187 protein-coding genes, 2 tRNA genes and 7 pseudogenes (1 of these 196 running past the window's edge) are annotated in these 230,686 nt (G+C 70.6%); 74 read left to right on the forward strand and 122 right to left on the reverse strand.

Features of this window, described 5'->3' with window-relative positions:
- Positions 1 to 188: 188 nt before the first annotated feature.
- From IPL89_03825 to IPL89_03845, 5 genes are read left to right on the forward strand one after another with little or no spacing between them, the layout of a single operon-like run.
- Positions 189 to 815 carry an HDIG domain-containing protein gene (locus tag IPL89_03825; GenBank protein MBK9062312.1) on the forward strand — a complete coding sequence of 209 codons (627 nt, stop codon included), beginning with the start codon at positions 189 to 191 and terminating at the stop codon, positions 813 to 815.
- Positions 812 to 1,699: a DNA-3-methyladenine glycosylase 2 family protein gene (locus IPL89_03830; protein ID MBK9062313.1), complete on the forward strand. Its 888-nt coding sequence runs from the start codon at positions 812 to 814 to the stop codon at positions 1,697 to 1,699. The genes IPL89_03825 and IPL89_03830 overlap by 4 nt, the downstream gene beginning before the upstream one ends.
- A 59-nt stretch (positions 1,700 to 1,758) precedes the next feature.
- Positions 1,759 to 2,208 (forward strand): methylated-DNA--[protein]-cysteine S-methyltransferase, encoded by a 450-nt coding sequence (locus IPL89_03835; protein MBK9062314.1) that lies wholly within the window; start codon positions 1,759 to 1,761, stop codon positions 2,206 to 2,208.
- A 31-nt stretch (positions 2,209 to 2,239) separates the two neighbouring features.
- A complete protein-coding gene (locus IPL89_03840; protein MBK9062315.1) occupies positions 2,240 to 3,589 on the forward strand; it encodes an amidohydrolase family protein in 1,350 nt (449 codons plus the stop codon).
- 12 nt (positions 3,590 to 3,601) lie between these two features.
- Positions 3,602 to 4,069, forward strand: coding sequence for a universal stress protein (locus IPL89_03845; GenBank protein MBK9062316.1), 468 nt, complete (start codon positions 3,602 to 3,604; stop codon positions 4,067 to 4,069).
- Between the two features lie 15 nt (positions 4,070 to 4,084).
- On the opposite strand, the gene IPL89_03850 is transcribed toward IPL89_03845, so the two are convergent.
- From IPL89_03850 to IPL89_03860, 3 genes are read right to left on the reverse strand one after another with little or no spacing between them, the layout of a single operon-like run.
- Complete coding sequence (locus tag IPL89_03850) at positions 4,085 to 5,662, reverse strand: GMC family oxidoreductase (protein MBK9062317.1); 1,578 nt, start codon at positions 5,660 to 5,662, stop codon at positions 4,085 to 4,087.
- Complete coding sequence (locus tag IPL89_03855; GenBank protein ID MBK9062318.1) at positions 5,659 to 6,195, reverse strand: gluconate 2-dehydrogenase subunit 3 family protein; 537 nt, start codon at positions 6,193 to 6,195, stop codon at positions 5,659 to 5,661. The genes IPL89_03850 and IPL89_03855 overlap by 4 nt, the downstream gene beginning before the upstream one ends.
- 1 nt (position 6,196) lies before the next feature.
- Positions 6,197 to 6,775: a dTDP-4-dehydrorhamnose 3,5-epimerase family protein gene (locus IPL89_03860; GenBank protein ID MBK9062319.1), complete on the reverse strand. Its 579-nt coding sequence runs from the start codon at positions 6,773 to 6,775 to the stop codon at positions 6,197 to 6,199.
- Between the two features lie 81 nt (positions 6,776 to 6,856).
- Here IPL89_03860 and IPL89_03865 point away from each other — a divergent pair, with 81 nt between their 5' ends.
- Both IPL89_03865 and IPL89_03870 read left to right on the forward strand, forming a co-directional pair.
- The gene (locus IPL89_03865; GenBank protein MBK9062320.1) at positions 6,857 to 8,383 is read left to right on the forward strand and encodes an amino acid permease; all 1,527 of its coding nucleotides are present in this window, start codon (positions 6,857 to 6,859) and stop codon (positions 8,381 to 8,383) included.
- Position 8,384: 1 nt separating this feature from the next.
- The gene (locus IPL89_03870; protein ID MBK9062321.1) at positions 8,385 to 8,678 is read left to right on the forward strand and encodes a hypothetical protein; all 294 of its coding nucleotides are present in this window, start codon (positions 8,385 to 8,387) and stop codon (positions 8,676 to 8,678) included.
- 46 nt (positions 8,679 to 8,724) lie between these two features.
- On the opposite strand, the gene IPL89_03875 is transcribed toward IPL89_03870, so the two are convergent.
- Entirely contained in the window at positions 8,725 to 11,043 is a 2,319-nt protein-coding gene (locus tag IPL89_03875) for a hypothetical protein (protein ID MBK9062322.1), read from the reverse strand.
- Between the two features lie 76 nt (positions 11,044 to 11,119).
- On the opposite strand from IPL89_03875, the gene pcnB reads away from it, so the two are divergent.
- Positions 11,120 to 12,484, forward strand: a complete 1,365-nt coding sequence (gene pcnB / locus IPL89_03880; GenBank protein ID MBK9062323.1) for a polynucleotide adenylyltransferase PcnB — start codon at positions 11,120 to 11,122, stop codon at positions 12,482 to 12,484.
- 4 nt (positions 12,485 to 12,488) lie between these two features.
- On the opposite strand, the gene IPL89_03885 is transcribed toward pcnB, so the two are convergent.
- Positions 12,489 to 13,253, reverse strand: a complete 765-nt coding sequence (locus IPL89_03885; protein ID MBK9062324.1) for a hypothetical protein — start codon at positions 13,251 to 13,253, stop codon at positions 12,489 to 12,491.
- A 17-nt stretch (positions 13,254 to 13,270) separates the two neighbouring features.
- Here IPL89_03885 and IPL89_03890 point away from each other — a divergent pair, with 17 nt between their 5' ends.
- On the forward strand, positions 13,271 to 14,401 hold the full coding sequence (locus IPL89_03890; GenBank protein ID MBK9062325.1) for a beta-lactamase family protein: 1,131 nt from the start codon (positions 13,271 to 13,273) through the stop codon (positions 14,399 to 14,401).
- 7 nt (positions 14,402 to 14,408) lie between these two features.
- On the opposite strand, the gene IPL89_03895 is transcribed toward IPL89_03890, so the two are convergent.
- The 3 genes from IPL89_03895 to IPL89_03905 form a co-directional block, all read right to left on the reverse strand.
- A complete protein-coding gene (locus IPL89_03895) occupies positions 14,409 to 15,338 on the reverse strand; it encodes a hypothetical protein (GenBank protein ID MBK9062326.1) in 930 nt (309 codons plus the stop codon).
- A complete protein-coding gene (gene typA / locus IPL89_03900; GenBank protein ID MBK9062327.1) occupies positions 15,335 to 17,176 on the reverse strand; it encodes a translational GTPase TypA in 1,842 nt (613 codons plus the stop codon). The genes IPL89_03895 and typA overlap by 4 nt, the downstream gene beginning before the upstream one ends.
- A 61-nt stretch (positions 17,177 to 17,237) precedes the next feature.
- Entirely contained in the window at positions 17,238 to 17,561 is a 324-nt protein-coding gene (locus IPL89_03905; protein ID MBK9062328.1) for a hypothetical protein, read from the reverse strand.
- A gap of 94 nt (positions 17,562 to 17,655) precedes the next feature.
- On the opposite strand from IPL89_03905, the gene IPL89_03910 reads away from it, so the two are divergent.
- Positions 17,656 to 18,771 carry an alpha/beta fold hydrolase gene (locus IPL89_03910; GenBank protein ID MBK9062329.1) on the forward strand — a complete coding sequence of 372 codons (1,116 nt, stop codon included), beginning with the start codon at positions 17,656 to 17,658 and terminating at the stop codon, positions 18,769 to 18,771.
- Here the strand turns inward: IPL89_03910 and IPL89_03915 are convergent.
- The gene (locus IPL89_03915) at positions 18,749 to 19,372 is read right to left on the reverse strand and encodes a hypothetical protein (GenBank protein MBK9062330.1); all 624 of its coding nucleotides are present in this window, start codon (positions 19,370 to 19,372) and stop codon (positions 18,749 to 18,751) included. The two genes, IPL89_03910 and IPL89_03915, sit on opposite strands and share 23 nt — an antisense overlap.
- A gap of 95 nt (positions 19,373 to 19,467) precedes the next feature.
- Here IPL89_03915 and IPL89_03920 point away from each other — a divergent pair, with 95 nt between their 5' ends.
- The 3 genes from IPL89_03920 to IPL89_03930 are packed head-to-tail and all read left to right on the forward strand — an operon-like array spanning position 19,468 to position 21,483.
- Entirely contained in the window at positions 19,468 to 20,106 is a 639-nt protein-coding gene (locus tag IPL89_03920) for a sigma-70 family RNA polymerase sigma factor (protein MBK9062331.1), read from the forward strand.
- Positions 20,103 to 20,888, forward strand: a complete 786-nt coding sequence (locus tag IPL89_03925) for a hypothetical protein (GenBank protein MBK9062332.1) — start codon at positions 20,103 to 20,105, stop codon at positions 20,886 to 20,888. Before IPL89_03920 ends, IPL89_03925 begins: the two co-directional genes overlap by 4 nt.
- A gap of 16 nt (positions 20,889 to 20,904) precedes the next feature.
- Complete coding sequence (locus tag IPL89_03930; protein MBK9062333.1) at positions 20,905 to 21,483, forward strand: hypothetical protein; 579 nt, start codon at positions 20,905 to 20,907, stop codon at positions 21,481 to 21,483.
- Here IPL89_03930 and IPL89_03935 read toward each other — a convergent pair.
- From IPL89_03935 to IPL89_03995, 13 genes are read right to left on the reverse strand one after another with little or no spacing between them, the layout of a single operon-like run.
- Entirely contained in the window at positions 21,480 to 22,004 is a 525-nt protein-coding gene (locus IPL89_03935; GenBank protein ID MBK9062334.1) for a hypothetical protein, read from the reverse strand. The genes IPL89_03930 and IPL89_03935 overlap by 4 nt on opposite strands.
- Before the next feature lie 9 nt (positions 22,005 to 22,013).
- A complete protein-coding gene (locus IPL89_03940; GenBank protein ID MBK9062335.1) occupies positions 22,014 to 22,937 on the reverse strand; it encodes a rhomboid family intramembrane serine protease in 924 nt (307 codons plus the stop codon).
- Positions 22,934 to 24,751: a DNA mismatch repair endonuclease MutL gene (mutL, locus tag IPL89_03945; protein MBK9062336.1), complete on the reverse strand. Its 1,818-nt coding sequence runs from the start codon at positions 24,749 to 24,751 to the stop codon at positions 22,934 to 22,936. Before mutL ends, IPL89_03940 begins: the two co-directional genes overlap by 4 nt.
- Before the next feature lie 11 nt (positions 24,752 to 24,762).
- The gene (locus tag IPL89_03950; GenBank protein MBK9062337.1) at positions 24,763 to 26,172 is read right to left on the reverse strand and encodes an aminopeptidase P family protein; all 1,410 of its coding nucleotides are present in this window, start codon (positions 26,170 to 26,172) and stop codon (positions 24,763 to 24,765) included.
- Positions 26,173 to 26,212: 40 nt separating this feature from the next.
- Positions 26,213 to 27,004, reverse strand: coding sequence for a 4Fe-4S binding protein (locus IPL89_03955; GenBank protein ID MBK9062338.1), 792 nt, complete (start codon positions 27,002 to 27,004; stop codon positions 26,213 to 26,215).
- 10 nt (positions 27,005 to 27,014) lie between these two features.
- Entirely contained in the window at positions 27,015 to 28,556 is a 1,542-nt protein-coding gene (locus tag IPL89_03960; protein MBK9062339.1) for an NADH-quinone oxidoreductase subunit C, read from the reverse strand.
- Complete coding sequence (locus IPL89_03965) at positions 28,553 to 29,986, reverse strand: hydrogenase (GenBank protein MBK9062340.1); 1,434 nt, start codon at positions 29,984 to 29,986, stop codon at positions 28,553 to 28,555. Before IPL89_03965 ends, IPL89_03960 begins: the two co-directional genes overlap by 4 nt.
- 4 nt (positions 29,987 to 29,990) lie before the next feature.
- A complete protein-coding gene (locus IPL89_03970) occupies positions 29,991 to 30,632 on the reverse strand; it encodes a hydrogenase (protein MBK9062341.1) in 642 nt (213 codons plus the stop codon).
- A 3-nt stretch (positions 30,633 to 30,635) separates the two neighbouring features.
- Entirely contained in the window at positions 30,636 to 31,544 is a 909-nt protein-coding gene (locus IPL89_03975; protein ID MBK9062342.1) for an NADH-quinone oxidoreductase subunit H, read from the reverse strand.
- Entirely contained in the window at positions 31,538 to 33,514 is a 1,977-nt protein-coding gene (locus IPL89_03980; protein ID MBK9062343.1) for a hydrogenase, read from the reverse strand. Before IPL89_03980 ends, IPL89_03975 begins: the two co-directional genes overlap by 7 nt.
- Positions 33,511 to 35,481 (reverse strand): hypothetical protein, encoded by a 1,971-nt coding sequence (locus IPL89_03985; GenBank protein MBK9062344.1) that lies wholly within the window; start codon positions 35,479 to 35,481, stop codon positions 33,511 to 33,513. Before IPL89_03985 ends, IPL89_03980 begins: the two co-directional genes overlap by 4 nt.
- Before the next feature lie 30 nt (positions 35,482 to 35,511).
- Positions 35,512 to 36,183 (reverse strand): PTS sugar transporter subunit IIA, encoded by a 672-nt coding sequence (locus tag IPL89_03990; protein ID MBK9062345.1) that lies wholly within the window; start codon positions 36,181 to 36,183, stop codon positions 35,512 to 35,514.
- Between the two features lies 1 nt (position 36,184).
- Positions 36,185 to 36,940 carry a helix-turn-helix domain-containing protein gene (locus tag IPL89_03995; protein MBK9062346.1) on the reverse strand — a complete coding sequence of 252 codons (756 nt, stop codon included), beginning with the start codon at positions 36,938 to 36,940 and terminating at the stop codon, positions 36,185 to 36,187.
- 108 nt (positions 36,941 to 37,048) lie between these two features.
- Between IPL89_03995 and IPL89_04000 the strand changes: the two genes are divergently transcribed.
- From IPL89_04000 to IPL89_04020, 5 genes are read left to right on the forward strand one after another with little or no spacing between them, the layout of a single operon-like run.
- Positions 37,049 to 38,266, forward strand: coding sequence for an efflux RND transporter periplasmic adaptor subunit (locus IPL89_04000; protein ID MBK9062347.1), 1,218 nt, complete (start codon positions 37,049 to 37,051; stop codon positions 38,264 to 38,266).
- Between the two features lie 13 nt (positions 38,267 to 38,279).
- On the forward strand, positions 38,280 to 38,969 hold the full coding sequence (locus IPL89_04005) for an ABC transporter ATP-binding protein (protein MBK9062348.1): 690 nt from the start codon (positions 38,280 to 38,282) through the stop codon (positions 38,967 to 38,969).
- Positions 38,969 to 40,216, forward strand: a complete 1,248-nt coding sequence (locus IPL89_04010) for an ABC transporter permease (protein ID MBK9062349.1) — start codon at positions 38,969 to 38,971, stop codon at positions 40,214 to 40,216. The genes IPL89_04005 and IPL89_04010 overlap by 1 nt, the downstream gene beginning before the upstream one ends.
- Positions 40,209 to 41,501: an ABC transporter permease gene (locus IPL89_04015; protein MBK9062350.1), complete on the forward strand. Its 1,293-nt coding sequence runs from the start codon at positions 40,209 to 40,211 to the stop codon at positions 41,499 to 41,501. The genes IPL89_04010 and IPL89_04015 overlap by 8 nt, the downstream gene beginning before the upstream one ends.
- 29 nt (positions 41,502 to 41,530) lie before the next feature.
- Positions 41,531 to 42,502, forward strand: coding sequence for a threonylcarbamoyl-AMP synthase (locus IPL89_04020; protein ID MBK9062351.1), 972 nt, complete (start codon positions 41,531 to 41,533; stop codon positions 42,500 to 42,502).
- Here IPL89_04020 and IPL89_04025 read toward each other — a convergent pair.
- The 7 genes from IPL89_04025 to xdh are packed head-to-tail and all read right to left on the reverse strand — an operon-like array spanning position 42,499 to position 53,684.
- Positions 42,499 to 44,058: a peptidase dimerization domain-containing protein gene (locus IPL89_04025; GenBank protein ID MBK9062352.1), complete on the reverse strand. Its 1,560-nt coding sequence runs from the start codon at positions 44,056 to 44,058 to the stop codon at positions 42,499 to 42,501. The two genes, IPL89_04020 and IPL89_04025, sit on opposite strands and share 4 nt — an antisense overlap.
- Entirely contained in the window at positions 44,055 to 45,182 is a 1,128-nt protein-coding gene (locus IPL89_04030; GenBank protein MBK9062353.1) for a knotted carbamoyltransferase YgeW, read from the reverse strand. The genes IPL89_04025 and IPL89_04030 overlap by 4 nt, the downstream gene beginning before the upstream one ends.
- Positions 45,179 to 47,182, reverse strand: a complete 2,004-nt coding sequence (locus tag IPL89_04035; GenBank protein MBK9062354.1) for a 4Fe-4S dicluster domain-containing protein — start codon at positions 47,180 to 47,182, stop codon at positions 45,179 to 45,181. Before IPL89_04035 ends, IPL89_04030 begins: the two co-directional genes overlap by 4 nt.
- Entirely contained in the window at positions 47,179 to 48,372 is a 1,194-nt protein-coding gene (locus IPL89_04040; GenBank protein MBK9062355.1) for an amidohydrolase family protein, read from the reverse strand. Before IPL89_04040 ends, IPL89_04035 begins: the two co-directional genes overlap by 4 nt.
- Positions 48,369 to 49,724, reverse strand: a complete 1,356-nt coding sequence (locus IPL89_04045; GenBank protein ID MBK9062356.1) for a pyridoxal-phosphate dependent enzyme — start codon at positions 49,722 to 49,724, stop codon at positions 48,369 to 48,371. Before IPL89_04045 ends, IPL89_04040 begins: the two co-directional genes overlap by 4 nt.
- A complete protein-coding gene (locus IPL89_04050; protein MBK9062357.1) occupies positions 49,721 to 50,980 on the reverse strand; it encodes a threonine synthase in 1,260 nt (419 codons plus the stop codon). Before IPL89_04050 ends, IPL89_04045 begins: the two co-directional genes overlap by 4 nt.
- 4 nt (positions 50,981 to 50,984) lie before the next feature.
- Positions 50,985 to 53,684 (reverse strand): selenium-dependent xanthine dehydrogenase, encoded by a 2,700-nt coding sequence (xdh, locus tag IPL89_04055; protein MBK9062358.1) that lies wholly within the window; start codon positions 53,682 to 53,684, stop codon positions 50,985 to 50,987.
- Here xdh and IPL89_04060 point away from each other — a divergent pair.
- Both IPL89_04060 and IPL89_04065 read left to right on the forward strand, forming a co-directional pair.
- Complete coding sequence (locus IPL89_04060) at positions 53,683 to 54,870, forward strand: MFS transporter (GenBank protein ID MBK9062359.1); 1,188 nt, start codon at positions 53,683 to 53,685, stop codon at positions 54,868 to 54,870. The two genes, xdh and IPL89_04060, sit on opposite strands and share 2 nt — an antisense overlap.
- Positions 54,867 to 55,763 carry an alpha/beta hydrolase gene (locus IPL89_04065; GenBank protein ID MBK9062360.1) on the forward strand — a complete coding sequence of 299 codons (897 nt, stop codon included), beginning with the start codon at positions 54,867 to 54,869 and terminating at the stop codon, positions 55,761 to 55,763. The genes IPL89_04060 and IPL89_04065 overlap by 4 nt, the downstream gene beginning before the upstream one ends.
- Here IPL89_04065 and IPL89_04070 read toward each other — a convergent pair.
- A complete protein-coding gene (locus IPL89_04070; GenBank protein ID MBK9062361.1) occupies positions 55,741 to 57,210 on the reverse strand; it encodes an RNB domain-containing ribonuclease in 1,470 nt (489 codons plus the stop codon). The two genes, IPL89_04065 and IPL89_04070, sit on opposite strands and share 23 nt — an antisense overlap.
- A 56-nt stretch (positions 57,211 to 57,266) precedes the next feature.
- On the opposite strand from IPL89_04070, the gene IPL89_04075 reads away from it, so the two are divergent.
- Positions 57,267 to 57,908: a tetratricopeptide repeat protein gene (locus tag IPL89_04075; protein MBK9062362.1), complete on the forward strand. Its 642-nt coding sequence runs from the start codon at positions 57,267 to 57,269 to the stop codon at positions 57,906 to 57,908.
- Here IPL89_04075 and IPL89_04080 read toward each other — a convergent pair whose 3' ends face one another.
- Positions 57,909 to 60,659: a pyruvate, phosphate dikinase gene (locus IPL89_04080; GenBank protein ID MBK9062363.1), complete on the reverse strand. Its 2,751-nt coding sequence runs from the start codon at positions 60,657 to 60,659 to the stop codon at positions 57,909 to 57,911.
- Positions 60,660 to 60,784: 125 nt separating this feature from the next.
- Here IPL89_04080 and IPL89_04085 point away from each other — a divergent pair, with 125 nt between their 5' ends.
- The 5 genes from IPL89_04085 to gltA all read left to right on the forward strand — a co-directional run bounded on the left by IPL89_04085 (position 60,785) and on the right by gltA (position 66,313).
- Positions 60,785 to 61,096, forward strand: coding sequence for a hypothetical protein (locus IPL89_04085; protein ID MBK9062364.1), 312 nt, complete (start codon positions 60,785 to 60,787; stop codon positions 61,094 to 61,096).
- Complete coding sequence (locus tag IPL89_04090) at positions 61,093 to 62,349, forward strand: tetratricopeptide repeat protein (GenBank protein ID MBK9062365.1); 1,257 nt, start codon at positions 61,093 to 61,095, stop codon at positions 62,347 to 62,349. Before IPL89_04085 ends, IPL89_04090 begins: the two co-directional genes overlap by 4 nt.
- A 261-nt stretch (positions 62,350 to 62,610) precedes the next feature.
- On the forward strand, positions 62,611 to 63,021 hold the full coding sequence (locus IPL89_04095) for a hypothetical protein (protein MBK9062366.1): 411 nt from the start codon (positions 62,611 to 62,613) through the stop codon (positions 63,019 to 63,021).
- 10 nt (positions 63,022 to 63,031) lie between these two features.
- A complete protein-coding gene (locus IPL89_04100; GenBank protein MBK9062367.1) occupies positions 63,032 to 63,232 on the forward strand; it encodes a hypothetical protein in 201 nt (66 codons plus the stop codon).
- A 102-nt stretch (positions 63,233 to 63,334) separates the two neighbouring features.
- Positions 63,335 to 66,313, forward strand: coding sequence for an NADPH-dependent glutamate synthase (gene gltA, locus IPL89_04105; protein MBK9062368.1), 2,979 nt, complete (start codon positions 63,335 to 63,337; stop codon positions 66,311 to 66,313).
- On the opposite strand, the gene IPL89_04110 is transcribed toward gltA, so the two are convergent.
- Both IPL89_04110 and IPL89_04115 read right to left on the reverse strand, forming a co-directional pair.
- Entirely contained in the window at positions 66,314 to 68,095 is a 1,782-nt protein-coding gene (locus IPL89_04110) for a CRTAC1 family protein (protein ID MBK9062369.1), read from the reverse strand.
- 18 nt (positions 68,096 to 68,113) lie between these two features.
- Positions 68,114 to 69,934 carry a hypothetical protein gene (locus tag IPL89_04115; protein MBK9062370.1) on the reverse strand — a complete coding sequence of 607 codons (1,821 nt, stop codon included), beginning with the start codon at positions 69,932 to 69,934 and terminating at the stop codon, positions 68,114 to 68,116.
- A gap of 56 nt (positions 69,935 to 69,990) precedes the next feature.
- Between IPL89_04115 and IPL89_04120 the strand changes: the two genes are divergently transcribed.
- From IPL89_04120 to IPL89_04135, 4 genes and pseudogenes are all read left to right on the forward strand, one after another.
- A complete protein-coding gene (locus IPL89_04120; protein ID MBK9062371.1) occupies positions 69,991 to 70,668 on the forward strand; it encodes a dienelactone hydrolase family protein in 678 nt (225 codons plus the stop codon).
- A gap of 42 nt (positions 70,669 to 70,710) precedes the next feature.
- Positions 70,711 to 72,655, forward strand: a pseudogene (locus IPL89_04125) (molybdopterin-dependent oxidoreductase).
- Between the two features lie 17 nt (positions 72,656 to 72,672).
- Positions 72,673 to 73,947: an amidohydrolase family protein gene (locus tag IPL89_04130; protein ID MBK9062372.1), complete on the forward strand. Its 1,275-nt coding sequence runs from the start codon at positions 72,673 to 72,675 to the stop codon at positions 73,945 to 73,947.
- Between the two features lie 49 nt (positions 73,948 to 73,996).
- Positions 73,997 to 74,677: a hypothetical protein gene (locus tag IPL89_04135; GenBank protein MBK9062373.1), complete on the forward strand. Its 681-nt coding sequence runs from the start codon at positions 73,997 to 73,999 to the stop codon at positions 74,675 to 74,677.
- A 19-nt stretch (positions 74,678 to 74,696) separates the two neighbouring features.
- Here the strand turns inward: IPL89_04135 and IPL89_04140 are convergent, their stop codons facing one another.
- The 12 genes from IPL89_04140 to IPL89_04195 form a co-directional block, all read right to left on the reverse strand.
- On the reverse strand, positions 74,697 to 75,887 hold the full coding sequence (locus IPL89_04140; protein ID MBK9062374.1) for an acyl-CoA dehydrogenase: 1,191 nt from the start codon (positions 75,885 to 75,887) through the stop codon (positions 74,697 to 74,699).
- Between the two features lie 61 nt (positions 75,888 to 75,948).
- Complete coding sequence (locus IPL89_04145) at positions 75,949 to 77,196, reverse strand: cysteine desulfurase-like protein (GenBank protein MBK9062375.1); 1,248 nt, start codon at positions 77,194 to 77,196, stop codon at positions 75,949 to 75,951.
- An 8-nt stretch (positions 77,197 to 77,204) separates the two neighbouring features.
- The gene (gene amrA / locus IPL89_04150) at positions 77,205 to 77,771 is read right to left on the reverse strand and encodes an AmmeMemoRadiSam system protein A (protein MBK9062376.1); all 567 of its coding nucleotides are present in this window, start codon (positions 77,769 to 77,771) and stop codon (positions 77,205 to 77,207) included.
- Between the two features lie 53 nt (positions 77,772 to 77,824).
- Positions 77,825 to 79,750: a SpoIID/LytB domain-containing protein gene (locus tag IPL89_04155; GenBank protein MBK9062377.1), complete on the reverse strand. Its 1,926-nt coding sequence runs from the start codon at positions 79,748 to 79,750 to the stop codon at positions 77,825 to 77,827.
- On the reverse strand, positions 79,747 to 80,736 hold the full coding sequence (locus IPL89_04160; GenBank protein ID MBK9062378.1) for a hypothetical protein: 990 nt from the start codon (positions 80,734 to 80,736) through the stop codon (positions 79,747 to 79,749). The genes IPL89_04155 and IPL89_04160 overlap by 4 nt, the downstream gene beginning before the upstream one ends.
- Positions 80,737 to 80,742: 6 nt before the next feature.
- Positions 80,743 to 81,465 (reverse strand): ATP-binding protein, encoded by a 723-nt coding sequence (locus tag IPL89_04165; GenBank protein MBK9062379.1) that lies wholly within the window; start codon positions 81,463 to 81,465, stop codon positions 80,743 to 80,745.
- Entirely contained in the window at positions 81,465 to 82,352 is an 888-nt protein-coding gene (locus IPL89_04170; GenBank protein ID MBK9062380.1) for an RNA polymerase sigma factor RpoD/SigA, read from the reverse strand. The genes IPL89_04165 and IPL89_04170 overlap by 1 nt, the downstream gene beginning before the upstream one ends.
- A gap of 42 nt (positions 82,353 to 82,394) precedes the next feature.
- On the reverse strand, positions 82,395 to 82,781 hold the full coding sequence (locus IPL89_04175; GenBank protein ID MBK9062381.1) for a MerR family transcriptional regulator: 387 nt from the start codon (positions 82,779 to 82,781) through the stop codon (positions 82,395 to 82,397).
- Positions 82,782 to 82,787: 6 nt separating this feature from the next.
- Positions 82,788 to 84,695 carry a molecular chaperone DnaK gene (dnaK, locus tag IPL89_04180; protein MBK9062382.1) on the reverse strand — a complete coding sequence of 636 codons (1,908 nt, stop codon included), beginning with the start codon at positions 84,693 to 84,695 and terminating at the stop codon, positions 82,788 to 82,790.
- A 115-nt stretch (positions 84,696 to 84,810) separates the two neighbouring features.
- The gene (locus tag IPL89_04185; GenBank protein MBK9062383.1) at positions 84,811 to 86,118 is read right to left on the reverse strand and encodes a DUF4388 domain-containing protein; all 1,308 of its coding nucleotides are present in this window, start codon (positions 86,116 to 86,118) and stop codon (positions 84,811 to 84,813) included.
- Between the two features lie 2 nt (positions 86,119 to 86,120).
- A complete protein-coding gene (locus IPL89_04190; protein ID MBK9062384.1) occupies positions 86,121 to 87,992 on the reverse strand; it encodes a tetratricopeptide repeat protein in 1,872 nt (623 codons plus the stop codon).
- 38 nt (positions 87,993 to 88,030) lie between these two features.
- Entirely contained in the window at positions 88,031 to 88,501 is a 471-nt protein-coding gene (locus IPL89_04195) for a DUF1844 domain-containing protein (GenBank protein ID MBK9062385.1), read from the reverse strand.
- Between the two features lie 53 nt (positions 88,502 to 88,554).
- Between IPL89_04195 and mazG the strand changes: the two genes are divergently transcribed.
- On the forward strand, positions 88,555 to 89,391 hold the full coding sequence (gene mazG, locus IPL89_04200; GenBank protein MBK9062386.1) for a nucleoside triphosphate pyrophosphohydrolase: 837 nt from the start codon (positions 88,555 to 88,557) through the stop codon (positions 89,389 to 89,391).
- Here the strand turns inward: mazG and IPL89_04205 are convergent.
- Together IPL89_04205 and IPL89_04210 are read right to left on the reverse strand one after the other, a co-directional pair.
- Positions 89,366 to 90,292 carry a divergent polysaccharide deacetylase family protein gene (locus tag IPL89_04205; GenBank protein MBK9062387.1) on the reverse strand — a complete coding sequence of 309 codons (927 nt, stop codon included), beginning with the start codon at positions 90,290 to 90,292 and terminating at the stop codon, positions 89,366 to 89,368. The genes mazG and IPL89_04205 overlap by 26 nt on opposite strands.
- Entirely contained in the window at positions 90,289 to 91,596 is a 1,308-nt protein-coding gene (locus IPL89_04210) for a PDZ domain-containing protein (protein ID MBK9062388.1), read from the reverse strand. The genes IPL89_04205 and IPL89_04210 overlap by 4 nt, the downstream gene beginning before the upstream one ends.
- Before the next feature lie 29 nt (positions 91,597 to 91,625).
- Here IPL89_04210 and IPL89_04215 point away from each other — a divergent pair, with 29 nt between their 5' ends.
- Positions 91,626 to 94,343: an EAL domain-containing protein gene (locus tag IPL89_04215; GenBank protein ID MBK9062389.1), complete on the forward strand. Its 2,718-nt coding sequence runs from the start codon at positions 91,626 to 91,628 to the stop codon at positions 94,341 to 94,343.
- Positions 94,344 to 94,356: 13 nt separating this feature from the next.
- Here the strand turns inward: IPL89_04215 and IPL89_04220 are convergent, their stop codons facing one another.
- A complete protein-coding gene (locus IPL89_04220) occupies positions 94,357 to 95,166 on the reverse strand; it encodes a peptidoglycan DD-metalloendopeptidase family protein (GenBank protein ID MBK9062390.1) in 810 nt (269 codons plus the stop codon).
- Positions 95,167 to 95,564: 398 nt separating this feature from the next.
- Positions 95,565 to 97,754 (reverse strand): alkaline phosphatase family protein, encoded by a 2,190-nt coding sequence (locus tag IPL89_04225; protein MBK9062391.1) that lies wholly within the window; start codon positions 97,752 to 97,754, stop codon positions 95,565 to 95,567.
- 76 nt (positions 97,755 to 97,830) lie between these two features.
- On the opposite strand from IPL89_04225, the gene IPL89_04230 reads away from it, so the two are divergent.
- Complete coding sequence (locus IPL89_04230; GenBank protein MBK9062392.1) at positions 97,831 to 99,324, forward strand: ABC transporter substrate-binding protein; 1,494 nt, start codon at positions 97,831 to 97,833, stop codon at positions 99,322 to 99,324.
- On the opposite strand, the gene IPL89_04235 is transcribed toward IPL89_04230, so the two are convergent.
- Genes IPL89_04235 through IPL89_04250 form a run of 4 tightly spaced genes read right to left on the reverse strand, consistent with a single transcriptional unit; the run spans position 99,321 to position 103,142 of the window.
- Positions 99,321 to 100,529: a DUF1697 domain-containing protein gene (locus IPL89_04235; protein MBK9062393.1), complete on the reverse strand. Its 1,209-nt coding sequence runs from the start codon at positions 100,527 to 100,529 to the stop codon at positions 99,321 to 99,323. The two genes, IPL89_04230 and IPL89_04235, sit on opposite strands and share 4 nt — an antisense overlap.
- 1 nt (position 100,530) lies before the next feature.
- Positions 100,531 to 101,403 carry an EamA family transporter gene (locus IPL89_04240; GenBank protein ID MBK9062394.1) on the reverse strand — a complete coding sequence of 291 codons (873 nt, stop codon included), beginning with the start codon at positions 101,401 to 101,403 and terminating at the stop codon, positions 100,531 to 100,533.
- Positions 101,400 to 102,503 carry a serine/threonine-protein phosphatase gene (locus IPL89_04245; GenBank protein MBK9062395.1) on the reverse strand — a complete coding sequence of 368 codons (1,104 nt, stop codon included), beginning with the start codon at positions 102,501 to 102,503 and terminating at the stop codon, positions 101,400 to 101,402. Before IPL89_04245 ends, IPL89_04240 begins: the two co-directional genes overlap by 4 nt.
- Positions 102,504 to 102,515: 12 nt before the next feature.
- Entirely contained in the window at positions 102,516 to 103,142 is a 627-nt protein-coding gene (locus IPL89_04250) for an HAD family hydrolase (protein MBK9062396.1), read from the reverse strand.
- A 39-nt stretch (positions 103,143 to 103,181) separates the two neighbouring features.
- Here IPL89_04250 and sthA point away from each other — a divergent pair, with 39 nt between their 5' ends.
- Positions 103,182 to 104,570, forward strand: coding sequence for a Si-specific NAD(P)(+) transhydrogenase (gene sthA / locus IPL89_04255; GenBank protein ID MBK9062397.1), 1,389 nt, complete (start codon positions 103,182 to 103,184; stop codon positions 104,568 to 104,570).
- Position 104,571: 1 nt separating this feature from the next.
- Here sthA and IPL89_04260 read toward each other — a convergent pair whose 3' ends face one another.
- The 3 genes from IPL89_04260 to IPL89_04270 form a co-directional block, all read right to left on the reverse strand.
- Positions 104,572 to 114,102 carry a DUF11 domain-containing protein gene (locus IPL89_04260; GenBank protein ID MBK9062398.1) on the reverse strand — a complete coding sequence of 3,177 codons (9,531 nt, stop codon included), beginning with the start codon at positions 114,100 to 114,102 and terminating at the stop codon, positions 104,572 to 104,574.
- A 124-nt stretch (positions 114,103 to 114,226) separates the two neighbouring features.
- Positions 114,227 to 115,198 (reverse strand): nitronate monooxygenase, encoded by a 972-nt coding sequence (locus IPL89_04265; GenBank protein ID MBK9062399.1) that lies wholly within the window; start codon positions 115,196 to 115,198, stop codon positions 114,227 to 114,229.
- Entirely contained in the window at positions 115,195 to 115,656 is a 462-nt protein-coding gene (locus tag IPL89_04270; protein MBK9062400.1) for a DUF4442 domain-containing protein, read from the reverse strand. Before IPL89_04270 ends, IPL89_04265 begins: the two co-directional genes overlap by 4 nt.
- Positions 115,657 to 115,753: 97 nt before the next feature.
- On the opposite strand from IPL89_04270, the gene IPL89_04275 reads away from it, so the two are divergent.
- From IPL89_04275 to IPL89_04285, 3 genes are read left to right on the forward strand one after another with little or no spacing between them, the layout of a single operon-like run.
- The gene (locus IPL89_04275) at positions 115,754 to 116,689 is read left to right on the forward strand and encodes a hypothetical protein (GenBank protein MBK9062401.1); all 936 of its coding nucleotides are present in this window, start codon (positions 115,754 to 115,756) and stop codon (positions 116,687 to 116,689) included.
- Positions 116,686 to 117,222 carry an MOSC domain-containing protein gene (locus IPL89_04280; protein ID MBK9062402.1) on the forward strand — a complete coding sequence of 179 codons (537 nt, stop codon included), beginning with the start codon at positions 116,686 to 116,688 and terminating at the stop codon, positions 117,220 to 117,222. Before IPL89_04275 ends, IPL89_04280 begins: the two co-directional genes overlap by 4 nt.
- Before the next feature lie 41 nt (positions 117,223 to 117,263).
- Entirely contained in the window at positions 117,264 to 118,424 is a 1,161-nt protein-coding gene (locus tag IPL89_04285; protein MBK9062403.1) for a succinylglutamate desuccinylase/aspartoacylase family protein, read from the forward strand.
- A 4-nt stretch (positions 118,425 to 118,428) separates the two neighbouring features.
- Here the strand turns inward: IPL89_04285 and IPL89_04290 are convergent, their stop codons facing one another.
- The 5 genes from IPL89_04290 to IPL89_04310 are packed head-to-tail and all read right to left on the reverse strand — an operon-like array spanning position 118,429 to position 124,002.
- A complete protein-coding gene (locus tag IPL89_04290) occupies positions 118,429 to 120,522 on the reverse strand; it encodes a hypothetical protein (protein ID MBK9062404.1) in 2,094 nt (697 codons plus the stop codon).
- 2 nt (positions 120,523 to 120,524) lie between these two features.
- Complete coding sequence (locus tag IPL89_04295) at positions 120,525 to 122,279, reverse strand: hypothetical protein (GenBank protein MBK9062405.1); 1,755 nt, start codon at positions 122,277 to 122,279, stop codon at positions 120,525 to 120,527.
- Positions 122,280 to 122,288: 9 nt separating this feature from the next.
- Positions 122,289 to 123,200 (reverse strand): polyprenyl synthetase family protein, encoded by a 912-nt coding sequence (locus tag IPL89_04300; protein MBK9062406.1) that lies wholly within the window; start codon positions 123,198 to 123,200, stop codon positions 122,289 to 122,291.
- Positions 123,201 to 123,205: 5 nt separating this feature from the next.
- A complete protein-coding gene (locus IPL89_04305; protein ID MBK9062407.1) occupies positions 123,206 to 123,550 on the reverse strand; it encodes an STAS domain-containing protein in 345 nt (114 codons plus the stop codon).
- Entirely contained in the window at positions 123,547 to 124,002 is a 456-nt protein-coding gene (locus tag IPL89_04310) for an ATP-binding protein (GenBank protein MBK9062408.1), read from the reverse strand. The genes IPL89_04305 and IPL89_04310 overlap by 4 nt, the downstream gene beginning before the upstream one ends.
- A 72-nt stretch (positions 124,003 to 124,074) precedes the next feature.
- Here IPL89_04310 and IPL89_04315 point away from each other — a divergent pair, with 72 nt between their 5' ends.
- On the forward strand, positions 124,075 to 125,406 hold the full coding sequence (locus tag IPL89_04315) for a hypothetical protein (protein MBK9062409.1): 1,332 nt from the start codon (positions 124,075 to 124,077) through the stop codon (positions 125,404 to 125,406).
- Here the strand turns inward: IPL89_04315 and IPL89_04320 are convergent.
- From IPL89_04320 to IPL89_04355, 8 genes are all read right to left on the reverse strand, one after another.
- Positions 125,363 to 126,145: a CPBP family intramembrane metalloprotease gene (locus tag IPL89_04320; GenBank protein MBK9062410.1), complete on the reverse strand. Its 783-nt coding sequence runs from the start codon at positions 126,143 to 126,145 to the stop codon at positions 125,363 to 125,365. The two genes, IPL89_04315 and IPL89_04320, sit on opposite strands and share 44 nt — an antisense overlap.
- A 58-nt stretch (positions 126,146 to 126,203) precedes the next feature.
- Positions 126,204 to 127,550, reverse strand: coding sequence for an EAL domain-containing protein (locus tag IPL89_04325; protein MBK9062411.1), 1,347 nt, complete (start codon positions 127,548 to 127,550; stop codon positions 126,204 to 126,206).
- On the reverse strand, positions 127,547 to 127,936 hold the full coding sequence (locus IPL89_04330) for a response regulator transcription factor (GenBank protein ID MBK9062412.1): 390 nt from the start codon (positions 127,934 to 127,936) through the stop codon (positions 127,547 to 127,549). The genes IPL89_04325 and IPL89_04330 overlap by 4 nt, the downstream gene beginning before the upstream one ends.
- Positions 127,933 to 129,093, reverse strand: a complete 1,161-nt coding sequence (locus IPL89_04335; GenBank protein MBK9062413.1) for a hypothetical protein — start codon at positions 129,091 to 129,093, stop codon at positions 127,933 to 127,935. The genes IPL89_04330 and IPL89_04335 overlap by 4 nt, the downstream gene beginning before the upstream one ends.
- 138 nt (positions 129,094 to 129,231) lie before the next feature.
- Positions 129,232 to 130,341, reverse strand: coding sequence for a GGDEF domain-containing protein (locus IPL89_04340; protein MBK9062414.1), 1,110 nt, complete (start codon positions 130,339 to 130,341; stop codon positions 129,232 to 129,234).
- Positions 130,338 to 130,823, reverse strand: a complete 486-nt coding sequence (locus tag IPL89_04345; GenBank protein MBK9062415.1) for a MerR family transcriptional regulator — start codon at positions 130,821 to 130,823, stop codon at positions 130,338 to 130,340. Before IPL89_04345 ends, IPL89_04340 begins: the two co-directional genes overlap by 4 nt.
- Positions 130,824 to 130,941: 118 nt before the next feature.
- Positions 130,942 to 132,111, reverse strand: coding sequence for an aspartate--ammonia ligase (locus tag IPL89_04350; GenBank protein MBK9062416.1), 1,170 nt, complete (start codon positions 132,109 to 132,111; stop codon positions 130,942 to 130,944).
- Between the two features lie 116 nt (positions 132,112 to 132,227).
- The gene (locus tag IPL89_04355) at positions 132,228 to 132,893 is read right to left on the reverse strand and encodes a hypothetical protein (protein MBK9062417.1); all 666 of its coding nucleotides are present in this window, start codon (positions 132,891 to 132,893) and stop codon (positions 132,228 to 132,230) included.
- 84 nt (positions 132,894 to 132,977) lie between these two features.
- Between IPL89_04355 and IPL89_04360 the strand changes: the two genes are divergently transcribed.
- Both IPL89_04360 and IPL89_04365 read left to right on the forward strand, forming a co-directional pair.
- Positions 132,978 to 136,925 (forward strand): carboxypeptidase regulatory-like domain-containing protein, encoded by a 3,948-nt coding sequence (locus IPL89_04360; GenBank protein ID MBK9062418.1) that lies wholly within the window; start codon positions 132,978 to 132,980, stop codon positions 136,923 to 136,925.
- A 129-nt stretch (positions 136,926 to 137,054) separates the two neighbouring features.
- On the forward strand, positions 137,055 to 137,984 hold the full coding sequence (locus IPL89_04365; GenBank protein MBK9062419.1) for a TlpA family protein disulfide reductase: 930 nt from the start codon (positions 137,055 to 137,057) through the stop codon (positions 137,982 to 137,984).
- Positions 137,985 to 137,993: 9 nt separating this feature from the next.
- On the opposite strand, the gene IPL89_04370 is transcribed toward IPL89_04365, so the two are convergent.
- Complete coding sequence (locus tag IPL89_04370) at positions 137,994 to 139,823, reverse strand: ABC-F family ATP-binding cassette domain-containing protein (protein MBK9062420.1); 1,830 nt, start codon at positions 139,821 to 139,823, stop codon at positions 137,994 to 137,996.
- 10 nt (positions 139,824 to 139,833) lie between these two features.
- A tRNA-Asp gene (locus tag IPL89_04375) sits at positions 139,834 to 139,910 on the reverse strand.
- 55 nt (positions 139,911 to 139,965) lie between these two features.
- Between IPL89_04375 and IPL89_04380 the strand changes: the two genes are divergently transcribed.
- From IPL89_04380 to IPL89_04395, 4 genes are all read left to right on the forward strand, one after another.
- Positions 139,966 to 143,136 carry a VWA domain-containing protein gene (locus IPL89_04380; protein MBK9062421.1) on the forward strand — a complete coding sequence of 1,057 codons (3,171 nt, stop codon included), beginning with the start codon at positions 139,966 to 139,968 and terminating at the stop codon, positions 143,134 to 143,136.
- A gap of 34 nt (positions 143,137 to 143,170) precedes the next feature.
- The gene (locus tag IPL89_04385) at positions 143,171 to 144,442 is read left to right on the forward strand and encodes a hypothetical protein (protein MBK9062422.1); all 1,272 of its coding nucleotides are present in this window, start codon (positions 143,171 to 143,173) and stop codon (positions 144,440 to 144,442) included.
- A gap of 7 nt (positions 144,443 to 144,449) precedes the next feature.
- Positions 144,450 to 144,983, forward strand: a complete 534-nt coding sequence (locus tag IPL89_04390) for a hypothetical protein (protein MBK9062423.1) — start codon at positions 144,450 to 144,452, stop codon at positions 144,981 to 144,983.
- A gap of 80 nt (positions 144,984 to 145,063) precedes the next feature.
- The gene (locus IPL89_04395) at positions 145,064 to 145,720 is read left to right on the forward strand and encodes a hypothetical protein (GenBank protein MBK9062424.1); all 657 of its coding nucleotides are present in this window, start codon (positions 145,064 to 145,066) and stop codon (positions 145,718 to 145,720) included.
- Here IPL89_04395 and IPL89_04400 read toward each other — a convergent pair whose 3' ends face one another.
- The 3 genes from IPL89_04400 to IPL89_04410 all read right to left on the reverse strand — a co-directional run bounded on the left by IPL89_04400 (position 145,721) and on the right by IPL89_04410 (position 147,483).
- Positions 145,721 to 146,248, reverse strand: a complete 528-nt coding sequence (locus IPL89_04400; GenBank protein ID MBK9062425.1) for a hypothetical protein — start codon at positions 146,246 to 146,248, stop codon at positions 145,721 to 145,723.
- A 482-nt stretch (positions 146,249 to 146,730) separates the two neighbouring features.
- Positions 146,731 to 147,114 (reverse strand): hypothetical protein, encoded by a 384-nt coding sequence (locus IPL89_04405; protein MBK9062426.1) that lies wholly within the window; start codon positions 147,112 to 147,114, stop codon positions 146,731 to 146,733.
- 294 nt (positions 147,115 to 147,408) lie between these two features.
- Positions 147,409 to 147,483 (reverse strand) — tRNA-Val (locus tag IPL89_04410).
- 64 nt (positions 147,484 to 147,547) lie between these two features.
- On the opposite strand from IPL89_04410, the gene IPL89_04415 reads away from it, so the two are divergent.
- The 3 genes and pseudogenes from IPL89_04415 (at position 147,548) to IPL89_04425 (ending at position 149,735) form a co-directional block, all read left to right on the forward strand.
- Positions 147,548 to 148,327 carry an FAD-dependent oxidoreductase gene (locus tag IPL89_04415; GenBank protein ID MBK9062427.1) on the forward strand — a complete coding sequence of 260 codons (780 nt, stop codon included), beginning with the start codon at positions 147,548 to 147,550 and terminating at the stop codon, positions 148,325 to 148,327.
- 281 nt (positions 148,328 to 148,608) lie between these two features.
- The gene (locus tag IPL89_04420; protein ID MBK9062428.1) at positions 148,609 to 148,953 is read left to right on the forward strand and encodes a hypothetical protein; all 345 of its coding nucleotides are present in this window, start codon (positions 148,609 to 148,611) and stop codon (positions 148,951 to 148,953) included.
- A gap of 344 nt (positions 148,954 to 149,297) precedes the next feature.
- Positions 149,298 to 149,735, forward strand: a pseudogene (locus tag IPL89_04425) (TVP38/TMEM64 family protein).
- On the opposite strand, the gene IPL89_04430 reads toward IPL89_04425, so the two are convergent.
- Positions 149,631 to 150,182: a hypothetical protein gene (locus IPL89_04430; protein ID MBK9062429.1), complete on the reverse strand. Its 552-nt coding sequence runs from the start codon at positions 150,180 to 150,182 to the stop codon at positions 149,631 to 149,633. The pseudogene IPL89_04425 and the gene IPL89_04430 overlap by 105 nt on opposite strands.
- A complete protein-coding gene (locus IPL89_04435; GenBank protein MBK9062430.1) occupies positions 150,179 to 150,847 on the reverse strand; it encodes a histidine phosphatase family protein in 669 nt (222 codons plus the stop codon). Before IPL89_04435 ends, IPL89_04430 begins: the two co-directional genes overlap by 4 nt.
- 52 nt (positions 150,848 to 150,899) lie before the next feature.
- Here IPL89_04435 and IPL89_04440 point away from each other — a divergent pair, with 52 nt between their 5' ends.
- The gene (locus IPL89_04440; protein ID MBK9062431.1) at positions 150,900 to 151,181 is read left to right on the forward strand and encodes a hypothetical protein; all 282 of its coding nucleotides are present in this window, start codon (positions 150,900 to 150,902) and stop codon (positions 151,179 to 151,181) included.
- Positions 151,139 to 152,113, forward strand: a pseudogene (locus IPL89_04445) (methyltransferase domain-containing protein). The gene IPL89_04440 and the pseudogene IPL89_04445 overlap by 43 nt, the downstream one beginning before the upstream one ends.
- A gap of 151 nt (positions 152,114 to 152,264) precedes the next feature.
- Here IPL89_04445 and IPL89_04450 read toward each other — a convergent pair.
- Entirely contained in the window at positions 152,265 to 152,801 is a 537-nt protein-coding gene (locus IPL89_04450) for a hypothetical protein (protein ID MBK9062432.1), read from the reverse strand.
- Between the two features lie 766 nt (positions 152,802 to 153,567).
- On the opposite strand from IPL89_04450, the pseudogene sucC reads away from it, so the two are divergent.
- The 4 genes and pseudogenes from sucC (at position 153,568) to ndk (ending at position 157,038) form a co-directional block, all read left to right on the forward strand.
- Positions 153,568 to 154,718 (forward strand): annotated as a pseudogene (gene sucC, locus IPL89_04455) (ADP-forming succinate--CoA ligase subunit beta).
- Positions 154,715 to 155,708 (forward strand): annotated as a pseudogene (sucD, locus tag IPL89_04460) (succinate--CoA ligase subunit alpha). Before sucC ends, sucD begins: the two co-directional pseudogenes overlap by 4 nt.
- Positions 155,709 to 155,713: 5 nt before the next feature.
- Entirely contained in the window at positions 155,714 to 156,586 is an 873-nt protein-coding gene (locus IPL89_04465; GenBank protein ID MBK9062433.1) for a PIG-L family deacetylase, read from the forward strand.
- Positions 156,587 to 156,625: 39 nt separating this feature from the next.
- Positions 156,626 to 157,038 (forward strand): annotated as a pseudogene (ndk, locus tag IPL89_04470) (nucleoside-diphosphate kinase).
- Between the two features lie 1,142 nt (positions 157,039 to 158,180).
- Here the strand turns inward: ndk and IPL89_04475 are convergent.
- The 3 genes from IPL89_04475 to IPL89_04485 all read right to left on the reverse strand — a co-directional run bounded on the left by IPL89_04475 (position 158,181) and on the right by IPL89_04485 (position 159,622).
- Positions 158,181 to 158,648, reverse strand: coding sequence for a hypothetical protein (locus tag IPL89_04475; GenBank protein ID MBK9062434.1), 468 nt, complete (start codon positions 158,646 to 158,648; stop codon positions 158,181 to 158,183).
- Positions 158,649 to 158,870: 222 nt separating this feature from the next.
- Positions 158,871 to 159,167, reverse strand: coding sequence for a hypothetical protein (locus tag IPL89_04480; GenBank protein MBK9062435.1), 297 nt, complete (start codon positions 159,165 to 159,167; stop codon positions 158,871 to 158,873).
- Entirely contained in the window at positions 159,164 to 159,622 is a 459-nt protein-coding gene (locus IPL89_04485) for a hypothetical protein (protein MBK9062436.1), read from the reverse strand. The genes IPL89_04480 and IPL89_04485 overlap by 4 nt, the downstream gene beginning before the upstream one ends.
- Before the next feature lie 217 nt (positions 159,623 to 159,839).
- Here IPL89_04485 and IPL89_04490 point away from each other — a divergent pair, with 217 nt between their 5' ends.
- From IPL89_04490 to IPL89_04510, 5 genes are read left to right on the forward strand one after another with little or no spacing between them, the layout of a single operon-like run.
- The gene (locus IPL89_04490) at positions 159,840 to 160,340 is read left to right on the forward strand and encodes an aminopeptidase P N-terminal domain-containing protein (GenBank protein ID MBK9062437.1); all 501 of its coding nucleotides are present in this window, start codon (positions 159,840 to 159,842) and stop codon (positions 160,338 to 160,340) included.
- On the forward strand, positions 160,328 to 160,960 hold the full coding sequence (locus tag IPL89_04495; GenBank protein ID MBK9062438.1) for a M24 family metallopeptidase: 633 nt from the start codon (positions 160,328 to 160,330) through the stop codon (positions 160,958 to 160,960). Before IPL89_04490 ends, IPL89_04495 begins: the two co-directional genes overlap by 13 nt.
- Entirely contained in the window at positions 160,951 to 161,106 is a 156-nt protein-coding gene (locus IPL89_04500) for a M24 family metallopeptidase (GenBank protein ID MBK9062439.1), read from the forward strand. Before IPL89_04495 ends, IPL89_04500 begins: the two co-directional genes overlap by 10 nt.
- A 2-nt stretch (positions 161,107 to 161,108) precedes the next feature.
- A complete protein-coding gene (locus IPL89_04505; protein ID MBK9062440.1) occupies positions 161,109 to 161,549 on the forward strand; it encodes a hypothetical protein in 441 nt (146 codons plus the stop codon).
- 30 nt (positions 161,550 to 161,579) lie between these two features.
- The gene (locus tag IPL89_04510) at positions 161,580 to 162,302 is read left to right on the forward strand and encodes a hypothetical protein (GenBank protein MBK9062441.1); all 723 of its coding nucleotides are present in this window, start codon (positions 161,580 to 161,582) and stop codon (positions 162,300 to 162,302) included.
- Here the strand turns inward: IPL89_04510 and IPL89_04515 are convergent.
- The 11 genes from IPL89_04515 to IPL89_04565 all read right to left on the reverse strand — a co-directional run bounded on the left by IPL89_04515 (position 162,299) and on the right by IPL89_04565 (position 175,331).
- Positions 162,299 to 162,685 (reverse strand): isoprenylcysteine carboxylmethyltransferase family protein, encoded by a 387-nt coding sequence (locus IPL89_04515; GenBank protein ID MBK9062442.1) that lies wholly within the window; start codon positions 162,683 to 162,685, stop codon positions 162,299 to 162,301. The genes IPL89_04510 and IPL89_04515 overlap by 4 nt on opposite strands.
- A gap of 5 nt (positions 162,686 to 162,690) precedes the next feature.
- Positions 162,691 to 163,167 (reverse strand): prolyl oligopeptidase family serine peptidase, encoded by a 477-nt coding sequence (locus tag IPL89_04520; protein ID MBK9062443.1) that lies wholly within the window; start codon positions 163,165 to 163,167, stop codon positions 162,691 to 162,693.
- Between the two features lie 1,727 nt (positions 163,168 to 164,894).
- On the reverse strand, positions 164,895 to 165,164 hold the full coding sequence (locus IPL89_04525; protein ID MBK9062444.1) for a hypothetical protein: 270 nt from the start codon (positions 165,162 to 165,164) through the stop codon (positions 164,895 to 164,897).
- 78 nt (positions 165,165 to 165,242) lie between these two features.
- Positions 165,243 to 166,442 (reverse strand): beta-lactamase family protein, encoded by a 1,200-nt coding sequence (locus IPL89_04530; GenBank protein ID MBK9062445.1) that lies wholly within the window; start codon positions 166,440 to 166,442, stop codon positions 165,243 to 165,245.
- 312 nt (positions 166,443 to 166,754) lie between these two features.
- The gene (locus IPL89_04535; protein MBK9062446.1) at positions 166,755 to 167,675 is read right to left on the reverse strand and encodes a pyridoxal-phosphate dependent enzyme; all 921 of its coding nucleotides are present in this window, start codon (positions 167,673 to 167,675) and stop codon (positions 166,755 to 166,757) included.
- 81 nt (positions 167,676 to 167,756) lie between these two features.
- Positions 167,757 to 169,976: an acetate--CoA ligase family protein gene (locus IPL89_04540; protein ID MBK9062447.1), complete on the reverse strand. Its 2,220-nt coding sequence runs from the start codon at positions 169,974 to 169,976 to the stop codon at positions 167,757 to 167,759.
- Positions 169,973 to 170,248 carry a hypothetical protein gene (locus IPL89_04545; protein ID MBK9062448.1) on the reverse strand — a complete coding sequence of 92 codons (276 nt, stop codon included), beginning with the start codon at positions 170,246 to 170,248 and terminating at the stop codon, positions 169,973 to 169,975. Before IPL89_04545 ends, IPL89_04540 begins: the two co-directional genes overlap by 4 nt.
- Before the next feature lie 11 nt (positions 170,249 to 170,259).
- Positions 170,260 to 171,681 (reverse strand): 2-oxoacid:acceptor oxidoreductase family protein, encoded by a 1,422-nt coding sequence (locus IPL89_04550; protein MBK9062449.1) that lies wholly within the window; start codon positions 171,679 to 171,681, stop codon positions 170,260 to 170,262.
- Positions 171,678 to 173,093: a 3-methyl-2-oxobutanoate dehydrogenase subunit VorB gene (vorB, locus tag IPL89_04555; protein ID MBK9062450.1), complete on the reverse strand. Its 1,416-nt coding sequence runs from the start codon at positions 173,091 to 173,093 to the stop codon at positions 171,678 to 171,680. Before vorB ends, IPL89_04550 begins: the two co-directional genes overlap by 4 nt.
- Before the next feature lie 79 nt (positions 173,094 to 173,172).
- Positions 173,173 to 174,357, reverse strand: coding sequence for a hypothetical protein (locus tag IPL89_04560; protein MBK9062451.1), 1,185 nt, complete (start codon positions 174,355 to 174,357; stop codon positions 173,173 to 173,175).
- Positions 174,354 to 175,331, reverse strand: a complete 978-nt coding sequence (locus IPL89_04565; protein MBK9062452.1) for a DUF2157 domain-containing protein — start codon at positions 175,329 to 175,331, stop codon at positions 174,354 to 174,356. The genes IPL89_04560 and IPL89_04565 overlap by 4 nt, the downstream gene beginning before the upstream one ends.
- 53 nt (positions 175,332 to 175,384) lie before the next feature.
- On the opposite strand from IPL89_04565, the gene rfbD reads away from it, so the two are divergent.
- Positions 175,385 to 176,269, forward strand: a complete 885-nt coding sequence (gene rfbD / locus IPL89_04570; GenBank protein ID MBK9062453.1) for a dTDP-4-dehydrorhamnose reductase — start codon at positions 175,385 to 175,387, stop codon at positions 176,267 to 176,269.
- Positions 176,270 to 176,273: 4 nt separating this feature from the next.
- Here rfbD and IPL89_04575 read toward each other — a convergent pair whose 3' ends face one another.
- Both IPL89_04575 and IPL89_04580 read right to left on the reverse strand, forming a co-directional pair.
- Complete coding sequence (locus IPL89_04575; GenBank protein MBK9062454.1) at positions 176,274 to 176,651, reverse strand: DUF2752 domain-containing protein; 378 nt, start codon at positions 176,649 to 176,651, stop codon at positions 176,274 to 176,276.
- A 1-nt stretch (position 176,652) separates the two neighbouring features.
- Positions 176,653 to 177,372 carry a YIP1 family protein gene (locus IPL89_04580; protein ID MBK9062455.1) on the reverse strand — a complete coding sequence of 240 codons (720 nt, stop codon included), beginning with the start codon at positions 177,370 to 177,372 and terminating at the stop codon, positions 176,653 to 176,655.
- 77 nt (positions 177,373 to 177,449) lie between these two features.
- On the opposite strand from IPL89_04580, the gene IPL89_04585 reads away from it, so the two are divergent.
- From IPL89_04585 to IPL89_04595, 3 genes are read left to right on the forward strand one after another with little or no spacing between them, the layout of a single operon-like run.
- Positions 177,450 to 179,498, forward strand: a complete 2,049-nt coding sequence (locus IPL89_04585; protein ID MBK9062456.1) for a S9 family peptidase — start codon at positions 177,450 to 177,452, stop codon at positions 179,496 to 179,498.
- A 4-nt stretch (positions 179,499 to 179,502) separates the two neighbouring features.
- A complete protein-coding gene (locus IPL89_04590; GenBank protein MBK9062457.1) occupies positions 179,503 to 180,486 on the forward strand; it encodes an aldo/keto reductase in 984 nt (327 codons plus the stop codon).
- A 59-nt stretch (positions 180,487 to 180,545) separates the two neighbouring features.
- Positions 180,546 to 181,400 (forward strand): GGDEF domain-containing protein, encoded by an 855-nt coding sequence (locus IPL89_04595; protein ID MBK9062458.1) that lies wholly within the window; start codon positions 180,546 to 180,548, stop codon positions 181,398 to 181,400.
- Between the two features lie 5 nt (positions 181,401 to 181,405).
- Here the strand turns inward: IPL89_04595 and IPL89_04600 are convergent, their stop codons facing one another.
- The 10 genes from IPL89_04600 to IPL89_04645 all read right to left on the reverse strand — a co-directional run bounded on the left by IPL89_04600 (position 181,406) and on the right by IPL89_04645 (position 193,498).
- Complete coding sequence (locus IPL89_04600; GenBank protein ID MBK9062459.1) at positions 181,406 to 182,380, reverse strand: quinone oxidoreductase; 975 nt, start codon at positions 182,378 to 182,380, stop codon at positions 181,406 to 181,408.
- Positions 182,381 to 182,415: 35 nt separating this feature from the next.
- Positions 182,416 to 184,041: a metallophosphoesterase gene (locus IPL89_04605; GenBank protein MBK9062460.1), complete on the reverse strand. Its 1,626-nt coding sequence runs from the start codon at positions 184,039 to 184,041 to the stop codon at positions 182,416 to 182,418.
- 17 nt (positions 184,042 to 184,058) lie between these two features.
- Entirely contained in the window at positions 184,059 to 185,726 is a 1,668-nt protein-coding gene (locus IPL89_04610; GenBank protein MBK9062461.1) for an ATP-binding protein, read from the reverse strand.
- Between the two features lies 1 nt (position 185,727).
- Positions 185,728 to 186,642, reverse strand: a complete 915-nt coding sequence (locus IPL89_04615; GenBank protein MBK9062462.1) for a hypothetical protein — start codon at positions 186,640 to 186,642, stop codon at positions 185,728 to 185,730.
- A gap of 21 nt (positions 186,643 to 186,663) precedes the next feature.
- The gene (locus IPL89_04620) at positions 186,664 to 187,452 is read right to left on the reverse strand and encodes an ABC transporter ATP-binding protein (GenBank protein ID MBK9062463.1); all 789 of its coding nucleotides are present in this window, start codon (positions 187,450 to 187,452) and stop codon (positions 186,664 to 186,666) included.
- 104 nt (positions 187,453 to 187,556) lie between these two features.
- Entirely contained in the window at positions 187,557 to 188,369 is an 813-nt protein-coding gene (locus tag IPL89_04625) for an ABC transporter permease (protein MBK9062464.1), read from the reverse strand.
- Positions 188,369 to 190,015, reverse strand: coding sequence for an OmpA family protein (locus IPL89_04630; GenBank protein ID MBK9062465.1), 1,647 nt, complete (start codon positions 190,013 to 190,015; stop codon positions 188,369 to 188,371). Before IPL89_04630 ends, IPL89_04625 begins: the two co-directional genes overlap by 1 nt.
- 11 nt (positions 190,016 to 190,026) lie before the next feature.
- On the reverse strand, positions 190,027 to 190,740 hold the full coding sequence (locus IPL89_04635) for a PspA/IM30 family protein (GenBank protein MBK9062466.1): 714 nt from the start codon (positions 190,738 to 190,740) through the stop codon (positions 190,027 to 190,029).
- A gap of 15 nt (positions 190,741 to 190,755) precedes the next feature.
- Positions 190,756 to 191,379, reverse strand: coding sequence for a hypothetical protein (locus IPL89_04640; GenBank protein MBK9062467.1), 624 nt, complete (start codon positions 191,377 to 191,379; stop codon positions 190,756 to 190,758).
- A gap of 43 nt (positions 191,380 to 191,422) precedes the next feature.
- Entirely contained in the window at positions 191,423 to 193,498 is a 2,076-nt protein-coding gene (locus IPL89_04645) for a fibronectin type III domain-containing protein (GenBank protein ID MBK9062468.1), read from the reverse strand.
- A gap of 72 nt (positions 193,499 to 193,570) precedes the next feature.
- On the opposite strand from IPL89_04645, the gene fumC reads away from it, so the two are divergent.
- From fumC to IPL89_04670, 5 genes are all read left to right on the forward strand, one after another.
- A complete protein-coding gene (gene fumC, locus IPL89_04650) occupies positions 193,571 to 194,959 on the forward strand; it encodes a class II fumarate hydratase (GenBank protein ID MBK9062469.1) in 1,389 nt (462 codons plus the stop codon).
- Between the two features lie 76 nt (positions 194,960 to 195,035).
- Positions 195,036 to 197,741, forward strand: a complete 2,706-nt coding sequence (locus tag IPL89_04655; protein MBK9062470.1) for a serine/threonine-protein kinase — start codon at positions 195,036 to 195,038, stop codon at positions 197,739 to 197,741.
- A 16-nt stretch (positions 197,742 to 197,757) separates the two neighbouring features.
- Entirely contained in the window at positions 197,758 to 199,275 is a 1,518-nt protein-coding gene (locus IPL89_04660; GenBank protein ID MBK9062471.1) for an MFS transporter, read from the forward strand.
- An 11-nt stretch (positions 199,276 to 199,286) separates the two neighbouring features.
- Positions 199,287 to 199,865 (forward strand): peptidyl-prolyl cis-trans isomerase, encoded by a 579-nt coding sequence (locus tag IPL89_04665; GenBank protein ID MBK9062472.1) that lies wholly within the window; start codon positions 199,287 to 199,289, stop codon positions 199,863 to 199,865.
- Positions 199,866 to 200,001: 136 nt separating this feature from the next.
- Entirely contained in the window at positions 200,002 to 201,060 is a 1,059-nt protein-coding gene (locus IPL89_04670; GenBank protein ID MBK9062473.1) for a trypsin-like peptidase domain-containing protein, read from the forward strand.
- Here the strand turns inward: IPL89_04670 and IPL89_04675 are convergent, their stop codons facing one another.
- Genes IPL89_04675 through IPL89_04695 form a run of 5 tightly spaced genes read right to left on the reverse strand, consistent with a single transcriptional unit; the run spans position 201,061 to position 203,603 of the window.
- Complete coding sequence (locus IPL89_04675; protein MBK9062474.1) at positions 201,061 to 201,432, reverse strand: hypothetical protein; 372 nt, start codon at positions 201,430 to 201,432, stop codon at positions 201,061 to 201,063. It lies immediately after the preceding gene.
- Complete coding sequence (locus IPL89_04680; GenBank protein MBK9062475.1) at positions 201,429 to 201,920, reverse strand: type II secretion system protein; 492 nt, start codon at positions 201,918 to 201,920, stop codon at positions 201,429 to 201,431. The genes IPL89_04675 and IPL89_04680 overlap by 4 nt, the downstream gene beginning before the upstream one ends.
- Positions 201,917 to 202,327 (reverse strand): hypothetical protein, encoded by a 411-nt coding sequence (locus IPL89_04685; GenBank protein MBK9062476.1) that lies wholly within the window; start codon positions 202,325 to 202,327, stop codon positions 201,917 to 201,919. Before IPL89_04685 ends, IPL89_04680 begins: the two co-directional genes overlap by 4 nt.
- An 8-nt stretch (positions 202,328 to 202,335) precedes the next feature.
- On the reverse strand, positions 202,336 to 202,950 hold the full coding sequence (locus IPL89_04690) for a hypothetical protein (protein MBK9062477.1): 615 nt from the start codon (positions 202,948 to 202,950) through the stop codon (positions 202,336 to 202,338).
- Positions 202,947 to 203,603 carry a hypothetical protein gene (locus IPL89_04695; GenBank protein ID MBK9062478.1) on the reverse strand — a complete coding sequence of 219 codons (657 nt, stop codon included), beginning with the start codon at positions 203,601 to 203,603 and terminating at the stop codon, positions 202,947 to 202,949. Before IPL89_04695 ends, IPL89_04690 begins: the two co-directional genes overlap by 4 nt.
- On the opposite strand from IPL89_04695, the gene ypdA reads away from it, so the two are divergent.
- Entirely contained in the window at positions 203,580 to 205,013 is a 1,434-nt protein-coding gene (gene ypdA, locus IPL89_04700; GenBank protein ID MBK9062479.1) for a YpdA family putative bacillithiol disulfide reductase, read from the forward strand. The genes IPL89_04695 and ypdA overlap by 24 nt on opposite strands.
- 487 nt (positions 205,014 to 205,500) lie before the next feature.
- Here the strand turns inward: ypdA and IPL89_04705 are convergent, their stop codons facing one another.
- Genes IPL89_04705 through IPL89_04720 form a run of 4 tightly spaced genes read right to left on the reverse strand, consistent with a single transcriptional unit; the run spans position 205,501 to position 210,406 of the window.
- Entirely contained in the window at positions 205,501 to 206,607 is a 1,107-nt protein-coding gene (locus tag IPL89_04705) for a cytochrome C (GenBank protein MBK9062480.1), read from the reverse strand.
- 59 nt (positions 206,608 to 206,666) lie between these two features.
- The gene (locus tag IPL89_04710) at positions 206,667 to 208,037 is read right to left on the reverse strand and encodes a hypothetical protein (GenBank protein ID MBK9062481.1); all 1,371 of its coding nucleotides are present in this window, start codon (positions 208,035 to 208,037) and stop codon (positions 206,667 to 206,669) included.
- Entirely contained in the window at positions 208,018 to 208,785 is a 768-nt protein-coding gene (locus tag IPL89_04715) for an SOS response-associated peptidase (GenBank protein ID MBK9062482.1), read from the reverse strand. Before IPL89_04715 ends, IPL89_04710 begins: the two co-directional genes overlap by 20 nt.
- 4 nt (positions 208,786 to 208,789) lie before the next feature.
- Positions 208,790 to 210,406, reverse strand: coding sequence for a serine/threonine protein kinase (locus tag IPL89_04720; protein MBK9062483.1), 1,617 nt, complete (start codon positions 210,404 to 210,406; stop codon positions 208,790 to 208,792).
- Between the two features lie 18 nt (positions 210,407 to 210,424).
- On the opposite strand from IPL89_04720, the gene IPL89_04725 reads away from it, so the two are divergent.
- From IPL89_04725 to IPL89_04740, 4 genes are read left to right on the forward strand one after another with little or no spacing between them, the layout of a single operon-like run.
- Positions 210,425 to 211,381 carry a formamidopyrimidine-DNA glycosylase gene (locus IPL89_04725; protein ID MBK9062484.1) on the forward strand — a complete coding sequence of 319 codons (957 nt, stop codon included), beginning with the start codon at positions 210,425 to 210,427 and terminating at the stop codon, positions 211,379 to 211,381.
- 49 nt (positions 211,382 to 211,430) lie between these two features.
- On the forward strand, positions 211,431 to 212,180 hold the full coding sequence (locus IPL89_04730; protein MBK9062485.1) for a hypothetical protein: 750 nt from the start codon (positions 211,431 to 211,433) through the stop codon (positions 212,178 to 212,180).
- Positions 212,177 to 213,121 (forward strand): hypothetical protein, encoded by a 945-nt coding sequence (locus IPL89_04735; GenBank protein MBK9062486.1) that lies wholly within the window; start codon positions 212,177 to 212,179, stop codon positions 213,119 to 213,121. Before IPL89_04730 ends, IPL89_04735 begins: the two co-directional genes overlap by 4 nt.
- A 16-nt stretch (positions 213,122 to 213,137) precedes the next feature.
- The gene (locus IPL89_04740; protein MBK9062487.1) at positions 213,138 to 213,638 is read left to right on the forward strand and encodes a hypothetical protein; all 501 of its coding nucleotides are present in this window, start codon (positions 213,138 to 213,140) and stop codon (positions 213,636 to 213,638) included.
- 17 nt (positions 213,639 to 213,655) lie between these two features.
- Here IPL89_04740 and IPL89_04745 read toward each other — a convergent pair.
- From IPL89_04745 to IPL89_04755, 3 genes and pseudogenes are all read right to left on the reverse strand, one after another.
- Positions 213,656 to 216,875 (reverse strand): annotated as a pseudogene (locus IPL89_04745) (glycosyl hydrolase).
- An 87-nt stretch (positions 216,876 to 216,962) separates the two neighbouring features.
- On the reverse strand, positions 216,963 to 218,261 hold the full coding sequence (locus IPL89_04750; protein MBK9062488.1) for an MFS transporter: 1,299 nt from the start codon (positions 218,259 to 218,261) through the stop codon (positions 216,963 to 216,965).
- Between the two features lie 23 nt (positions 218,262 to 218,284).
- Positions 218,285 to 219,112 carry a phenylalanine 4-monooxygenase gene (locus tag IPL89_04755; GenBank protein MBK9062489.1) on the reverse strand — a complete coding sequence of 276 codons (828 nt, stop codon included), beginning with the start codon at positions 219,110 to 219,112 and terminating at the stop codon, positions 218,285 to 218,287.
- A gap of 66 nt (positions 219,113 to 219,178) precedes the next feature.
- On the opposite strand from IPL89_04755, the gene IPL89_04760 reads away from it, so the two are divergent.
- Entirely contained in the window at positions 219,179 to 220,975 is a 1,797-nt protein-coding gene (locus tag IPL89_04760; GenBank protein ID MBK9062490.1) for a Na+:solute symporter, read from the forward strand.
- Positions 220,959 to 222,641, forward strand: coding sequence for a hypothetical protein (locus IPL89_04765; protein ID MBK9062491.1), 1,683 nt, complete (start codon positions 220,959 to 220,961; stop codon positions 222,639 to 222,641). The genes IPL89_04760 and IPL89_04765 overlap by 17 nt, the downstream gene beginning before the upstream one ends.
- Here IPL89_04765 and IPL89_04770 read toward each other — a convergent pair.
- From IPL89_04770 to IPL89_04800, 7 genes are all read right to left on the reverse strand, one after another.
- Positions 222,580 to 225,339: a serine/threonine protein kinase gene (locus IPL89_04770; protein ID MBK9062492.1), complete on the reverse strand. Its 2,760-nt coding sequence runs from the start codon at positions 225,337 to 225,339 to the stop codon at positions 222,580 to 222,582. The genes IPL89_04765 and IPL89_04770 overlap by 62 nt on opposite strands.
- Positions 225,336 to 225,947, reverse strand: a complete 612-nt coding sequence (locus IPL89_04775; GenBank protein MBK9062493.1) for a sigma-70 family RNA polymerase sigma factor — start codon at positions 225,945 to 225,947, stop codon at positions 225,336 to 225,338. The genes IPL89_04770 and IPL89_04775 overlap by 4 nt, the downstream gene beginning before the upstream one ends.
- Positions 225,948 to 226,006: 59 nt before the next feature.
- Positions 226,007 to 227,065, reverse strand: coding sequence for a hypothetical protein (locus IPL89_04780; GenBank protein MBK9062494.1), 1,059 nt, complete (start codon positions 227,063 to 227,065; stop codon positions 226,007 to 226,009).
- A gap of 49 nt (positions 227,066 to 227,114) precedes the next feature.
- Positions 227,115 to 227,981 (reverse strand): metallophosphoesterase, encoded by an 867-nt coding sequence (locus tag IPL89_04785; GenBank protein ID MBK9062495.1) that lies wholly within the window; start codon positions 227,979 to 227,981, stop codon positions 227,115 to 227,117.
- Complete coding sequence (locus IPL89_04790; protein ID MBK9062496.1) at positions 227,978 to 228,955, reverse strand: glycerophosphodiester phosphodiesterase; 978 nt, start codon at positions 228,953 to 228,955, stop codon at positions 227,978 to 227,980. Before IPL89_04790 ends, IPL89_04785 begins: the two co-directional genes overlap by 4 nt.
- The gene (locus IPL89_04795) at positions 228,952 to 230,208 is read right to left on the reverse strand and encodes an aminopeptidase P family protein (GenBank protein MBK9062497.1); all 1,257 of its coding nucleotides are present in this window, start codon (positions 230,206 to 230,208) and stop codon (positions 228,952 to 228,954) included. The genes IPL89_04790 and IPL89_04795 overlap by 4 nt, the downstream gene beginning before the upstream one ends.
- A gap of 150 nt (positions 230,209 to 230,358) precedes the next feature.
- A protein-coding gene (locus IPL89_04800; protein ID MBK9062498.1) for a GMC family oxidoreductase crosses the window boundary here: on the reverse strand, positions 230,359 to 230,686 show its 3' end. Its footprint extends 1,280 nt past the window's final position; the window shows 328 of its 1,608 coding nt (coding positions 1,281–1,608); its start codon lies off the right edge, out of view; its stop codon occupies positions 230,359 to 230,361.

The raw sequence follows: 230,686 nt of genomic DNA on the forward strand, positions 1-230,686 counted from the left end.
TTGCACTCGTCTATGTGCATGAGACCGCTTATCCGATAAATCAGTCCGAATTTTCTTAGAAAGTGAAAGAGTCCCCGGCGCGCGGGCGGGCCGCCGACCGAAACATAGGTCCCGGCGCGCCGGGACGCCATTCACCTTCAGAGGAATCTCCCGGTCCCCCGTCTCCCTGTATCTCTAAACTCCCGCCCATGAAGACCCGCTCCGACGCTTGGACCCTCCTGACGGAATTCACCGCCTCGCAGCCCCTTCGCCGCCATGCGCTCGCGGTCGAGGCGACCATGCGCGCCCTCGCGCGCTCGAAAGGCGTCGCGGACCCCGCCGAGATCGAAACGTGGGGCCTCGTCGGAATGCTCCACGACTTCGATTACGAGAAGTTCCCGACGGAAGAGGACCACGTCTGGCGCGGCATGGAGATCCTCCGCGAGCGCGGCTGGCCCGAGCCGCTCATCAAGGCGATCGGCGGCCACGCTTTCTACACGAACATCCCGCGCGAGACGCCGATGGAGAAGGCGATCCTCGCCGCCGACGAGCTCACGGGCTTCTGCGGCGCCTGCGCGCTTATCCGCCCCAGCAAGAAGATCGCGGACGTCCCGGTCGAGTCGGTCCTCAAACGCCTGAAGGAGAAGTCCTTCGCGCGCTCCGTCGACCGCACGTACGTCACGCGCGGCGCCGAGGAGTGGGGGGCGCCGCTCCCGGACCTCGTCGCCCTCGTCCTCGCGGCGCAGGTCCCGATCGCCGACCGCCTCGGCCTCGGCGGCGCGCCCGCGGCGGACCTCCCGGACTCCCCCGCCCCGCCCGAGCCGTCCGCTCCGTGACCACTGCCATTCGCGTGTCTTCTCCGTTCGACGGAGAGGGGCTCATGGCCTTCTTCGCGGCGCGCTCGCTCGCGGGGGTGGAGAGAGTCGAAGAGAATTCCTATGAAAGGGCATTCACGCAGGCGGGGCGCGCCGGGACGCTGCAAGTCGCGCTCCGGCGCCGAGGACGGTCGCATTCACTTTCATTGGAATTCCCTCTTTGGGCGAAACCCGATGATCTGCAGTCGCGTGTTTCGCGCCTCTTCGACCTCTCCGCGAACCCCCGCGCGATCGCGCGAGTCCTCTCGCGCGACCCGCTCCTCGCGCCGCTCGTCGAGCGGCGGCCGGGGCTGCGCGTGCCGGGGGCGTGGGACCCGTTCGAGGTCGCCGTTCGCGCAGTCCTCGGCCAGCAGATCTCCGTCGCGGGCGCGCGCACTCTCGCGGGACGGCTCGTGGCGCTCTGCGGGCGCCCGTTGCCGAAGCGCCTCGCGCGCCCCGGGCTCACGCACGTCTTCCCGTCCCCCGCCGCCGTCGCCGAAGCGGACGTCGCGAGCGTCGGCCTTCCCCGCGCCCGCGCCGCGGCCTTGAAGGCCTTCGCCCGCGCCGTCGCAGACGGCTCGTTCACCCTCGCGGCGCCGAAAGGCCTCGAGGATTTCGAGGAGCGCCTCACGGCGCTGCCCGGGTTCGGGCCCTGGACGGCGCACGTCGTCGCGCTGCGGGCGTTCGGCGAGGGCGACGCGTTCCCCGAGGGCGACCTCGGCCTCGTCAAGGCGATGGAACGCGCCGGCGTGAAGAAGAGCCGGATCGCGGCCCGCGCCGAGCGCTGGCGCCCCTACCGCGCGTACGCGACCCTGCACCTGTGGGCGTCGCTCGCGGACAACACGGGGACGAAAGGGGGCGCGTGATTTCGGATTTTCTTCGAATGACAAAGATCCCGACGCCCGTTGGCGCGGTCGTCCTCGCAATGCGCGACGAGTCCCTCGTCGCACTCGTCTTCGAGGACCATTGGAAACCCACGAGGGGCGCCCTGGCCCGGAGGTTCGGGAGAATTACCTTCGAAGAATCTCCCCGCGGCGGCGCCTCGGCTGCCGCCTTGAGGCGTTACTTCGCCGGCGACCTCCGCGCTCTCGATTCCATAGAGGTCGACACCGGAGGCACGCCCTTCCAGCAGCTCGTGTGGACGGCCCTGCGCCGCATCCCCGCCGGGTCGACGTGGTCGTACGCCCGCCTCGCGCGAGAGATCGGCCGTCCGTCCGCGACGCGCGCGGTGGCGGCCGCGAACGGCGCGAATCCCGTCTCGATCGTCATCCCCTGCCACCGCGTCATCGGCTCGGACGGAAGCCTCACGGGGTACGGCGGCGGCCTCCCCCGCAAGCGGTGGCTGCTCGTCCACGAAGGGGCTCTGCTCGTTTGAAGGGTCCCCCGTTGGATAATGGCGGGCTGCCATGACGCCCCTCCTCGTCGAGAACGCCCTCGTGATCGGGATGACGCGCCCCGCGGACGTCGTCCGGGACGGCGCGCTCTTCATCGAGGACGGGGCCATCGCGGCGCGCGACGCCGAGGCCCAGACGCGCGCCCGCTCTTACGAGGCCGCGGGGCGGCCGGTCGAGAGGTTGAACGCGAAGGGAATGTGGGTCCTGCCCGGCTTCGTCCAGACGCACGTCCACCTCTGCCAGACGCTGCTGCGCAACGGTCCTGACGGCCTCCCGCTCCTCCCGTGGCTCTCGACGCACGTCTGGCCGGGCGAGGCCGCGCACGACGACGCGACGCTGGAGGTCTCGGCGCGCCTCGGCCTCGCCGAGCTCCTGTCGGGCGGGACGACGTCCGTCCTCGACATGGCGACGGCCTACCACACGGACGCGGTCTTCCGCGCCGCGGCGGCCTCGGGCGTGCGCGTCACGACCGGCAACGTCCTCATGGACGACCCCGGAACGAATCCTGCCGGCCTCTTCCGCGACACACGCGCGGCCCTCGCGGAGACCGAGCGACTCGCGAAGGCCTGGCACGGGGGGAACGGCGGCCGGCTGCGGGTCGCGTTCTGCCCGCGGTTCGCCGTCTCGTGCACGGACCGGCTCCTGCGCGAGGTCGGCGAGCGCGCGAAGGCGGAGGGCTTCCTCGTCCACACGCACGCCTCGGAGAACCTCGACGAGATCGCCCTCGTCGCGCAGCGCACGGGCCGGCGCAACGTCCGCTACCTCGACGACGCCGGCATTTCCGGCGCGCACGTCGTCCTCGCGCACGTCATCCACACCGACGCCGAGGAACGCACGCTCCTCGCGGCGCGCGGAACGACGGTCGCGCACTGCCCGTCTTCGAACCTCAAGCTCGGCTCCGGCATCTGCCCCGTGCCCGAGTACCGCGCGCAGGGCATCCGCGTCACGCTCGGCGCCGACGGCGCGCCCTGCAACGACCGGCTCGACGCCTTCACGGAGATGCGTCTGGCGGCCCTCCTGCCGAAGGTGCGGCTCGGGCCCGCGGCGCTCCCGGCGTGGGACGTCGTGCGGATGGCGACGGCCGAGGGCGCCGAGGCGCTCGGCCTGAACGCCGGAACGCTCGAGACGGGCCGCCGGGCCGACTTCGTGCTCCTCGACCCGCTCTCGGGCTTCGCCGGCCCCGTCTCGTGGCGCGAGGATCCCTACGGGCCTATCGTGTACAGCATGGACCGGTCCCACGTCGCCGCCACGTACGTCGACGGCGAGGCCCGGTACGTCCGCGGGGAGGCCTTCCCTCTGAAGCCCTCCTCCGCGGAGATCGACACCGCCGTCGCCGCGCTCAAGGCGCGCTGGCGGCCCTGAGGGAGGCACGCCATGGCCGGAAAGAAGTCCCCGCCCCTTCTCAAGACGATCGTCGTCGGCACGGACTTCTCCGTGTGCGCGGCGCGCGCCCTCTCGTTCGCGGTGTCGCTGGCGTCCTCGCAGGGCGCGAAGGTCCACGTCGTGCACGTCCTCGTCGAGCCCGTGCAGGCGTTCGACGTCGCCGGCGCCCTCCCTTACCTCGACGTCTCGACGCAGAAAGACTGGGAAGCCGCCACTGAGAAGCGTCTCGCCGCCGCCGTCGCCTCGGCCGAGAAGCGCGGCGTCGACGCCTCCAGCGAGTTTCTCTGGGGCCGGCCGTCCGACGCGATCATCGACTCCGCGAGGAGGGCGAAGGCCTCGCTCGTCGTCCTCGGAACGCACGGGCGCAACGCGTTCGAGAAGCTCCTGATCGGGTCGACGGCCGAGCGCGTCGTCCGCCTCTGCCCGGTTCCCGTCCTCACGGTGCGCGAAAAGCGCTAGGCGGCTCGGGCCGCTTCAGCCGGTCGCGATCATTCGCTCGGCCGACGCCGCGACGATGCCGAGGATCGAGAGCTGCGGGTTGACGCCGAGCGACGTCGGGAAGACGGAGCCGTCGAAGACCCAGAGGTTCGCGAGATGGTGGTGGCGGAGGTTTCCGTCCACGACGGAGGCCTTCGGGTCCGCCCCTGCGGCGCAACCGCCCATCTGGTGCGCCGTGAAGACGCCGAGGAGATTCGGTCCGAAGGGCCGCTCGTCGATGAATCGGAGGTCGCGCTCCCCGCGGACCACCACGGGGTCCTTGTGCAGCGTCCGGACCTCGCGCGCGCCGGCGGCGAGCTGGATGCGTGCCGAGACCTTCATCGCCTCGCGCATCGCCTCCGCGTGGGTCTCCCCGAGCGGGTAGCGAATCGACAAACGCTTTCCGCCTTCCCGGAGGGACACCGTCCCTCCCTCGTCGTCCGGCAGGAAGCCGTCGCGCAGGAGCGCGATGACGGCGTTCGTCCTGGAGAGGAGCTTCATGCCCTCGCGGTGCGCCGCGCCGAATCCCGAGAGCGCGAGCGAGGCGAGCATCGGGTGGAGGGGCGGCACCTCGAGGAAAAAGCCGGTCCGGCCCGGTCTCTCGATGAAGGCGTGCGAGGCGACGGACTGCGGCGCGCCGTAGTAGGGGTCGATGCGCCGGTCGAAGAGAGCGATCGTCGCGACGACCGGGTGGAGAAACGTCCGCTTGCCGACGCGTCCATGGGGATCCGGCAGCCCCGAGCGCAGGAGAAGAGCGGGCGAGTTGATCGCGCCGCCCGCGACGACGAACCGCGCGGCCGAGACCGTCACGCGCCGGCCCGTGGGCCGATCCGTCGCGGGGTCGAGGACCTCGGCCTCCACGGCCGTGACGCGCTCCTTGCGCGCGTCGAGGACGAGGCGCACGGCGCGGCAGTCCGCATACACGCGCGCGCCCCGCTCGGCCGCGTCGGGCAGGTACGTCAGGGCCATCCCGCGCTTGGCATTCGTCGGGCAGCCCATCCCGCAGGCGCCCGTCTGCAGGCACGACACGACGTTTCGCCTCAGGAGCTCGGTCCCGATCCCGAGCTTCTTCGCGCCCTCCATGAGCACGGCGTTGTTGTCGTTGACCTCCGCGGCGTCGACCACGTGGACGTTGAGGCGCTTCTCGACCTCGTCCCAGTGCGGGCCGAAGCGCTCCGCGGTGAAGTCGGAGAGCCCGTGGCGCTCGCGCCAGAGAGCGAGGGTCGCCTCCGGGGTGCGGAAGCACGTCGTCCAGTTCACGAGGGTGCCGCCCCCGACGCCGCGCCCCTGCAGGATCGTGATCGAGAGGTCGTCCGTCGCGCGGTTGCCGTGGTCCTGATAGAGCTTCGGGTAGGCCTCGGCCTCCTGCATGTGGAAGTCGGCCTTCCGCGTGAACGAGCCGCCCTCCTCGAGGAGGATCACGCGCGCGCCCGCCGCCGCGAGGCGCGCGGCGGCGATCGCGCCGCCCGGGCCGGAGCCCACCACGCAGACGTCGGCCGAGAGCACGAGATTCGAGCCGATCTCGCGCCCGCGCATGAGGTTCGCGATCGGGCGGTCCGCCGCGAGGAGCTTCACTCGATCTCTCCAAAGGGCAGTTCGGGCGGCCCGGGGTACCCGGTCGCGGGCCAGCTCTCGGGCGCCGCGTAGTAGCACGCGCACGCGAGGCGCTTCATCGCCTGGTAGCCGGACCGGAAGACCGCGACGCGCGATCCGGCCCACGCCGCGAGGCGCTCGTCCTGTCGGCGTTCGCGCGAGGCCGTGAACGTCTCGTAGCCCGTCCGCGTCACGGCGCCCGTCAGCGCGTTCTCGAAGAGACGCAGGAGCCGCCGGAACTCGACCTGCACGGAGTCCGGCCATTGCGCCATCGCGTCGTCCGCGCGGCCCGCGACGTCCACGGCGTCGGTCGCCGGCGAATCCCCGTCCACCGCGACGATGCGCGCGGCGACGGCCGCGAAGATCGCGTACTCGTCGGGGGAGAGAACAGAAAGAGCGGCGCGCGGCTTCGCCGCGCGGAGAGTTCTTCGAAATGCAAGGAAGGCACCGCCGCCGAGCGCGAGCAGCGCCGTCCCCAGCAGACCCTTCCTAAGAAATCCCCTGCGGGATTCCATTTCAGCCGTTCGGGACGTCCCAGAGGTCCTTCACCGCGGGGTGGTCCCACGCGATGCGCCATTCGTCGGGGTCCTTGACGTCGAACGTGCGCGTCACGATGTAGAAGAGCGCGCACGGATTCGTGAGGGGGCGGTAGCCGTGGGCGACGCCCTCGGGGATGCGCACGAGCAGGTCCTGCCCGTCGCCCGCGACGAGGACCTGCGTCGCGCCGTACGTCGGCGAGTCCTTCCGGACGTCGAAGAGGACGAACTTCGCCTTGTACGGGTGCGGGCAGTACCACACGTCCTCCTGCTTGAGGTGGTAGTGCAGCCCCTTGACGTGGTTCTCCGCGTTCACGATCGTGAAGTTGATCTGCGCGACGGGAACGTCCTTGAAAAAGTCGGCGAGCGCCTCGCTCCCGGGGTGGTCGGCCTTCGCGCGGTAGATCTCCTGGAAGAAGCCCCGGTCGTCCACGAAGCGCGGCACGCGGTGGACCTTGACGCCGTGGATCTGGGTCTTCGCCCCGTAGGACTTGACCTCCGTGCGGTACTCCTCGGCGATCGCGGACGGCGGCAGCACGGGTGTCGGCGGAACGGTCATGCGGATCCTCTGAGACGGATTCTATGGTGTTATCGTCCGGACGTTCCGTACCACTCAAGATCGGGAAGAGGAGGTCGACACGTGGCCCAGAATTCCCTGTTCGCGACGAAGTCCGTCGCGCAGCTGCTCGCGGAAGGCTCCGAAGAGGGCGAGCACAGTCTCAAGCGCGCGCTCGGGCGCTGGTCGCTCGTGGCGATCGGCATCGGCGCGATCATCGGCGCCGGCATCTTCGTCATGACGGGGATCGGCGCCCACGGTTCCCTCAACCCGGACGGCACCGTGAAGATCCTCGGCGCCGGCCCCGCGCTCGCCCTGTCGTTCGTCCTCGCCGGCATCGCGTGCGTCTTCGCGGGACTCTGCTACGCGGAGTTCGCGTCGATGATCCCGCTCGCGGGCTCGGCGTACACCTACGCATACGCGACGCTCGGCGAGCTCTTCGCGTGGATCATCGGGTGGGACCTCGTCCTCGAATACATGATGGGCGCCGCAACCGTGTCGGTCGGGTGGTCCGGCTACTGCGTGAAATTCCTGAAACTGTTCGGGATCCACTTGCCGGAGTGGATGACGAACGACTGGATCACCTACAGCCGCGGCGCCGCGGCTGCGCTCGCGGAGGGGCACCCCTGGCCGGCCCCGCCGTCGATCGCGGGCATCCCGATCGTCTTCAATCTGCTCGCGCTCGGCGCCGTCCTCCTCGTGACGGCCGTCCTCGCGCGGGGCATCCAGGAGTCGGCGAAGTTCAACGCCGGCATCGTCGCCACGAAAACGGCCGTCGTCGTGATGGTCATCATCGTGGGCGCGTTCTTCGTGAAGGCCGCGAACTGGGGCACGGGCTGGTCCGACTTCGCGCCGAACGGCTTCGCGGGCATCGCCTCGGGAGCCGCGTACATCTTCTTCGCGTACATCGGCTTCGACGCGATCTCGACGACGGCGCAGGAGGCCAAGAACCCCCAGAAGGACATGCCCTTCGGGATCATCGGTTCGCTCGCCGTCTGCACCGTCCTCTACATCGCGGTCGCGCTCGTTCTGACGGGCATGGTCCACTGGTCGAAGATCGACCTCAAGGCGCCCATCGCGCAGGCCTTCGAGAGCTACGGGCTCGGCTGGGCGGTCTTCCTCATCACGGGTGGCGCGCTCGCGGGCCTGACGTCCGTCATGCTCGTCATGCTCCTCGGCCAGACGCGCGTCTTCTTCGCGATGTCGCGCGACGGCCTCCTCCCGACGAAGGTCTTCGGCGAGATCCACACGAAGTTCCGGACGCCCTTCAAGATGACGTGGATCGTCGGCTGCGTCTGCGCGCTCCTCGGGGCCTTCACGCCGATCGACGACCTCGGCCAGATGGTGAACATCGGGACGCTCCTCGCGTTCGTGATCGTCTGCCTGGCGGTCATCATCCTCCGGCGCACGAACCCGGACGCCCACCGTCCGTTCCGGACGCCGTTCGTGCCCGCCGTCCCGATCCTCGGGGCCGTTTTCTGCCTCTACCTCATGACGAACCTCGGCTGGCACACCTGGGCCCGCCTCGTGATCTGGCTCGCGATCGGCCTCGTGATCTTCTTCGCCTACAGCCGCAAGAACTCGCACCTGACGGCCGGACGCACGAACTGACGTGAAGCGCGCGGCGCTCCTGATCCTCCTGGTGGGAGCGCCGCTCGTCCTCGTCTTCTTCCCCGAAATCCGCCGCCGCATCGCACACAAGATGCGGTTCCTGCTGCTCCTGTGGTCGGGGGCTGTGCTGTTTTTTGGCTTGATAGGGGGACCGGGGAGAGAGAATTTCTTTGAAAGGTTAGGAGGGGGAGACGCGCAGGCCGTGTGGGCGCTGCTCGGCGTGGCGCTCTTCGCAGCCGCGTTCGCCTCCGTTTTCCGGGATTTCCGAACCTCTTCACCTTCTAAGAAATCCTGATCTTCTTCTTCCAGCGCGAAGCGCTGCAGAATCCTCCTCCGAATCTCTACTCGAACGCGATGCGGTCGACCGCGACGCCGAGGGTGCGGGCGTCGTCGCCCTTTCCGAGCGCCTTCGGGACCTCCGTGGCCGCGTGGATCTCGATCCGCGCGCACTCGAGGCCCGAGAGGAAGCCGGCCGCAACCGGCGCGAGCGGCGCCGAGACCTCGGCGAGGCCCGTCCCCACGCGCACCGCGGCCGCGAAGACCCCGTTCACGTAGATCGCGACGTCCTTCGGCGCCGCGACGGCGCGCGCACGCAGCACGACGCGCGCCGGCGTGAAGCCGGGCTGCGGGGCCCAGGCGAGAGAGGCGGAGCCTTTCGTCCAGCGGAGGTCGAGGCCCGTGTCCGCGATCTTCTCGCGCGGCCAGAAGCCGTCCGGGTCGTACCGCCCGTCGTCCGGCGCCCCGAGGTCCGCGACGAGGCGCCCGCCCTGCCGCATCCACGCGTGCTCGGGAGGACGCGAGAACGTGGACTCGAGGAACGTGAAGCAGCCCTTCGCGGGCCGCGCCGCGCCGGGAGCGGGCGGAAGGTCCACGGGCCGGTCGCAGGTGATCACGTACTCCGCCGGCCCGGGCATCGGCCCGAAGACGGGACGGTCGAGGATCGTCATGTCGAACGGCCCGGGCTCGACGACACGCGAGACGAGGACCCTCCCCGAGCCCGCTTCCGAAACGGTGAGCGTCGCCGGGCCTCCCCCGCCCGGCCGCTCGCCCGACAGCGTCGCGGAGAGCGGGCCCTGATCCTGCGCGACGATGAGGCGCGCGGACGGCCCGGCCCACCGGAACGAGGGCTTCCCGGGCGCGCTTTCCTTCGGCCCGAAGCCGGGACCGAAGAGCGGTGGCGCGGGGTCGCGGACGGCGACGACGAGGAGGCGCCGGTTGCCGAGCATCTCGGCCACACGGCCGCCGCGCAGCCACGTCTTCCAGAGCGGGTCGCGGCGGTCCGGCGGCTCGGGCTCGGCCGTGAAGTCCGCGAGACGCACGAGGCGCTTGTTCGTCTGGCGCGGCGCCGAGGCGATCTCCGCGTCGGTGTAGCCCCACGCGACGAGCCGGCCCTCCCACCGCTCGGTCCGGAGGAAGGAATGGAAATCCTCGTCCGCGACGATCGTCTCGCGGCCCGGGTGGACCCAGCGCTCGAGCGTCCGGATCGCCGCGATCGGCGGGGTCTCCTCGTGCGCGCTCGCCACGACGTCGGGCCACGCTTCGCGGGCGTAGAGGCCCGCTCCGAGCAGCGCCGCACCGAACGCGAGCGGCCCCTTCCGGAGGACGCCCTCCAGCCCCGCGCCCACCGCGAGCGCGAGCACGACGGCGAACGGGACCGAGTAGCGGGACATGGCGCGGCTGTGCAGGAACCAGAGCGACAGAAACGTCGGCACGAGGATCACGACGAGGTCCACGACGCCCCGGCGCCGCCTGAGGAAGAGCGCGACGAGCCCGATCGCCGCGACGAGAAACACGGCTGCCGCGCGCCGCGGCGAGAGGAAGTCGCGCACGAGGAACGAGTCCGCGAACGTTCCGAACGTGCCGGTCGCGAAGGCGTGCGCGCGAAAACCCGCGCGCTCGGTAACGGACGCCACGAGCCCGGCCCAGCCGCCCGCCTGGGCGAAGAGCCAGGCGGTCCAGGCGGCCGTCCCGGCGGCTCCGGCCCCGAGGAACGAGAGCACGGCGTCGCGGCGGTCCCACCGGGTGGCGAGGCGGCCCATCCAGAGAAGGAGCGCCGGTCCGAACGCGAGGACGAGGTGCGGCCGCACGCCCGCCCCGGCCGCGGCGAGGAGTCCCGCCGCGATGCACAGCAGGCGCGCGCGGCGCGCGGCGATCATCTCGCGCCAGCGCGTCTGGTTCGGCGATCGGCGCTCGTCGGCGAGCGCGAGGCACGCGAGCGCGCCGAGAAAGAACGCCGTGGCCGGGGTGTCCGAGAACGCGCGGCCGCCGTTCACCCAGACGACGGGAAGCGCGGCCGCGAACACGACGCCCGACAGCGCCGCCCACCCGCCCACGGTGCGGCAGCCCCAGGTCCACAGCGCGAAGAACCCGGCGGCGGCGAGAATCGTCGACGCCGTCGCGAGGGCGTTGAAAGGCGTCACGCAGAGCGGCAGGAACGCGCGTCCGAGGAGGATCCACACCGGAAAGCCGGGCGCCTGCGGCGAGAGGTCGAAAAGGTCGAAGTGCGTCACGGCGCCCGCGAAGACGGCCTCGTCGATCTCCCCCGGCGAGGCGGCGATCGCGAAGAAGCGCGAAGCGGCGACGCCGCCGAGGATGAGCCACACGAGAGCCTGCGGCGGCCGCCGTCGCCGCTCGCCGGCCCGCCCGATCCGACCTCTCACGCCGGGAAGTGTTCCATTTTTCGGTCCGCTTCGAAACCGTTACAATGCAGGGGATGTCGTTCCGGCAGCCCGCGGGATGACCGTTCCCCGCATCCTCCCTCGCGCCGAGCACCCCATTTCGCGCGGATACATCGATCCCGACGCTCTTCGGGTGCTCTACCGGCTGCATCGCGCCGGCTTCAAGGCGTATCTCGTGGGCGGCTCGGTGCGCGACCTCATGACGGGCCGCACCCCCAAGGACTTCGACGTCGGCACGGACGCGAAGCCGCAGGAGGTCCGGCGCCTGTTCCGGAACTCGCGCGTGATCGGGCGGCGCTTCCGCCTCGTCCACATCCTCTTCGAGGGGGGCAAGTTCGTCGAGGTGTCCACGTTCCGCAAGACGCCCGACGCCGTGCAGGGCGAACAGGGGCAGGAGGGGGACGAGGATCTCCTGATCCGCTCGGACAACATCTTCGGGGCGCCCGAGGAGGACGCGGTTCGCCGCGACTTCACGATCAACGGGCTCTTCTACGACATCGCGACCTACGCCGTCCTCGATTACGTCGGCGGCGTCGACGACCTCGGCGCCCGCGTCGTGCGCACGATCGGCGACCCGCTCATCCGGTTCCGCGAGGACCCCGTGCGCATGCTCCGGGCGTGCGAATTCGCGGCGCGCCTTTCCTTCGAGATGGCGCCCGACCTGCGCGCCGCGATCGACGAGCTTCGGCGCGAGGTGACGAAGAGCGCGGCCCCGCGCGTCACCGAGGAGCTTCTCGATCCGCTCCGCCGCGGCTGGGGGCACGACACCTACCGCCTCTGGTCGGGAACCGGCCTCTTCGGCGCGCTTCTGCCCGAGGTGGACGGCGAGGCGGGCGTGCACGCGCCCGAAAGCCCGGCGAAGGACGCATTCTGGGCGATGCTGCACGAGGCGGACGCCCGCACCGCGGGCGGCGAGCGGCTCGACGACGCGGCGCTGCTCGGCGTGCTCTTCCTCCCCGTCGTCCTCGCGGCCGTCCGGCGGCGCGGGCGCCCGGGCGCGAACGCGGGGCCCGAGCAGATCCTCCTCGTCCTCGAGGACGCCGTGAACCCGCTCGCGATCCGGATGTCGCTCCCGAACCACACGACGCACACGCTCAAGCAGGCGCTCTACACGATGGGGCGCCTCGCGTCGACGCGCCCGGCCGACCCCGCCGCGCGCCGCATCGTGGGCCGCCCGTACTTCCCCGCCGCGGTCACGCTGCTCTCCCTCTACGCCAAGGCGACGAACCGCTACCGCGAGGCCGCCGCCGCGTGGGAGGAGGTCGTCTCGCGCGGGGCCGGGACGCGCGTCCTGCACGGGACCCCGTTCCCCGACGCCCTCGTGCCGCCGCCCGAGCCCGGGCCGCTCGCCGCGGACGCCGGCCCCGCGCGCCGCAAGCGCCGCCGCCGCGGGCGCGGTCCGCGCCCCGCCGCCACGGCCTGATTCCTCAGCGCGCGCGGCGCTCGAGCCAGTCGGCGAGATCCGACTCCACGCGCGGGTAGTCGCCGCGCACGGTCTCGCGCATCGCCTCCTCGGCGGGCGTTCCCTCTCCGATGTGGTCGAGCAGGTGGCCGATCGCGCCCGGCCCGCGCGTGTCGCGCAGCATCTCGACCGCGGCGAGCGCCACGACGTAGCTCGTCCGCACCTGCCCGGTCGAGAAGCGCCGGAAGGACCCCTCGAGCGACGGGAGGCCGAACGTCTTCTCACGCCTCCACGCGTCGAGGAGCGCGGCCGCGTAGGGACCGGACGTCTTGCCCTCCTCGACCTGGGCGAGGCCCTCGTGGAGCCAGACGGGGGCGCGCCCGTTCGTCCGGGCGGCGACGAACGCGTGCGTCATCTCGTGCTTGAGAACGGCCATGAGCTGCGGCGTGACGCCCGTGAGCCCCTGCGCCGGGACGCGGACCTTCCCGTCGAAGAGTCCGCCCGACCAGTCGGGCGCCTGCGTCGCGAGCCGCCAGTCGCGCTCGGCGTAGACGACGACCTCGACCTTGCGGGGCGGAGCCGACCCGAGGCTCTGCACGAGGTCCGCGTACGCGCGCTCGAGCGCCGTGAGGAGCGAGCGCTCGACGCCGGGCTCGAGCCGCTGGCCGTCGTAGACGAGGAGAATGCTCGAGCTCGCGCGCTCGGAGAATCGCTCCTCGACGCGCTGCGCGGCCGCGGACGCGGCCGCGAGAAACACGAATGCGAATGCCGTTGTCGTGCGCCCCGCCATGCGCTCATCATAGAAGGATGAGGAAGAGGAAGATTCTTCGAGTGGTCCCGAGCGCGGGCGCGCGGATCGCCGCGCTTCTCGCGCTGCTTCTCGGGGTCGCGCCACGGGCGGCCGGCGCCGAAGAAGCGCAGCGGCCGCCCGCTGCAAAGGCTTCCCCCTCTTCACCTTCAAAGAAGTCTCCCTCTTCCTCTTCGGTTCTTTCTTCGGACCTCGCCCGCATCGCCGAAGCTGCCGTCAAGGACGGAAGGACCGCAGGCATCTCGTTCGTCGTGACGAAGGACGGCGCCGTCGTCGCCTCCGGGGCGTACGGATTCGCCGACCTCGAGAACCGCGTGCCCGCTGCCGTCGGCTCGGTGTACGCGATCGGATCGGTCACGAAGACGTTCACGGCCGCAGCCGTCCTGACCCTCGCCGACGAGGGGAAGCTCTCGCTCGACGACCCGCTCGGAAAGTTCGTCCCGTCCTTCCCCGAGCCGGGCCGGAGCGCCACCGTGCGCCAGCTCCTGAACCACACGTCGGGCATCCGGAACATGACGAGCCTCGGTCCGCGCTACTGGGCTCAGGCGGGCCGGGAGATCGAGCCGGCGGACCTCGTCGCGATCTTCGCGAACGAGCCCGCCGATTTCGCGCCGGGATCGGCGTACCGGTACAGCAACTCGGGGTACGTCCTCCTCGGTCTCGTCGTCGAGAAGGCGTCCGGAATGCCGTGGGGCGCGTTCGTGACGAAGAGGCTCCTCGTCCCGCTCGGCCTCGCCGGAACCCGCGACGGGCAGGGCGCGGCGCTCGTCCCGGCGCGCACGCGCGGGTATTCGCGATTGAAATCGGGCGGCTTCGAAAACGCCTGGCACGTGAGCCTCACGCAGGGCTACGCGGCGGGAGCGCTCCTCTCAACCGCTCCCGACGTCGCGGCGTGGATTCGGCGGTTCTCGTACGAATTCGGCGTCGGCGTCGACACGTTCGCGGGGCGGCGCCGCCTCTTCCACGGCGGCGGGCTTCCGGGGTTCGACGCGTGGGCCGCATACGTCCCCGGCGACGACCTCGCGGTCGCGGTCCTCTGCAACACCGACGGCGACACCGCGATGGAGGTCGCGGACGCGATGGCGGGCTTCGTCCTCGGCGAGCCCGGCGCGAAGACGCAGCGGCCCTGAACCGGACTCAGCGGCCGAGGACTCGCAGCTCGACCGAGACGACGTCGTCGAGGCCGCGCCCCGGCGCAGCGACGAGGCGCGGCGCGGCGCCGGAGACGTCGAGAGAAGGAGAAAGAGATGAAGAAGAGATTTCTGCGAATGAGAATACGGAGATCGCAGCGGATCGCGACGTGACGACGACGACCGAGGCAGCCGCCGCATCCGCCGCCGGCACCAGCCTTCGGAGCGAAAGCGCCCCCGATCCGGCCATGGCGCGGAGCTCCGCGAGGTCGTATTTCTTCGAAGGTGAAGAGGGGCTGGAGATCGTGAGAACGGCCGAGGCCGCTGCCGGGGCTTCCTTACTACTCGAAGAACATCCCTCCCGCTCTCTTCCGAAGATCGAGATCTCTCCGGCGGCGCTCTTCCCTTCCTCCCGCCACTCGAGCGTCTGCGGCGAGAGCGACATCGTGACCGCGAGGGGCGCGTTCGCCGCCGCCGAGAAGCACGTCGCCGCGGCCGTGCCGCCGGCCCAGTGGCCGGCCGGCGCCTTCACGAGCGTCATGCGGCAGTCGGGCCGCTCGCGCACGTCGCGCTCCGTGAAGACCGACAGCGCCTCCGGCTCGCGCCACTTGCCGCGCACGCCCGCGAGGTCGCGCGGCTCGTACACGCGGACCGCGACGCGCGCGCCATCGGCCTCCACCTTCAGGAAGCGCTGCAGGAACGGGGCGTCGGGGCGAGCGGACTTCGCCGCTTCGAGGTAGAAGACCGGCGCGTCGGCCGCGATCCTGTTCTTCGGGACGGCGGCGACCGAGAAGCGGACGCTCGCCGCGGGATCGCGCGAGACGTAAGAGCCCGGAAGAAGGCCCGCGACCTCGGCGGCCGCGGACGAGGGCTCGACCGCCGGTGCGCCGGCGGCCGGGAGGACCAGCGCGGCGGCGAGCGCCGCGCGGAGGATCACTCCTCGTCCTCCTCTTCCACCTTGCCCGCCCTCTTCTCGGAGACGCGCCGCATCGAGTGGTCGAGGATGCGCTTGCGGAGGCGGATCGACTTCGGCGTCACCTCGACGAGCTCGTCGTCCTCGATCCACTCGATCGCGAGCTCGAGCGGCATCAGGCGCGGCGGCGTGAGGCGGATCGCGAAGTCCGAGCCCGACGAGCGCATGTTCGTGAGGTGCTTCTTGACGCACGGGTTCACGACGAGGTCGTTCGGCCGGGCGCTTTCGCCGCAAATCATCCCGCCGTAGACCTCGATGCCGGGCGGCAGAAACAGCGTCGAACGCTCCTCGAGCCTCTCGAGCGAATGCGCCGTCGTCTCCCCGGCTTCCTTGCAGACCATGGCGCCCCGGCCCCGGCCCGTGACCTCGCCCTTGAAGGGCTCGTAGCCGTGGAAGTTGTGGTACAGGAGGCCCTCGCCCTTCGTGTCCGTCATGAACTCGTTGCGGTAGCCGAAGAGGCCGCGCGTCGGGATGTGAAAGTCGATGCGCACCCGGCCGGAGCCGTGGTTCGTCATGTTCGTCATCTCGGCCTTGCGCTGGCCGAGCTTCTCGATGACGGTGCCCATGGACGTCTCGGGGACGTCGATGACGAGATGCTCGATCGGCTCGCAGCTCCGCCCGTCGACTTCCTTGAGAATCACTTGAGGCCGGGACAGCGCGAACTCGAAGCCCTCGCGGCGCATCGTCTCGACGGTGATCGCGAGGTGCAGCTCGCCGCGGCCGGAGACCCGGAATGCGTCGGGGCTGTCGGTCTCCTCGACGCGCATCGCCACGTTCGTGCGAAGCTCCTTCTGGAGGCGCTCGCCGATGTTGCGGCTCGTCACGTACTTGCCCTCGCGGCCCGCGAAGGGCGAGTCGTTGACCCGGAACATCATGGAGACCGTCGGCTCGTCGACGTTGATGGGCGCGAGCGCGACGGGGTTCTCGAGGTCGGCCAGCGTCTCGCCGATCGTGACCTCGTCGATGCCCGAGATGACGACGAGGTCGCCGGCCTGCGCCTCCTCGACCTCGGCGCGCCTCAGGCCCTCGAACGCCATGAGCTTCGCGACCTTGCCCTTCGTGATGGAGCCGTCGAGCTTGCAGACCGAGACCTGCTGCCCGGGCTTGATCGTCCCGTTCACGATGCGGCCGATGAGGAGACGGCCCAGGTAGTTGTCGTAGTCGAGCGAGGCCACGAGAAGCTGGAGCGGAGCAGCGGGGTTGCCGCCGGGCTCCGGCACCTCCACGAGGATCGCGTCGAGCAGCGGCCGGACGTCCGTCTCGGTGTGGTCCACCTCGCGGCGCGCGAACCCGTGCTTGGCGGACGTGTACACGATCGGGAAATCCAGCTGCTCGTCGGTGGCGCCGAGGTCGACCATCAGGTCGAAGACCTCGTCGATGACCTGATGGGGGCGCGCGTCGGGCCGGTCGATCTTGTTCACGACGACGATCGGCTTGAGGCCGAGCTCGAAGGCTTTGCGAAGGACAAACCGGGTCTGCGGCATCGTGCCCTCGGCCGCGTCCACGACGAGGAGGACCGCGTCGACCATCTTGAGGACGCGCTCGACCTCGCCGCCGAAGTCGCTGTGCCCCGGCGTGTCGACGATGTTCACCTTCACGCCGTGGTACCGGATCGAGGTGTTCTTCGCGAGGATCGTGATTCCGCGCTCTTTCTCGAGGTCGTTGCTGTCCATGATCCGCTCGGTGCCCGAGACGGCCTCGTTCGCGCGGAAGGTGCCGGATTGTTTCAGGAGGCAGTCCACGAGCGTGGTCTTGCCATGGTCGACGTGCGCGATGATCGCGATGTTGCGGATTCCGGACATGGGGACCTGCTTTCGGAGCGCGGGGCCGGAAAACGGCCGCTTCGCGAGATTTCGCAGGATATCAGAGGAAGAGAAGAATTTCTTTGAAGGTGAAAGAGGCGGAGGGCGATAGGCTAACGCCTGTCAAATGAAAAATGCGGTCCGCCTCCTCACCAATTTCCTGGGAATTCTCTTCGTCGTCTTCCTCACGATCCTGGTCGGACGGGGCTTTCAGGCTCGAGGCCTGCCCGACCTCAAGCCGTGGCACCGTGCGGATCTCGGCGACGTGAAAGCGGGCGAATTGCCCGAAACGGCGACGCTCGCCGACTACCTGAGGCGCGAGGACGCGGTCTTCGCCGCATTGAAGACGAAAGTGCTTCGCGGGCGTCCCGGCCGGCGACCGCACGAACGCGAACCGGTATTTCGAGGGCGGACCGCTCGACCCGACGCGCCTCGGCGCCTCGGACGGAAACCGGACGTTCGAGCTCCGGCCGGAGACGATCCAGGGAGGCGCGCTCCTGCTCCACGGCCTCACGGACGGACCCTACAGCGTCAAGCCGATCGCCGAGACGCTCCGGAGGCTCGGCTACTACACCCTCGCGCCGCGTATGCCCGGCCACGGCACGGCGCCCGCGGGCCTCGTGTCCGCCGAGTGGCAGGACTGGATGAGCGTGGTCCGCCTCGCGGCCCGGCACGTGCGCGCGACAGCGGGCGCCGGCAAGCCGTTCGTCCTCGTCGGCTACTCGAACGGCGGCGCCCTCGCGGTCAAGTACGCGCAGGACGTCCTAGAGGGCTCGAGCCTTCCGCGGCCGGACCGGATCGTCCTGATGTCGCCGATGATCGGCGTGACGCCGTTCGCGGGCTTCGCCCGCGTCGCGATGCTCCTCCACCGCATCCCGTTCTTCGAAAAGAACGCGTGGCTCGACGTCGTCCCCGAGTACAACCCCTACAAGTACAACTCGTTTCCCGCGAACGCCGGGCTGCAGACGTACAGGCTCACGCAGGTGCTGAACGCGCAGACCGAGCGCCTCGCGGCCAGCGGCCGGCTGAAGGACCTCGCGCCCGTCCTCGCGTTTCAGTCGCTCGTCGACGCGACCGTCTCGACGGAGGCGATCGTCCACCGGCTCTACGACCGGCTGCCCGCGAACGGCAGTGAGCTCGTCCTCTTCGACGTCAACCGCGAGAGCACGCTCGCACCCTTCCTCACGCCGCCCGAGGAGAAGCTCCTCACCGACCTCAGGGCACGGACCGACCTCAAGTACCGCCTCACGGCGGTCACGAACGCGCGGCGGGACCTACGCGACGTCGTGGCCCGCTCCTGGGGACCCGGTCCGCCGCGATTCGAGGAAACGGCGCTCGGCCTCGCGTGGCCACCGGACGTCTTCTCCCTCTCGCACGTCGCGATCCCGTTCCCGGAGGGCGACGACCTCTATGGCCGGCTCGGGGAGCCTCCTCCGACGTTCGGCCTCAGGCTCGGGCGCATCGGGCCGCGCGGCGAGCGCGCGGTTCTCACCGTCCCGTTCGACCAGTGGATGCGCCTGACGTGGAACCCGTTCTTCCCGTACCTCGACGAGCGCGTCGCGGCGTGGGCCGCTATTTCTTCTTCAGGGCGCTGACGAGCCAGGGCACGAAGTCCTTGCCGGGAAGCGCGAGGTCGACGTTCATCGAGACGTCGCCCTCGGGGCGCCGCTGGAAGAGCAGCCGCGCGCGCGTGCCCGACTCGTAGTTCACGATCTCGCGCGAGAGCAGCCGGACTCCGTCGGGCAGAAGCTCGACGTCGAAGGCTCCCACCACGCCGTTCGAGAAGAGCCAGGTCGCGACGTACTTCCGCTTCTCGCGGTCGTACGCGAACCAGCCTTCCTCCTCCAGAGTCTCCTCGCGCCCGCCCTCGTCGGCGGCGATGAAAGTGCTCCCGCGGACGACGAAGAACGCGCCCGAGAGCTCGGGGCCGAATCGGGCGACTCGGCCGCCGAAGCGCGCGCCGAGGCTCGCGGTTCCGGTCCAGGATCCGGTCAGGAAGGCGAGCTCCTGGAACGGCTTCCAGGCGGGAGCGGCTGCGGCGGTTGTGGCAGGTGCCTGGGGCGCCGGCGTGGCGACCGGGGGCGGCGCCGGGCCGGCTGCCGGCGTTGCGGCCGGGGGCACGGCCGTCTGCCCCACGGCCGTCGCCGCGAAGAACATCAAGCCCATCAGCCACTTCGAGCCCACGCTCGCCTGCATCGAACCCCCGCTCCTGGTGGAATGCCCGGCGAATTATAGACTCGCCGAGGCCGGAACCTCCCGCGAGCCGTTTTCGTTTCAACCGAAGAGGACCGATGGCGACAGCCCCCCACCCTGATGCCGAGCTCGTCGCGCGCTGCAAGCGCGGAGACGACGGCGCCTGGGCGGACCTCGTGGCCGCCTACGGCAAGAAGATCTACGGCATCGCCTGGCACATGACGTACGACCGCGCGGAAGCCGAGGAGCTGACCCAGGAGTGCTTCCTGAAGGTCTGGCAGAACCTCGACCGCTACGAGCCCACCGAGGCGTCGCTCCTCGCGTGGATCGCGGCCCTCTCGCGCAATCTCTGCATCGACCACTACCGGCGGCGGCGGCGCGAGAAGGGGTTCTCGTTCGTCTCGGACGACGCGGTCTCGACGCTCCTCCCCTCCACGGACGACCCGCAGGCCGACGCGGTGCGCCGCGAGCGCGTCCGCCTCCTCCTCGACGCCATCGCCGAGCTTCCGGACGAGCTCGCGGAAGTCGTGATCCTCCGCGACCTCGACGGCCTCGACTACCGCGAGATCGGCGACCTCCTGAAGCTCGCCGACGGCACCGTGAAGTCGCGCCTGAATCGCGCGCGGATCGAGCTCGCGCGCGTCGTCCGCGCGCGCGTCGGCGCCGGAAACGACGGCCGGTCGCTCTACACGCCGTTCGCCCCGCGCGCAGGCGCGGCCACGGGGGGCGCGCGATGACCGCCGCCTGCCGGGCGTTCGAGCAGCGCCTCCTCGCGGCCCTCGACGGCGAGCCGGACACCGCCTCCCTCACCGCACGGGCCTGCGCCAAGGCAGACGCGCACGCCGTCGCCTGCGACGACTGCGCCGCGCTTGCGGCGCTCGTCGCGGGCCAGGCGGACGCCTTCAAGTTCCTCGCGCGGCCCGCCCCGTCCGAGGCGTTCCTCGCGCGCCTCGCGGACGAGCCCGACGACGCCGAGGGCCGTCAGACGACGTCGGAGGTTCTCGCGTTCCTGACACCCGGCGCCCTCGCGAAGCCCGAGCCCTCGCCGGCGCTCCTCGCGCGCCTCGAGGCTCTCCCGCGCGCGTCGGCTCCGGCCCCCGCCCCGTCCAACGTCCGGCGCGGCGCATTCGGTCGCCTGCGCCCGATCCTGACGGACTGGCGTTTCGCCGTGACCGCCGCCTACGCGGCGTCGATCCTGGTCTTCGCGCTCCTCAACGTGGACCCGATGGCCGCCGCGCGCGGCGCCGCGACCGACCTGACGGCCGCGGGCGAGCGCGCGCTCACGGACGCGCGCGTCGCCGCGGTGAAGCGCGTCGAGGACAGCGCGCTCGGGCGCTACGCCGCGCCGCTCACGAAGCGCCTCGACTACCGCGTCTACCGCGCGTTCGCCGCGGGCCGCGCGCGCGCGACCGCGTACTCCCAGCTCGTATTCGAGAAGGTCTTCGGCGGCTCCGTCGAGACCATGCAGTCCGCGGCCGCGCCCGCGCCGGAACCTTCTCCACGCATCCGACGTTCCTGAAGGCAAGGTGAGAACGATGACCGACACCAACTCGACCCCCCAGGCTCCTCCCGCGGCCACCTCCGCCTCGGCGCCGCCTCCCCCGCCGCCCGTCGCGTTCGGGCCGGCTTCCGCGCAGCCCGCGTATCCCGGGTGGGCGAAGAGCCCAGGCGCGGCAGGCGCGTTCGGCATCATGCCGGGCCTCGGCCACCTCTACCTCGGCCTCTACCAGCGCGCCGCGATCTTCTTCGGCGTCTTCGTCCTCCTGGTCACGCTGGCCGAGCGCTCGCACGGCCCCTTCCCCGGGCTGTTCTTCCCCTTCCTCATCGCGTTCTCGATCATCGACGCGGTTCGCCAGGCGAAGGCGATCAACGCGACGGGCGCGCCGGAGCCGGGCCTCCTCGGCGGGGAAAAACCGGTCAAGGTGAGCGGCAGCCTCACGGCCGGCATCCTCCTGATCCTGGTCGGCGGCTTCCTGCTCCTGAACCGCTTCGTCACGATCGACCTGTCGTTCCTGAACGACTGGTGGCCCGCGCTCCTCGTCGTCTTCGGCGCGTGGCAGGTCTTCACCTACTGGAAGGGAAAGCAGGACGCGACGAAGACCGAAGCCGGCTAGTCGCCGAGGGACGTCACGAGGACGATCGTCCTCGCGAGGATCTCCCCGGTGCGCGGGTCGAGGATGCGGTCCTCGATCGCGATCTCGAGGGCCCCGTCGGCGCGGTTCCACCGCGCCGACCGGCTTTGCTGGCCCGCCGCCTTCGCGACGACGGACGGGTCGCCCTTGATCGCGCCGGAGCGCATCCCGTCCTTCAGGTCGGCCTCGAGGTTCCTCACGGCGAAGATGAACCGGGCGCCCTTCACTTCCCGCTCGTAGAAGGCGACCGCCTCGTCGAGCGTCTTCGGCGTCGTGAGGACGACGATCTTCAGCTTCTCGAGGCTCTTCTTGATCTGCTTCTTCTCCGAGCTCGAGCGCGTCGAGTCGGCGTCGAGCTGGGCGAGGGCGGCCTTCGTTTCGGCGGCCGCGCGGCTCGCGTAGATCTCCGTGAAGACCTGGTCGACGGCTCCGTCCGGAGGGAGCGGCACGCCGGCGACCGGCGACGCGGCGAGGAAGAGGAGGAACGGCAGGAGCGGCGTCATGCCCGTATTCTAGGATCCCGCCCGTTCCTTCACGACGATTCGCTCGGGCTGGCCGCTGGCGTAGCGCAGCGAGCATTCCGCGAAGCCCTCGCACCTGACGCAGATGCCGTCCTGGTCGCCCTTGTAGTCGACCGGCTTGCAGACGTTCACGCCGGGGACGACGAGCTTCCGGAGCTCCTCCTCGAATTCGAGCACGCGCGGCGGCGGGTCGCCTCCCTGCCGCGCACGGCGCAGCTCCTCGACGCGCGGGAAGAGGTCGCGGTTGCGCTTCTCGAGCGCCACGTCCGCGCGCACCGCTCCCGCGGTCTTGACCGCGACGACCGCCGACTGCGCCGCCTTCCTGGCCTTGAAGCGGCCGTGGTGGCGGAGCCAGAAGAAGAGGAACCCGGCCCCCGAGCCCGCGACATGGACGAGCCCGAGGCCGGCGGAGCCCCCAAGGGCCAGTTTCCCGAAATCCCACAGGAGGAACGCGAGGGCGAGCCACGCGAGCCACTTCACCTTCACGGGGATCACGAAGAACATCAGGAATTCCATGTCCGGGAAGAGCCACGCATACGCGAAGAGCATCGAGATGCCCGTCAGCGCCCCGCCCGACGCGAGAGCGTTCCCGGTCACGAGGGCCGCGAGCGAGCCGCCGAGCGTCGCGACGAGCCAGAATGCCGTGAACTCGCCCGTGCCCCACTCCGCCTCGAGCGCCGACCCGAGGATGTAGAGAATCAGCGTCCCGAAGAACAGGTCCATGGGACCGGAATTCAGGAACTGGTACGTGACGAACGTCCAGGGCTGCGCGAGGGCGACTCCCGGCCGGAACGCGAAGAGGGCCAGCGTCCGCTCCGCATCCGCCGCCCTCAGGAAAAAGAAGATGAAGTGGAGCCCGCAGAGCGGGAGCGTGAGCCCGAGCTTCGGGGCAAAGAGGTCCCGTCCGTTCGTCATGCGCGCCTCCCGAAGCGTTTCTCGATCTCCACGTGGGCGAAGGACAGGAGGATGGGCCGGCCGTGCGGGCAGGTCCAGGGGTCGCGGCAGGCCGCGAGATCCGCGAGAAGGCTCGCGGCCTCGGCCGGCGCGAGCCGGTGGTGGATCGTGATCGCGCCCCGGCACGCGAGGGACGCCGCGAGCACCTCCCGCCGCAGGGCCGGCGCCGCAGCGGACCCGTCGGGCAGCGCGGCGAGGCGGTCGAGGAAGTCCCGCAGCGCCGGGACAACGGCCGAGGCCCGCATGTCCGCGGGAGCGGCGGTCACGAGAAACGTGCGGCCCGACAACTCCGACACCGCGAAGCCGGCCGAGGCGAGGAGATCGTCGGAGCGCGCGAGGAGCGCGGCTTCCTCGGGCTTCGCCTCGAACGTCAGCGGCGTCAGCAGCGCCTGAGAGGCGGGCGACGCGGCCTCCAGCTTCGCGAGAAAGCGCTCGTAGCGCACGCGCTCGTGGGCGACGTGCTGGTCGATGAGCACGAGCCCCTCGTCGCTCTCGGCGACGAGAAAGGAATCGCGGTACTGGCCGAGGAGACGGAGAGAACCGAGAGGAGAGGAAGAGAGAACCGAAGAGGGAGAAGAAGAATTTTCTTCTGAATAGGAAGAGGGGGAAAGGCCAGGAGCGATCGCGTCGAGGAGGGTTCGCGTGTCGGCACCGTACCGGGCCGCCCCCTCGCCGAGCCACACCGCGCTCCCCTCCCCTCTTCCACCTTCAAAGAAATCTTCTCGTCGTCTTTGTCCTTCTCTTCCTCTTCCGAAAGCATCCCCCTCGATGGCGACGGCGCCCTTCCCGCCCGTCAGCGCCGCCACGAGGCCGCGGTGGACGAGCGCGTGGACGGTGTTCGGCTCGCGGAAGCGCACCTCGAGCTTCTGCGGGTGGACGTTCACGTCGCAGGCGGCCGGGTCGCACGTCAGGAAGAGGGCGAAGCCCGTGTGACGATCCGAGCGCAGAACCTCGCGCGCGGCGAGCGCGGCCGCGTGGGCGGCGGTCGCGTCCTTGATCGCGCGGCCGTTCACGAAGAGCCACTGGTTCGCGCGCGACGCGAACGTCACGTCCGGCGGCGTCACCGCACCCGCGAGCGTCATGCCGCCGTGGGCGAACGCGACCGGGAGCGGCGCGACGGGCAGGCTGTCGCCGAGAACCTCACGGAAACGTGCTGCCGCGTCCGGCGCGGCGGGCAGGTCGAGGAGCAGGCGGTCCCCCGCGCGGAGCGTGAACGCGACGGACGGGTTCGCGAGCGCGAGCGTCGTGAGCGCGCGGACGACGGCGCGCAGCTCGCCCTCCGCGCTCTTGAGAAACTTTCGGCGCGCGGGGACGGCGCCGAAGAGATCCTCCACGACGACGCGCGTGCCCTTCGGATGGCGCGCGGGGCGGACGGACGCCGGCGCGCCGCGGTCCGCGACGACCTCGGTCCCGAGGCCGGAATCGTCGGGCGACGTCGTGAGGACGAGGCGCGAGACCGACGCGATCGAAGGCAGCGCCTCGCCGCGGAAACCCATCGTCGCGACGCGCGTGAGGTCCTCGAAGGAGCGGATCTTCGACGTCGCGTGGCGCTCGAGCGCGAGCGCCGCGTCCTCGGGGCCCATCCCGGACCCGTCGTCGAGGATGGAGATCCGGGTGACGCCCCCGCCCTCCACCTCGACGGCGATGCGCCGCGCCCCGGCGTCGAGCGCGTTCTCGACCAGCTCCTTGACCGCGGACGCGGGCCGCTCGACGACCTCGCCCGCGGCGATCTGGTCGACGAGGGCGGACGGAAGGACGCGGACGAGCCCGGGCACGGGCCGGGATGTTATCGGGTCCTCAGGACCATGACGGCCTTCTCGACGTCGAGGAGCTCCCGCGGCAGATCGCACGAGAGGCATTCGGGGCCCTTCTCGGTCACGAGCACGTCGTCCTCGATCCTCACGCCGGTGTTCCACCACTTCGCGTCGACGCCCTCCATCTTTGCCGGGATGTAGATCCCGGGCTCCACCGTGAGCACCATGCCGGGCTTCAGCCTCGTCGCGAAGGACATGCTGGCCGCGAAGCGGTCCTTCGGGTCGGGCCACGCGCCGGGCTCGTAGCTTCCCGCGTCGTGGACGTCGAGGCCGAGCCAGTGGCCGGTGCCGTGCGGGAGAAACTTCGCGAACGAGCGGTCCTTCACGAGGTCCTCGCGCGTCCCCTTGAGGAGGCCGAGCTTCACGAGGCCGTCGACCGTGACGGCGACGGCAGCGTCCTGGATCTCGTGATACGCGGCGCCCGAGACCGCCTTCGCGATCCCGGCCTTCTGCGCCGCGAGGACGATCTCGTAGAGCGCCTTCTGCTCCGCCGAGAACTTCCCGTTCACGGGGTAGGTCCGCGTCACGTCGGCCGCGTACATCCCGTACTCGCAGGCCGTGTCGTTCACGACGACCTCGCCCGCCTGCATGGTCCGGCTCGCGTCCGGGTAGTGAAAGATGACGGAGTTCGGCCCGGAGCCGACGATCGGCGGGTACGCCATGCGCACGCCGCCGCCCGCGAGACACGCGGAGACCTGCGCAGCCTTCAGGACGCCCTCGTTCACGCCGGGCGCGGCGAGGGCCATCGCGGCGCGGTGGCCGCGCACGGACAGGTCGACGGCTTCCCTGATGAGCGCGAGCTCCGTCGCGTCCTTCACGAGGCGCATCTGGCCCGCGAGGACGGAGACGTCCGTCGCGGGGAGGCCCGCCGTGCCGGCGTGCGCCATCCGGTTCCAGCCCGTCAGGAGCTTCTCGCGGAACTTCTCGTCGCCCGCGTCGAGGTAGAAGAGTGCCTTCGCGCCGCGGAACGCCGCGCGCGATTCCTTCTCGAAGTCCGCGACCGGATACGACTCGTCGGCGCGGTGGACGGACTTCGCTCCCTCGAGGCCCGCGCGGCGGCCGGTCCATTGCTCCGCCCGCCACTCGTTCGGGCGCACGAAGAGGATGTAGCGCTTCCCTTCCGGGGCCGACGGGCGCAGGACCGCGATCGCGTCCGGCTCTCCGAACCCGGTCAGGTACCAGAAATTCGAGTCGGCGCGATACGCGTCCCCGACTTCCACGGGCGGCTCGGCCGGCCCGCGCAGGACGACGACCGCGTCCTTGGGGAGGTTGGCGACGAGAGCGGCGCGGTGGGCCGCGAACCATTCGGGGCCCGGCGCGGCGGGGCCGGCGAGGGCGGACGACGAGACCAACAGGGCGGCGGCGAGCGTCGCGAGGCGCATGGGTTCCTCCGGTGCGCGGAAGTCTAGTCGAGAGACCGTCTCAGGCGGTGCGCGACGAGACCGCCCGGCTCCCGTCCTCGATCCGCCCGAGCAGACGGAGCAGTCCGTCGAGAATCGTGAGCGGGTGGGGCGGGCAACCCGGGATGAAGAGGTCGACCGGAACGACGGACGCTGCCCCGCCGTGCTGCTCCGGATGGCCCGCGTAGGGCCCTCCGCTGATCGCGCAGGCTCCGACGGCGATCACGATCTTCGGCGGCGCCACCGCGTCATACGTCTTCTGCAGCGCGAGCCGCATGTTCTCCGTCACGGGCCCCGTGATGAGGAGGCCGTCCGCATGGCGAGGAGAGGCGACGTAGTTGATCCCGAAGCGCCCGAGGTCCCAGCCGATCGTCCCCAGCACGTTGACGTCCGCACTGCAGGCGTTGCAGTCCCCCGCGCTCACGACGCGCAATTTCAGGGAGCGGCCGAAGAGCCGCCGGAGATTCCGCTCGAGCGCGTCCGCGAGCGCCAACTCCTGCCCGCGTGCGACGAGCTCTTCCCGCCGGCGGGTTGCGAGACGGTAATCGTTCGTGAACGCGATGGCCCCTTCCGGGCACGCCGTGACGCACTCCGTGCAGAAAAGGCACCGGCCGAGGTCGAGCGAGAGAGAACCGTCCCCGCCGATTGCGTCCGTCGGGCACACGTCCGCGCAGGACCGGCATCCTTCCGGACATCTCGAGGGGTCGAGCGTGGGCGCGCCCCGGAACCGCTCGGGCAGCGCAGGCGGCTCGCCATCCGGATACGCCGTCGTGCGGTGCCCCTGGTGTGCGCGTGCGAGCAGGGCCTTCAGCATCGGACTTCCCTCACAGGTCGTGGCCGCAATAGGAGAGGTTGAAGCTCTTGTTACACAGCGGGAAATCCGAAATCTGGCCGCCGCGGAGCGCGAGGGCCAGCCCGATCCAGTTGTGGAAGGACGGATCGGTGATCTTGTAGCGGGAGAAGCGGCCGGCCGCGTCGGTCGTCGCGACGTGGCAGATCTCCCCGCGCCATCCCTCCGTGAGCGATACGACGAGCGAGTCCGGCCTCATGACTCCGGCCGCGGCGCCCGGCCCGCCCGGCGGAAGTCCGTCGAGCTGGTCGAGGATGAAGGAGATCGACTGCCGGATCTCGAGCCAGCGAACGTAGGCGCGCGAGTTGACGTCGCCGTGATGGGCCGTCATCACCGGCAGGTGGACGAAACGAAAAATGCCCGAGGGAAAGTCGTGCCGCACGTCCCGCTGGATGCCGCACGCGCGCGCCGCCGGCCCGACGAGGCCCAAGGCCTCCGCGTCTTCCGGCGTCACGGTTCCTGTGCGGTCGAAGCGCTCCCGCACGCTCGGCGTCTCCCAGAGGAGCTCCACCGCCTCCGTGACCTCCCGCCGCGCAACGGCGACGCGGGACCTCAGGATCTCGACCTGCGCGGGCAGGAGATCGAATCCGATGCCGCCGGGGCGAACGAGACCGCGCCCGAATCGTGAGCCGCAGATCTCCGCCGTCATGTTCAGGAAGTCTCCGCGCAGGCGTCCGCAGTACGCCGCGGTGGGGAGATACGCGACGTCGCCCGCGAGGGCTCCGAGGTCGCCGACGTGGTTCGCGAGCCGTTCGAGCTCGAGCGCGATGCCGCGAATCGCGTGGGCGCGCGCGGAGACCGGCATACCGGCGAGAGCCTCGACCGCCTGGGCGTACGCGAGCGCGTGGCCGATCGTCGTGTCGCCCGCGACCGTCTCCATGTACGGCAGCGTCCGCTTCGTCGGCCCGCCGACGACGGACCGCTCGACGCCGCGATGCTGGTAACCGAGGGCGATCTCGAGGTGGAAGACCTCCTCGCCGTGGCACTGGAACCGGAAATGCCCGGGCTCGATCACCCCGGCATGGACCGGGCCGACCGCGACCTCGTGCACCTCGTCTCCCTCGACCCGGAAGAAGTCCGTCACGCCCGGCAGGATCGTGGCGTCCGCCGGGCGGCCCCAGGCGTCGTGGGCCGGGCGATACGAGTGGTGGTAACGCACCGGCTTCAGCCAGGGATGTCCCTCGAACCTCACGCCGTACTGCTCGGCGATCTCGCGCTCGAAGAGATGCGGCTGCGCCGTCTCGGGGACGAGGGACGCGAACGCCGTTCCGTCGCAATTCGTGCGCGCGACGGAGAGGCGCCCGTTCGCGTCGTCCGCGAGCACGGCGACGAGGGAGATGCCTTCGGCTGCCGGCCCGCTCGAGGAATCGGCCGCCGAGCCAAAGTAGGACACGAGACGTTTCCCCTTGTCGCGCAGGGCGTTGACGAGCCATCCGCGGAAGTGGGAGGGCTCGAGAGAAGGCACGTCCTTCAGAGCGAGGGCACGCCCGTTCCGGGTCGCGGCGCCCGCCGTCACGAGGCGCCCTCCAGCATCTTCGCGGCGGCGAGGACCATGCCGTAGACCCCGTCCGGAATCCAGATCCCCATGACGAGGACCATCGTCAGGGCCGCCAGCATCGGGGCGACTCTCCAGAACGTGTCGCGAAAGTCCGTCGTGTCGCCGGCCGGGGAGACCGGCCCCTGAACCACCGCGAGAACCGTGGCGCCCATGCCGATGAAGATCACGACGAGGAAGATCAGGAAGAGAGCCGCCACGACGAAGTGGCGTCCCGACATCGCGCCCGAGAGGATCGTGAATTCGCTGATGAACGGTCCGAACGGCGGCGAGCCCGTGATCGCGAGGAAGCCCGCGAGAAAGAGGGCGCCGGACACGGGGACGCGGCGGAGCGCACCGCTGACCTTGTCGATCGACTTGCTCCCGTAAGCGCGGTGGATGTTGCCTGCGGAGAGGAAGAGCACGACCTTCGTCAGGGCGTTGTTGATGACGTGCAGGAGCGCGCCGACGATCGCGATGCCGCCGACGCCGATGCCGATGACGAGGATTCCCATGTGCTCGACGCTGGAGTACGCGAGCATCCGCTTGAAGTCGCGCTGCCCCGCCATGAACGCCGCCGCGACCGCCATCGAGAGCAGCCCGAAGCCGAGGAAGAGCTCACGCGCGAAGGCTCCTTCTCCGGCCGCCTGCATCACACGGTAAACCCGGAGGAGCGCGAGGAACGCGCAGTTCGTCATCCCGCCGGCGAGAAGGGCCCCGATGATCCCGGGGGCCTCCCCGTATGCGTCCGGCTTCCAGGTATGCATCGGCGCGAGCCCCATCTTCGTCCCGTAGCCGACGACGAGGAGGACGAAGCCGGCCCTCAGCCAGGGCCGGGACAACGCGGTGCCGTGCTCCAGAAGCGCCGAGAAGAGGAGGCTCTCGTCCCCCGACGCGCCGTGGAGCGCCGCGTACGCCACGAAGAGCGAACCGAGGAGCGCGAGCGCGATCCCGACCGACCCGATCATGAGGTACTTCCACGCCGCCTCGAGCGAGCGGGCATTGTGGTTGAAGTAGATGAGGACGGCCGTCGAGAGGGTCGCTCCCTCGACCGCGACCCACACGACCGCGAGGTGCTGCGCCAGGGTGATCGCCGTCGTCATCGACAGGAAGGTCAGGAGGCAGACGCAGAACACGAGATTCGACCGCTCTTTCCGCACCCGCAGGTATCCGACGCCGTAGAGCGCGCAGAGCGTGAAGAGCACGGAGACGACGAGGAGGATCAGGCGCCCGAGCGCGTCGGCGAGGAACCAGCCTCCGAACATCGAATCGCCCGAGCGGACGGTGAGCGCACCCGCGAGGTGCAGGAGGGCGGTCCCGGCGACGATCAGCGGCCGCACCCGCGCCGAGGGCGTCACGGCGGCCACGAGGGCCGCGACGAGGGGCATCAGGATGAGACCGAGCAGCACCATCGGGTCAGTCCCTGAGCTCCGAGAGACGGTCCGTGTCGAGCGAGCCGAATTCCCTCTGGATGTGGTTCATGACGATTCCCATCACGAAGATCCCGACGAGGAGGTCGAGGAGGACGCCCACCTCGACGAGAGTCGGCATCGCCTCGTGGAGGAGCTGCGCGAAGACGAAGATCCCGTTCTCGAGAATGAGGTATCCCGTGACCTGAGAGATGGCCTTGCGCCTCGTCGTCAGGAGGAGGAAGCCCGCGAAGAGCGTCGCGAGCGCCACCGGAACGACGAGGAGGTCGCGGTGCGACGACATGAGCGGAAGGCGGCCCGCGAAGAGGGCCGCGGCGCCCGTCCCGACGGCGAGGAGCAGGACCGAGGGGACGAGCCCCAGGTAGGGCTCCATCTCGTGCTGGATGTGCACCTCGCGGAGGGCCCGGATGAGCATCCCCGGAATCACGAAGGCCTTGACGACACCCGCGACGATCACGAGGCCGACGAGCCGCGCCGTCGGTTCCGGCGAGAAGAACAGCGGAAACACGCTGACGAAAAAGCCCTGCAGGGCCGCCGCCCGGATGCAGGCCTTCAGGTTCGAAGAGCCGAGCGCGAGGAAGTTCATCGTGACGGCGAGGATGAGGATGGATGAGGCGATTTCTCTCATCGTCTATCTCAGGACCAGGACGACGGCGAACCCCGCGAGGAGAGTCGCCGTGACGAGGAGTTGTGGGACGCGGACGAGCCGGAGCCGCGCCATGCTCGACTCGACGAGCCCGACGACGACGCCGACCCCGACGAGGCCGCCCGCGGAGGCCGCGAAGGCGAGCGCGCCCGAACCCGGGCGGGAGGGGATCAGGAGCATGACGAGCAGCTCCGCGAAGACGGTGAGCTTGAGCGCCCCGCCGTACACGATGAAGCCGAGCGCGGGCCCCGCGTGGTCGAGCACCATCACTTCGTGGATCATCGTCAGCTCGAGATGCGTCGTGGGATCGTCGAACGGAACGCGCGCGTTCTCGGCGAGAAGGACGATGAACCAGCTCGCGAGAATGAGAATGATGGACGCGCTCGACTTCTGCCAGGCCGCCGAAGCGCCGAGGTCGAACATACCCGTCAGCGAGAGCGAGCCCGACATCCGCGTGAGCGCGAGCATGCCGAAGAGGAGGGCCGGCTCCGCGAGAGCCGAAAACGTCACCTCGCGCGCCGCGCCCATTCCTTCGAACGGCGAGCCCGTGTCCATGGCCGCGGCGGCGACGAAGAACCGCGCAAGCGCAAAAACACCGACGAAGAGAATCATGTCTCCCGTGAACGAGAGAAGGGCGGGCCGGCCTCCGAGAGGCAACAGGAGCGATGCGACGACCGGCGCCACGACGGAAACGACCGGGCCGGCCAGAAACACCCACGTCGTCGTGGTGCTCACGACGAATCCCTTTCGGAGGAGCTTCGCGAGATCGAAATAGACCTGGAGAAGCGGCGGCCCGGTTCGCCCGGCCACGAGGGCCTTCGTCTTGTTGATCACGCCGGGGAGAAGCGGCGCGAGAACGAGCACGGCAAGGAGGTTGGCGATCGAGGTCACCATGACGCACTCCACGCGAGAAGAACCACGAGCGTGACGACGATGTAGAGCAGATAGGCCTGGATGCGGCCGGCCTGGATGACGCGCGCGAGGCCGAGGAACGAACGCCCGCGCGTCAGACCCGGGAGCAGGAGGCGGTCGAGCACCGGATCAGGCGCATGGCTCTCGAAGCGCTCGCCTGCCGCCGGGAACGGTCCCGCCACGCTCGGGCGATGCTCGTCGGGCAGCACGGCCCAGCGGAACATTCCCACCAGCATCTGCGCGAACGACGAAGCCGTGTATTGGATTCGCGGGCCGCCCGAAGCGTACCCGCAGTCCCACGTCGTCGTCCGCGCCGCCCGCCGGGCCCGGGCCGCGGCGGCAAGGCCCATGGCCGCGAGGAAGACGACGAGAAGGAGCGGGATCCCGCCGAGCGCGCCAAGGTCCGCATCCGCCCGCGATCCCGCATGGCCGAGGAGGAGCGCGCCCGCCGCGTCGCGGCCGAGCCCCGCGGCGCCCGCGGGCCAGAGCCCGATGACGACGCAGGCGAGGGCGAGCCCTCCCATCGAAAAGAGCATCGATCGGTTCGGGTCGCCAGCCTCGATCGCCGCGGCCGGCCCCCGTGGAGATCCCAGGAATACGGCCGCGAATGCCTTCACGAAGCACGCCACGGCGAGGGCGCCGATGAGCGCGAGCGCGGGGGCGCCCGCCGCCGCGCCGAGCATTCCGGCCCCTGCGCTGTCGCCGGTGAGCGCCCGGAAGCTCCCGAGCGTGATCAGCCACTCGCTGACGAACCCGTTCAAGGGCGGAAGGCCGCAGATCGCCGCGGCGCCGACGAGGAACGCGGCTCCCGTAAAACGCATACGCCGAAGGAGGCCGCCCATCGAATCGATCTCCCGCGTGCCGGTCGCGCGGATCACCGCTCCGGCCGAATAGAAGAGAAGCGATTTGAACGCCGCGTGGTTCCAGACGTGAAGGAGGCCGCCCGCGAACCCCAGCACGGCCCAGTCGAGCCGGCCCTGCGCCATCCCGAGCGCGCCGACACCGAGCCCGATCAGGATGATGCCGATGTTCTCGATCGAGTGGTACGCGAGGAGGCGCTTGAGATCGTGCTGCGCGAGCGCAAGGACGACGCCGAGAACGCCGGACGAGATGCCGAGGGCCACGAGCGCGAGCCCGAGCCACGTCGGGTACGCGGGCAGCATCGAAAGGACCCGGACGAGGCCGTAGATCCCCATCTTCAGGACGACGCCCGAGAGCAGCGCCGACACGTGACTCGGCGCCGCCGCGTGCGCGTCCGGCAGCCAGATGTGAAGCGGGATCACGCCCGCCTTGAGGCCGAAGCCGGCGAGCGCGAGCAGCAGGATGGGGCGGAGCAGCGCCGAGGAGCCGAGCGCCTCGGAGGGGACGAGGAGCCATCCGCCCGTCGCGTCGCGCAGCAGCGTGAACATCGCGAAGAGAATCAGGGTGCCCACGTGGGCCGACACGAGATAGATCCACCCCGCGCGGAGCGCCCTGGCGTCGTTCTGGTCGGTCGTGACGAGAAAGAAGGCCGCGACGGAGACGACCTCCCAGCCGGCGAGGAAGGCCCACGCGTCGCCGGCCGCCATCACGAGCGCGAGACTGGCCGTAACGACCCCGTAAAAGAAGCGGAGCTTGCGGCCGTTCTCCGGATGGCGCGACTCGGCCCAGTAGCCCTCGCCGTAGATCGAGCCGAGGCCGGCAACGACGAAAACCGGCACGAGGAAGAACGCCGAGAGGCGGTCGAGCGAGAACGCCACGGACCCACCGGGCAACGGCCAGGCCAATCGAATCGTCACGGCGCCGCCGGCGAGCGCCCACGCCGCGGCGCCCGCGCCGGCGACGCACCCGAGGACGTGCAGCACGGTCGCGATCCGCTGCCCCGCCGCCCGTCCCGGAGGAAAAAGCAGGCCCGGGAGCCCGCTGACTCCGGCCAGCACGGAGGCGACCAGGAGAAGCTCGAGACTCGTCATCGGACGTACGGCCTTATGACCGACCACGCGAGCGTCACGAGCATGGTGAGAAACACGTAGACGAGGTAGAGCGTGAGCCGGCCGCTCTGCAACCTCCGGAGGCGCGCCAGGCGGACGGCCCACCACCCGGTAAACGGTTCGTAGAGTTTCGCGCCGAACGGGTCCGGCGCCTCCGTCCGGAAAGACGCCGCCGCGGGAAATGTGCCTCTCGGCGGTTGGGCGTGCACGGACGGCGCGAGGAATCCAGGCAGTACGGCGGTGATGGCTTCGCCGAACGACCCCGCCGTGTACTGCATCCTCGCCGTAGGTGTCGCGTAGCCGCAATCCCAGGTCGGAACCAGGCGGGGAGAACGCGGGCGGAGGGCGAGAAGCCCCGCGCCCGCGGCCGCGAGCGCCCCGGCGAGGAGGACGAGGGCCCGAAGAGGCGGGGCGAGGGAGGCCGCGAGGAGCCCCGTGTCCACCGGAGCGCCCAGCCACGCGGCTTCGGCGGCGTTGAGCGCCGGGAGGACGGCAGCCGGCCAGAGGCCCAGCCCGAGACACGCCGCGGCGAGGATCGTCATCGGGACCGTCATGAGCGGCGACGCCTCGTGCGCCTCGGCGGCCATGGTGCTCCGCGGCGCGCCGAGGAACGTGACGCCGACGATCCGGACGAAGGACGCAACCGCGAGCGCCCCGGCGAGCGCGAGCGCGGGCGCCCCGAACGCGAGTGGCCATCCGCCTGGCGCGCTCGCCCGAAGCGTGTCGAAGAGTCCCAGCGCGATGAGCCACTCACCGATGAACCCGTTGAAGAGCGGCAGCCCGGCGGCTGCGAGCGCCCCCACGAGAAAGAGGCTCGCGGTGACCGGCATCCGGTTCACGAGGCCGCCGAGGCGCTCCATGTTCCGCGTGTGCGTCGCGTGCATGACGCCGCCCGCTCCGAAGAAGAGGAGCGACTTGAAGCAGGCGTGGCTGAAGACGTGGAAAAGGGCGCCGCAAAAACCGAGCGCCACCCACGAGGGCCGGCCGAGCGCGCGACCCGAGAGCGCGAGGCCGATGCCGAGCCACACGATCCCCATGTTCTCGATGCTGGAGTAGGCGAGCGCCCGCTTGATGTCCGTCTGGCCCGCCGCCATGGCGATGCCCGAGACGGCGGAGACCGCGCCGAGCCCGGCGAGAAGAAGGCCCCACCACAGCGGCGGCACCTCGACGAGCGAGGAGAAGCGGAGGATGCCGTAGATGCCCGCCTTGAGCATGACTCCCGACATGAGCGCGGAGACGTGGCTCGGCGCGTTCGCGTGGGCCGCGGGGAGCCAGAAGTGCAACGGCACGATCCCGGCTTTCATGCCGAACCCCACGACCGCGAGCAGGAAGACGACGGACACGAAAGGAGAGAGAGCGACCCTCTGGATCTCGAGCGAGCCGGTCCCCGCACGCAAGAGCGCAAAGGCGGCGAAGAGGCAGGCCGTGCCGGCGTGCGTCGCAACGAGATACACCCACGCCGCGCGCCGGACCTCCGCCTCGACGTCGTTCGTCGCGACGAGAAAGAAGGCTGAGACGGCCATCAGCTCCCAAGCCAGGAGGAAGAGCACCGCGTGCGCCGCCGTGACGACGAGCGCGAGACCGACGGTCATGAGCGCATAGAAGAACCTCAGCCGCGCGGCGGACCGCGGGTGCTCCTCGCGGGACCAGTAGCCGAGCCCGTAGACGGAGCCGAGGCCCGACACGAGGAAGATCACGAGGAGAAACGCGGCCGCGAGGGCGTCGAGACGCAGGAGGATCGCCCCGCCGGGCACCTGCCACGGCGCGACGAAGAGTCCCGGCTCCGTCGCGAGGAAAGCGCCGGCGGCCCCGGCGAGCCCTGCGAGCGAACCGATCGCCGACAGCGCCGCCGCCGCACGCTCGGCGAAGCGTCCTCCCGCAACGAGGGCCAGGACGCCGCCGGACAGGTGGAGAACAAGCGCCGCAAGAACGAGGTCAACGGGGGACACATGCCCCCCTCGGACCGGCCGCGAGCGTCTTCACGCCGTCTCCCTCTCGACGAGTCGAGCGATCTCGACGAGGCGGGAGGCCGGCATACGGCCCCGGATCGCGGCGCGAAACGCCGGATCGCGGAGGAGGTACGCGATCTTCGCCAGCATCTGCAGGTGCACGCGTGTGGTCGGGCTGACGAGAAAGAAAAGCGCGAAGACGGGCTGGCCGTCGGGCGCCTCGAAATCGACCGGCTGCCGCAGGAAACAGAGCGTGAGGGATGGCTCGTCCGTCGAGAGGGCGATCGGATGCCTCACGTGCGGGATCGCGATCCCGTCGCCGACCGGCACGACCGCCCCGGCATCGCGGGCGAGCAGGAGGTGCAGCAGCGTCTCGCGGTCCCCCTCGTCGTCCAGCTTCAGGAGCGCGATGATCGACCGGAGGACCTCCTCGCGGGTCGTTCCGCCGACGTCGTGAAAGACCCCGCCACGTTCGAGGCTTTCGGCCGCCGAGGGGACGCGCTCGTCCTCTTCGGCTTCGTGGAACAGGGCCGGCGCGACCGGGATGTTCCGTTCGGTCGCCCACTCGAGGAGCTCGCTGCGGTTGATCCGGTACTGGTCGTTGATCCGGTGCGCCGGCAGATCGCCGGACTCGATCCATTCGTAGACCTTTGCCTCGGCGGCGTCGAGGAGGGCCGCGGCTTCCCGGACCGTCACCCGCATGTCATGCCCCGTCTCGCCGGGAGGCGGACGCCGTCAGGCGCTCCTCGGCTTCGCGGATCGCGGCGATCACCTCGCCGGCGCTGCCGCACCGGGTGATGCGGCCGATCAGGGCGGGGTTGCCGAACAGCTTGACGGCGCGTGAGATCGTGAGGAGGTATCCCTGCACGGTCCGCGCGAGAATGACGACGATGACGCGCGGCCGGTGGCCGTGCGGGTCGCTGAAACTCACGGGCTCCCGCAGGACCGCGAGAAGGACCTGTTTCTTCGCAAACCCGAAATCGGACGGCGAATTGGGATGGGGGAACGCGGCGTCCTTGACGAGAGCGGTCGAACAGAGCTCCTCCCGCTCGCGGATCGACGAGCAGAGAGCCTCCCGGTCGACTCCGGTGTCCAGCGTCGCGTGCATCACGATCCAGGCGAGCAACTCGTCTCGCGGCAGTTGCGGGACGTCGCGAAAGACGTTCTTCGGGCTCAGGAGCGGGTGGATGTCGATTTCCGACGGAGCGAGCTCTTCCAGGAGCTCCTTCTGTCCTCCGACCTCCACCTTCTTGACCTGCTCGTCGAGCCACGCGTCTATGTCGCGCTTGCGGAACCGCCACTGCGCTCCGACCCGCACGGCCGGCAGGAGATTCCGGTCGAGCATCCGATAGATCGTCTTCTCCGAAACCATCAGGTACTCGGAGAGCTGCCGGATCGTGAGGATGTCCCCCGGCTGGTTCGGCGTCCCGGGATTCTTTGTCTCATCGATGGACAACACTGGTCAATAGGGTACATCGATTCCCTTTGGGGGGCAAGATCGAGCATCTTCGTGCGCACCGCCGCGAACTTCCTGCGGGCCGTTCCGTATACGAGATCGAGGTTTCGCATGTCCAAGAAGCTCAAGTGGATCCTGTCCGCCGCCGGAATCGTCGTCCTCGCCGGAGGGGGCGTCGTTTTCGCTTCCCGTGGCAAAGACAAGGGCAAAGGGCCGGACCAGCCGCCCTTCCGGCTCGGCAAGGTCCAGGCCGAGGATCTTCAGGTCAGCGTCCGGGAGGTCGGCGTCGTCGACCCCGAGACGAAGGTCGACGTGAAATCGGTCGTCTCGGGCCGCGTCGTGTCCCTCAAGGTCCGCGACGGAGCGGTCGTGCATGCCGGCGACGTCCTCGCCGAAGTCGAGCCCGACGTGACCCAGGCCCAGTCCCTCTCCGACGTCCGGGCGGGCGTGACGCAGGCGGAGGTCGCCCTCAAGGACGCGGAGCGCCAGCTCGCCTCCCAGGAACGCCTCTTCAAGGAAGGGCTCATCGGGAGCGAGTCGCTCAAGGACTACGTCACGAAGCGCGACCTCGCCTCCGAGAACGTCAAGGCCGCCCGTCAGCGCTACCAGATCGTCGAGGGGCACGGGATCCCGATCTCCGGCGACGCCGTGACGCAGCGCGCCCGTGTCACGGCCCCGATGTCGGGCGTCGTGATCACGAAGGGCGTCGAGCTGGGCGAGACCGTCACGTCCGGCGTGTCGTCGTTCAATGCCGGGACGGTCCTGTTCACGGTGGCCGACCTCAAGACGCTGCTGATCAAGGTGAACCTCAACGAGGTCGACATCGCGAAGGTCCGGGTCGGCCAGCCCGTGCGGATCACGCTCGACGCCTACCCGCAGAAGAACTTCACGGGCAAGGTGCGCTTCGTCGCCCCGGCGGCCAAGCTCCTCGACAAGATCAAGGTCTTCCCTGTGGAGATCGCGCTCGACGAGCTGGGCGACGCGTACCGCACCGGCATGAGCGCGAACGTCGAGATCCTCGGCGAAAAGAAGGACAAGGCCGTCTCGATCCCCCTCGAGGCCCTGCAGCGCCGCGAGGGCAAGACGGTCGTCTACCGCCTGAAGGACAACCTCGCGCCGAAGCTCATCGCGGACGCGAAGCAGGCCCTGAACGGGCGCGGCAAGTACGTGTGGCTCTCCGACCACTGGAAGGACTACTACGAGGTCGTCCCGGTGACGGCCGGCATCGCGACCCTCGAGCGCGTCGAAGTCCTCTCGGGCCTCAAGGGCACCGAGCAGGTCGCGCTGGAAGACCCGACGAAGAAGAAGGTCGAGAAGGACGACGACTGAGTCGGGGCCGGCCATGCAGAACATCATCGAAACACGCGGCCTCGAGAAGACCTTCGGCTCGAACGGCACGGCGGTCCACGCGCTGCGCGGCATCGACCTCACGGTCGCGCGCGGCGAGTTCGTGGCCCTCGTCGGGCCGTCGGGCTCCGGCAAGTCCACGCTCATGGCGATCATCGGCTGCCTCGACTCGCCGACCGGCGGCACGTACGCGCTCGACGGCGTGAGCGTCGAGGGCCTCTCGGGCACCGCGCTCGCGCGCACCCGCAACGAGAAGATCGGCTTCGTCTTCCAGAGCTACAACCTCCTCCCGAAGGCGTCGATCGTGCGCAACGTCGAGCTCCCGCTCCTCTACGCGGGCCTCGGCCGCAAGGAGCGGCGCCGCCGCGCGCTCGAGCTGCTCGAGAAGGTCGGCATCCCCGAGAAGGCGAACGTCCTCCCGGCCGTGCTTTCGGGCGGACAGCGGCAGCGCGTCGCGATCGCCCGCGCGCTCGCGAACACGCCCGCGCTCCTCCTCGCCGACGAGCCGACGGGCGCCCTCGACTCGAAGACGGGCGAGGAGGTCCTCGGCCTGTTCAAGGAGCTTCACCGGCAGGGCAACACGGTCGTCCTCGTGACGCACGATCCCCACATCGCCGCGCTCGCCGAGCGCAAGGTCGAGCTGCGCGACGGCCTCGTCGTCACCCCCGAGCAGAAGGCGGCCTGATGCTCTCCGGCGCCTTTCGCGAGCGCCTCTTCGAGGCCTGGATCGAGATCCGGGAGAACCTCGGACGCTCGTCACTGCAGGCCATCGGCGTGATCCTCGGCGTCGCGTCGGTCCTCGGGGGCTTCTCGATCTCGGACAGCCAGAGGCGCCGCGCCGACGAGCGCTGGATGAAGCTCGGCGGCATGGACCGCCTCATGGTCCAGCAGGCCACCGCAGTCAAGGACGGCACGCCCACGGCGCTGCAGAACGCGAACCTCGGCCTGCGCAACGAGGACGCCCTGGGGGGCGGCGGGCTGGACACGAAGTCGCTGGACGGCGTCTCGCAGCAGAAGCGCGTCCGCGCGCGCGTGCGCTCGGCGTACGCCGACCAGGACCGTGGCGTGACGGGCATCGACGGCGACTACCTGCCCCTGAACGGCTACGGCGTCGAGAAGGGCCGCGCCTTCTCGGCCGAGGAGCTGTCCGAGGGCCGGGCCGTCGCGCTCCTCGGCGCCGAGGCGGCCGCGACGTTCTTCCCCACCGGCGATCCGGTCGGCCAGTCGATCCGCGTCGGCGACGTGCCGGTCACGGTGGTGGGCATCTTCGGGGAGAAGATCTTTCGCTGGCGGGACAACCAGGGCAACCAGTTCGCGTGGCGCAACCGCGTGATCTGCCTTCCCGCCTCGCTCGTCGCGCGCCGGATGAACGGGGACAAGTGGCAGCGCGTCGACACGGTTTCGTTCCGCATCCGCGACCTGTCCGTCATGGAGAAGTTCAGCGAGGGCCTCGGGGCGCTCCTGCGCGGGAACCACCGCCAGCAGGAGGACTTCCGGATGGACGACATCGCCAAGCGCGTGAGGAAGCGCCAGAGCCAGGGCGACGTCTACAACATCATCTTCATGCTCTCGGGAATCCTGTCGCTCATCGGCGGCGGGATGGTCAACGTGAACATCCAGATGGCGACGCTGAAGGACCGGGTCCGAGAGGTGGGCGTCAAGATGGCGATCGGCGCTTCGGGCCGCGAGATCTTCAAGGGCTTCATGACCGAAGCGCTCCTCGTCACGGGCCTCGGGAGCGCCGTGGGCCTTCTCGGCGGCGTCATCTTCTCGAAGTTCATCACCTCGTTCCTCGAGATCCCGCTCTTCATGAAGCCCGCCAGCTTCGCGTGGGCCTTCTTCCTCGCGACCGCGTTCGGCTTCGTCTTCGCGCTCTATCCCGCGTGGAAGGCCAGCCGCCTCTCTCCGATGGAGGCGCTGCGGTATGAGTAGCGTCGCTCTGCCTCTCGCCGGGGCGCAGCCGGGCGCGGTGCGGCGCCTCTCCTTGGGAGCAAAACTGAACCTCGTCTGGGAAGTCGTCACGGGCGGCCTCGTCGAGCTCTGGTCGCACAAGCTGCGCTCGATCCTCACGCTCACGCTCCTCATGCTCGGCGTCTTCGCGCTCGTCGTCCTCACGTCCGTGCTCGACGGCGTCCTCGACAAGGTCTCGACGGGCTTCTCGGGCATGAGCTGGGACGGCACGGTCGTCATCCAGCCGAAGGAGGCCGAGACGACGGAGGAGCGCCAGCGCTTCGCGATGAGCCCCGGCCTGCGGTACGAGGACCTCACCCGCCTCACGGCGCCGCACCCCGGCGTGATCGCGTACCTGCCGCGCGCGACGAAGTCCGTGCGCGTGCGCACCTCCGGCGGCCCGGAGCGCATCTTCGTCACGGGCCTCACGCCCGACTACGCGCTCCTCATGAACCGGCCGATCGCCTCGGGCCGCGGCCTCACGGAAGACGACCGCAAGCGCCGGAGCACGGTGGCGGTCGTGGGGTCGACGCTCGGCTCCAAGCTCTTCGGCGGCGCGGACCCCGTGGGCCGCGACGTCCTCGTGGAGGGCGTGCCGTTCCGGATCGTCGGCCTGCAGGCCCCGGTCCAGATCTTCAACGAGGAGATTTACCTCGACGCGAACGGGCTGATGATCCCGCTCGAGACGTACATGGACCGCATGGACACGAGCCACAAGCTCAGGTCCCTCGCCGTGAAGCTGCGCCACCGGAGCGACCTCGACGACGTCTCCGCCCTCGTTCTCGGGCGGGCGAAGCAGTCCCACCACGGGATCGAGGACGTCGAGGTCAAGGACCTCGAGGCCGAGGCCGCGAAGTCCTATGCGGGATTCCTGGAGGAGATGCGCGGATGGCGGGTCGTGCTCTCCAGCCTCGCCGCGACGGTCCTCCTCGTCGGCGGCGTGGGCGTCCTGTCCGTGATGCTCATCTCGTTCTCGGACCGCAGGTACGAGATCGGCCTGCGCAAGTCGCTCGGCGCCTCGGACGGCCAGATCCTCGTCCAGTTCCTCCTCGAGGCGCTCGTCCTCGCGGCGATGGGCGCGACCGCCGGCACGCTCGGCGGCGCCGCGCTCTGCCGCGTGCTCTCGCCGAAGTTCCCGTGGGGGCTCGTCGTGAACCCCATGGGGCTCGCGGTCGCCTGGGCCGTCGCCCTCGGCCTCGCGCTCGTCTTCGGCCTCTACCCCGCAATCCGCGCCTCGCGCCTCTCGCCGATGGAGGCGATGCGCTGAGCCGCGGCGCCCGCCGCTAAGATGCGGCGGTGAAAAGCCGGAAGAACGTCCACCCCGCGAACGCCCGCTCCCTGCGGGCGGCCGCGGCGCGGCTCAGGCGCGGCGAGCTCGTCGCGTTTCCGACGGAGACCGTCTACGGACTCGGGGCGAACGCGCTGGACGAGAAGGCGGTCGCGAAGATCTTCGCCAAGAAGGGCCGCCCGGCCGACAACCCGGTGATCGTCCATGTCAGCGATTTGAAGATGCTTAGAAAGGTAACGGGTCCGCCGCCGGCGCTCGCGAAAAAGCTGATCGCGCACTTCTGGCCGGGCCCCCTCACTCTCATACTTTCGAAGAAATCTTCAATCCCCTCTTCGGTCACCGCGGGGCTGAAGACCTTGGCCGTCCGGATGCCGCAGGGCCTCGCGCGCGACCTCGTGCGACTCGCGGGTGTCCCGATTGCCGCGCCCAGCGCGAACCTCTCCGGGCGCCCGAGCCCCACGACGGCCGCGCACGTCGCCGAGGACTTTCCGGACGTCTACGTCCTCGACGGCGGCCCGACGGCGCACGGACTCGAGTCGACGGTTGTCGCGCTGGAGCCTCATCCGGTCGTGCTGAGGCAAGGCGCGCTCAGTGAGGAGATTCTTCGAAAGGTGATTCCCGGGCTGGGGAGATCGGCGAAGCTCGCGAGAAAGGGGGGCGGCGGCGCGCGCCGCGGGCAGCGCGCCGCCGCCCCCTCCCCCGCCGTCAGCCCCGGGACGAAGTACACCCACTACGCGCCGACGAGACCCCTCATTCTCTTTCTAAGAAGATCTTCTCTTCTCTCTTACGCGAAGGCGCATCCGAAGGCGCTCGTTCTTTCGCTGGGCTCCTCGCCCGAGGAAATCGCCCGCAACCTCTTCGCCGCGCTGCGCACGCGACGCAAAGGCACCGAGCTTCTCGTGCTCGCCATCCCCCGCCGCGGCGTCGGCCGCGCGGTCATGGACCGGCTGACGCGCGCGGCGACGCGGATCGTCCCCTAGCCGGAAGCCGCCACGAACGCGCTCGGGAAGCGGGCGAGCATCGCCGTCGCGTGGACGACCTCGCGCAGGTCCACGCACTCGCCGATCTTGTGCGTGTTCTGCTCGATGCCGGGGCCGATCCCGAGCATGGCCGGGTGCTTCACGGCGCCCGAGACGACCCAGCGCTTCCTCTCCGGGACCGCGATCGACGTGTCGTCCTTCGCCACCGGGAAGCCGACGCCGTCCGTGGAGAAGATCCAGCGGTCGACGCGCGGCTCCTTCCGCAAAGTCCCGCGCGCGCCGCCCTCCGCGACGTGCGGCGAGACGACGCCGCGGTACGCCGCGACGGCGGCCTGGATCGCCGGGTGCTCCTCCGGTGTGAGCCAGCCCATGTAGATCTGCGGGTTGTGGAGGATGAAGCCGGTCCACGTCGGCTCGTCGTACGTCGGGACCGTCACGGTGACGGTCAGCCCCGCGGCCCGCGCCGCGGCCACGGCCGTGAGCCCCTCGACGTCGGCGACGGCCTTCTCGGGCGTCTCCCCGATCGTGAGGCGCCGGTCGAAGCGGAAGACGAACCGCTCGGGGACCGCGCAGTCGCTCGGCGTGTCGAGGCGCGCCCACGAGGCCGTGCGCGTGCCGTGGCCGAGGAACGGGTGGTCGAGGAAACCGTCGCGGGCGTCGTAACGCTTCGCGGCCTCCGCGAGGATGGGCCCGGCCCACTCCAGCGGGTTCTTTCCTTCCCACGGCATCGAGCCGTGGCAGGACTTCCCCGTGACGCTCACCTCGATCTGCATCCGGCCGCGCTGGCCGCGGTAGATCCCGAGGGCGCCCTTGGCGGAATCGCCGGTGCCCTCCGTGAGGATCACGGCGTCCGGCACGAGCTCCGGCCCGGCACCCGGCAGGACCCTCTTCACGAGGTACTGCGGCCCGCCGCCGTCGTTGTCCTCCTCGGCGACGGTCGCGTACGAGCGGACGATCGCGCCCTTCAGCGCACCCAGCGGCGCGAGCTCGAGCAGGATCTTCGTCGCGACGACCTGCGTGACGACGCCCGAGAGCTGGTCGGCCCCGCCGCGGCCGAAGACCAGGTGGTCCCACTCCGACGAAGGCGGAAGATGGCCCAGCTCCCCTTCGAGGAAGTCCCGGCGAACGGCGGCAGCGTCGAAGATTCCTTCGAAGGGGTCGATGCCGCCGGTCTTCTCCCTCCAGGCGGATCTCAGGGGACGCACGGTGTCGGAGTGCCCGTCGAAGTACACGACTCTCTTTTCCTTCGAAGGAATCCCGTCCTCCGGATCCTCGACCGTCCAGACGAGGTTGCCGTATCCGTCGAAGTTGACGTCCTCGTTTCGGCGGACCGCGCCCACCTCGATGATCTTCCTCATGAGGTACTCGAGCCTCGGCTTCTCGTGGTTCGAGAGGCCGCAGCTCGGGTCGCCGCCGGCGTCCACGGGCCGGTCCACGTAGTCGGCCGGGATGCGGATGACTTCCCTCAGGATCTCGGCCGCGAGCGGCCGGTAGCGGGCCGCGAGCTCCGCGACCTTCGTGTCGAGCTCGTTCATCGTCTTCGTCTCCTTGTTCACAGGGCCTCCAGCCGGCGGGCCAGGTCCGGGACCTTGGCCGCCGCGAGGAGCGCCATCACGACGTAGACCTTCCAGTTCGCTTCACGGGCGACGTTCACGACGTGCTTCGCCATGACTCCGGGCGAGACCTCCGCCCCGATGTCCGCGGGCAGGCAGTGCATGTAGAGGGCGTCGCCCCCGCGCGTCGCCTTCATCCTCTTCTCGTCGCAGATCCAGTCCTTGTGCCCGGCGTTTCGCGCGAGCGCTTCCTTCTCGATCTCCCCCATCCGCTTCGTGTCGCGCGCGCGGTTCGCGTCGACGCGGGAAAGCATGAGGTCGTAGGGGCCCCAGCTCTTGGGATAGACGACGTCCGCGCCCTCGAACGCCTCGTCCATCGAAGAGACCGTCCGGAAGGTGCCGCCGGAGGACGCGGCGTGTCCGGCCGCGGACGCGAGGCACGGCTCCATGAGGCGGTAGCCCTCCGGGTGCGCGAGCGTCACGTGCGCGCCGAAGCGCGTCATGAGCATGATGAGACCCTGCGGCACCGAGAGCGGCTTCGCGTAGCTGGGCGAGTACGCCCACGACACGGCGATGCGCTTTCCGGCGATGCCCTCCGGGAACTTCTCGCGCAGCCAGCAGAGGTCCGCCAGCGTCTGCGTCGGATGGTCGATGTCGCACTGGAGGTTCACGACGGGCACGCTCCGCGGATCGCCCGTGGCCGCGAGGTAGTCGTCGATGCCCTTCTTCAGGTCGCGCATGAAGGCGTTGCCCTCGCCGAGGATGAGGTCGTGCCGCACGCCGAGCGCGTGCGCGTTCATCCCGAGCATCGCGCCGGTCTCGGCCGCGGTCTCGCCGTGCGAGACCTGGGTCGAGGACCCGTCCACGATGACGGGATGCATGCCGAGCCGTGCCGCGGCGCCCGCCCACGCGGATTTCGTCCGTGTCGAGTTGTCGAAGAACATCGCGTACGCGAGCTCGTGCGGGAGAAGGGGTGTCTTCTTTCCCGCGCGGTCCAGCGCCGCGAAGCGTTCGGCCACGGCGAGAAGCGCGGAGAGCTGGTCCGGCGTGGCGTCGTCGGTCAGAAGGAGGCTCCTGCCCTTCAGGCTCGCGGCGGCGGCGGGGTCGATCGAGGCGGTCGTCGTCATTTCGAAATCTCCAATGCGGTCCTGTCCGGATTCGTCGCGGTCACCCACGAAACGGCGCCCGCCGCGAACAGGCCGGCCGCGAGAGCGCGCAGAGCATGGTAATGGCCCACGGGCACGACGTGCCCCTCGGGCGCGGGCGCCGCGAGAAGACGGGCTTCTTCGGGCGCGGCCGCCTCGCGGGCGGCGAACCGCAGCTCCGCGACGCCGTCCGAGAAGACCGCCGAGCCGTCCGGCCTGGCGACGAGCTCCGCCTCGCGCCCTCCCCAGCGCCCCCGGGCCGCGAGGGAGCCGTCCGCCTCCCGCCGCAGGAAGAAGCCCGGGCGCGGCGCGTCCTCGAGGAAGGAGGCGAGGGACGAGAAGATGCGGGGCTTCTCGATGTACGGACCGCCGTCCTCCGGACAGAAGACGTCGCAGTTCCCGCAGTCGTTGCACGCGTCGGCCCAGTTCGCGATCTGGTGCGGCGACGACTTCGCGCCGCCGAGCGCCAGGGTCTTCTCCGCGGCCGGGACGAGGCGCCCGCCCTCGACGACGAGATCGCGATACGCGATTCTCCGCGGCGGCGCCTCGTACGTGAAGTTGGCGTCGTTCGGGCAGACGGGGACGCACTTGTCGCAGTTGATGCAGTCGAAGAGGTGCAGGTGCGACCCGATCTTCCGCGGCGGCGTGCCCGTCCGGGCCGCCGCGTAGTGCGCGTCGCCGAGGGCGGCGGCCGCCGCCCGGCGGTGATTCAGGAGGGACGCCTCGAGGGCATCGCCGCCTTCGACCCCCGCCCGCTTCCGGATGAAGTCGTCCCGCGTCGCGGCGCCCGCGTCGCGCATCGCGCCCGCGAGGGCCTCGGCCTGACGGTGGAGGCGCTTGTAGCCGCCCGGGCGCAGGAGGTCCGTGCAGCTCGTCACGGGCACGAAGCCGCAGGCAACGACGCCGGCCACGTTTGCCGCGTCCACGCCGGCCGAGAAGGACACCGGGAGGTCCGCGCCCAGCTCCTCGCGGAGTCGCAGTCCCACCGCGAGCGCGAGGACGTGCAGCGGCTCGCCGGACAGATACGCCTCGTCGCCGGGCATGAAGTCGCCCGCGTTGACGACGACGAGCGTGTTCGTGACCTTGAAGCCGAAGCCGAGGCCAAGGCGCGCCGCCTCGGCCGTAAGGTCGCGGGCGATCGCGAGCGCTCCATCCCAGTGGAGGTCCTTCTCGAACGCCGCGCGGCGGAGCGCGATGTGCCCGTAGCCGAGCCGGCCGTGGAGGATCTCCTCGACCTCCCCGTAGCCGAGGAGCGTCGGGTTGAGCTTCACGATCGTGTTGAGGCCCCGCTCGACGAGGAGATGGCGCCCGATCGCGTCGATCTCCTCGGCCGGACAGCCGTGGAACGTCGAGAGCGTGACCGAGTCCGAGAGCCGCGCCGGGCACGGGACGTCGGCGAAGCGCCGCAACGATCCGGGCAGCTCGCGGCGCAGTGCCGCGCGTTCCTCGTCGAGAATCGCGCTCGCGTCACGGATGCCGTCGAAGAACGCGGACATCTTCGGCGACCGGATGCCCTCGAGGTCGTAGCCGACGGAGACGTCGAAGACGACGTCGCGCTCGTTCTCGGGAATGCCGGCGAGCTCGTCGAGGATCGCGACGAGGAGCCGCGCCTTCGCGTACTCGCGCAGCGAGTCCCCGACGGCGAGCTCCTGCGACCACTCCACGTTGAACCCCACGGTCCGCATGTCGATGCACGGGCGCGGAATCACGAGGTGGTCGTTCACCTGCACCGTCTTGAGCTCGAGGATCCGCCCGCCCGCGAGGTACGAGAGCGCGAGGTTCTGCGCGAGCTGCGTCTGAGGGCCGGCGGCGGGACCCAGGGGCGTCGCCGCGCGACGGCCGTGGAATCGCACGGACAGGTCGAGGCCCGGGGCGCCCCGGAAAACGTGGCGGACGGGGAGGTCGTAGACCGACCCCTTCGGAAGCTCCTCCGCCGCGCGGCGCACGAGGACGGAGAGCGGGAGCGGGCGCAGCACGCTCACGCCATCCGCCTCCAGAGCCGCGCCGCTTCTTCGCGCGCGCGGGCGCGGATTCGCTCCGCGTCGACGCGCAGCGGGACCCGGTTGCGCACGACGATTTCCCCGCTCACGACGACGTCGCGGACGTGGCGCGTGCCGAGACCGAAGAGGACGTGCCCCGCGAGGTTCTCGGCCGAGATCGGCGTGGGCGGGTCGTAGTCGAGGACGATCCAGTCGCCCGGCCTCTCTCCGAGTGCCCGGTCGGCGAGGCGCCCGCTGTTCGCGAGAAGGGCGACGGCGTCGATGCCGCCCTCGGGCCCGTAGGCCTCGCGGGCACGCAGGTGCGCGACGCGCGCCTCCGTGAAGAGGTCGGCGTCCATGCCGTCCGTCCCGAGGGCGACGCGCGGGCCCAGCGTCTTCGGGTCCGCGTACCCGACGGCGTTCTGCATGTTGCTGCGCGGGTTGTGGACGATCCAGGAGCCGGCGTTCTTCGCGCGCTCGCGTTCGCCCGCGGACAGGTGCACGCCGTGCACGAGAATCGCGTTCGGCCCGAGGGCGCCGGCCTTCTCGAGACGCTCGAAGGACCCCGCGTCGCAGCGGTCCTCCGCGACGTGCACGTGCAGCCAGCTACCCGTCCGTTCCGCGAGGTCCGCGGCGGAGGCGAGCGTCCCATCCGAGACGGTGAAGCCGGCGTGGAGGCCCACCATCGCGGGCAGGCCGTCCCGGATCGCGCGCTCGCACTCCGCGAGACCTTCGCGGGCGCCCTGCGCTCCGTGGCGGTCCGTCGCGCCGTAGCAGAGCGCGGCCTTCACTCCGACCGAGCGCGCGGCGCGCGCGAGGACGTCGAGCGAGCCCGCGATGAACGACGGGGACTCGTGATGGTCGATAACCGCCGTGACGCCCGAGAGAGCCGCGTCGAGGAGGGCCAGCTCCGCCGAGGCTTCGAGCGATTTCTCGTCGAGCGCCGCGTCGAGCCGCCACCAGACCTTCTCGAGGATCTCGCGGAAGGAGCGCGGCGGCTCGCCGGGACCCGGCATGCCGCGCGCGAGCGCCGAATAGAGATGCGTGTGCGCGACCGCGAGGCCGGGCAGGACGAGGCAGCCCGACGCGTCGAGAGACCGCCGCGGCCCGGCCCCGAGGACGACGTCGCTCTGCTCGACCGCTGGCGGGTCGAGCGTGACGACGGTCCCACCCGCAATCGCAAGCCCCGTCACCAGCCACGCACCTCGCGGAGCCGGCGGTCCACGTCCCCCGCGAGCGCGGCCTGGTCGGCCCACCAGCGCTCGGAGCGCTGGGCGTCGAGCTCGGCCAACGTCTTCCCCTGCTGCTCGACCCACGTGAAGTACTTCAGGTTGTGCCACCGCTCGCGGCTCTCGTGCGTTCCTTCCGCGACCCAGTCCAGCTTCTGCCCGTGGAAGATCGACTCGAGATGCGCCTCGGCCCGATCGCGCGTGAGCGGGCCCGTCGTCTTCTCGAGGCGGCGGAGGACCGACGGGTACCGGTCGAGTCCGTCCGTCGCCACGGTGACGATGGCGTCGCTCTTCCCGAGCCCCAGCCACTTCGCGGTCTTGATCGCCCCGAGGATGTTGCAGACGCCGCTGACGCCGAGAAGCGTGGAGAGCCGGTGCGCGGCTTCCCCGAGCCCGCCCGCTTCGGCGAGGAAGTCGCGTCCGGCGGGCTCGGCGACGAGCTGCAGCCCGAGCAGGCACTCCTGGTCGTCGATCGCCATCACGGCGTCCATGTTTCTGACGTTGTGAATCCAGGTGACGTGCTTGTCGCCGATCCCCTCGATCGCGTGGGCGCCGTAGCCGTTCCGCGAGATCGTCGGGCACTGGATCGGCTCGAGGCCGACGATGCGCGTCCCGAAGCGCGCCTTGAGGAGGTCGCCCGCCGCGATCGTGCCCGAGGAGCCCATGGCCGAGACGAAGGCCGCCGGCCGGCCCGCAGCGAGCACGTCGACGGCCTCGGCCGCGGCCGCGCCCGTGACGTTGTAGTGCCAGCGGTAGTTCGCCATCTCCTCGAACTGGTTCATCACGCGGATCTTCGGGTCCACCCGGAGCCGCTTGCACTCGTCGTAGATCTCCTTGACGTTGCTCTCCGAGCCCGGCGTCTTGATCGCGCGCGCCCCGTAAGCCGCGATCTTCTCGAAGCGCTCGGCGCTCATGTCCTCCGGGAGGATGACGACCGACTCGTAGCCCATGCGCGGGCCCACCCACGACCCGCCGATGCCGTAGTTGCCGGTCGAGGGCCACACGAGCGTCGAATCCCCGGGCGCGACGTCACCCGCGAGCTGGTGCTCCATGAGGACCGAGTACGTGGCCCCCACCTTGTGCGCGCCCGTCGGGAAGTCCTTCGCGTAGAGGAGGACGATCGGCGCCTCGACTCCCGTGAGGGCCTCCGGCAGACGGAGCGCTCGCACGCGACCGTCGGCGTCGTGCCACGTGATGTTGAAGAGGTTGACGGGATCGAGCGGCGCCTCGCGGGCAGCGACATGGGCGCGCTTGCGGACCTCCGCGGGGAGCAGGCCGGGGTCGCGCATTTCGGCGTAGGTCGGGCCGTGAATCATCTTTTCTCCAGTGCGCGCCGGACGGCGTCGAGGTCCGGCGGAATGCGTGTCGGGGGGCCGACGGAGCGCATGGCTCCCCGCGTGTCTTTCAGGCCGTTGCCGGTGGCGACGTGGAGGACCCTCTCCCCGCGCCGAACGAGGCCCTTCTCGAGCGCGGCCTCGAGGCCGGCGAGCGCGGCGACTCCCGTGGGCTCGGCGAAGACGCCCGTCGCGCGGGCGAGACGCGGGATCCACGCGAGGATGGCCTCGTCGCGCGCGGTCACGATGGCGCCGCCCGAGGCGCGCACGGCGCGGAGCGCCTTGATGCCGTTGCGCGGCGCGCCGACGTTGATGGAATCGGCGAGCGTCGCCGCGTCGAGGGATTCGATCCGCTCGTCGCCGCGCGCGAACGTCTTCGCGAGCGGCGCGGCGCCCTCGGCCTGAACGGCGAGGAGGCGCGGCAGCCGGTCGATGACGCCGTGCGTCTTCATCTCGACGAGGCCCTTCCAGATCCCGGCCGTCGTGCAGCCGTCGCCGAGAGCAACGGTCACGACGTCGGGCGGGTTCGCGCGCAGCTGCTCGCCGATTTCGAGGCCGCACGTTTTCTTCCCCTCGACCAGATACGGGTTGATCGCGCAGTTCCTGTTGTACCAGCCGAACTCTTCGACCGCCGCCTGGCAGACCCGGAAAGCGTCCTCGTACGGCCCCTCGACGAGGAAGACCTTCGCTCCGTAGACGAGAAGCTGGGCGACCTTCGCTTCCGGGGCGGAGGCCGGGACGAAGATGAACGCTTTCATCCCCGCCTCGGCGGCAAACCCGGCAAGGGAAGACGCAGCATTGCCGGTCGACGAGCACGTGATCTCGCTGCGCCCGAGCCACCGCGCGCGGAGGACGACGACCGAGCTCGCGCGGTCTTTGAAGGAGGCCGTCGGGTTCCGCCCGTCGTCCTTGACGAGGAGCGCTCCAAGGCCCAGCTCCTTCGCGAGCGCGGGTGCGTCGACGACGGGCGTGAAGCCCACCTGCAGGCGCGGCGGCGGGAGCGCGGCCGCGTCGTCCGGCACCGGCAGGAGCGCCCGGTACCTCCAGAGCGAGAAGTCTGGGTTCGACGCGAGAGCGGCGCGCCCGAACGTCTTCGCCACGCGGTCGTGGTCGTACTCGACGTCGAGGATGCCTTCGATCCCGCAGCGCGGGCACGTGTACTCGACCTCGCCGTGCGCGTAAACGGCCGAGCACAGGACGCACCGGAGACCCGTCACCTTCGGCAGCGCAAGACTCAAGCCGTCACCTCTTCAATGCCCGCGCCGCGGCGGAGTCCTTCATGGGCAGCGTGAACCGGCGGACGCCGTCGAAGGCGAAGAGCGCCCCCGCGACGGCGGGCGCCGTGGGGACGAGACCGATCTCCCCCACGCCCTTCGCGCCGAACGGGCCGTCGGGCTGAGGGTCCTCGACGAGAATGACTTCCACCTCAGGCATGTCCTGCGCCCGGAGGACGCCCACGTCGCGGATGCGGAACGACGTCGGCATGCCGTCTTTGCAGACCATTTCTTCCGTGAGGGCGTAGCCGAGCCCCATGTGGACCGAGCCCTCGATCTGGCCTTCGCAGAGTTTCGGGTTGATCGCGCGCCCCACGTCGTGCGCCGCGACGACCTTCGCGACGCGGCCCTTCTCGTCCAGCACGACGACCTGCGTCGCGAAGCTGAACGCGGAATGGAGCTTCATTGGCTTGCCGGGCGGCGGCTCGTGCCCGAGCTTCGTCGTGTCGTCCACGAGCGTCTCGCCGACGTAGATCGTGCCGGCAAGCTGGGAAAGCGTCTTTCCGGAGTCGAGGTCGGCCTTCAGCTTCTTCGCCGCGTCGACGACGGCACGGCCGCCGAGGTACGTCGCCCGCGAGCCGGTCGTCTGGCCGACTTCCATCGGGAAGCGCGTGTCGACGCGCGCGTGGAAGGCGGACGCCTTGAGGCCGGTCACCTCGCACGCGCACTGGATGAGGACCGTGAGGAGGCCCTGGCCCATCTCCGTGTACCCGTTGTGGATCGTGACGGTGCCGTCGCTTCCGACGACGAGCCGCGCCCGCCCCCACTCCTTCATGCCGTTCCCGATCCCGGTGTTCTTGATTCCGCAGGCGATGCCCGCGCGGCCGCCGCTTGCGTCCCAGACCTTCTTCACGGCGAGAAGCGTCTTCTTGAGACCGACCGAGGCGGTGAGCGTCTGCCCGCAGGACCAGTCGTCGCCCGCCTCCAGCGCGTTCCGCCAGCGGATCTCCCACCGGTCGAGGCCGGCCTTCTCGGCCAGCATGTCGAGCGCGCCCTCCATCGCGAAGTGCGCCTGATTCGCGCCGAAGCCGCGCATGGCGCCGCAGGGCGGGTTGTTCGTGTAGACGGCCAGCGCCTCGACGTCGAGGGTCGGGCACCGGTACGGTCCGGCCGCGTGACCGGCCGCGCGCTCCAGCACCTTGCCTCCGACCGACGCGTACGCGCCCGAATCGCCGAGCATCCGCGCGCGGACGGCCGTGAGCCGCCCCTCCGTGTCGCAGCCGACGCGGTAGTGCATCCGGATCGGGTGCCGCTTCGGGTGGAGGCGCATGGATTCCTCGCGCGAGAGCACGAGACGCACGGGCCGCCCCGTCACACGGGCGAGGAGCGCCGTCTGCGCCTGAACCGACATGTCCTCCTTGCCGCCGAACGCGCCTCCGTTCGGGACGAGGACGACGTGCACGTCTTCCTCGGACAGGCCGAGAAAACCCGCGACCTGGCGCCGGTCGTCGAAGATGCCCTGCCCCTGCGTGTACAGGGTCAGCCGCGCCTTCGGGTTCTGACCCGCGGCGTCGCCCGGCGCGGCGAGACAGGCCTCGGGCTCGAGGTAGAGGTGCTCGATGCGCTGCGTCTGCCACGTGCCTTCGACGACGTGCGCCGAACCGGAAAGCGCCGCATCCGCGTCGCCGAGCTTCACGACGGAGCGCGACAGGAGGTTGCCCTCCGGACCGACGCGCGGCGCGCCCTCGCGCAGCGCTTCCTCGGGATCGGTAACGGGCGGGAGCACGTCGTACGTCACGTCGACGAGCGCCGCCGCGGCGCGGGCCGTGCGCGCGTCCACGGCCGCTACCGCCGCCAGGACGTCGCCGACGTAATGCGTTTCCTCGCCCTCGGCCACGAAGCCCGGCCAGTCGGGGACGATGAGCCCGTAGTGACGCTTTCCGGGAACATCCTTCGCCGTCACGATCGCCATCACGCCCGGGTGCCGCGCCGCGCGGGACGTGTCGATGGCGACGACGCGGGCGCGGGCGTGGGGCGAGAGCGTGAGCGCGCCGTGCAGCATCCCGGGAAACGCGAGGTCCGCGACGAAGGGACGGGTGCCCAGCGCCAGTTCCTCGGCCTCGTACCGGTCGAGGCTCGTGCCGACGCGGCCCGAGTCGTCCGGCGGCTCGAGCGCTTCGCCCCGGCGCAGGCGCGCCGCCGCGTGGAACGCGTCCACGATCTTGACGTAGCCCGTGCAGCGGCAGAGGTGGGGGTCGAGCTTCTTCTGGATCTCCTCGTCCGTCGGGTCGGGGTTCGCGTCGAGGACGCTCTTCATCCGGAGGGCGATTCCCGGAATGCAAAAGCCGCACTGGACGCCCGCCGTGCGCGCGAACGCCTCGCCGTAGACGTGGCGCTCGGCTTCGGGCACGCCCTCGAGCGTCAGCACGTGCTTTCCCGCGGCCGTCCGGGCGGGCACGGCGCACGCGGTCTTCGGGTGGCCGTCCACGAGGACGAGGCACGCGCCGCACTGGCCCTGCGGCGAGCAGCCGTCCTTCGGCGACGTGACGCCGGCGTGGTCGCGGAGCAACTCGAGAAGAGAAGCGTCGGCCGCGACGTCGAAGCCCCGGGCGGCGCCGTTGAGCGTCAGCTCGACGTGCACAGGCCCATTATCCACGCGGAGGCCGGGCGGACGGACCCCCGAGGCGCACGTATGCTCTTCCCGTGACGACGTTGCCCGGAGGCCCATGCTGAACCCGTGGCGGGGCCTCTCCGGCCTCCCCCGCGCTCTCTGGATCCTCGCGGGCGCGTCGCTCGTCAACCGGTCGGGAACGATGTTCCTGCCGTTTCTCGTCCTCTACCTGACGAGCCAGAGGGGATTCACGGCCGGCGCCGCGGGTGTCGTCTTCGCCCTCTTCGGCGCGGGATCGCTCGCCATCGCGCCGGTCGCGGGACGCCTCGCGGACAGGTTCGGAGCCGTCCGGCTGATGCGCGTCGCCCTCGTCGCCTCGGGCGCCCTCCTTCTCCTCGTCCCCTTCGCGCGCGGGATGTCCGCGATCGGCGGCCTCACGCTGCTCATCGCGCTCACCGGCGAGATGTTCCGGCCCGCGAGCCTGAGCGTCGTCTCACACCTCGCGGCGCCCGGCCAGCGCAAGGCCGCATTCGCCCTCCAGCGCCTCGCCGTCAACCTCGGGATGAGCGTCGGGCCCGCCGTGGGCGGCTTCCTCGCCGCGGTTTCGTGGCCCGCGCTCTTCATCGTGGACGGGGTGACGTCGCTCCTCGCCGCGGCCACGCTGATGCTCTTCTTCCCGAAGAACGCGATCCCGCCCGCGGAGCCCTCCTCCGACGTCGGCGCATCGCGCCGCGAAGGCCTGCGCGACCCGGCCCTCGTGTTCTTCCTCGCGGCGCTCGTGCCCGTGTGCATCGTTTTCTTCCAGCACGAGTCGTCGATGTCCGTGTTCCTCGTGCGCGACGTCGGCCTCGCCGTCTGGGTCTTCGGCCTCCTGCACACGGTGAACACGCTCCTGATCGTCTTCCTCGAGGTCCCGCTCAATCTCGCGATGGCCCACTGGCCGCACCGGCGCGCGCTCGTCCTCGGCTCCGTCCTCGTCGCGGCCGGCTTCGGGGCCCTCGCGTGGGCGCGGTCGCTGCCCGCGGTCGTGGCGACCGTCGTCGTCTGGACGTTTGGCGAAATGATCCTCGTCCCCTCGATGTCTTCCTGGGTCGCGGACGTGGCGCCGCCCGACAAGCGCGGCGCCTACATGGGCCTCTACACGATGGCGTTCAGCTTCGCGCTCGTCCTCGGCGGGCCGCTCGGGACGTCGCTTCTCGAACACGGCGGCGGGCGTACGCTCTGGCTCACGATGCTCGCGCTCGGACTCCTCTCGGCCGCGCTCTTCACGCGCGTGAGGGAGCCGCGACGGGAGGCCGCGTGACGGAGACCTGGACGCACCACGAGGGCCCGGTGAACGGCGTCAGTCTCCACTGGGTGGAGCAGGGCGAGGGCCCGCTCGTCGTCCTCCTGCACGGCTTTCCCGAGTTCTGGTTCGCGTGGCGGCACCAGATTCCCGCGCTCGCCGCTGCGGGCTTCCGCGTCGTCGCACCCGACCTGCGCGGGTACAACCTGTCGGAGAAGCCCGCGGGAGTCCGCGCCTACCGGATCGAGGCGCTGCTCGGCGATCTCGAAGGGCTGATCGCTCTCCTCGCGGGCGAGCAGGGCGAGTCGCGCGCCCACGTCGTCGGCCACGACTGGGGTGGCGCGTTCGCGTGGTACGCGCCGCTCTTCATCCCGGAGCGGCTCCTCTCCCTCTCCCTCCTCAACGCCCCGCACCCGCTCGCGTTCCGGCGCGAACTGCGATCCAGCGCCGCGCAGCGGAAGAAGTCGTCGTACGTCTTCCTCTTCCAGCTGCCGTGGATCCCGGAGCGGCGGATCCGCGCGGGAAACTTCGCGATTCTCGAGAAGATGCTCCGGCGCGACCCCGTGAGACCGGGCGCCTTCTCGGACGAGGACGTGCGCCTCTACGTCGAAGCGCTGGCGCGGCCCGGCGCGCTGACCGCCGCCGTGAACTACTACCGGGCCGCCCTGCGTTTCCCGCCACGGGCGCGCGGCCGTGCCTGGCCCGAAGGTCTGAAGACGCTTCTCGTCTGGGGCGAGCGCGACCGCTACCTCGGCCCGGGGCTCCTCGAGGGCCTCGACCGCTGGGTGCCGGACCTCACCATCGAGCGGATTCCCGGCGCGAGCCACTGGGTGCAGGCCGACGCGCCCGAGAGAGTCAACGAGCTCCTCGTCCGGTTCCTGACGGGCGTCACGCCCTCGCGAAGTCGATGAACCCGCGCTCGACGTCGGTCGAGACGAGCTTCACGCGCACCTTGTCGCCGACCTCGAGCCCCTCCTCGCCGCGGACGACCCGGCCCTCGACCGGCGGCGCGAAGATGCGGACCCACGTGCCCTTCTCGGAAGCGCCCGTCACGACTCCGTCGAAACGCTCGCCGATCCGGTGCTGCAGGAGCAGCGCGGCCGCGGCCTTGCGAACGAGGCGTTCGACCTTGTTCGCGGCGTCCTCCTGGTCCGTGCAGTGCCGCGCAAGGCTCGCGAGCTCGCCGTTCGCGTACGGGCTCGGCCGCCCCGCGAGCGCGGCCTTCAGGAGCCGCTGCGTGATGACGTCCGGGTAGCGGCGGTTCGGCGCCGTCGAATGCGTGTAGTCGCGCACCGCGAGGCCGAAGTGCCCGATGGGCGTCTGGCCCGGCAGCTCGAGGACGTACTCGCCCGCGCCCATGAGCTTGACGATGACGAGGGACAGGTCCGGAAAGCGCACCGGGTCTTTCGCCCGCTGCTCCTTGAGGAACGCTTCGAGAGCCCTCGAGTCCGGCTCCGGCGGCAGCGTGAACCCTTGGCCCGAGGCGACCGTCACGATCCTCAGCCAGCGCTCGGGCGAGCGCACGATGCGGCGCAGCGACGGCGAGCCCTTCGACTCGAGGAAGCGCGCGGTCACGCCGTTGGCCGCGATCATGAAGTCCTCGATGAGCTGGCGCGGCTCGTTCTGCTGGTCGACCTTGAGGTCCGTGATCGTCTCGCCGTCGAAGACCGCACGCGCCTCGATCGTCTCGAGGTCGAGCGCCCCCTCCTCGTAACGGCGGGCCCGCAGCTTCTGCGCGGCCGTCTCCTGGAGGCGGACCTGCGCGTCGACGCCCGGGACCTTCGCCATCGCCTCCGGCATCGGGCCCCGCCCGTCGCGCCAGGCGTCGACGGAGTCGTACGCAAGCTTGGATTTGTTGCGGACGACGGCGCGATACACCGCCGTGCCGTGCGGCGCACCGCCGCCGTCCACGACGAACTCGATGACGACGGCCAGCCGGTCCTCGTCCGGGTTCAGGGACGTGAGGTCCGTCGAGAGTTTCTCCGGGAGCATCGGGAAGACGCCGCCCGCGGTGTAAACGGACGTCGTGTTGTGCGCGGCCCGCTCGTCGAGCGGCGTTCCCTTCTTCACGAGCGCGTCGACGTCCGCGATCGCGACGAGAACCCTGATCTCGCCGTTCGGGAGGGCCTCGGCCACCGACAGCTGGTCGAGGTCGCGGCTGTCGTCGTTGTCGATCGAGGCCCAGAGGAGGGACCTGAGGTCGCGCAGCCCGTCGGCATTCGCCGGGGCGGGAGCCGTGATCGCCCCAAGCTGGTCGAGGGCGGACGTCGGGAAATCCGGCGCGAGACCTTTTTCCCGCATGGCGCGGCGAGCGATTTCGTGGAGGTCGGAACGGTTGCGGCGCGACCGGTCGTTCATGGGGCGATCTTGCCACGCGCCGAAACCCCGGCGGCGCCCGTGGCGTACAACTCCCGATGAAGCTCGCCTTTGCCGCCCTCGCTCTCGCCCTCGCCCTCCCCGCCTCGGCGGAGGACGCCCGGGTCGCCCCCATCAAGGCCGCCCTCAAGGCCGAGAGGTGGGACGCGGCCGTCGAGGCCGGCGAGAAGCTGGTCAAGGAGGCGCCCGAGAGTTCTGAGGCGCAGATGTGGCTCGGCCGGGCTTACGGCCAGAAGGCTCTCAAGGCGTCGCTCTTCTCGCAGATGGGCTGGGCGAAGAAGTGCAAGGCGTCGTTCGAGAAGGCCGTCGCGCTCGACCCGAAGGACGTCGACGCCCGCGTGGATCTCCTCCAGTACTACGCGAATGCGCCCGGCATCGCGGGCGGCGGCATCGACAAGGCGCGCGCGCAGCAGAAGGCGCTCGACGGGCTCGACCCCGTGCGCGGCGCGCAGATGAACGGCTTCATCCTCCTGAAAGAGAAAAAGCCGGCCGAGGCCGAGGCCGAGTACCGGCGCGCCGTCTCGCTGGCGCCGGAGAACGGCTCGGCGCACTGGCGCCTCGGCCGCGTCCTCGAGCGCGGGGGCAAGAAGGACGAGGCGAAGGCCTCCTACAAGGAAGCCCTTCGCCTCGACCCGACGCTCGAGGGCGCGAAGAAGGACCTCGAGCGTCTCGGCGGCTGACTACTTCCGAAGCGCCGCCTGCGCCGCCGCGAGGCGCGCGATCGGGATGCGGAACGGGGAGCACGACACGTAGTCGAGGCCCGTCCGGTGGAAGAACTCGACGCTCGACGGGTCGCCGCCGTGCTCGCCGCAGATCCCGACCTTGAGGCCGGGGCGCGTCGAGCGGCCGAGCTCGGTTCCCATCTTCACGAGCTTGCCGACGCCGCCCTGGTCCAGCTTCTCGAACGGGTCGGACGGCAGGATCTCGCGCCGCACGTAGTCCGGCAGGAACTTGCCGGCGTCGTCGCGCGAAAGCCCGAACGTCGTCTGCGTGAGGTCGTTCGTCCCGAAGCTGAAGAACTCGGCCTCGCGGGCGATCTCGTCGGCCGTCACGGCCGCGCGCGGCAGCTCGATCATCGTCCCGACGAGGAAGTCCACCGTCACGCCCTCGGCCTCGAAGACCTTCTTCGCGACGTCGCGCACGACCTTCACCTGGTCGGCGAGCTCGTGCACGTGCGAGACGAGCGGGATCATGATCTCCGGCTTCACCTCGATCCCTTCCTTCTTGACGCGGCAGGCGGCCTCGAGGATGGCGCGCGTCTGCATCCGCGTGATCTCGGGGAACGTGATGCCGAGGCGGCATCCCCGGTGGCCGAGCATCGGGTTCATCTCGGAGAGGTCGGCGACCTTGCGCGCGATGAGGCGCGGGTCGACGCCCGTCTGGCGCGCGACGGACTCGCGCTCCTTTTCGCCGTGCGGGAGGAACTCGTGGAGCGGCGGGTCGAGCGTGCGGATCGTGACCGGCCGCGGGCCCATCGCCCGGAACAGGCCGATGAAGTCCTCGCGCTGCATCGGGAGGATCTTGTCGAGCGCGCGCTCGCGGTCCTCCGTCTTGTCCGCGAGGATCATCTCGCGCACGGCGGTGATGCGCTCGCCGCCGAAGAACATGTGCTCCGTGCGGCAGAGGCCGATGCCCTCGGCGCCGAACGCGACGGCGTTCAGGGCCTGGTCGGGCTGGTCGGCGTTCGCGCGCACCTTCAGGCGGCGCGCCTTGTCGGCCCACTCCATGAGCGTCGCGAAGCGGCGGTACACCTCGCTCTTCGCGGGATCGAGCGTCTTGTCGAGGAGGACCTGGAGGACTTCCGACGCCTTCGTCGCGATGCGGCCCTCGAGGACCTCGCCGGTCGAGCCGTCGATCGACACCCAGTCGCCCTCGTGGACCATCTTCGGGTCGCCCGACTTCTGCGTGACGATCATCTGCCCCGTCTGGTGCTCGATGCGCAGGACCTCGCACCCGACGATGCAGACCTTGCCCATCTGCCGCGCGACGAGCGCCGCGTGCGACGTCATGCCGCCGCGCGCCGTGAGGATGCCCTCGGCCGCGTTCATGCCCTTGATGTCCTCGGGGCTCGTCTCCTCGCGCACGAGAAGCACCTTCTCGCCGCGCTCGGCCCACTCGAAGGCGTCGTGCGCCGTGAAGACGACGCGGCCCGTCGCCGCGCCGGGGCCCGCGTTGAGCCCCTTGGCGAGGAGACGGCCTCCGGCGAGCGCTTCGTTCTTCGCGGCCGGGTCGAAGATCGGGCGCAGGAGCTGGTTCAGCGAGTCGGGGTTCACGCGCAGGACGGCCTGCTCGGGCGTGATGCGCTTCTCCTCGACCATCTCGACGGCGATGCGCACCTCGGCGAAGCCGGTGCGCTTGCCGGTGCGCGTCTGCAGCATCCAGAGCTTGCCGCGCTCGACCGTGAACTCGATGTCCTGCATGTCGCCGTAGTGGTCCTCGAGCGTCTTGCGGATGCCGAGGAGCTGCTTGTAGATCTCGGGCATCTTGGCGTCGAGCGTGGCGATCTTCTGCGGCGTCCTCACGCCGGCGACGACGTCCTCGCCCTGCGCGTTGATGAGGTACTCGCCGTAGAAGATGTTCTCGCCGGTGGACGGGTCGCGCGTGAAGGCGACGCCGGTGCCGCAGTCCTCGCCGAGGTTGCCGAAGACCATCGACTGCACGTTCACGGCCGTGCCCCAGCTCTCGGGGATTCCGTTGAGGTGCCGGTAGACGATCGCGCGCTCGTTCATCCACGAGCCGAACACGGCGCCGATCGCGCCCCAGAGCTGCTCCATCGGGTCGTCGGGGAACGTCTGGCCGGTGCGGTAGAAGATCTCGGCCTTGAAGTCGCGAACGAGCTCCTGCAGCGCCGTCACCGAGAGCTCCGTGTCGAGCGTGACCTTGTAGGCGATCTTCTTCTTCTCGAGGATCACCTCGAAGGGGTCGCGCTCACGCTTGTCAAGGGGTTTGAGGTTCAGGACGACGTCGCCGTACATCGCGACGAACCGGCGGTAGCAGTCCCAGGCGAAGCGGGGATTTCCGGAGACTTGCGCCAGACCTTCGACCGTCTTGTCGTTGAGGCCGAGGTTCAGGATCGTGTCCATCATCCCCGGCATCGAGGCCCGGGCGCCGGAGCGCACGGAGACCGTCAGGGGGTTCTTCGGGTCGCCGAACTTCCGCCCCAGCGCCTTTTCGATACCCGCCAGGTGCTCGGCGACCTCGTCGCGCAAACCACTGGGGTAGCTCTGGTTGTTGGCGTAATAGTGGGTGCAGACCTCGGTCGTCATCGTGAAGCCGGGGGGGACGGGCAGGCCCAGCCGGGCCATCTCGGCCAGGTTCGCTCCCTTGCCGCCGAGGAGGTCTTTCTGGTCGCCTTTGCCCTCGGCCACACCCGCGCCGAAGGCGTATACGTGCTTGAGACCCACCATTGCCGTCGACTTCGTCGTCGCCATACCGTCGCCCTCTGTCCCGGGCAGGTTTCCCGGGACCCGAGGGTGCCCGGTGCGAACCGAATCGCGCTTTTGACCCGCGCCGGATTCCGGGTTTAGCATAAGCCCCTGTTCGCGGTAGAGCATTGATGCAGACGAAGGTCGAAGGCCTCGCGCCCCTCGAAGGGTGGGATCGGCGTCCCAAGCCGTCCTCGCCGGAGATGGAGCTGCCGGCGCGTCCCGTCTGGGACTGGGCAGAGCTCAACGCGAAGTTCCGCCCGCGCCTCGTCGCGGCCGGCGTCATCCGGTTCGGCCTCTCCGAGGACGACTGCGAGGCCGCCGCGCAGCGCGTCTTCCTCAAAGCGCTCGCGATGAACCCGCGCGTCCGCGACCCGAAGGCGTTCCTCAGGGCCGCGTTCCTCGAGCAGTGCTACCGCCTGCTCGCCCCGGAGCTCCCGTGAAGCGCGACGAGATCTTCGAAGCGCTCGTGGACTCCGAGATCGAGCCGGCGGTTCCGCGGGCCGAGTTCGGGCGGACGCTTCCGTTCGTAAGGACGCGCGTCCCGCTGGAAGACATCTACCGGTTCTCGGTCGACGCCGAGAAGCCCGCCGAGCTGGTCCTCAAGGCCGCGCGCTCCGGACCCGACGAGCTCGCCGCCGCGATGCGCGCGCTCGACGGCAAGCCCTACCGCGGCTTCGCGCTGCTGTATGCGGCGCAGAAGGGCGGACCGCTCGTCGCCATCGATCCGCGCAAGGCCCTCGCTCTCGCCAGGGCAGTTCAGACCGAGGCAAACTCGCTCGCCGAGGCAAACCGTGATGCTCGGGCCACGACTCCGGCTCCGCGCCAGGCGGTACAGGCCGAGTCCCATCTCCTCGAATCGCAGGCACTTCTCATCATGGGCGACCCGACGGCCGCCCGCAGCGCTGTCACTTCTGCAAGGCCTCTATTCGTCGAAGCCGGCGACCTCGGCTTCGGGGCGGCGCTCTGCGACTACTACGAGGGTGACGCCGCGACGTTCGGCCGCGACTACAAGGCGGCCGAAGGGCTGATCCGGTCCGCCCTGAAGACCTTTGAAGAATTCGGTCAGGACCATTTCCTCGCCAAGTCGGAAGCGGCGATCGGAACCATCCTCGAGAACCACGGCGACTACGCCGAGGCCCTTCCGTATTTCGATCGGGCGATCGTCCACTTCGACCCGGAGAAAGATGCCCGGGCGTTGACAGCCACACTCAACAACCGGGGAAACTCGCTTGCGCGCCTCTCCCGCTTTGACGAGGCCCGGGCGAGCTACGCGAAGGCTCTCACCCTCGCTCTTCGGAACAACTTCGCGACTCACCTTCGATACATCCGGAGCGGCCTTGCCGAGCTCGACTTCCTGCGCGGCCAGTACACGCGCGCGCTCCGGGCCTTCCGCGAGATTGCGGCGGAGTCCGCCACCAACGGTTCCGCCACCGACGTCCTCTTCGCCCGCCTCTACGTCGCGGAGTGCCTCGGCCGGACGGGACAGTTCGACGCAATGGCCGCTGAAGTCGACGCGCTGCGCCGCGACCGCAAGCAGACGGTCTTCAGCCCCTCGCCCGCTCTCGGCGAGCTCTTCGTCTGCCTAGACCAGGGCACGATCGACGCCGACCTCGTCGCGCACGTGCGCGAGTACATGCAGGACGAGGAGAACGGCATCGAGCGCACGTACCAGCCCCTGCGCCTCGTGGGTTGATCCCGCACAGACGCGATCTCATCCCCTTTTTCTGAGCATTTCTTTGGCCGCCTTCGGGCGGCTGAGGCCTTTTTGACAGCCGGGGGGGTCAAAGGGCCGTGTCCCGTCTGTCTTAGTGAGTGAAGGCAGGAGAGCTGTCCTGCCGCGGGGTACCAAGGACAGAGGAGGACACATGGACTTCATCTTCTTTCTCATCGAATTCTTCAGATCGTTGCCCATCCCCGGCTAACGCCGCCGGGGGCCCACCAAAGGAGTCACGACATGTTGAACGCACAACTGCCGAAGGAAGAGCCGGCCGGTGATGTCACCCTGTCGCTGACGCTTCACGCGCCGCACCCGATCCTCGTCTCGAGCACGGACGAGCCGGGCAAGGTTCTGCTGCACCTCGAATTCCGGAACAAGGCCCAGCAGCCGTGGGAGGGGAGCACCGAAACGGGTCCCCTCCTCGAGCTGGTCCTTCTGGACTCCGAGGGCCGCGAGCGCGCCCGGCAGACGCGGCAGTGCCGGATGCTCGCTTATCCCACCCGCCTGGAGCCCGGCAGGGGGTTCAACCTCCCCCTCTACGTTCCCCTGCCCGGGCTCTCTTCTTCGGGCGAGGACTTCCGCGTCGAGATCCGCATGATCCCCGGCCGCGAGCTTCTGACCGGCCACCTGCGCATCCAGCCGCGCTGAGGAGGACGTCATGGCAGCCGTCGTGAACACCGCGGACGAACACGTGCCCTTCGACGAGACGGCGGTGACGCGCAGCCGCCACAAGTGCTACTTCTGCGACGTGCACCGTTCCGACGAGTGGAAGTTCATCGCGCGGCTGAACGCATTCATCTGCAAGACCTGCCAGGATCGCATCGAGGCCAGGCTCGCCGACGAGCGGAAGACGGGCTGAGCCCAACGCCTCGCGAGGCCTGCGCCCTGTAACGAGACGCGTTCTTAGTAGGCCATTTGCACCATGGCCGCGCGGGGACCACCTCCACTAGCCTCCGGTTCCATGTACAGGATCGTCCGCCGGCAGCAGTTCTCGGACACGACCTTCCTCTGGGACGTCCACGCCCCCGACGTCGCGAAGGCCGCCCAGCCGGGCCACTTCGTGATGGTTCGGCTGCGCGAGGGCGGCGAGCGCATCCCGCTGACCGTGGCGGACTTCGACCGCGAGTGGGGGACCATCACGATGGTCGTCCAGGCCGTCGGCAAGACCACCAAGGAGATGCTCCAGGACTACGCCGAGGGCGACACCTTCCTCGACTTCGTCGGGCCGCTCGGCCTCCCCTGCCACGTCGAGAAGGCGGGCCACGTCGTCCTCGTGGGCGGCGGCCTCGGCGTCGCCCCCGTCTTCCCGCAGCTCCGCGCCTTCAAGGAGGCCGGGAACCGGATCACGGGGATCATCGGCTTCCGCTCGAAGGAGCTCGTGTTCTGGGAAGCGAAGTTCCGGGAGTTCTGCGACGAGCTCATCGTCTGCACGGACGACGGCTCGTACGGCCGCCCGGGATTCGTGACGGCCGCGCTCAAGGACGTCCTCGAGAAGGAGAAAGTCGACGAGGTCGTCGCGATCGGGCCGCTCCCGATGATGCGCGCCTGCTGCGACACGAGCCGGCCGTTCGGCGTCAAGACGATGGTGAGCCTGAACGCGATCATGGTGGACGGCACCGGGATGTGCGGTTCGTGCCGCGTCACGGTCGACGGCAAGGTGAAGTTCGCCTGCGTCGAGGGCCCGGACTTCGACGGCCACCTCGTGGACTTCAAGGAGCTCGCGTTCCGGCAGAGCCGCTTCAAGACGCAGGAAGTCGAGGCCCAGAAGGACTTCGACAAGGTCTGCTCGTACGACGAGCAGCTCTTCGAGCTCGAGAAGCGCAACTGGAAGAAGCTCAAGGAGCTTCCGCCCCACGCCACGAAGATGCCCGAGCGCGACCACGTGGAGCGCTCCGGGAACTTCCTCGAGGTGAATCTCGGCTACCGGATGGTGGACGCCCTGCAGGAGGCCGAGCGCTGCATCCAGTGCGTACGACCGTCGTGCATCGAGGGCTGCCCCGTCAACATCGACATCCCCCGCTTCATACGGCACATCCTCATCCGCGACCTCCCGGGCGCGCTCTCGGCGATCCAGGAGAGCAACCTCTTCGCCTCGATCTGCGGGCGCGTCTGCCCGCAGGAGAGCCAGTGCGAGGCGCAGTGCATCCTCGTGAAGGGCAAGATGGAGTCCGTCGCGATCGGGCGCCTCGAGCGCTTCGTGGGCGACAACGCGCCGGCCTTCGTCATGGGCAAGCCGGCGAACGCCGGCAAGCTCGGCAAGGTCGCGATCGTGGGCTCGGGCCCCGCGGGCCTCGCCTGCGCGGGCGACCTCGCGAAGGCGGGCGCCGAGGTCACGATCTACGAGGCGCTGCACGTCATCGGCGGCGTCCTGAAGTACGGCATCCCGTCCTTCCGCCTGCCGAGGACGACGATCGACCGCGAGGTGAAGAACCTCGAGTCGATGGGCGTGAAGTTCGAGACGAACAAGGTCATCGGCAAGACGTTCACGATCCCGCAGCTCCAGACGGAGATGGGCTACGACGCCGTCTTCATCGGGACGGGCGCGGGCGCGCCGAGCTTCCTCGGCATCCCCGGCGAGTTCGCGGGCGCCGTCTACAGCGCGAACGAGTTCCTGACACGCGTGAACCTGATGGGCGGCGACCGCTTCCCGTACGAGGACACGCCGGTGACGCCCGGCCGCCGGGTCGTCGTCCTCGGCGCGGGCAACACCGCGATGGACTGCCTGCGCGTCTCGCGCCGCCTCGGCGCGGCCGACGTCAAGTGCGTCTACCGCCGCACGGAAGCCGAGGCCCCGGCTCGCATCGAGGAGATCCGCCACGCCAAGGAGGAGGGGATCACCTTCCACTGGCTGCGGAGCCCGCTCCGGATCGAGACGAACGAGGCCGGCGACGTCAAGGCCATCGTGACGCAGGTCATGGAGCTCGGGCCGCCGGACAAGTCCGGCCGCCGCAGGCCCGTGCCCGTCGAGGGCGAGACCGAGACGTACCTCTGCGACACGGTCATCTACGCGCTCGGCACGAAGGCGAACCCCGTCATCGCGCGCTCGACGCCCGGCCTCGAGACGCGGGACGAGGGCTACATCAACGCGGACCCGAAGACACAGGCCGCGAACCTGCCCGGCGTCTTCGCGGGCGGCGACATCGTGACCGGCGGCGCGACCGTCATCCTCGCGCTCGGCGCCGGCCGCCGGGCGGCGAAGGCGATCGTGAAGTACCTCGAGACGAAGCAGTGGCCCGTCGTCCTCGCCGACGAGCCGGCTCCGGCCCCGAAGAAGGCGAAGACGTCCGAGGAGATGGAAGCCGTGAAAGTCTGCTCGAAGTGCCACCAGCCCCTCGAAGGCGACGAAGAGTACGTCTGCTGTGCGGGCCTGACGCTCACGTGGACGTGCGACGGCTGCCAGAAAGTCTACGAAGGCTTTGCGTTCCCGTACGGCCTCTGCCCCGCCTGCGGCGGCACGCTCTCGCATGGGCACGACGTGAAGCTCGACAACGAGCGGGCCGTCGAGGCCCTCCGGCAGGCGTTCGAGATCGAGCTCGGCGGCCTCGCGTTTTACGCGCGCGGCGCCGAGACGACGCAGGACCCCGCCCTCAAGGCGCTCTTCACGAGCCTCTCCGTCATGGAGCGCGGCCACATGGAGACGCTCTCGCGCCGTTACCACGTGCCCGAGCCGGACACGGCCGCTCCGGGCCTCTCGGCCGCGCGCGTCGCCGTCTACGCGGAAGCCGGAAACAAGACCGAGACCGGCGAGGACCTCCTGAAGCTCGCCGTCCACCTCGAGCGGCGCGCCCGGAACTTCTTCCTCGAGAGGGGCCGCGAGCTCGAGCCCGGCTCGGCCGAATGGAAGCTCTACCGCGAGATGGAGGCCGAGGAGCGCGAGCACACCGACCTGCTCACGACGGCGCTCGTGCGCTACGCGGCCGGCAAGCCCGTCCTCGTCTGATTACTTCCGGCGGAGCGCCTCGAGCGCTCCGCCCTTCCTCAGCTTCCACGCGCCCTTCGGGACGTCGCCGAGGTCCTGCGTCGTGCCGTCGGGCCACTTCACCGTGACGCGCGCGGACGCGGCCGCCCCGAGGCCGAAGTGCAGCGGGAGCCACGAACCGCTCGCGTACGACGGCGCGACGTAGAACTCCTTCATCTTCGTGCCGGCGGTCACGCGCGTCCCGAGGACGGTCTTCCGGTCCGCGCCGGCCACCGGGAGGATTTCCAGGGCGTTGCCTCCGGGTGCGGCGTTGCGGAGGACGATCGCCGCGACGTCGATCGGGTTGAAGACGAGGTCTTCCTTCCCGTCGCCATCGAGATCCCCGGCCGAGAGTCCGCGCCCGACGATCACGAGGCGCCCGAGGTCGCCGGACTCGGCCGAGACGTCCCGGAACGTCATCGTCCCGGGGGCGCTCTCGTTGTGGAAGAGGAACTGCCGCTGGGCGTAGCTCTTCTCCCCCACCGCGAAGTTCTTCGCCTTCGGGTTGAACCAGCCGCCGACGACCGTGAAGAAGCGCGAGAGGATCTGGCCGCTGGTGACGGCGAGATCGTCCTTGCCGTCGTTGTCCCAGTCGAGCGCCACGGTTCCCCACTTCGAGAGCGGCAGGACGGGGTCGTGGTCGCCGCCGAACGCCTCGCGCTCGCTCTCGGCGAACGTCGCGCCCTCGACGTTGCGGTAGAGCGTGTTCGGCTCGTTCGCGTAGTTCGTGACGTAGAGATCGGGGCGGCCGTCGCCGTCGAAGTCCGCCGCGACGAGGCCCATGCCGCTGCGCGTCTTCCGCCCGAACGCCGTGACGCTGCCTTCCTCGGGGAAGCCCGTGCCCGTCTCGTCCGACACGTCGCGGAAGACGCCGCCGCCCTCGTTGTGAAAGAGGGTGTTCCGCCACTGGTCGTTCGCCACGTAGAAGTCGGCCTTCCCGTCGCCGTCGTAGTCGAGCGCGACCGCGCCGATCGTCTTACTGCCCGGGTCGCGCGTGCCGCTCGCGTCCGTCACGTCCGCGAACTTCCAGCCGCCGAGGTTTCGGAGCATCTGGTTGTCCTGGCCCTTGTACTCGTCGGGCGTCATGAAGGACGTCGCGGGCGCCTTCGACTCGCGCAGCGAGTCCGTCTCGAGGTAGTTGCCGAGGTAGACGTCCGGCAGCCCGTCGCCGTCGATGTCGAGCGCCATGAGGCCGATCGTGAACTTCCCGCCCTCGAGGCCCGTCGACTCCATCTTCTGGAACGTGCCGTCGCCCTTGTTGCGGTAGACGAGGTTCGGGTCGCCCGCGTTCCCGATGACGAGATCGGGGAATCCGTCGCTGTCGAGGTCGGCCCACATCGCGGTGACGCCCCAGCCGCATGCGACGACGCCCGATTTCTCCGTGACGTCCTCGAACGTGCCGTTTCGGAGGCTGCGGAAGATGCGCGTGCAGTCCTTGAGCTCCTGCGTCTTCCCGTGCTTGCGCCACTTCGAGCCGCTCTTCACCTGCTGGACGAGGACGAGATCCAGCCAGCCGTCGCCGTCGAAGTCGGCCAGCGCGGCGCCGCCCCCCATCGTCGGGATGAGCTTGCCGTCCGTGATGTCGCCGTGGAACCGGAACTTCACGCCCGAGGCCTTCGTCACGTCCGTGAAGAGGCCGCCCGTGACGTTCTTCCGGACGGAGGGCTCCCCGGGAAAGAAGATCGAGCAGGCGACGAGAAGCGCGAGGGCGACGGCGACGGCCGCGATCGCAGCAATGCGGAACAGCTTCACGGCCACGCTCACCGGGCCGGAGTATAGGAGTCAGCGCTCGGCGACGCGGGGCGCGGCGAGGTTGGACGGCTTCGGCGAGACGCCGTCTCGATCGACGAGCTCGACGCGCTCGAGGGAGGGGACAGTGAATGTCCCGACGATCTCGGAGGTGAAGCTTCCTTTCGTCGTCGCGCGCGGCGTCGTCAGCGAAAACGTGCCCTCCGGGAGCAACGCGGCGCCGCGCAGATCGAGCGAGGCGGCCGACCCATCGGGGCCGAGGCCGTTCGCCTCGAGCGCCGCGCGAAGGACCTGGTAGGGGAACGGAACCCCGCCGCGCACGACGACGTAGTCGTAGTCTGCGGCGGCCCGCCCGGACTCGTTCCGCACGGTCAGGCCCGCGAACCCGGAAGGCCGGCGCAGTGTCACGGGAAGCCGGCAGTCCTCGGGACGGTCGCACGAGGACGGCGAAGGGACGAAAGCCTGCGCGATCGCGCTTCCGCGAGACACCACGAAAATCGGCCGGCCGCCGACCTTCTCCCCTTCGAGGCGGATCTCGCCCTCCAGACTCGAAGGACCGAGTCGGGTCACGGCGCCGGCCATTCCGATCCCCATGTAGGACTCGAGGGGCCCGACGAGCGCGACGGCGCGCGCACCCTCAACGGGCCGGCCGCTTTCGTCCGAGACGGCGAGGACGATTTCCTTCGAAGGATCGAGAAACGTCTCGACCTGCTTCACCTGGTCCCGCACGATCGCGACGGTCCCGAGGTCCTTCGAATAGTGGCCCTTGCACGTCACGTTCGCACGAACGGTGCCGCCCGCGAGCGAGTACTCGCGTGCAATTCCCTTCTCGTCCGTCGTGAGCTGCGACCCGCGGTAGGACGTCTCGCCGTCCTTCGCCCATTCCACCTGAATCGCACAGCCCCTCAAAGGCTGTCCCGAGCGAGCGTCGCGAACGGTGACCTCGAGAGCGGTCGCGTCCAGCTCGATCACGATGTCCTCGACGGTGCGGGCCGCCTCGTCGAGCTTGACCTGCTTGGGAAACGCCGCGACCGCGTGGGGATCCTCCGACTCCGCCTTCAGGCCGATCGCGTTCCCGGCTCGCGAGATCACCTTCAGCTCGAAGGATCCGTCGGCTGCTGACGCGGTCTCGGCGCCGACACCCTCCCCGACCCCGTTCACGAACTCCATCGAGGTGACGCGAGCGGGGCGCGGAGTGCCGTCGTGGAGGCGCGTCGTCCCGCGGAGGGTCCACTCTCCGAGCAGCAACTCGACGACCAGCGCGGGCAGGTCGCCGTCGGGAGCGACCGCGACGGTCTGGCGCGTCGAGCCGAAACCGGGGGCGGCGAGAGAGACGTTGTAGAAGCCTCCCTCGATCCGCGGGAACCGGGCGCGCCCCTCGTCGTCCAGGCGCTGCGTCGTTCCCTCCATCGGATTGCAGTTCGATCGCACGCGCTGAACGCGGCAGCGCGCGAGCGTCACCTCGGGCCGCGCCTCGCCACGCCTTCGGGCGAGTCCCGACACCCGCACCTCGACGTCCTGGTTCGGGGCAAGGACGACGTCGCGGCGGCCGGCCTCAAAGTTGGCGGGCAGCTTGAGCGTGCCCGTCCGGAAGCCCGGCGCGCCGATGCGGAGCGTGAGCGGATCGGCGACGGGGAGGAGCCCGAGGTCGAGGAGTCCGTCATCCTTGGACAGTCGCGCGCGCTTTGCGAGTCGTCTCCGCGAACGCCTTCTCGGCCGGGGTCGCCGAGTCGGCGAGACCTTCGCGCCCTTCACTGGCGCCTTCGACGCATCGCGCACGAGGACGACGACCGGGCGAGCCACGGGCGCGGCGGCCGCCACCTGGAGGAGCAGCACGGCGACGAGTGAGTTCATGGAAGGCCTCGCATCCTCGAGTCTGGCATAGGATCGCGCGGCGCGGAGGGAACCACATGGGCGAAAAGGTCAACGTCACACTCAACGGGCAGAAGGTCGACGGGTGGCTCGCGAAGCCGGCGTCCGGCAAGGGACCGGCCGTCGTCGTGATCCAGGAGTGGTGGGGGCTCGTGCCGCACGTCAAGGACGTCACCGAACGCTTCGCGAAGGAGGGCTTCGTCGCCTTCGCGCCCGACCTCTACCACGGGAAGACGACGACCTCGCCCGACGAGGCGGGGCGCCTCCTCATGGAGCTGGACGTCGAGCGCGCGGGCCGGGAGATCGCCGGCGCGGGCGCGTTCCTCCTCCAGCGCGCCGAGTGCGCGTCGAAGAAGTTCGGCATCGTCGGCTTCTGCATGGGCGGCGCGCTCGCCCAGTACGCGGCCACCTCGAATCCGAACGTCGGCGCCGCCGTGAGCTTCTACGGCGGCTTCAAGAAGTGCCCGCTCGACTGGAAGCACCTCGCCTCCCCGCTGCTCCTCCTCTACGGGGGGAAGGACACGGGCGTCCCTGCCTCCGACGCCAAGCCGCTCGAGGAGAAGCTCAAGGCGATGGACAAGGACGTCGAGGCCGTCGTCTACCCGGACTGCGGCCACGCGTTCTTCAACGACTCGCGCGCGAACGTCTACGACCCGAAGGCGTCCGTCGACGCCTGGAAGCGGACGCTGGCGCTCCTCCGCCGGGCTTTGGTCTAGTCCACCCGCCCGGGCGCGACGCCGTCTCTCTAGAATGGGCCCATGGGCGCCGTCGAGCTCCGCACCGTCTGCAACCGCGACTGTCCCGACGCCTGCGGACTGATTGCGACCGTCGAGGACGGAAAGCTCGTCGCCCTCGGCGGCGACCCGGCCCACCCCGTCACGAAGGGCTTCCTCTGCACGCGGACGTCGCGCTTCCCGGAGATGCAGAACGGGCCGCTCCGCCTCACGACCCCGCTGCTCAGGAGGGATGGCGTTCTCGCGCCCGCCACGTGGGAGGAAGCTCTCGGTTTCGTGGCGGACAGGCTCCTCGCCATCCGGAAGGAGTCCGGCCCCGCGGCGATCCTCCATTACCGCTCCGGCGGCTCGCTCGGCCTCCTGAAGTCCGTCGTCGACCTGTTCTTCGAGCTTCTCGGCCCCGTGACCGTCAAGAGCGGGGACATCTGCTCGGGTGCTGGCGACGCGGCGCAAGCGACGGACTTCGGCGAGGAGGAGTCGCACGACGTCTTCGATCTCCTGAACGCGAAGCACGTGATCCTCTGGGGAAAGAACGCGGCCGTCTCGAACGTCCATCTGCAGCCAATCCTGCGTGAGGCGAAGAGGAAAGGCGCGCGCGTCCTCCTCGTGGATCCGATCCGCCACAAGAGCGAGAAGCTCGCCGACCGCGTGATCCTTCCCCGCCCAGGGGGCGACTTCGACCTCGCCATGGGGGTTGCGGCACGTTTGTTCGAGCGTGGGCGGAATCGACTCGGCGGCGCCGTCGTACTGCGACCACTTCGACGCGTTCCGTTCCCTCGCCCTCTCCCGGCCCGCCGGAGAGTGGGCTGCCGCCGCCGGCGTCGACGCCGGCGACGTCGACGTCCTCGCGTCGGCCCTCGCGGACAGGCCCTGCTCGATCCAGGTGGGCTGGGGCATGGGCCGCCGCATGAACGGCTCGGCCATCGTCCGCGCGCTGGATGCGCTCGGCGCCGTGAGCGGCAACCTCGGGATCCCAGGCGGCGGCGTCTCCTTCTACTTCAAGAGGCGCGGGGCGTTCGACACGTCGTTCCTGAAGAAGACCCCCCCGCGCGCGATCCCCGAGCCGCTCCTCGGCGAGGGCATTCTGGCGGCGCAGGATCCGCCCATCCGCGCCGTGTGGATCACCGCCGGCAACCCCGTCTCGATGCTGCCGGACTCGGCCACCGTCGCGAAGGCGCTCGAGTCGCGCGAGCTCGTCGTCGTCGTGGACCCGTTCATGACCGACACGGCGCGACGCGCGACGGTCGTCTTCCCAACGACGACGCTCGTCGAGGACGACGACCTGATGGGCGCCTACGGCAACCACTGGCTGGGCGCCTCGACGCCCGTCGTGCCCCCGCCCCCGGGCGTCCTGACCGACCTCGAGATCGTCCAGGCGCTCGCCCGCGCCATCGACGAGAGGAGCGGGGAAAGAGAAGAGAAGATTTCTTTGAAAGTAAGAGGGACGGCCCGGGAGTGGAAGAAGCGGTTGCTCTCGCGAGTGGAAGCCGCGGGAGTCACGCTGGAGCAGCTCGAGCGGGCCTCGGTCCGAAACCCATTCGCAGAAAGGGTCCTCTTCGAAGATCGCAAATTTGCGACGCCATCCGGCAAGGTGAACCTGATTCACACATTGCCTGTCGTGCCCCCCGAGGAGCCCGGCTATCCCCTCTGGCTTTTCTCGAACTCGACCGAGCAGTCGCAGAGCTCCCAGTGGGCGATCCCCGAGCCGGACCTCCTCCACGCGACGTGCCACCCGTCCGCCGCGCCTCTCTTCGCGGACGGCGAGGTGGTCCGCCTCGAGAGCGCGATCGGCGCGATCCGCGTGCGCCTGCGGTTCGACCCGGCGCAGCGCCCCGACGTCGTGATCGTCCCGAAGGGCGGCAACTACGACCGCGGGAACTGCGCGAACGCGCTCGTGAGGGCGCGCCTCACGGACGCCGGCGAAGGCGCGGCGTATCTCGATTGCCGCGTCCGCTTCGCGAGGGCCTGAGCCGGTAGACTCCGAGGATGCACGTTCGCGCCGCGTTCTTTGTCGCCTCCCTCGCCGCCGCCCTCGTCTCCACCTCCACCCACGCCGAGACCGTCACCGTCTCCGCGAAGCGCCTCCTCGACGTCGAGACCGGCCGGTTCACAGAAAACCCCGTGGTCCGGATCGAGAACGGCGTCGTCGTCTCGGTCGGAACCCGGACGGCGGGCGAGAAGGTCACGTACGACCTCGGCGACGTCACGCTCCTGCCGGGTCTCACGGACTGCCACGTCCACCTCGTCGGCGGCGAGGAGCAGACGCCGTACCAGAGCCTCACGGAGTCGACCGCGCACGCCGCGCTCGAGGGCGCCGTCAACGCGCGGAAGACGATCGATGCGGGCTTCACGACGGTGCGCGACCTCGGCGCGCGCGACTTCGCGGACGTCGCACTCCGCGACGAGATCGCGGCCGGGAAGATCGTCGGGCCGCGGATGCTCGTCGCGACGAAGTCGATCTCCGCGACCGGCGGGCACGGCGACCGCAATGACCTCCCCGAGGATGTTCACGTGATGCGGTACTCCGCCATCGCGGACGGGCCAGAGGAGATCCGGAAGAAGGTTCGCGAGAACGTCAAGTACGGCGCCGACTGGATCAAGGTGCTCGTCACGGGCGGAATCGGCTCGGCGAAGACGGACCCCCGGCAGGCGGAGTACACCGAAGAGGAGATCCGCGCGGCCGTCCTCGCCGCGAAGGAGAAAGGGCGGGACGTCGCCGTCCACGCCCACGGCACGCTCGGCATCCTGCGCGCCACGCGCGCAGGTGTGCGCTCCGTCGAGCACTCCTCGATGCTCGACGACGAGACGATCGCGGCGCTCAAGGCGAACGGCACGTTCGTCGTCTCGAACCCGCTGACGAACGCGTACATGCTCGAGCGCGGCGCCGCCGGCGGTTACCAGGACTACCAGCTCCGGAAATCGCGCGAGGTGAAGGACCTGAAGACCGAAAGCCTCCGGAAGGCAATCAAGGCCGGGATCCCCGTCGCATACGGAACCGACGCGGGCGTCCAGATCCACGGCATCAACGGCAGGCAGCTCGCGATGTACGTGGAGGCCGGCATGACGCCGCTTCAGGCGATCCAGTCCGCGACGCTCGTGGCCGCGCGGCTCCTACGGATGGAGACGAAGATCGGCAGGGTCGCGCCGGGGTTCTACGGCGACCTCGTGGCCGTCGCCGGCGACCCCCTGAAGGACGTCCGGACGATCGAATCGCCCCGCTTCGTCATGAAGGAGGGGCGAGCCGTCCTCGACCGGCGCTAGCCCTGTCCCCTTCCGACCCCGAACGTCGATCCCTTCATCAGGAGGGACCATGTCGACCATACGCAACCTCGCGCTCGCTGCCCTTGCCCTTTCGCCTGCGCTCCACGCCGCGGAAAAGGGCCCGACTCCCCCAGCGTCCAACCAGCAGCCGGCAAGTCCGGCGGCACTCAAGGCCCTTCAGCGACCCGACCTCGTCGTGACGATCGACGGCGCCGGGCCGGGGTTCCCGACGACCTTCACCGTGAAGAACATCGGGACTGCCGACTCGAAGCTTTCCGTCCTGAAGGTTTCGGCCGTGTTCGTTCCGCCGGATGGATCGCTCACCGGCGGCAGCTCGTGGACCCCCAGCTGCAGTCCCCCGATGACGCCGGAGGGCTGCGCGGCCATCGCCGGCATCTTTTCCGGTCTGACGGGCGGCGGTGGAGCGTCGTCTGATCCGAAGGCCGCGTGCGGCGAGCCGTTCAAGGAAATCGTCGAGGCCGTTCCCGTCCTGAAGCCCGGAGAGTCGAAGGCGTTTTCGCGTGACATGGGCCCGAGCTCCATTCTCATCGGGGGCTTCCTCAAACCGTCCGGTTCGACGCAGGCGACGCACGTGAAGAAGTGCGCGCCGACGCTCGTCTGCGCGTTCGACGTCGTCGCGAAGGCGGACGCCTCAAACGACAATGAAGAGCTGAACCGGGCGAACAACACGACCACGCGGAGGGCCTTCCGCGAAGTGAAGTTCCAGTAAGCGCGCCGGGAGGCCCGGGTCAGCGACCCCGGGCTTCCTTCAGGATCTCGCGCGCAATCACGAGGCGCTGGATCTCGGACGTGCCCTCGCCGATCGTGCAGAGCTTCGCGTCGCGAAAGTATTTCTCCGCGCCGAAGTCCTTCGTGAAGCCGTAGCCGCCGTGAATCTGGACCGCGAGGTTCGAGACGCGGACGGAGACCTCGGAGGCGTAGAGCTTCGCCATCGCGGACTCCTTCGTCGTCATCTTCCCGGCGTCCTTCAGCCACCCGGCGCGATAGATCAGGAGGCGCGCCGCGTCGATCTCGGTCGCCATGTCGGCAAGGTAGTTCTGGATCGTCTGGAACTCGGAGATCGCCTTGCCGAACTGCTTCCTCTGCTGCGCGTAGGCCCGCGCGCCGTCGAACGCCCCCTCCGCGATCCCGAGCGCGAGCGCCGCGATCGAGATGCGGCCGCCATCGAGGACCTTCATGGCCTGCACGAAGCCCTCGCCCGGCGCGCCGATCAGGTTCTCCGCCGGGATGCGGCAGTCCTCCATGACGAGCGTCGCCGTGTCGGAGGCGCGCATCCCGAGCTTGTTCTCTTTCTTCCCGGCGTGGATGCCCTTCTGGTGGAGGTCCACGACGAACGCGGAGATCCCGCGCCGGCCGGCGGCCTTGTCCGTGACGGCCAGGAGGACCGCGACGTCGCCGACGGAACCGTGCGTGATGAAGTTCTTCGAGCCGTTCAGGACCCACGAGTCGCCGTCCTTCACGGCCGTGGTCTTCGTGCCGCCGCTGTCCGAGCCGGCCTCGGCCTCCGTGAGGCCCCAGGCGCCGATGTGCTTGCCCTGCGCGAGCGGCGTCACCCACTTCCGCCGCTGCGCCTCGTTGCCGAAGAGAAAGAGATGGTTCGTGCAGAGGCTGTTGTGCGCGGCCACCGAGAGTCCGACGGAGCCGTCCACGCGGGAGAGCTCGTCGACGATGTGGATGTAGTCGACGTACGAGAGGCCCGCGCCGCCGTACTCCTCGGGCACGAGGACGCCGAGCATCCCCAGCTCGCCCAGTTTCGCCATGACGCCGCGCGGGAACGTCTGCGCCTCGTCCCACTCCATCACGTGCGGCGCGATCTCGGTGCGCGCGAAGTCGCGGACCATCGCGCGGACGGCCTCCTGCTCTTCGGTGAGGGCGAATCCGAGCGACGACGGCGGAGCGGAGGCGACGGGGGAGGCCATGGGAACTCCTGAAGGCGCGACTGTGTTTGACAGGAGCGTCAAACTTTCAGGAACCTTAGCATCAATGCCCGCGGGGGGATAGCCGGCTGACGGCCAGGACGAGGCGGTCGACTTCGTCCTCCGTCGTGTAGCACGCGGCGCCCGCGCGGACGAGGCCGTCGGCGCCGCGGCCGAGCTTCTCGACGAGCGTCGTCGCGTAGAAGTCGCCGTTCGAAACGTAGAGACCGCCCGGGACGAGAGCGTGCGCAACGGCCGCCGAGGTCCACCCCTTCACGCTGAAGCCGACCGTGGGCGTGCGCGGAGCACCGGGCGGCGGGCCGTAGAGCGTGACGCCGGGAATCTGCGAGAGGCCGTTCCACATCCGCGCCAGGAGCGCCTCCCCGCGCGCATGAAGCGCGGCGAACGTCCGCGCGAGGCGCGCGCGGTGGTCTCCGCCGTCTCCGGCGAGCGAGGCGAGGAAATCGACAGCGGCGCCGCAACCGGCGATACCCTCGTGGTTCTGGGTGCCCGTCTCGAGCCGGTCCGGGGCGTTCTCCGGCGCGGGGCGCAGCTTCGGGGCGTCGAGCGCCTCGAGAAGCGCGCGCTTCCCCCACAGAACGCCCGCGTGCGGGCCGTAGAACTTGTACGGCGAGCAGGCGAGGAAGTCCGCGCCGAGCGCCTTCACGTCCACGAGCGCGTGAGGCGCGTAGTGGACGGCGTCTACGAAGGCGAGGGAGCCGTTCGCGTGCGCAAGGGCGGCCACGCGCGCGACGTCGTTGATGGTCCCGACCGCGTTCGACGCCGCGCCGATCGCGACGAGGCGGGTCCTCTTCGTCAGGAGCCGGCCGAGGGCGCCGAGGTCGAGCCGCGCCTCCCCCGGCACGAGCGGCGCCGCCTTCACGACGACCCCGAAGTCCCTCTCGAGAGCGCGCCACGGGTCGACGTTCGCGTGGTGGTCGAGCTCCGTGACGACGACCTCGTCGCCCGCGGCCCAGCCCCGTGCGAGCGCGCGGGCGAGGTGGAACGTCAGCGTCGTCATGTTCGCGCCGAAGACGACCTCGGACGGGTCGCCGCCCAGGAAAGCCGCGAGGGCCCCGCGCGATGCCGTGATCATCGCGTCCGTCTCGAGGCTCGTCGGGTAAAGCCAATGCGTGTTCGCGTTGTGCCGGAGGAGGTAGTCCGTCATCGCGTCCGCGACGGCGCGCGGCACCTGGGTGCCACCCGGGCCGTCGAAGAAGGCGACGGGAATACCGCCTTCGCGGCGCTCGAGGGCCGGGAAGTGCGAACGGATCGAGGCGACGGAGGCAACGTCGGTCTGTGTGGCGGACATGCCCCGGATTATCCGCCCGCGGCTCCGTCCTCTTCGCCGAAGACGTCGGCCGTGAACGTCGAGATCGCCGTGCGCGAATCCCGCCACGCGTCGGCGGGCAGGCCGGCCTTGCGGCACGAATGGCCGAGGAACGCGGGAACGTCCCAGCCCCATTCCAGCGGCACCTGAGGCAGGAGGAGCCCGCGGTGGGGGCCGCGCTCGACGAGGAGGCCGTGGACGCCGACCTTCACCTCACGGAGCGGGTCGGAGACGGGGACGAACGGCGTGAGAACCGAGATCTCGAGCCGGAGGTGCGGGAACTCGTCCGGTGTCGCGGGCGGAAAGCGTGGGTCCTCGAGGAGCGCGTGGACGGCGTTCGCTTCGACGTCCGCCCAGAGGGGACGCACGGGCTCGACGCTCCCGATGCAGCCGCGCAGCTGCCCGTCCCGCTTCCACGTCACGAACGACATGCCCGGGGAAAGAAGAGCCTTCGAAGGGTCGGACGGGTGCGGCTCGTTCGTCGAGAGGCCGAGCGCGGCCCGGGCAGCGCGCCGCGCTCTGGCGAGGAGCTCGGAACGTTCGCGAACCGAAAGCACCTGACTCAGCCCCCTTTCATCGGAAAACCCGGGCGCCCGAAGGGCGCTCTTTCTCACGGAGCCTGAGCGACCTCGGTTCCCGGATAGTAATGCGCCAGGATCTCGCGATACGTCCGCCCCGAGAGCGCCATCCCGAACGCGCCCGTCTGGCAAAGGCCGACGCCATGGCCCCAGCCGCGGCCGTAGAACGTGAAGACGCGCTCCCCGTCCTCGTCCTTGCCCACGACGACGTTGAAGAGGTTCTCGGGGAGCCCGAGCGCGAAACGGATCTCGAGCCCCGTGAGCGTGACCGTGCCCTTCGCCGTCGCGACCGCGACGGTGCGCGCGCGCCCCGAGACGCCGCGGGACGTCACGGCGACACCCGTCGGGTCCGCCGCCGTGCGCGTCCCCTCGCGCTCGCGGAGCTTCGCTCCCAGCTCCTTCGAAGTGAAGCGGCGCGTCCAGTGCTCCCACGCGGACTCGCGGTCGTACGCGCCGGCCGCGGGAGCGGGCGGAAATACGACTCCAACGGCCTTGCCGTCGCGGACGAAGACACGGACCTTGTCGCCGGGGAAGAACCGGTGCGACGCGACCTGGGCCAGGGCCTCGTTGCCGCCGGAGAAGAGAAGCATTTCTTCTGAAAGTGAATAGGGAGAGCGCCCTTTGGCGGACTTCACTTCGATTCCGGTTTCGTCGCTCCTCGTGATGCGGCCTTCCACGTCCTCGAAGTCGCCCATCCGGGCGAGCAGGACGGCGTAGATGCCGGCGGCTTCCTCGGGCTTCAGCGCGCGGTCCGTCGGCAGCGCCGTCCCGCCCCCGAGCTGGAAGCGCTGAATCGCGGCGAACGACGCCTTCGCCTTCTCCGACCAGTTCGACGGAAGTCCCTCTCGTTCGCTTCCCTCGCCCAGCACCGCCGTATCGAACCCGGCAGCCGCCGCGATCTCCAAATAGACGGCGGGCACCGAGAGGGGATGGGGACGCGAGGCCCCATGCGCGGCGACCCCGAGCCTCTGCTGCAGCGTTTCACGCGCCTTCTGAGAAATTTTCGCTCCCTCTCCCCCTCCGAAGCTCACGGCGAGCGCGCGACCGCGCGCTCCGAGCAGGGTGACCGTCCCCTTCTTCGCCGGAGCGGACGACTCGAGCGCCTGCGCCGTCTCGCCGAAGCATGCGACCGACGCGAGGTACGGCGCGTCGACCTTCGCGTAGCCGGCCATGACGTCGGGCGCGTTCTCCGTGCGGCCTCCGCAGGTGGACGTGAAGAGCGTGTCCGCGACGGCGCCCTTCCAGAGGAGAACTTCGCCCGCCGTCTCTTCGACGGCGCGCGTCGAGAGCGGGCTCTCGGCCGAGGCGCCCGAGTAGACCTGGCAGCGCGGCGTCGCGCAGAGGTCGTAGCCCTCGGCCGCGAACTGGCCGCGGTGCTTCGCCGCGTAGGAGCGCGCGGCGACGGCCTGCGCCTTGAGCGCCTCGACCTCGTCGTACACGCGCGGCCCCATCTCGGACGGGACGACGCCCTTGAGATAGTCCTCGAGCCCGACGCGGTTGATGACGTGCAGCGTCCCGCGCGGCGTCGCACGCAGGGAGAGCCGGCCGCGGTACGTCGCGTCGGCCCACGGCACGAGCCCGCCATTCGTCAGCGCGATCTCGACGGGTGACGGCCAGTCGGACGCTGCGCCGTCGTCCGTGACACGCAGTCCGCCGCTCGCGGGTGCGACGACGAGCGGGCCGCGCCGGCGCTCGACGCGCTCCCCCGCCGCGAGGACCCAGTCTCCCGCCGGGAACGCGGCCGAGGAGCGGTCCACCGAAAGGCTCACGTTCAGTGAGGGCGACGGCAGCGGCGCCAGGCGCGGAGCCGCCGCGGGCGTCGAAGCGGGTGTCGGCAAGGGCGTCGGCGCGGCCGCCGGCGTGGCGGGAGGCGGCGCGACGACAGGCGCGGGCGGCGCCGCACAGCCCGCGAGCGCTAAGGCGACCGCAAGTCCGGCGGGGAGGGCGAGCCTGTTCACGGCAGGGGCGGCTCAGGCGCGACTTGCGCCGCCTCCGCCGGCCAGAGCGCGACGAAGGCGCCCGTCACCGCGAGGTCGTAAGCGAACCCTGCGGCCATTTGCAGAAGGATGAACGCGCCGCTCACGAGGACCGGGGCCCAGACCCCCGCGTTCGTCCAGCCGGCCGCGAACGTGAGGACGATGCGCGGGAAGACGAACGCGAGACCGACCGCCATCGCGCCGCCGACCGTCAGAAGGTAGAGCGTCGCGGCGCGCCCGGGAGACGCCCTCACGAGCGCGATCGCGCGCCCGGTCGCCGCCAGGGCATCGAGGCCCTCGACGGCGATCACGCGGCCGGCGACGAGGTAGACGACGCGCAGCGCCGCCGAGGCGACGATCACGACGAGGACGAGGACCGCGAAGAGGGCGGCAAACACGACGACGAGACCGGATCGGCCGGCGGCGACCGCCACGAACGCGCCGACGAGAGGCAGGACGATCAGCAGGACGACGAACGACGCCACGAGCGCGTACAGGTTCACGAGCGCGAAGAACGGTCCGAACAGGCGCGATGCGGAAGCGAAAAACGCCGCCCCGGGCGCCGGGTGGCGGAACGCGTCGAGGGAAGCGGCCTCGGCGGCGCGAGCGTCGATCTCCGCCAGCGAACCCGTGACGCCCGCGCGAATCCACGCGGCGAAGGCCGTCAGGAGAAGGACTCCGACGAGAATGACCAGAAGGGCGAGCAAGACGGCGCCCGGTGAAGCGAAAAGCAGGCCCCGCAGACCTTCTAAGAAATCCGAAAGAGCCCCCGGCCCGCGTTCGGCCATCCGCGCAGCCGACGTGAACGCCCGGCCGAACGTAAACGCCGCAGCGAGGACGGCCGCCGCGACCGAGGCGGCGACGGTCCCGCCGAAGGCGAGCGGCGCGAGGAGCAGGCCGGGATTCGCGACGACCTGCGAGACCCCGCGTCCGAACGCCGCGGGCGCGGACCGCGTGGGGGCCGGCATCGCCCGTCAGATCCGGACGGCGCGCATCGCGCGATAGTCCGAGCCGTCGAGGGTGACGAGATCGCACATCTCGTAGAGGCGGCTCCGGACCATCGTCCCGACACGCCTCTCCAGCGGCTCCTCGGCGTTCGGCCCGGCGGCGTCGCCGTAGTTCGTCGTGACGATCGTGATCCGCTGGCGGTTGTAGCGCGTGTTGATGAGGCCGTAGAGGACGTCGCGCACCCAGTCGGTGGGGCGCTGCGCGCCGAGCTCGTCGAGGACGAGAAGCTCGGCGTCCCGGTAGGGCGCGACGACGCCGTCGGCGCTGTCCGGGTTCGTGGGCGAGAACGTCGCCTTGATGCGGTCGAGGAGGTCCGAAAAGTCGCAGAAGACGCCGCGGACGCCGTTCTCCGTGACGAGGGTCCGGAGGATCGCGGTCGCGAGGTGCGTCTTCCCGACGCCGACGGGACCCACGAAGAGAAGGCCGCGGTCGCACGCTTTCCATTCGTCGACGAATCTCTTCGCCCGCGCCCGCGCCTTCGTGTGGCTCGGGTGGTGGCCGGGCAGATTCAGCTTGTAGTTTTCGAGCGTGCAGTCCCGGTACCGCTCGGGAATCTGCGCGGCCCTGAGCCGCGCCTCGGCAAGGTCGCCGAGGCGACACCGGCAGACGACGACCCTGCCCTCGGGCGTCTCGACGACGCCGAAGCCCTTGCAGAGGGCGCAGGGTTCGGGAGCGGCGACTGTGGACATCAGTTCAGGAACGCCTTGAGCGCGCGGCTCTTCATGGACCGCTTGATGCGCGCGATGGCCTGCGCCTCGATCTGACGCACGCGCTCGCGCGAAAGGTGGAGCTCCTCGCCGATCTCCTGAAGCGTCATGGGCTCGCGCTCGCCCTCCGTGCCGTCCTCGGGGATCCCGAAGCGGCGGCAGAGGATCGCACGTTCCTTCTTCGGGAGCGCATCGAGGAGCGTACGCGTCTGGTCGATCGAGGACCGCCGGAGGAGCTGCTCGTCCGCGGCGGCGACGCTCGTCTGCTCGAGCGTGTCCCCGAGCGTGCGGTCCTCCTCGAGGCCGAAGACGCCGGAAAGCGACTCCGAGCTGCGGGTCATCCCCATGAGGTTCTCGGCGTCGATCACCTTCAGGCCCGCCTCCGCCGCGATCTCCTCCATCGTGGGCTCGCGGCCGAGCGCGCGCGTGAGCGCCTCCTTGATCCGCCCGAGCCGGGAATGGAGCGTCGCCTGCTTGTGGGGAAGGCGGATCGCGCCCCACTGCTCGGAGAGGGCGTTCGAGATCGCCTGGCGCACCCACCACACGGCGTAGGTGATGAACTTGACGCCGCGCTCGGGGTCGAAGCGCTTCGCGGCCTGGATGAGCCCGATGTTGCCCTCGTTGATCAGGTCGAGAAACGAAACCTCGGGCGAGTGGAATCGCTTCGCGTACGAGACCACGAACCGCAGGTTGCCGCGCACGAGCTCGTCCACGGCTTCCTTGCGCGCCTCTTCGGGCGTCGAGAGGTCCTGGATGACGCGTCCAAGCTCCCGCTCGCGCTCCGCCGCGAGGATCGGATAGCGGGAAATGTCGTCCAGATACTTCCGGAGGACCTTGGAGTCGTCGTCGGGGCGCAGCCTTGAAGTCACCGGCCGGTGATTATCACCCCCCGGACGGGGCTGCGGTATCCCTCAGTCGTACTTGAGGACGATGGCCCCCCGGGGCCGCACGGCGAGGGCCTTGGCGTCCTTCGGGCCGGCCCCGGCGCGCGCCGCGTGGTCCTTCGCGACCGCCCGGATGGCCTCCATGAGACGGCCGACCTCGCCCTCCATCCGGGCGAGGCGCGACTTGAGATCGAGGATCACCTCGACGCCCGCGAGGTTCACCCCGAGCTCGCGCGTGAGCGTGAGGATGATCTCGAGCCTCTCGACGGTCTCGGTGTCGTAAAGGCGCGTGTTCCCCGACGAGCGCGCGGGCCGGATGAGGCCCTCGCGCTCGTAGAGGCGCAGCGTCTGCGGGTGCACGCCGAAGCGCTTCGCCACGACGCCGATGAAGACGTAGCCCTCCTCGCGGTCCATGGGGCGTTACTTCTTCTCTTCCACGACCTCGGCGTCGATGACGTCCTCTTTCCCGGCGCCGGCCGGGCCGCCGGGCGCGCCGCCCTCGGGGGCGCCGCCGGCCGGCGGAGGAGCCTGCTTGTAGAGGGCCTCGGCGATCTTGTAGCTCGCCTTCTGGAGGTCCTGCGCCGCCTTCTTGAGAGCCTCGGCGTCGCCGGACTGGCTCTCGAGGACCTTCTTCGCCTCGGCGACCGCGGCCGTCACGGCTTCCTTGTCGGCAGCCGGAACCTTGTCCCCGCTCTCCTCGACGATCTTCTCCGTCTGGTACACGAGCGAGTCGAGCTGGTTCTTCGCCTCGATCGCGTCGCGGCGCTTCTTGTCCTCGCCCGAGTGCGACTGGGCGTCCTTCACGAGCTTCTCGACCTCGTTCTTGTCGAGGCCCGAGGAGGACGTGATCGTGATCTTCTGCTCCTTGCCCGTCCCGCGGTCCTTCGCCGAGACGTTCAGGATGCCGTTCGCGTCGATGTCGAACGTGACCTCGATCTGCGGGAGCCCGCGCGGGGCGGGCGGGATGCCGATCAGGGAGAAGACTCCGAGGAGCTTGTTGTCTCCCGCCAGGTCGCGCTCGCCCTGCAGGACCTTGATCTCGACGGACGTCTGCCCGTCGGAGGCGGTCGAGAAGACCTCGCTCTTCTTGGCGGGAATCGTGGTGTTGCGCTCGATGAGCTTCGTCATGACGCCGCCCAGCGTCTCGACGCCGAGAGAGAGCGGCGTGACGTCGAGGAGGAGCAGGTCCTTCACGTCGCCCGCGAGGACGCCGCCCTGGATGGCCGCGCCGATCGCGACGACCTCGTCGGGGTTCACGCCCTTGTTGGGCTCCTTGCCGAAGAAGTCCTTCACGATCTGCTGGATCTTCGGCATGCGGGTCTGGCCGCCCACGAGGACGACCTCGTCGATCTTGGAGGGGTCGACGCCGGCGTCCTTGAGGGCCTGCTTGCAGGGGCCCACGGACTTCTGGAGGATGTCGTCCACGAGCGACTCGAGCTTCGCGCGCGTGAGCTTCAGCGTGAGGTGCTTGGGTCCGGAGGCGTCCGCCGTGATGAACGGCAGGTTGACCTCGGTCTCGACGGTGGTCGAGAGCTCGATCTTGGCCTTCTCCGCGGCCTCCTTGAGGCGCTGGACGGCCATCGGGTCCTTCGAGAGGTCGATGCCCTGGTCCTTCTTGAACTCGGCCTCGAGCCACTCGACGATCTTCTGGTCGATGTTGTCGCCGCCGAGGTGCGTGTCGCCGTTCGTGGACTTGACCTCCACGACGCCGTCGCCGACCTCGAGGATCGAGATGTCGAACGTGCCGCCGCCGAAGTCGTACACGGCGATGAGCTCGTTCTTCTTCTTGTCGAGGCCGTACGCGAGGGCGGCCGCGGTCGGCTCGTTCACGAGGCGCTCGACCTTGAGGCCCGCGATCTGACCGGCGTCCTTCGTGGCCTGCCGCTGCGCGTCGTTGAAGTACGCGGGCACCGTGATGACCGCGCGATCCACCTTCTCGCCCAGGTAGGCCTCGGCGGCCTCCTTCAGCTTCGTGAGAATCATCGCGGAGATCTCGGGCGGCGAGAGCTCCTTGCCCCCGGCCGAAACGCGCGCATCGCCGTTCGCCGAACGCACGACCTTGTAGGGCACCATCTTCATCTCGGCGTTGACTTCGTCGAAGCGGCGCCCCATGAACCTCTTGATCGAGTAGACCGTGTTCTCCGGATTCGTCACGGACTGGCGCTTCGCGACCTGCCCGACGAGGCGCTCCCCCGTCTTCGCGTACCCGACCACGGAGGGGGTCGTGCGACCGCCTTCGCTGTTCGCGACGACTTCCGCGGTGCCCCCCTCGAGAACGGCCACGACGCTGTTCGTCGTGCCGAGATCGATGCCGATGATCTTGCTCATTGACCTGGACTCCTCTGGCCCGTTCTTCGAGCCGGATGGCAAGATAGGATCTTAGCGCGTCATTGTCAAGTCCGAGAACGAACACACCTACAGCCGCGAATTAGATCGCGGTAAGTCACTCCACGACAGTAATTTCGCGGGTCGAGTGGGGCGCGAGCTCCTGCTCCTTCGTCTCCCTGAGGACGAGTGTCCGGGAGAAAAGGAGGTCCGGGTCGGTGTGCCCCTCCGGATCGAACCCGACGAGATAGAACTTCTCGCCCTGGACGATGTAGCGGTATTTCGTCCCCCAGGGGTCCTCGAGGTCGCGGGCCGGGACGATCTGCGAGGCCACCAGGGAATCCAGCCCGTCCGGGAGCCGCCCGGCGATCAGCGTGTACGTGTCGACGCCTTCGGCGAGCCGCCGCAGCTTGAGAAGCGAGAGGGACTTCTCGTAGCCGCCGACGACGGCGTCGCGCCGCGGCGGCAGCGTCACGAGGTTCAGCGGGTTCTTCGATTGCATCCTCACGGCGAGCGCGAAGACGAGGGCGAGCCCCACCCCCGCGATGAGATTCAGGTCCAGCGGAGCGCGCGGTGCGCGGGCGGCCGGGACGCCGACGGGCAGCCCCGGTTCGTCGGGCGCCTCGACGGCGCGCGGCATCGCTTCTTCCACGAGGCCGCGGCTCACGAGGTCGAAGAACGCCTTGCAGCCGTCGAACTCCGAGAGGAAGGCGAGCTCGTTGATCTCCGCGACCGTCCGCTGGCCGTCGACGAGCTCGTAAACGGACCACTCCGCGCGCGAGACGCGGATCGGCTCGGGACGCCTGTCGCGGGCCCGGCGCGCGACGGTCGAGTCCTCGACGACCTCGACCTCGTCCTCGTCCTCGGCGGGGATGACGGGCTGAGCGACCGGCACCTTCTGATACACGAGATCGAGCGACCAGACGACCTTCTCGACGATGGGCCACTCGTCGAGCATCCGGGCGCCTTCCATGAGGAGGCGCTCGACCGAGATCGGCGCCGTGGACTCGGGGTCGTAGTCGACGTGGTCCGTCTGCTCGAAGACGTAGTCCCCGTCCGTCCAGCGGAAGAGGCCGTAGACGATGCGCCGGATCTGGATGTCGAGGCCGTCGCTGAGGTCCTGCGCGGAGCAGAACCCGTTGCGGAGAAGGATGAAACCGAGGCGCTGGAGCGTCTGGGCCTGCATCTCGAGGGCGCGGGCGAGCGCCTCGGGCGAGAGGCGGCGCGTTTTGACGAGGACGGTGCCGAGCCGCGTGTCGAGCCGCTGCGCGGAGGATTCGGCCGAGACGAGCTGCCCGTCGACGAACCCGAGCGTGACCGTATCGCCGGGGCTCCGCACGCTCAGGAGGCCCGTCTTGTGCTGCAGCGCGATGAGCTGGAGGATGTCCGCCAGCGAGAAGTCGCGGAGAGTGCCTTCGAGCGCCATCGTCAGGCCTTCCGCGGGGACGTGAACGCACCGATCAGCCATCCCGCGAGGGCGACGGTGCACCAGAACACGACCGCCAGCAGGCCGCCGGAGAGCGTGGGGCGCGGAAGCACGACGAGGCGCGGGCCCCAGAACGCCGCGAGCAGGCCGAAGGCGAACAGGCCGAACGCGAGGGACGCGAGCGGGAGTCGGGAGTCGAGGAACGCCGCGGCTCCCGGGAAGATCGCGTTCAGGATGCCGCGGAGGCGCTCTTCGAAGGACTTGCGGCGCCTCACGTCGTCCAGCTTCTGGAGCTTCGTCTCGATCGCCACGCCGTCCTTCTTCAGGTAGACGTGGATGCACTGCGAGCACAGGAGCGCGCTCTCGGCCGAGGGCTTGCAGAGGCGGCAGAAGGCGCGGCCGCACTTCTGGCACTCCGACGCGTAGCCGCGGCCGCGCTTGCGGAAGGAGTCGAACGCCCAGGCCGCGGCGACCGCGGCGAGGAACGCGGCGACGAGCGGGACGCGGAAGCCGCCGAGCGGGTCCCAGGTGCGGTATTGGCCGAGAAGGCGCCGGCTGCGCCCCACGCGCTCCATCTCCTCGATCTTCCGGCGCGCCTCCTCGGGCGTGTACCCGATGGAAACGACCTTCACGAGCGTCGGCGTGTCCTGGAAGCGCTGGACGGCGTGCGCGTCGAGCGCACGGGCCTCCTGCAGCGTCTGGGCCGCCTCCACGGTGCGGAACGTCTCGGCGTAGAGGAGGGCGAGGTTGTAGCGCGCCGCGATCGAACGCGGGTCGCGCTTCAAGGCCTGCTGGTAGTCCTCCTGCGACGAGCCGAGGTCCCCGTCGACGAACCGGATGTTCCCCCGGTTCACGAGACACCGGGTGTCGCGCGGCGCGAGCTGCGCGCCCGCGGTGTACTCGAAGGTCGCGCGGTCGTTCTGGCCGAGCGACTGATAGAGGCGGCCGAGCAGGAACCGGATGTCCACGTCGTCGGGCGCGATGTTCTTGGCAGCCTCGAGATTGTCGAGAACGCGCTGGTCGTAACGCGCCTCCTGAAGGGCCTCGGCACCGCGGAGGATCGGCGACGAGGAGATCGCAAATTCATAGGCGAAGCGGTCCAGCGCCGGGAAGAGGGCGACGAGGACGACGAGGGCGCACGAGAGCGCGATCTTCTGGTCGAGCGTCGCGTACCCGAACACGAGGACGAAGAGAAAGAGCGAGAGCCAGACGACGTCGAGACCGAGGAGCAGCGGCAGCACGAGCACCCCGAGGACGAGGGCGGAGGTCGCGCGGCCGTGCAGGAAGCCGCCGGCCGTCTCCCTCAGGTCGTGAACGAGCCGGCCCCCGTGGCGGACGAGCAGGATCACGAGCGCGGCGAGCGCCGACGCGGCCACCGTCCCGAGCACGAGGAGAACGAAGCGCGCGAGGTTCACTCGGCGCGACTCGCCGTCGGCGGCCGTCGCACGCAGCGCGCCCGCGAGGCCCTTCACGACCTCGCCGGCCTCTCGGGCCTTGAACGCGAGGCCGAGGCGCGCCCAGCGCGGCTCGGGGAGGTCCGGGTCGAGGCGGATCGCGGCCGCGTACGCTTCGCGCGCGAGCGTCGGCTTTCCGGCCACGAGCTGGCGCCGCCCGAGAAGAGTCGCCGAGAGCGCGAGGTCCGTCATGCGCCGGATCTCGATCTTCTGCGCGTGCTTGAGGATCTCGTCCACCTTGCGGCGCGCGAGCGCCGTGTCGCCCTCTTCCTGCGCCGCGAGCCAGCCGAACCACTGGCCGCGAACCTGCTTGCGGAAGGCCGTTTCCGTGCCCTCGCCCGGAGCCATGAGGACCTGGGCGCGCAGCGCCGGCGCGGCTCCCAGAACGAGGAAAGCGCAGGCAGCCAGAACCGCGCGCACCCGCGGGCGGAAAAGCCCGGCCGGGTCCGCGGGAGTCCTCAGCCGCGCCTCGCGGCTGGCGGCGGGACCGGACCCTTCGGACGGGCGCCGGCCGCGAGCCGGGTGAAGACGAGCTGCAACTCCCCGAGGATTCCCTCGAGGGCGTCGGTTTCCTCGAACGAAAGCTGCCCGCGCGTCTTCTCCCTCAGGGCGAGAAGGGCGTCGACGATCTGCCGCGCGCCGGCCACGTTGGGCTGGCGGCGGCCGGCGGCGTCGGGGACTCCTTCCAGGTAGACGAGTCCCGTCTGGGCCAGCATGTCGAGCAGCGCGAGAAACGCCGGGCTCGTGGGCGTCGCGGCGGCCGCGGGCGCGGCCGGATCGGCGGGCGCGGCGGGGCTCGCCGCCGCGGTCTCCGCGGGCACAGCCGGCTCCGGCGCCGACGATTCGGCCGGCACGTCGTCACGGACCTCGCCCTCCGCGGTGAAGAGGCGGCGGTCCACGACCTTGATGGTCTTCGGGTTTTCGGACATAGAACCCCTCGGGTCGTCGTATTTTACGGGACGGGAGCGGGAGGTCAGCGCCGATGCAGAAAAATCTTCCAGTCGGAGACCCCGGCGACGCCGCGGCGGCCCTCGTCCGCCTCATGGAGAGGCTCCGGCAGGAGTGCCCCTGGGACCGGAAACAGACGTTCCAGACCCTGTCGGGATACCTCCTCGAGGAGTGCCACGAGGTCCTCGACGCGCTCCAACGTGAGGACTTCGGCGAGCTGGAGGGGGAGCTGGGCGACCTTCTCTTCGAGATCGTCTTTCTCGCCGAGCTCGGCCGGGAGCGGGGCGCCTTCGACTTCGCGTCGCTCGCCCGCCGCATCCACGACAAGATGGTCGCGCGCCACCCCCACGTCTTCGGCGAGGCGAGCGTCCACGACGCCGAGGGCGTGCGCGTCCAGTGGGAAGAGCTCAAGCGCAAGGAGCGCGAGAAGGAAGGGCGCCCGCCTTCCCCGTTCGACGGAGTCCCCCGTGCGCTGCCGGCCCTCCTCAAGGCCGGGCGCCTCACGTCGCGCGCCGCGGACCTCGGCTTCGACTGGGAGCGCGACGCCGACGTCCTCGCGAAGCTGGACGAGGAGGTCGCCGAGTTCAAGGCAGAGCTGGAGTCTCCGCCGGATTCCGACCCGGCCGTCCACAAAGCCCGCGTCGCCGGCGAGATCGGCGACCTCCTCTTCACGGTCGTCAACGTCGCCCGCCGGCACGGCGTCGACCCGGAGGCCGCCCTGCAGGGCACGAACGACAAGTTCCGGCGGCGGTTCGAGGAGGTGGCGCGGAGGGCCGGGGCGGCCGGGAAAAGCGTGAAGGACACCCCCCTCGCGGAACTGGACGCTCTGTGGGATCAGGTGAAGGCTACGGAACCAGCTCGGAGACCTTGACGAGCCTCGCCCCGGAGCTCTTCTCCGAAGCCAATCTCTTCTCCAGAAAAGCCAGCGTCTCCTTGTGCGGGTGGCCGATGACGATGGCCTCGCCCTTCTTCGCCGCGATCTGAAGGGCGCGGGCCCACGCGGCATCCCGCGCCTCCGGCGCGCCGCCCTTCGCGGACGTCTCGGCCGCGACGTCGTCGAGGAACACGTCGCGGGCGAGGAAGGGCACGCGCATCGCCGCCGCCTCCGCCCCCACGACCGAGGCTCCCGTCGTCCGCGAGTCGAGGAAGAAGAGGCCCTTCTCCTTCACGACGGCGAGGACTGCGCGCACGACGCGCGCGTCGGCCGTCGCCTTCGAGCCCTGGTGGTTGTTGACCCCGAGGGCTCCGGGCGTCCTCGCGAGCGCCTGCAGCACCTTTGCGCGGATCACGTCGTCCGCGTCGCGCGAGCCGATCGCCTCGGCCTCGGACGGGCCCGCCTCGGGCTCCATCGGGAGGTGAACGAGAAGATCCCAGCCTTTCTCTTTCGCGAGCGCGACGGCCCGCGCCGCGTGGGGAGCGCTCGGGATCACCGCGACCGCAAGGGGCGCGTTCCAGCCCGCGAGCGCATCGAGCGCGTGCGGGTCGTAGCCGAGGTCGTCGAGGAGGACCGCCACGACGCCGGCTCCGGCGCGACCGTCTACGGACTCGAAGTCCGCCGGCATGCGGACCGCAGGGACCTTCCGGGGCGCAGCGGGCGCCGGCGCGGCGGCCGCGGGCGCCCTCGCGGGGGCGGGCGCGGAACGCTCGGGCGCGCGGCACCCGCGCAGGGCCCACGTCACCCCCGCCCCGAGCGCGACGGCGAAAACGAGCAGGGCCGCCGTGCGGAATCCGCCGCCGGACTTCTTCTTCGCCCGGCCCGTTCGGGGCGTCACGCCGCCGCTTTGAGCCGGACGGACTCCCCGAGGATCTTGAGCCCGCGTTTGAGAATCAGGTCGCCCTTGCCGGTGGCTTCGTCGGGCGGCCCGTGGAAGACGCGGTCGTCAGGCTGGAGGCCCTTGGGGCAGAGCGTCTTGCCGGCCAGCGTGTGGACTTTCCCGACGGAGAGCTTGAGCGACCCGCCGCTCGAGAGTCTCACGACCTGCGCCGTGAACGCCATGCCGACCGTCGTCTCGCCGACGAGGCGGACGGGCAGGTTCTCGGCGCCCTTCACGGTGTCGAGCCCCGGGTCCGCGTCGACGGCATCCTCGTCTTCCTTCTTCGCCTTCTCATCGCGGACGAGCTTCGGCGCGGGCGCCGGCGCGCGCACGGTGGCCTCGCGCACCGCCGACGCGAAGAGCTCGGCGGGCCCGGCGGTGCCGCTGTCCACGAGGACGACCAGCCGGCTCTCGTGGACGCGGTCGCCCGGCTCGGCGCGGAACGTCTTGGTCTCGATCCTGCGGCCCTTGAGCTCGCCCAGCGGGCCCGCGGCCACGAACAGCGCCGCGGCGCGCGCGGCCTCTTCGAAGGTGCCGGTCGCGTTGTTGCGCACGTCGAGGACGAGCGCGTGCGTGCGGTCGAGCGGCTCGAGGATCTTCCGGATCGCCGCAGCTGCGCCCGGAGTGAAGGACGGGATCCTCACGACGGTCTCGCCCTCCACGCGCTGGGCCGACGGCGTCGCCGGGGACCAGCTCGCGCGCACGATGTCGATCGTCCGGTGGCGCGGCTTGCCTTCGCGCACGACCTCGAGCCGCACGCGGCCCCCGGCCTTGCCGGAAAGCTTCGCGTCGAGCTCCCAGAGCGGCATGTTCCGCGTGAGCTGCCCGTCCACTTTTTCCACCACGTCGTCGCTCTTGATGCCCGCCGCCGCGGCGGGGCTGCCGTCCACGGCCGCGACGACGACCGGGTAGCCGAAGCGCCGGGCGAGGACGAGACCGGTGTCGACGACGTCCTTCCTGTCCTTCGAGGCCTCCCAGGCCGTGAACGCGGCCATCTTGTCGGGCGGCACGTACTCGGAGAACGGGTCGAGGGCTTCGGTCATGCCCGAGAAAGCGCCCGAGAGGAGCGGCTTGAGCTCGACGGGCTCGACGTAGTTGGATCTCACGAGCCCGAGGACCTCCGTGAAGAGGCCGAGCGGGCGGTAGAGGGCGTCGTTCTTCTCCTGGGCCTTCTCGTCCGCTCCCATGCCGGGGAGGACCACGAAGAGCGCGAGGAGGAGGGACGCGGAGGCGACGAGACCGGCGACGCGGGATTTGCTCACCGATGGATGATACTTCGGCTGGCAAGCCGATGAGCGAGACGCCGGACCCCGTGACGGAGCCCGCGACACGGGCGATACGGTCCGCGCGCGCGGCGGACGACGCGATCGGGGACCGCCACGTCCTGATCCTCATCGGGATGGCGGCCGTCGGCATCGCCTGCCTCGGCTTCGCCGGCGTAAGGCTCGCCGTGACGCTTCGGACCGGAGCGCTCACGCCGTGGTGGGCCAACGCGGCCGGGTTCCTCGCCACCGCGGGCCTCTTCTTCTGGTACCGGCGTTCCCCGCGGACGCGGAGCGGGATCACCGCGCACGCGACCGCCTTCGTCGCAACGTTCGCGCTCCTGGTGCCGCTTGCGTACGGCATGGTGTCGAGTGTCTGGTGGCTGTCCCTCGTCGGGTTCGCCATGGTGCTCCTCGGGCGGCGCATGGAAGCCCTCGTCTGGGGGGCCGGCATTCCGCTCGTCGTGCTCCTCGCGCTCGCCGCCGAGCCGTACGTCCGCATCGCGGGCGCCGCAGGCGAGCCGGCGCTCGAGGCCGCACTCTCGCGGGTCGTCTTCGTGATTCTCCTCGTCGCCCTCGCAGCCGCGTTCCGGGGCGTCGCCGAGCGCCGCGCCCTCGCCCTGCGCGCGAGCGAAGAGACGTCGCGCGCGCTCGCGGAGGCCGTCCGGGTGTCGCGGCAGATGCTCCTCCTCGTCCTCGACAACATCCCGCAGCTCGTCTTCTGGAAGGATCGGAACTCCGTCTACCTCGGCTCCAACGCGAACTTTGCCGCCGCGGCCGGCGTCGGCTCCCCGGACGGCATCGTCGGCAAGACCGACTACGACCTGCCGTGGAAAGCGACGGAGGCGGAAAAGTACCGGCAGGACGACCGGGAGGTCATGGAATCCCGCAAGCCCCGCCTGCGCTTCGCCGAGACGCAGCTCATGGCCGACGGAAAGCTCGCATACGTCGAGACGAACAAGATCCCGCTCCACGACGCCGACGGCAACGTCGTCGGAGTGCTCGGGACCTACGAGGACGTCACGGAACGCCGGGCCGCCGAGCAGCGCGTCGAGTACCTCGCGTACCACGACGGCCTGACCGGCCTTCCGAACCGGAGGCTCCTCGAGGACCGCCTCTTCCAGGCGATCGCGTCGGCGCAGCGCTACGGGCGCACCGTGGCCGTCCTGTTCCTCGACCTCGACCGCTTCAAGGCCGTCAACGACCGGTACGGGCACGAAGGCGGGGACGCGCTCCTCAAGGAGATCGCGGTGCGGCTGACCGGCGCCGTCCGCTCCGGCGACACCGTCGCGCGCCTCGGCGGCGACGAGTTCGTCCTTCTCCTCGTGGAGCTCCAGGGCCGCGAGGACGTCCTGGCCGCGATCGACCGGGTCATGGCGGCCGTGCGCGAGCCCGTCCGCATCGAGGGCGTCCCGGCCTCGGTGACGGCGAGCGTCGGGGCGTCCGTCTTTCCCGAAGACGGGGCGGACGGCGACGGGCTGCTGCGCTTCGCGGACGCCGCGATGTATCAGGCCAAGGAGAGCGGGCGTGACCGCCACCTCTTCTTCGACTCCGGCATCGCGCGCACGATGACCGCCCACCACCGCGAGCGCGACCGCATCGCGGCGGCCCTCGCGAACCGGGAGTTCAGCCTGGCCTACCAGCCGACCGTGAACATGCGGACGGGCGCCGTCATCGGCGCCGAGGCGCTCATCCGGTGGAACCCTCCCGGCCTCGCGACGCGGCTGCCCGGCGAATTCCTCCCGGCGATCGAGAGGACGGACCTCATCGTCGACGTCGGAACGTGGGTGCTCGAGGAAGCTCTCGCGCGCGTCGAGGACTGGAAGAAGCGCGGGCTCGACCTGAACGTCGGCGTGAACGTCGCCTCGCGCCAGATCCAGCACCCGGACTTCTTCGAGACCGTCCGCGCCGCCCTCGAGCGGCACCCGCTCGTCGCGCCCCGCCAGCTCGAGATCGAGATTCTGGAGACGACGGCGCTCGACGACATGGGCGTCGTGCAGGGGGCGATGGCGCGGTGCCGCGAGATCGGCGTGCGGTTCTGCCTCGACGACTTCGGGACGGGCTATTCCTCGCTCTCGTACTTCCGGCGCCTCCCGCTCGACGTCGTGAAGATCGACCAGAGCTTCGTGAGGGACATGCTCGACGACCGGGAGGACCTCGGAATTGTCGAGGGCGTCCTCAGCATGGCGGCGATCTTCGGCCGCGACGTCGTCGCCGAGGGCGTCACGAGCCCCGGCCACCCGCTCATGCTGCTGCGGCTCGGCTGCGAGCTCGCGCAGGGCTACCTCATCGCGCGGCCGATGTCGGGGGACGCCTTCACGGATTGGCTCGCGGCGTGGACGCCCGACGCCTCGTGGACCTCGGCGACGGAGCACCCCTGGCCGCTCGACGATTTTCCGCTCGTCACGGGCGCGCAGGAGCACGCGGCCTGGGTCGACCGCGCCCTCCGGAGGACCGACGGCACAGGCGCGCGGCTGCCCCTGGAGGAAATGGGATCGCACGACGGCTGCCGGCTGGGCCGGTGGTTCCGGGGGACCGGCCGCCGGCACCACGGGCATCTCCCCTCCTTCGCGGAGGCGGCCCGGCTCCACAAGGAAGTCCACGACGCGGTCGCGCGGCTCGGCGGCTTCCCGGCAACGCGGATGGGCGCCGGGGCCGAGGCCCTGCGTTCCGCCGTCCTCGACGTCCGGGATCGTCTCGTCGTGGAGCTGCGCGTCCTGCAGGCCGAGGCGCACCGGCCCGGCTGAGGCGCTCCCGCGGTCAGCGCAGCCAGGTCGCCGGGTCGGCCGAGGTCCGGTTGTCGCGGATCTCGAAGTAGAGCCCCGAGGGCTCGTCCTCCGGGGACTCGCCGAGAATCCCGACGCGGTCGCCGATCGCGACGCGCTCGCCGCGGCCGATCGTCCCCGTCGCGAGGCGCCCGTAGAGCGTGAAGACGCCGTCACCGTGGTCCACGACGACGAGGTTCCCGTAGCCCTTGAGCCACTGTGCGTAGACGACCTCGCCCGAGAAGACGGCGCGGACCGGCGAGCCCGTCGGCGCGTCGAGCGTCCAGCCGGAGGAGCGCAGGAACGTCTTCGGGAACTTCGGGTTCGCGATGCGCCCGAACGGCACCGCGACCTTGCCCTTGAGGGGCCAGTCCAGGGCGCCTCGGTACTTGCGCACCGAGGCGGCGCCCGGCGCGAGCGCTCGGCCGCGGCCCTCGAGGAGGTCGAGGAGGCCCGCGAGCCGCTCGGACTTGTCCTCCAGCGTCGAAACCTGCTTCTGCTCGACGCGCGCCGTCTCGTGCACCTGCGCGAGGAGCGCGGCCTTGCGCGTGCGGGCCGCGGCGAACGCAACCTCTTTCTTCCGGCTCTCGGTCAGGAGGTCCGCCAGCTCGCGCTTCTTGACGGCGAGCTCCTCCTCGCGCGCGGCGAGCGTCGCAGCCGCCTCCTCGTTGCGCGCGAGAAGTGACGCGTCGCGCCGCGCGAGGTGCGTCAGGAGACGGAGCCCGTTCAGGAACGACCCCGCCGAGTCCGCCGCCGCGAGCGGCCGCAGGTACCCGAGGCGCCCGAGCCGGTAGAGAGCGGACATGCGCGTCCCGAGGTCTCTGCGACGCGCGTCCGCATCCCGGAGCGCCGCGTCCCGGTCGGTCGCGGCGCGCGCCGCCTCCCGCTCGGCCTCGGCCTTGCGCAGGTCGAGGACGCGCCGCTCGCCCGTCTGGATCTGGAGATCGAGGTCGGCCGTCTCGAGCTGCCCCTTGAGGTCGGCCTCGCGCCGTTTCGACGTCTCGAACCGGCTCTTCAGCTCGGCGAGCCGGCGGCGCAGCTCCGCGAGCTCGCGCTTCCGCTCTTCGACGCCAAGCGACGCCGCGGGCTTCTCCGGCGCCGCCGCGGCCTCCGCCTCGGGCGTGGGAGCCTCCGCGGGCTCCTGTGCCGCGGCCGGGGCGGCCGAGAGGACCGCGGCGAGGATCGGGGCGGCGAGACGCGGCCTCAGAACAGCGGGGCCCCGTCGAGCTTCTCGCGCGCGGGAACGCCGAGCGCGTGGAGGATCGTGGCCGGGACGTCCGCGATCCAGGGGGTCTTCCCGGCCGGGAGCGGGCGGTTCGCGAAGAGGATGCCCGGCACGAGCGCCGGGTCGAGCGAACAGTGGTCGCCGGACCAGACCTGAGCGTTGTCCTCGAACATCTCCTTCGTGACGACCCCGAGGCTCCCCTGCCAGCCGATGCGGTATCCCGCCGTGTTCGTGACGAAGAGATCGGGGATCACGTCCGCGTCGAAGGAGCCGTACGCCTCCTCGCGCGTGAAGATGCGCGAGACGGCACGCAGCCCCGTCTTCGGGTCGACGAGCGTCACGAGCTTCCTCTTGATCTCCTCGCGCACGGCCTCGTACTCGGCGCCCGGCGCCACGATGCCTTTGCCCTCGCGGCCCTTGAGGTTCACGTAGATGTCGCCGAGGCCCATCGCGTAGGCCCGGGTCTTCGACCAGTCCACGTTCGGCCAGAACTCGCCCTTGCCGAACAGCGCCTCGAGATCGGCCTGCTTGCCGTCGTTGCCGGTCAGGACCATGAAGCCGTTCTCGACCAGCCAGGTGTTGTAGTTCACGGACCGGCGCCACGTGGCGAATCCGTGGTCCGACAGGACCATGAGGACGTCCTCGGGAGCGAGTTTCTTCATCGCGTCGCCCACGAGGCCGTCCATCTGCTCGTAAGTCTTCTCCATGAAAGGCGCCCACTTCTTCGCCTTCTCGGCGTCGTACGCGGGATGCCCGGAATCGAGGAAGCGCCAGAAGCAGTGCCCCACGCGGTCGGGGAACTCGTAGATCTGGACGAACAGCCCGACCTCCTTCTCGTCGAGGAAGTCGTTCATCATCTTCCGGAAGGGCACGATCGTCTGCGCGACGTCTTCGAGGAAAGCCCCCTCGTCGATCGTCTCCTCGCTCATCGACCACGTGTCGATCTGCCAGCCCATCGTCTTGTAGGCGCCGTAGCGCGACGCGAGCTTCTTCGCGAGGGCGCCGGGCGCCGTGATCTTGATCGAGGGCGGCAGGTCCGACGGATTGAAGTGGATCGGCGAGAGGTAGAGCTTGACCTCCGGGCTGATCGCCGCGAGGTGGAAGCGTCCGATGCCCGTCAGCGTCACGAGGGCGTTGAACGGGAACTTGAAGACGACCCACGGCGACCACTCTCCGACCTTCAGCGTGACGGGCTCCGAGCCCTTCGGCTCGATCAGCAGACTCGCCTCGTCCGCCGCGACCGTCAGCGTCATCGGCGCCTTGATCACCGGAGGTTCGGGGAAGAGCTTGTTGTAAGGCCCGAAGACCTCCGTCTGGATGGTCCCCTTGTTCGACTCGAGGCGGACCAGCTCGACGGAGAACTCGTTCTTGTTCTTGGGCGCGAAGAACGGGTCGGACGTGTAGAACGACGGCGTCCCGATGCGCCCGCGCACGTCCGGCACGCCGAGGCCGGACACCAGCCGCCCGTTGTCGTAGTCCACGGCCGGGAACGTCACGGGCACGTGCATGACGACCGAGTGGATCCCCTTGGCGCCTGCCAGCTCCCAGAACGGGGTCCCGCGGCGGTTGTTCGTCGCCCAGGGGATCTCCGAGGGAAGAAGAGAAGAGATTCGGATTCCTATGAAAGTGAATAGGGCAGCCGCAACCAGCGCGGCGACGAGGGCGGGCGTGCCGAGCCCGTGTTCGCGCCTTCTAAGAAGAATCTTCCAGAGCCCTGCCACCAGGACGAACGCCAGCCCGCCGAGCACCGCCGGAACGGCGACCTTGTTCATTTTTCCGAGCAGAAAATCCTTCTTCCCCTCTTCCGCGATCGCGAACTCGGGGCGGTAGGTCTTCGGGTTCCGCTTCAGGAAGTCGAAGATCATCGTGCGGCCGGGAGAGAGGCCCGTCGAGAACGTCGACCACGAGACCGGCGTCTGCGCGGGGATCGTCGGCAGCAGCTGCGAGAACCCGCCCTTCTTCGCGAGCGCCGCGAGATTCGGGAGCTTGCCCTCTTCGATCATCTTCTTCACGAGCGCGTGGTCGGCGCCGTCGAAGCCGAGGACGACGACGCGCGGCGCGGACGCGGCCGCGGGCGGCGCGGCGAGAAGGGAGACGATCGGAAGGAGCGCGGCGAGGGCGGCGATCCCGGCCGGGCGGACGCTAGACTGCGGGGTCTTGAACGGCATGGGGCATTCTAGCTGCGAGCGGAGGCGCTCTCGCGCCTCCGAATTCCTTCGAAGGACGCTCCCTGTCGCCGGCGCTTTGCTCGCCGCGAGCTGCAGCCGCTCTTTACCTTCGAAGAATCCTCTCGATTCCCTCGTCGTCGCAATCGAATCCTCGCCGCTCCACTTCGACCCGCGCGTCGGAACGGACCAGGCCTCGTGGCGCACGCACGACGTCCTCTACGACGCGCTCCTGAAGAAGGGTGCCGGCGGCGAGTTCCTGCCCGATCTCGCCGAGACCTGGTCGACGGACGACGCGGTGACGTGGCGCTTCCGCCTGAAGAGCGGCGTGAAGTTCCACGACGGTCGCCCGTGCGAAGCCGCCGACGTCGCGTTCACCTACAAAAGTCTCCTTGCGGACGGCTTCGCGAGCGGCAAGAAGGAGCCGCTCCGGATCATCGAGTCGATCGAGACGCCCTCGCCCCTCGACGTCGTCTTCCGGCTGAAGCAGCCGTACGCGTCCTTCCCGCTCCAGCTCCTGCTCGGCATCCTGCCGCGCGGGACGACGCCGCAACAGGCGGACGCCGCGCCCGTCGGGACGGGCCCGTGGCGGTTCGTCGAGGCGCGCGCGGACGACCGCGTCGTCTTCGCGCGCTTCGCCGGCGCCGTCGGCGGCGACGCGAAGCTCGCACGCCTCGTCCTGCGCGTCGTCCCGGACGCGACGACGCGCGCCCTCGAGCTCCTGAATGGCTCGCTCGACCTCTCGCTCAACAACCTCCCGCCCGACCTCCTCCCGCGCCTCGGAGAAAGCCCGCGCCTCGCAGTCACGATCCGGCCCGGCTCGACGTACGCGTACCTCGCGTTCAACTTCCGAGACCCCGTGCTCGGCAACGCGAAGGTGCGGCGGGCCCTCGCCCTCGCGCTCGACCGCGGCGCGATCGCGCACGGCCTCTTCCGCGACACGGTGGAGCTGACGGAGACGCTCCTCCCGCCGGGGCACTGGGCGCGGCTCGACGGCCTCCCGCCGCTCGCGCGCGACCTCGCCGCCGCGCGCCGCCTCCTCGACGAGGCGGGCTTCCCGGATCCCGGCGGCGGGAAGCCGCGCTTGACGCTGGCCTACAAGACGTCCACGGACGAGACCTCGATCCTGCAGGCGACGGCGATCGCCGCGCAGTGGAAGGAAGCGGGCGTCGAGACGAAGATCCGCTCGAACGACTTCGCGACGTTCTACCAGGACGTCGTGAAGGGGAACTTCCAGCTCTTCTCGCTGCGCTGGCAGGGCATCGTCGACCCCGACCACTACCACGAGGTTTTCCTCTCGACGTCCGTCCCGCCGAAGGGCTGGAACCGCGGGTTCTACGCCGACCCCGACGTCGACCGCTGGATCGAGGAGGCGCGGCGCATCGTCGACCGCGCAACGCGAAAGGAGCTCTACGCCGGGATCCAGCGCCGCGCGGCGGAGTCGCTGCCCTACGTCTCGCTCTACACGATGAAGGCCGTCGCGGTCCACGCGAGGGACCTCACCGGCCTCGAGACCATGCACGAGACGGCGGACTTCACGTTTCTCCGGAACGTCGGGCGGAAGCAGCCCTAGGCCGCGGACTCGAACTCGTCCGATATCGCGGCCCAGACTTCCGCCGGCTTCGTCTGGACGACGAGGTGCGGGGCGTCGAGCTCGACGACCGTTGCGAACGGCACACCCTTGAGGAGCGCCCGCGTGCGCGCGGGCGAGACGAGGCGATCCCGCGTTCCGAGGATCGCGAGGAGGGGCGCCGCGAGGAGCGGGGCGATCTCGTCGGCCGTCGCCGTGAACGCGGAGGCGAGGCGCGCCTCGAGGACTTCTCGCGGGATGGCGCGGATCCCGTCGAGCGCAGCCTTCCCGAGCGCGCGGTCGCCGCCGGCGAGAACCGCTGCGGTCGTCCACGCCGGCATCCCCCGCCAGCTCGCGGCCGAAGCCGCGAGGCCGGCGGGCAGCGCCACCGGCATCTCGACGAGCGGGTTGCAGAGCGCGAGGAGCGCCACCTTCTGCCCGAGCCGAGCCGCGAGGCGCACCGCGATCGGGCCCGAGAACGACTCCGCGACGAGGACGAATCCTTCCAGGCGCTTGAGCTCCGCCTCCAACGTCGTCGCGAGGCCGTCGAGCGACTGGCTCCCGAGAGTGGGAAGCGGGACGGGCACGCACCGCGCCCAGGGCGGCGCGAGCGCGACGAACGCGTCGTAGAGCGCGGTCGAACCGTGCAGCCCCGGCAGGAGGACGACGTCCGTCTTCATGCGAATCTCTCCGCCATCCTCCGGATCGTGTTCACGTTCCGGAGCGTCGTCGGCTGGCCGAGCGCCTTTTCGAGCTGCCGGCCCGTGATCGCCGGGCCGGGCCTGGTGGTGCTTCGAGAGCCACCAGAAGTCGCGCCCGAGAACGTGGAAGCGGTCTTCTTTCGTCGAGAGAAGAGAAAGACGTTCGACGCCTGCGGCGTCGAGTTCCTTCGAAAGGAATCCCATGACGTAGGTCGGAAAGCGGGCGGCGTCCGCTTCGGAGAAAGGGCGATGGGCGGCCAGGGCCGCAACCTCTTCGAGAGTGCGGACGAAGACGGGAACTTCGAAGGAAAGTGAAGCCGCGAGCGCCTTCGCGAGCTTCGCCTCGAGTCCACTGGACACTTTCGAAGAGAAAACCACGTTCCCGCTGGCCAGGAACGTCTCCGGATCCGTGGCGCCGGCAGCCTCGAACGCCTTCTTCAGCGCGTCGCTCTTCACGACGCGCCCGCCGACGTTCACGGCCCTGAGGAACGCGGCGTAACGCGGCATGTCAGTCCGGCGACGGCGGCGTCGCGGGCTCCGCCTTGCCCGACCGCGCCCCGAGCACCGTCCGCCCCGCCACCGCCGCGAGGACGATCGCGCCGCCGAGCGCGGCCCACGTCGATGGCCGTTCGCCGAGGCCGAGGAACGCCCACAGAGGGTTGAACATCGGCTCGAGCATCCCGAGGAGCGAGGCCTCCGCGGCCGGCACGGTCTTCAGCCCCCCCACGAAGAGGACATAGCTGATCCCGAGCTGGACGACGCCGAGGAAGAGAACGAGGAGGGCACCCTTGGCGTCCAGCCCGAGGTGTCCCCACGCGAACGGCAGCGCGAGAGCGGCCGCGGCGAGGTTGCCGGCGATGACCGACGGGATCGCGTCCCCCGAGGCGTCGCGGCGCAGGAGAAGGATCGTCAACCCGAAGAAGACGCCCGAGACGACCGCGACGAGGTTTCCCGCCAGCGCGCCGGGGTCGAGCTTCCCGACGAAGAACAGCGACATGCCGCCCAGCGCCACCGCGACCGCCGCCGCGTCGATCTTCCGGAACGGCTCCTTCAGCAGGAACGGTCCGAGCGCCAGGACGTAGAGCGGCCCCGTGTACTGCAGGAAGATCGCGTTCGCGGCCGTCGTCATCTTCGTCGCCGATACGAACGTCAGGATCATCAGCGCGTAGACGATCACCGTGGACGGCGCGGCGTGCCGCCACCTCGCGCGCGAGGGGCGGAAGACGGCGAGGAGGAAGATCCCCGCCACGAACGAGCGCCAGAAGACGACGCCGACGGCGGAGAGCGGCACGAGCTTGATCGCGAGGCCGCCCGTCGACCAGAGGATCGCCGCGGCCGCGATCAGGAGGGCGCCGCGGCGCGGCCCGCCGCCGGCCGTCACGCCGGCTTGCGGCGGATCGCCGCGATCGAGACGTCGTCGTCGATCGGAACGCGGCCGAGGAACCGGTCGAGGTCGGCCGTGAGGGCCGCGACGAGCTCGCCGGGCCGCGCGCCGCTCTTGCCGGCCGCGACCGCCTCGATGCGCGCGTCGCCGTACTCCCCGCCGCTCTCGCCGCGCGCCTCGGGCAGGCCGTCGGAGTGGAAGAGCAGCGTCTCGCCGGGCGCGAGCGTCGTCGACAGGGGCGTCCACTCGGTCGTCTTCTTGATGCCGAGAGGATACGACCCCTTCCCGATCCGTTCGACCAGGCGGCCCTCGCCGTCCAGCCGGAGGACGGCCGGGTGCCCGGCCACGATCGCGGTGAACCCGCCGTCGGCTTCGAGAAGGCCGCAGATCCCCGCGAAGAAGGACCGCGAGCTGCCCGTCTCGCACAGGACCCGGTTGAGCGACGCGGCCATGGCCGCGGGCGAGGCGTCGATGCCGAGCTGCGTCCGGAAGGCCGCGTGCGTCACGGCCATCACGAGGCCCGCCGCCATCCCGTGGCCCGACGCGTCCCCGAACAGGACCGCGACGCGGCCGCCCGGGAGCGGCTCGAAGGCGTACAGGTCGCCGCCGACGGTGTTCGCGACGCGGCTCTCGCCCGCGAGCTCGAAGCACCCGATCTCGGGCAGCGGGCGCGGCACGAGCTGCGCCTGCAGCGCGCGCGCCATCACGAGCTCGTCCTTGAAGTGGAGCTTGTCCACGAGCTCCATCGCGAGGAGAAACATGAGGGCGAGAACGCAGACGAGGAGCGCGAAGTGCGACCAGCCCGTCCGGCCATCCGCCGCGGCATGCTCGAGGACCGCGAGGACGACGAGGACGAGGACGAACGCGAAGACGATCCGGCGGGGAGGCGCGAGGCGGCGGGTGAGGCCGTAGACGACGGCATTCGCCTTCCGGAGCCCCCGGCGGAACCGGCGCGGCTCGGCCTCGATCTCGAGGCGGTAGTCCTCGAAGAACGCCTCTCGCGCCCTCCGCCAGTCGACCGACCACATCCCGTGCACCTCGTCCGGGTCGAAGGAGTGGGCGGTTTCCTGAGCGAGCTTCTTCCAGTCGGCGGGCATGGCGTCCTTCTCTTACGGACCCGAGAGGCTGCGGGTTCTGGCGGCCTCGGCGAGACGGGTCACCGCCTCGAGGGACTCGACCCGCTCCCCGGACCCGTACCTGTAGCCCAGGAAGCGCACCGGCGCCCGCCGGGCGGCCTCCTCGTCGAACCGCGAGTCCCCCACGAAGACGCAGGCGTCGAGGGGAGCGCCGGCCCTCTCGGCTGCGAGGCGCACGACGGCCGGGTCGGGCTTCCCCGCCCCGGCCTCGTCGGCGCCCGTCACGGCGTCCACGAGGGAGAGGAGGCCCTGCGCCTCGAGGATGCGGCTCGCGAGCGGCCGGTTCGTGTTCGTCGCCACGGACGTCGCGACGCCCATCCGCCGCAGCTCCCGCAGCACGTCCGCGGCCTCGGGATTCGGGCGGATCCGGTCCAGCCGGGCCGCGAAGAGGCGCTCGTACGCCGCGTCCACCTCGGCCACGCTCCGCTCGGGCATGTACGCGTCGCGGTCGGCCGCCGTGCCGTTGCCGTAGATCTCGTCGAACGCCGCCCGGGAGATCTCCGCGTGCCCGAAGTGGGCGAGCGTCTCGTTGTAGACGGCGAACCACGCGTCTTCGCTGAAGACGAGGACGCCGTCCATGTCGAAAAGGACCGCGCGCATCGCGCGATCTTCACACGAGCCCGTAGAATCCCCGCCACCATGGAGAAGTTCGATCTCTTCGTCCTGGGCACGGGCCCGGCCGGGCAGCGCGCGGCTGTGCAGGCCGCCAAGCTCGGCAAGAAGGTCGGGATCTGCGAGAAGCGAGAGATGGTGGGCGGCGTCTGCGTGAACACGGGGACGATCCCGTCCAAGACGTTCCGCGAGGCCGTCCTCTACCTGAGCGGGATCGCCCAGCGCGCGAACTACGGCGCGTCCTATTCCGTGAAGGACGACGTCACGATGGAGGACCTGCTCTTCCGCTGCAACCAGGTCATCGCGCGAGAGATCGAGGTCATCCGCGCGCAGATGAAGCGCAACGGGATCGCGCTCCTCGGCGGGGCCGCGGCCTTCACGGGGCCGCACACGCTGACCGTGACCGGCTCCGCGGGCGCCGTCGAGGTGGAGGCGGAGAACGTCGTGATCGCAGTCGGGACGAAGCCGGCCCCGCCGCCGGTCCCCGTCGACGGCGAGACCGTGATCGACTCGGACGGCATCCTCACGCTCAAGAAGCTGCCGAAGTCGCTCCTCGTCATCGGAGCCGGCGTCATCGGCGTCGAGTACGCCTCGATGTTCGCGGCGCTCGGGATCGACGTCACGATCGTAGACAAGCGGCCCGTCCTCCTCGACTTCGTGGACGACCAGATCGCCGAGGCCCTCTCGTTCTTCCTGCGGAGGCTGAACTGCACCCTCCGCCTCGGCGAGGAAGTCGACGTGATCGCCGTCGAAAGGCCCGGCCATGTGGCCGCGACGCTGAAGTCGGGCAAGAAGATCGGCGCGGATCTCCTGCTCTATTCCATCGGGCGCGTCGGCGCGACGGCCTCCCTGAACCTCGCCGCCGCGGGCCTCGAGGCCGACGACCGCGGCCGCCTGAAGGTCAACGAGCACTACCAGACGGCCCAGCCGCACATCTACGCCGTCGGCGACATCATCGGCTTTCCGGCGCTCGCCTCGACGTCGGCCGAGCAGGGACGCCTCGCCTCGTGCCACGCGTTCGGCGTCCCGTGCACGTCGCTCCCCCACCTCTTTCCGTACGGGATCTACTCCGTCCCCGAGATCTCCATGGTCGGGAAGACGGAGGAGGAGCTCACGAAGGGGGCCGTCCCGTACGAGACGGGCGTCGCGCACTTCCGGGAAACCGCCCGCGGCGCGATCGTGGGCGACAACATCGGCCTCCTGAAGATCCTCGTCCACCGCGAGACGCGGCTGCTCCTCGGCGTCCACATCCTCGGGACGGCCGCGACCGAGCTCATCCACATCGGCCAGGCCTTCATCGCGCTCGGCGGCACGCTCGACGTCCTCGTGGACACCGTCTTCAACTACCCGACGTTCGCCGAGTGCTACAAGGTCGCCGCGCTGGACGCATACAACAAGCTGCGCGTCGAGAGCTGAGTCAGACCCGGCCGAGCGCCTTCGCGCCGGCCAGCGCGAGGGCGGCGCCGAGGAGCATCAGGCCCAGGACGGAAAGCGACGGCACGTCGGCCGCTCCGCCGTACGAAGCCGAGCTCACGTCGTTCGTCGGGTCCGGGTCGAACTGGTCGCCCGTGACGCGCGCCGTGTTCACGACGTGGGCCAACGGAGTCACGGGCCGGACCGTGACCCGCACCGTCGCGCTCCCGCCGTTCGGGAGCGTCCCGAGCGCGCACGTGATCGTGGAGGTCCCCGAGCAGGACCCTTGCGTCGTCGAAACCGTCTGGTACACGACACTCGCCGGAAGCGGATCCGTGAGGACGACGCCCGTCGCCGTCGAGGGGCCCAGGTTCGTCACGACCATGACGAAATTGATGAAATCGGGGTTCCCCGGAGCGGGCGCCTCCACGGACTTGACGACGACGAGGTCCGCCGCGACCGACGTCGAGGCGCTCGAAGCGTCGTTCGCCGGATTGGGGTCGGGCGTCGCGGACGACACCGAGGCCGCGTTCACGATCGGGCTCGGCGCCGTGTAGTTCGCGGGAATCGCGAAGGTCGTCGTGATCGTGCGCGACGCGCCCACGGGGACCGTTCCCAGCGCGCACGGGAACGGCGTCGCGCAGGCGCCGGCGTTCGACACGAACGCGAGGTTCGGCGGCGTCGGGTCGGCGACGACCACGCCCGCAGCGTCCGAGGGGCCGTTGTTCGTCACGACGAGCGTGTAGACGATGTTCGTGCCCGGGATCCCGTTCGCGGGGCCGGTCTTGACGATCGCGAGGTCCGCGTTGGAGCCCACCGGCACGACGTCCGTCCCCGTGTTGTTGCCGGGCGTCACGTCGCCGCCCCCACTGACCAGTGCGGCGTTCGTGACGCTGTTCGCGGCCGACTGGAGCACGTTCACCGTCACGGAGATCGGGGGCCATGCGGCCCCGGCCGTGAGGACGTCGGAGCGCGAGCACGAGACGTTCGGCGCCGTCACCGTGCAAGCCCACCCGGTGCCGGCGGCGGCCGTGGGCGTGAGGCCCGCAGGCAGCGTGTCCGTCACGGTGACGGGCGCGTTCGTCGGCCCCGTTCCCACGTTCGAGACCGTCAGCGTGAACGTCCCCGCCGACCCCCGAACGAAGGACGAGGGCGCGTGGGTCTTGGCGATCGTCAGGTCGGCGACCACGCCGACGCCGCCCGAGGCGCTCGCGGAGTCGTTCGCCGGGTTCGGGTCGAGCTCCGTCTGGCCCGTCTTCGTGGCCGTGTTCGTGAACGCGCCCGGCGCGAGCGCCGTGACCGTCAGCGTGAGCGTGGCCGAGGCGCCGTTCGCGAGCGTTCCGACCGTCCAGACGCCCGTCGCGGAAACGTACGCCCCTTGCGACGGAGCGGCCGAGACGAAGCCGAGGTTCGCGGGCAGGGCGTCCGTCACGACGACGCCGTTCGCCGTCGAGGGCCCGTTGTTCGTCGCCGTCACCGTGAACGTGAAGCTCTGCGTCACGAGCGGCGCGGGGTTCGACACGGTCTTCAGGAGGCCGACGTCTGCGACGGGAACGACCGTCGTGGGTGCCGTCGCCGAGTTGTCGCCGGGATTCGGGTCGGTTTCGTTCGCCGAGACCGTCGCGGTGTTCGTGATCGACGGCACGGCCGCCGCCGACACCGACACGACGATCGAGATCGTCGCGCTGTTTCCCGCCGGAAGGCCGCCGAGGAGGCACGTGACGGTCGTCGTGCCGCTGCAGCCCCCCTGGCTGGCGGTTGCCGAGACGAGGGAGACGCTGGCGGGCAGCGGGTCGGTCACCGTGACGCCGGTCGCGTTGTTCGGCCCGCGGTTCGTCACCACGAGCGTGTACGTGAGGTTCTGGCCTGCGCGGACCGGATCGGGCGAGTCCGTTTTCAGAATGCCGAGGTCGGCGAGCGGCAACCCGCCCCCGCCCGCAACGACGCCCGCGACGGCACTGTCGTTAGACGTGTCCGGATCGAGCTCGTTCTCCGCGGTCTTCCGGGCGGTGTTCACGTACGTCCCGTTCGCCGTCACCGTCGCGGTGATCGCAAGCGTCGCGGACGCGCCGTTCGCGAGGTTCCCGATCGTCCAGACGCCGGTGCCCGGGACGTAGCCTCCGACCGAGGGCGCCGCGCTCACGAACGTGAGACCGGGGGGCAATGCGTCCGTCACGGCGACGCCGGTGGCGTTCGAGGGGCCCGCATTGAGCACCTTGACAGTAAACGTCACGTTCGAGCCGGCGGTCGGTGTGGGGTTGTCGACCGTCTTCTGAACCTGGATGTCGGCCACGGAGGGCGGGCCGTTCACGACGGCCGAGCCCGAGTTGTTGGACGGGTTCGGGTCCGTCTGGTCGCCTGCGGTCTTCGTCGCCGTGTTCACGATCGTGCCAGCCTGGGTGACCGTCGCGACGATCGCGAGCGTGGCGGACGCGCCGTTCGCGACGCTCCCGACCGTCCAGACGCCCGTCGCGGCCGTGTAGGCGCCCTGCGACGGCGCCGCGGAGACGAACGCGAGGCCGGACGGCAGGACGTCCGTCACGGCGACCCCCGACGCGTCGCTCGGGCCGAGGTCGGAAACCGTGATCGTGAACGTCACGTTCGTGCCGACGGCCGGGGCCGGGTTGCTGACGGTTTTCGTCACGGCGATGTCGGCAACGCCGTTCGGAACGAGGACGGTCGCCGTCGAGGTGTTGTTCCCGGGCGTCGGATCGGGCGTCGACGACGAGACCGTCGCCGTGTTGACGATCGGCGCGGGGGCCGGGTAGCCGGACGGAACGGAGTACGTGGTCGTGATCGTGGTCGTCGCCCCGGCGGCGAGCGTCCCGAGGCTGCACGGGAAGGCGGTGGCGCACGCGCCCGCGTTCGAGACGAACGTGAGATTGGCCGGGGTCGGGTCCCCGACCGACACGGCCTGGGCGTCGGACGGACCGTTGTTCGTGACGACCGTCGTGAAGACGACGTTCGGACCACCCGGAATCGCCGTCGCGGGACCGGTCTTCGCGATCGACAGGTCCGCGGATGGGGCCGCGGTGCCCGTGGTCGTCGAGCTGTTGTTCCCCGGGACCGGGTCCGGCGTCGCCGCCGTCACCGACGCCGTGTTCGAGATGACCGTGCCGGTCAGGACGGAGGGGCTCACCTTCACGGTGAGCGTGAAGACGCCGGACGCGAGCGGCGCGAGCGAGGCGATCGTGCACGAGACGGTTCCTCCCGCACCGACCGCGGGCGTGACGCACGCCCAGCCGCCGGGCGAAACGAGCGACACGAACGTCGTCCCGGGCGGCAGCGTGTCCGACTGGGCGACCGTGACCGCCGTGGACGGCCCTCCATTGGCCACGGTGAGCGTCCAGGAGGCGTTCTGGCCGGGGACGAGCGTCGCCGGGCCGGTCTTGACGACCGAGAGGTCCGCCGAAGGCGCCAGCGTATCGGTATCCGTCGCGGAGTTGTTGCCCGGGTTCGGATCGGTCACACCCGCGGGGACGGAGACGGTCGCCGTGTTCACGAGCGAGCCCGTCGCCGAAGGCGAAATCGTCGCGACGAGTGTGTAGGTCGCCGTGCCGCCTGCCAGGAGAGAAACGGTCGACGCGATGTTTCCGGCTCCGCTCGCCGCGCCGCAGCTCGACCCGGCCGTCGCGGCGCACGTCCACGTCGCCGACGTGATCGCGGCGGGAATCGTGTCGGCGACCGGCGCGTTCACGACGGCGCTCGGTCCGGCGTTCGCGACGACGATCGTGTACGTCGTCGTCGTCCCGGGCACCGCCGTCGGCGTGCCGTCCGTCTTCGTGATCGAGAGGTCGGCCGAGAGGACGTCGAGATGGGCGCTCGTTCCCGCCGGGTTCGAGCCGATCGTCGTGACGAGCGCGCCCGCGGCGATCACGTTGTCGTATCCGCCCGCCAGCGCCGTGGTCACCGGCACCGTGATCGTGCAGCCGCCCGCGGGAATCGAGGCCCCGCTCTTGTACGTGACGCTCGGGCCGCCGGCGGCCGCGACGACGTTCGCCGATGCGCACGAGCCGCCGACGGTCGCGGGCGTGCCGAGCACGAGATTCGCCGGCAGCGTGTCGACGAAGTCCGACGCAAGGGTCAGCGCGACCGCGTTCGTGTTGCCGAGCGTCAGGGTGAGCGTGGAGCTCGCACCGAGCGGGATCGAGGCCGGCGCGAAGGCTTTCGCGATCGTGGGCAGCGCGAGGACCTGGAGGGTCGCCGAGGCCGCCACCGTGTTGCTTCCCACGGTGGTCTGGACGGCGCCGATGGCGATCAGATTCACGTACGAGCGCACGGTCGAGGACGTCACGTCCACCTGGATCGAACAACCGCCGTTTGCGGGCAGAGCTCCCCCGCTCTTGTACGTCAGGGTCGTGGCGCCGGCGTTCGCGACGACGCTGGCGGCCGTACAGCCGCTTCCGAGGAGGAGGTTCGGCGGCGCCGCGATGAAGAGACCCGGCCCGGGGAACGTGTCCACGAGGTCGGCCGTGAGCGTGGCGGCCGTCAGGTTGCCGTTCGAGATCGTGAGGGAGAGCTTCGAGACGCCTCCGGCGCCGATGACGGTCGGGGAGAACGACTTCGCGACGCTTGGGGGCTGGAACGGGTTGACGAACAGGCGGTCCGTGGCCGGCGCCGCGTTGTTCCCCGCGTTCGTCTGAAGCGCGTTTGCGGAGATCGTGTTCACGTACGGCCCCCCGGGCAAGTTGGACGTGACGTCCACGCTGACCGTGCAGCCGCCCGGCTGGATGGCGCCGCCCGTGAGCGTGACGCTCGCGGCCCCCGCCGAGACGGCGCCGCCCGAGCACGTCGTGGAGGCGTTCGGGGAGGCGGCAACGGAGACGTTTGCCGGCAGGGTGTCCGTGAACGGGCTCGAGAGCGTGAGCGCCGACGCGTTCGCGTTTCCGAGGATGATCGCCAGCGTCGACGTGCCGCCCGGATTGATCGTCCCGGGGTTGAACGACTTCAGGACCGTGGGGGGCGTCAGGGCCCTCACGAGGAGGCCCGCGAGGGCGCCCACCGTCGGGCTGCCTCCGTCCGTGACGAGCGCGCCGGCCGCGATCGTGTTCACGAAGAGGCCGGGCGTCGAAGAGGTGACGTCCACGATGATCGTGCAGCCGCCCGCTGGAATCGTGGAGCCGGCCGCGTAGGTGACGAGGCCGCCCGCCGCCGTCACGGCGCCCGTGCACGTCCCGCGGATGTTCGGGACGGCCGCCACCGTGACGGCCGCCGGCATATTGTCGTTGAGGGCGCCGCTCAGCGTCAGGGCCGAGCCGTTCGCGTTTCCGAGGGCGATCGTGAGCGCGGACGTGTCCCCCGTGAAGATCGTGTTTGGCGAGAAGCTCTTCGCCATCGTCGGGGGCACGAGGGCGCCGGGCCCGACGGCGAGGCTGGCGCTGGCCGGCAGCTGGTTGACGCCGGCGCTCGTCGAGAGCTGCCCGGCCGCGACGACGTTCGTGTAGACGCCCGGCGTCCCGGACGTCACGTCCACCGAGATCGTGCATCCGCCCGCCGGAATCGGAGCGGCATTCGCGTACGTGATGCTCGTGGCGCCCGCCGCGGCCGTGACGACGCCGGTGCAGGTCTTCACGATGTTTGGCGCCGCGGCCACGAACACGTTGCCCGGAAGGGCGTCGGTGAACAGCGCCGAGAGCGTGATCGCGGACGCGTTCGTGTTCCCGAGCGTCAGCGTCAGCGTGGACGTCCCGCCGGCGGCGATGGAAACCGGGTTGAACGCCTTGGCCACGGTGGGCGGCGCGTTCACGGTGAGCGTCGCCTGCGCGGGGCCCGTGTTCGAGAGGCCCTCGTTCGTGACGATGCTCGCCGCGGGAATGTTGTTGATGTAGACGCCCGGGGTGTTCGAGACGACGGTCGCGAAGAACGTGCAGCTCGTCCCGGCCGCGATCGTCGCGCCCGTCACGGAGAGCGTTCCACCGCCGGCGGTGGCCGCCACGACGCCGCCGCCCGTCGTCGCGCACGTGCCGCCTGGCGCGGGCACGGACGCGATCGCGACGCCCGCGGGAAGCGTGTCGACGAGCGAGACCCCGTTGATCGGGACGCCCGAGCCGTTCGTGATCGTCACCGTCAGGACCGTGGTCTGGCCGGGGTTTCGCGTCGGGTTCGCGAACGCCTTCGCGACCGTGGGCTTCGTCACGACGAAGAGCGTCGCGTTCGCGGGGGTCTGGTTCGGGATGCCTTCGTCGGTCGTGACGGAGTTCGCCGGGATCGTGTTGTTGTAGGCGCCCAGCGTGTTCGACACGACGTCGACCGTGATCGAGCAATTCGTTCCGGGCGCGATCGTGCCCTGCGTGAACGTGACGGAGCCGCTCGACCCGCCGTTGGCGGTGGACACGACCGCGAGGCCACCAGGGCCGGTCCCGGCGCAGGTCGTCGCCGCGTTCGGCGTGGCGGCGATGAAGACGCCGTTTGGCAGCGTGTCGGTGTAGGTGACGCCGTGCAACGTGAGGGGCGTCGGCGCGCTCGGATCGAACGAGCTCACGAGGCTCATATGGAGGGTCGAGACCTGCCCGACGGCCACCCATGCAGGCGAGAAGGCCTTGAGGACGTTCAGGCCCTGCAGCGTGGACAGCGTCGCGGACGTACCCGTAGCGTTCGTGTACCCCTGGTTGCTGACGACGGCGCCGGCCGGGATCGTGTTCGTCAGGTTCAGGAAGCGCGTGGACGTCGTCGTCACGGTCACCCGGCACGTCGTGGTCGGGGGAAGCGTGGCTCCGGTCAGGCGCACCTTGCCGTCTCCGGCGAGCGCCGTCACGATGCCGCCCGCGCACGTGGTACCGGCGCCCGGCACCGAATAGATCACGATGCCAACCGGGAACGTGTCCGTGAACCCGACTCCCGTGATCGTCGAGGCCGACGGGTTCGTCACGTCGATCTGGAGGATGGACGGCTGCCCGCCCGTCACGACGACCGGGTTGAACGACTTGTTGATGTTGATCTGGGCCGCGATGACGGTCAGATTCGCCGTGACGGCGGCAGTGTTGGACGCACCCTCGGCGCTCGTGATCTTCCCGATCGGGACGGTGTCACTCCACGGCCCGGCGCCGCTCGTGACGACGTCGAAGGAGAAATCGCAGCTGGCGCCGGCATTCAGCGTCGCGCCGAGGAGCTGGGCGCGCGCGATCCCTGGGTTGACGACCATCGTCGGCGAGCCCGCGCAGTTCGTGGCCGCGTTCGCCGGGTTCGCCACCGTCAGACCGGCGCTGAAGGTGTTGTCGTCCACCGCGACGTTCGTGAGCGCGCCGCTCGACGTGTTCGTGACCGTCAGCTTCACGCGGGATACGCCGCCGGAAGAGACGGACGCCGGGGTGAAGCTCTTCGTCCCCGTCACTCCCGTGTTGATCGTGAGGTTGGCCGAGACCGCCGCGGGAATCGTCACGCCCTGCGTGTTCGTGAAGTCCGCCGGGTTGATCGTGTTCGTCTTCACGCCCAGCGTCGACCCGGTCACCCTCACGGTGATCACGCAGGTCGCTTCCTGCGAGGCGACCGGCCGCGCAGGCACCGTCCCTCCGGTCAGCTTGACGACGACGTCGTTCGGGAAGGCCTGCAGGGAGCCGCCGCACGTGTTCGTCGCGGCCGGGTTCGCCGCGAGCGTGACGCCGGCGGGCAGATTGTCGGTCAGGGCGACGCTCGTCAGGGCCGTCACGGTCCGGTTGAAGAGCGTGATCGTGAGCGTCGATTGCTGGCCCTGAGCGATCGCCGCGGGGGCAAACGCTTTCGTGACCGCGCCGGACGCGATGGAGACGACGTTGACGCTGCCCGCGTTGACATTCCCGACGCCGCCCCCGGGCCCCGTGCCCGTGATGCTCCCGATCGGGATCGAGTTCGTGAACGTCAGCCCCGTGGGCGCGGTCGCGGGAAGCTGCGCCCAGATGCTGATCGTGCAGACGCCCGGGCTCGCGCCGACGCCGGCCACGATCGTGCCGCCCGTCCAGAGGAGGCCCGCATCCGCGGCCGTGGGCGCCGCTCCCGTGTCGACGCCCGCGGCGTCCGTGCCCGTGAACGTGCCGCCGGTGCAGCCCGGCGCCGGAGCCGTGAAGAAGCCGCTCCCCGCGTTGAAGAGCGTCATCTGGTTCGTGCCGTTCCTCGGCAGGACGTCCTTGAACGTCACGCCCGTGACCGGCCCGCCCGAGAAGTTGTTGATCGTGACCGTGAACTGGGTCCACTGCCCCGGGGCGACGTTGGTGACGGTGACCGCCTTCGACACCGTGAGCTGCGCGTTTGCCGTGAGCGTCGCGGTGACGGGCCCGGGGCTCGCGAAGCTCTTCGGATTCACGACGGCGTTCGCCGGCACGGTGTTCACGTGGGCGCCGTCCACCGTCGACGTCATGGAGATCGTGAGCGTGCAGTTCCCCCCGGGGCCGGCCTTGGCCCCCGTGAGCGTGATCGTCTGGTTGATGAGGTTCGCAGGCGCCGCGAGCGTCCCGTTCACCGCGCCCACGCCCGTGCAGACGACGGCGGGGTTCGGGGTCGCCGGAACGCTCGTGGCGTCCATGACCTTCAGCGTCGTGCCGGTCAGGTCGTCCGTGAAGCTCGTGATGTCGAGCGCGTTCGCGGTGCTCGCGTTGCTGATCCTGAGCGTCATGACCGAGGGCTGGCCGGCCGGGATGTTCAGCGTGGCGAAGCTCTTCGTGACGCCGATCGGTGTCGCGACGGTGAGGGGCTGGCTGAAGGCCGGACTCGTGAGGCCGCGCGTGTTCCCGATCGCGCCGGCGCCGACCAGATTCGTGAACACCTGGGACGTCGGCACGAGCGCCGGGACGACCACCTTCACGGTGATCGTGCAGGTGCCGCCTCGGCCGATCGTGCCGCCGGCGAGCGTCACGGCCCCGTCGCCCGGAGCCGGAGCGGGCGACAGCACCCCGTTCACAGAGCCCGTGCCCGAGCAGCTCGTCGAGGCGCCGGCAGGGTTCGCGACGACCATCCCCGCGGGGAGCGTGTCCGTGAAGCTCGTGAGCGGGATCGTCGCCCCCGCGTTCGGGTTCGCGAGCGTGATCGTGAGGGTGACGGGATCGCCCGCGATCGCGGGCGAAGGCACGAAGGCCTTGCTTCCCGTCGGGTTGCCCAGCGCATTGACGGACAACGTCGCGCTCGCGGGAGTCGTGTTGAAAATGTCGACGCCGCTTTCCTTCGCCGTGTAGCCGCTCGTCGTCGCGTTCGGCGTCGTGTTCGCGGGAATCGTGGCGACGTGGTTGCCCGTGGTCGTCGCGGTCACGTCGATCTGGAAGAAACACTGCCCGTCCACGGTTCCGGTGCCCGCCGGGATCGTGCCGGCCGTCAGGAAGACCGTGGACGTGCCCGGGGCCGCCGCGCTGACCGTGAAACCGCAGGTGTTCGTGATGTTCGCCGGGCTCGCGATCGTGATCGCGGCCGGCAGAACCTCCGTGACCGCCGCCGCGGTCAGCGGGACGAGGGAGCTGTTCGCGATCGTGATCCGGTACTGGGAGACGTCGCCGGGGTTGATCGTCGCGGCCGTGAACTGGTGGTTGATCGTCGTGGACGCCAGCGCCGAGGCGGAGCAAAGCCCGGCGCCCACGAGGAGCGCGCGAAGAAGCCATGCGGGGCGTTCAAGCGGCGTACGCAAGGATTTCACGAAGGAGCCGCGACGCTACCCGACTCACCCCCGCGACTCAAGCGTCAAATTGCATCAGGACGCGGGCTCAGTCGAGCGCCGCCGCGAAGGTCCGGACGATCTCGCCGGCCGGCTGGACGGACGTGATCGTCGCGACGCTCTTGCCCGCCTGCCAGCAGTCCGCCGACGTCGCGCCCTTCATCGACGCGCCCTTGAGCCGGTAGAACGACGTCAGCGTGTACCACCCGCGGATCCAGTGCTTCGTCGTCCGTCCCTTGAGCATGAGCCGCCCGATCGGGCCGGCCTTCGTCCCCATCCGCTGGATGAACGGCGTGTTGATGACGGCGAGCGGGACGCCCGTGACACGCTCGGTGGGGACGATGTCCTCCTCCTCCGCCGCGAGGATCGCGTTCTTGTAGTCGGCGTGCGCCGTGCACTCGGTCGCCGCGATGAAGCGCGTGCCGCACTGGACGCCCGCGTACCCGAGGTCGAGCATCGCGCGGAACTCCCTCGGGCTGCCGACCCCTCCCGCGCAGACGAGAGGGAGCTTCAGGTCCGCGATCTCCGCAAAGAGCTCCTCGGGGCTCTTCTTCCCGAGGTGCCCGCCCGCCCGCCGATTCACGCAGATGAGGCCGTCCACGCCCTCGGCGGCGGCCTTCTCGGCCCAGCGGCGGTCGATCACGTCGTGGTACACGACGCCCCCCGCGCTCTTCACACGGTCCACGACCCAGCGCGGGTTGCCGAGCGCCGTCACGAAGAAGCGCACGCCCTCCTCGAGCGCGACGTCCACGTAGTCGGACATGCGCTTGGCGTAAACGGAGGACAGGGATTTCTCCGTAAGGACGTTGAGGCCGACGGGCTTTTTCGTGAGCGACCGGATCTCGCGCATCCCGGCGCGGAACTCCCGCTTGTGGACGTAGACGAGGGAGAGCGGCTGAACGATCCCGATCCCGCCGGCCTCGGAGACGGCCGCGACGAGCTCGGGGTTCGAGCAGGGATACATCGCCCCGCAGATGAGCGGCACCTCGATGCCGAGGGCCTCGGTCAGGGCCGTCTTCACGCCTTCACCGGCCCCGCGAGCCACACGGCCCGCCCCTTCGCGACGACGTCGCCCGCCTCGTTCGTGAGGACGCTTTCCACGAGGACCTCCTTCTCGACGATCTCCGTGAAGACCGGCGCGTCGCACGTGGCCGTGATGGTGCCGCGCGCCTTCTTGAGGAATTCGCATTCGACGCGGACGAGGATCGTGCGCATCCCGTCGGGCAGCCCGTAGCCCAGCGCGAGGCCGGTCGTCATCTCGGCGAGGTTGGTGAGGGCGATCGCGTGGATGGACGTGAGGTGGTTGCGCACGCCGCGGCGGTCGCCCATCGCGATCACGGCGCGGCCGGGCTGGAGCACCCGAATGCGCGGGCTCACGCTTCCCGAGTACGGGATCGCGAAGCCGAAGATGCGCGAGAAGAGCCACGGCCCGCCCGGCAGATCCCGGAATCGGGTCCACCACGCGCGCAGTGTCGTCACCGAAGCCGCCATCCGTCCCCCGGACGCGGATTCTAGGGGCCGGGGCCTCCGCCGCCGTCGAGACGCGTTCTCTGGCATCCTGTCGGCGAGGCGCACCATGGCTCCCCCTCTTCTCCGCCGCGTCGCCTTCGTCCTCCTCGTTGCCCTCGCCCCGCTCGCGCTGGACGGCTGCGTCTCGATCGGGGTCTCGCGGGCCGACCTTCCGGCCCCTCCCGAGCCCGGCGCTCCGCCGCGCGGGGCCGTCACCGTCGCCATCTACGAGAAGCCGGCCGACCGCGAGGCCGACCGGCACGCCGCCTTCCCTGTCCTGTCGGAGCTCGTCCGGGTTGAAAAGGCCGGCGAGACCCTCGTCGCGCGCTCGATGAACGCGACGTGGACCGTGCAGGACCTGCCGCCCGGTCCGTACCGCCTGCGCGTCACGAAGAGGATCGACGACCTCGGCAACGTCGTCGCGCTCGACAACCCCGGCGACAAGGCGTTCGACGTGCTCGCGGGAGAGCGAGCCGTCGTCTCCGTCGTCCTCAAGAAGGTGCCCGTCTTCTGGATCGTCGTCCTGGCGCTCACGGTCGTCGCGCTCGTCGTCCTCGCGATCATCGGCGTCCACAAGGGCGACCTCCCGAAACCCCCGCCGCTGCCGCTCCCGCCGATTCCGCCCGTCGCGATCGTCATCCCGCTCGGGTCGCAGGGCGGAGAGGGTGGGACCACCCTGCCCCCGCCGGAAGCCGTCGACGTCTTTCCCGCCCCGGGTTCCGTCGTCGCCGCGCGGCGCGTCGCCGTGACGTTCCTTCTCTCGATGCCGCTCGTCACCGGCGGAATCGAAGAGGGCGCCGTCCTCGCCGTCGGAACGGCCTCGGGCGACGTCCGCGGCGGCACGTCGTACCTCCCGGACGAGCAGCTCCTCACCTTCACCCCGGCGCGGGACTTCGCGCCCGGCGAGGAGATCACCGTCACGCTCGACCTCTCGAAGCTGCGCGGCAAAACGGGACGAACGGGAACAGGAAGGGCCTCGACCTCGTTCAAGGTCGCGCCATGAGGGTCGTCACCGTCAACGTCGGCCTCCCGCGCGACGTCGCGTTCGGAAAGCGCCGCATGCGCACGGCCATCCTCAAGGATCCGACGAACGGCGCCGTCCCGCTCCGGCGCCTCGGCTTCGAGGGGGACGGGCAGGCCGACCCGCGCTATCACGGCGGCCCCGACAAGGCGGCCTACCTCTACCCGTTCGAGCACTACGCCTACTGGGCGGACGTCCTCGGGCGGAAGGACCTCGCGCCCGGCGCGTTCGGCGAGAACCTCACGACCGAGGGCCTCCTCGAGACGGACGTCCGGATCGGGGACGTCTTCGAGATCGGGACGGCGCGCGTCCTCGTCACGCAGCCGCGGACGCCGTGCGCGAAGCTCGGCGCGAAGTTCGGATCGATGACGTTCGTGAGGACGTTCGCGACCGCGGGCCGGCCCGGGTTCTACCTGCGCGTCGTCCAGGAGGGGATGGTCGAGGCGGGCGACGCGATCGCGCGCGTCTCGACGGACCCGAAACGGCCGACTGTCGCCGAGGTCTACGGCTCTTAGCGGCGGGGGCGCCCCGCCTGTAGACTTCGCCGGGAGTCGACATGGCGAACTGGGAACGGAAGGAAATCGCTCTCCGGACGATGGCGACGGGGCACGTGCTCACGGCGCCCGTCTTCCGGTGCCACGGCCGCAGCGAGCGCCCGCTCGCGTACATCCAGGCGAACGTCCACGGCGGCGAGCTGCAGGGCAACGCGGCCATCCTCGCCCTCTTCGACCTCCTCGAGAAGGAGAGCCCGCGCGGAAGCATCGTCCTCGTCCCGCGCGTGAACCCCGTCTCGGCCAACCAGCAGGTCGGCGACTACGTCGCGGGCGTCTACGACTTCGGGTCCGGGCAGAACTTCAACCGCGGTTACGTGAACCTCACGGGGCCTTCGCGGGGCAGCTCGGCGTGCTACGTCGACGTCGACGCATTCGCCGCGGTCCACCGCGACGCGACGCTTTCCGAGATCCGCGACGGCTTCCGCGAGGCCCTGCACGGCGCCCTCGGGGCCGTGCGCGAGGGCTCCGGCCCCTGGGGCATCGAGAACCGCCTCGAGCAGTCGCTCGCGATCCAGGAGATGGCGCTCGACGCCGACGTCGTCCTCGACCTGCACACGGGCGACCGCGCGCCGCGCTACCTCTACGCGCCCGCGGGCACGACGGCCGCGACGCGGGCGTTCGGGATCCCGTTCGTCCTCGAGGTGCCGCCCAAGTTCGGCGGCGCGCTCGACGAGGCCGCCTTCGTCCCGTGGAACGACCTCTCGGAGGCCTTCCGCCGGATCGACCGCACGGACGTCCGCCGTTTCGTCGACGGCTTCACGGTCGAGCTCGGCTCGATGAACGCGTTCTCGATGGCGCAGGGAGTCGAGGACGCCCGGCGGATCGCGTCGGCGCTGCGCTACTACGGCGTGCTCGACGGCGAGCCCGACGAGCCGCCCTACCGGATCGTGTGCTGCGACGTGGGCGACTACCGTTCGATCTACGCGCCCGCCGCCGGCCTCGTGGACCAGGCGATATCGCCCGGCACGCCCGTCCGCAAAGGCGACCTGCTCGCCCGGATGGTCGACCCGTCGCGCTGCACGGCGATGCCCCCGCGGTCGGCGGACGCCGTCGTCGAGGTGCGCGCGCCGGACGACGGCGTCGTGCTTCTCTTCCACGCGTTCGCATCCATCCCGAAGGGCGCGCGGCTGCTCTCGATGATGACGAACGTCCGGCAGCTCTAGGGCGTCAGGGCAGCCACTCGAACGCCCGCTCGAGCGTCCGGACCCGGCCATCCGGCGCGCGGAACACGACGCGCAGGACGTGGCTCGCAGCATCCCCCGGTAGCGGCGCGAGCCGCGCCTCGTATCCGGCGGTGCCGCAGCTTCCGAGCCCCGGGATCGCGGCCGCCACGTCCCGGCGCGGCGTGCGCGTGAAGGCCGACGGCGAGCGCCGGTCCTGGTCGACGCGGAACTCCACGATCTCGCCTGGGCCTTCGGGCGTCTGGCTCCAGCCCGTCACGTCGAGCGCCCCGCGGACGACCGCGCCCTCCGCAGGCACGTCGATCGAGGCCGGAAACCCGTGGTCCTCGGAAGAGGGAACCCGCGGGGCCGCTGCGGCGTGGCGACGGAAGGACTCCGTGTCCCCCGCCGCCGCGGGCCCCGGACCGCGCCGGACGAAGAAGATCCAGTCGTCGCCGCCTGCATGGTCGAGGCGCTTCGGGGAATCGAAGATCCCGGCGCGCATTCCGGCCTCCATGAAGTCCAGCGTCGGAGCGAGCCGCCGGAGCGGAAGAGCGTGCTCGTGGACGACGACGACGCCCGTCGGCCACGCCGCGAGCGTGTCGAGGAGCGATTCCGGGATCGGCGCCACGGCGAGCGCCTCCGCGAACTCCACGTTGCGGCGCGGAACGTAGCTCGCGTTGCCGTTCACGATCGGCTTGAAATGCGCGAGGCTCGCGAACACCCACCGGGCGTCGGATGGAGAGTGAAAAAGAGGGAGATGGAGGATGGGACCACCGGTCTCGATGCGGGTGAGGAACTCCTCGACGGGTGGGGCCGGGACCTCCGGCCGGAATCCAAAACGCACGGTCTGGCGCACGTCCACCGCGATTCCCGCCCCGAGAGCGAGAGCCGCGGCCGCGCGGCCGGCGGGTGACGCGAGCCGCTCGAGCAGGATCGAGCAGCCGGCGGCGGCGAGCAGTCCGAACCCGACCTGGGAGACCGCGCCGAAGCGCGCGAACGCCCGGATCCCGCCGAAGAGTGGCGGCGCGAGCGCCTTGAGAGCGGGGATGAGCGGCCCACCGGGTCCGAGCGAGCCCGCGAAAGAGACCGCGACGAGGACGACGCCCGTCGAGACAAGGCCGCTCGGCCGGCGCCGCCAGAGCAGAGCCACGATTGCAAGGGCGCCGAGAGCGAGCGAGGCCGTGCCGGGATAGAGCGCCTTCTCCGACCCGCTGCGCCGCGTGAGAAACGCCTGGCCGGGATTCGAATCGGTCGTCGCCAGCCAGTCGGCCGGCGCCGCGGAAAAGAGCGCGGCCTCGGCGTCGCTGCGGCGGAAGTCGTTGTCCCGGCGGGCCTCGATCATGTGCACCGCGAGGGGCAGGAGGAGGACGAGCGCGAGGGCGAGAGCCGAGGCGAGCTTTCCGAGCGCCGCGGGCCTTCGGGCGCTTCTTCCCGTCAGGAGGTCCAGCAGGACGACGCCGCCCAGCGCCACGAGTGCGAACGCGAAGAGGTGCAGCGAGAACCAGCCGAGCCCGCCAAGCGACGCGCCGAGCGCGAGAACGGCCGCCGGGCGACCTTTTTCCCTCACGGACTTCCAGGCGAGAAGCGCGAGAGGGATTCCGCCTGCCGCGACGAACGAGACGTAGCCGAACCCGCAGGCGGTCTCGGCGCCGAGCCCCGCCGCGGCGGCGCCGAGCAGGGCCGGGAGGCGCGGGGAGCCGTAGGCGACGGCGAGACGCGCCGTCGCCCAGACCGAGAACGCAATCCCGAGGAGGCACAGGACGTTGAAGACGCCGACCACGGGGAGGCCAGCCGCGGCGAGCGGGACTCCCGCGACGCCGTAGCCGACGAGCGGCTCGGTGAACGCGAGCGTGTTTCGCGCGGGCGCGAAGATGTTCGCGTCGAAGAGCGACGTCCCCGCGCCGTTGAGCGCGTGCCGCACCCATGCGAGCTGCCAGGCCTGGAGCGGCGCGTCGTAACCATCCCTCAAATGGGTGAGAACGCGCGGCAGGGCGAATGCCGCCCACGCCGTCGCCGCGAGGCAGCACACGGCGAAGTCGGCGAAGGCGCCCCGCGCGCCCGGAGCCCGCACCGGTGAGGGAACGTCGTCCCTCTTCACGGTTATCTCAGGTATCCGAGGCTTCTGAGGTTCTCGACGTACTCCTTCGGGTCGACGCTTGGCGGCGCGCCGGCGCGGCGCCTGCCCCAGGAGGCGACGGTCTCGGACGTCGCGGCGCCCGGCGCGAGCAGATCCGCCCGGACCTTCCCCGCGACGTCCCGCGCGGCCGGAACGCCGAGGACGGCGAGGATCGTCGGCGCGACATCCGCGGGCTCGAGCTTGCTCGTCGTCCCCGCCTCGCCTTCGCGCGCGAGCGGCCCCAGCAGTGCGACGACGCCGCCCGGCTCGCGCCGCCCGGCGTCGAGGACGAAGACGGCGAGGTCCGCGCCCGCGAGGAGCGCCGGGTCCGCAAGGAACGCGCGTACCGCCGCCGTCTCGGCCGTCAGGGCCTCGGCGAGGACGACGCGGTCGGCCGCGCTCCGCTCGGGCGCGGCGAGGGCCGACGAGAGGATGTCGGGCCCCGGAAGATAAACGAGCGAGAGGCGCGGCTTCTCCCGCGCGGCGGCGTCGCGGAACGCCGCGATCGCGAAGGCGTCCAGGCCCTTCGCGTCCGCGACGAGCCTCTCGAGCGAGCCGGGCTCCGGCGCGAGCCGCGGCGCAAGTCGGGCCGCCCGCTCGGCGGCCTCGGCGGGCCAGCCCTCGCCCGCGAGAGACGCCCCCGAACGGGCCGCGAAGAAGAGGTGGTTGCCGAGGACCGTGCCGCCGCCGGCGGCCGCGGGGTACGTCGTCCACCAGTTGACGGTGAGCGAGGCGACGCCGCCTCGGCTCGCGACCTCCCATGCAGCCGGGGCGCGCCGCGCCGCCGCCGTCACGGACTCGAGGCGCGCGAGGTGCAGCGCCGGGAGGATGCGGCCGAGGTAGAGGCCCGCGCCCGCGAGAGGGCGAACGGGCGCACCGACTCCCGCGACGCGCACGAGGTCGAGCGATCCGATCCCGTGCCGGCGCGCCGGCTCCCCCGTCGCGACGGTCGTCCAGAACGCCGCGGGATCGCGCACGGACTTCGCGTACGAAGCGCGAACGCCTCCGGCCACGGGCGGCTCCGCCGTCCACCCGTCCACCGCGACGACGACGACGCGGCGCGCGTTCGCGGCGACGACGAGCGGGCCCTCCGCCGGAGGCGCGGGCCGGAGCGCGAGGACGGCGGCGACGGCCAGGAACGCGAAGGCGGCGGCCAGGAATCCCGCGAGCCGGCCGCGGCGCGAGGTTGGGAGCAGGAGGCGGCCCGAGGCCGCGAAGACGGTGAACGCGAGGCCGCGCGCGACGCGCACGGCGATGAGGACGGCGAGGGCGACGGCGGCGAGCACCGCGACGACGCCCGGGAGGCCCGCCGTCTCGAGCGCGGGCCGCGCCGCGGCCACGCCGGCGACGCCCGCGAGGATGCCGAACGCGACCGCGACCTCGGTGGACGCCTCCTCCGCGTCGCCGCGGAGGCGCCCCCGGAGGAGCGCGAGGCCGACGAGCCCGGCGACGAGAAGGGTCGCGAGCGCGGCCGCGCCCGCGAAAAGCCAGAGAAAGAGGACCGCCGCGTCGCGGAACGTCAGCGCCGACGAGACCGCGTGGAGGACCGCGCCCGCGAGGGCGACCGCCGCGGCAAGGAAGAGCGCGCCGGTCGCCGCGCCGAGCAGAAGCGCCCGAGTCCGGCTGCGCGCGGCGAGCGCGCCCTTGAGGACCGCCCCCTCGACGCCGCGGTCGAGATAGCCCTTCTCCCGCAGGCGCTCACGCGCGGCATCCAGCGAGAGAGGGGACTTTTCTTCCATCCCCCGACTTTAGCGCTTGCGGTCTCTCAGCATCACGGCGAACTCGCGCAGGAGGTCCGCCTTCTTCCCGAAGGGCTTCAGGGAGTCGAGGGCGTGCTCCGTGAGCTCGGCGACGAGCGTGCGCGCGCCCTTCGCGCCGACGTGGCGCACGAACGTGGGCGCCGGGGCGCGGCGGGCGGACTTGCCGGTCTCGGCGGCGTCGCCCTCAGCCTCCAGGAGATCGTCGACGATCTGGAACGCGAGGCCGACGTTGCGCGCATACGAGCGCAGCGCCGCGAGCTCTTTCTCGCGCGCGCCGCCCACGACGGCGCCGAACTCGGCCGAGGCGACGAAGAGCGCACCCGTCTTGCGGGCGTGAATCGTCTCGAGGCGGTCGAACGTCGCGTCGGAGGCGCCCGTCTTCAGGTCCAGCGCCTGGCCCGACGCGAGGCCGAGAAGACCCGACGCGTCCGCGAGGCGCGAGACGAGGTCGAGCGCGGTTCCGGGCGGCAGTCCGGCGCCGCGGCGCGGGTGGAGGCCCGCCTCGGCGAGCGTCCCGAATGCGCGCACGAGGAGCGTGACCGCGGCGAGGATCGCGATGCTCTCCCCGTGCGAACGGTGGAGCGCCGGGCGGCCCCGGCGGGTCGTCGCGTCGTCCATCGACGGGAGGTCGTCGAGCACGAGCGACGCCGCGTGGATCATCTCGATCGCGGCGCCCGCGTCGACGAGCTTGGCGCGCGGCGCGCCGAAGAGGTCGCCCGCGAGCACGACGAGCGCCGGCCGGACGCGCTTGCCCGGCGAAAGCAGGCCTTCGCGAACGGCCGGCGGCAGGGGGTCGAGGGGGTCCGGCTCACCCTCCGGCGCCGCGAGAAGGTCCGGAAGGCGCGCGTCGACGCCGACGCGCACCTCACCGAGCAGCTTCGAGAGGGCCGAAGGGGGCACGGGGGTCAGGCGAAACTCGCCAGCGCGTCCTTCTCGTTCGGGTAGACGTCGAAGACGGTGATGAGCTGCGTCACCGTGAGGACGTCGCTGATCTTCGGCGGAAGGCTCTGCAGCTTCAGCTTCGCGCCCTTGTGCGTCGCCGTCGTGTAGCAGCCCACGAGCTCGCCGACGCCCGACGAGTCGATCGTCGTGACGTCCTTCATGTCGACGAGGATCTTCATCGCCCCGCCGTTCACCGCCGCGTGGATCGCCTCGCGCATCTGGAGGTCGCCCGCGCCGATCGTGATCTTCCCGTGCAGCTCGATGATCTTGACGTCGCCGACGTCCCGGGTGGTCACCGAAGTTTTCATGGTGTGTGCACTCCCTTCTTCGTTTCGGAATCCAGTTTCTTCTTCATGGAGAGGATCGTCCCGCCGTTCTCGCCGCGCGAGAACGTCACCTCGTCCATGAACGTCTTCATGTAAAAGATACCGCGGCCCGAGGTCTTCATCTGGTTTTCCGGCGCGAGGGGGTCGGCCACCGCCGTCGACTCGAAGCCCTGTCCCTCGTCCCCGACGACGATCTCGATCGTCTCGGCGCCGCCGGCGAGCGACAGGTAGACGCGCTTGGCCGGGTCCTGCTGGTTGCCGTGCTTGATCGCGTTCGCGAGCGCCTCCCGAAGCGCGACCCCCATCCAGTGCTCCGCGTCCGTCCCCACGCCGCGCGCCTTGCAGACGTGCTCGAGCACGGCTTGCGCCAGCTCGAGATTCTCGTAGCGGCTCGAGAGCCAGAGGACGATGGGGCCCGGCGGCGGATTGCTCATCGCAAGCTGCAAGGGACGCGCTGTTAAGCTGGCCCCGATGTGTCACCTCTCCCGTTTGCTGAAGCCGGGCGCATGATACGCGACGCCGTCTCGACCGGGAAAGGGAGCGCTTCGCACCGGGTCCCGGCGCTCCTGGCGGCCGCCGCCGTCCTCGCCGCCGCCCTCGCGGCGACCGCGGCGTCTCCGCTCGCGCAGCGGCTGCCCGAGGCGGTCGCGGAGGCCCAGAAGCTGGTCGAAAGGGTCCGCGGCGTCCCGTTCCGGGGGGCCGTGGCATCCGCCCTCCTCCCCGAGAAAGACCTCGCGAAGATCCTGGGGAAGAAGATCGTCGAGGACCTGCCCGTGCCCTTCCCCCGGTACGCCGCCTCGCTCGCCGCCGTCGGCTTTCTCGACCCGGAGGCCGGCCTCGAGGAGAAGCTCACGAGGCTCTACGCGCGGCAGGTGGCGGGCTTCTACGACCCCGAGGTCAAGAAGTTCTTCATCGTCCCCGAGCGCACGGCCGAGGCGGCCGCCGTCGCGCCCGCGCTCGGCCTCTCGGCCGGGACGCTCCTCGAGGACGCTCTCCTCGCGCACGAGCTGACCCACGCGCTCCAGGACCGCCGCCTCGACCTCGTCCCGCGCATGAAGGCGCTCAAGGAATCCTCCGACGCGCTCCTCGCGCTCGAGGCGTTCCTCGAAGGCGAGGCCACCGTCGTCATGATGGACGCGCTCCTCGTGCGGCTCCCGCCCGAGGCGAAGGAGCTGTTCGGCGCGGACACGCTCTCGAACATGCTGTCCGGCCTCGCGGCGGGCACGACGAACGTCGACGGCTCCGAGGGCGTTCCGGACTTCTTCGTCAAGGAGATGCTCTTCCCGTACGTCTCCGGCACCGCGTGGATCGAGGCGCGGCGCGCGGGAGGCGCCGGCTGGACGACGATCGACGCGAACTACAAGACGCCGCCCACGACGACCGCGGAGATCCTGCACCCCGAGCGGACCGCCGCGCGGACGCTCCTCGCGCCGGCCGACCGCCCGGCGGCCGCCGACTTCCCGCCGGGGATGAAGGTCCTCTACGCCGACACGTTCGGAGAGTGGATGCTCGGGACGCTGCTCGAGCGCGCGGGGGCGCCGGACTCGAAGGCCCTCGCCGCCGAGTGGCAGGACGACCGGATCCTCTTCTTCGAGCCGAAGCGCGTCGAGGGCGAGGCGCGGCCCGTCGGATTCGTCTGGCGCATTCGCACGGCTTCCCCGGACGCCGCGCGCCGCCTCGCCGCCGCGCTCGCGCCTCTCTACGAGCGCCCGGACGGGCGGCCCGTCGCGGCCGTCGCCGCCAGGGGCGACCTCGTCGAGGTCGTGCGAGGGCGGCCGCAGCCGCCGAAGCGCGTCAGCCCCCCTGCAGGAACTTCAGGGCCGCCGGCAGAAAAATGAAGAGCTGCACGGCGTCGAACGTCCCGTGCGCGAGCATCGGGGCGACGACGCTCCCCGTCCGCGCGAACGCGATCGCGAGGACGGACGTGATCGCGAGCAGCCCGACGAAGAAGAACGGCTCCCCGTAGCCCGCGTGGGCGAGGAGGAAGAGGATCGAGGCCGGGACCGCCCCGAGCCGGCGCTGGAGAAACGCCCGGAAGTGGAACTCCTCGAGCGTCATCGCCGAGATCACGATCAGCAGCCGCTCGATGCCCGGGCGGCCCGCGAGCCAGCCGACGAGCGGCGGGATCGCGCGCTGCTGGTGGACGTCGAAGAGGCTCAGCAGGACGGCCGCCACGACGGCCACCACGATCGTCAGCGTCCAGCCGATCAGGCCGAGGGCGACGCCGGCCGCGGCCTCCGGGCCCGGCCGCTTCGACTCGAGCGCGAGAAACGTCCTCAGGGGCGGGCGGCCCGCGAGGAGCCACCATGACGCGAGAAAGACCGCGAGGATTCCCTGCACGAGGAAAACCTGCGTGATCTTCAGCGTCGAGACGTCGGGCTGGCGGCCGCCGGCGGCCGCCGGGAGGAGCGTCGTCGCGACGAGGAGAAGGAACAGCAGTCCGAGCGCCGCGCGCTTCCTCCACGGCGACGGGAACGCGTCGCGCCGGAACGCGCCCTTCCGGTCGGCCATCCACACGATGCCGACGAGGAGCGGAATTCCCGCCCCGAAGAGGAGGTTGCGTGCGAAGGGAGTCACGTGCGCGGACCGGCCGGGCGGGACTCTAGCAAAGCCCCGCCCGCTCGGCGCGAGGCGGTCAGGCTTTCGGGCCGCCCGGCTTGAGGACGACGGGGCGCGCGGCGGGGCGGCCGAACAGGAAGCCCTGCCCCCACTCGACGCCCAGCTCCTCGAGGCTCGCAAGCTCGGCGGGGTCCTCGATGCCCTCGGCGATCAGCTCGGCGTCGATGCGCCGGGCGAGCGCCGCGAGCGAGCCCACGATCTCTCGCTTGATGCGGTCGACGTGGAGGCCCGACACGAGCGTGTGCGCGACCTTCACGTACTCCGGGCGCAGCTGGACGATCGATTCGAGCCCGGAATAGCCGGAACCCGCGTCGTCGATCGCGAAGCCGAAGCCGGCGGCCCTGAGGCGCGCGACGACCTCGCGGAACGCCGGGTAGTTGAAGACGACCTCCTTCTCGGACAGCTCGAGAACGACGTCGCCGTGCGCGCGCGTCATCTCCGCGAGGTTGCGGTCGTCGAGAAAGACCGAGTGCGTCAGGAGGCGCGAGGACGCGTTCACGAAGAGACGCTTGGTGAGCGCGACGCGCGGAAGCGACGAGAAGACGGTCTCGACGCAGAGGCTCTCGAGCTCGAGGAGGAGGTCGCCCTCCCGCGCCACCGCGAAGAGGTCGTCCGGCATCTCGAGCTCGTGGTCCTGCGGGCCGCGGATGAGCGCCTCGTACCCGAGCACATCGCCCGTCTTCACGGCCACGATCGGCTGGAAGACGGCGCGAAGCTTCTTGCCGGAGAGGATCGCCTTGAGGCGCTCGACGAACCCCTTCTTCTCGCCGCTCTCGCGGGCGTCCGCGAGCCGCGAGGCCTCCGCGAGCGCGCGCATGAGGTTGCGCGCCGGCCTGACGCGCGGGTCGTCGGGCACCGCGAGCGCGGTCGCGTGGACGTGCATGAGATCGACGGACGAGCGGCCGAGCGCCTGCTTCATCCGCCGCACGACGCCGACGCGCAGGCGCGCGGCCTCGCTCTCGAGCGTCCCGCCCTTGCGGTTCGGCGTACGGCGCGCGAGGTCGAAGAGCACGAAGACGCCGTCGGAGCCGTTGAACGACATCGAGAGGAAACCCGGCGCGAACGGCGAGGCCGCGAGGTCCTCGCGGAGGCTCGCGGCCGTGACGCGGAGGATGCGGTCGTAGAGCTCCCAGCCGTAGAGGCTCTCGACGCCAGCGAAGCGCCCGAGCTGCACGTAGACGACGCCGAGGTTCGCAACGCGCTCGCCCTTGAGGTCCGCGAAGGGGTGCAGCGTGAGCCCCGTCACGGGGTCGTGGAGAAGCGACTCGAGCCGCAGTTTCTCGATCTCGGGCGCGGCGGCGGCCTCTACCGGCGTCTCGCGCGCCACGATCCTCAGGGGCCCCCGCGGGCGTGTGGGTTTCATCGCACTCCCTTCGCGGCGGCGCGTCCCGTCAGGGCGCGCGCGCGCGCCCTCAGGTCCTCCGCCCGGAACGGTTTCGTGAGGTGGTCCGTGCCGCCGACCTGCATCGCCGTGATGCGGTCGGCGACCTCGCCGCGCCCCGTCAGGAACAGGACGGGCAGCTCCGCCGTGACCGGCTGGCGCCGCAGGATGTCGCAGATCTCCCAGCCCGTGAGGCCGGGCATGTTCACGTCGAGGACGACGAGGTCGGGCGGCGTGCGGAGCACCGTCCTCAGGAATGCCGCGGAGTCGCTCGTGCCGTCGACCTCGAACCCGTCGTGCACGAGGACGGCCATCACGGCCTCGACCATCGCGGGGTCGTCGTCGAGGACGAAGACGCGGGTCGTCACGCGCGGCCCTCGCGCGAGAGCGGGAACATGATCGTCACCTCGAGCCCGTGCCCCTGCTCGGAGAGGAGCGAGATCTTCCCGCCGTTCTGGTCGAGGAGCTCCTTCGTGACGCCGAGCCCGATACCGCGCCCCGGAATGCCGGCCGCGACGGCCGCGGGGCTGCGCCAGGCCGGGGTGAACGCGAGCTTCTGCTCCTCGGGCGACATCCCGGAACCCGTGTCGCTGATCACGACGAAGGCGTGATTCGAGACGACGCTCGCCCTCACGCGCACCTGCCCGCCCGTCGGCGTGTACTTGACCGCGTTGTCGAGGACGTTGCGGAACGCACGCTGCAGCGCCACGGGATCGGCGAAGACAGGGATCTCGGGCGCTTCCGCGACGAACTCGAGACGGATGCGGTTCCCGTGGGCGGCGCGGTACGACTCGACCAGCGTCGAGAGGATGACGACCAGCTCCGACCGGCCGGAGGCCGCGGAACCCGGCTGCGCCGGCGCGGGGACGCCCGCGCGGGGCGGGACGCCGACGAGCGATTCCATGAGCGAGAGCTCGCGCGCGAGGGCCGCGAGGTGCTCGGCCGCGGGCAGCTCGCCGCGGCGGGCGCTCTCTCCGACGAGGTCCGTGTAGACGCGCAGGACCGTCACCGGCGACTTGAGGTCGTGCAGGATCTCGGCGCGCGTGTCCCGGCGTGGCGCGGCCGCGACCCGGCGCTCGCCGCCCTCTTCGTTCGTCTCCTTCGTCTCCTTCGTTTCCTTCGTCGCGGCCGGCGCCGCGGCCTTTCCGGCCGTCCGACTCGCGGCCTCGAGCGCGACGAATGCGGCAAGCGGCCAGAGGGCGCGGAGCGCGAGCGGCCGCGCCGCCGCGAGGGACGCCGGCGGGTGAAGCGCGACGAGGAGCGTCAGCCCGCCGTAAACGCCCACGAGAAGGAAGCGGCCCGCCTCGCGCGACGCGAGGGACGCGCACGCGAGGAGGACGAGGAGAAGCGGGAAGAGATCGCTCGCGGCTCCGCCCGTGCGTTCGAGAGCGAAGAGCGCGAGGCCGAGCGGCGCGAGGAGCCGCAGCGGCTCGGCGAAGGGGCCCAGGACGCGCGCGGCGCCGTCCGTGGCGAGCGCGGCGCCGGCGAGGATCGCGGCGGCGGCGATGCCGGCGAGAACCGGCACGTCCCCCGGCGTTGCGGCGCCCGCGGCGAGGAAGACGAGAAGGGACAGGGACAGGAGGGCCGGGGCCAGGAAGCCTCCGGCCGCCGCGGCTCTCAGCGGGGCGCGACCGTCCAGGGCGTCCTCCGCGCCGTCCGGCGCTCAGTGCACATACGCGCAACCCACCCGGACGCGGCCGTCCGGCAACGCGACGGAGCTCACCTTCCGCATCGCGATCGCGTGCGGCTCGCCCGAGAAGCGCTGGAGGATCTCGCCTTCGAGGCGGTCCGGCGTCTTCACGGCGCCCGTCAGGAACGACATTCCGCCGAAGGAGATGTCCTGCACCTCGGCGTGGAGCGGCCGCTTGGCCTTCGGGGGACCCACCTTCAGCGTGAGGCCCGGGACCGCGAAGCGCGGGTATCGGCGCGTGTGCTCGAAGGGCTTTCCGTTCTGCCGTTTCGAGGCATAGAGCCGGATGTCGCTCATCTTGAGGAGGAAATCGAGAAGGCGCCCGTCCGTCGGGAACGTCGCGACGCCGTAGTTGAGGCCGACCTTCATCCCGAGGCGCAGCGGAAGGCGGATGGCCGCGACGCGGTGGCGGATGCGCTCGGCGACCGCGAGGCTGTGGACGACGTCGCTGTTCGGGAGGACGGCCACGAACTCGTCCCCGCCGTACCGGCAGCCGGCGTCCACGACGCGCAGCGACTCGCGGATCGCCTTCGCGGTGCGGACGAGGATCCCGTCGCCGACCGGGTGGCCGAGGCGGTCGTTGATCGACTTGAAGCCCGCGAGATCCATCATGAGGACCGAGACGACGCCGCCCGCGCGCTCGGCGCGCGAGACCTCGCGCTCGAGGTGGTCGAGGAGGAACCGGCGGTTGTAGAGGCCGGTCAGCGGGTCCGTGATCGCGTTCACGCGCAGCGCGGCGATCTCGTGGTCCGAGACGATGCGCGGCTCCTTGACGAGCCCGAGGCGCGTGTGGAACTCGTGCAGGAGCGCGGTCTGGAGCGACAGGCCCTTGCCCGCGGCTGCCGCGAGGCGCCGGAACCCCGCGGTGACGCGCGCCCAGACGCGCGGAACGTCCTCGGCCGGGATCGTCACGCCCGTCCACTCGACGAGGAGCAGCCGGAGCATCTCCGCCCTCGCAATGCCCTCGCACGCGGCACCGAGCTCGCGCTCGAATCGCTCCTCGGAGAAGACGCGCGAGCGGCCCAGACGCGCGAGCCGCGCGACCCGCGAGGCGAGAGCCTCTTCGGCGCGCTCGGCGCTCACGGCCGCCGGCCCCGGACGCCGCCGAGCAGGCCGCGCGTCTCGGCGCGGCCGAGGTCTTCCGCGGCGCGCGCGACGTCGGCGACCGCCTCGCCGACCGGGAAGACGAGCATGAGCTGCCCGCCGTGGAGGAGGTCGACGAGCTCGCTGTCCGTCCGCGCCCACACGACGCGGCGGTCCGCGACGAGGAGGCGAGCCGTCGCGAGGCCGCCGGCGGCGGGATCGAGGCGCTTGAGGGTCTCGACGACGCGCCGCACCTGGGGCAGGCCGAAGCCGGCCGCGCGCAGGCGCGAGGCGAGGCGCAGCTTCACGACGTCCGTGAACGAGTAACGCCGCCGCGTGCCGTAGCCGGATGCGGCCGTCACGGACGGCCGCAGGAACCCGCGACGATCCCACCAGTCCAGCTGCCGGGCTGTGAGCCCCGTCAACCTTGCGACCTCGGCGGTCGAAAAAGAGGCCTGGAGGATACGGCGATTGAATTTCACGTGTGTATTTCGAATGATACACGACGGCCCCGGGAAAAATGCCGGAATGGCCCGGAATGGACAAAAAAAGAGGCGGCCGCGCACGGCGGCCGCCCAGGCATTCCGAAAGGTTCGGGACCTACTCGATGACGTGGATGTTCTTCTTCGCGCACATCTCCTTCATGACCTTCGGCCACACGGTCACGCTGACCTCCCCGAGGTGCGCCTTGCGCAGGAGGAGCATCAGGACGCGCGACTGGCCGATGCCGCCGCCGATCGAGAGCGGCAGCGTGCCGTTCACGATGCCCTGGTGGTACGGGAACTTCAGGAAGTGCTCCTGGTGCGTGAGGGCGAGCTGTTTCTTGAGCGTCTCGGCGTTCACGCGAACGCCCATCGACGAGAGCTCGTGGCGCCTCTTCGTGATCGGGTTCCAGACGAGGATGTCGCCGTTCAGGCCGTGCATCGTCCGGCCGTCCTTCGCGTGCGTCGGGGTGACCCAGTCGTCGTAGTCGGCGGCGCGCATCTCGTGCGGGTAGCCGTCCTTCAGCGTCCAGCCGATTCCGTAGATGAAGACGGCCGGGTGCTCCTGCAGGATCGCCGTCTCGCGCTGCTTGCGGGGGAGGTCCGGGTACATGTCGAGGATGTCCTCGGCGTGGAGGAACACGAGCTTGTCGGGCAGCGTCGGGAGTTTTCTCTTCTTGAGGCTCGGGAACGTCTCGAGCGCGAAGTCCTCCGCGCCCTTGATCACGCGCCAGATCCCCTCGACGGTCGCCGTCAGGAAGTCGAGGCTTCGCTGCTCGGGCGTGATGACCTTCTCCCAGTCCCACTGGTCGACGTAGGCGCTGTGGTCGTGGTCGAGGAAGTAGTCCTTGCGGACGGCGCGCATGTCGGTCACGAGGCCCTCGCCGGGCCTCATCCCGAACTGTTTCAGCGCGACCCGTTTCCACTTCGTGGCCGCCTGGACGACCTGTCCCTCGATCGGGTTCTTGCCGTTGTCGTTCGAGATGTGGAACGTGACGGGGCCGCGCGAGCCGTCGCGGTCGAGGTAATCGTTCACGCCGCTCTCGGCGTCGACGATGAGCGGGACCTCGACGCGCATGAGGCCGAGCTCGCGGCAGAGGCCGTCCTCGATGTACCTTTTCACGGCCGTGATCGCGCGCTGCGTCTCCTTCGGGTCGAGCAGCGGGGTGTAATCGTTCGGCAGGACCTTCTCGAGATCGGCGTAGTTCCCGATTCCCGGGCCCGCCAGGTCGGCTTTCTTGTCGAGGGCGATGGTCTTCTTCTCGAGGACTTCGGTCTTGTGCTTCATGCGCACGTCCTTTCTGCGGGGCACGCGCGCCCCTGTCCTCGGAAAACATGGGGCGGCGGGCGCCGGGCCGCGACTGATGCGGACGCATCAGGCAGGCGCTGGCGGCCGGATTGGCCCTACTTGAAGGTCAGGGGTTTCGGCGCGGGATGGAACGCGGGCTCGTAGATCGTCGAGGCGCGAGAGACCCTGACACGGCGCGCCTCGGCGAGCTGCGTGAGCGCCGTGCGGGCCTTGCCCTCCGCCTCCCGCCTCTTCGCGGCCGGAAGGCGCCTTGCGAAGGTGCTCATCGAAACGGCGCCCATCATCTCGGTTCGCGCACGCTCCGCGTTCGCGAGCGAGTCGAGGAGACGCTGAAGGAGGTCCTGCGAGCGCTGGATGTCATCTTTAACGCGGTCTTCTTCCTCGCGAATGCGCGCGATCTGGTTCAAAAGGTCCTTGATTTCCAGCTCGACCCTGGCGAGCTGAGAGCGCAGGGCCTGGAGCTGGAAGGTCGCGTTCGGCGCCGCCTGAGCCTGTACCGCGCCGATCTTCTGGAGGAGCGACTGCTTCTGCAGCTTGAGCGCGTTCAGCTGCGCCGACAGCGTGGCGAGTTGCTTCCCCGTGTCGTCGTGGGCGAGACGGGTGGCCATCCCGATGAAGTACTCGAAGCTGGCCTCCGAATCGATCGTCGCGGGGATCGTGTTACGCACCTTGGTCATCGCCATGGTCGAGTCCGGTGGCGCCGCCCACGCGAGGCCGCCGCCCAGGGAAGCGAGAACGAAGCCGACCGCGACACCCTTCATGCCACACCCCCGACACCGAGACTCTATCGCGCCCGCGCGGGCTGCTATTCTCCCTGCCTCCCGAAGGAACATAAGGAGCACCACGTGAGGCGTAGTTTCGTGAGCAGGGTCTCCTCGCTCGTCCTCGTTCTCGTGTCGTACACCGCCGCCGCACAGGACTCCGTGGCCCCCGAGCCCGGAAAGCCCGTGCCGGTGGACCACGGCAAGCCCTCCGAGATCACGATGCGGCGGGCCGCGAGCCCGACGATCGACCTGCGCCTCCTGCCGCAGACCGGGCCCGCGAAGTTCGAGCGCCCGGAGCGCGCGGAGCCCGCCACGACACGCGTCGAGCTCCCGGGCCGGACCGGAGGCGCCGCGGGCCCGTCTGTTCCGCCGCGCAACGCTCCCGCCCCCCCGCCCACCCAGAGTTTCGACGGCCTCGACTTCGCAAACTTCGGAGCGGGGCACCCGCCCGACACGAACGGCGACGTCGGCCCGACGTACTACATCCAGTCCGTCAACACGTCGCTCGGGATCTACAACAAGTCCACCGGCGCGCGCGTGGCCGCGTTCACGTTCAACACGTTCATGAGCCAGGGGGCCTTCGGGAATCTCTGCGACACGAACAACTTCGGCGACCCGGTCGTCCTGTACGACTCCTTCGAGGACCGCTGGGTGATCACGGACTTCGCCTTCACGCTCGACGGATCGAACAACGTCGTGAATCCTCCGGGCGCATTCCAGTGCTTCGCCGTCTCGAAGACCGGCGACCCGGTGGCGGGCGGATGGAACTACTACTCCGTCCAGCTCACGGACGGCCTCAACGACTACCCGAAGTTCGGCATCTGGCCGGACGGGATCTACATGTCCGCGAACATGTTCGGCTTCCCGGCCGGCGCCTCGTTCATGGGCACGCGCGTCTGGGCGCTCAACAAGGCGCAGATGTACGCCGGCGCCCCGGCGGTCCAGATCGTCTCCTTCAGACCGCCGGCGTCGGACTTCACGCTCCTCCCGAGCAACGCCCGCCTCCAGGCGGGCACGCCGCCGCCCGGCACGCCGAACTACTTCGTCTCCTCCTGGCAGTTCCTGAACGCGCTCACGGTCTACAAGTTCCACGTCGACTGGGACCGCATCTCGCTCTCCACGTTCACGGGCCCGGACACGCCCCTCGCGGCCACGAGCTGGCCGAACGCAAACGTCCCGAACGCGCCGTCCCTCGGCGGGAACAGCCTCGACGTCCTCCCGATCCGCGCGATGATGCAGAACCAGTACTCGAACGTCGGCGGCGCCGAGTCGCTGTGGGCCGCGCACACGGTGCGGCGGGCCGACACGAGCGGCTTCGCGGCGCCGCGCTGGTACCAGGTCAACGTCACGGGCGGGACGGTCGCCGCCAGTCTCCCGCAGGCCGCGACGTGGGATCCGGACGCCGCAAACGTCCTTCACCGCTTCATGCCCAGCCTCGCAATCGACCGGGCGGGCAACATGGCGCTCGGCTACAGCACGTCCAGCAGCACGACGAAACCCGCCATCATGTACGCGGGCCGCCTCGCGTCCGATCCCGTGAACACGCTCGGACAGACCGAGCAGCTCCTCATCCAGGGCGCGGGGACCCAGACCGGCAACTGCGGAGGCGCTCCCTGCGCGCGATGGGGCGACTACAGCGCCATGACGCTCGACCCGAACGGCTGCTCGTTCTGGTACACGAACGAGTACTACGCCGTCGACGGCCTTAACGACCTGACCCGGATCGGGTCCTTCGCGTTCCCGGGCTGCACGCCCGTCGGGAGCGGGACGCTCCAGGGCGTCGTCACGGCGGCCGTGGGCGGCGCCCCGCTCGCGGGCGCGACCGTCACGCTCGGAAGCCGGACCGCGATCGCCGACGGCACGGGCACGTACGCGTTCATCGGCATCCCCGCGGGCACGTACCCGATCCTGACGGCGGCGACCGCGGGATACGTCACCGGCGCCGCGACGGCCGTCGCCGTCGCGGACGGCGGAACGGCGACGCAGAACTTCTCGCTCGCCGCCGCGCCCGCGAGCGCCTGCCCGGCCGACACGACGCAGGCGGACTTCCAGCGGGGCGTCCCCACGAACGTCGACCTCGATACCAGCGCCGGTGACGTGACCCTTTCGAACGCGCCTCTCCTGGATCAGTCGAATACCGCCGGTACCAGCACCGGGACGAGCTTCGCGACCGCCAGTTGGGGTGGACAGACCTTCGTTCCGGCCGTCACCGGTCAGCTCGCACAGGTGACCGTCCATCTCTTCTGCAGTGGATGCACGGGCACCACACCCAACCTGACGCTTTCGGTCCGCGCCACGAGCGGGGGCCTGCCCACCGGGGGAGACCTTGCCACCGCTACCCTCGCCGGCTTCTCCAGCGGCGCAGGCCTTCAGTACACCGTGAGTTTTGGCTCGCCGGCAACCCTGACGTCCGGAACGCAATACGCTCTGATTCTGCGACCCGTGGCCAACCCTTCCGTCGGGGGCTACTTCTGGATTCGCTCGAGCCCCAGCACCTATGCCAACGGGCAGCGAGTCATCTCGACCGATAACGGCGCGACCTTCACCGCCGACTCGACCCGGGACTTCAACTTCAAGACCTACATGCAGACCGGCTACGCGGCTGCCGGCACGCTCGTCTCCGGCCTCTTCGACTCCAACCCGGCGGCGGGCCGCACGACGAACTGGGGCACGTTCTCCTTCACGGAGACGACGCCGGCCTCGACGGCGGCGAAGTTCCAGGTCGCGGCGAGCAACTCGGCGTTCGGGCCGTTCTCGTTCGTCGGCCCCGACGGCACCGCGGCGACGTTCTTCACGACGAGCGGCGCCTCCCTCGCCCAGTTCAATGGGAAGCGCTATCTCCAGTACAAGGCGTACCTGTCGACGTCCGATTCCACGGCCACTCCGACCCTCAGCGACGTCACCGTCTGCTTCACGGACGTCTGCGTCCCGCTCCCGACGCCCACGATCACGCCCGGCGGGCCGACCACGTTCTGCGCGGGCGGCAGCGTCACGCTGAACTCGTCGAGCGCGGCGGGCAACCAGTGGTATCTCAACGGCAACCCCATCGGCGGCGCCACGAGCCAGGCCTACGCCGCCACCGCGTCCGGCAGCTACACCGTCGTCGTCACGACCGCCGGCTGCACGAGCGCCGCGTCGGCCGCGACCGCCGTCACCGTCAACCCGATCCCCGCGACGCCCACGATCACCCCCGGCGGCCCGACCACGTTCTGCATCGGCGGCAGCGTCTTCCTGACGTCCTCGGCCGCGTCGGGCAACCAGTGGTCCCGCGACGGCAACCCGATCGGCGGCGCCACGGGCCAGACCTACGAGGCGGCGGTCTCCGGAACCTACACCGTGGTGACGACGGCGAGCGGGTGCGCGAGCGCCGCCTCCGCGGGCACGACGGTGACGGTCAAGCCGGCCCCGTCCACGCCGATCGTCACGGCGCCGGCCTCCGTCGTCGCGAACGCCTCCGGCTACGCAGCGTCCGTCCCGTTGAACCCGGGCTCGACGTACGCGTGGACGATCTCGAATGGCGCGATCACGAGCTCCACGACGCTCCCGACCATCACGTTCTCGGCGGGCCCCCCGGGTACGCTGACCCTCACGTGCGTCGAGACCGGCTCGAACGGCTGCGTGTCCAACGGGGGCTCCGTGACGATCCCCGTCACGGGCACGGGCTTCCACGAGATCACGCCGTGCCGCGTCCTCGACACGCGCAACGCGACTGGGGCGTACGGCGGCCCGGCGATCGCGCCGGGCGTCCCGCGCACGTTCGTCGCGACGAACCGCTGCGGCGTGCCTGCCACAGCCCGCGCCCTCTCCGTCAACGTGACGGCCACCGCCGGCACCTCGAGCGGCGGCATCCGCGTCTTCCCGGCCGGCATCGCCGACCCGAACCTCGCGACCGTCAATTACGGCGCGAACCAGACCCGCGCGAACAATGCGCTCGTCTCGCTCGGCGCGGGCGGCGACTTCACGATCGCCACGGGCCAGGCCACCGGGACGGTCCACGTGATCGTCGACGTGAACGGCTGGTTCGAGTAGAGAGACTTCGCCACGGGGCCGGAGCAATCCGGCCCCGTGGCACGCCCCCTGCTCTGCCCCCGGCGCCCCACGCCGAAAGGGCGGGGAAAAAAGGGAAAAGAGAAGATTCTCTTAGAAAGAGGTCAGAAGATGACGCGCATTCCTCGCGTCGGCAGCGGCCACACGTGGCACCGGACCATTCGCAGAATCCTCCTCTTCGCTCTTCTCTTCCTTTCGGGCCTTCACTCCTCCGCCCTCCTCGCCGCACCCGGCGATCTCGTCCGGACCGTCCGCGGCAAGATCTCCGCCGGCGACCTCTTCACGGGCGAGGCCGCCGTGTCCGAGTACAAACGCGAGCACGGCGTGAACGCCGAGTATCTGGGCGCGGTCGGCTGGCTCGCGCGCGGCGCGGCGCTGCTCGGGAAGACCGAAAAGGCATGGGCGTACGTCGCCGAGGTGCGGAAGGAGATCCCGGAGGAAAAGACGGACCTCACGGTCGCGCTCGGCGCGGCCATCGAGACCGAGGGCCGCCTGCGCGCGGCGCGCGACGGGCGCGGGTCGGCGCTGAAGTTCCTCGAGACGGAATACACGCGCGCGAAGGACACGGAGCTGCGCTCCCGGATCCGCAAGAACGTGAACCTTCTGTCCCTCGAGGGCCAGAGCGCACCCGAGATGACCTCCGCGGTCCCGAAGGGAAAGCCCGCGGTCCTCTTCTTCTGGGCGCACTGGTGCGGCGACTGCAAGGCGCAGGCGCCGGCCCTCGGCCGCGTTCTCGAGAAGTACCGCGCGAAGGGCCTCGCGATGATTGCTCCGACGCGCCTCTTCGGGACGGGCGCCGAGAACAAGCCCGCGACGCCCGCCGAGGAGAAGGCCTGGATCGAGAAGGTGTGGAACGAGTCGTACGGGGCGCTCGCCGGCGTCTCCGCGCCGATCGACACCGAGACGATGGTCCGCTGGGGCGTGTCGTCGAACCCGACGCTCGCGCTCGTGGACAGGAAGGGCCTCGTCCGCCTCTACACGCCGACGCGGCTGTCCGAGGAGGAGCTTTCGCGGCGGATCGAGGAGCTGCTCGCGGAATAGCGGCCTGGATTACGCCGGGTCGCCCGCCGCGAGGCGCTCGAGCTCGGCCCACCGCGCGTAGAGGCGGTCGACCTCGTCCTGCTTCTCCTCGAGCGCCGCAAGGATGGCGACGAGCTTCAGGGCGTCGCTCGCGTGGTCCGGGTGCTCGCTCTCGTCGCGCAGGGCGTCGCGGGCGGCCTCGGCCGCCTGGACGCGCGCCTCGATCCCGTCGAGCTCCCGCTGTTCCTTGAAGCCGACCCGGCGTTTCCGCGCGGAGGGCTTCGCGGCGGTGCGGCGCGCCGGGGCGGCGCCCTTCCGCTCCGCGAACCACGCTTCCCACTGGTCGAGGCCGGCGAGCGCCGTGAGCGTCCCCCTGCCCTTCTCGTCCTTCCCGAACGCGAGGATGCGGTTCGTGACGCGGTCCAGGAAGTACCGGTCGTGCGTCACGAGGATGACGGCGCCCGGGAAATCCGCGAGGCAGTCCTCGAGCACCTGGAGCGTCGCGAGGTCGAGGTCGTTCGTCGGCTCGTCGAGGACGAGGAGGTTCGTCTTCTTCAGCATGAGCCGCGCAAGGAGCAGCCGGCTCTGCTCGCCGCCCGAGAGGCGGGCGACCTTCATGTCCCTCTGCTCTTCCTTGAACAGGAACCGGTCGAGGTAGCTCCGGATGTGGACGAGCGCGCCGCGGTACTCGACGTGGTCGCCCTCGGGGCAGATCGTCCTCGCGACCGTCGAGTCCGGGTCGAGGCTCTCGCGGCCCTGCTCGAACGTGACCGGCTGGAGGTTCTCCGCGCGGAAGACCTCGCCCGTGTCGGGCTTCTCCGTGCCGAGCAGCGTCCGGAGGAGCGTCGACTTGCCGCAGCCGTTAGGCCCGAGGAGGCCGATCCGGCTGTGCGGCGTGACGAGGAGGTCGAGGTGCGAGAAGAGGACGTTCGCGCCGTACGCCTTGCCGATCCCCTTCGCCTCGATGAGCCGCTTCGGGTTCTTCCCGGAGTCCTGGAAGTCGAGGCGGACGCTCTGCGACCGGTTCCGCTCCGACAGCTGCCCGACCTCGGTCTCGAGCGCGCCCGCCCTCTGGATGCGCGCCTGCTGCTTCGTCGAGCGCGCCTTGGCGCCGCGGAGAAGCCACTCCGTCTCGCGCCGGAGCTGGTTCCGGAGCGACAGCTCGCGCTGAGCGTCGGTCGCGAGGCGCTCCTCCTTCACCCGGAGGTACGTCGCGTAGTCGCCGCGGACGTCGAGGAGGCCGTTCGCGTTCCGCCGGTCGAGCTCGAGGATGCGGTTCGCGACGCGTTGCAGGAACACCCGGTCGTGCGTCACCGTGAGCGTCGCGAACGGCGCGCGGGCGAGCAGCTCCTCGAGCCAGAGGATCGCGTCGACGTCGAGGTGGTTCGTGGGCTCGTCGAGGAGCAGGAGATCGGGCTTCCGGACGAGCTCGCGTGCGAGCGCAACGCGTTTCTTCCACCCTCCGGAGAGCGTCGCGACGGGCGTCCCGGCCGAGCGTCCCTCCGTCAGGAGCGAGAGCCGCGCCATGTACTCGTCCGCCGCGAACCCGGCTTCCCAGTCCTCCTCGCCGGCGTGCGCGCCCGCGGCGCCCTCGAGCACCGCATCGCGGATCGTCGCGCCCTCGCGGAACACCGGCATCTGGGAGAGGTACCCGATGCGCAGCCCCCGCTGGGCGGAGCGCGTGCCCTCGTCCGGCGGGATCTCGCCCGCGAGGATGGCGAGCAGCGTGGACTTGCCCGCGCCGTTCGGGCCGATGAGGCCGATGCGGTCGCCCGAGTCCACGGAGCACCCGATCCCCTCGAACAGGGGATGGGAGCCAAAGGCCTTCGTGAGACCCGTCGTGGTGAGGAGGATTCCCATGGGAGAAGAGTGGCGGGGCCGACGGGGCTCGAACCCGCGACCTCAGGCGTGACAGGCCTGCGCTCTAACCAACTGAGCTACGACCCCGATTTTTCGTCCCAACGCAGGTGCGCGGCGGGAGGACGCGGAGTATACAGAGGTCGTGACCGGCCGCAAGCGCACCGCCGCCCTGCTCCTGACCGCCCTCTGGGCCGCGCCGGCGCCGGGCGCCGAGCAAATGCGGATCCTGACGTTCGTGCCCGGAGTCGCCCAGGGGCGGCTCCCGGTCACGGTCGATCTCGGGTCCGCGCCTCCCCCGGCGGAGCTCCTCCTCGACGGGAAGAGCGTCTGCCGCGTGACGAGCCGCCGTCAGACCTGCACCGTGGACCTCGGGCCCGCGCCCCGCGTGCGGCTCCTCGAGCTCGTGCGCCGCGGGAGTGCCGGACCGGCCGAGCGCGTGCGCCGCTGGGTGAACAAGCCCTCCGTCGCGCGCGCCGAGGTCCTGCCCCGGACCGACTGCGTGAAGGCGAGCGGGCCGTGCACGCTGTCCGTCGCCTGGTCCCACGAGCAGGACCTGGACCCGGCTCTCCTCAGCGTCGCGATCGACGGGAAGAAGGCGTACGAGGGTCCGCCGAAGGACGTCGCGATCCCGTTCGCGGCCGAGAAGCCGGTGCGGGTCGTCGCCGTCGACCTCTCGTTCGTCGACGGCCAGAGGGCGTCCGAGACTCTTCTCATCGGGAGCGGCACGTCGAGCGCCGTCGAGGCCCCGCTCAACGCCGTCGTCGTGTCGACCCGGGGCAAGGAAGGCGCCGCGCGGCCCGCGCCCGCCACGCTCGGCGGAAGGCTCGTCCGCGCCGCCGAGCCCGGCGAGAGCGACCTCCTCTTCTTCGTCGCGCCCTCGGCGGTTCCGAAACTCCTCGCTCTCGAAGCGCGGGCGCAGAAGTCGTTCTCGAAGACGAACTCGAGGCTCGCGAAGCTCCTCGACGGCGTCACGCACGTGATCCACTTCTCCCCGCTCGCGACGCGCGCGTCCTATCGCACCGCCGCGGAGGTCTCGGACCGCCTCTTCCGCCTGCAGGGCTTCGACTGCACGCCGGGCTCCGGCCACCGCGAGCTCATCCTGCCCTGCGTCGACGCGAGCGTCCTCACGGGCGGCCAGTACCGCCTCGCGGCCACCGTCACGTCGGGAGCGTTCGTGCGCGCCGCCACGCCGCGGCGGCGCGTCGCCGTGGTGGTCCTCGGCGACGAGGAGACGAGCCCCGACGAGAGCGCCTTCGGGCCCGCCGAGGCGCGGGCGTACCTGTCGGAGATCTTCGTCCCCATCGCCGTGTGGCGGCTCGGCCGGGCCGGGGGCGGCGCCTGGGGCGAGGGCCGCCGCGTCTCGACGCCGCAGGAATTCGTGGACGCGTTTGCCCAGCTGCGCGCCGAGCTCGACGCGCAGCAGATCTGCTGGGTCGCCGAGGACCTCGACCCCGCGTCCTTCCGGCTCGCGGCCGGGGACGAGGGGATCGTCCTCGCGGGCCGCGGCGCGGGCGCCGAGCCGCTCGTCGTCGCATCGGCCGCGGAACCCGAGGAGCCGGGCACGCCCGTCGCCTCGGCCGCGGCCGCGCCCGGGAAGGGCCCCTCGAAAAAGAGCGTCACCGCCTCGCAGGAGGTCGGCCTCGTGAACCTCGACGCGTTCGTCGCGGACGGGAAGGGCCGGCGCGTGACGGGCCTCAAGGCTTCGGACTTCACGCTCCGCGTCGGCGGAAAGCCCGTCGCGATCACGAACTTCTCCGAGTACGCGCCGCCGTCCGGAGCGCCCCTCGGGGCGACGTCGCTCGCGCCCCCCGCGCCCGGCGAAACCGCCGCCGCGCCCGCGGAGCGGCCGAAGCGCCGCGTGGTGCTCTTCGTCGACCGCCTGACGCTCGGCGACCAGCGCCGCAGCGCCCGCTTCTTCGGCTCCGTGAAGGATTTCGTCGTCCGCACGATCCAGCCCGGAGACGAGGCTGCCGTCCTGACGTTCGACGAGTCCCTCGCGACGCGGGTCGCGTTCACCGGCGACACCTTCGCGATCCTCAAGGCTCTCGACGTCCTCGCAAAGGAGAGCGCGCGGCCTCCGGCCGCCCTCACCGGCGTCGAGACCAGCGAAAAGCTCGTGGCGGAGATCGCGCAGGCCGAGCGCGAGATTGCCCAGCGCGAATCCGGGAGAGGCGGCATCGCCACCTCGACGATTCCCACGGAAGCGGCCGCGCCGCAGCCCGCGCCGATCAGCGGGACGGTCCTCGCCGAGATGCGCGGGCTCGCGGCGCAGGAGTGGGGCCGCACGAAGAACAAGGCCGCCGCGCTCAAGGCCGTCCTCACGGCTCTCGGCGGCCTCGACGGCCGGCGCGTCCTCGTCGTCGCCTCGCACCGGCTCTCGCGCTGGTCCGGCATGGAGTACTTCCTCACGAAGCGGCTGGACGTGGACGTCCAGGTCCCGTCGGACGCCCGCGAGTTCGACGCGCGCCAGATCCTCGTCGACCTCGCCGAGGCCGCGAACGCCTACGGCGTGACGCTGCACGGCCTGTACCCCGAGGCCGGGGGGGATTTCGACCTGTCGGTCATGCAGGCCTCGGTGCCGCAGTTCACGGGGCAGGCCATGAACGGGCGGCGCGGGATCTGGATCGACGCGAACGAGAACGAGGGCCTCCACCTCGCCGTGGATCCCACGGGCGGGGTCGTGGGCTTCGGCGCCGAGCAGGCGGGCGACGCGCTTGCCGGCGCGGCCGTGGATCTCGAGTCGTTCTACTCGCTGGGCTTCCCGGTCGAGGGCCTCACGGGCGGAAAGCCTCTCGAGATCGATCTCAAGGTCGCGGCGCCGGGCGCGAAGGTTCGGACGCGCCGCGCCGTCGCTCTGCGCAGCGCCGTGGACCGCGCCACCGACCGCACCGTCTCGAACCTCTTCAGCACGGTCACGGCGCCGGGGTTCCCGATCCAGGCGAAGGTGACGTCCACGACCCCCTCCGCGAAGGGCCGCGTGCAGGTCGCGTTCGAGGTGACGATCCCGGCCTCGTCGCTCGCGCTCCTCCCCGCGGCAAACGCCCGCGTCGCGAAGATCGCCGCGTTCGTCGCGCTCCTCGACAGGGGCGACGTCACCCAGGGCGCGCCGGTCCGCCAGGAATTCCGGACGGGCGAGGACGCGTTCGCGGACGCCGAGGGGATCTTCACGTTCACGAGCACGGCCGTCGTCAACCCGGGGGCCGTGATCTCGATCGGCATCCTCGACGAGGCGACACAGGAGTCGGGCTACGCCCGCATCGAGGTGCCGGGGCCCGCGAAGAATAGAGCGAGCCTGATACACCCTCTCCCTTGAAAACGCACCTCGGCCGGCACCATCGTCTTTCTGGATGCTGACTTACCTGACGCTGCTCCTCGGAATCGTCGTGGGGCCACGGGAGATCGAGCTCAGCGCGCCGCCCGGGACGGCGGCGGTGGAGATCTTCCTCGACGGGGAGGGCGTCGCGCGGCGGACTGCGCCGCCCTGGACTTTCGCCGTGGATTTCGGCTCCGCCCCCTCGCCCCACCACCTCGACGCCGTCGCCCGCGACGCGAGGGGCGTCGAGCTCGGCCGCGTGCGCCAGCGCGTGAACCTCCCGAAGCCCGAGGCCGAGGCGGTGCTCGCCCTCCTTCCCGGCAAGGGCGGCAAGGGGCGCATCGCCACCCTTCGCTGGGAGGGCGCGGTCGGGAAGCCCCGCGCGATCTCGCTGAGCTTCGACGGCAAGCCGCTTTCGGCGCCCGACCCGGAACGCATCGAGGTGCCCGCGTACGTTTCCGAGAGTCTCCATTTCCTGCAGGCCGTCGTCGAGTTCGAGAAGGGCGCGCGCGCCGAAGCGGAGATCACGTTCGGGGGGCGCGACCGGGACGAGACCTCCCGCGCGCTCACGGCGGTCGCCCTGCGCGTCCCGGGCGGGAAGCTCCCTCCGGCGGAGGCGATGTCCGGGTGGCTCGTCGCCGGCGGCGAGCCGCTGCGCGTCGTCGCGACGGAGGGCGGCGAGGCCTCGATCGTCTTCGTCCTCGACGCGGACTCTCCGCCCGCTTTCCGGGAGCTCGCGGACTGGTCGATCCTCCCCACGAGAGCGGGCATGTTCTTCAGTCAGCCCGAGGTGCGCATGCTCCTCGCCTATGGCACGGAGGAATTCGGCGCACGAACCTTGTACGACGCTTTCCCCCGCTCGTTCCCGGCGTACCTGGGGAAAGGCCTTCTCCACGCCCTCGCGGACGTTTTTCCGCCGGGGGACGGTCTCCCCTGCCCGCGCGTCGCGGACGCCGCAACGGCGGCGGGTCTCCTCGCGGCGTCATGGTCCCACCCGCGGGCCGTCGTCGTCGTTCTGACCGGGAACCCCGACGCGAGCGTGCTCTCCGCCGCGCAGGCCCGCTCTTATCTTTCGGACCTCGGCGTTCCCGTCGTCGTCTGGATCGCCGCATCGGCGGCGCCGGAAGTGGCGGCGCGATGGGGCGGCGGCCGGCAGGTGAAGACACTCCCAGACGTGCGGGTCGCGGTCAAGGAACTGGAAGCCACGGTCCGGGAACAGCGAATCGTCTGGGTGGAGGGCGCGCACCTCCCGCAGTCGATCTTCGTCTCCGCGGCCGCGCCGGCAGGCGTGGCGGTAGCCCGGTGAGCCTCTCGTGCTGACCTTCCTGACGCTGCTCCTCGGGATCGTCTGGGGACCCCGGGACATCGAGCTCAGCGCGCCCGTGGGATCGGCGGCGGTCGAGATCTTCCTCGACGGGGAAAGCGTCGGGCGGCGCACCCGGCCACCCTGGACGTTCCGGGTGGACCTCGGCCCGGCCCCCGCGCCGCACCTCCTCGACGCCGTGGCGCGCGACGCCCGTGGTGTCGAGATCGGACGCGCGCGCCTGAAGGTGAACTTCCCGAAGCCCCAGGTCGAAGCCGTCCTTGCTCTTCTTCCGGGCAAGGGTGGCGTGGGTCGCGCCGCCCGTCTCGTCTGGGAAGGCGCAGTGGGCCGCCCCCCCTCGACGGTGACGCTCACGTTCGACGGCAAGCCCCTGGCGGTGCGGGACTCCGAGCGCATCGAGCTGCCGGCCTACGTTCCCGAGCGCCTCCACTTCCTCCGGGCCGTCGTGGAGTTCGGCTTCGAGGCGCGCGCCGAGGCCGAGATCACGTTCGGGGACGCGACCGCGACGGACGTCGAGAGCTGACGGCGGTTCCCGTTCGCGTCCCGCGCGGCACGCCCTCCAAGGCGGAGGCTATGAAGGGATGGCTTGTCTCTGGAGGCGAGATGCTTCGCATCGTCGCAGTCGAGGAGGGCGAGGCCTCGATCGTCTTCGTCCTCGACGGGGACGCCCCGGCTGCCTTCAGAGACATGTGGCTCGGCAGGCTCTTCGACACGCGCGTCGGGACGTTCAGGGGAGACCCGGAGGTCCGGGTGCTGTTCGCCTATTCCGAGCAGAAGGCGGGCTCGCGCCAGACGTATGACTTGTACCGGCGTTCGTTTCCGCTGCCCGTCGTGCGCGGAATGATGGAGGTTCTCGCAAAGGCGAACGCGCCATGGGACCGGCTTTCCTGCCCGCGTCTCGCCGACGCGACGAGCGCGGCCGGGATCTTCGCGGCCACCTGGTCCCACCCGCGGGCCGTCGTCCTCATCCTCACCGGCAACCCGGACGCGAGCGTGCTCTCCCCCTCGGCCGTGCGTTCGTATCTGGCGGACCTTGGGGTCCCGCTCTTCGTCTGGATCGCGGGCTCCGCGGCGCCCGAGACCGCGCTGGAGTGGGGAGGCGGTCGGCCCGTGAAAACGCCAGCGAACCTCAAGGCCGCTGTCCACGCGTTGGAGCTCGAGGTCGAGCAGCAGCGGATCGTCTGGGTGGAGGGAGAGCACCTCCCGCAGTCGATCTCGGTGACGTCGGCCGCGCCGAAGGGCGTCACCGTCGCGAGGTGATCATCCCGGGGGCCGGATCGTCGAGGCGTCCGAAGGACGCAGCTCGGAGCACGCGTTCGGCTCGACCGTCCACATCGCGTTCGCGACGCGCCAGGCGCCGTCCACCTTCACGAAGTCGAACACGTCGATTCCGCAGTGGCTCGTCTTGCCGTCGATCCAGAACTCGTACGGCGCCCAGACGACCGCGATCCCGCCGCGGATCAGGACGGTGGGCGACCAGTAGCGCTCGCGATGCGTCCGAGCGTCGACGCTTGACGGTTCCACCCACGACGCGTTCGACCGCGACGTCACGGCCCAGCCGCCGCCCTCGACGGCGCGGGCCCGGTACGTCATCCCGTCCGGCGTCTGCTTCGCCGCCATCGCCGCGACGTCCTGCGCGGAGATCGCGAGCATGTAGCGGTCGAGCAGCACGAGCACCGCGGCCTCCTCGGCCAGCGGATTCCCGGTCCGGGCGGACGACGCGGGCGGAGGGGCGGAGGTGCACGCAGAAAGCGCGAGGATCGCCGTCAGGCATAGGTTTCGCGTCATGTGAGTCCTCGAATGGGAATTGGTGGGAGGTATCGGGATCGAACCGATGACCTGCTGCGTGTAAAGCCCGACGATGATCCCACGATGACCGCGGACGACGGCGCATCAACAACTTCCGATGCACCCCCTGCGCCTGCGGATGACCGCGAACCACTCCAGACGGCCCCCGTGAACTCGTCCGTGAACTCCATGGAGCCCCCGCCGGGCAACCGGGAGGACGAACAGACCGATGGAGACCTCGAAGCCCTTCTCGCTCTCGATCAAGACGACCGCCTCGCTCTCCGGCCTGTATCGCTCGACCGCGTCGCTGATCGCCGTGAGCAACATGGTGGAGTCGGCCTCGGGACCGGCCCGCGCAGCCAGTTTCCGCCATCGTCGCGCAGCGAACGTCTCCCCTCGAACAGCGAGACGATGCAGCCGCGGTCTGTGCGCTGGTAGGCGAGGCGCGTGGTCGAGATCGACGTTCATTCCGGAGACAACGGTCAGCGGTTTTTCGGGAACGGGAGATACCGGAACACTGCCAGAGAGTTGTAGTTGTAGTAGCGCAGCTGTGTATCGGATCTGAGGAGGATGACGCCGTTGCCGCCCGCCTTCTTCGCGGCCTCGGCGATATTCAGCTCGAACGTGTTCGTCGAAATGGCCCCGTTTTGGCGCTCGTCATAAAGCCACCCGATGATCTGGAAGGGGCGTTCGGGGGAACCGAATGTCCAGACCTCAACACCATCCAAGCTGTGCGACACGCCGCCGGTACCCGTGAACGTCTTCGGACTGCTGGCTGCCGAGAACACCGGCGTGTAACAGCCGTCAAGAAGTGAGAGGCCGCTGACGAAGAGCGCAAGGGAGAGCGCGGTGCGGGTCCTTCTCATCCGCGAGTCCCTTCTCGACCGCAGGCCGGGCACTTCACGAGCGCCATGGTGGACTCCTCAGGGCAGATTTTCGCTCAGTTTACGCTGGGGTTCTCTAAGGGCGGCGCACACGACGACGCGGATGAGCGAGCGGTACGCGCGGCCTTCCGAGGAAGCCATCCGCAAGGCCGCAGAGGCACTCGACCGCGCCAATCAATCGAGCGCCGTGAACTCCTCCCGTCAACTCGTCACCACGAACGGCATCACGAGCGCGACGGGCGGGGTCGCCATCTCGCAGGACGCAAACGAGATGGCTGGTGGGAGGTATCGGGATCGAACCGATGACCTGCTGCGTGTAAAGCAGACGCTCTACCGCTGAGCTAACCTCCCGCCTTCATCTTACGCGGCGAGGCGGAACAAACCGGCGCATCCGGCACATACCCTGGGAGACGCAATGGAACGCTACAACCTCGTCGTGATCGGAGGCGGTTCCGGCGGCCTCGTCGTCGCCGCCGGCGGCGCGGGCCTCGGAGCGCGCGTCGCGCTCGTCGAGAAGCACGTCCTTCCCTACGAGCCGGTGGGCCGGGCGCCCGTCCAGGGCATGGGCGGCGACTGCCTGCAGTACGGCTGCGTTCCCTCGAAGGCTCTCCTCGCCGCCGCGAAGGCCGCCCACGCCGCGCGCCGCGCGGCGCGATTCGGCATCCGCGGAATTTCCGATCCCGGCCCGCAGGACCTGGCCCCTGTCATGGACTGGGTGCGCTCGGCGCAGGCGGAAATCGCTCCAAACGACTGCGTCGAGCGCTTCGGAAGCCTCGGCGTCGACGTCCTCCTCGGCACGGGGCGCCTGAAGTCGGCCCACGAGGTCGAGGTGAACGGCACGACCGTGTGGGGCCGGCACATCGTCGTCGCGACGGGCTCGCGCCCGCGCGTCCCGCGCATCCCCGGCCTCGCCGAGGCCGGGTTCCTCACGAACGAGAGCGTCTTCGACCTCCGCGCGCTCCCGAAGCGCCTCCTCGTGATGGGCGGCGGCCCGATCGGCGTCGAGCTCGGCCAGGCATTCCGCCGGCTCGGCTCCGACGTCACGATCGTGTCGTCTTCGCGCACATCTGCCCGAAGGAGGACGCCGACGTCGCGGCCGTCCTCGCGGCGGGCCTGCGGGGGAGGCGCGGTTCGTGATCCACGACGGGTCCTCGGCATCGTCGGTCGCCGGGCGCGGCGGCGCGGAAGGTCGTGAACGTCAAGAAGAAGGACGGGACGACGTTCGACGTGGAGACCGACGCGATCCTCGTCGCCGCCGGCCGCCGCCCGAACGTTGGGCGGCCTCGGCCCTCGAGTCCGCGGGCGTCGCGTTCTCGGAGAAGGGCGTCGTGACGGACGCGAAATGCCGGACGAACGTCCCGTCCGTCTGGGCGATCGGCGACGTCGCGGGCCCGTACCTGTTCACGCACTGGGCCGGCTACCAGGCGGGGATCGTCCTAAGAACACGCTCTCCCCGTCGCGCTCGCGAAATGCGACGTGGCGAATACGCCGTGGATCACGTACACGGACCCCGAGATCGCACGCGTGGGCCTCTCGGAGGAGGACGCGGAAGGCGCAGGTGTATTCCGCACCGAGTTTTCCGCGCCGGTTTCGCGCACAACGACCGCGATCTGCGACGGCACCGGCGGCGCGAACTTCATGAAGGCCGTCGTGGACCCGAAGGGCCGGATCCTGGGCGCCGCGATCGTCCACCCCCACGCGGGCGACCTCTCGGCGAGGTCGTCCTCGCGAAGAACGGACTCCTCTCTCGGCGCTCGGCTCCGTCATCCACGCTTACCCGTCGCTCTCCGAAATCCACGGCGCCGTCGCGGGACGCGCTGAAGACGTCGCTCACGCCGGGACGCAAGGCTCTGCTCGTGAAGCTCGCCGCGTTCCTGAGGCGGTAGCCGCGTGCAGGAGCTGCTTCGGAGCTTCCAGGTCTGGGTCGTGGGCCTCGGGCCGATCGGGTGGATCCTCTTCGCCCCTCTCGTCCACGCGGTCTGCTGTCCACTCTTCGTCCCCGCGTCGATCCTCACGCTCGGGGCCGGAGCGGTCTACGGCCTCGGGACCGGCACCGCTGTCGTCCTCGCGGGCGCGACGCTGGAAGCGCCACGCTCCTCGTTCCTCCTCGCGAAGTCGGTCCTCCGAAACAGGATCGAAGATGACGGCGGGCAACGCGAAGTTCGCGGCGCTGGACCAGGCGATCACGAAGGAGGGCGCGAAGATCGTCTGCCCTCGTGCGGCTCTCCCCGGTCTTCCCGTTCACGTACATCAACTACGCGTTCGGGCTCACGGGCGTGCGCACGCTCCCGTACGTCCTGGCGTCATTCGTCGGGATGATCCCCGGCGTTCACCTACTGTGTACCTCGGAGCCGCCGCTGGCACCGCCGCCTCGGGCGGAACGGACGCGACGAAGAAGGCGCTCCAGATCGGCGGCGCCGTGCCTCCGCCGTCCTCGTCTCGATCTTCGTCGCGCGCGTCGCTTCGAAGGCGATCAGGGGCGCGGGCGTCGGCGAGACCTAGGGCTTCCTCACCGGCGTCTTCGTCGGTGCGAGCTGGAGCGTGGCCGGATTCACGCCGATCGGCGACACCGGCGCGGCGAGCGTGACGTCCGTCTCGGGTGAGGTGTTGTTCGCGGCCGTCGCCGTGACCTTGAATGAACCGTAGGGGGCCCCATGAAGACGGCGACCCAGCCCGGCCCGGAACCTGCTGAGCGTTCGCGGAGCCTTGATCAGGGCGTTGCCGTGGCCCTTCGGGAACTGCCCGATGGCGAAGTGTCCGGCGTGATATTTCCCCGACGCGAAGTTCGGACCGCACGACGCTGTCGGCGCGACCGGCTTGCACGTCGCCCACACGTCCAGGGCGCTCGTCCAGTCGGCGTTCCCGTAGTTCACGACGAAGATCCAGTTGCCGTCCGGCCACACTTTGAACGGCGTCTGGATCATCGTCTGCGGGTTCTGGGTGGCGCCCGTCGCCGTCGGGCCCGTGGACGGCTTGTTGCTCTGGTCCGACGCGGCGGCGGTGAGCGCGGCTCCGAGGATCAGGGTTGCGGCGAGGACGGTCTTCTTCACGAATTCTCCTTTTTCACGGGGTCTACTTGACGCTGTCCGACAGGATCGAGTCGGTCTGGATCGTGCCGGGGATGTGGCTGACGTCGTCGAGAAGGATCGGCGCCGGCGCGGTCCCGTCCCATTCCGAAAACCGAGGAGCCGTTTCGCTGCCGGATTTCGTCCATCCTCGAGAGGGGGCGGCCGAGGAGCAGGGCCATGAGGATGCGGTTGAACCGCCCGTGGGCCACGACGAGCGGCGCGTGCGGATCGGCCGCCTCAGGCGGCCGAGGAAACCGTTCGACCCTCGTCGCGGCCATCGCCGGGGACTCGCCGCCCGACGGGGCGAGGTCCGTCTCCCCCGCCCGCCAGCGCGCGCGCACGGCCGAGACTTCCTGATCGAGGACGCCGTCGAACGGCCGCCCCGACCAGACACCCCAGTCGAACTCCATGAGGTCCGCGTCGATCGAGAGCGGGAGGCCGTGCGGGCCGCGACGAGGCCGCCGTCTCGCGCGCCCGCACCCAGCGGGCTCGCCCACGCGGCGTCGAGGGCCTCTTTCGCGAGCCGGACCGCGAGCGCCTCGGCCTGGCGCCGCCCGCGGGCCGAGCGGCGTGTCGAAACGCGAGCCTTGCAGGGAGCCGGCGAAGTTGCCTTCGCTCTCGCCGTGCCACTCGAGCCGGATCAGCATGTTGGCGGCGGATTCTATGCCGGAGCCGCGCTCGCCTACCATCCGGCCCCTGATGACCCGCTCCGCCCGCGACTTCCCGCTCGTCTCGGCCGCACTCGACGACGCGGCGATCCGCGCGCTCTTCACGGAGCGCTTTCTGGTCGCGACGGAGATCTACGACGCCCTCGTGGACGCGGCGTGCTGGAAGCTCCTGGGAGACATCGGCGCCCTCCCTTGGCCAGACCGGGAGGAGAGAGACGAAGAGGATCTTCTTGCTCCAATACCCCGAGCGCCCGCCCCGCGCTCCGGTACATGGTCGAGAAGCTCGTGGACGCGGGATTTCTTAGAAGGGTGAGTGAGCGCGGCGCGGCGGGTGAGGCCCCGGCGAGTCCCGGCGCCCCGGCCCCTATTAACCTTCTAAGAAAATCTTCATACGCCTTATCCCCGACCGGGGCGCAGCCCGGCGCGGTCGGGTCCCTTGCCGCCGAGCTCGCGGCCGCGGAGCCGGACGCGGCCGTCGGCGCCGAGATCGTCTCCCTGCTTGCGGACGAGGGCGCCGCGTTCCTCCGCGGCGAGAAGACGGGCGAGGAGATCCTGTTCTCCCCGGCGCGGCTGCCGCTCTGGATCCGGTACTTCTCGAACGCGAACATCCTCTATGCCATCAACAACACGCTCGGCGCCGGGAAGCGCTCACGCGCGTGCTCCCCGCGTCGGGCGCCGAGATCCTGGATCGGCGGCGGCTGCGGGAGCGCCACGGAGGCCGCGCTCTCCGGCTCCGGGACGCGCGTGGCGCGCTGGCGCTTCACGGAGCTCGTGCCGACGTTCGCGCGCCGGGGCGACCGCGCCGCCCGCGCCGCCGGCGGCGCCGGGGACGCTCGTCGAGGCCTCAAAGCTCGACATGACCTGGGCCGAGCAGGGCGTCGTTCCGGCACGTTCGACGCCGTCTACTCCGTGAACTGCTTCCACGTGGCGCCCGACCTCGGCTTCGTCCTCGCCGAGGCGAAGGCCGCCCTGAAGCCGGGAGGCGTCGTCGTCGTCTCGGAATGCGTGAAGCCGGGCGCGCACCCGCCGCCGTCCTACGTCGATTTCGTCTTCAATTTCCTGGCGAGCTTCACGAACGTGACGCTGGACCCCGTGCTGCGTCGAACCACGGGTTCCTGTCGCCGGCCGCGTGGCGCGCGTCCTTCGCCGCCGCGGGGCTCCACGGCGTAGGTCCTGCCGGACGTCGACGCCGTCGCCGCGCGCTTCCCGAAGTTCTTCGTGGGCGCGCTCGTCGCGCGCGCGTAGCCGCTCAGCTCTTCTTCTTCTTCGCCGCCGGGCGCAGAGCGCCGCGGTCCACGAAATACGCGACGTCCTCGACGACGTCGCGGTCCACGTGCCCGCGCTTCTCGTCGCTCGGCAGGTGCGCTCGGCCCTCGCCCGCCACGAACAGGTGGTTTCAGCTTCGGTACGACCGGAATGCCGTCCGCGACACGTCCTTCAGCGCGCGTTGCCAGCCGGCGAAGTCCTTCATGCTCACCTGGTAATCGCGTCCGCCCTGCAGGACGAGGACGGGGATGCCGAGCCCCGGATAGCGAGCGCCGGGGTCTGGGACTTCAACTCGAGCCAGTAGGACGGCGGGGCGCCGAAGATCGTGGCCGTTCCCTGGCGCCATCGGGCCTCCGCGTAGAGGTCCGCGAGCGCGTCGGCCTCGCGGCGTGGTGGCGCCGGGACACGTGGCCTTCTGCGCGTCGCTCGCCTGCCGGACCCGAGGGGCCTCGACCTGGTCTTCACGACCTGCGACATCAGGCGCGACAGCGCCGCGAGGAGGATCGCCAGGCGTCCGGTTGTCGAGGAGCGCGATCCGCGGCGCGAGGAGCCCGCCGAGGCTGTGGCCGAGCAGGAAGACCTTCGCCGCGTCGACACCCGGCGCCGCGCGCAGGACGCCGAGCGCGGCAACCGCGTCGTCGAGGACCCCCTCGTCCTTGAGCGTCATGTCGCGCGTGCCCGCGAGTCCTTCGCGTACGCGCCTTCGTCCGCTTCTCGTACCGGAGGACCGGCGATCCCGCGCGACGCGAGACCCTGCGCGAGATCCTGGAACACGCGCGTCCGCCGACGGTCTCGTCGCGTGGTCGTGCGGCAAGCGGCTTGGTCGAGGACGACGCCGGGAACGGCCCTCGCCCTTCGGCATCGAGAGCGTCGCCGGCAGCGTCACGGCCCGCGGCGACGGAGGTTTCCCGCTCGGTGAACGCCGCGGGCGTCACGTAGTCCGGCGCCTTCCACTCGGCTCTCGCGGCCGACTCCGGGAGCGAGGAACAGCCCGGCGAGGGCGCCGTCGGGGCGGATCGTGAGCCGCAACTCGGCCTTCTGCTTCTCGAACGCAGGCCGCGAACGCGAGCGTGAACTCGCCCGCGAACGACGTCCGGGGCTCCGCGCAGCCGCGCAGGGCGCCGGCGCGCTTCAGCGTGTCGGCCCAGAAGACGCGCAGGGCCGCGTCGGGCAGCGCCGCCTTCATCCGCTCGTCGAAACGCGACTCGAGGGCGGCGAAGTCGGCCAGTCTGAGCTCCGCGGCGACCTGCCGCGCGATGTCGGCCGCCGCGGCCGCCGGGAGGACCGAGACGTCCTCGGACCTGCCCCCGCGCCCGGGGCCTGCCCGAAGGCGGACGGAGCGGCGGCGAGGAGGTACAGGAGGAGGGCGAAGCGCATGAATCAGTTTACTCATGGAGCGCCCCCGATTCCTTCTGATACTGTCCGCGGTCGCCATGAAAATTCACGAATACCAAGCGAAAGAAGTTCTCCGCGGGTTCGGCGTCGCCACCCCCCGCGGCCGCGTCACGGACTCGCCGGAAGAGGCGGGACGGATCGCGAAAGAGTTCGGCGGGCGCGCCGTCGTCAAGGCGCAGGTTCACGCGGGAGGCCGCGGCAAGGGCGGCGGCGTCAAGCTCGCGAAGAGCCCCGAGGAGGCGGAGGCCCTAGGCCGCAAGATCCTCGGGATGGAGCTCGTCACCCACGAGACGGGCCCGGCCGGGCAGAAGGTCAAGAAGATCTCGTCGAGGAGGGTCCTGGACATCGCCCTAGAGCTTTACATCGGGATCATGCTCGACCGCGGGATCGGCAAGCCGGTCATGATGGTGAGCAAGCAGGCGGCATGGAGATCGAGGTCGCCATTGCGAAATACCGGCGCCATCGTCAAGGAGCCGTTCGAGCTGTCGGGGCCTGCAGCCCTACCAGCGCGGAAGCTGTGGACGCGCTCGGCCTCACGGGCGAGACGCACAAGAAGGCCGTCGGCTTCCTGATCGCGCTCGCGAAGGCGTACGTCGCGACCGACGCGTCGCTCGCCGAGATCAACCTCCTCACACGGGACGGGCGACGTCCTCGCGCTGGACGCGAAGATGAACTTCGACGACAACGCGTCTTCCGCCACACGGCGATCCGCGAGCCCCAGACCTCGACGAGGAGGATCCCTTCGAGGTCGAGGCCTCAAGTTCGGCCTCAATCTACATCAAGCTCGACGGCAGCATCGCCTGCCTGGTCAATGGCGCGGGTCTGGCGATGGCGACGATGGACATCATCCAGCACGCGGGCGGCAAGCCGCGAACTTCCTGGACGTCGGCGGCGGCGCGAACGAGGAGCAGGTCAAGAACGCGATGCGGATCATCCTGTCCGACGCGAACGTGAAGGCCGTCCTCATCAACATCTTCGGCGGCATCATGCGGTGCGACATCATCGCGACCGGCGTCGTGAACGCCGTGAAAGAGATCGGCATCAAGGTCCCTGTCGTCGTGCGCCTCGAGGGCACGAACGTCGAGGAGGGAAGGCGATTCTCAAGAGCTCCGGCCTCGCGGTCATCCCCGCCGACGGCATGAAGGACGCGGCCGAGAAGGTCATCGCGTCGCTCGGAAAGGCGGCCTGACATGGGCGCGAACTGGATCTCGCAGGACACGAAGCTCGTGGTGCAGGGCCCCCACGGGCCGCGAGGGCCGCTTCCACGCGCTCGCGAGCCGCGACTACGGCACGAAGGTCGTCGCGGGCGTCACGCCCGGCAAGGGGCGGCACCGCCGTCGACGGCATCCCCGTGTTCGACTCCGTGGCCGCCGCCGTCACGCGACCGGCGCGAACGCTTCGATGGTGCTTCGTGCCGCCGCCGGCCTGCGCGGACGCGATCATGGAAGCGTCCGACGCGGGCGTCGCGCTCATCGTCGCGATCACCGAGGGCGTTCCCGTCAACGACATGATCAAGGCGAAGGAGCCTCGCCAGGGGCGCCGGCCGGGCGCGAGCCGCGTCTCATCGGGCCGAACTGCCCCCGGCATCATCCGCCCCTCCGCCAAGGTCAAGATCGGCATCATGCCGGGGCACATCCACAAGGTCGGCCCCATCGGCGTCGTCAGCCGCTCGGGAACGCTCACCTACGAGGCCGTCGGCCAGACGACCGCGCTCGGCTTCGGGCAGTCGATCTGCATCGGCATCGGCGGCGACCCGATCAACGGCACGAACTTCATCGACACGCTGGAGCTCTTCCGCGACGACCCCGAGACGAAGGCCGTGATCATGATCGGCGAGATCGGCGGCAGCGCGCAGAGGAAGAGGCCGCGGCCTGGATCAAGGCGAACCTCAAGAAGCCCGTCGTGTCGTTCATCGCGGGCCGGACGGCCCCCTCCCGGCCGCCGCATGGGCCACGCCGGCGCGATCATCTCGGGCGGGGAAGGGGGCACGGCGGCCGAGAAGGTCGACGCGCTGCGGGCGGCCGGCGTCCACGTCGCCGACTCCCCGCGCGCTCATGGGCGAGACGCTGAAGAAGGCGCTCGGCAAGTAGTCCCGGCTCGAACCCGGATTCTCAGGGGCGCCTCCGGGCGCCCCTTTTCGTTCTCCGTGGGCCGCATCGTCCAGCCGGCACTACCTTGAAGAGGATGTGCATCTCGGTTCGGGTATCGGTTCTGGCCGCCGCGATCCTGTGGGTCGCGCCTGCGGCCTTTGCGCAGGACCGCCCGCACCCCGCTTCGCCCGCTCCCGTACCGTTCTCCCCGGCGCCGATCCCGTCGCACGTCCCGGCCCCGACATCCGTGATGTGGATCGGCGCCCACCCCGACGACGAAGCGATCGCGGCGCCGCTCCTCGCGCGCTGGTGCCGCGACGGCCGGGCGCGCTGCTCCTTCCTGGTCGCGACACGCGGCGAGAGGGGCCCGTGCCCTCCTCCGGCGGGCTGCCCGCCCGACCTCGCGACTGTCCGGAGCGCAGAGGCGGCGGCATCGGCGGAGCTCTTCGGCGCGGATCTGATCCTCCTGTCGCTGCCGGACGGCGGCGGCGGCGAGTCCCCTTCGTGGGCGCCCCGCACGCCGCAGGGGGACGACCTCGCCGCGACGCTCGCCGCGTTCATCCGCGCGGAGGCGCCCGAGATCGTCCTCACGTTCGACCCGCGCCACGGGACGACCTGTCACCCGGACCACCGCGCCATCGGAGATCTCACGCTGGAGGCTGTGTCGCTCCTGAGCGCGCCGCCCGCCGTCTACCTCCTCGAGACCCGCCTGGAGATCGACACGGAGGCGGTCGCGTTTCACTTCGCGCCTGCGGCGCCGGGAACGATCCGTTTCGACGCGAACGCGCCGCTCGCGGCGACGGCCGGCCCCGCCTGGAGCGCGATCGAATCCGACATGGAGCGCCACCCGAGCCAGTTCGACGCCGCGTGGCGGGCGGCCGTCGCGCACGTTCCCGAGAGCGACCGCGCCGTCTTCCTCGCGCCGGCGGCGACGATCCTCCGGCACCCCGTGTCGGGCTGCCCGTAGCGCCGCGGGGCCGGCCGCCCGCGTATACTCCGCGGCCGCATGGAAAAAACATTCGCCATCATCAAGCCTGACGCCGTCGAGTCGAAGAACGCCGGGAAGATCCTCTCGCGCATCGAAGCGGAGGGCTTCCGGGTCGTCGCCTTCAAACGCCACAACATCACGAAGGCCGAAGCCGAGTCGTTCTACGGAGAGCACGCGGCCAAGGGCGCTTCTCCGCTCCTCGTCGCCTACATGACGTCGGGCCCGTCTACGTCGCCGTCCTCGAGCGCGACAATGGCGTCGCCCACTGGCGCGCCACGATGGGCGCGACGGACCCGGGCAAGGCCGACGCCGGCACGATCCGCAAGGAGTTCGGGCAGTCGATCGAGCGCAACGCGGTGCACGGCTCGGCGAACCCCGCCGACGCGGCCCGCGAAGTGACGTTCTTCTTCCCCGCCATCGATCTGCTCTGAAACACGACGCGTTGTAACGCGCGTCACACTTCTGATTCTTCGGGGCCGCCGCTGGCGGCCCCTTTGCTTTTCACATCGCAGAAAGGCGCCGACACTCCCCCGACACTCCCCATTGGACAGCCTCCATCCGGCGCCCGAAACCATGCTGATACAGAGACTTCCGCTTCTCAGATGCTCCTCGCGCCCGCCTTGATGCTGGGCGCCGGGGTGTCGGCGCAGGTCTCCACGCCGGCAAAAACGACCAGTTCGGTCTCCGTCGGCTACGTAATGGTGCCTTTTGTCCTCACGGACCTGAAGGGAAAGCCGGTCGCGGACGCCTGCAAAGGAAAAGGATGTCGCAGCTCCTCGTGGAGCAGACAGCCCGTCCAGGACGGACCTCTTCTCGAGGAGCGACGACGCGCCCGTCCGTTCACGATCCTTCTCGACAGTTCGGGCTCCATGGGACCGTCGGCAAGATGGGCGGCGCCCGCGCCGCGGTGAGCGCGCGCCCGTCGAGCAGGCTGCCGGGCGACGACCTCGCTCTACGCCTTCTCTTCGGGGGCCGTCCGCGAAATCGTGCCCCTTCACCGGATACCGCGAGGGCTCCTCGCGGCCGTCGACGCCCGTGACGCCCCATGGGCGCACCGCGTTCTACGCCGACGCGCTCGCCCGGATGCCCGACCGCACGCTGCTCCGGGCGGGAACGGGTCGCGCGCGATCATCCTTCTCACCGACGGGACCGACTTCACGCCTCCGAGCTCACGCGAGACGACCGCGCGACGCTCCTCGAGGGCGTCGACGTGCCTGGCTTATCCGATCGGCCTGCGCTCTCCCGGCGCGCCGCCTCGTCCCGCAGCCCGAGCGTGACGCCCGGAAGGGACGCCAACCTCTCGACATCCTTGCGCACGTCGCGCGCCCAACTCCAGGGCTCTCGATCGTCGACGAACCCACGCAGCGGCCGGCCACGATCGCACGCGTCGAAGGACCTGCGCACGCAGTACCTCGTGGGGTTCACGCCCACGGGCGCGGGGCCGGTCCGCTACCGACGCACTCATTACGACTTTCAGGCCCGCAAGACCCGTCCGCGTGAGGGTCGGCTGACGGCACGCTGCGCGCCCACTGAAGGGCGGCTGAACAATGGAACAAGGAGGACTCATGAAGGTTCACGTCACTCTCTCTCCGCGGCCGCGCCGTCGGCCCCTGTCGCTCGTCGGTTGCGCGACGACGACCGACATCGACAAGAAGATCGCCGAGTCGCAGACCAAGACCGAGCAAAGAGGATCGAGTCGGTCGAGACGCAGGTCGAGCAGCTCCAGGAGGGCCAGAAGGCCACCTCGGGCAAGGTCGACGAGCAGGGCAAGCAGATCGAGCAGCTCGGCCAGTCGGCCAGGACGCGCTCGCCCGCGCCCAGGAAGCCCGTGTCCTCGCGAAGGCAAGATCGTCTTTAGCAGTCGTTCGCCGGACCGCGTCCGCTTGAAGGTCACTCCTTCGAGCTGACGAAGGAAGCGAAATCCGCGCTCGACGAGTTCGCGCAGAAGGTCCTCCTGCTCGACAAGGGGCGTGTACCTCGAGATCCAGGGGCCACGGACGACACGGGCGGCACGGACTACAACGACCAGCTCGGCCAGCACGCGCCTAGCCGTCCGCCGTTACCTCGCCCGGGCGCACAAGTCCGCTGGGCCGCATGTCGACGATCTCCCACGGCGCACGCTCCCCGTCGAGACGAACAAGACCGCGCTCGGCCGCTCCAAGAACCGCCGCGTCGTGATCGTCGTCCTCGAGTAGAGAAACCAGGGAAAGAAGGACCGGAAGATTCTGCAGCGGGCCCTCCTTACGGGGGGGCCCGCTGATTCTTAGAAGGGTGTATTCTTTTCTAAAAATCTTCTCTGCTCTTTCCTCTTGCTTCTTCTTTCTTGGCCACTCTTCCTCAAATCATCGAGCAGCTTGAGGAAGTCGCCCGAGGGGTCGCGCGTCCAGCGAGACCGCCTTGCCTTCCTCGGTCTTCCACCCGAGGTGCCCGGCGTGGAGCGCCTCACGCGGGAACGGGACGGGGAACGGCGGCCTTGCGGTCGCGGTACGGAGTCGCCCACGAGGACGTACCCTGCGTTCGCGAAGTGGATGCGGATCTGGTGCGTGCGGCCGGTCTTCAGGCGTGCCTCGACGAGCGTCGCGGATCCCGAAGCGCTCGAGCACTGTCCACTCCGTGATCGCCTTCAGGCCGTCTCGCCGGCCTTCGACGCCGCGGCGCCGCTCGCCCGGCTCGGCCACGAGGTCCTTGTCGAAGGTGCCGGCGTCCCCCGTGAGGTCGCCCTCGACGACCGCGCGGTAGGCTGCCGGTCCATCGTGTGCGCGCGAGCTGCGCCTGCATTCCGATCAGGCCGCGGCGGCTGCGCGCGAAGACGAGGATGCCGGACGTCTCCTTGTCGAGACGGTGAACGATGGACACGTACGTCCGCGCGCCACCCCGTGCCGCTGGACGTACGTCGAGACGCGCGCGCAGAGCGTGTCCTTCTCCTTCGCCTCGGTCGGGTGCGGAGGAGGCCGGACGGCCAGACCGCGATCGCGTCGTCGTCCTCGTAGAGCACCTTGAGGGCGGTCGCGACACGGCGTTCGATGCGGCGGTCGCGGTCCCACTTCAGGTCGGCGCCCGCGTGCACGAGCGCGCCGGGGTCGTTCACGACGGCGCCGTCCACCATGACCTGGCCTTCGATGACGGCGCGCTTCAGCCGGGCGCGAAAACTCGGGGTAGCGGGCCCGGAGCGCCAGGACGATGCGGGAGTCCACGCCCCATCCTCGCACGCCGCGCCGGGTAGACTCGCGCCATGGCCGAAAGAACCGTCTTCGCGCGCCGCCGGGCGTTTCTTCGACTCGATGGGAGGGCGTCGCTCCTCTTCGCGGCCCCCGAGGCCGCATTCGGGCACGACGTTCACTACCGCTACCGCCCCGATCCCGACTTCTTCTACCTGACGGGCTTTCGCCGAGCCGGGCGCGACCGCGGTCCTCGACGCGGACGCGAGGACGTTCACGCTTTTCGTCCTGCCCCGGGACCGCGGCGCGAGACGTGGGAAGGCCGCCGGGCCGGTCGAGGGGGCCGTCAAGACGTTCGGGGCCGACGCGGCGCATCCCGCCCGCGAGCGCGACAAGCGTCTCCCGACCTCGTGCGCAAGTCGCGCGTCCTCCACCACGCCCTCGGTCTCTCGGACGCGAGCGACCGCCTCGTGGCCGGCCTCCCTCGCGCTTCCGGCGCGGGGCCCGTCACCCGGCAGCGCGCTCCCGTGACGGCCCCGACCCGACGGACCTCCTTCACGCGATGCGCCTCGTGAAGTCGCCAGAGGAGATCGCCCTCCTCGAGCGGGCGGCCGCCATCGCCGAGTCCGCGCACCGCGACGCGCAGCGCACCGCGCGGCCCGGGCCGGTACGAGTACGAGTCGAGGCCGCCGTCGACCGGCGCTTCCGGTCGATGGGCGCGACCGGACCGGCGTATCCGACGATCGTCGCATCCGGCGAGAACGCGACGATCCTTCACTACGTAGAGAACTCCCGCCGCATCGCCGCGGGGGACCTCGTCCTCTTGGACGCGGGCTGCGAATACCGCGGCTATGCCTCCGACGTGACGCGGACGTTTCCGGCCTCGGGCGCTTCACGCGCCCCAGGCGCGGGCTCTGCGGGCGGTCCTCGCGGCCCAGCGCGCCGCGATCGCGGCCGTCAGGCCCCGGCGCACCGTGGACGCGCCGCACGAGGCGGCGCGGGCCGACCTACTCGACGCGCTGCTCGACCTCGGCCTCCTGAAGGGCCGGCGCGAGGCGCTGAAGAAGAAGAACGCCTCCCAGCGCTTCGCGCTCCACCACACGTCGCACTGGCTCGGCCTCGACGTGCACGACCGCGGGGCGCTACCGCGACGAGCGCGGCCGGCCGCGGCCGCTCGAGCCGGGCATGGTTCTGACGATCGAGCCGGGCCTGTACGTACGGCCCGACGAGGCGCGCGTCCCGAAGGAGTACCTCGGGCTCGGCATCCGCATCGAGGACGACGTCCTCGTGACGGAATCCGGGGCGCGTATCCTGACGGAGGACGCCCCGAAAGCCTCCTGACCGTGCTTCGCTTCCTGCCGTTCGTCCTGAAGAACCTGCTGCGCAAGAAGACGCGGACGATCCTGACCGTCGGCTCGATCTCTGCCCCCGTCTTCCTCGTCGCGTTCATGGCGACGTTTCTCCGGACGCTGAACCGCCCGACCCGGCTCGCGAGCGCGGCCTCTACCGGCCTCGTCACGCGGCACAAGGGTCGGCCTTACGACGTCGCTGCCCCAGGCCGTCATGAACCGGATCGCGCCGCTCGAGGCGTCCGCGCGATCACGCCGATCGACCGCTTCGCCGGGCTCCACCGGGACGCGAGCGCCGGGAACGTCTTTCCGCGTTTCGCCGTGGACCCCGAGAAGTTTCCCCAGGTCTTCGACGACGCGAAGATCGTCCAGGCTCGGCCGAGGAGTGGAGGAAGGGACTCGCGCGGGCGGCCTGCGTGGGCGTCACGCCCGTGAAGAAGTACGGCTGGAAGGTTCGGCGACGCCGTGACGATCAAGGGACTCTGCACCGTGGACCTGACGTTCACGGTCCAGGGCGTCTACAGCCTGCCCTACGAGAACTCCGCCAGCATCTTCTTCCACCGCGCGTACCGCGGGGAGGCGTGGCCGCCGTTCCGCGGCACCGTCTCGACGATCTGGACGCGCTGCGCCGACGCCCGCCTGCGCCGGGCGCCTGCCCGAAGCAGATGGAGGAGGAAGAGAGCCGACTTCTACGAGAACTCGCCGAACCCGACGAAGACGGAGAGCGAGAACGCGTTCACGCTCGGCTTCGTCTCGCTGCCTGGGAACGTCCAGCTGCCCCTGACCGCGATGGGCGTCATCATCATCGGCGTCGTCGTCGTGATCGCGGCGAACACGATCGCCCTCAACTTGCGCGAGCGCGTCGTCGAGGTCGCCGTGCTGCGGACGCTCGGCTTCTCGCCCGAGGATCGTGGGCCTCGTCGCGAGCGAGAGCCTCGTGCTCGCCGGAGTGGGGTGGACTCCTCGGGTTCCTGGCCTTCGTCGCGGCGTTCTCGCGCCTCAAGGGGCGCGCTCATGGAGACGCGGATGGCGCCGTTCGCGGCGGGGATGGATCTTCCCCGAGGTCGTCGCGCTCGCGGCGGGCGTCGCGCTGGCCGTCGGCGTCCTCTCGGCGATCGTCCCGGCCGTGCTGGCCGCGCGGCGGCCGATCGTGGACGGCCTGCGCGCGTCGTGAGCCGGACCGGCTAGAGCCAGCGGCGCGTGCGCGCCTTGAATGCCCGGTACTCGTCCCCGAACCTCCGCTCGAGATAGGCCTCCTCGCGGCCGATCACGAGGCGGCGCAGCGCGAGCCAGACGAGCGGGAGCGCAACGAGGACCCACGGCGTGTTCGCGACGAGCGCGATCCCCACGAACCCGACAGACAACCGGACGTACAACGGGTTGCCGGAGAACTCGGTAGGGCCCCCACGTGACGAGGCGCTCACGGGATGGTTCGGGTGCGGCGTCGTCTTCGCCCGGACGAACGTGAAGAACGCCCCCCCGAACGCGAGCCCGGCGAGGAGATGGCGGCCGGCGAAACCACGCCTCTCGCCCTCGAGCCGCGGCGGGAAGAGCGGCACGGCGCGAGCCACCTGAGCTAGGAGGCCGGCGGTGAGTCCGACCCCGAAGAGCACGGCGGAATCACCCGGGACGTTCGCGCGTGGTCATTGCCGGAGACGGGCCCGTCTATTCCGCGATGCCGAACCGCGTCAGCAGGAACGCCCCCGTCGAGCGCGATCTCGTGAGGGAAGTCGTAGCGCCCGGACGCGCCGCCGTGCCCGGCCGCCATGTTCGTCTGGAGAAGGGAGCGGTTTCGCGTCCGTCTTGAGCGTGCGCGCAACCGCGCGACGTACTTCGCGGGCTCGTGGTGGAAGACCTGGCCGTCGTTGAACGACGTCTTGACGAGCATCGCCGGATACGCGCCCTTCTTCAGGTTCGTGTACGGGCAGTACCGCTTTGATGTACTCGTACTCGTCCTTCGTCGCCGGGTTTCCCCACTCCTCGTACTCGCTCGCCGACCGTGAGCGGCAGCGAGGCGTCGCTCATCGTGTTCAGGACGTCCACGAACGGGCACGCGCAGACGGCGCTGTCGGCGATTCTCTCCGCAACGAGAGTCTCGCCCGACGCGATGAAGTCCGTGAACGTGTTCATCTTGTTCTTCATCCGCCCGGCGTCGTGCCAGGTCTTCCCCATCTCGCCGCCGCCGCGGATGTGCGCGACGACGTACGCGAACCCGCGGTCGAGGAGCGGGAGCCGGTCGGACCGGAACGAGACGCCGATCGAGATGCCGTAGGAGCCGTAGCCGTAGAGGAGCGTCGGGAACGGCCCGTCCTTGAGCGTCTTCGTCCTGCCGTCGGCCGTCTTCGAGCGCCAGACGATCGAGAGCGGGATCTTCGTCCCGTCCGCCGCCGTCGCCCAGAGGCGCGCCGAGGAGTACTGCGTCCGGTCGTAGCCCGGGACCTCCCACTCCTTGAGGAGCGTCGCCTTCCGCGCGTCCATGTCGTAGTCGAAGACGGACTGCGGCGTCACGAACGACTGATAGCCGTAGCGGAAGATCTTCGTGTCCCAGACGCGATTCGTGTCGGGAGATGCGACGTAGACGGGCTCGGGGAACGCGACGGTGTGGGAGTCGCCCCTCGTGAAGCTCCGAACCGTGAACCGCTGCAGGCCGTTCGTGCGCTCCTCGAGGACGAGGTGGTCCTTGAAGAGGTCGATCCCGGTCAGCATGACGTCGGGGCGGTGCGGGACGATCTCCTTCCAGCTCGCGCGGCCCGGCGCGGCGACGGGAGCCGTCACGAGCCGGAAGTTGCGGCCGCCGGAGTTCGTCCGGATGTAGAAGAGGTCGCCGCGGTGGTCGACGTCGTACTCGTGGTCCTGCTCGCGCGCGGCGACGAGCGCCCATTCGCCCTCGGGCGCGTCGGCCTTCAGGACACGGGCCTCGGACGTCGTGTGGCTGGAGATCTCCACGACGAGCCACGCGCCGCTGCGTGTGCGGCCGACGTGGACGCCGAACCGCTCGTCCTTCTCCTCCAGGAGGAGCACGTCGGCGGACGCGGGGGTTCCCACCTTGTGCCGATAGAGACGGTGCGAACGCTTCGTCGTCTCGTCCTCGACGGAGTAGAAGAGCGTCTTCCCGTCCGCCGCCCAGGCGACGCTCGTGACGCGCAGCATCCGCTCGGGGAGGAGCGCGCCGGTCTTTAGGTCCTTGATCGCGAGCGTGTACTGGCGGAACCCCGTGTCGTCGGTCGAGTACGCGAGGAGGCTCCCGTCGTCCGACGGGCGCAGGGCGCCGAGCGACATGAACTTCTTCCCCTCGGCGAGCGCGTTCAGGTCTAGGAGGACCTGCTCGGCGCCGTCCCCCGCGCTCTTCCGGCAGTGAATCCGGTACTGTTTCCCCTTCTCCGTGCGGTAGTAGTAGAGGAACGCGCCGTCGCGATAGGGAACGGAGAGGTCGGTCTCCTTCACGTGAGAGAGCATCTCGTCGTAGAGCGCCTTCTGGAGCGGCTCGGTCGGCTTGAGGACCGCGTCGGTGTAGGCGTTCTCGGCCTCGAGGTACGCCGCGACTTCCGGGTTCGGCTTGTCGCGCAGCCAGAAGTACGGGTCGGGCCGCGGGTCGCCGTGCAGGAGGTGGACCTTCTCCACCTTCTTGGCCACTGGTGGAGTGGGCGGAACCGGGGCCGTCTGGGCGGGGGCGTTGGTGGTGGCGATCGTCATGGCGGCGAGGACGAGGCGCAGGGACGCAGCTCGCACGGGGGCCTCCTGTCCAAAGTAAGGCGAGGTTACCTCAGGAGCGAATCTGGATCAGGCTCCCGGCAGGCCCTTGATCTGCATCTCCATCGCCGCGAGCCCCTCGAGGACGCGCATCGTCTGCGAGCAGCGGTCGCATTCCCCCGGCGACTGCGGGCACGGCTTCTCGGGGCAGAACGGTTCCTTGGCGGCCATGAGGAGTCCCTCGACGACGGTCTTGACGCGCGCGCGAACGGGAGACGTGGAGGATTCGCGGAGCAGGCGGATCAGCTCCATCTCGGCGGGGCTGAGCATCGCGACGACGGGCTGGTTTCCCTGGCTCACGGGCGTCCTCCTGAGACGAGATCTTAGCCGCGGGGCCGGAGGGGGGAACGAAGCAGATGAATCAGGAAGCGGCGCTGCCTACAGGTCGCCGACGGCGCTGATCAGGCGCGTCCACAGCTCGCCGCCGCCGAGGCCGTTCGTCATCATCACGATTCCCGTGCCGCGTTCCGGCGAGAACTGGCAATAGGAACGGAAGCCGGTCCGGTTCGCGCCGCCGTGATAGACGACGTCGCCCGAGGCCGTCGTGTTGAGGCCCCAGCCAAGGCCCCAGAAGACCTCGCGGCCCCGCGCCCGGCCCGGGCGCTCGATCGGGTCGCGCGCGTCGGCGCGAACCTGGTGCTTCAGCATCGCCGCGACGGACGCGCCGGAGAGCCCGTGCGGCGCGGCGCGCTCGGGAGCGAGGAGCGCCGCGAGGAAGCGCGCGTAGTCCGCCGCCGTCGTGACGAGCGAGTACGCCGCGTTCGCGTGGCGGTACCGCGCGCGCTCGAGGCGGGTCCCGTCCGCCTTGTGGCCCGTCGCGAGGCTCGCGTCGAGGGCCGGCGTCCAGACGTACGAGGTGCGCTCCATCCCGAGAGGGATCAAGAGCGTGCGCCGCGCGTATTCCTCGATCGGCTCCCCGGTCAGCTTCTCGACGAATTTCTGGAGCGCGAAGATCGCCTCGCCGGAATAGCCGAACCGCGCGCCGGGCTGCGCGATCACCGGCAGCGGCCCATCCCTCTCCTCGCCCCCCTTGCGCCAGTTCGGGAGGCCGGAGGTGTGCGAGAGAACCATCCGCGGCGTGATCCGGAGGCGCTCGGGTTGCACGGGGAGCGTTCCGACGTCCGGGATCGGAGCATCGAGGTCGAGCCGGCCCTGCTCGACGAGCTTCAGGACGGACGCCGCGAAGACGGGCTTCGTCATCGAGGCGGCCTCGAAGAGCGTCGCGTCCGTGACCGGCGCCTTCGTCCCGGCGTCCGCGACGCCCCATACCCTTGTCCATGAGACCTTTCGGTCCCGGACGAGGGCGATCGACACGCCCGGCACGTGCAGCTCGCGCATCAGGAGCGGCGTGAGCCTCTCGATCGTCGCGAGCGTCGCGTCCCAGGAAGGGGCGCGGAGCCAGCCCGCCGGGTCGAGCCGTTCGAGCGCAAGCGCGGCGCCGCGCCGCACGTCCTCGTCGGCGTCGTGAAGGGACTCTCGGAGCGAGGCGAGGACGGGCTCCGACGCCAGGCCGGCGGCGCCGAGCGCGTTCGCGGCGCACCAGCGAACGTACGCGTCCGGATCCGAGAGCGCGCGCACGAGAGCGGGCGCCGCGGGTCGCGCCAGGGCGCCGAGCTTTCCGAGGGCGATCGCGGCCCCTGCTCGGACGGCCTCGGCTTTCGAGTCGAGCGCCTTCGCGAGCGCCGGGACGCTTTCGCTCCCGATGCGGGCGAGCGAATCGGCGGCAGCGCCCGCGACGAACGAGCGCGGCCGCGGCTCGCTCGCGCACCGCCGGGTCAGCGTCGGAGAGCGCCGCCACGATCCTCGTCGACGGAGCGTCGGCCGCGCGGACGGCGGGGAACGCGAGGACGCAGAGGGTCAGGAGAAGGGCGCAGGGTCCGGTCGCGCGTGTCATGCATCCTCCTCTGGGAGATCGACGGCGAAGAGGATCGGCAGCCCGCCCGTGTGGAGGAAGACGACGGGGCTGCCGGGGTCGAGGGCGCCCGAGCGCGCCAGCGCGAAGAGGCCCGCCATCGACTTGCCCGTGTAGACCGGGTCGAGGAGGAGCCCCTCGAGCCGAGCCGAGACGCGGATTGCCTCCGCGCCTGAAGCCGTCACGACGCCGTAACGCTCGTGGAACCCGTCGTGACACTCGAGCGCGCCGGGCGGCGGCGAGGCAAGCCCGAGAATCGCCGCGCTCTCGGCCACGAGCTCCGCCGTCCGGTCGGCGATCTGCCGGGCCGTGCGCGAGACGCTGATCCCGACGACGCGCGCGTCGGGGGCGAAGAGACGGGCGCCGAGGAGGAGGCCCGCGAACGTGCCGCACGACCCGACAGCGGTGACGACCTGGATTGGGCCGGGGCCGGTTTGGGCGGCGAGCTCTCGCATCGCGCGGACGTAGCCGAGGGCGCCCAGACCCGAGCTGCCGCCGATCGGCAGCGCGAACGGGCGCCTCCCGTCCCGGCGCAGCTCCGCCACCCACGCGTCCATGGCCGCCGCGAGCGAGTCGTTGTCGTCGTCGTCGAGGAGGTAGCGGACCTCGGCCCCGTAGAGGGCGTCGAGGAGCATGTTTCCGCTCGGGCGCGTCACCGCCGGCCCGCCGAGCACGAGCTTCACGTCGAGGCCGAGGCGCCGCGCGGCCGCCGCCGTCATGGCCGCGTGGTTCGACTGCGCGCCGCCGACCGTGACGACGACGTCGTAGTTCCCGGCGAGGATCGGCGCGAAGTCGTACTCGAGCTTCCTCGCCTTGTTGCCCCCCATCGCGAGGCCCGTGCCGTCGTCCCGCTTCACGAAGAGCTTCCCGAGGCCCAGGCGCTTCGCGAGCCGGGGCATTTCCTCGAGGGGAGTGGGCAGGCTCGCGAGCCGGACCCGCGGGACCGCGTCGAGGGCGTCGTCTGCGGGCGTCACGTCCGGCTATTTTGCGCGCACGAGCGCCGCGAGGGCGCGCGAGGCTCGGTCGATCTTTCGGAAGACCGGGATGCCGCCGCGCTGGAGGACCATGACGAAGTCGTCGTAGAGGCGGCCGGAATCGACGTTCACGACGACCGGCTTCTGCGTCGCGCGGAAGAGGCGCAGGAGCTCCTGCGCGAGCGAGCCCTTCGAGAAGAGGTTCTCCGAGTGCCCGCCGAACGGGTCGGGCGCGAGGATGTCGAGCGCGGGCGTGACCGGGATCGGCGAGACGAGGAGCATGTCGACCTCGGGGTCGTCCAGCATCGCCGCCGCCGCCTCCACGAACGCGGGCGTGTCGGCCATGGGCGTCGCGTCGACGGGATTCGCCGCGTGCGCGATCCCGGGCAGGCAGGCTTTCAGGCGCGCGAGCGTCGCGGACGTCAGCGCCGACGGCACGAGGCCGTAGAGCTTGTCGAGGACGGCCGAACACTCGAAGCCCGCGTTCGAGAGGACCGCGAGGCCGCGGCCGCGGGCGGGCCGGTCGCCGAGCATCGTGTGGACCTTCGTGAGGTCCTCGAACATGTCGAGCGTCTGGGCGACCTGGACGCCCGCGCCCTCGAGGAGGGACTTCGCCACCGCGTAGTCGCCCGCGAGCGAGGCCGTGTGGCTCTTCGCGGCCTCGGCGCCGAGCGCGGTCTGCCCCGCCTTGAAGACGACGACGTGCCGGCCCTCCGCCGTGACGCGCCGCGCGGCCTTCACGAAGCGCTCGCCGTCGCCGGGCGCGAAGCCCTCGATGTAGAAGACGAGGAGGCGCACGGTCGGGTCGTCCGCGAAGAACGTCAGGAAGTCCGCCGCCGTGAGGTCCATCTGGTTGCCGTAGGAGATGGACGCGCGTGGAAAGACGATGCCGTCGAGGTTGCTCGTGAGGGACACGAGGTACGCGCCGCTCTGCGACACGGCGACGAGCGAGTCGCCCGGCGCGTCGTGGAACGGCAGCTTGTACTGCGGCAGGAAGAACGTGTTGTACTGGCCCTTCGACACGATCCCGAGGCAGTTGCCGCCCACGAGGACCGGCCCGCCGTCGGGGCGGGCGTGCCCGTCCGCGAGCGCCTTGCGGAGCGCGGCCTCGAGGTCGCCGCGGCCGGCCTCGCCGAACCCGCCGGGGATCAGGATGATCGACTCGGCCTTCCCGTCCGCGAGGGCGGCGACGACCGCGGGCGCAGCGGGCGCGGGCACGGAGACGACCGCGAGATCCACCTTCTCCGGCAGGTCCGCCACGGACGCGACGCACGGGACGCCGTCGATCGATTTCTCCTTCGGGTGGACGGCCCAGAGCTTCCCGTACGCGACGCCCTCGGACTGCTTGAGGTTCTTCAGGATGATGCGGCCGGGGTTCGGGCCGGACGCGGACGCGCCGATGACGACCGCGCTCTTCGGGGCAAGGAGAGAAGAAATCTTTGCGAGGGGGCGCGACGCGCGTTCCGCGCGTCGCGCGGAGAAACGCGCCTTGCCATCGGCGGCGACCCAGCGGCCATCCGCGCAGAGCAGGATTGGATTGACTTCGAGTTCTTCGAGAGTCGGATTGCCGAGAGAATTAGAGGGGGAGAAAGACAAGAGAAGATTCTTTGAAAGTGATTCGAAGAGAGCCGCCACGGCGTTTAACGCGAGCGGCGCCTTCGCGTGCCCCCTGTTACCTTCAAAGAAAATCTTCAGCGCCGGAGACTTGACGATTGCGGCCTGGAGGCCCTGCTTCACTTCCCCCGGTCTGAGGATCACGGTCGTGTGGCCCGGTGCGAGACTCCCGTACCACTCGGTGAGCAGCCCTCCCAGCCCAAACACCAGCACCGGCCCGAACGCGGGGTCGTTCTTGTAGGAGAGGAGGGCCTCGGCCGCCGGCGTGCCGGAGGCGGGGACGAGCTTCTCGACGAGGAGGATGCCGCTGCGCGAAGCGCCCGGGGCGCGGCGCCCCACCTCATCCCACATCTTTTTCGCCGCGGCAGCTACGGAAGAAGGAGATCTCTTAGAAAGTGTAAGACCTCCGACGTCTGACTTGTGAGCGAGATCCGGCGAGGCGATTTTGAGGACGACCTCGCCCGCCGCGTCTCCCCCTAAACCTTCTAAGAAATCCTCAATTTGTCCTGGAGCCTGCTCCGCCCCAGGCCAGAAGACGTGCCGCGGGACGTCGAACCCCGCTTTTGCGAGCAGCGCGTAGACCTCGTGCTCGAGGAGCGCCCCCGGCGTCATGCGCCCGGGTATCCCCGCATCTGGAGCTGCATCGCCTCGAGGCCTTCCAGCATGCGGGTCACCTGGACGCACTGGTCGCAGTTCGCGTGGACGCTCGCGCAGGGCGCGCCGTCGGCCATGTGCTCGGGGCACTTCGGCTCGCGCGCCAGCTCGATGAGGCCCTCGACGAGGGCGTTCACGCGCGTTCTCAGGGCGGACTCGGGGACTTCGCGCAGCGCGTTCACGAGGCGCCACTCGGTGGAGGTGAGGCTGTGGGTCGTGTTGTTTTCCATCGTCCCCTCCGTCAGTTGCCGGGAGCCGTGACGGACTTTACTCCCCATGCGAACGCTTCCTCGTTGAGCGGAATGAGCGCGCACTTGTCCTTCAGGGCCTGCCGGAGCGCCGTCTTGAACGTTTCCTCCGGGAAGAGACCCGTCGCGGCGCAGAGCGCGCCGAGCGCGACGACGTTCTTGACCATCGCCTTGCCGAGGTCGACCGCGATCTCCGTGAGCGGGACGCCGACGAGCCGGACGCCCTCGGCAACCTTCGGGACGTCGTGGATGACCGAGCTGTCGTAGACGATCGTCCCGCCGGGCACGACGTCCGGCGCGAACTTCGCGAGGCTCGGCGCGTTGAAGGCGACGAGGATTCTCGGGTGCGGAGAGGCGGGAGACAGGACCTCGTCCTCGGCGACGTGGACGTCGGCGTACGACGTGCCGCCGCGCGACTCCGGGCCGTAGCTCGGGATGTGCGTCGCGTCGAAGCCTTCGGAGATCGCGGCCCGCGCGATGAGCATCGCGGCAGTCTGGGCGCCGTCGCCTCCAGAGCCCGCGAGCTTGAGTGCGACGTCCTTGCCGCCGAGGTGCTCGGGGAAGCCCTTCATGAAGCGCGGCGGCTTTTCCGCGGAGGCGCCGACGAGGCCCACGAGGCGCTCCGCGTCGAAGCTCGGCGCCGGGACCGCCCCGTGCGGCTCGACGACGACGTCCTTCTTCACGCCGAGCGGAAAGACGGGGAGCATGGACTCCTTGACCCAGTGCTCGGTCTCCTCGGGCGTCATCCCGAGGTGCGTCGGGCACTCCGCGAGGACCTCGACGAACGCGAAGCCGCGGTTCTCGACCTGCAGCTTCATCGCCTTCGTGATCGCCTTCTGCGCCTTGATGCGCTGCTTGGCGTCGTAGAGGGCCACGCGCTCGACGTACACGGGCCCGTCGAGGCCCGCGATCAGCTCGGCCATCTTCATCGGCAGGCCCATCGCGGCCGTCCGGCCGTACGGGCTCGTCGCGCTCTTCTGGCCCATGAGCGTCGTGGGCGCCATCTGGCCGCCGGTCATGCCGTAGATCGCGTTGTTGACGAAGATCACGGTGATCGGGATCCCGAGCTGCGCCGTCGAGACGATCTCCGCGAGGCCGATCGACGCGAGGTCGCCGTCGCCCTGGTAGCTCACGACGATGGAGTCCGGGTTCGCGAGCTTGTGGCCGATCGCGACCGCGGGGGCGCGCCCGTGGGCGGCCTGCGAGTTGCCGACGTCGAAGTAGTAGTAGAGGAAGACGGAGCATCCGACCGGCGAGATCGCGACCGTGCGGTCCTGGATGCCGAGCTCCTCGATCGCCTCGGCGAGGTACTTGTGGACGAGGCCGTGGCCGCAGCCCGGGCAGTAGTGCGTCGCGTGCGCCTTGAGGCCCAGGCCGCCGGAGTGCCGCTCGAAGTTCTCGTAGAAGACGCTCACGCGGTCACCTCCTCGCGGGAAAGGACCGCTTTGACGACCTCTCCGGTCTGCGGCAGGACGCCGCCCATGTGGCGGACGGACTCGATCTTCGGGACGGCGAGGCCGGCGTGCGAGAGGGCGAGCCGGAGCTCGTCCTCGAGCTGCCCGGCGGACGCCTCGACGACGACGATGCGCCGGGCCTTCGGGAGGAGCGGTTTCAGGGCGTCGATCGGGAACGGCCACACGGAGACGGGCCGGAAGAGGCCGGCCTTGACGCCCTGAAGGCGCAGCGCCTCGACGGCGCCCTTGGCCATGCGGGCCGGCGTCCCGATCGACACGACGAGGACTTCCGCGTCGTCGCAGAGAAAGAGGTCGGCGCGCTGCTCGGCGGCCTGCATGCGCGCGTACTTCTCGTTGAGGTGGACGTTGAAGTTCTCGAGATCCTTTTCGTCGAGGTAGATCGACGAGATCAGGTTCCCGCGGTGCGCCGCGTCGCCGAAGACCGCCCACTCGGGGAGGCCCGGCTTGACCATCGTCTCGGGGAGGACGACCTTGCCCGTCATCTGTCCGAGGTAGCCGTCCGCGAGGAGGATCACGGGGTTGCGGTACTTGAAGCTCAGCTCGAACGACAGGCGCGCGAGGTCGAGCATCTCCTGCGGCGTCGAGGCCGCGAGCGTGATCGCGTGCGTGTTGCCGTGGCCGAGGCCGCGGCAGGCGAGCTTCACGTCGGCCTGCTCGGGGGCGATGTTCCCGAGGCCCGGGCCGCCGCGCATCACGTTCACGAAGACGCCCGGAACCTCGGACCCGATCATGTAGGAGATGCCTTCGAGCATCAGCGAGAAGCCCGGCGAGGACGTGAACGTCATGCAGGGCAGGCCCGCGCCGCCGCAGCCGTACATCATGTTGACGGTCGCGACCTCGCTGACGGCCTGCAGGAAAACGCCGTCCAGCTTCGGCTGGAGCTTCGCCATCAGCTCGGCGCCTTCCGTCGAGGGCGTGATCGGATAGCCATAAACGTGGCGGCAGCCCGCGAGGAGCGCGCCGACCGCGGCCGCGTAGTTGCCCTTCAGCACGAGCGGCTCGGTCTTCGGGAGGGGGACGATCTCGGGCGGAATCGCAACCGGCTTCGGGCGCTGGCTGGCGCGCTCGCCGAAGAGCTTGGCCGGGTCCTGCAGCTCGAAGTCCTCGCTCGCCTTCGGCTTCGCCTCGGGCCTGAGCCCGTACGGCTCGGGGCAGGCGTCCATGCACAGGCCGCAGGCGTTGCAGTGGTCGAGGTTCAGCACGACGGGCACGAGGCCCGTCAGCGGGTTGATCTCGTGGCCTACTTCGATGCAGTTCTTGGCGCAGGCTTCGATGCAGCGCCCGCAGCCTTTGCAGAACTCGTCGAGCAGGAAGGGTTTCGGTCGTTCACGAACGGGGGCCGGACTGGCCATGGAGGACCCTCCGGCACGAAATTTGACGACCTCCGCAACTTTTCCGCCAGAGAGCAGATGAATCAGGGTCTCAAGTCATTCAGTAAGAAGAACCTGCGCCCCCACCGCCGAAGCTGCCGCCGCCCCCCGAGAAGCCCGGCGCGTCGGGGGCTTTCGCGGCCGGCGCGTGGGCCGCGAGGACGGGCACGAGCTCGGCCGCTCGGAAGGCCGTCTCGTCCGTGAAAAGGGGGTCCGCGGTGAAGCCCCGCCGCTCGCCTCCGGGGCCGCGGGCGAGCCACCGGTTCACCGCCAGCGCCGCCCCGATGAGGAGGGCGCCCGCCGCCGCGAGGACGACGCGAAGGTCGAGGGCGTGGACGTACGCGCGCAGCGTCACGAGCGAGAGCGCGGCGAGGACCAACCCTGCGTCGAGGAGGATCTTCCGGCGCCGCACGATGCCGCGCAGGAGCACCGCGAGCGGCACCAGCGCGGTCGCGAGGATGGCCGCCGCGCGCGCGCCGTCGCCCGGCCAGGTTTCCGGCAGAAAACGCGCCCGCCCTCCGAGCTGCTCGATCATCCGGTGGTCGAGCGACCAGACGTTCACGGCGGCATAGACGGCCGCGATCCCGCAGACGACGAGGCCCCAGGCGCAGGCCCGGTGCGAGGGCGCCCAGGCCGGCCGGTCCGTGAACCTCGCGGCGACGGCGCTCAGGACGACGCCGCCCGCGATCCAGAGCAACCGCCCGTGCGGCGCGCGCGCGAGGAGGACGAAGAGGGCGCCGGCGGCGAATCCCGCGAAAACGGGGTTGCCCCAGCGGAAGGCGCCCATGGCAAAGAGGAGCGCCACGCCGAGAAGGACGAAATTCGGGCCATCGGGTTCGGAGAGATGAAGATTTTCTTCGAGTAAGAGGAACAGGCCGGCGACGAGGAGCAGGAGTCCCCAGAAGCTCGCCGCCTCGACGCCGCCGCGGAGGGCCATTGCGGGCGAGCGCGCCTGCAGGTCGGCCACGAGGACGAATCCGGCCCCGAGGACGGCGCAGAGAACCCAGGCTGACGATCCGCTCGGCCGGACGGTGAGGGCGAAGAACGCGGCGAACGCCAGGAGGATGAAGCTGCCGAAGACGAACGTGAGGATCCGCCATAGCGGTGCGGGCAACGTGCGCGGCTCCGGGTACCGGCGGGAGATTTCTTCGAAGGTGCCCTCGCTCACGGCGCCCGCCCTCTTCCAGCCGCGGGCGGCGGCGCGGACTTCCTCGACGCGCTCGGAGGCGACCCATTCCCCTTTCATGGAATCCTCATGCGCCGGTGGGCGAGGAAGATCGTCACGAGTGCGGCGCCGCCGAGCAGTGCCATGAGAAGGAACCGTGCCTCGAAGCCTCCCCCTCCCAACCCCTCCGAGAACACCGCGCGCAGGAGGCCGAGGTATGCCGCGAGGACCGCCTGCGCGAACGGCAGCGTGCGCTTCCACCGATAAGACGCCGCCGCGACGGCGGCCGCGACGGCGAGGAGCGCGGCGAGCCACACCCCCCAGTCGAGCGGCGATCCGAAGACGCCCGACAGCAGGCCGCCGAAGACGAGGAGGGCGCCCGCGTTCACCCAGACGTCCTCGAAGTGCGCCTTCTTCCCCGCGCGAGCTGTGACGATTCCGACGGCCGCGAAGAGCGCGCCCGTCGCGAGCGCCTCCCAGCGGAGCCGCGCGACGTCTCCCGGGCCGAGCGACGCGTGTGCGACGCTGAGCGCGAGGCCGCGCCACGCCGCGAAGGACGCGAGAGCGAGCGAGAGGAGCATCCGCGAGTCGAACCGGTAGGCGAGGGCGCCGTAGAAGAGGGCGACGACGAGGAGGTGCAGCGGCCACGCCGGGCCGAGCAGGCGCGTCTGCGCCTCCACCCACGCGAGGTCGGCCGCCGCGAGGAGCGCGCCGAGGAGGAGGACGTAGTCGAACGCGGCGTGCGTCGAGGCCGCTTCCCCCCACGACGGCGGCGCGGCCTTCCGCCAGGCCCACGCGAGACACGCGCCCGCCGCGAGGCCCACGGCCCCGGCGATCGCCGACGGGCCGATGCGGTCGACGTTTTCCTTCAGAAAGAGCCCGACGCCCGACACCAGAAGCACGACGCCGAGGTAGAGCGCGGCGCGCAGCTCGGCGCGAACCGAAACCAACTCGCCCCGCGCCACCCGCCCGGGACGGTCGCCCTCCTCGTCCGTCAGGACGCCGGCGGCGTTGAGAGCCGAGACGGCTTCGGCGACCTCGGGGCTCGCGCTCATCGCGGGTCCAGCATACGGCGGAAACCGTTCGCCTGCGTTACAGTAGAGGGCGCATGGCATTGCGAATCGTCGTCGTGGGCGCCGGGGGGCAGCTCGGTCAGGCACTGGTGCGCGAGCTGCGAAAGACCGGCCACGAGGTCGCCGCCCTGACGCGCGCCGCGCTCGACGTCACCCAGCGCTTCGCCGTCCTCGACCGCGTCGCGAAGCTCCAGCCCGAGGTCATCGTGAACGCGACCGTCCTCGGGGTCGACGCCTCGGAGGACGACCCGAAACTGGCGCTCTCCGTGAACGCGTTCGCGGTGAGGAGCCTCGCGGACGTCGCCCGCTCCGCCGGTGCGGCGCTCGTCCAGTACTCGTCCGACTACGTCTTCGACGGCGCCGCCACGGCGCCCTATCGCGAAACCGACAAGCCCAACCCCGTGAACGTGTACGGCGCGACGAAGCTCCTCGGAGAGATCTACGCGCAGAACGCGCCGCGCGGGTACGTGATCCGCGTCGAGGGCCTCTTCGGAACGCCCGGCAGCAAGGGGACGATCGACAAGATGATCGCCGAGGCGAAGCAGGGCCGGACGATCACGGCGTTCTACGACCGCAAGGTCTCCCCCATCCACGTGGACGACGTCGCGGCCGCGACGCGGCGGCTCGTCGAGAAGAAGGCGGCCGCGGGGATCTACCACTGTGTGAACTCGGGGTTCGCGACGTGGCACGAGATCGCGCTCGAGATCGTGCGCCTCGCTGCGAGCCCGTCCAACGTGATCCCGGCGTCGCTGGAGCGCTCCGGGCTGCGCACGGCGCGCCCGCTCTTCTCGGCGCTGTCGAACGAGAAGCTTGCGAACGCCGGCATCGACCTCCCGCCCTGGCAGTCCGCGCTCGAGCGCGCGGTCCGCGAAGCGCCCACGCCGGCGAAGCCGACCTCGGGCGTCCGGCCGCGGGCCTGAAGCGTCAGCGCCCGGTCAGAACCACGAACGCCCAGTTCGCCGCGAGCGCGAGGCCGGCGGCGGCGCCGGCCCAGCGGGGCGGCGCGCCGTCCGGGACGCCCTGCCCGCGGAGCGCGAGGACGAGCGCGACGAGGCCGCCCCCGAAGAAAACCGCCACAGCGAGCGTGACGAGCGGGTTCCACGCGAGGGCCGCGAAGGCGTCGAGCCGCGCGAGCGCGAGGAGCGCGCGCGTCCCGCCGCACGTCGGGCAGGGGACGCCCGTGATCGCGCGGAACGCGCAGACGGGCGCGCCCGCCGCGAGATCGCGCGCGAACGGGGCGGCCGCGGCGCAGAAGAGCGCCGCGCCGCCCCAGAGAAACGCGAGCTGGCGTCCGGGGGTCACGCTACCGGTTGAACGCCGAGAAAAGAGCGGCCCCGGCAAAAATCATCCCGATCGCGGCGCAGCCGCAGCACAGGACGACCGGCAGGAGGATGCCCATCAACGCCTTGCCCTGGTTCGCCTTGTGGAGCTGCTGGACGCCCAGCATCATCAGGTAGATCCGCCAGACGAGCGCCACGAGCCCGCCGACGAACGGGATCACGTAGGCGATGTGCGCGATCGACGAGTACGACACGACGCGGAACGTGCCCTCGAACTGCGACTTCGAGCCTGCGAGCGCTCCCACGATCATGAACGAGACGTGGAAGATCGCGCTGCCGATGAAGAGCCCGATCACGATGAAGATCGGCGCGAGGATGATGTTCGCGATGAGGCCGCCGCCGCCCATTCCCATCGCCCCGAAGCGGCTGTACTGGGCCGGCAGCATCTTCATCAGCCCGGCCCCGAACATCGTGCTCCACACGGCGTTGAAGATGGCGCCCACCCAGGCGACGATCAGCGCGAAGAGCAGCGGGCGCGTGTAGTCGCCCGTCTCGCGCGTGCGCGCCCAGGCCTGCTCGGGCGCCGTGATGAAGAGCTTCGCGGTGTCCAGGAACGACTCGGGGCCGATCGCCTGCGTCTCCCAGGCGAGGCCGGAGCCGGCGGGCATGAACGGCGGCGGGCCCTGTGGCGGAGGTGGAGGCGGCGGCGGATATCCGGATCCGGGCGGCGGAACGCTCGACATGGAGTCCTCCTCTCGATTGGTCGTCTCGCATCCTAACGCCGCTAGGCTGCCGTGCGTAGTTGCGGGAAGATTGGGCCATGCGCATGCCGTTCCACCGTCCCGCCCTTCTCGCCGCCATCCTCGTCTCCGTCGCTTCCACCGCCCTCGCGGTCGAGGCCCCTCCGGCAAAAAAGGCCTTCGGCGTCGACGACCTCTGGGCCGTCAAAAGGGTCGGTGCCCCTGTGCTCGCGCCCGACGGCACGCGCGCGGCATACGCCGTCACGGCCTACGAAGGCGACGAGATGAAGGCGAACGCGGACCTTTACCTCGTGGACGTCGCCTCCGGCGCGTCGCGCCGCCTGACGGCGAACAAGGCCTCCGACACGTCGCCCGCCTTCAGCCCGGACGGCAGGCGCCTCGCGTTCCTCTCCAAGCGCGAGGGCGACGCCGCCGCCCAGCTCTACGTCCTGCCGCTCGACGGCGGCGAGGCCGAGCGCCTGACGGACATGCCCACCGCGGTCGCGAACCCGAAGTGGTTCCCGGACGGCACGCGCATCGCGTTCCTCGCGAACGTCGTCGCCGGAGCGGAGTCGCCGGAAGAGACGAAGAAGGCACTCGAGAAGCGCGAGAAGAACCCCGTCAAGGCGCGCACCAGCGAAAACCGCCTCTTCCGCTATTGGGACCACTGGCTCACGGACGGCGAGTACCCGCACCTCTTCGTCGTGGACGTCGCCACGAAGAAGGTCACGGACCTCACGCCCGGCAGCAAGCGCTACTTCGGCCTCGACGAGGGCGGGTCGTTCGACATTTCGCCCGACGGCAAGTCCGTCGTCTTCGCCGCGAACAGCACGCCCGAGCCGTACGCGACGCTCAACTGGGATTTGTTCCTCGTCCCGGCCTCGGGCGGCGAGGTGAAGAACCTCACGCCCGCCCGCGAGGGCGAGGACGTGAGCCCGGTCTTTTCGCCGGACGGGAAGACGATTGCCTTCGGCACGCAGCTCAAGGCCGACGGCTGGCCCGACTACACGCGTCTCGCGCTCCTCGACGTCGCGACGGGCAAGGTCGCGCTCCTGACGGACGGCTGGGAGAACTCGTGCGGCGGCTGGAAGTTCGCGCAGGACGGAAAGTCGATCGTCTTCACGGCCGAGGTGCGCGCGCGGACGAACCTTTACGCGCTCCCCGTCACCGGCGGGACACCGCGCCTCGTCTGGAAGGGCGGCACGGCCGCCGGCCCGTCCGTCACTCCGGGCGGCGAGGTCGTCTTCCAGCGCCACGACCTGAATCACCCGCCCGAGATCGCCGCGGCGAAGCTCGACGGGACAGGCTTCCGGATGCTCACGCACGTCAACGACGCGCTCGTCGCGACATGGAACCTCGGCGCCGTCGAGGAGATGACCTTCAAGGGCGCTGCGGGCGACGACGTCCAGATGTTCGTCGTGGCCCCGCCGGGAGCCGAGGCCGGGAAGAAGTACCCGCTCGTCCAGCTCATCCACGGCGGGCCGATCGGGACGTTCGGGGACGCGTTCTCGTTCCGCTGGCACCCGCACGCGTTCGCGGCGCCGGGCTACGTGGTCGCGATGGTGAACTTCCACGGCTCGTCCAGCTTCGGGCAGAAGTGGGTCGAGTCGATCCTCGGCGCCCACCCGGACAAGCCGTTCACGGACGTCATGAAGGCGACGGACGTCCTGATCGCGCAGGGGCGCGTGGACGCCTCGCGCATGGCGGCGGCCGGCGGCTCTTACGGCGGCTTCCTCGTGAACTGGATCGCGGGCCACACGGACCGCTTCAAGTGCCTCGTCTCGCACGCGGGCGTCTACGACCTCATGGCGCAGTACGCGTCGGACGCGACCTACGGCCGGCACCACTCCTACGGCGGCACGCCGTCAACGAACCGCGACGCCGTGGAAAAGTGGAGCCCGAACCGCTACGCGGCCGCGTTCAGGACTCCCGTGCTCATCGTGCACGGCGAGAAGGACTACCGCGTGCCGATCGGGCAGGGCCTAGAGTTCTACGGCACGCTCACGGCCAAGGGCGTCCCGGCGCGCCTCGTCTACTTCCCGGACGAGAACCACTGGGTCCTCAAGGGCCCGAACGCGAAGCTCTGGTACGGAGAGGTCCTCGGCTGGTTCGACCGCTGGATGAAGTAGGCCCGTGAAATACGCGACCCTCGGCCGCACCGGCGTCACGGTCTCGCGCCTCGCGCTCGGGTGCATGTCGTACGGGGATCCGGCGTGGCGCCCGTGGGTGCTGACGGAGGAGCAGGCGCAGCCGTTCTTCCGGCGCGCCCTCGAGGCCGGGATCAACTTCTTCGACACGGCCGACATGTACTCGATGGGCGTCAGCGAGGAAATCACCGGGCGCGCGCTCCGGAATTACGGGCGGATGGAGGAGATCGTCCTCGCGACGAAGGTCCACTTCCCGATGTCGAAGAGCCCGAACATGGGCGGCCTCTCGAGAAAGCACGTCGTCCAGGGCTGCGAGGCGAGCCTCAGGCGCCTCGGCGTCGAGACGATCGACCTCTACCAGATCCACCGCTGGGACGGCTCCGTGCCGATCGACGAGACGCTCGCGGCGCTCGACCAGCTCGTCGCGCAGGGCAAGGTGCGCTATCTGGGCGCCAGCTCGGGCCCGGCGTACAAGCTCGCAAAGGCGCTCGCGCTCTCGGACGCGCGCGGCTGGGCGCGCTTTGCCTCCATGCAGAATCACTACAACCTCCTCTACCGCGAGGAGGAGCGCGAGATGCTGCCGCTCTGCCGCGAGGAGGGGATCGCCGTGATCCCCTGGTCCCCTCTCGCCCGCGGCCTCCTCGCCGGCACCCGCGCGAGCGCGCAGGCCGCCGCCACGACGGCTCGCGGCGCCGCCGACGACTACACCGGGAGGCTCTACGACTCCCCGTCGGACGCGGAGGTGATCGAGGCCGTCCGCAAGGTCGCCGCCGCCCGAGGCTGTCCGCCCGCGGAGGTCGCGCTCGCCTGGCTCCTCTCCCGGCCGGGCGTCACCGCGCCCATCGTCGGGGCGACGAAGATCGAGCACCTCGAGGCCGCGCTGAAAGCCGTCGACACGGTCCTCTCGGACGACGAGGTTGCCGCTCTCGAAGCGCCGTACCGGCCGCACGGCGTCCGCGGTTTCGCGTGAGGTCCGGATGGGCGCGGAGCGTCCGTTCGTGATCCAATAACGCGACCGGCTCGCACACAATGTTTCCGTCCAGCGCTCTCTGGGCTCTCGCCGCGGCCGCCCTCGCCCTGGGGGCGTGGCTGCTCCATCGGTATCGCGTTTCCCGCCTCGTCCGCCGCGAGCGCGAGCTCACGCACGAGCTGAGGGAGAAGACGCTCGAGCTGAGGGAGAAGACCGCCGAGCTCGAGCAGTCGAACGCCCTCCTCGCCGAGACCTCTCTCACGGACAAGCTCACGGGCCTCAAGAACCCGCGCTTCGTCGAGGCGGCGATCGGGATGCTCCTCGCGCCGGCACGCAAGCCCGTGCGCGACCCCGAGCAGCGAACCGAGTGCGTCGCGATCCTCCTCGCCGACGTCGACGGCCTCGACGACGTCAACGACGCCTTCGGAGGCGAAGGCGGCGACGCGGTTCTCCAGGCCGTCGCGGACGCGATCTCCGCCTCGGTGCGCGGCGGCACGGTCGTCGCCCGCTGGAGCGGCGACGAATTCCTCATCGTCGCGCGCGTGCGGTTCGGCGGCGAGGCCGGCGCCCTCGCCGTGCGCCTGAGACACGCCGTCGCCTCGTGGGTGAAAGCCGGCCCGGGCGACGGCGCGAAGCCCGTCACGATCTCGATCGGTTTCTCGGTAGAGCCGCTCATGCGCGCGCGGCCGCACCTCGCCTCCTTCCGCGACCACCTCCAGCTCGCGAGCGGCGCGCTCCGGCGCGCCAAGGCCGCCGGGGGGAACCTCGCGTGCGGCTGGCGCGTGAACGACGAGGCCCTCGAGGCCGCGATCTCCCTCCACGGCGAGCCCGGGGCCGTGCGCGTCCTCCGAAAGCCGGACGAGGCCGAGGCCGCGGGTCTCATCTCGCCCGCGCTCGAGCACCGCGAAGGCTGACGCGCTCAGCCCGGGATCAGAAGGATCTTCCCGGCCGTCCCGCGCCCCTCGAGCGCCCGGTGGGCGGCGGCGGCGGCGGCGAGCGGAAGCTCGCGGTCGATCCGGAGCGGGAGCGAGCCCTCCTGGACCCAGCCGAGGACGTCCGCGGCCCGCGCGAGCAGCTCCTCGCGCGACGCGACGTAGGCGAAGAGCGAGGGACGCGTCAGGAAGATCGAGCCCTTCGTGTTCAGGATCTGCGGGTCGATGGCGGGGGCCGCCCCGCTCGACTGGCCGAAGAGCGCCATCGTCCCGCGCGGGACGAGGACGTCGAGGCCTTTCTCGAACGTGGTCTTCCCGACGGAGTCGAAGACGGCCGCGACGCCCTTGCCGCCCGTCAGCCGTTTCGTTTCGGCGACGAAATCCTGCTCCGTGTAGAGGATGACCTCATCGGCGCCGGCCGCCCGCGCGAGCGCGGCCTTCTCCGGCGTCGAAACGGTGCCGATGACACGCGCGCCGCGCTTCTTTGCGATCGCGCAGAGAAGGAGTCCCACGCCGCCCGCGGCGGCGTGGACGAGGCACGTGTCGCCGGGGCCGAGCGGACGCGTCGACGTCGCGAGGTAGTGCGCCGTCATGCCCTGCAGCATCGCCGCGCACGCCTGCCGGGTCGTCACCCCGTCCGGAACCCGCACGAGACGCGCCGCGGCGACGAGGGCGCGCTCGGCGTACGCGCCCTGCGCGTTCACGGTCGCGACGCGGTCGCCCGGCGCGACCTCCGTGACGCCGGGCCCGACGGCCTCGACCACGCCCGCGGCCTCGCTGCCGAGGGTGAACGGGAGCGCGGCCGGCTTGTAGACGCCCGTGCGGAAGTAGACCTCGATGAAGTTGACCCCGACCGCCTCGATCCTGACGAGCGCCTCGCCGGTTTTCGGCGCCGGATCGGGGACGTCTTCGTAACGCAGCGCCTCGGGGCCGCCCGGCGCGTGGACGCGGATGGCTTTCATGCGGGGAAGTCTACGGCGGGCCGCCCGGTCGCGCTCTACTCGAACCAGCCGTTCACGTCCACGATCGCGTGCACCGGGCCGGCCGCCGTGTTCTGCACGAAGTACGAGCCGGAGCCGTCCGACGCGAGACCGACGAGCGCGTTGTTCGCGCGGGTCTGCCCGGCGCGGAACCTCACGGTCTCGACGCCCGGCGGCGCCGCGAGGTCGCCGGGATAGACGGCGAGCGCGCCGGCGGCGGAGCCGCCCGCGGCCGTCACGTTCGCGGAGACCGTGGTGGCGCTTGCGGGAATCCCGCACGCGCCCGCCGCGACGAGCTTCCGGATCTCCCCCGCCCCGAGCGCTCCGCCGGAAATGCGCGTGTCCACGGCGCGGCACGGGAGAAGCGTGTGAAATCCGGCGCCGCTCTTCACGATCGCGAAGGAGTCCCTCACGACACCGTCCACGCGCACGAAGCGGACGTCGAGGCGGCCGCCGTGTGCGTCGATCACGAGCGAGCCGCGCTCGGCGAGGCTGCGGAACATCGCGGGATGGTTCAAGGGGCCGGTGCCGAGCTGCCCGCCGCTGCCCGCGACGACGTAAGCCGTGCCCGCATGAGGGGTCCGCGCGGAAGGCTTGCGGTACGGCCCGGTTCCCGCCGGGTCACCCGTGCCGCCGTCCTTCTTCATGCCCGCCGTGAACGTCGTCGAGTCGGCGTAGTGCCCGTCGAGGAGGAAGGAGCGCTCGTAGACGTGCGAGTGCCCGGCGAGGACGAGATCCACGCCGCCGGCCTCGAGGATCGGGTTCACGTACTGGCGCATCTCGATGAGCTCGGTCTCCGTGTCCGAGTCGTGCGTGCCCTTGGTGTAGGGAGGGTGGTGCCAGTAGGCGACGATCCACGTCTGCGCCGTCGCGGCGAGGTCGGCCGCGAGCCACGTGAGCATCGCGCCGCCGGGCAGCCGGCTCACGTCCCAGGCGTCGAGGCACACGAAGTGCACGTTCCCGGCGTCGAACGAGTAGTACGCCTCGCTGCCGGACGCGACGCCGCCGGCCTCCGCGGCCTTCGGCAGGCGGAAGATGTCGAAGTAGACGCCCGTCCCCGTGTTGCCGTTCGCGGAGCCGCCGTCGTGGTTTCCGAACGCCGGCCAGAGCGGCGTCGACGCCAGCTGCGCCGGGTAAGTCCCGAAGACCGCGGCCTGGTACTCGGCGTCGGTGCCCGCCACGTATGCGTTATCGCCGAGCATGAGCCACAGGTCCGCCGGCCGTGGGCCCGCGTACGCCAGGTACGCGTCGCGCACGGCGCGCGCGTTCGCGTCCGCGGTGCCGGAGTCGCCGAGCGCCCAGATCCGGAGCGGCGCGGCGGACCCGGGCGAGGGCGGCGTCACGAAGGACGCGAGCGGGGCGGGCGCGAGGATGCCCGAGGCGGTACCGACCGCGTAGAGGTAGCGGGTCCGGGGACGGAGACCCGTCACGGCGATCGCGTGCTCCGTCGCGGACGCCGCGTCCGAGAACACGACCCCGAGCGGCACATCGATCTCCCACACGAAGACGCGGCCGTCCACGGGCACGTCCGTCCGCCAGCAGACGACGACGGACGCGCTGGTCGCGGTCTGAAGGTAAGGCCCGCGCGTCACGGCCAGCGCGAGCGCGCCGTGAGCGGCGAGCGAGAGGCCCGCGAGAAAGATGCGTACAAGCGTTCGCTCTATCTTCGGCTCCCCACCGTAGCCCGGAGAAGACGCAGGCGCGCGTCCAGCTCCTCCGGCGTCATGTTCGCGTACTTCGCCGGGAGGAGGCGGCGGCTGGAGGATTCGAATACGGCCAGGAGCTCCATGTACTCGAGGAGCTCGGCGTCGCGGCTCGGGAAATAGTCGTGGGCGGCGTTCGCGAGATGTTTCGCGAGGACCTCGGCATTTCCCCCGTCCTGCTGCGCCGCGTCGTCGTTCGCCATCAGGATGACGGCCTCGACGTCGGCGTTCGAGTAGCCGACGAGCTTCCGTGAGAAGTCCTCGCGAATCTTCGCGAAGTCCACCTTCGTATTGATGCGGTTCTTCTTCACCTGCGCGCGCGCGACGTTCTCGACTTCCTCGGGCGTCTGCGAATAGAGGAAGGGGATCTTCTTGTCGAGGCGGCCGGCCCGCTTCAGGTCCACGTCGAGCTTGTCGGGGCGGTTCGTCATGACGAGGAAGAGGATGCGCCCGCGATTCGACGTGTCGGACATGAACTCCTTGATGCGCGCGATGACGCGCGACGAGGTCCCTCCGTCCGATTCGCCCTCGCCCGAGCCGAACGCGCGGTCGCCCTCGTCGATGATGACGACGACCTGCCCGATGGCCTTGATGACGCTCAGGATCTTCTCGAGGTTGCCTTCCGTCGCACCCACCCACTTGCTGCGGAAGTTCTTCAGCTTGATCGTGGTGAGGCCGCACTCCTTCGCGAACGCCTCGGCCACGAACGTCTTTCCCGTGCCCATGGGCCCCGTGAAGAGAATGCCCATCGGCACGCGGCTCGTCCGGTTCTCGCGGATGTTCTCCGCGATCAGCATGAGGTCCTTCTTGACCTCCTCCATGCCGCCCACGACCTCGAACCCGTGCTCGGGCACGACGAACTCCACGAGACCGAAGCACTCGCGCTCCAGGATCTCGCGCTTCCGGATGCCGATCAGGCGGTCGGCCTCCAGGCGGGCGGCGTCGGTCATGCCGGCCGAGAGGAGGCTCGTGATCTGGATGGACTTGAGCCCCGCCGTCTGGCCCGCGTAACGGCTCGAGTCCTTTTCGGACATGTCGGGATCCGCCTGCTTCGCCGCCTGTCCGCGCGTCGCCAGGTCCGGCATCGGGACCTCGACGACGGCGACTTTCGGGTTCGACAGCAGCTTCGGCGAGAGGTCGGTCAGGTTCTCGGCCACGAGGAGGACCACGTTGTCGCCCTTCTCGATCTCGGGCAGGAACGACCAGCGGTGCAGGGTGACGAGCGCGGCGCGGTCGGAGTCGCCCTGGAACGCCGGATCGCCCGTGGGCGCAAGCGCCTCGGCGTATTCGAGGACGACGGCGGTCTTGTTGGACGCCGAGAGGAGCTTCTCGAGCGCCGGCAGGACCCGGTCCTTCGCCGTGACCGTGATGAGGTCGTCCATCGCGTCCGCGAAAGGCCCCCTCTTCGTGAACCGGACGCCCGTCGACACGTTGTAGAGGAGCACGGTGTCTTTCGTGTCTTTCAGGAGCACGTCCGTGAGGAAGTTCGAGAGCGAGAGCATCTTCCCGCCGTACAGCACGACGTCGTAGACGTTGCCGTGCAGGACGAACATGGACGCCTCGTTCCGGAGGTACCGGCGGCGGAGGTCCTCCGCCCAGCCGGGAAGTGCGTTCTTCTCGGCCACGTCACATCTCCCGTTCGATCCCGATGCCGCTCAGGATCTTCTCGGTGTCCTGCGCGGTCTGGCGGATGGCTTCGACGCCGTCGAGAAGCTCGTCGAGCTGGCCCGAGAGCTCCTGCGGCGACTGCATGGTGACGATCTGATCCGCGATGAGCTGGAAGGAGTTCTCGATCAGGTCGAGCTGGCCGCGGGCCACGCTCAGGTAGCTCCGGATCTCCTGCACCTTCTCGAGCCGGCGCGAGACGACGGAGAGGTTCTTCTTCGCGATCGAGACCCTGGGATCGGCGGTGTCTCCGGCCCTGGACGACTGCTCGTAGCGGCGACGGTCCTTGTCCAGCGCTTCGACGTCGATCGAGCCGAGGTAGGACTCGTATCGCGCGCACGTGAGAGCCATCTCGACGAACGCGTCCACGAGACGGTCCGTCTTCACGAGCTCGCTCCGAAGGAGATCTCCGGTGAAGGAGGGATTCTGCGCGGCGAGCCGGCGGATCTCTTCCTGGCGCGCGACGAGCGCGTCGACGCGCTGGCGCTCGCCGTCCCCCACCGTCGTGAGTCGCCGGGCACGCTCCTCCGCCTGGAGGGCGCTGCGGAGCTTCTCGAACTTCGGGTCCCAGAGGAGGTGCTTCAGGCGCTTGCTGTCCGGAGCGTGGAGGAGCCACAGGCCTTCGAGGCCGAGCGCCACCACCGCGAGGACGGGATTCAGCGTGAGTCCCGCCGCGGCGAGCGCCCCGGCGAAGAGCGACAGGTTGTAGGGGTTCGTGAAGGCCAGCTTCAGGTAGGGGCTCCGGTCGAAAACCGCCCCGCGCGCGAACTGCCGCGCGGCGTCGCCGATGCCTTCCTGCACCGAGGGCGCGGCCTGGGCCGGCGCCGTTTTCGGCGCCGCCTTCACGGGCGTCTTCGGCGTCTCGATGTTCCCCATGGGTCGATCCAATGATGCGCCCTAGGACGCCTGCGAATAAAGAAGGTCGAGGAGCTTCTTCTCCACCGCGCGGAACTCGGGCGCCGACTTCAGCTCGATGTTCCGGACCTTGAAGTACGGGACGTCCACGCGGTGCAGCAGCCGCGCGGGGCGCGAGGACAGGATGTAGACGGTGTCCGCGAGATAGACGGCCTCGGACACGTCGTGGGTCACGAAGAGAATCGTCGGGTCCTCGGTGCGGGAGACGTCGAGGAGAAGGCCCTGCATCCCCCAGCGCGTCTGCGGGTCGAGCGCCCCGAACGGCTCGTCCATCAGGATCACGCGGGGCCGGTTGATGAGCGTGCGCGCGATGGCCACGCGCTGCTTCATGCCGCCCGAGAGGTCCTTCGGATACCGGTCGGCGAAGTCCGCGAGGCCCACGGCCTCGAGGTACTTGTCCGATCTCTCGCGGCGCACGGCCGCGGACTCGCCATGGAGCCGCAGGCCGTACTCCACGTTGTCGCGGACGGTCAGCCATCCGAACGACGTGTAGGCCTGGAAGACCATCCCGCGGTCGCGGCCCACGCCCTCCACGGGCTGCCCGTCCAGGAGGATCTCTCCCTTCGTGGGCGGGAGGAGCCCCGCGACCGCCTTCAGGATCGTGGACTTGCCGCAGCCCGAAGGTCCGAGGAACACGACCACCTCGCCCACGCCGGGCTTGTCCTCGACGTCGAAAGAGACGTCGCGCACGGCCTCGGTGCCGCCGCCGTCGCGGTTGATGTAGGTGACCGACAGGTCCTTCACCCGCAGCTTCGGCGCCGCGCCTTTCAGGTCGGCGCGATAGCTGGGCTTCTTTGCGCCCGCGGTGCCGACGTCGACGGCGACGGTGCCCGGCTCGCCCGTCTGGGGCGCCGGCTTCGGCGCTTCGTCTTCTTTCAAGACTCGACCTCCCGCCACCGGAAGAGGATCCGGGAAACGGTGCGGATGATGAAGTCCGTCAGGAGGCCGATGCCGCCGATGACGAGGAGCCCCGCGAAAGACCACGAGGCCTTCTGGTGCGTCCGCGCGAGCTCCACCATGTAGCCGAGGCCGTGCTCGGGGTTCACGGCCTCCGCCAGGATCACGTACGTCCAGGAGATGGCGTTCATCACGCGGAAGGAGTCGAAGATCTCGGGGAGGGCGGACGGGAGCAGCACCGTTCGCACGACCTGCGCGCGCGAGGCGCCCAGCGTGAGCGCCGTCTGGACCAGCTCTTCGGGCACCGCGCGAATCGCCGTCACGACGACCGGCAGGAGATAGACGAATACCCCGAGGAACAGGAACGCGATCTTCTGCTTCTCGTAGATCCCGAACCAGAGGATGAGGAGCGGGATGAAAGCCGAGATCGGCATGTACCGAAGCGGCGCCACGACCGGCTCGAAGAACCGGTTGATGGGCTCGAAGGCCCCCATCAGGATGCCGAGCGGCAGCGCAAGGGAAGCCGCGAGAAGAAACGACAGGAGAATCCTCTTCGTGGAGACGAGGACCGCGCTGCCGAGGTCGTACTGAAGGAAGAGCTGCAGCGTGCCCTTGACCACTTCCGTCGGAGAGGGCAGGAAATCGGGCGGGGCGAGGCCGCCGTACGAGGCCACGCACCATGCCCCGAGGACGAGAGCCGGCGCGACGAGCCCGAGCACGAACGCCGTCGAGCGCGGCAGCGGGGCGCGGAGGGCGAAGAGATCGCCCCGGCGCCCCTTCCGGTCACTCACTATTCACTGGCCAGCACCACCTTGATGTCGGTCCTGCGGTTGAGCTGGCGGCCCGACTCCGTCGTGTTCGGGGCCACCGGCTGCGTCGAGCCGCGCCCGATGGTCTGGAAGCGCTGCGGCGGGATGTTCGGGAAGTTCTTCAGGACGTAGTTCTTCACGGCCAGGGCGCGCCGCTCCGAAAGCGTCATGTTCGAGCTCGGGTTGCCCGTGGCGTCCGTATTCCCTTCCACGCGCAGATACGTGTTCCCGAAGGACGTCATCGTCTCGCCGAGGGCGTCGAGGACGAAGTTGGAGCCCGGCATGATCTCGTCCGAGCCCGGCGTGAAGTGAATCTGGATCTGCTTGTTGAGGATGGCGCGATCCGAGGAGGACGGCGCCTTCGCGGCGATCTTCTGCTCCTCCACTTTCTGCTGCGGGTAATTCCCCGCGAGAGCCGCGAGGAAACGCGTATCGGCCCAGTCCTTCGCTTCGACCGGCCGCGTCACGAGCCCTTTCTTCCGCCAGATGACGAAGGCCGTGTCGAAGAGCGTCTCGTAATGAGCCTTCCCGCCCGCAAGGCCGTAGAACTGCGCGTTGTCGGCATAGGGCGTGAGCTTCAGGCCCGAGAGCATCCCAGAGACCGTGTCCGTGTCGAGCTTCAGCGCCTTGGCGACGACGGCGTACGCCGCGTTCGGGTCGGACTTGATCATCTCGATCCCGTCGAACCAGCCATGGATGAAGTCGCGCAGGGTTTCGGGAGCTCGGTCGATGAGGTCCTGCCGCGCGCAGAGCGTGTCCGCGATGATGTTCGTGGCCGCCGTCGTCGAGACGAGGACGTGCGCCTCGTCGCCCCGCGCCGTCACGGCCGCGGAAAGGTCGGGCTCCCAGGTCACGGCCGCGTCCACCTGCTTCGCCTTGAACATGGCCGCGGCGGCCGGCGCGTCCTGCGTGAAGATGATGTTCTTCTCGACGGCCGCACGGTCGTCGGAGGAGAGGCCCGACTGCGCGAGAAGGTAGAGCAGCAGGAAATGCGAGGGCGTGAACTGCGTGCAGGAGATCTTGTGGCCTTTGAGGCCCTCGACGGACTTGATCGAAGACAGGGACACGATGCCGTCCCCGCCGCGCGACCAGTCCTGCATCACGATGGACTTCGCTTTCTGGTTCTGCTCGCCGAGGATGGAGGCTTCGCGCGCCCAGTTGTCCACGGTGTTCCACATGATGTCGACGTCGCCCTTGCGGAAAGCCGCGAGCTTGGCGGCGGGGTCTTCCAGGAGGACGAACTTCACGTCGAGTCCGTAGGTCGCCTTGTAGCGTGAGGTCGCGCCGCTCTCCATGCCGTTCGCGGCCACGATGCCCGGCGCGTGGCCCGCCCAGGTGTTGATCGCGACGACGAGCGGCCGATTGAGCTTCCCGGAGCCGGTGAGCGCCGCGCCCGCCACTCCCGCCGCGCCCTTGCCCCGCTCGGGGTCGGGCGCAGCGCCCTTGAGCGCGGTGAAATCGTCGGACGAGACGCCGCCGCCGGCCTTTGCCGCCGCGGCACCGGCCGCGCCCTTGTCCGCGCCGGCCCATTTCCGGATGTCCTGAGCCTTGTAATGCCACACCGCGTAGCCGATGACGCCGAGGATGACGACGGTGATGAAGAACTTCGCGAAGGCTGTGAGTTTCATCGTTCGCTTCCTTACATGGTCTTCTGGGGCTGGGCGGACTGCTGGGCGGCTTTACGGGCCTTCAGCTCGGCGAGCTGCTGTTTCGCCTGCACGTCACCCGCCTGCGTTTTCAAGGCCGCGAGCCGCGCGTCGAGCGAGCTGCCCGACAGCTCCTGACCGAGGTTCGCCTCGGCGATCGTGTTCTTGATGTGCTCGCGCACGTTGTCGAGAGCCTTCACGTCGGCGTCCACGGAGAGGCCGTCGAGCTGCTCCTGGATCCGGAGCCGGGCCTGCGCCGACTGCATCCGCGCGAGCATCACGTCGCGCTCGGCTTTCAGCTTCCGGATCTCTCCCTGCACGTTGAGAAGCGACTGTTTGGCCGCGTCCGCGTCCTTGCTGGCCGTCCCGAGGTCGCCCTGCAGCTCGGTGGCCTCGGCGGTGAGCGCGTTCTTGCGCTGGATGAGAACGACGGCGAGGTCGTCCTGATTCGTCTCGACCGCGGCGTTCAGCTCGAGCTCGGTCTGCGCGAGCTCCTTCGTGGACTTCTTCAGTCGCTCGTCGATGTCCTCGCGCCGCCGGATGATGGCGGCGGTGGCGGACTTGAGCTTCGAGTATTTCTCGACCATGGAGTTGATCGCGTTCTCGTAGGCGATCTCCGGATGCTCCTTCTCGACGTTCGAGATCCAGATCGAGAGGAAGCCCTTCCAGAGATTGCCGAGACGCTGGAGCAAACCGATTCCCGCCATGTGATGCCCTTTCCTTTACTTGCCCTGTGGCTCGACGAGCTTCGGCGAGTCACGGACGACGCGCGCCACCTGCTCCTGGCCGAAAAACTCCAGGACCTTCTGGATCCCGAGCTTCTTTTCGTTGCAGGCCTGGACCACCGCGAGCTGTTCCGACGTCCGGTCCTCCATCACCGACCTGATGCGCCGGACCTCTTCCTCGAACTGCGCGATCCGCTTCGCCGACTCCTCGTGCACCTTCTGCGTGTCTGCGGCGCCCGCGCGGATGTACGCCTCGAGGGCCTGGATCTCCTGAACGGCCGCCTCGATGATCTTGTCGACCGGGACGCCGAAGGCCTTCAGCGAAGCCTCGACGATCTGCTTCTTCACCCCGTCGTCCGTCCCGGCGGGAAGCGCTCCGAGGAGCTCGGCAGCCTTCGCGACGCGGCCCTGCTCCTCCTCGTCGACGCCGGCTGCTTCGTAGACCTTCGGGAAGTCCACGCGCCCTCCCGGCGCGGCAGGGGGCTCCGTGACGAACGCGGGGGGATCGGGCTCGGCCGGCGGGGTGAGCGCGTCCGGGGAGGGCGCCGGCGCCGCCGCGCCGTCCTCCTGGACGACGAACCACCCGAGCACGGTGGAGCCCCAACCCTTCCTGTCGCTCATGGAGCCGGAAATCTTATCAAGACGGGCCGAAGCCCCCTCCCCGCTACTCGAACCAGCCGTTCACGTCCACGATCACGTCGAGGGCGCCCGTTGCGCTGCTCGTGATCTTGAAGGCGCCGGAAGCGTCGGAGGCGAGGCCCACGACGGCGTTGTTCGCGCGCGTCTGGCCGGCGCGAAAGGCGAGCGTCAGCGTGCCGGGAGCCGCCGGAAGGTCGCCCGGGTAGAGGACGAGCTGGCCGCCCGCGGACGCGTTCGTGACGGCGACGTTCGCGGAGACCGACCGGGCGGTCGCGGGCACGCCGCACGAGCCCGCCGCCACGAACGTCCGCGTCGCCCCGGCGCCGAGGGACGGTCCGCCGCCCGCGCCGGGCGGGCGGCGGGTGTCGAGAGCCCGGCACGGGACGAGCGTGTGGAAGGCCGTCGCGACGGGTCCGGCCACGCTCGTCGTGGCCGCGACGCCGGTGCTCGCGTTCCAGTACGAGCCGCTGGCGCTCGTCTCGAGACGCACGGCGCGCACGAGATACGTCGGGGAGCCTCCGGGCGCCGCCGCGTCGGTGAACGAGGTCGCCGTGACGAGTCCCGGGGTGAGACGCGTGAACGGGCCGCCGGCTCCGGCGCCCCGGTAAACGTGGTACCCCGCGACCGCGTCCGGGGAGGCGGTCCACGAAACGGCGGCGCTTCCCGCGCCTCCCATCGCCGCCACGCTCGAGACGGGCGCGACGACGTGCATCCGGAGCGTCGGGTCGCCCATGAGGGCGATGTGGACCGAGGGGCCATAGCCGCGGAAGTACGTTCCCGAGTTGTTCTGCGTCAGGCGCGCCGCGTACCCGATCGTCTCGCCCATCGCCATGTGTTGCACGTGCCACGCGGGCCGGCCGGCCCAGGCGCACGTGAGGCCGTACGTCGTCGTCGCGAGGGGCGCGCGCAGGAAGTCGTTCGAGACGTCCCAGTCCCCGAAGTAGCTCCCGAAAAGAAACGTGAAGGCGGTCTTCGTGTCCGTCGCGGCGAAGTTGGACGTCGAGCCGACGCCGCCGGCGCCCTGGTAGTTGCCGCCGCCGCACCCGTAGGCCCAGAGGTAGCCGCTCGTCGCGAGCGTGCCGAACCAGTCGAGCGCGAAGACGTTCGCGGGCCCGAAGAAGCCCGAGAACGCGCGCCAGCCCGTGGACGCGAACGCCTCGCCTCCGAACGCGCCGAAGTTGTCGTCGATGAGCCCGCGCGCGGGCAGCGCCCACGCCTTGACGCGGAAACCGTGGTCCTTGTTCAGGTACTGCCTGAGGAGGTCGATCTCGGTCTTCGGGGCGAAGGCGGGCATGTCCGCGAGGTCCACGCGCCCCACGCCGAGCTCGACCGTGCTCCCGGGAGCGTAGCTCTGGTCGAACTTGCCGTCTCCCGCGACGTTGTTCTGCCGGCCGGTTCCGCCCAGGTTCTGGGTGTCCGTCCAGGCGCCGTCCATGTCGCCGTAGTAGAGGTCCGCGGGCCACGCTCCCACGTGGTCCCCGTGGCCGTCGGGCGCGATGCTCCCGGAGTACGGCACCGGGACGTGCCCGAAGAGGAAGACGCTGCTCACCCTCGCCGGATCGGCGTCGTAGTCGGCCTTGACGAGCGCCTTGACGGACGGGACCGTCGCGCTGCGCGCGACGTCGTGGCGCAGCACGGTCCAGCCGTCGCCCGCGAGATCCGCTTGAAGACGCGCGAGCTCCGCCGCGAGTCCCGCTGCCATCGTGGAGTCGACGACGAGGACCACCTTCCCCCGGTCCTCGACGAGGGGAATCTCGATTCCCGTCGCGAGGTACCCGGTGCCCGTGACCGCCGCGCTTCGGACTAACTGGTACTCGTACCGCGTCCCGACGGCCACGGCGTTGTCCACGTAGCCCGTCGCCGAGCCCGGGAGCGTCGCCACCGCCGTCCCCCACGAGGCGACTCCCCAGGCCTTGCGGTAGACGGTGTGCGCCGTCGCGCCGGCGAACACGGGCCAGCTCAGAGTGATTCTCGGAGGCGAGCTCTGGACGACGGCCGTCGCCTGGACCGCGTAGTCCGACGTCGCCTGCGCGAAAGCCTGGCCGAACGGCACGGCGACGCATGCAGCCAGCGCGAGAAGGCGCCGGAGATGGTTCCCCATTTGAATGGAAGTGAATTCGTCTCACGGAGCCGCGTAACATGGCCTGCGACGGAATCTCGGGAGGGTGCGTCCATGGCCACTCGGATCGAAAAGGACACGATGGGCGAGATCGCCGTCCCGGCGGACCGGTACTGGGGCGCCCAGACGCAGCGCTCGCTCCAGAACTTCGAGATCGGCGAGATCCGGTTCTCCCGCCCGGTCATCCGCGCGTTCGGCCTCCTCAAGCGGGCCGCCGCCGACGTCAACCACGACCTCGGCCTTCTGCCGCCGGAGAAGGCCGCGCTCGTGACGGCCGCCGCGCAGGAGGTGGCGGACGGGAAGCTCGACGCGCACTTTCCGCTCGTCGTCTTCCAGACCGGCAGCGGGACGCAGACGAACATGAACGTGAACGAGGTGATCGCGAACCGCGCGATCGACCTCGCGGGCGGCGTCCCCGGCTCGAAGGACCCGATCCACCCGAACGACGACGTGAACATGTCGCAGTCGTCCAACGACACGTTCCCGGCGGCGATGTCGATCGCCGCCGTCTGCGAGATCGAGGAGCGCCTCCTCCCCGAGGTCCGGAAGCTGCGCGACGTCCTCGACGCGAAGTCGAAGGAGTTCCACGACATCGTGAAGATCGGGCGCACGCACCTGCAGGACGCCGTGCCTCTCACGCTCGGGCAGGAGATCTCGGGCTGGGTCGCGCAGCTCGACCACGGGATGGCGCACGTCGCGCAGGCGCTCCCCCACCTCCTCGAGCTCGCGATCGGCGGCACGGCCGTCGGGACGGGACTGAACACGCACCCCGAGTACGCCGAGCGCGTGGCGCAGCGCGTCGCCTCGCTCACGGGACACCCGTTCGTCAGCGCACCGAACAAGTTCGAGGCGCTCGCGGCGCACGACGCGCTCGCGTTCGCGTCCGGCGCGCTCCGCACGCTCGCGGGCTCCCTCATGAAGATCGCGAACGACGTGCGCTGGCTGGCCTCCGGGCCGCGCTCCGGAATCGGCGAGATCCGGATCCCGGAGAACGAGCCGGGCTCGTCGATCATGCCGGGCAAGGTGAACCCGACGCAGGCCGAGGCGCTCACGATGGTCGTCGTGCAGGTCTACGGCAACGACGCCGCGGTCGCCTTCGCGGCGAGCCAGGGGAACTTCCAGCTCCACGTCTTCAAGCCCGTGATGATCCACAACGTCCTCGAGTCCGTGCGCCTCCTCGCGGACGGCTGCCGGAGCTTCCGCATGCACTGCGCCGAGGGAGTCGAGCCCGACCGCGCGCGGATCGCCGAGCTCGTCGCCCGGTCGCTGATGCTCGTGACGGCGCTCAACCCGCACATCGGGTACGACAAGGCGGCCGCCATCGCGAAGAAAGCGCACGATGAAGGCACGACGCTCCGCGAGGCCGCGCTCGCGCTCGGCTTCGTGACGGCGGAAGAGTTCGACGCGTGGATCGACCCGGCGAAGATGACCGGTCCCGGCTGACGCCCGGGACCGTGCCGGCGGCGGCCGGCTTCGCCTCCCGGCCGCGCCTGCGTCGCAGTCCATAATCCCGCATCCCGTGACCGTATCCGCCGGCTCCCGCCTCGGGCCCTACGAGATCGTCGCGCCCCTGGGCGCCGGCGGCATGGGCGAGGTGTGGCGGGCGAAGGACACGCGCGTCGGGCGGGCGGTCGCGCTGAAGGTCCTGCCGGAAGAGTTCTTTGAAAGTGAAGAGAACCGGGGACGTTTCGAGCGCGAAGCTCGAATGCTGGCGAGCCTCAACCACCCGGGGATCGCCGTTCTCTACTCATTCGAAGAAATCCCCTCTTCGTCCGCTCCCTCTGCCTCCCGGACGCGTCACGTCCTCGCCATGGAGCTCATCGAAGGCGGCACGCTGCGCGCCGTCCTCGCCGAGCCCGTGCCGCTCCGCCGTGCGCTCTCGATCGCCGCGCAGATCGCCGACGCCCTCGCGGCGGCGCACGCGGCGGGAATCGTCCACCGCGACCTCAAGCCCGAGAACGTGATCGTGACGAAGGAGGGGCGCGCGAAGCTCCTCGACTTCGGCCTCGCGAAAACGTTCGCTCCGTTCGGCGACGCCGAGGGCGAAACCGTCTCGCAGGCCGCGGGCTCGACGAAGCCGGGCACCGTGATGGGCACGGTCGGCTACATGTCGCCGGAGCAGGCAGCCGGACGCCCCTCGGACTTCCGCGCGGACCAGTTCGCGCTCGGCACGATCCTCTACGAGATGCTCTCGGGAAAGCGCGCCTTCCGGAAGGACTCGGCCGCCGAGACGCTCGCCGCGATCATCCGCGAGGAGCCCGAGCCGCTCGCCGCCGCCGCGCCGAAAGCCCCCGCCGCGGCGCGCTGGATCGCGGACCGCTGCCTCGCGAAGGATCCCGACGACCGCTACGCGTCGACGCGCGACCTCGCGCGCGACCTCACGCACCTCTCCGAGCGCCTCACGGAGATCACGTCCGGCAGCGCCGCGTCGTCCGTGGCGCCTCCGGCCCCGCGCGTGCCGGGCCTCGCGGCCGCGGGCGCGGCGCTCCTCGCGCTCGCGATGGGACTCCTCCTCGGGCGCGTCCTGTTCCGCGCGCGTCCGGTCGAGCCGCCGACGCTCCACACCCTGACGTACTCCGGACGCGACTCGCAGCCGGCCGTGTCGCCGGACGGCAGGACTCTCGCCTTCGTCTCGGACCGCACCGGAACGCCCTGCCTCTGGCTCAAGCAGCTTCCGGACGGCGCTGAGGTCGCGCTCACGAGCGGGCCCGACGCGCTTCCGTCCTTCTCGCCCGACGGCGCGTCGATCATCTTCAGCCGGCACGACGGCACGCGCTGGAACGTGTTTCGCGTGCCGACGCTCGGAGGTGAGCCGCGGCGGATCGCGGAGGGGTTCATGGGAGTGCTCTCGCCCGACGGCCGGCGGCTCCTCCTCATGAGGTCGCAGGCCTCGGGAACCTCCATGCACAACACGATCCTCGTCGCGGACGGCGACGCATCCAACCCGCGGGAGCTCTACTCGTGGACGGGCTTCGCCCCCGGCCTGCCCTCGTGGTCGCCGGACGGCTCGCGGATCGCCGTCACGGAACAGGGCGGCGGCTCCATCGGCTTTCCGTCGAAAACCCTGATCATTCCCGTCGCCGGGGGAGTCAACCTGGAGGTCGCGCCGCCGACGCGGGGCGGAATGCTGACGTCGGTCGCCTGGGCCGGGACCCACGAGGTCGTCTACGGGCAACTCGCGCCGTTCACCTCGAACGACACCGTCTTCGTGCGGCAGCGCGTCCCGGGCGGAAAGCCCGTGCCGTTCCTCCGCGTCCTCAACGGAGGCTCGCGCGTCGTGCCGACGGCCGGCGGACTCTTCTTCGACTCGTTCGCGACCCGCGAGAACCTGCTCGAGGTCTCGCTCGATCCGAAGACGGGCCGCGCCGGCGCGACCCGGTGGCTCTCGCGCGGGAGCGGCGTCGACCGCCAGCCGGACTTCTCACCCGACGGCACGCGAGTCGTCTACTCGACGAACCGGGGCGGCAACCTCGACGTCTGGGAGATGGTCGTCGCGACGGGCGCCGTCCGGCGGCTGACGGAGGAGCCGCTGGAAGACTGGGACCCGGGATTCTCGCCGGACGGCAAGCACCTTCTCTGGAGCTCGCGCCGGAGCGGGAACTTCGAGATCTGGATGGCCGACGCCGACGGGACGAACCCGAAACAGGTCTCGCACGACGGCGTCGACGCGGAGAACCCGGCCATGACTCCGGACGGCGCCTGGATCTACTACGGCTCGTATTCGAACGACAAGGCCGGCATCTGGAAGGTGAAGCCGGACGGAACGGGGACCGTCAAGGTCTTCGCCGGGGCGATCTCGGGCCCTTCCGTTTCGCCGGACGGACGCTACCTCCTCTTCCCGGTCACGGGCAATCCGTCCGAGCGATCCCTCAAGGTCGTGAAGACGTCCGACGACTCCGTCGTGCCGTTCGACGTCCGGGTCCGCCTGCCCAAGCCGGACCCGCGCGTCGTCTGGGGACGCACGCGGTGGCGGCCAGACGGCGGCGCCGTCACCTGGCTCGGCCAGGACGAGAGGGGCAAGGCCGGAATCTACGTACAGGACTTCAAGCCCGGAAGCGACACCTCGGCAACGCGGCGGCTCCTCTTCAGCGCGGAGGCTGATCACAACGCCGAGTCCTTCGGCTTCTCGCCGGACGGGTCGAAGCTCGTCGTCGCGATCGGCGAGGAGGCCCGCAGCATCATGCGCGCCGAGAGCCCGGACCTGCCCCGGGCCGCCGGGAAGTAACCCCTAGAATCCGCTGATGTCCGAGACACCCGGCGAGCACCCGAAGGGCGGGGCGTACCCGCGCTACGTCCTCCTCGTCCTCGTCCTCGTTTACGTCTTCAACTTCCTCGACCGGCAGATCGTCTCGATCCTCGCCGAGCGCATCAAGGCCGACCTCGGCGTGACGGACGCGCAGCTCGGTTTCCTGTACGGCACCGTCTTCGCGGTCTTCTTCGCGATCTTCGGGATCCCGCTCGGCCGCCTCGCGGACGCGTGGGACCGGCGCAGGCTGATCGCGTGGGGCGCGGCGTTCTGGAGCCTCATGACCGCGCTCTCGGGCTTCGCGAAGAGCTTCCCGCAGCTCGCGCTCGCGCGGATGGGCGTCGGCGTGGGCGAGGCGAGCGCGGCGCCCGCGGCCTACTCGCTCCTCTCGGACTGGTTCCCGAAGGAGAAGCGCGCAACGGTCCTCGGCCTCTACTCGAGCGGCATCTACATCGGCGCGGGCCTCGGCCTCGGGATCGGCGGCCTCGTCGTGGATCGCTGGGACCTGGCGTTCCCCTCGGGCACGGGTCCGTTCGGCCTGCGGGGCTGGCAGGCCGCGTTCCTCGCCGTCGGCCTCCCGGGGCTCGTCCTCGCCGCGTGGGTGCGCAGCCTCCGGGAGCCCGCCCGCGCCGCGTCGCACCCGCCGCTCACGACGACGCCCGTGCGGACGTTCCTCCGCGAGTCCGCCTCGGTGATCCCGCCCTTCACGCTCTTCGCGCTCGCCGCGGCGGGCGCCGGCGCGGCGGGAGTGCTCGGCAACGTGGCGGCATTCGCCGCGCTCGCCGGCCTCGCGTGGCTGCTGACACTCGCGCTCGGAAACCCCGCGCAGTGGATCGCGCTCGCCGCCGGGCTCTACGCCGTCTTCTCGTGGGCGCAGGCGCTGCGTCTCCGGAACCGCGAGGACTTCGACCTCGTCTTCCGGAACCGCGCGCTCGTCCTCGCGAACCTCGGCTTCGGCCTCGTCGCGTTCGGGACGTACGGGACGAGCTTCTGGATCGCGCCGTACTTCGTTCGCGTGCACCACCTGAACCTCGCGAAGACAGGCCTCCTCCTCGGCGGCATCTCGGCCGCCGGAGGCTGGCTCGGCGCGACGTGCGGCGGACTCCTCGCGGACGCGTGGGGCCGGAAGCGCGCGGACGGCCGCCTCCTCGTCGGCGCGGCCTCGGCCCTCCTTCCGATCCCGCTCGCGCTCGGGATGCTCGCGGCCCCCTCGCTCGCGCTCGCGGCCGCGCTCGCCCTCCCGATCACGGTCCTCACGGCTCTCTGGGTCGCGCCCGCGACGACGACGGCGCAGGAGCTCGTCCCGCCCCGCCTGCGCGGCACGGCGAGCGCGGTGCTTCTCCTGCACACGACGTTCCTCGGCCTCGCCCTCGGGCCGTACACGATCGGACGGCTCAGCGTTCATGCCGGGAGCCTGAAGGCGGCGCTCGCCCTCGCGCTGCCCGTCAACCTCGTCGCGGGCCTCCTGCTCGTCCTCGCCGCCCGCGCCCTGCCGCGGCCCCCGGCATCGTAAGATCCCGCCCCATGAAACGACTCACGCCCGCCCTGACCCTCGCCCTCGTCGTCGCCACCTTTGCCGTGAAGGGAGAAACCCCCGTGAAGAATCCGACGGTCGTGATGAAGACGTCGATGGGCTCGATGACGATCGAGCTCGACGCCGCCAAGGCGCCGGAGACCGTGAAGAACTTCCTCGCCTACGTGAACGCGAAGCACTACGACGGCACGGTGTTCCACCGCGTCATCGACGGCTTCATGATCCAGGGCGGCGGCTTCGCGGTCGACAAGCAGCAGAAGGCCGTGAAGGCCCCCATCAAGAACGAGTCGTCGAACGGCCTCCAGAACAAGGTCGGCACGCTCGCGATGGCCCGCACGGGCGACCCGAACAGCGCGACGGCGCAGTTCTTCATCAACGTGAAGGACAACGGATTCCTCGACAAGGCCCAGTCGCAGGACGGCTACGGCTACTGCGTCTTCGGCAAGGTGACGGACGGCATGGACGTCGTGAACAAGATCAAGTCGACGCCCACGTCCAACCAGGGCGGCGCGTTCGTGAACGCCCCCGTCACCCCGGTCGTCATCGAATCGGTCCGCGTCCAGCCCTGACGCGCCCGGGCGCGTCCCTTTGTCGAGCCTCCCGCCTCCCTACGGTTACGTCCCGCCGCCTCCGCGGCGGCGGGGCGGCCCCGTCGTCCTGCCCGTCCTCCTCGGGCTCCTCGCGGGATGGCTCGTCTTCACACTCATGCAGCGGTCTTCCGGCCGCGGCGCCGCGACGGCGCCCGCCCGCGTGAAAGGCGCCCCCGCCGACGCGCGGCCCGTGGCGGCGCGCGGCGACCTCGCGTCGGACGAGAAGGCGACGATCGAGCTCTTCGAGCGCTGCAGCCCGTCCGTCGTCTACATCACGAGCCTCGCCCGCCGCCCGGTGAGCTTCTTCGAGATGACGGAGGTGCCGCAGGGGTCCGGCTCGGGCTTCGTGTGGGACCGCCAGGGACACGTCGTCACGAATTTCCACGTCATCCAGAACGCCTCGTCCCTCGTCGTGACGCTCGCGGACCAGTCCGACTGGAAGGCGACGGTCGTCGGCGTCGAGCCCGACAAGGACCTCGCCGTCCTCCGGATCGGCGCTCCCGAGGCGAAGCTCCCGCCGATCCTCGTCGGGACGAGCCGCGACCTGAAGGTCGGGCAGAAGGTCTTCGCGATCGGAAACCCGTTCGGCCTCGACGAGACGCTCACGACGGGCATCGTGAGCGCGCTCGGGCGGACGATCGAGGCCGTCACGGGCCGCAAGATCCAGAACGTCGTCCAGACGGACGCGGCGATCAACCCCGGAAACTCGGGAGGCCCGCTTCTCGACAGCGCGGGCCGCCTCATCGGCGTCAACACCCAGATCGCGAGCCCCTCGGGCGCGAGCGCCGGCATCGGATTCGCGGTGCCCGCGGACACCGTGAACGAGGTCGTCCCGCAGCTCATCGCGCACGGACGCGTCATCCGGCCGCGCCTCGGCATCACGCCGGCCCAGGAGGGCATCGCCCGGAGGCTCGGGATCTCGGGCGTCCTCGTGATGGAGGTGCAGGACGGAACCGGCGCCGCGAAGGCCGGGCTCCGGGGCACCCGGCGGGGAACGGACGGCTCGGTCGTCCTCGGCGACGTCATCATCGGCGTCGCCGGGAAGAAGGTCGCGAGTTACGACGACCTCGTCTCGGCGCTCGAGAAGCAGAAGGTCGGCGACACCGTGCCCGTCCGCATCCTGAGGGGCGAAGGCGAGACGACGGTCGACGTCACGCTCTCGGCGTCGCGCTGATCAGCGGCGGCGCGCGGACGCCGCGAAGACCGTGACCTCGCGCCGCGCGGCGAGCGTCGCTTCCCCGCTCCGCACGCGGCCCGTGGAGACGACGCGCAGGCGGCCGTCCGGCAGCTCCTCCGTCGCGACCGCGATCTCCCCGCGCTCGACGCGCAGCGTCGCGGACGGCAGGCCGCCGCGGGCGAGGAGCGCCCCCCGCGCCCAGTCCGTTCCCGAGCGCGCGAGCTCCGCGGCGTAGGCGGCGTTCGCGCGGCGGCGCGACGAGGAGAGGTCCGTGACGAGGACGGTCGCGAGGACGCCGAGAACGAGCCCGAAAATCGTCAGGATGCCGAGGACGAGGAGGAGGGAGCTCCCCCGCGCGCGCCGCCTCACCGCGCGCTCTCCGTCGGGCGCCCGCATGCGACCGCGACGAGCTCCGGGCCGGAGCCGTCGTCCCACGCAAGGAGAAGCCGCCCGTTCTCGAGCTCGTCCGGCTCCAGCGCGAGCGTCCCGGGCAGGTCCCACGTCGTCGTCGCGCGGACGACTTCGCCGTCGGGCTTCCTGCGCTCGGTCGAGCGCTCGGCCCGGCCGTTCCCGAACGTCCACATCACGTCCGGATCCTCGTCGCGGTCCGGCGGGAAGTGCAGGCGAAACGCCGCGGCCGGGAACGGCGGCGAGACGAGCGCGCCCGAGGAGCGCCCCGCGTCGCCGCCGAGCCGCTCGACGAGGAGCGGCCACGTGTCGATGCCGAGGCTGCGCGCGTTCAGCCCCGCCTGCTGCCGGAGCAGGCCCAGCGCGACCGGCAGGAGCGCGAAGAGGAGGACGAGGCCGATCATGACGACGACGCACATCTCGACGAGGGAGAAGCCGCGGCGCGTCACGGCGGCGCGCTCGGCGGGGAGACCCCCCGGAAAACGAAGCCTTCCTCGACGAGGCGTTTCTTCGCTCCCGCGCCCCAGCCGATGTCGAGCGTCACGCGGTAGAGGCCGTCCACGTCCGTCTGCCGGACGCCGAGGACGGGCCCGCGCGCGTCCAGCGCGTCCACGAAGACGCCCGGCCCGACGAACGTGCGCTTGTCCTTCGGGAAGAGGTCGTGCTTGAACGCCGTGCGGAGGTACACCCACTCGCTCGCGAGCGCGCGGACGGCCCGGTCCCGGTCGCGTCGATCCGCCTCCAGCGCGCGCCGCCGCGCGAGGAAGCTCGCGCCGAGCGTCAGGACGATTCCGAGGATCGCGAGCGAGACGAGCGCCTCGAGGAGAAACACTCCGCGGGAGCGCGGCGCCGCCACGGCCGGCCTCAGCGCAGGGACGAGGCGAGCTTCTTGGCGGCCCGGTCCGCCGCGTCGCCCGCGGCCTGACCCTCGGCCTCGGTGTTCGAGGCGCTGACCTCGGCGCTCCCGTTGCGTCCCGTGACGTCGATCGTCTTCACGGCGGTGCCGGCCTCGCCCACGAGCGTCAGGACGACCGTGCATTCCGCGTCGTACGTGACGACGACGGTCTCGGTGCGCACGGGCACGCCGCCGGGGGTCTGCTGCCGGTCGTAGACGCGGCCCTCGTGCCGCTGGATGGAGCACGGCGACATCAGGGCGCCGATGTAGACGTCGCCCGGGTATTCCCTTCGGAAGGCGGCCGACGTCTCGCCGGCGGCGGCGACGTCCGCGAGGTGGGCGCCGGAGAGGCGCGCGTCCACGACGGCGCCGAGCCCGCGGTCGCTCGCAGCCGACAACAGCCGCGGGACGAAGCGCTCGATCTCCGGTCCCGGGCCCCTGGCCTCCACGAGAACGATGCGCTTTTTCGCGGCGCCGGCGGCCGGGGCCGGCGCGGACGGGCCGGAGGCGCAGGCGGAAAGAACCGAGGCGGCGGTCAGGGCCAGGACGGCACATGCGGCTCGGGCGGCGCTTGGGCGCTTCATGGCAGCGCAGTGTACGCCCGTGCGACGACGTCTCCGCGGCGCTGGGCGAGGGACACGTCGAGCGTGCGCGGCGCGGCGTCGGGCGCGATGCACACGAGGACCCAGCGGCCCGCGAGGGCGCGCGCGACGCGCTCCACGGCCTGGCCCGCGAACAGGTTCGTCTTCGCGTACGTCCCGCCCGTCGCCTGGGAGGCAACCTGGAGCGTGGTCTCGAGCGTGTGCCAGTCCGAATCCGACGTGTCGAGCATGAAGACGTTCGCCCGCGCGCGCATGAGCGCGCCGAGCGCACGGTCGTAGAGGATCCCCTCGATCGGCGCGCGGTTCGCGAAGAAGCCCCAGCCCGCGAAGACGACGGCCTTCGCGCCCGGGATCGGGGCAAGGGCCGTGGCGACGAGCTCCAGCGCGCGCTCGACGTGCGCGGCCTTGCGCGCCTCGGCGAAGTCGAGGTTCGCCGCGAGAGACGGATACGGAGAGATTTTCACGTCGCGGTCGCGGCTCGAGCCGAGGCCGAGCCGGAACGCCTCGTCGAGGACGGCCCGGTCGTTCGTGAAGTCCGTGAGGACCGTCAGGTGCGAGAAGAAGCCCACCACCGCGACACGGTCCGTCGGCTGCAGGCGGTCGAGGAGGCGATGGAGCTCCTGCCTCACGCGCATGAGGCCCTTCGTGCGCTGCCGGCCGAGGTCGCCCTCCACGAAGAGAACGATGAGCCGGCCGGGCGGATAGGGAGCCGGCGGGGGCGCGGACACGCCGCCCTCCGCCGGGGGCATGACGACCGGGCCCTCCGGCGCGCCGGCCGCCACGAACTCGACGGACTCGACCTCGAGAGGCTTGCCGTCCGCCATGACGCGGAAGTCCGACGCCACGAGATCCGTGATCGGGTCGCCCCTCTTGTCCGTGACGTACGCGTCGACGACGAGCCTCACGACCTGCTCGGTCCTCACGATGCGCGCGGCGGGTTTCTCCTCGTCCGCGGCGGCCGCGAGCGCAAGAAGGCAGAGGACGGCGGCGCGGCGCACGGTCGGATTCTCCTCCCGTATGCTTCCGCCGTGAACGACCTCGTCGACGTCCTCGTGGTCGGCGCCGGGCCGGTGGGCCTCGCGTGCGCGCTCGAGGCGGCCCGCGCCGGCCTCACGCACGTGGTCCTCGAGAAGGGCGCGCTGCTCAACACGCTCGTGAGCTGGCCCACCCACGTCGTCTTCTTCTCGACGCCCGAGCTCCTCGAGATCGGCGGCCACCCGTTCGTCTCGGCGGGGCCGAAGCCCACGCGCCGGGAGGGCCTCGACTACTACCGCAAGGTGGCCGAGCGCGAACGGCTCGACGTGCGCCTCCACACCCCCGTCGTCTCCCTCACTCGAGAGGACGGCGTCTTCGCCGCCGCCACGCCGAAGGGGACCTTCACGGCGCACGCGGCCGTCATCGCGACCGGGTTCTTCGACACGCCGAATCCTCTCGGCGTCCCCGGCGAGGATCTCCCGAAGGTCTCGCACTACTACCGCGAGCCGTACGCGCACGCCCGGGCGGACGTCCTCGTCGTGGGCGGCAAGAACTCGGCCGTGGAGGCCGCGCTCGACCTCCACCGGCACGGCGCCCGCGTGACGATGGCGATCCGGGGCGCGGCGTTCGGCCCGAGCGTCAAGTACTGGCTGAGGCCGGACGTCGAGAACCGCGTGCGCGAGGGCTCGATCCGCGCGTTCTTCGACACGACGGTCGCGCGGATCGACGAGGGCTCGGTCACGCTCCGCGTCCGCGAAGGAACGGCGGAAATCCCGAACGACTTCGTCTACGCGCTGACCGGCTACCGCCCCGACTTCCCGTTCCTCACCGCCTCGGGGATCGGGATCACGGAGGACCTCGAGGTCGTCCACGACGCCGAAACGATGGAGACGGACGTGCCCGGCCTCTACGTCGCGGGCGTCGTCGCGGCCGGCCGGCACACCGGCCGGCTCTTCATCGAGAACGGCCGCGCCCACGCCGCGCGGATCGTGGGCCACGTCCTCGCGCGGCGCGGCGCGCCGGGGAGGCCCGAGGTCCCGGCGATCCGCCGCTTCCAGGACGGGGACTGACGATGGCGGGCGGTCGCGTCGGGACCGTTCTCGTCCTCGCGGCGGCCGTCGCCGCGGCCGTCCTCGTCGCGCCGGCCGTGAAGCGGACGATCGCCCTCGGCGACCGCGCGAAGGGCGCGCCGGTCTCGCTCCTCGCGGGCCACGGCTTCACACTCGAACTGCCGAAGGGCCGCTGGTACGAAGCGCGTGTCCCGCGATTCGAGCTCACGGACGGCGGAGACCCGACGGACCCGAACCGCCCGGCGCTCGAGCACCGGCTCCTGCGCGCGGGCGAGCCGGCTCAGCTCGCCGTCATCTCGTGGCGGCTCGGGGGCGACGGCAGCCTCGACCTCGACGACGCCGCGGCGCTCGTTTCGGAGGGATCGGCGCGACGCCTCGAGAAGTGGAAGCTCATCGGCGTCGCTCCGCTGCCCGGACGGGGCGCGACGCGCGTTCTCCACGCGACGGCTCTGCTCGAGGGCCGGGACGTCGAGCTGCTCTGGGGTCTCTATCCCTCCGGCCCGACCGTGTACGGCGTGCTCGTCGCCGTGGAGCCGGCCGCCTTCGCGAGGCTGCGCGGCGAGATGGAGGGCATCCTCGCATCCGTCCGCGCGTTCGACACGGGCGCATCGGGGAACGGGTCGACCTTGTTCTCGACCGGCGGAAGCGTCTTCAGGAAGTCGTAGATCGCGCCGAGGTCCTCGTCCGTCATTCCGGAGAGCGCGAGCCACGGCATCAGCGTGTTGCGACCCCTCGACGCGACCGGCGCCGCGTCGCCCGTCAGGCCCGCGAAGGACCGGAAGCGCCCGATGAACTCCTCCTTCGTCGCGCGGCCGAGGTACGCGTCCTTGTGCGGCGTGAGGTTCGGCGTCACGTTGCGGCCCCACGGGCCCTTGAACATCCTTCCCCCGGTGTACTCGCGCCCGGGGATGGGCGCGCCCGGCCGCGACTCGGGCGTATGGCAGCCCACGCAGCCCCCGATCACGGTGAGGTACTTCCCGTATCCAAGGTGGTCCGCCTTCGGGTCCGGCGTGGCGATCGGTCCGGTCACGGGCCTGGGCGCGCTCTTCACGAGGAGGTTCACCGGGAAGTCGATCTTCTTCGCCGGCACCGCGTTTCGGATCGGGCGGAGCGCCCTGAGGTACAGGACGATCGCGCGCGCGTCCTCGTCGCTCATCTCGTGGTACGCCGGGTACGGCATCATCGGGAAGAGCGTGTTGCCGTCGCGGTCGACGCCCTCGCGGATCGCACGCAGGATCTCGCCGTCCGTCCACTTTCCGAGCCCGGTCTCCGGATCGGGCGTGATGTTGCGGGCGTAGAGGACGCCGGGGATCCCAAACTCCTTCGTGAACGCGAATCCGCCCTTCCCCTCGGTGCCCGGGATGCGCGGCAGCCCGAACCGGTCGAACTTCGCATCGGAGTGGCACAGGAGGCAGTCCACGACGTGCATCGCGAGGTACTCGCCGCGCGCGAGGCGAGCGGGCGTCGCCTCGATCTTCTCGGGCGACGCGGGCCGCTGTGCGGGCTTCTTCGCGGCGAGATAGGCGATCCCGGCTCCCGCGAGGACGGCGAGGACGCTCACGACGAGAACGAGTCCCTTTATCAAACGCTTCATTGGCGAAGGATACGCCGACCCGGCTGCAATTTCGCCACGCGCCGCGCCAACGCGCCGCGTCAGCGCCCGAGCGGCAGGCGCAGGAAGACGAGGTCCTCGAGCGTCCCGGCTGGCGGCATCGAGCCGCCTTCGCCGACGGCGTCGACCTGGCTGTTGGCGACGTAAACGTAGTCGTCGCCGGCCACAGTCCCGCCCACGGGCACCCGGTACGCAGGGTGGGCGCAGTCGAGGATCTCCATCCCCGAGAACGAATTCCCGTCGGGCTCGAGCGTCCAGCGGCCCACGCGCCCCACGCTCACCGTGCCCGCGACTCCGACGAGCGCGTTGCGGTGGAAGACGAGCCCGTCGAGACCGGCCGGCCACGGGCCCGGCGGCTGGTCGAGGAGCGTCGAAGCGCCCGTCGCGGTGTCGAGGAGGTAGACGCCGCGCGCGAGGTCGGCGACCCACACGCGCGTGCCGTCGGACGAAAACGCGATGGACTTGGGCGCGACGAACGCGCCGGCCGCCGCCGCGACCGCGAGCTCCTCCGCGCCCGCGCGCAGGACGTGGACTTCTCCCGACGCGGTGTCCGTGACCCAGACGTTTCCGGCCGCGTCCACCGCGAGCCCCCCGAACTGGTGCGGCGGCCTCGTCATGGGCGACCACCGGCCGAGGATCGCCCCGGTCGCGAGATCGAACGCCACGAGCTGCGAGCGCCCGAAGTCCTCGGGACGGAACCCCTCCATCGCGGGGTCGACGGCCGTCACGGCCCAGAGGCGGCGGCGCCCGGCGTCGATCTTCACCGCGAGCACGGCGTCGAGGTCTCCGGGGCTCCCGCCCGCGAAGTCGGACATCGCGGCCGGCGCGCCGGCGGCGCCGGGCGTCACGCGCACGATCTTCCGCTTCCTCAGGCTCGCCACGTAGAAGACCTTTGTGGCGGCGTCCCACGCGAGGTCGCCGGGAACGAGATCGCGCGCGCCGAGCGTAAACGCGACCGCCGAGCGGTGCGTCTTCGGAGCCTGCGCGCGAATGACGGCCAGCGCGTCGTGGAAACGCGGGTCGGACGCGATGTCCTCGAACGACTTCGGAAGCGGAACGAGGCAGCTGTTCAGCCGCCACACCTGGTCCAGCCACTCCAGCGCGGCCGGTGCGTTGCCCGCGTGCGCCCAGGCCGTCGCGGCGAGGTAGGCCGCCGCGTCGTCCGAAGGGTTGAACGCGAACGCGCGCTGGAAGCCGTCGCCCGAGGTCTCCCACTGCCGGCGCCCGAAGTCGAGGTGCCCGCCCGCGTAACCGTTCGCGATCACGGCCGCCTTCTGCGCGCCGAGCTTCGGAACGGGCGGGGCCGCCGGCGTCGATGAAGTCGACGCGCCGCCGAGCGTGCAGCCCGCCGCCGCGAGCAGCAGCGCCGCGGCAGCCATCCGCCGCGCGCCCTCAGCCTTCGTCGCCGTCATCGCCGCCATTCTCCCAGAGGTCGCGCTGCGCGGCCGGCGCCCGCCCCTTCTTCGGCGGCGGCGGAGCCTCGGGCCCCGGCGCGTCGAGGACGGAAGGGTCGTCGTTCGCGGGCGCGTTGACGCGCCGCGACACGGCGAACGCCTCCATCTCTTCGGCTCCGAGGGGCGCGAAGAGCGGCGCGAGCGCCGCCGGGTCCTGCGCATCCGGGTCCAGCCACAGGTCCTCGCCCTCGGGCGTGAGGATGACGGGCATCCGGTCGTGCACGCCCTCGACGAGCTCGTTCGGCCGCGTCGTCAGGATCGCGAACGACCTGAGCGGCGGGCCGCTCCGCGGCGTCCACGTGTCGAAGATCCCCGCGAACGCGAACGGGCGGCGCGACTTCAGGCGCAGCGCGAACGGCTCGCGGCCGCGGTCGCCCTTCTTCCACTCGAAGAACCCGTCCGCCGGGACGAGCGCGCGGCTCCGGCGGAGCGGTTCCCTGAACGTGGGCTTCGCCGCCGCCGTCTCGGCGCGGGCGTTGATCGGGCGGCCCGCATCCTCGGGGCTCGCCGCCCACGACGGGACGAGGCCCCAGCGCATCGGCTCGAGGATGCGCGCGCCCTTCGTCTTCGCGTCGAGGCGCACGACGGGCAGGTCCTGCCCAGGCGCCGCGTTCCAGCGCGGGATCAGCGGGACGCGCTCGCCGCTCACGCGGAAGCGCGACGCGAGGACGTCGGCGGGCGTCACGAGCCAGTAGCGGCCGCACACGGCGTCAACCCCCCGCGGCGGCGCGGACTTCCGGCGTTTCGAGGCGCGTGCCCTCCGGCTCGGTCGGGAGCGGCCGGTAGGCGCCCGTTGCGGGTGCGTGGCGGTCCCACCAGCGCTCGGCGTCCGCCCGGGACCAGAGGCCCGCCGAAGACGTCGCCGCGAGGCGCTCCTCGAGGACGCGCGCGCTCTCGGGGCGGTCCGCGGGGTCCTTCGCGAGACAGTCGAGCAGCACCGCCTCGAGGTCGGCGGGGATCGGCGTCGCGACGCGCTGCGAGGGCGGCACCGGCGGCGTCGACGTGTGGTCGTGCAGCGTTTCGAGGGCGGTCTTGCGATCGAACACCGTCTGGGCCGTGAGGAGGAAGTAGCCGACGCAGCCCAGCGCGTAGAGGTCCGCGCGCCCGTCCACCTCCTTGCCGAGGGCCATCTCGGGCGGCATGTAGGCCGGCGTCCCGGCGATGAGGCCCGTCTGCGTGAGGTTCACCCCGCCGGTCGCGGACACGTCTTTCACGAGGCCGAAGTCCACGACCTTCACGAAGTCCGCCTCGCCCCCGTAGCGGCAGAGAAAGATGTTGCCGGGCTTGATGTCGCGGTGCACGAGTCCCGCGCCGTGGGCCTCGGTGAGCGAGCGGCACGCCTGCCGGAGGACGGACACGACCCGCTCGGGTGCGAGCGCCCCGTAACGCTCGACCAGCGTGTCGAGCGTGTACCCGTCGAGAAGCTCCATGACGTAGTAGAAGGCGCCGTCGTCCGAGCGGCCGAAGTCGTAGAGCTGGACCGTGTGGGGCGAGCGCAGGCCGGCCGTCGCCTTCGCCTCCCGCTCGAAGCGCGTCACGAGCTCCTTCGGGATTCCGCCATCGCGCCCGCGCACGAGCTTGATCGCGGCGTCGCGCGCGAGCATCCGATGCTCCGCGCGCCAGACCTCGCCCATGCCGCCGTGTCCGAGCGGTGCGACGAGGCGGTAGCTCCCGAGCTCCTCGGCCTTGCCGGCCTGAGCCGACAGGCGGTAGACGATCCGCGACCCGATGATCGCGATGACGGAGGCGATGGCCGTCGGGAAGAACAGCGCGATCGCGAAGGCCCCCGACGGGGCCGGACGGTAGCCGAGCGCGATCCCGACGAGGAGCCCGATCGGGTCCATGAGCGCGGTCGCGATCGTCGCGAGGACCGTCTTCCCGCGCGTGGACGGGACGAGGAGCGGAAACGCCATGATGAGCACGGAGACGGAGGAAAAACCCTTCGGCAGGACTCCTGGGTTGTCCGGCACGGAGTGGTAAACCGCGGCGAGCAGGAACCCGACGAACACCTCGTAGACGAGCGCGCGGTCGAGGAGCTCGGCGGGGTCGAGGCCCGCGCGGCGGGTCACCGCGTACATGCCGAGCGAGACGACGACGATGGCGACCTGACCCAAGGGCACGATGCCGGGGAACGCGCCCACTCCCGCGCGCGCCACGACCAGCCGCTCCACGACCGCGAAGGCGAGGACGCTTCCCGCCATGAGGAGCGCGACGTGGCCGAGCCTCCGCACGCCCGCGGCGAGTAGGTCGGGCGGCAGCGTCTCGCGCGCGGCGCGCGAGGACGCGCTCGACCCGGACGGGGTCTCGGCCTTCCGGCAGCGGGGCATGGGGCCTATTCTGCCCCGATGCCGGAGCTTCCGGACATCGTCGTCTACGCGGAGCACCTCGAGCGCCGCCTGAAGGGCGAAACGCTGCGGGAGGTGCGTCTCGCGAGCCCGTTCGTCCTGCGGTCGGTCGAGCCACCCCTCGCCGCGATCGAGGGCCGTGCGCTTCGAGGAGTCTCACGGCTCGGGAAACGCCTCGTGTTTTCTTTTGAAGGGGAAGAGGGGGATTCGGACCAGAAGCGCGACCCCGACGGTGGTCTTTTCCTCGTCATGCACCTCATGATCGCGGGGCGCCTTCGATGGAGGGCCAGCGACGCCCCTCTTCCCATTCCCAAGAAAATCGGTCTTCTCTCTCTTCTCTTCGACCGCGGAACGCTCCTTTTCACGGAAGTGAGCCCGAAGAAGCGCGCCTGGGTGCGCGTCGTGTCAGGCCGCGAGGCGCTCGCCGCCCTCGATCCCGGCGGGCTCGAGCCTCTCGAAGCCTCGGAGGAGGCGTTCATCGCGCGGCTGCGCTCGGAGAACCACACGCTGAAGCGCGCGCTCACGGACCCGACGCTGTTCTCCGGCATCGGCAACGCCTACTCGGACGAGATCCTCCACGCGGCAGGGCTCTCCCCCGTCGCCCTCACGTCGCGGCTGACGAACGAGGAGGCCGCCCGCCTCTTCGACGCGACGCGGGCGACGCTCGTCGACTGGACGGACCGCCTGAGGCGGGAGACGGGCGAGAAATTTCCGGAGAAGGTCACGGCCTTCCGCGAGGACATGGCCGTCCACGGGAAGTTCGGCAGGCCCTGCCCGCGCTGCGGGACGAGCGTCCAGCGCATCGTCTACGCCGCGAACGAGACGAACTACTGCCCGACGTGCCAGACGGGCGGCAAGCTCCTCGCGGACCGCTCCCTGTCGCGCCTCCTGCGCGGCGACTGGCCGAAGACCCTCGAGGAGATGGAGGAGCGGAAGAGGGAGGCGCGGGTCCCCTGACCGGGACGAGACCTATGCCGGCGGCTCCTCCCTCGCGTCTTCCCTTCCGATGAGAGAGGTCGCTGCCGTCCACGTCTGCCCGCAGTGCGGGGCCGCCGCCGGACGGGACGAAGCAGACGCCTTCGCGACGTGCCGGTTCTGCGGGACGCGCCTCTTCCTCGGCGCCGAGCCGGGCGTGCGGCACGAGATGCTCCTTCCCGCGATCCGTGCCGGAGACGTCCCCGCCCGGCTCGCAACGTGGCTCGAGGAACGCGAGGCGGCCGGAACGCCCGCCGAGATCGCCTCGCGTCTCGTCTTCCTGCCGTTCTGGGCGCTCGCGGGCCGGGGAGGCGACCCGCCCGTCCCCGCGGCGCCCCTCCTCGCGGACGGGATCGAAGCGTTCCGGCTGCCCGCGGGCGACGCGAAGGGCTTCGACCCCGCCGCCGCTCCGGGCGCGGAGTTCCTTCCGGCGACGGTCGCGCGCGACGCACTGCCGTTCGCCTCGGCGCCTGCGGCCGAGATCCGGCTCGTCCACGTCCCGTTTTACGAGATCTCGATGAAGATCTTCGGCCGGCCCGTCCGCGTCCTGCTGGACGCGGTCGCGGGCCAGGCGTTCGCCCGCGACCCGATTCCGACGAGCGAGAGGCGCCTCGACCGCGCTTACGCCGTGCTCCTCACCATCCTCTTCGGGGTCGCATTCGCGGGCTTCTGGTCGCTCTTTCGGGGCGCACACGCGCGCGGCTCGCTCTTTCTCCTCGTCGCCGGCCCCGGGCTCGTCCTCGTGACACGCCAGATCCTCGTCGCACTGGAGGAGGCGTGACGTCCGCCCGCGCCACCGCATTCACGTGCCCGCGGTGCGCGGGCCGGCTCCCCGTCGCCTCGTCCGCGCACCTCGACTGCCCGTCCTGCGGCTCGGCGCTCGCGATTTACGTCCCCGGCGCCGCCATACGCGAGGCGGTCGTGCCCACAAAGACGGCCGCCGAGGCCGCCGTGGCTGCCGTGGCGTTCTTCTCTCGTCACGAGGTCCCGCGCGCCTTCGCCCGGCTCGCGCCGGACCCACCCGTCCTTCTCTGGGCCGCGGCCGCCGAAACGTGGCGCACGCGCGCCGCGGGCGGGGCCGTATCCGAGACCGTCCAGGTCGCGCTTGCCGCGCCGGTGCCCGGCCTTGCACTCGAGAAGGCGGATCTGGCGGCGGCCCTCGCCGGCGGGACGCGCGAGCCGTTCGACCCCGCGCGCCTCCAGCGGGCCGGCTTCGTGTTCGATCCCGTGAAGGGCCCTGATGCGCTCTTCGACGCGCCGGCGGGCCTCCTCGAGGAACGCTTCGGCGTCGTCTACGTCCCGTTCTGGATCGTGCGGAAGCGATTTCGCCGCGGGCTGTACGAGGCCCTCGTGGATGCGAGCTCCGGTGCGCTCCTCCATGCCCGCGCGCCCGCCGCGCGCACGCGGCGGCTCCTCGAGGCAGCGCTCCTCGTCTACGCCCTCGCGGCGGCTCTCGCGATGCCGCTCCGGGGCTGGGGGAAGATCGCGCAGGGCCTGCTCAACCTCGACGAGCTCGGCGTCTTCCTCCTCTTCCTGATCCCGACGGGCCTCGTCCTCCTCGCGGCGTGGGCCTGGAACCGCCTCCGCTTCCGTTACGAGATCGACGGCGACGCGGCAATCGCGACGTTGCGCCCGATCAACAAGCCGGAAAGGACGCTGCTCGAAAGAATCGCCGCGACCGTGCTGAAAGGAACGATGTGGATCGCCGGAAAGCTTTTCTGACCCGGAGAGGGCGCCTGTGACGCTCGTCGCCCTCCGGCGCTGTCCCGCTTGTGGCGGCGTCCTGGAGGGGATCGCCGGCGTCGCATGGATGACGTGCGGCGACTGCCCGACCGCATGGGATCTGTTTACCGAGCCGCACACGCGGCTCGCGACGCACCAACCCGCCGGTGAGGCGGGCCCCGCCGCGGCCCGGCTGCCCTTCTTCCACTTTCGCGACGCGGGTGGCGGAAACGCCGTCTGGCTCCCCGCTTACCGCGCCGCCGTCCCCGGCTCGAGCGTCGCAACCGCCCTGACGGAACGGGGCCACGCGCCAGATCTCGTCTCCGCGCCGCTCGGCTCCGCGGTCGCGCGCGGGCCCGCCGAGGCGCTCGCACTCTTCGCGGCGCTCCGCTCCGGTGCGGCGCCGGATCCGCCGCTGCTCGTCTCGCTCGCGCTCCGGCGGACAGGAGACGCGCTCGTCGAGCCCGTTACGGGCCTCTCGCTCCCGGCCGCGCGCCTCCTGCCCCGGCCGGCCTGACTCGCGCGGCCCTCGCGCTACTTCTTCGCCGCTCCCGTCGCCGGCGCCACGGCCGGAACGCCCTGCTCCGCAACGGTCTTGTTGAAGTCCGCGAGGTCCGTGTCGAGGGCGGACTGGAGCTGCTTCTTCAGGTCGGCGAGCCGCACCTCGAGCTCCCCGAAATACGCGACGGAAGACGAGGAAGGAGCGCCTTCGCCGGTGCCCGCGACGCTCGCGACGCCCACGAACTGGTGGTCGAGCTGCGGCGGGAAGTTGAGGACGTCCTGCTCGCTCTTGACCTTCGGGTTCACGAGCTTCTCCTCGATCGCCGTGAGCTTCTCCGAGAGCGCCTTGCCTTTCCCGGCGAGCGGCTCCTTCTTTCCGAGCCGGGCGGCACGCTCGGAGACGTCCTTCACCTGCTTCTTCACGTCGCGGCACGTGAGCGCGGCCTCGTGCGTCTCCGAAAGCCTGTCCCTCACGCTCGCGAGGAACACGGACTGCTTCCTGAGGTCCTCGGCCGAGGCCTTGACCATCGGGTTCGCGACGACCTCGATCTTCTCGACCAGCACGACCCCGCCCAGCTTCACGCGCGCGGTGTACGTGCCCGGCGCGGCGAGAGGGCCGTCCCGTGAACCCCAGATGATCGCCTTCGGGACGAGCGAGGGCTTGAGCAACCGGAGGTCCCAGGACAGCCGGTTGAGGCCCTGCTTGAGCTCGAGGGGCTTTTCGGTCTCCTCCTCGGCCTGGCCCGTCCTCGGCTTCCCTCTGTTCCGAGGTGAACGTCCGGAGCACGGTCTCTCCGTCGAGGATCTCGAGCGTGAGCGCGTCCTTCGGCCCCGGCTTCTTCGGCGGTGCGTCTTTCAGCCAGACGTCGAGGATCGCTCCGGCAGGCGGGTTCTGCCCGGCGCCGCGCGGGCCGCCGCCTTCGCCGCGGCCGCCCGATCCGAAACGGATCGCGGGACGCGGCTTGAAGACGTGGACCGTCTCCTTCTCGACGCCTTCGGCCCACTGCCGGAGCGGCGAGAGGTCGTCGAGGATCCAGAACGCGCGACCCTGCGTCGCGACGACGAGGTCACCGTCCTTGATCGTGAGGTCCGTGACCGGGACGACGGGCAGGTTCCGCGGAAACGGCTGCCACGCGGCGCCGCCGTCGAGGGAGACGTAGAGCCCGCGCTCGGTGCCCGCGAAGACCAGCCCCTTGCGCACGGGGTCCTCGCGCACGGCGCGCGTGAACGCGCCGTCGGGGATCCCGTTCACGAGCTTCGTCCACGTCTTGCCGTAGTCCGCCGTGCGGTAGAGGTACGGCCGGGCGTCGTCGTGCTTGTACATCGTGGCGGCGATCCACGCGGCGCCGGCTTCCTGCGGCGAGACCTCGATGGAGTTGACCTGGATGCGCTCCGGGAGGCCTTTCGGCGTCACGTTCGCCCAGCTCTTCCCGCCGTCGCGCGTGAGCTGCACGAGCCCGTCGTCCGTGCCCGCCCAGATCGTCCCCGGCTCGTTCGGCGACTCCACGAGCGCGAAGATCGTGCCGTAGACCTCGACGCCCGTGTTGTCGAACGTGATCGGCCCGCCGGAGTAACCCTGCGTCGCCTTCTCGTTCCGCGTGAGGTCCGGGCTGACCTCGGTCCACGTCGCGCCGTCGTCCGTGCTCTTCAGGAGGACCTGGGACGCGTGGTACAGAGTCCGGGAATCGTGCCGCGAGATCAGGATCGGCGCGTTCCACTGGAACCGGTACTTCAGGTCCTTCGGCGCCTGCCCGATCGCGAGCTGCGGCCACGCCACGACGTTGCGCTCCTCGCCCGTCCGGCCGTCGAAGCGGTCGATCGCGCCGCCGTAGCAGCCCGCGAAGGACACGTCGGGATCGTCCGGCTTCGGCGCGATCCAGCCGCTCTCGCAGCCGCCGACCGGGCGCCAGTCGGACGGGCCGATGCCGCCGCCTCGCGTGCGGCTCAGGATCTCGACCGTCGTGTTGTCCTGCTGCGCGCCGAAGACGCGGTACGGGAAACGGTTGTCCGTCACGACGCGATAGAACTGCGCCGTGGGCTGGTTCAGCACCGAGGACCAGCTCCGCCCGCCGTTGAACGTGACGGCCGCGCCGCCGTCGTTGCCCTCGATCATCCGCTGCGGTTCGCTCGGGTCGATCCAGAGGTCGTGGTTGTCGCCGTGCGGCGTCCGGATCGCGTCGAACGTCTTGCCGCCGTCGCCCGAGCGGAAGAACCCGACGTTCAGGACGTAGACCGCATCGGCGTTCCGCGGGTCCGCGTAGACGTGCGAGTAGTACCAGGCCCGCTGGCGGAGCTTGTTCTCGTCGTTGAGCTTCTTCCAAGTCTCGCCGCCGTCGTCCGTGCGGAAAACGCCGCCCTTCACGGCCTCGACGACCGCCCACGCGCGTTCGGGCCGCGCGGGCGACACCGCGATCCCGACCCGGCCGACGACGCCCTCGGGCAGCCCGCCCGCGAGCTTCTTCCACGTGTCGCCGCCGTCCGTCGTCTTCCAGACGCCGCCGCCAGGGCCGCCGCTCTCGAGCGACCACGGCTTGCGGCCCACCTGCCAGAAGCCCGCCCAGAGAATGCGCGGGTTCGTCGCGTCCATGACGAGGTCGGACGCGCCGGTCCTCTCGTCGACGTAGAGGATCTTCTTCCACGTCTTCCCGCCGTCCGCCGAACGGAAGATCCCGCGGTCGGGGTTCGGGCCCCACGTGTGGCCGAGGGCCGCGGCGTAGACGAGATCCGGGTTCGCCGGGTGGACGCGCACGCGCGGAATCTGCTGAGTCTCCGCGAGGCCGGCGGACGCCCACGTCTTCCCGGCGTCGGTGGACTTCCAGACCCCGTCGCCGGCCGACGTGTTGCCGCGGATGCAGCCCTCGCCCATGCCCGCATAAATCACGTTCGGGTCGGAGGGCGCGACCGCGAGCGCGCCGACGGAGCCCGTCTTGAAGAACTTGTCCGAGACCGGCTCCCAGGAAGCCCCGCCGTCCGTCGTCTTCCAGACGCCGCCGCCGGTGCCGCCGAAGTAGTACGTCAGAGGCTGGCCCGGCACGCCCGCCACGGCGGTGACGCGCCCGCCGCGGAAGGGACCGATGTTGCGGAACTGGAGGCCCTGGAGCTTGTCGGAAAGAGATTTTTCTGCTTCGGAGGAAGAAGAAGGAGAAGAAGAAAGAGAAGATTTCTTAGAAGGTAAAGAGGGCGCCTCCGCGGCCGAAGCCGTCGCCGCGAACGCTGCGCAGATGCCAACCGCCGCCAAAATCGAGAGCCTCATCCCTCTTCCCCCTTCTAAGAAAATCCGAATCTCCGGTTCTTCATCTTCTTCTTCTAAGCAAATACTCTTCGTGTTTCTTCGAACATATCAGCCCTCTGCCGCGCGCCACTCGTAGTCGCGCACGCTCCGCGCGCGCCACGCGACGAACGCCGCGACGAGGATCGTGCCGACGCCCCCCGAGACGACCGCGAACGTCGCGCCGGCCGCGGCCGAGACGAAGAGGCTCGCGACGAAGCCCGCCTCGAGCTCGCCGAGCTGCGGCCCGCCCATGAAGAAAATCATGTTCACGCCCGTCATCCGCCCGCGCAGGACGTCCGGCGTCACGAGCTGCCGGACGGTCTGGCGCACCACCGTCGAGATCGTGTCCGTGAGCCCGACGAGCGCGAGCGCGGCGAACGTGAGAGCGAAGCTGCGCGAGAGGCCGAACACGATCGTGACGGCACCGTAGGCAGCGACGGCCCACAGGAAGACACGTCCCTGCCGCCGCGGCAGGCCCACGACCGACGTCCACACGGACGCCACGAGCGCCCCGATGCCCGGCGCGGCCCTCAGCCAGCCGTAACCGGCCGGCCCGACGAGGAGAATCCGGTCCGCGAAGACCGGCAGGAGGGACATCGAGCCCGCGAAGAACGTCGCGAAGAAGTCGAGCGTCATGGTCCAGACGAGGATCGGCGTCGAAAAGACGAACCGCAGCCCCTCGCGGAGCGACTCGATCGGGTGGTCCGGCGCACCCTCCCCGCGCTCGACGCGGCCCGACGCACGGAGCGTCGCGAGCGTGACGAGGACGCCCGCGAAGGACGCCGCGTTCAGGAAGTAGACGAGCGCGAGGCCCGCGGTGTGCGGGTTGGCGCTGCCCGCCGCCGGCGACGCGTGCGCCGAGAACGCGAGGATGAGGCCCGTGAGGGCGGGCCCGCCGATCGCCGCGAGCTGGAAGGCCGAGAGGAGGATCGCGAGCGCACCCGGAAGATCGCGCTCGGGGACGAGGCGCGGGACGAGGGACTGCCGGGCCGGGTTGTCGAACGCTCCCGCCGCGGACGTGAGTGCGGTCAACGCGTAGACGAGGCCGACGGTGTCGCGGCCGAGCACCGTCACGGCGCCGAGCGCCAGGGCGACGAGCGTCATCGCGGACTGTGTCGCGAGCATCACGCGGCGGCGGTCGTGGCGGTCGGCGACGAGGCCGCCGACGAGCGAGAGCGTCACGATCGGGACGACGCGAACGAGGCCCACGAGGCCGAGCGCGAGCGGCGAGCGCGTGAGCACCCACACGTGCCAGTCGATCGCGACGTTCTGCATCTGCGATCCGACGAGCGAGAGGAGCTGAGTGATCGCGAGGCGGCGGAAGTCGCGGTGCTTCAGCGCGTCGTACGGGCGCGGAGGAGGGGGCACGGCCGGAGTCTACGGGCGGGGATTCAGATCGTCTTCAGCCAGTCGGAGACGTCGGCGACCATCCGGTCCCACGACGGCGAGACGTAGAGCACGGGCTGGTACTGCGTCGGATCGTACGGCCGCGTCGAGGCGTCCGCGAAGTCCAGCGGCCGAAGCTCCGCCTCCGTCGTCATGCGCTCCATTTCGCCGAACGACGACAGAACGCCCGCGCCGTAAGTCCGAAGGGCGCCGTCCTCCTCGACGAGGCCGAACTCGAGCGTGTACCAGTAGACGAGCTCGAGGCGCTTCATTCCCTCGTCGCTCGCGCGCGCGGCCGCTTCGCCGAAGAGGCGCGACAGCCGGACGATGTCGGGGTGAAAGAGGCTCGCCGCATGGCCCACGAGCTCGTGAATCACGTCCGGCTCCGGCGTGTAGAACGGCACGGAGTGGTGGCGCATGTACTGCGTCGACAGGAAGACGCCCTGCGCCATCGCCGAAAGGAAGCCGCGCCCCTGGATGAGACCCGCGACGGGCAGCATCCGGAAGCCCGAGCGCGCGAGCGTGACGTTCACGTCCGCGAGCTGCGGAACGGCCGTGCGGTCGAGGGACAGCACCTTGGAGCTCTCGATCCACTCGCGGCAGGCGTGCGTCTCGTGAAGGGGCCCCAGCCGCTCCCACGTGAGCCGCCACACCGCCTGCTCCTCGGGCGTGTAGTCCACGCGCGGAATCGGGTCCCCGTCCCTGAAACGCAGCGCGTGGACGGCGATCTCGTTCCTTCTCACCCGATACACGGCATCCTTGAATCCCGGGTGATCGGGATCGAGGCGGACGATCTCGCCTTCGGTCGCGAGGACTTCCGAGAGATCTTTCACGGCCTGACTCTCATCGCGACCAGTCTCCCCTGTCGTAGCATCGCGGTCAATCCTCGGAGGTCACGAATGAACCTGACCCTTCTCGACTGGGCCATCGTCGTCGCGTATTTCGCCCTCTCGATCGGGATCGGCTTCGCGTTCACGAAGAAGGGCGGCGAGTCGCTCGAGGAGTACTTCGTCGCCGGGCGCAAGGTGCCCTGGTGGCTCGCGGGCGCCGCGATGATCGCGACGACGTTCGCGGCCGACACGCCGCTCGTCGTGACGGGCCTCGTCGCCGCGCACGGCGTGGCGGGCAACTGGATCTGGTGGAACTTCGTGATGTCGGGGACGCTCACGGTGTTCCTCTACGCGCGCCTCTGGCGCCGCGCGAAGGTCATGACGGACGTCGAGTTCGCCGAGATCCGCTACAGCGGGAAGCCCGCGACGTTTCTGCGCGGCTTCCGCGCCCTCTACCTCGCGCTCCCGATCAACCTCATCATCCTCGGCTGGGTCACGCTCGCGATGGTCAAGATCCTCCAGATCTCGCTTGGGATCCGCCCGCTGTGGGCCGTCGGCCTCTGTTTCGTCATCACGGTCGGCTACTCGGCGGCCGCGGGAATGTGGGCCGTCCTCTGGACCGACCTCGTCCAGCTCGTCATCAAGATGACCGCCGTCATCCTCCTCGCGTACTTCGCCGTGAAGAAGGTCGGCGGCATCGTCGCGCTCGAGGAGGGGCTCGCGAAGCACTTCGGCTCCGTCGACGCGGCGATCTCGTTCCTCCCGCCCGCGGGCTCCGCGTGGATGCCCGCGATCGCGCTCTTCACGTTCCTCGGCGTGCAGTGGTGGGCCGCGTGGTACCCCGGCGCCGAGCCCGGCGGCGGCGGCTACGTCGCGCAACGGATCTTCTCGGCGAAGACCGAGCGCGACGGCATCCTCGCGACGCTGTTCTTCAACGTCGGCCATTACGCGCTCCGGCCGTGGCCGTGGATCCTCACGGGCCTCGCGACGGTCCTTCTCTACCCCGCCGGCGTCCTCGTGAACGGCAAGCCCGACCACGAGGCCGCGTACGTCCAGGCCATGGTCGACCTCATGCCCGCCGGCTGGAAGGGCTTCATGCTCGCGGGCTTTGCGGCGGCCTACATGTCTACGGTCGGGACCCACTTGAACTGGGGGGCGTCGTACCTGGTTGGGGACGTTTATAAGAGATTTCTTAGAAAGGGTAAGAGCGAGAAGCACTACGTCGCGGTCTCGCGCTGGACGACGGTTGGTTTGTTTCTGCTCTCCATCGGCGTCACGCTGAACCTCTCGTCCATCGAGGGCGCGTGGCGATTCCTGCTCGCGCTCGGCAGCGGGACGGGCCTCGTCCTGATCCTCCGCTGGTACTGGTGGCGCATCAACGCGTGGAGCGAGATCGCCGCGATGGTGACGTCTCTCGTGGTGTCGATTTCGGCGTTCTGGTTCGTTCCGAAGGGGACGGGGCCGGGCGCCGTGTTCGAACAGCAGGCGATCGTCATGCTCGTGACGGTCGTCGCGACGACGGTCGTCTGGCTCACCGTCACGTTTCTGACCGAGCCCGAGCCGGACGCGACGCTCGACGCGTTCTACCTCCGCGTGCGCCCCGGCGGACCAGGCTGGGCGCGCGTCTCGGCGCGGCTCGGGTTCGGACGCGAGCCCATCCCCGGCGGAGCGATGTCGTTCCTGAACTGGGCGCTCGGGATCATCCTCGTCTACACCGCGCTCTTCGGCATCGGCAAGATCGTCTTCGGGCGCGTCCCGACCGGTCTCGAGCTCCTCGGCGTCGCGGCCGTCGCCTTCGTTCTCATCATGCGGAACCTCGGACGGGAAGAGAAGAAGCGCGCGGCCGGCGGTGACACCGCGCCCTGACGGGCGGCGCGCGGCGTTCCGGGCCGCCGCCGCGACCGCCCTCGCCGCCCTCGCAGCGGCGGCCGCGGGCCTGCCGCTCGCGGCGCCCGGCCTCGTGGAGGAGTGGTCGTTCCGCTGGGCGTTCGACCGCGGCCAGCCGTGGATCGCGCCGGACCTTCTCGTCGCGATGCCGACGCGCCCGCTCACGGGAGTTCCCCACGCCCTCGGCCGCGCGCTCACTCCGGATTCCTTCCTCGGCGAGAAGCTCGTCCTCCTCGCCCTCCTCGCGGGAACGGCCGTCGCCGCGGCCGCCTTGCTCGCCCGCTTCGTCCCCGTGCCGGCCGCCGCGGCCGCGGGCGCCGTCCTCGCGGCCATGGCGCCCGCCGACTCCGCTCTCTTCCTGACGAGGGACCTCCCGAATCACGCGGCCGTCCTGTTCACCATTCTCGCGATCGTGCTCCTCGCACGAGCCGCCGAGCGCCGGCGGCCGGGCGCGGCCGCGGGCATGGTCCTCTGCGAGGCGGCCGCGCTCGGCCTTTACGAGAGCCCGATCCTCGTCCTCCTCGCGGCGCCCGCGTTGCTTCCCCTCCTCGTGCACGGGGGTCGCCGGACGCCGCGCCTCCTTCTGGCCCTCTGGCTGCTCGCTCCTCTCGCATTCGTGATCCGCGCCCTCGTCCTCCTCGCGCGGGGTGGAACCTACGTCACGAGCCTCTGGGTTCCGGGCTCCGAGTCGACCCTGGCGCGTGCGGCCGGGACGATCGGGGCCGTGATCCGGATGGCGGGGCGCGAGTTCGCCGCCCCGCTCCGAGAGGGCGGCGCGGCCCTGGCCGCCGCTCGCGGGGGCGACCTCGCCGCCGTCCTCCTTCTGGCCCTCGCCGCCGCCGTGCTCGTCCGCGGAGAGGGCTCCGCGGTGCCCGTCCGCCTGCGCGTCGTTTTCGGCGCAGGGCTCGGGCTCCTCGTCCTCGGCGTGCTCCCCTTCGCGGCCGCGCCCGTGCTGCGCGAGGAGTCGCGGCGCGTCCACCTCCTCGCGTCCATCGGAGCGGGTGTCGCCACCGCGGCGGCGCTCGCCGCCCTCCGGCGCCCCTCCCTGAGGATCGGGGCGAGCGTGACGCTGGTGGCTCTCTCGGCCGCCGCCGGAGGCGCGCGGCGCGATCACGTCGCCGCCTCGGCGGAGCGAGTCGGCGGCCTCGTGCGTTCGCTCGCCGAGGGCGCACCCTCCCCGCCGCCGGGCACGGTTCTTCTCCTGGCCGATTCGGACGGCCCGCCGCGCACGGAGGACGTTCTCGGGCTGACGATCACGGACGTCCACCTCGCCGACGCGCTCCGGGTCGTCCATCAGCAAGCGGATCTCCTCGTCTACGTCTACGGGCGCGACCTGCGCTATCGCTGGAACGGGACGCCGGAGGCCCGCGAGGATGGCGTGACGGTGCGCTGGGGCGACGGGTCCGCGTCGCTCGTCCCATGGGAGAAGGTCGCCGTGTTCCGCGAGGACGCGAGCGGCAGGGTGACGCGGCTCGACGAGCTCCCGCGTGGCGCGTTTCCGCTCGCGACGCCGCCCGACATGGGGCGGCTGATCCCGCAGACGGGGCCGCCGCCGCCGCGCCTCGAAACGCTCTGCCCTCCGCTCAACGGGATGCCAGCTCGAGCTCCTTCTCGACGGCCGGCAGGCGCGGGTGGTCCGGCTTGAGCCTGCGGTACGTCGCCGCCGAATCACCGAGGAGCGCGCGCGCCTCTGCGCGCGGCGCGCCGCCCGGCTTCTTCGCGAGCGTCGCGCCGAGCTCGTAGCGCGTCAGAGCGACCGGGAGACTCCCGGCCCCGTGGAGTTTCGTCTGCGTCGCAAGCGCGCGGCGCAGCTCCGATTCGGACTCGTCGAGGCGGCCCCGGCCGCGCAGGATCGCGCCCAGCCGCGAGCGCGCCTCTGCGGTCTCCCGCCCGTCGGGACCCAGGATTTCCTCGAGCTTCGCCACGGCGGCGCGCTGGAGCGTCTCCGCCTCCGCGAGGCGTCCCTGCAGAGCGACCTGCTCGGCGAGATTCGACGTCGACTGCCACACGAACGCGTGCTTCTCGCCGAGGACCTCGCGGAAGAGGGCCACGACCTCGAGGAGGAGGGCCTCCGCCCGGGCGTGGTCGCCGCGGCGGGAGGCGATGAGTGCGAGGCCGTTCGTGCACTTGCCGACCTCGAAGTGCTTCGGGTCCACGCCCCGGAAGATCGCGAGCGCCGCCTTGTAGTAGGGCTCCGATTCGTCGAGTCGCCCCTGGTTCAGGCAGAAGAGCGCGTAGAGCTGAAGGCTCTGGCCCGTCGCCACGTGGGCGGGACCGAGAGTCGCGCGGCGCACCTCGAGCGAGCGGCGAAAGAGGCGGTCGGCCTCCTCGAAACGGGAGCGCCGCTCGAGAAGGACGGCGCGGTTCAGGTAGCTCTGGCCGAGGGTGGGGTGCTCCGAGCCCAGGCTGCGCTCGAGAACGGCCTCGGACCGCGTGTACGCGCTCTCGGCTTCGTCGAGGCGGTCCAGCTCCTCGAGGAGGACGCCGAGGTTCCGGAGGTGGATCGCGGTGAGCGGATCCGAGTCCCCGAGCTCGCGGCGGTACGCCTCCCACACGCGGCGCTCGGCGGCCTCCGCGTCCGCGACGCGGCCCTTCCAGAACAGGACCTGCGCCCAGTCGCTCCGGGCCCGCGCCGTCGTGAGGCTGTCGGGCCCCTCCCGCGCTTCGAGGATCTTCAGGGCGGCGTCGAGCTTCTTCTCCGCCTCGTCGAGCTTGCCCTCGCCCGTGAGCACCGAGCCGAGCGTGGCGAGGCTGCTTCCCACCGCCGCATGGTCGGGCGCGAACTTCTTCCGCCGGATCGCGAGCGCCTTCTCCGCGAGCACGCGCGACGGCGCGAGCCGCCCGAGGCTGCGGTCGATGCGCGCGACCGTCTCGAGGAGCTCGGCCTGGACTTCCGGTTCGTTCGCAAGGCCCGTCTGCAGCCGGCGGGCGCCCTCGTCGAGGACCTGCGCCGCCGTGAGCGTCTGGCCCGCGGACTGCTCGGGATCGGCGACCTCGAACAGGCTCACGAGGAACTCCTTGACGCGCGAGGCGCGGCGCGCCTGCGCCGAGGCCTCCGCGGCGGCCTCCCGCGCCTTCTTCGCCTGCCACGACGTCCCGGCGAGGCCCGCGACGAGCGCGAGGAAGACGAGCGACGTAGCCCCGACCATCGCGCGGTGCCGCCGCACGAACTTCCCCGTCCGGTAGCCCAGCGTGTCGGGTCGCGCCGTGACCGGCCTCCCCTCGAGAACGCGGCGGAGCTCCTCGGCGAGGAGCGCCGCGGACGGATAGCGGCGCTCCGGCTCTCGGCGCAGGCACTTCAGGAGCACCGCGTCGAGGTCGCCCGAGAGCCTTTCCGGCAGGTGCGCGGCCTCGCGCGGGTCGTAGCCCGCCGCGGCGGCGCTCTTCAGGGCGAGCCGGCTCGGCCGCTCGGCGGTCTCGGCATCGAGCCGCGCCGCGAGTCCCGCCGCCGGGACGCCCCGGCGGTCGTGCGGGAGCGCGCCCGTCAGGAGCTGGACCGCGAGCACGCCGAGCGCATAGACGTCCGTGGCGGTCGTGACCGGCTCGCCGAGAATCTGTTCGGGTGCTGCGTACGCGGGCGTCAGAACGCGCTCGTCCACGCGCGTCCTGTCGGAGTCCTCCTCGTCCGGGGAGAGAACTTTCGCGATCCCGAAGTCGAGGAGCTTGACCGTCCCGTCCGCCGTCACGAGCACGTTGGAAGGCTTGATGTCCCGGTGGACGACGAGTCGGCGGTGCGCCGCATCGACCGCCTCGCAGCACGTGACGAGAAGCGCGACGCGGGACGTGAGAGAAACGGCCCTTGCCGCGCAGTACTCCGTGATCGGCCTGCCGTCGACGGCCTCCAGCACGAAGTACGGACGGCCCGCGGCGGCGCCGCCGTCGAGGAGGCGCGCGATGTTCGGATGCTCGAGGTGCGCGAGGACCTGCCGCTCGCGCAGGAAGCGTGCGCGGATCGATTCGGAGTCGATCCCGCGGCGCAGAAGCTTGAGGGCCGCCTTCTGCTCGAAGGCCCCGTCGGCCCGTGCGGCGAGGTACACGTCGCCCATGCCGCCGCGCCCGAGGAGCGACAGGAGCCGCCACGCCCCGACGACCTCGCCGCTCTCGTCCGCTGCGCCGGGGGCGTCCTCGCCGACGAGCAGGTCCCGCACGAGCTCGGGCGCCCAGGCCGCGGCGTCGCCTTCGAGGAACCCGCCCGCGTGATCGTCCGCGGCGAGGAGCCGCCGCACGGCCGCCGTCAGCGCCGGATCGCGCGCGCCCTCGGCCCGGAGCCGCTCTTCCCGGTCCGGGGCCGGCAGATCGACGAGCTCCTCGAAGAGGAGGCGCGCCGCGGCGCGGTCCGTCACGCGTCGAGCCCCCGCCCCGCGAGGTCCTCGAAGAGCAGGGCCCGGGCCGCGCGCCAGCGGCGCTTCACGGTGCGGTCCGAGACTTCGAGCGTGGCGGCGATTTCCTCGACGGACAGCCCGCCGAAGAATCGCCACTCCACGATGCGCGCGAGGTCGGGGTCCGCCGCCTCGAGGCGCGAGAGGGCCTCGTCGAGCGCGACGAGTTCCTCGGGACGCTCGACGGCTGCAATCTCGCCCTCCTCGAGGGCGCGCATGCTCACGCCGCCGCCGCGCTTGGTGCGCAGGCGGCTGCGCGCGTGGTCGATCAGGACGAGGCGCATGGCGCGCGCCGTCGTCGCGAAGAAGTGGAACCGGTCGCGCATCGACAGCGTCGCGCCGTGCGCGAGCTTGAGGTAGGCCTCGTGGACGAGAGCCGTCGTGTCGAGCGTGGCGCTCGAGGGGCCCGAGGAGAGCTGGCGGCGCGCGATGCGGCGCAGCTCTCCGTACACCGAGGTGAAAAGCCGGTCCATCGCGGCGCGGTCCCCGCCCTCGACGGCGCGCAGGAGCGCCGTGATGTCCTCGCCGGGGGCGGGCGTGGCCGGGTCCGGCCGGGGGGTCTCTGCGTTCATCCGGAGAACGGGTCTCGTTCCGCGGAGGATAGCGAAGATCCGCCCCGGCCGGCTCGCGGTCACTTGTGGGAGGTCCCGACGGGCCCCCGGATGTAGACGAGGCCGTAGTACTCGAGGTTCGTGGCGGGTTGAACGGCGAAGTTGACGAGGATGTCGAACGTGGACGCTCCCACCGGAATCGCATGAAGGGTTGCGTTGTAAAAGGTCGCGAACGCGTTGAGGGTAAATCCGCCCTTCACGAAATCGTGGCCCTCCACGACCCAGCCGTTCTTGAGGTTGACCTTGAACTTGTCCAGACCCTTGTCGTCCGAGAAGTCGAACGTGTTCGCGTGCGTGCCCTCGAAGGTCTTGCCGGGCAGCGGGTCGCAGTTGTTGATGTCCGCGTCGATGGAGCACACGATGATCGGGTCGTGGCTGCCGAGCACCTTCATCTCGGTGAGGGGCTCGAAAGGGACCGGGAGCGTGTTCGCGGCGTGGCCGTCCTTGCGCGTGAGCGCGACGCGGGCGCTCTGGCGGATCACGCCCGAGACGCCTTCGGGCACGGTCAGGACGGCGAGGTTGTCCTTCCAGATCTCCACGGCGAGGTTCAGGCCGCCGCCCGGGAACTGGCCCTCGAGGCGCGCCGTTCCCGCCGACGACCCGAGCGCCTGCCCGGCCACCATGAAGCTCGAGCCCGGCATGACGTACGCGGCCCCGACGCTCGTGAGCTTCGGGTCCTTGGGGGGCGCCGGTGTCGGATTCGGGCCGCCCGGCGCGGGCGCGCCCCCGGCGAATCTGCCGGCCTCGGCGAGCGCCGAGGCCTTGAGCGAGCGCGCCTTCTCGGTCTGTGTCGTCGCGTGGCGTGCCTTCATCTGTTCAAAGGCGGAGAGCTTCGAGCGTATCTGCGACTCGAGATCCGCGCGCACCTGCGCGCGCCCCTTCTCGAGATCGGTCTTGATCTGTGCTTTCGTCGTGACCTTGCCGTTGAGCGTGACGGGCTCCTGGTCCCCAAGAGCGTGCAGCTGCGCTTTCGAAAGGCCCGTGAGGTTCCGGGCCGGCGGGTCGACGGCCCGGGCCTCCAGGGCGGAAAGGATCAGGGCGGCGGCGATGAGGGAATGACGGGTCGTCGGGGTGCGCATGTCGTCCTCCTGCCCCCGAACTCGACGTCCGGGGGCAAGAGGGGACAGATCACCCCGCCCACGGAAGCGTGAACCGGGCGAGGGGCGCGCATTCGCGCGCTCTCTTCTCGAGCCCGACGACTTCGACGTCGAGCCCGGAGATGCTGGGCGTCCCAAGCAGAAAATGGAAATGGCGCAGCTCCGGCCCGTCGAACAGGTCGTCGGCGTGCCGGCGGGCCGCGCCCCGGGCGAGCCTCGCGCGCGGCCCGCCTCCCCCGCCGGCCACGAGGAACGTCTTCGCGCCGCGGACGAAGTGCTCGTAGCTGTGGACGTGTCCCGCGACCATCGCGAGCGTCTTTCGCGCCGCGGCAAAGGGCGGCACGAACGCCCGCCGCACGTGGAGCTCGTCTCCCGTGACCGTGCTGTTCGTGAACGGCGGATGGTGGACGAATACGACGACGCCGCGGACGGCGGGGTCCGCGTCGAGCGCCGCGAGCGTCTCGCCGAGCCACGACTCCTGCTCCCTCCATGCCTCTCTTCCGAGCTCACGCTCGTTGGAATCGAGAAACAGCAGCCCGAGAGACCCATAGGTCTCGGCGTACCAGCGCCGTCCGGCGAGAGTCGGGAACCTTTCGAAGAAATTCCGCAAGGCGATCCGCGACCTGAGCCAGTACTCGTGGTTCCCGAGGATCGGGAGGATCGGGATGCCCGCGGCGCGGAGCGGCTGTGTCAGCGCGTCGAAGAACTCCCAGTCCCGGCGGGACGATCCCTGGAAGACGAGATCGCCGAGGCCCACGACGAAGTCCGGGCTCCGCGCCGCGATCTCCGCGACGAGGCGACGGCGCTCCTCGGGGTTCGACTCCCTCCAGAACTCCGCGCGCGACGTGCGCTGAAGGTCGCCGACGACGGCGAAGCGTCCGGACTTCGCCTCGATCAAGCGGCTCCCACGATCCCTCGGAGGAGCCCTGGGTCGTCCGTGATGATCCCGTCGACGCCCAGCGTCGCGAGATCGCGGAGGCGCGGCTCGTCGTTCAGGGTCCAGGCGACGACGCTCACGATACGGCCGCGCCGCCGGGCCCGCAGGACGTGGTCGATCTCGTCCCGGAAGTCGCCCCACGTCCGGCGCCCGAGGCCCATCGAGACGTGCGAAAACCCCGCACGCCGGGCGGTCCGAACGACCCCCGGCAGCTCGAAGTCCGCCGTCGGCACGATCGCGTCCGGCAGCGGATCGCGGCGCGCCTCCTCCGCGAGAGCCGCCGCGATCTCGCGCTGCGGCGTGAGGAGGTGATACGTGAGCCCGCGGCGGTGATCCGGCCTCCGAACACGCTCGGCGAGGAGCCGGAGGAGCCTCACGGCCTCGGGCGCCGCGTCGGCGCCCAGTTTGACGTCGAGAAACACGTGACCGAGCCGCCCCGCGCCCGGCGCCCAGGCGAGGAGGTCGTCGAGGAGCGCCGGCGCCACCTCGGGACGGCGCGAACCGTCGAGAGGGTTCGCGAGTCCTTCCGTCGCGCGCACGTACCCGTAGTGCTCGAGGAACAGTGCCTTCTCGCACTCGCGGACGGGGCGACGAAGCCCCGACCCGAGGACCGGCAGGGCCGGGAGAAACGCGAAATCCCCCTCCACCCCCGCCTGGCGCACGAGCGCGACGCCTGCGGACGGCTCGGCATCGTGCCAGAGCACGAAACAGCCGTCGCGCGTGACGCAGACGTCCGTCTCGATCGCGTCCGCCCCGATCTCGAGTGCCTTCTCGAAGGACGCCAGCGTGTTTTCGGGGGCGAACCGGGCCGCTCCCCGGTGGCCGATCACCCAGACCCGGCCCGCCGCGCGCCGCGCGGGCAGCGCCCGCCGGAACAAGCCCGCGAGGGACCGCACGATCCGCCGCGGGAGCGAGGCGTCGCCGAGGTACGTCATTTCACGAGATGCAGCCTCGTCTGGCGCGGGAGGACGAACGAGATCGTCCCGTCGGCGGCGATCGCCGCGTCCTCCTCCTGCATCATCGAGACGGGCTGGCCGTTCCACTCGGAAACCGGCGTCGTCGCCTGCAGCTCGATCGAGAACCACGCGGACGGGATCAGCTTCACGTCTCCGCGCCCCGGGATCGCCTGCTGGCGGTCCCAGAGGCCGACGATCGGACCCGCGCCGTGGCCGTGGTCCCCGATCGGGTGCGAGTAGACCGATCCCTCGAGCCCGGCCGCCTTCGCGGCGGCGAGCGCGTCGAGGAGCACCTCGTTGCCCGTGCGGCCCGGCTTCATCCGCGCGAGAACGAGGTCCTGCAGGCGGTTCGAGGCGAGAAGCGCCTTCTTCAAACCCTCGGGCGCGTCCGCCTCGCCCTCCCTGAGCACGTAGGCCATGTGCTGCGTGTCGGTGTTCAGGCCCATCGCCCTGATTCCGAAGTCGCAGTGCAGGACGTCGCCGCGCTGGATCACGACGGGCTTCGTCTCGGCGAGGCTGCTCTTCGCCGTCACGCCGGGGCGCTGAACGTCGACCGTCGGCGGGAACCACTCGCCGAGGCCCAGGTCGTTGACGCGCTGGCGCATCCACCAGACGACGTCCTCGGTCGTCGTGACGCCCGGCGTGATGACTTCGGCCGAGAACGCTTTCGCGATGATCCCGTGCGCGATTCCCATCATCCGGCGGTACGTCGGAAGCATGCCGGGCACGCGCGTCTCGATGACCTCGAGCGGGAGAAGCTCGGCGCGGACGATCTTCTCCTTCCACGGCCCGAGCGCCTCCTCCAGCTCCTCGCGGTCGCCCGCCGAGAGGCCGTCCGAGAACGCGTGCGTCTTCGAGACGTCGACGGCGATCGCCGCGGGCTTCCTCTCGTCGACGAGCTTGCGCAGCAGCGCCCACTGGGCGTTTCCCCAGAGCTCGCGGTTCTCGACCTCCGGGTCGCGGTACACGGTGTAGAGGCCGCCGTTCGAGCCGCCGCCGAGGGCGAGGCGCTCGACGCCCTTCTCCGGCCCGCGGTCGTGAAAGACGAGGATCGTCCGGCGGCGCGCGGCCATCGTCGAGGGCGAGACGAGCGAGAAGAAGACCGGGTCCTCGTGGTACTCGCGGCACACGACGAGCCACATCGCGACGCCGTGCTTCCTCATGAGCGCCGGCACGACCTTCTCGAGCCGCTCCTTCACCCACTCCTGCCGGATCGCGTGCTGCTCGCGCATCGGGGGGAGCGTCTCGACGGCGGCCGCGGGCGCCGCCAGCGGAATGCAAAAGGAAAAGAGAATGAGATTTCTTCGAGTGGAAGAGAGCAGGGCCAAGTCGTCACCTCGCCGAATCGGTGGGGAGAGTGTAACGGCGCCGGATCGCGGCCGTCAGGCCGCGCGCTCGGCCGCGGACTTCGCCGGCACGAACGTCATCGCGCGCTCGGCGAGCGCCGTGATCGTGAGCGACGGGTTGACGCCGGGGTTCGCGGAGATCGCCGAGCCGTCGACGACCCAGAGGCCGTCGTACCCGAAGACGCGGTTTTTCGCGTCGATGACGCCACCCGCGGGCGTCTCGCCCATGCAGCAGCCGCCGAGGATGTGCGCGGTCGTCGGGATGCCGAGCAGCGTCTCCGTCAGAAGGCTCTGCGTGAAGCCGCCGAGCTTCTCCTCGACGCGGCGCGCAAGCTCCGTCGCCTCGGGCACCCACGCCTTCGCG

This window comes from Acidobacteriota bacterium (assembly GCA_016716715.1).
Classification (GTDB): Bacteria; Acidobacteriota; Thermoanaerobaculia; order UBA5066; family UBA5066; genus Fen-183.

What these genes read in the sequence shown, in the direction of transcription:
- IPL89_03825 (MBK9062312.1), top strand. Translation starts at nt 189, where the DNA reads ATGAAGACCCGCTCCGACGCTTGGACCCTCCTGACGGAATTCACCGCC.
- IPL89_03835 (MBK9062314.1), top strand. Translation starts at nt 1,759, where the DNA reads ATGCGCGACGAGTCCCTCGTCGCACTCGTCTTCGAGGACCATTGGAAA.
- IPL89_03840 (MBK9062315.1), top strand. Translation starts at nt 2,240, where the DNA reads ATGACGCCCCTCCTCGTCGAGAACGCCCTCGTGATCGGGATGACGCGC.
- IPL89_03845 (MBK9062316.1), top strand. Translation starts at nt 3,602, where the DNA reads ATGGCCGGAAAGAAGTCCCCGCCCCTTCTCAAGACGATCGTCGTCGGC.
- IPL89_03855 (MBK9062318.1), bottom strand. Translation starts at nt 6,195, where the DNA reads ATGGAATCCCGCAGGGGATTTCTTAGGAAGGGTCTGCTGGGGACGGCG.
- IPL89_03860 (MBK9062319.1), bottom strand. Translation starts at nt 6,775, where the DNA reads ATGACCGTTCCGCCGACACCCGTGCTGCCGCCGTCCGCGATCGCCGAG.
- pcnB (MBK9062323.1), top strand. Translation starts at nt 11,120, where the DNA reads ATGACCGTTCCCCGCATCCTCCCTCGCGCCGAGCACCCCATTTCGCGC.
- IPL89_03885 (MBK9062324.1), bottom strand. Translation starts at nt 13,253, where the DNA reads ATGGCGGGGCGCACGACAACGGCATTCGCATTCGTGTTTCTCGCGGCC.
- IPL89_03890 (MBK9062325.1), top strand. Translation starts at nt 13,271, where the DNA reads ATGAGGAAGAGGAAGATTCTTCGAGTGGTCCCGAGCGCGGGCGCGCGG.
- typA (MBK9062327.1), bottom strand. Translation starts at nt 17,176, where the DNA reads ATGTCCGGAATCCGCAACATCGCGATCATCGCGCACGTCGACCATGGC.
- IPL89_03915 (MBK9062330.1), bottom strand. Translation starts at nt 19,372, where the DNA reads ATGCAGGCGAGCGTGGGCTCGAAGTGGCTGATGGGCTTGATGTTCTTC.
- IPL89_03920 (MBK9062331.1), top strand. Translation starts at nt 19,468, where the DNA reads ATGGCGACAGCCCCCCACCCTGATGCCGAGCTCGTCGCGCGCTGCAAG.
- IPL89_03925 (MBK9062332.1), top strand. Translation starts at nt 20,103, where the DNA reads ATGACCGCCGCCTGCCGGGCGTTCGAGCAGCGCCTCCTCGCGGCCCTC.
- IPL89_03930 (MBK9062333.1), top strand. Translation starts at nt 20,905, where the DNA reads ATGACCGACACCAACTCGACCCCCCAGGCTCCTCCCGCGGCCACCTCC.
- IPL89_03935 (MBK9062334.1), bottom strand. Translation starts at nt 22,004, where the DNA reads ATGACGCCGCTCCTGCCGTTCCTCCTCTTCCTCGCCGCGTCGCCGGTC.
- IPL89_03940 (MBK9062335.1), bottom strand. Translation starts at nt 22,937, where the DNA reads ATGACGAACGGACGGGACCTCTTTGCCCCGAAGCTCGGGCTCACGCTC.
- IPL89_03950 (MBK9062337.1), bottom strand. Translation starts at nt 26,172, where the DNA reads ATGCGCCTCGCGACGCTCGCCGCCGCCCTGTTGGTCTCGTCGTCCGCC.
- IPL89_03955 (MBK9062338.1), bottom strand. Translation starts at nt 27,004, where the DNA reads ATGCTGAAGGCCCTGCTCGCACGCGCACACCAGGGGCACCGCACGACG.
- IPL89_03965 (MBK9062340.1), bottom strand. Translation starts at nt 29,986, where the DNA reads ATGGTGCTGCTCGGTCTCATCCTGATGCCCCTCGTCGCGGCCCTCGTG.
- IPL89_03970 (MBK9062341.1), bottom strand. Translation starts at nt 30,632, where the DNA reads ATGAGAGAAATCGCCTCATCCATCCTCATCCTCGCCGTCACGATGAAC.
- IPL89_03975 (MBK9062342.1), bottom strand. Translation starts at nt 31,544, where the DNA reads ATGGTGACCTCGATCGCCAACCTCCTTGCCGTGCTCGTTCTCGCGCCG.
- IPL89_03980 (MBK9062343.1), bottom strand. Translation starts at nt 33,514, where the DNA reads ATGACGAGTCTCGAGCTTCTCCTGGTCGCCTCCGTGCTGGCCGGAGTC.
- IPL89_03990 (MBK9062345.1), bottom strand. Translation starts at nt 36,183, where the DNA reads ATGCGGGTGACGGTCCGGGAAGCCGCGGCCCTCCTCGACGCCGCCGAG.
- IPL89_04000 (MBK9062347.1), top strand. Translation starts at nt 37,049, where the DNA reads ATGTCCAAGAAGCTCAAGTGGATCCTGTCCGCCGCCGGAATCGTCGTC.
- IPL89_04005 (MBK9062348.1), top strand. Translation starts at nt 38,280, where the DNA reads ATGCAGAACATCATCGAAACACGCGGCCTCGAGAAGACCTTCGGCTCG.
- IPL89_04010 (MBK9062349.1), top strand. Translation starts at nt 38,969, where the DNA reads ATGCTCTCCGGCGCCTTTCGCGAGCGCCTCTTCGAGGCCTGGATCGAG.
- IPL89_04015 (MBK9062350.1), top strand. Translation starts at nt 40,209, where the DNA reads ATGAGTAGCGTCGCTCTGCCTCTCGCCGGGGCGCAGCCGGGCGCGGTG.
- IPL89_04030 (MBK9062353.1), bottom strand. Translation starts at nt 45,182, where the DNA reads ATGACGACGACCGCCTCGATCGACCCCGCCGCCGCCGCGAGCCTGAAG.
- IPL89_04045 (MBK9062356.1), bottom strand. Translation starts at nt 49,724, where the DNA reads ATGATTCACGGCCCGACCTACGCCGAAATGCGCGACCCCGGCCTGCTC.
- IPL89_04060 (MBK9062359.1), top strand. Translation starts at nt 53,683, where the DNA reads ATGCTGAACCCGTGGCGGGGCCTCTCCGGCCTCCCCCGCGCTCTCTGG.
- xdh (MBK9062358.1), bottom strand. Translation starts at nt 53,684, where the DNA reads ATGGGCCTCCGGGCAACGTCGTCACGGGAAGAGCATACGTGCGCCTCG.
- IPL89_04070 (MBK9062361.1), bottom strand. Translation starts at nt 57,210, where the DNA reads ATGAACGACCGGTCGCGCCGCAACCGTTCCGACCTCCACGAAATCGCT.
- IPL89_04075 (MBK9062362.1), top strand. Translation starts at nt 57,267, where the DNA reads ATGAAGCTCGCCTTTGCCGCCCTCGCTCTCGCCCTCGCCCTCCCCGCC.
- IPL89_04080 (MBK9062363.1), bottom strand. Translation starts at nt 60,659, where the DNA reads ATGGCGACGACGAAGTCGACGGCAATGGTGGGTCTCAAGCACGTATAC.
- IPL89_04085 (MBK9062364.1), top strand. Translation starts at nt 60,785, where the DNA reads ATGCAGACGAAGGTCGAAGGCCTCGCGCCCCTCGAAGGGTGGGATCGG.
- IPL89_04095 (MBK9062366.1), top strand. Translation starts at nt 62,611, where the DNA reads ATGTTGAACGCACAACTGCCGAAGGAAGAGCCGGCCGGTGATGTCACC.
- IPL89_04100 (MBK9062367.1), top strand. Translation starts at nt 63,032, where the DNA reads ATGGCAGCCGTCGTGAACACCGCGGACGAACACGTGCCCTTCGACGAG.
- gltA (MBK9062368.1), top strand. Translation starts at nt 63,335, where the DNA reads ATGTACAGGATCGTCCGCCGGCAGCAGTTCTCGGACACGACCTTCCTC.
- IPL89_04115 (MBK9062370.1), bottom strand. Translation starts at nt 69,934, where the DNA reads ATGAACTCACTCGTCGCCGTGCTGCTCCTCCAGGTGGCGGCCGCCGCG.
- IPL89_04120 (MBK9062371.1), top strand. Translation starts at nt 69,991, where the DNA reads ATGGGCGAAAAGGTCAACGTCACACTCAACGGGCAGAAGGTCGACGGG.
- IPL89_04130 (MBK9062372.1), top strand. Translation starts at nt 72,673, where the DNA reads ATGCACGTTCGCGCCGCGTTCTTTGTCGCCTCCCTCGCCGCCGCCCTC.
- IPL89_04135 (MBK9062373.1), top strand. Translation starts at nt 73,997, where the DNA reads ATGTCGACCATACGCAACCTCGCGCTCGCTGCCCTTGCCCTTTCGCCT.
- IPL89_04140 (MBK9062374.1), bottom strand. Translation starts at nt 75,887, where the DNA reads ATGGCCTCCCCCGTCGCCTCCGCTCCGCCGTCGTCGCTCGGATTCGCC.
- IPL89_04145 (MBK9062375.1), bottom strand. Translation starts at nt 77,196, where the DNA reads ATGTCCGCCACACAGACCGACGTTGCCTCCGTCGCCTCGATCCGTTCG.
- IPL89_04160 (MBK9062378.1), bottom strand. Translation starts at nt 80,736, where the DNA reads ATGCCGGCCCCCACGCGGTCCGCGCCCGCGGCGTTCGGACGCGGGGTC.
- IPL89_04165 (MBK9062379.1), bottom strand. Translation starts at nt 81,465, where the DNA reads ATGTCCACAGTCGCCGCTCCCGAACCCTGCGCCCTCTGCAAGGGCTTC.
- IPL89_04175 (MBK9062381.1), bottom strand. Translation starts at nt 82,781, where the DNA reads ATGGACCGCGAGGAGGGCTACGTCTTCATCGGCGTCGTGGCGAAGCGC.
- dnaK (MBK9062382.1), bottom strand. Translation starts at nt 84,695, where the DNA reads ATGAGCAAGATCATCGGCATCGATCTCGGCACGACGAACAGCGTCGTG.
- IPL89_04185 (MBK9062383.1), bottom strand. Translation starts at nt 86,118, where the DNA reads ATGGCGCTCGAAGGCACTCTCCGCGACTTCTCGCTGGCGGACATCCTC.
- IPL89_04195 (MBK9062385.1), bottom strand. Translation starts at nt 88,501, where the DNA reads ATGTCCGAAAACCCGAAGACCATCAAGGTCGTGGACCGCCGCCTCTTC.
- mazG (MBK9062386.1), top strand. Translation starts at nt 88,555, where the DNA reads ATGCAGAAAAATCTTCCAGTCGGAGACCCCGGCGACGCCGCGGCGGCC.
- IPL89_04215 (MBK9062389.1), top strand. Translation starts at nt 91,626, where the DNA reads ATGAGCGAGACGCCGGACCCCGTGACGGAGCCCGCGACACGGGCGATA.
- IPL89_04220 (MBK9062390.1), bottom strand. Translation starts at nt 95,166, where the DNA reads ATGTCCGCTCTCTACCGGCTCGGGCGCCTCGGGTACCTGCGGCCGCTC.
- IPL89_04225 (MBK9062391.1), bottom strand. Translation starts at nt 97,754, where the DNA reads ATGCCGTTCAAGACCCCGCAGTCTAGCGTCCGCCCGGCCGGGATCGCC.
- IPL89_04235 (MBK9062393.1), bottom strand. Translation starts at nt 100,529, where the DNA reads ATGCCGCGTTACGCCGCGTTCCTCAGGGCCGTGAACGTCGGCGGGCGC.
- IPL89_04245 (MBK9062395.1), bottom strand. Translation starts at nt 102,503, where the DNA reads ATGCCCGCCGACTGGAAGAAGCTCGCTCAGGAAACCGCCCACTCCTTC.
- IPL89_04250 (MBK9062396.1), bottom strand. Translation starts at nt 103,142, where the DNA reads ATGCGCGCGGTCCTTTTCGACATGGACGGCGTCCTCGTCTTCAGCGAA.
- sthA (MBK9062397.1), top strand. Translation starts at nt 103,182, where the DNA reads ATGGAGAAGTTCGATCTCTTCGTCCTGGGCACGGGCCCGGCCGGGCAG.
- IPL89_04275 (MBK9062401.1), top strand. Translation starts at nt 115,754, where the DNA reads ATGGCTCCCCCTCTTCTCCGCCGCGTCGCCTTCGTCCTCCTCGTTGCC.
- IPL89_04280 (MBK9062402.1), top strand. Translation starts at nt 116,686, where the DNA reads ATGAGGGTCGTCACCGTCAACGTCGGCCTCCCGCGCGACGTCGCGTTC.
- IPL89_04285 (MBK9062403.1), top strand. Translation starts at nt 117,264, where the DNA reads ATGGCGAACTGGGAACGGAAGGAAATCGCTCTCCGGACGATGGCGACG.
- IPL89_04295 (MBK9062405.1), bottom strand. Translation starts at nt 122,279, where the DNA reads ATGGAAGAAAAGTCCCCTCTCTCGCTGGATGCCGCGCGTGAGCGCCTG.
- IPL89_04305 (MBK9062407.1), bottom strand. Translation starts at nt 123,550, where the DNA reads ATGAAAACTTCGGTGACCACCCGGGACGTCGGCGACGTCAAGATCATC.
- IPL89_04310 (MBK9062408.1), bottom strand. Translation starts at nt 124,002, where the DNA reads ATGAGCAATCCGCCGCCGGGCCCCATCGTCCTCTGGCTCTCGAGCCGC.
- IPL89_04315 (MBK9062409.1), top strand. Translation starts at nt 124,075, where the DNA reads ATGATACGCGACGCCGTCTCGACCGGGAAAGGGAGCGCTTCGCACCGG.
- IPL89_04325 (MBK9062411.1), bottom strand. Translation starts at nt 127,550, where the DNA reads ATGAAACCCACACGCCCGCGGGGGCCCCTGAGGATCGTGGCGCGCGAG.
- IPL89_04350 (MBK9062416.1), bottom strand. Translation starts at nt 132,111, where the DNA reads ATGAAGCACAAGACCGAAGTCCTCGAGAAGAAGACCATCGCCCTCGAC.
- IPL89_04355 (MBK9062417.1), bottom strand. Translation starts at nt 132,893, where the DNA reads ATGAAGGGTGTCGCGGTCGGCTTCGTTCTCGCTTCCCTGGGCGGCGGC.
- IPL89_04365 (MBK9062419.1), top strand. Translation starts at nt 137,055, where the DNA reads ATGACGCGCATTCCTCGCGTCGGCAGCGGCCACACGTGGCACCGGACC.
- IPL89_04370 (MBK9062420.1), bottom strand. Translation starts at nt 139,823, where the DNA reads ATGGGAATCCTCCTCACCACGACGGGTCTCACGAAGGCCTTTGGCTCC.
- IPL89_04385 (MBK9062422.1), top strand. Translation starts at nt 143,171, where the DNA reads ATGCTGACTTACCTGACGCTGCTCCTCGGAATCGTCGTGGGGCCACGG.
- IPL89_04395 (MBK9062424.1), top strand. Translation starts at nt 145,064, where the DNA reads ATGCTTCGCATCGTCGCAGTCGAGGAGGGCGAGGCCTCGATCGTCTTC.
- IPL89_04400 (MBK9062425.1), bottom strand. Translation starts at nt 146,248, where the DNA reads ATGACGCGAAACCTATGCCTGACGGCGATCCTCGCGCTTTCTGCGTGC.
- IPL89_04405 (MBK9062426.1), bottom strand. Translation starts at nt 147,114, where the DNA reads ATGAGAAGGACCCGCACCGCGCTCTCCCTTGCGCTCTTCGTCAGCGGC.
- IPL89_04415 (MBK9062427.1), top strand. Translation starts at nt 147,548, where the DNA reads ATGGAACGCTACAACCTCGTCGTGATCGGAGGCGGTTCCGGCGGCCTC.
- IPL89_04435 (MBK9062430.1), bottom strand. Translation starts at nt 150,847, where the DNA reads ATGCTGATCCGGCTCGAGTGGCACGGCGAGAGCGAAGGCAACTTCGCC.
- IPL89_04440 (MBK9062431.1), top strand. Translation starts at nt 150,900, where the DNA reads ATGACCCGCTCCGCCCGCGACTTCCCGCTCGTCTCGGCCGCACTCGAC.
- IPL89_04450 (MBK9062432.1), bottom strand. Translation starts at nt 152,801, where the DNA reads ATGACGCTCAAGGACGAGGGGGTCCTCGACGACGCGGTTGCCGCGCTC.
- IPL89_04465 (MBK9062433.1), top strand. Translation starts at nt 155,714, where the DNA reads ATGTGCATCTCGGTTCGGGTATCGGTTCTGGCCGCCGCGATCCTGTGG.
- IPL89_04490 (MBK9062437.1), top strand. Translation starts at nt 159,840, where the DNA reads ATGGCCGAAAGAACCGTCTTCGCGCGCCGCCGGGCGTTTCTTCGACTC.
- IPL89_04495 (MBK9062438.1), top strand. Translation starts at nt 160,328, where the DNA reads ATGCGCCTCGTGAAGTCGCCAGAGGAGATCGCCCTCCTCGAGCGGGCG.
- IPL89_04500 (MBK9062439.1), top strand. Translation starts at nt 160,951, where the DNA reads ATGGTTCTGACGATCGAGCCGGGCCTGTACGTACGGCCCGACGAGGCG.
- IPL89_04535 (MBK9062446.1), bottom strand. Translation starts at nt 167,675, where the DNA reads ATGCCCCGGCTCGCGAAGCGCCTGGGCCTCGGGAAGCTCTTCGTGAAG.
- IPL89_04540 (MBK9062447.1), bottom strand. Translation starts at nt 169,976, where the DNA reads ATGACGCCGGGGGCGCTCCTCGAGCACGAGGTCTACGCGCTGCTCGCA.
- IPL89_04545 (MBK9062448.1), bottom strand. Translation starts at nt 170,248, where the DNA reads ATGGAAAACAACACGACCCACAGCCTCACCTCCACCGAGTGGCGCCTC.
- vorB (MBK9062450.1), bottom strand. Translation starts at nt 173,093, where the DNA reads ATGGCCAGTCCGGCCCCCGTTCGTGAACGACCGAAACCCTTCCTGCTC.
- IPL89_04560 (MBK9062451.1), bottom strand. Translation starts at nt 174,357, where the DNA reads ATGAAAGGGGAATGGGTCGCCTCCGAGCGCGTCGAGGAAGTCCGCGCC.
- IPL89_04565 (MBK9062452.1), bottom strand. Translation starts at nt 175,331, where the DNA reads ATGAGCGCGAGCCCCGAGGTCGCCGAAGCCGTCTCGGCTCTCAACGCC.
- rfbD (MBK9062453.1), top strand. Translation starts at nt 175,385, where the DNA reads ATGGCATTGCGAATCGTCGTCGTGGGCGCCGGGGGGCAGCTCGGTCAG.
- IPL89_04580 (MBK9062455.1), bottom strand. Translation starts at nt 177,372, where the DNA reads ATGTCGAGCGTTCCGCCGCCCGGATCCGGATATCCGCCGCCGCCTCCA.
- IPL89_04585 (MBK9062456.1), top strand. Translation starts at nt 177,450, where the DNA reads ATGCGCATGCCGTTCCACCGTCCCGCCCTTCTCGCCGCCATCCTCGTC.
- IPL89_04595 (MBK9062458.1), top strand. Translation starts at nt 180,546, where the DNA reads ATGTTTCCGTCCAGCGCTCTCTGGGCTCTCGCCGCGGCCGCCCTCGCC.
- IPL89_04600 (MBK9062459.1), bottom strand. Translation starts at nt 182,380, where the DNA reads ATGAAAGCCATCCGCGTCCACGCGCCGGGCGGCCCCGAGGCGCTGCGT.
- IPL89_04615 (MBK9062462.1), bottom strand. Translation starts at nt 186,642, where the DNA reads ATGGGGAACATCGAGACGCCGAAGACGCCCGTGAAGGCGGCGCCGAAA.
- IPL89_04630 (MBK9062465.1), bottom strand. Translation starts at nt 190,015, where the DNA reads ATGAAACTCACAGCCTTCGCGAAGTTCTTCATCACCGTCGTCATCCTC.
- IPL89_04635 (MBK9062466.1), bottom strand. Translation starts at nt 190,740, where the DNA reads ATGGCGGGAATCGGTTTGCTCCAGCGTCTCGGCAATCTCTGGAAGGGC.
- IPL89_04640 (MBK9062467.1), bottom strand. Translation starts at nt 191,379, where the DNA reads ATGAGCGACAGGAAGGGTTGGGGCTCCACCGTGCTCGGGTGGTTCGTC.
- IPL89_04645 (MBK9062468.1), bottom strand. Translation starts at nt 193,498, where the DNA reads ATGGGGAACCATCTCCGGCGCCTTCTCGCGCTGGCTGCATGCGTCGCC.
- fumC (MBK9062469.1), top strand. Translation starts at nt 193,571, where the DNA reads ATGGCCACTCGGATCGAAAAGGACACGATGGGCGAGATCGCCGTCCCG.
- IPL89_04660 (MBK9062471.1), top strand. Translation starts at nt 197,758, where the DNA reads ATGTCCGAGACACCCGGCGAGCACCCGAAGGGCGGGGCGTACCCGCGC.
- IPL89_04665 (MBK9062472.1), top strand. Translation starts at nt 199,287, where the DNA reads ATGAAACGACTCACGCCCGCCCTGACCCTCGCCCTCGTCGTCGCCACC.
- IPL89_04670 (MBK9062473.1), top strand. Translation starts at nt 200,002, where the DNA reads ATGCAGCGGTCTTCCGGCCGCGGCGCCGCGACGGCGCCCGCCCGCGTG.
- IPL89_04690 (MBK9062477.1), bottom strand. Translation starts at nt 202,950, where the DNA reads ATGAAGCGCCCAAGCGCCGCCCGAGCCGCATGTGCCGTCCTGGCCCTG.
- ypdA (MBK9062479.1), top strand. Translation starts at nt 203,580, where the DNA reads ATGGAGCTCCTGCCTCACGCGCATGAGGCCCTTCGTGCGCTGCCGGCC.
- IPL89_04695 (MBK9062478.1), bottom strand. Translation starts at nt 203,603, where the DNA reads ATGCGCGTGAGGCAGGAGCTCCATCGCCTCCTCGACCGCCTGCAGCCG.
- IPL89_04705 (MBK9062480.1), bottom strand. Translation starts at nt 206,607, where the DNA reads ATGAAGCGTTTGATAAAGGGACTCGTTCTCGTCGTGAGCGTCCTCGCC.
- IPL89_04710 (MBK9062481.1), bottom strand. Translation starts at nt 208,037, where the DNA reads ATGACGGCGACGAAGGCTGAGGGCGCGCGGCGGATGGCTGCCGCGGCG.
- IPL89_04720 (MBK9062483.1), bottom strand. Translation starts at nt 210,406, where the DNA reads ATGCCCCGCTGCCGGAAGGCCGAGACCCCGTCCGGGTCGAGCGCGTCC.
- IPL89_04725 (MBK9062484.1), top strand. Translation starts at nt 210,425, where the DNA reads ATGCCGGAGCTTCCGGACATCGTCGTCTACGCGGAGCACCTCGAGCGC.
- IPL89_04730 (MBK9062485.1), top strand. Translation starts at nt 211,431, where the DNA reads ATGAGAGAGGTCGCTGCCGTCCACGTCTGCCCGCAGTGCGGGGCCGCC.
- IPL89_04760 (MBK9062490.1), top strand. Translation starts at nt 219,179, where the DNA reads ATGAACCTGACCCTTCTCGACTGGGCCATCGTCGTCGCGTATTTCGCC.
- IPL89_04775 (MBK9062493.1), bottom strand. Translation starts at nt 225,947, where the DNA reads ATGAACGCAGAGACCCCCCGGCCGGACCCGGCCACGCCCGCCCCCGGC.
- IPL89_04780 (MBK9062494.1), bottom strand. Translation starts at nt 227,065, where the DNA reads ATGCGCACCCCGACGACCCGTCATTCCCTCATCGCCGCCGCCCTGATC.
- IPL89_04790 (MBK9062496.1), bottom strand. Translation starts at nt 228,955, where the DNA reads ATGACGTACCTCGGCGACGCCTCGCTCCCGCGGCGGATCGTGCGGTCC.
- IPL89_04795 (MBK9062497.1), bottom strand. Translation starts at nt 230,208, where the DNA reads ATGCGCGAGCAGCACGCGATCCGGCAGGAGTGGGTGAAGGAGCGGCTC.